At 68.2% G+C, this 224,204-nt stretch carries 221 protein-coding genes, 5 tRNA genes, 1 other RNA gene and 1 riboswitch (2 of these 228 cut by a window edge); of the genes, 95 read left to right on the top strand and 132 right to left on the bottom strand.

From position 1 onward, the window contains the following. Both ACIQJ5_RS05955 and ACIQJ5_RS05950 read left to right on the top strand, forming a co-directional pair. On the top strand, nt 1-10 hold the final stretch of the coding sequence (locus tag ACIQJ5_RS05955) for an ATP-binding cassette domain-containing protein (protein WP_231089776.1). The gene continues 605 nt to the left of window position 1, outside the view; the window shows 10 of its 615 coding nt (coding positions 606-615); its start codon lies beyond the left edge, outside the window; the stop codon is at nt 8-10. A gap of 40 nt (nt 11-50) precedes the next feature. Further along, the gene (locus tag ACIQJ5_RS05950) at nt 51-1,514 is read left to right on the top strand and encodes a hypothetical protein (RefSeq protein ID WP_402841834.1); all 1,464 of its coding nucleotides are present in this window, start codon (nt 51-53) and stop codon (nt 1,512-1,514) included. 29 nt (nt 1,515-1,543) lie between these two features. Here the strand turns inward: ACIQJ5_RS05950 and ACIQJ5_RS05945 are convergent, their stop codons facing one another. From ACIQJ5_RS05945 to aztB, 6 genes are all read right to left on the bottom strand, one after another. Continuing rightward, nucleotides 1,544-2,107 (bottom strand): hypothetical protein, encoded by a 564-nt coding sequence (locus ACIQJ5_RS05945; RefSeq protein ID WP_402841831.1) that lies wholly within the window; start codon nt 2,105-2,107, stop codon nt 1,544-1,546. Next, nucleotides 2,107-2,910, bottom strand: a complete 804-nt coding sequence (locus ACIQJ5_RS05940) for an inositol monophosphatase family protein (RefSeq protein WP_402842081.1) — start codon at nt 2,908-2,910, stop codon at nt 2,107-2,109. The genes ACIQJ5_RS05945 and ACIQJ5_RS05940 overlap by 1 nt, the downstream gene beginning before the upstream one ends. Before the next feature lie 110 nt (nt 2,911-3,020). Beyond that, the gene (aztD, locus tag ACIQJ5_RS05935; protein WP_402841828.1) at nt 3,021-4,250 is read right to left on the bottom strand and encodes a zinc metallochaperone AztD; all 1,230 of its coding nucleotides are present in this window, start codon (nt 4,248-4,250) and stop codon (nt 3,021-3,023) included. A gap of 21 nt (nt 4,251-4,271) precedes the next feature. Then, nucleotides 4,272-5,180 (bottom strand): zinc ABC transporter substrate-binding protein AztC, encoded by a 909-nt coding sequence (gene aztC, locus ACIQJ5_RS05930; RefSeq protein WP_402841825.1) that lies wholly within the window; start codon nt 5,178-5,180, stop codon nt 4,272-4,274. Beyond that, complete coding sequence (locus ACIQJ5_RS05925) at nt 5,177-6,358, bottom strand: ABC transporter (RefSeq protein WP_402841822.1); 1,182 nt, start codon at nt 6,356-6,358, stop codon at nt 5,177-5,179. Before ACIQJ5_RS05925 ends, aztC begins: the two co-directional genes overlap by 4 nt. After that, nucleotides 6,355-7,242, bottom strand: coding sequence for a zinc ABC transporter permease AztB (gene aztB / locus ACIQJ5_RS05920; RefSeq protein ID WP_402841819.1), 888 nt, complete (start codon nt 7,240-7,242; stop codon nt 6,355-6,357). Before aztB ends, ACIQJ5_RS05925 begins: the two co-directional genes overlap by 4 nt. A 57-nt stretch (nt 7,243-7,299) precedes the next feature. Between aztB and ACIQJ5_RS05915 the strand changes: the two genes are divergently transcribed. After that, complete coding sequence (locus tag ACIQJ5_RS05915) at nt 7,300-7,959, top strand: metal ABC transporter ATP-binding protein (protein WP_402841817.1); 660 nt, start codon at nt 7,300-7,302, stop codon at nt 7,957-7,959. Between the two features lie 6 nt (nt 7,960-7,965). Here the strand turns inward: ACIQJ5_RS05915 and ACIQJ5_RS05910 are convergent, their stop codons facing one another. The 4 genes from ACIQJ5_RS05910 to ACIQJ5_RS05895 all read right to left on the bottom strand — a co-directional run bounded on the left by ACIQJ5_RS05910 (nt 7,966) and on the right by ACIQJ5_RS05895 (nt 9,911). After that, nucleotides 7,966-8,469, bottom strand: a complete 504-nt coding sequence (locus ACIQJ5_RS05910; protein ID WP_402841814.1) for a GNAT family N-acetyltransferase — start codon at nt 8,467-8,469, stop codon at nt 7,966-7,968. 154 nt (nt 8,470-8,623) lie between these two features. After that, a tRNA-Lys gene (locus ACIQJ5_RS05905) sits at nt 8,624-8,699 on the bottom strand. 95 nt (nt 8,700-8,794) lie between these two features. Beyond that, on the bottom strand, nt 8,795-9,109 hold the full coding sequence (locus ACIQJ5_RS05900; RefSeq protein WP_231089766.1) for an ATP-dependent DNA ligase: 315 nt from the start codon (nt 9,107-9,109) through the stop codon (nt 8,795-8,797). Nucleotides 9,110-9,233: 124 nt separating this feature from the next. Continuing rightward, nucleotides 9,234-9,911 carry a DUF6766 family protein gene (locus ACIQJ5_RS05895; protein ID WP_402841810.1) on the bottom strand — a complete coding sequence of 226 codons (678 nt, stop codon included), beginning with the start codon at nt 9,909-9,911 and terminating at the stop codon, nt 9,234-9,236. 283 nt (nt 9,912-10,194) lie between these two features. On the opposite strand from ACIQJ5_RS05895, the gene ACIQJ5_RS05890 reads away from it, so the two are divergent. The 3 genes from ACIQJ5_RS05890 to ACIQJ5_RS05880 are packed head-to-tail and all read left to right on the top strand — an operon-like array spanning nt 10,195 to nt 12,427. Beyond that, the gene (locus ACIQJ5_RS05890) at nt 10,195-11,238 is read left to right on the top strand and encodes an iron-containing redox enzyme family protein (protein ID WP_402841807.1); all 1,044 of its coding nucleotides are present in this window, start codon (nt 10,195-10,197) and stop codon (nt 11,236-11,238) included. After that, a complete protein-coding gene (locus tag ACIQJ5_RS05885) occupies nt 11,235-11,438 on the top strand; it encodes a CDGSH iron-sulfur domain-containing protein (RefSeq protein WP_231089763.1) in 204 nt (67 codons plus the stop codon). Before ACIQJ5_RS05890 ends, ACIQJ5_RS05885 begins: the two co-directional genes overlap by 4 nt. Further along, entirely contained in the window at nt 11,435-12,427 is a 993-nt protein-coding gene (locus ACIQJ5_RS05880; RefSeq protein ID WP_402841804.1) for a glycosyltransferase, read from the top strand. Before ACIQJ5_RS05885 ends, ACIQJ5_RS05880 begins: the two co-directional genes overlap by 4 nt. Here the strand turns inward: ACIQJ5_RS05880 and ACIQJ5_RS05875 are convergent, their stop codons facing one another. Beyond that, complete coding sequence (locus ACIQJ5_RS05875) at nt 12,428-13,369, bottom strand: alpha/beta fold hydrolase (protein WP_402841801.1); 942 nt, start codon at nt 13,367-13,369, stop codon at nt 12,428-12,430. 153 nt (nt 13,370-13,522) lie between these two features. On the opposite strand from ACIQJ5_RS05875, the gene ACIQJ5_RS05870 reads away from it, so the two are divergent. Beyond that, nucleotides 13,523-14,677 (top strand): sensor histidine kinase, encoded by a 1,155-nt coding sequence (locus ACIQJ5_RS05870; protein WP_402841798.1) that lies wholly within the window; start codon nt 13,523-13,525, stop codon nt 14,675-14,677. After that, complete coding sequence (locus ACIQJ5_RS05865) at nt 14,674-15,339, top strand: response regulator (protein WP_402841795.1); 666 nt, start codon at nt 14,674-14,676, stop codon at nt 15,337-15,339. The genes ACIQJ5_RS05870 and ACIQJ5_RS05865 overlap by 4 nt, the downstream gene beginning before the upstream one ends. 3 nt (nt 15,340-15,342) lie before the next feature. Here the strand turns inward: ACIQJ5_RS05865 and ACIQJ5_RS05860 are convergent, their stop codons facing one another. Next, a complete protein-coding gene (locus ACIQJ5_RS05860; RefSeq protein WP_231089756.1) occupies nt 15,343-16,509 on the bottom strand; it encodes a hypothetical protein in 1,167 nt (388 codons plus the stop codon). A gap of 32 nt (nt 16,510-16,541) precedes the next feature. Beyond that, complete coding sequence (gene rimK / locus ACIQJ5_RS05855) at nt 16,542-17,744, bottom strand: 30S ribosomal protein S6--L-glutamate ligase (RefSeq protein WP_231089755.1); 1,203 nt, start codon at nt 17,742-17,744, stop codon at nt 16,542-16,544. A 26-nt stretch (nt 17,745-17,770) separates the two neighbouring features. On the opposite strand from rimK, the gene ACIQJ5_RS05850 reads away from it, so the two are divergent. Both ACIQJ5_RS05850 and ACIQJ5_RS05845 read left to right on the top strand, forming a co-directional pair. Next, on the top strand, nt 17,771-18,250 hold the full coding sequence (locus ACIQJ5_RS05850; protein WP_231089753.1) for a RimK/LysX family protein: 480 nt from the start codon (nt 17,771-17,773) through the stop codon (nt 18,248-18,250). A 72-nt stretch (nt 18,251-18,322) separates the two neighbouring features. Continuing rightward, nucleotides 18,323-18,859 (top strand): GNAT family N-acetyltransferase, encoded by a 537-nt coding sequence (locus ACIQJ5_RS05845; protein ID WP_402841790.1) that lies wholly within the window; start codon nt 18,323-18,325, stop codon nt 18,857-18,859. A 76-nt stretch (nt 18,860-18,935) separates the two neighbouring features. Here ACIQJ5_RS05845 and ssrA read toward each other — a convergent pair. After that, nucleotides 18,936-19,305, bottom strand: a transfer-messenger RNA (tmRNA) gene (gene ssrA / locus ACIQJ5_RS05840). A gap of 154 nt (nt 19,306-19,459) precedes the next feature. Between ssrA and ACIQJ5_RS05835 the strand changes: the two genes are divergently transcribed. The 3 genes from ACIQJ5_RS05835 to ACIQJ5_RS05825 all read left to right on the top strand — a co-directional run bounded on the left by ACIQJ5_RS05835 (nt 19,460) and on the right by ACIQJ5_RS05825 (nt 22,978). Then, nucleotides 19,460-20,122 carry an SIMPL domain-containing protein gene (locus ACIQJ5_RS05835; RefSeq protein WP_231089751.1) on the top strand — a complete coding sequence of 221 codons (663 nt, stop codon included), beginning with the start codon at nt 19,460-19,462 and terminating at the stop codon, nt 20,120-20,122. Then, nucleotides 20,119-21,462, top strand: a complete 1,344-nt coding sequence (locus tag ACIQJ5_RS05830) for a M20/M25/M40 family metallo-hydrolase (RefSeq protein ID WP_402841787.1) — start codon at nt 20,119-20,121, stop codon at nt 21,460-21,462. The genes ACIQJ5_RS05835 and ACIQJ5_RS05830 overlap by 4 nt, the downstream gene beginning before the upstream one ends. Nucleotides 21,463-21,532: 70 nt before the next feature. Beyond that, entirely contained in the window at nt 21,533-22,978 is a 1,446-nt protein-coding gene (locus ACIQJ5_RS05825; RefSeq protein WP_402841784.1) for an MFS transporter, read from the top strand. Between the two features lie 57 nt (nt 22,979-23,035). On the opposite strand, the gene smpB is transcribed toward ACIQJ5_RS05825, so the two are convergent. From smpB to prfB, 4 genes are all read right to left on the bottom strand, one after another. Next, nucleotides 23,036-23,512 (bottom strand): SsrA-binding protein SmpB, encoded by a 477-nt coding sequence (gene smpB, locus ACIQJ5_RS05820; RefSeq protein WP_231089743.1) that lies wholly within the window; start codon nt 23,510-23,512, stop codon nt 23,036-23,038. A gap of 78 nt (nt 23,513-23,590) precedes the next feature. Continuing rightward, nucleotides 23,591-24,505: a permease-like cell division protein FtsX gene (ftsX, locus tag ACIQJ5_RS05815; protein ID WP_402841779.1), complete on the bottom strand. Its 915-nt coding sequence runs from the start codon at nt 24,503-24,505 to the stop codon at nt 23,591-23,593. Next, entirely contained in the window at nt 24,502-25,608 is a 1,107-nt protein-coding gene (gene ftsE / locus ACIQJ5_RS05810; RefSeq protein WP_402841776.1) for a cell division ATP-binding protein FtsE, read from the bottom strand. Before ftsE ends, ftsX begins: the two co-directional genes overlap by 4 nt. Before the next feature lie 124 nt (nt 25,609-25,732). Next, a complete protein-coding gene (gene prfB / locus ACIQJ5_RS05805) occupies nt 25,733-26,842 on the bottom strand; it encodes a peptide chain release factor 2 (protein WP_231089731.1) in 1,110 nt (369 codons plus the stop codon). A 146-nt stretch (nt 26,843-26,988) separates the two neighbouring features. Between prfB and ACIQJ5_RS05800 the strand changes: the two genes are divergently transcribed. Then, nucleotides 26,989-28,248, top strand: a complete 1,260-nt coding sequence (locus ACIQJ5_RS05800; protein WP_231091350.1) for an MFS transporter — start codon at nt 26,989-26,991, stop codon at nt 28,246-28,248. Between the two features lie 69 nt (nt 28,249-28,317). Here ACIQJ5_RS05800 and ACIQJ5_RS05795 read toward each other — a convergent pair whose 3' ends face one another. The 6 genes from ACIQJ5_RS05795 to ACIQJ5_RS05770 are packed head-to-tail and all read right to left on the bottom strand — an operon-like array spanning nt 28,318 to nt 32,000. Beyond that, nucleotides 28,318-28,728 carry a hypothetical protein gene (locus ACIQJ5_RS05795; protein ID WP_402841773.1) on the bottom strand — a complete coding sequence of 137 codons (411 nt, stop codon included), beginning with the start codon at nt 28,726-28,728 and terminating at the stop codon, nt 28,318-28,320. Beyond that, entirely contained in the window at nt 28,728-29,156 is a 429-nt protein-coding gene (locus ACIQJ5_RS05790; protein ID WP_402841771.1) for a TadE family protein, read from the bottom strand. The genes ACIQJ5_RS05795 and ACIQJ5_RS05790 overlap by 1 nt, the downstream gene beginning before the upstream one ends. After that, on the bottom strand, nt 29,125-29,529 hold the full coding sequence (locus ACIQJ5_RS05785) for a TadE/TadG family type IV pilus assembly protein (protein WP_231089727.1): 405 nt from the start codon (nt 29,527-29,529) through the stop codon (nt 29,125-29,127). Before ACIQJ5_RS05785 ends, ACIQJ5_RS05790 begins: the two co-directional genes overlap by 32 nt. Beyond that, nucleotides 29,529-29,708 (bottom strand): hypothetical protein, encoded by a 180-nt coding sequence (locus ACIQJ5_RS05780; RefSeq protein WP_402841767.1) that lies wholly within the window; start codon nt 29,706-29,708, stop codon nt 29,529-29,531. The genes ACIQJ5_RS05785 and ACIQJ5_RS05780 overlap by 1 nt, the downstream gene beginning before the upstream one ends. Nucleotides 29,709-29,745: 37 nt before the next feature. After that, the gene (locus ACIQJ5_RS05775; protein WP_402841764.1) at nt 29,746-30,420 is read right to left on the bottom strand and encodes a response regulator; all 675 of its coding nucleotides are present in this window, start codon (nt 30,418-30,420) and stop codon (nt 29,746-29,748) included. Beyond that, a complete protein-coding gene (locus ACIQJ5_RS05770) occupies nt 30,417-32,000 on the bottom strand; it encodes an ATP-binding protein (protein ID WP_402841761.1) in 1,584 nt (527 codons plus the stop codon). Before ACIQJ5_RS05770 ends, ACIQJ5_RS05775 begins: the two co-directional genes overlap by 4 nt. 162 nt (nt 32,001-32,162) lie before the next feature. Between ACIQJ5_RS05770 and ACIQJ5_RS05765 the strand changes: the two genes are divergently transcribed. Genes ACIQJ5_RS05765 through ACIQJ5_RS05755 form a run of 3 tightly spaced genes read left to right on the top strand, consistent with a single transcriptional unit; the run spans nt 32,163 to nt 35,457 of the window. Further along, nucleotides 32,163-33,209, top strand: a complete 1,047-nt coding sequence (locus tag ACIQJ5_RS05765) for a Bug family tripartite tricarboxylate transporter substrate binding protein (RefSeq protein WP_402841758.1) — start codon at nt 32,163-32,165, stop codon at nt 33,207-33,209. Continuing rightward, complete coding sequence (locus tag ACIQJ5_RS05760) at nt 33,206-33,751, top strand: tripartite tricarboxylate transporter TctB family protein (RefSeq protein ID WP_402841755.1); 546 nt, start codon at nt 33,206-33,208, stop codon at nt 33,749-33,751. Before ACIQJ5_RS05765 ends, ACIQJ5_RS05760 begins: the two co-directional genes overlap by 4 nt. Before the next feature lie 56 nt (nt 33,752-33,807). Next, entirely contained in the window at nt 33,808-35,457 is a 1,650-nt protein-coding gene (locus ACIQJ5_RS05755) for a tripartite tricarboxylate transporter permease (protein WP_402841752.1), read from the top strand. A 50-nt stretch (nt 35,458-35,507) separates the two neighbouring features. On the opposite strand, the gene ACIQJ5_RS05750 is transcribed toward ACIQJ5_RS05755, so the two are convergent. Together ACIQJ5_RS05750 and ACIQJ5_RS05745 are read right to left on the bottom strand one after the other, a co-directional pair. Continuing rightward, on the bottom strand, nt 35,508-35,870 hold the full coding sequence (locus tag ACIQJ5_RS05750; protein WP_402841749.1) for a hypothetical protein: 363 nt from the start codon (nt 35,868-35,870) through the stop codon (nt 35,508-35,510). 14 nt (nt 35,871-35,884) lie between these two features. Beyond that, entirely contained in the window at nt 35,885-36,148 is a 264-nt protein-coding gene (locus ACIQJ5_RS05745) for a hypothetical protein (RefSeq protein ID WP_402841746.1), read from the bottom strand. A 245-nt stretch (nt 36,149-36,393) separates the two neighbouring features. Here ACIQJ5_RS05745 and ACIQJ5_RS05740 point away from each other — a divergent pair, with 245 nt between their 5' ends. Beyond that, nucleotides 36,394-36,837 carry a hypothetical protein gene (locus tag ACIQJ5_RS05740; protein WP_402841743.1) on the top strand — a complete coding sequence of 148 codons (444 nt, stop codon included), beginning with the start codon at nt 36,394-36,396 and terminating at the stop codon, nt 36,835-36,837. Between the two features lie 304 nt (nt 36,838-37,141). Here the strand turns inward: ACIQJ5_RS05740 and ACIQJ5_RS05735 are convergent, their stop codons facing one another. From ACIQJ5_RS05735 to ACIQJ5_RS05725, 3 genes are all read right to left on the bottom strand, one after another. Continuing rightward, nucleotides 37,142-38,086: a type II secretion system F family protein gene (locus ACIQJ5_RS05735; RefSeq protein ID WP_402841740.1), complete on the bottom strand. Its 945-nt coding sequence runs from the start codon at nt 38,084-38,086 to the stop codon at nt 37,142-37,144. Then, nucleotides 38,083-38,946 (bottom strand): type II secretion system F family protein, encoded by an 864-nt coding sequence (locus tag ACIQJ5_RS05730; RefSeq protein WP_231089710.1) that lies wholly within the window; start codon nt 38,944-38,946, stop codon nt 38,083-38,085. Before ACIQJ5_RS05730 ends, ACIQJ5_RS05735 begins: the two co-directional genes overlap by 4 nt. 151 nt (nt 38,947-39,097) lie before the next feature. Next, on the bottom strand, nt 39,098-40,246 hold the full coding sequence (locus tag ACIQJ5_RS05725; protein WP_402841737.1) for a CpaF family protein: 1,149 nt from the start codon (nt 40,244-40,246) through the stop codon (nt 39,098-39,100). A 151-nt stretch (nt 40,247-40,397) separates the two neighbouring features. Between ACIQJ5_RS05725 and ACIQJ5_RS05720 the strand changes: the two genes are divergently transcribed. Together ACIQJ5_RS05720 and ACIQJ5_RS05715 are read left to right on the top strand one after the other, a co-directional pair. Continuing rightward, a tRNA-Leu gene (locus ACIQJ5_RS05720) sits at nt 40,398-40,479 on the top strand. 47 nt (nt 40,480-40,526) lie between these two features. Further along, a complete protein-coding gene (locus ACIQJ5_RS05715) occupies nt 40,527-41,210 on the top strand; it encodes a DedA family protein (RefSeq protein ID WP_402841734.1) in 684 nt (227 codons plus the stop codon). 48 nt (nt 41,211-41,258) lie between these two features. Here the strand turns inward: ACIQJ5_RS05715 and ACIQJ5_RS05710 are convergent, their stop codons facing one another. Then, nucleotides 41,259-42,083: a Ku protein gene (locus tag ACIQJ5_RS05710; RefSeq protein WP_231089707.1), complete on the bottom strand. Its 825-nt coding sequence runs from the start codon at nt 42,081-42,083 to the stop codon at nt 41,259-41,261. A 97-nt stretch (nt 42,084-42,180) separates the two neighbouring features. On the opposite strand from ACIQJ5_RS05710, the gene ligD reads away from it, so the two are divergent. Then, a complete protein-coding gene (ligD, locus tag ACIQJ5_RS05705) occupies nt 42,181-44,544 on the top strand; it encodes a non-homologous end-joining DNA ligase (protein WP_402841731.1) in 2,364 nt (787 codons plus the stop codon). A 16-nt stretch (nt 44,545-44,560) separates the two neighbouring features. On the opposite strand, the gene ACIQJ5_RS05700 is transcribed toward ligD, so the two are convergent. The 4 genes from ACIQJ5_RS05700 to murI all read right to left on the bottom strand — a co-directional run bounded on the left by ACIQJ5_RS05700 (nt 44,561) and on the right by murI (nt 47,768). Continuing rightward, nucleotides 44,561-45,481: a cation diffusion facilitator family transporter gene (locus ACIQJ5_RS05700; RefSeq protein ID WP_231089705.1), complete on the bottom strand. Its 921-nt coding sequence runs from the start codon at nt 45,479-45,481 to the stop codon at nt 44,561-44,563. A gap of 74 nt (nt 45,482-45,555) precedes the next feature. After that, nucleotides 45,556-46,161: an RdgB/HAM1 family non-canonical purine NTP pyrophosphatase gene (gene rdgB, locus ACIQJ5_RS05695; RefSeq protein ID WP_231089704.1), complete on the bottom strand. Its 606-nt coding sequence runs from the start codon at nt 46,159-46,161 to the stop codon at nt 45,556-45,558. Next, complete coding sequence (gene rph / locus ACIQJ5_RS05690) at nt 46,158-46,889, bottom strand: ribonuclease PH (protein WP_402841727.1); 732 nt, start codon at nt 46,887-46,889, stop codon at nt 46,158-46,160. Before rph ends, rdgB begins: the two co-directional genes overlap by 4 nt. A 54-nt stretch (nt 46,890-46,943) precedes the next feature. Beyond that, nucleotides 46,944-47,768 (bottom strand): glutamate racemase, encoded by an 825-nt coding sequence (gene murI, locus ACIQJ5_RS05685; RefSeq protein WP_231089702.1) that lies wholly within the window; start codon nt 47,766-47,768, stop codon nt 46,944-46,946. 116 nt (nt 47,769-47,884) lie between these two features. Here murI and ACIQJ5_RS05680 point away from each other — a divergent pair, with 116 nt between their 5' ends. Further along, nucleotides 47,885-49,210: a nicotinate phosphoribosyltransferase gene (locus ACIQJ5_RS05680; RefSeq protein WP_402841723.1), complete on the top strand. Its 1,326-nt coding sequence runs from the start codon at nt 47,885-47,887 to the stop codon at nt 49,208-49,210. Nucleotides 49,211-49,262: 52 nt separating this feature from the next. Here the strand turns inward: ACIQJ5_RS05680 and ACIQJ5_RS05675 are convergent, their stop codons facing one another. The 3 genes from ACIQJ5_RS05675 to ACIQJ5_RS05665 are packed head-to-tail and all read right to left on the bottom strand — an operon-like array spanning nt 49,263 to nt 53,318. Further along, the gene (locus ACIQJ5_RS05675) at nt 49,263-49,529 is read right to left on the bottom strand and encodes a DUF3039 domain-containing protein (RefSeq protein ID WP_231089700.1); all 267 of its coding nucleotides are present in this window, start codon (nt 49,527-49,529) and stop codon (nt 49,263-49,265) included. 58 nt (nt 49,530-49,587) lie between these two features. Beyond that, entirely contained in the window at nt 49,588-51,150 is a 1,563-nt protein-coding gene (locus ACIQJ5_RS05670) for a hypothetical protein (RefSeq protein WP_402841719.1), read from the bottom strand. After that, the gene (locus tag ACIQJ5_RS05665; protein ID WP_402841716.1) at nt 51,126-53,318 is read right to left on the bottom strand and encodes an ATP-binding cassette domain-containing protein; all 2,193 of its coding nucleotides are present in this window, start codon (nt 53,316-53,318) and stop codon (nt 51,126-51,128) included. Before ACIQJ5_RS05665 ends, ACIQJ5_RS05670 begins: the two co-directional genes overlap by 25 nt. Nucleotides 53,319-53,562: 244 nt before the next feature. Between ACIQJ5_RS05665 and ACIQJ5_RS05660 the strand changes: the two genes are divergently transcribed. Both ACIQJ5_RS05660 and ACIQJ5_RS05655 read left to right on the top strand, forming a co-directional pair. Beyond that, the gene (locus ACIQJ5_RS05660) at nt 53,563-54,255 is read left to right on the top strand and encodes an NTP transferase domain-containing protein (RefSeq protein WP_402841713.1); all 693 of its coding nucleotides are present in this window, start codon (nt 53,563-53,565) and stop codon (nt 54,253-54,255) included. 2 nt (nt 54,256-54,257) lie between these two features. Next, nucleotides 54,258-55,232 carry a hypothetical protein gene (locus ACIQJ5_RS05655; protein WP_402841710.1) on the top strand — a complete coding sequence of 325 codons (975 nt, stop codon included), beginning with the start codon at nt 54,258-54,260 and terminating at the stop codon, nt 55,230-55,232. A 46-nt stretch (nt 55,233-55,278) separates the two neighbouring features. Here ACIQJ5_RS05655 and ACIQJ5_RS05650 read toward each other — a convergent pair whose 3' ends face one another. Continuing rightward, entirely contained in the window at nt 55,279-56,562 is a 1,284-nt protein-coding gene (locus ACIQJ5_RS05650; RefSeq protein WP_402841708.1) for a CDP-glycerol glycerophosphotransferase family protein, read from the bottom strand. 62 nt (nt 56,563-56,624) lie between these two features. Between ACIQJ5_RS05650 and ACIQJ5_RS05645 the strand changes: the two genes are divergently transcribed. Further along, complete coding sequence (locus tag ACIQJ5_RS05645) at nt 56,625-57,701, top strand: glycosyltransferase family 2 protein (protein ID WP_402841705.1); 1,077 nt, start codon at nt 56,625-56,627, stop codon at nt 57,699-57,701. Nucleotides 57,702-57,706: 5 nt separating this feature from the next. Here ACIQJ5_RS05645 and ACIQJ5_RS05640 read toward each other — a convergent pair whose 3' ends face one another. The 3 genes from ACIQJ5_RS05640 to ACIQJ5_RS05630 are packed head-to-tail and all read right to left on the bottom strand — an operon-like array spanning nt 57,707 to nt 62,101. After that, nucleotides 57,707-59,137, bottom strand: coding sequence for a CDP-glycerol glycerophosphotransferase family protein (locus ACIQJ5_RS05640; protein ID WP_231089694.1), 1,431 nt, complete (start codon nt 59,135-59,137; stop codon nt 57,707-57,709). Then, nucleotides 59,134-60,384 carry a CDP-glycerol glycerophosphotransferase family protein gene (locus tag ACIQJ5_RS05635; protein WP_231089693.1) on the bottom strand — a complete coding sequence of 417 codons (1,251 nt, stop codon included), beginning with the start codon at nt 60,382-60,384 and terminating at the stop codon, nt 59,134-59,136. The genes ACIQJ5_RS05640 and ACIQJ5_RS05635 overlap by 4 nt, the downstream gene beginning before the upstream one ends. Before the next feature lie 58 nt (nt 60,385-60,442). Then, nucleotides 60,443-62,101, bottom strand: a complete 1,659-nt coding sequence (locus ACIQJ5_RS05630) for a S1C family serine protease (protein ID WP_402841702.1) — start codon at nt 62,099-62,101, stop codon at nt 60,443-60,445. Between the two features lie 98 nt (nt 62,102-62,199). On the opposite strand from ACIQJ5_RS05630, the gene ACIQJ5_RS05625 reads away from it, so the two are divergent. Beyond that, a complete protein-coding gene (locus ACIQJ5_RS05625) occupies nt 62,200-63,408 on the top strand; it encodes an aminotransferase class I/II-fold pyridoxal phosphate-dependent enzyme (RefSeq protein WP_231089691.1) in 1,209 nt (402 codons plus the stop codon). Here ACIQJ5_RS05625 and ACIQJ5_RS05620 read toward each other — a convergent pair. Continuing rightward, entirely contained in the window at nt 63,405-64,211 is an 807-nt protein-coding gene (locus tag ACIQJ5_RS05620) for a carbon-nitrogen hydrolase family protein (RefSeq protein WP_402841698.1), read from the bottom strand. The two genes, ACIQJ5_RS05625 and ACIQJ5_RS05620, sit on opposite strands and share 4 nt — an antisense overlap. Before the next feature lie 135 nt (nt 64,212-64,346). Here ACIQJ5_RS05620 and ACIQJ5_RS05615 point away from each other — a divergent pair. Next, nucleotides 64,347-64,420: transfer RNA gene (locus ACIQJ5_RS05615), tRNA-Met, on the top strand. Between the two features lie 121 nt (nt 64,421-64,541). Beyond that, a tRNA-Met gene (locus ACIQJ5_RS05610) sits at nt 64,542-64,615 on the top strand. A gap of 42 nt (nt 64,616-64,657) precedes the next feature. Here the strand turns inward: ACIQJ5_RS05610 and ACIQJ5_RS05605 are convergent. Beyond that, nucleotides 64,658-65,221 (bottom strand): OsmC family protein, encoded by a 564-nt coding sequence (locus ACIQJ5_RS05605; RefSeq protein WP_402841695.1) that lies wholly within the window; start codon nt 65,219-65,221, stop codon nt 64,658-64,660. A gap of 114 nt (nt 65,222-65,335) precedes the next feature. Between ACIQJ5_RS05605 and ACIQJ5_RS05600 the strand changes: the two genes are divergently transcribed. Then, nucleotides 65,336-65,851 (top strand): GNAT family N-acetyltransferase, encoded by a 516-nt coding sequence (locus tag ACIQJ5_RS05600; protein ID WP_402841692.1) that lies wholly within the window; start codon nt 65,336-65,338, stop codon nt 65,849-65,851. Nucleotides 65,852-65,900: 49 nt separating this feature from the next. On the opposite strand, the gene ACIQJ5_RS05595 is transcribed toward ACIQJ5_RS05600, so the two are convergent. Both ACIQJ5_RS05595 and ACIQJ5_RS05590 read right to left on the bottom strand, forming a co-directional pair. Then, nucleotides 65,901-68,888: a UPF0182 family protein gene (locus ACIQJ5_RS05595; protein ID WP_231089687.1), complete on the bottom strand. Its 2,988-nt coding sequence runs from the start codon at nt 68,886-68,888 to the stop codon at nt 65,901-65,903. 62 nt (nt 68,889-68,950) lie between these two features. Continuing rightward, complete coding sequence (locus tag ACIQJ5_RS05590) at nt 68,951-70,054, bottom strand: PDZ domain-containing protein (RefSeq protein WP_402841689.1); 1,104 nt, start codon at nt 70,052-70,054, stop codon at nt 68,951-68,953. Nucleotides 70,055-70,214: 160 nt separating this feature from the next. Between ACIQJ5_RS05590 and ACIQJ5_RS05585 the strand changes: the two genes are divergently transcribed. Together ACIQJ5_RS05585 and ACIQJ5_RS05580 are read left to right on the top strand one after the other, a co-directional pair. Continuing rightward, entirely contained in the window at nt 70,215-71,606 is a 1,392-nt protein-coding gene (locus ACIQJ5_RS05585) for a zinc-dependent metalloprotease (protein WP_402841686.1), read from the top strand. 157 nt (nt 71,607-71,763) lie between these two features. Beyond that, nucleotides 71,764-72,597, top strand: coding sequence for a hypothetical protein (locus ACIQJ5_RS05580; protein ID WP_402841683.1), 834 nt, complete (start codon nt 71,764-71,766; stop codon nt 72,595-72,597). On the opposite strand, the gene ACIQJ5_RS05575 is transcribed toward ACIQJ5_RS05580, so the two are convergent. Together ACIQJ5_RS05575 and nudC are read right to left on the bottom strand one after the other, a co-directional pair. Then, the gene (locus tag ACIQJ5_RS05575) at nt 72,497-74,206 is read right to left on the bottom strand and encodes an ATP-dependent helicase (protein ID WP_402841680.1); all 1,710 of its coding nucleotides are present in this window, start codon (nt 74,204-74,206) and stop codon (nt 72,497-72,499) included. The two genes, ACIQJ5_RS05580 and ACIQJ5_RS05575, sit on opposite strands and share 101 nt — an antisense overlap. Further along, nucleotides 74,203-75,267: an NAD(+) diphosphatase gene (gene nudC / locus ACIQJ5_RS05570; protein ID WP_402841677.1), complete on the bottom strand. Its 1,065-nt coding sequence runs from the start codon at nt 75,265-75,267 to the stop codon at nt 74,203-74,205. Before nudC ends, ACIQJ5_RS05575 begins: the two co-directional genes overlap by 4 nt. Nucleotides 75,268-75,330: 63 nt before the next feature. Between nudC and ACIQJ5_RS05565 the strand changes: the two genes are divergently transcribed. Then, nucleotides 75,331-77,016, top strand: coding sequence for a phosphotransferase (locus tag ACIQJ5_RS05565; RefSeq protein ID WP_402841674.1), 1,686 nt, complete (start codon nt 75,331-75,333; stop codon nt 77,014-77,016). A gap of 830 nt (nt 77,017-77,846) precedes the next feature. Here ACIQJ5_RS05565 and ACIQJ5_RS05560 read toward each other — a convergent pair. Then, on the bottom strand, nt 77,847-81,398 hold the full coding sequence (locus tag ACIQJ5_RS05560) for an ATP-dependent DNA helicase (protein ID WP_402841671.1): 3,552 nt from the start codon (nt 81,396-81,398) through the stop codon (nt 77,847-77,849). Next, entirely contained in the window at nt 81,395-84,697 is a 3,303-nt protein-coding gene (locus ACIQJ5_RS05555; protein ID WP_402841669.1) for a PD-(D/E)XK nuclease family protein, read from the bottom strand. The genes ACIQJ5_RS05560 and ACIQJ5_RS05555 overlap by 4 nt, the downstream gene beginning before the upstream one ends. A gap of 146 nt (nt 84,698-84,843) precedes the next feature. Between ACIQJ5_RS05555 and ACIQJ5_RS05550 the strand changes: the two genes are divergently transcribed. Both ACIQJ5_RS05550 and ACIQJ5_RS05545 read left to right on the top strand, forming a co-directional pair. After that, nucleotides 84,844-85,068: a DUF3107 domain-containing protein gene (locus ACIQJ5_RS05550; RefSeq protein ID WP_231091348.1), complete on the top strand. Its 225-nt coding sequence runs from the start codon at nt 84,844-84,846 to the stop codon at nt 85,066-85,068. A 1-nt stretch (nt 85,069) separates the two neighbouring features. Beyond that, nucleotides 85,070-85,360, top strand: a complete 291-nt coding sequence (locus ACIQJ5_RS05545) for a hypothetical protein (protein WP_231089677.1) — start codon at nt 85,070-85,072, stop codon at nt 85,358-85,360. 60 nt (nt 85,361-85,420) lie between these two features. On the opposite strand, the gene ACIQJ5_RS05540 is transcribed toward ACIQJ5_RS05545, so the two are convergent. Further along, nucleotides 85,421-86,134 carry a ferritin-like fold-containing protein gene (locus ACIQJ5_RS05540; protein WP_231089676.1) on the bottom strand — a complete coding sequence of 238 codons (714 nt, stop codon included), beginning with the start codon at nt 86,132-86,134 and terminating at the stop codon, nt 85,421-85,423. Between the two features lie 201 nt (nt 86,135-86,335). Between ACIQJ5_RS05540 and ACIQJ5_RS05535 the strand changes: the two genes are divergently transcribed. After that, on the top strand, nt 86,336-87,802 hold the full coding sequence (locus ACIQJ5_RS05535; RefSeq protein ID WP_231089675.1) for a DEAD/DEAH box helicase: 1,467 nt from the start codon (nt 86,336-86,338) through the stop codon (nt 87,800-87,802). 59 nt (nt 87,803-87,861) lie between these two features. Here the strand turns inward: ACIQJ5_RS05535 and ACIQJ5_RS05530 are convergent, their stop codons facing one another. Together ACIQJ5_RS05530 and ACIQJ5_RS05525 are read right to left on the bottom strand one after the other, a co-directional pair. Next, the gene (locus ACIQJ5_RS05530; RefSeq protein WP_231089674.1) at nt 87,862-88,725 is read right to left on the bottom strand and encodes a DUF817 domain-containing protein; all 864 of its coding nucleotides are present in this window, start codon (nt 88,723-88,725) and stop codon (nt 87,862-87,864) included. Nucleotides 88,726-88,844: 119 nt separating this feature from the next. Beyond that, nucleotides 88,845-89,723, bottom strand: coding sequence for a PHP domain-containing protein (locus tag ACIQJ5_RS05525; protein WP_231089673.1), 879 nt, complete (start codon nt 89,721-89,723; stop codon nt 88,845-88,847). A gap of 73 nt (nt 89,724-89,796) precedes the next feature. Between ACIQJ5_RS05525 and ACIQJ5_RS05520 the strand changes: the two genes are divergently transcribed. Together ACIQJ5_RS05520 and ACIQJ5_RS05515 are read left to right on the top strand one after the other, a co-directional pair. Beyond that, nucleotides 89,797-90,816, top strand: coding sequence for an endonuclease/exonuclease/phosphatase family protein (locus ACIQJ5_RS05520; protein WP_269142842.1), 1,020 nt, complete (start codon nt 89,797-89,799; stop codon nt 90,814-90,816). Nucleotides 90,817-90,855: 39 nt separating this feature from the next. Further along, nucleotides 90,856-92,262: an aminopeptidase P family protein gene (locus ACIQJ5_RS05515; RefSeq protein WP_402842075.1), complete on the top strand. Its 1,407-nt coding sequence runs from the start codon at nt 90,856-90,858 to the stop codon at nt 92,260-92,262. A 63-nt stretch (nt 92,263-92,325) separates the two neighbouring features. Here ACIQJ5_RS05515 and ACIQJ5_RS05510 read toward each other — a convergent pair whose 3' ends face one another. Together ACIQJ5_RS05510 and ACIQJ5_RS05505 are read right to left on the bottom strand one after the other, a co-directional pair. After that, nucleotides 92,326-93,000, bottom strand: coding sequence for an alpha/beta family hydrolase (locus ACIQJ5_RS05510; protein ID WP_402841662.1), 675 nt, complete (start codon nt 92,998-93,000; stop codon nt 92,326-92,328). Further along, the gene (locus ACIQJ5_RS05505) at nt 92,997-93,992 is read right to left on the bottom strand and encodes a general stress protein (RefSeq protein ID WP_402842072.1); all 996 of its coding nucleotides are present in this window, start codon (nt 93,990-93,992) and stop codon (nt 92,997-92,999) included. Before ACIQJ5_RS05505 ends, ACIQJ5_RS05510 begins: the two co-directional genes overlap by 4 nt. 150 nt (nt 93,993-94,142) lie before the next feature. Here ACIQJ5_RS05505 and ACIQJ5_RS05500 point away from each other — a divergent pair, with 150 nt between their 5' ends. Genes ACIQJ5_RS05500 through ACIQJ5_RS05490 form a run of 3 tightly spaced genes read left to right on the top strand, consistent with a single transcriptional unit; the run spans nt 94,143 to nt 97,092 of the window. After that, complete coding sequence (locus ACIQJ5_RS05500; protein ID WP_231089669.1) at nt 94,143-95,429, top strand: magnesium transporter; 1,287 nt, start codon at nt 94,143-94,145, stop codon at nt 95,427-95,429. Further along, nucleotides 95,429-95,974: a DUF1003 domain-containing protein gene (locus ACIQJ5_RS05495; protein WP_402842069.1), complete on the top strand. Its 546-nt coding sequence runs from the start codon at nt 95,429-95,431 to the stop codon at nt 95,972-95,974. Before ACIQJ5_RS05500 ends, ACIQJ5_RS05495 begins: the two co-directional genes overlap by 1 nt. Continuing rightward, the gene (locus ACIQJ5_RS05490; protein ID WP_402841658.1) at nt 95,971-97,092 is read left to right on the top strand and encodes an Mrp/NBP35 family ATP-binding protein; all 1,122 of its coding nucleotides are present in this window, start codon (nt 95,971-95,973) and stop codon (nt 97,090-97,092) included. Before ACIQJ5_RS05495 ends, ACIQJ5_RS05490 begins: the two co-directional genes overlap by 4 nt. Nucleotides 97,093-97,104: 12 nt before the next feature. On the opposite strand, the gene ACIQJ5_RS05485 is transcribed toward ACIQJ5_RS05490, so the two are convergent. After that, nucleotides 97,105-97,548, bottom strand: a complete 444-nt coding sequence (locus tag ACIQJ5_RS05485; RefSeq protein WP_231089666.1) for a Sec-independent protein translocase TatB — start codon at nt 97,546-97,548, stop codon at nt 97,105-97,107. A 70-nt stretch (nt 97,549-97,618) separates the two neighbouring features. On the opposite strand from ACIQJ5_RS05485, the gene ACIQJ5_RS05480 reads away from it, so the two are divergent. Beyond that, nucleotides 97,619-98,254 carry an O-methyltransferase gene (locus tag ACIQJ5_RS05480; RefSeq protein ID WP_402841654.1) on the top strand — a complete coding sequence of 212 codons (636 nt, stop codon included), beginning with the start codon at nt 97,619-97,621 and terminating at the stop codon, nt 98,252-98,254. Nucleotides 98,255-98,314: 60 nt separating this feature from the next. On the opposite strand, the gene ACIQJ5_RS05475 is transcribed toward ACIQJ5_RS05480, so the two are convergent. The 3 genes from ACIQJ5_RS05475 to dapE all read right to left on the bottom strand — a co-directional run bounded on the left by ACIQJ5_RS05475 (nt 98,315) and on the right by dapE (nt 100,872). After that, nucleotides 98,315-98,488 (bottom strand): DUF3117 domain-containing protein, encoded by a 174-nt coding sequence (locus tag ACIQJ5_RS05475; protein WP_231089664.1) that lies wholly within the window; start codon nt 98,486-98,488, stop codon nt 98,315-98,317. 93 nt (nt 98,489-98,581) lie between these two features. Then, nucleotides 98,582-99,814, bottom strand: coding sequence for a hypothetical protein (locus ACIQJ5_RS05470; RefSeq protein WP_402841651.1), 1,233 nt, complete (start codon nt 99,812-99,814; stop codon nt 98,582-98,584). After that, nucleotides 99,802-100,872, bottom strand: a complete 1,071-nt coding sequence (dapE, locus tag ACIQJ5_RS05465; protein ID WP_402841648.1) for a succinyl-diaminopimelate desuccinylase — start codon at nt 100,870-100,872, stop codon at nt 99,802-99,804. Before dapE ends, ACIQJ5_RS05470 begins: the two co-directional genes overlap by 13 nt. Nucleotides 100,873-100,963: 91 nt before the next feature. On the opposite strand from dapE, the gene dapD reads away from it, so the two are divergent. Continuing rightward, complete coding sequence (gene dapD / locus ACIQJ5_RS05460) at nt 100,964-101,893, top strand: 2,3,4,5-tetrahydropyridine-2,6-dicarboxylate N-succinyltransferase (RefSeq protein ID WP_402841645.1); 930 nt, start codon at nt 100,964-100,966, stop codon at nt 101,891-101,893. A 63-nt stretch (nt 101,894-101,956) separates the two neighbouring features. On the opposite strand, the gene ACIQJ5_RS05455 is transcribed toward dapD, so the two are convergent. From ACIQJ5_RS05455 to ACIQJ5_RS05430, 6 genes are all read right to left on the bottom strand, one after another. Further along, nucleotides 101,957-103,252 carry a citrate synthase gene (locus ACIQJ5_RS05455; RefSeq protein WP_231089661.1) on the bottom strand — a complete coding sequence of 432 codons (1,296 nt, stop codon included), beginning with the start codon at nt 103,250-103,252 and terminating at the stop codon, nt 101,957-101,959. 162 nt (nt 103,253-103,414) lie between these two features. After that, the gene (dapC, locus tag ACIQJ5_RS05450) at nt 103,415-104,524 is read right to left on the bottom strand and encodes a succinyldiaminopimelate transaminase (protein ID WP_231089660.1); all 1,110 of its coding nucleotides are present in this window, start codon (nt 104,522-104,524) and stop codon (nt 103,415-103,417) included. Continuing rightward, entirely contained in the window at nt 104,521-104,844 is a 324-nt protein-coding gene (gene fdxA / locus ACIQJ5_RS05445; RefSeq protein ID WP_231089659.1) for a ferredoxin, read from the bottom strand. The genes dapC and fdxA overlap by 4 nt, the downstream gene beginning before the upstream one ends. Before the next feature lie 66 nt (nt 104,845-104,910). Next, entirely contained in the window at nt 104,911-105,303 is a 393-nt protein-coding gene (locus tag ACIQJ5_RS05440) for a DUF6113 family protein (RefSeq protein WP_231089658.1), read from the bottom strand. 38 nt (nt 105,304-105,341) lie between these two features. Next, nucleotides 105,342-105,659, bottom strand: a complete 318-nt coding sequence (locus tag ACIQJ5_RS05435; RefSeq protein WP_231089657.1) for an AzlD domain-containing protein — start codon at nt 105,657-105,659, stop codon at nt 105,342-105,344. After that, nucleotides 105,656-106,354: an AzlC family ABC transporter permease gene (locus tag ACIQJ5_RS05430; protein WP_231089656.1), complete on the bottom strand. Its 699-nt coding sequence runs from the start codon at nt 106,352-106,354 to the stop codon at nt 105,656-105,658. The genes ACIQJ5_RS05435 and ACIQJ5_RS05430 overlap by 4 nt, the downstream gene beginning before the upstream one ends. Nucleotides 106,355-106,456: 102 nt before the next feature. On the opposite strand from ACIQJ5_RS05430, the gene ACIQJ5_RS05425 reads away from it, so the two are divergent. Then, complete coding sequence (locus tag ACIQJ5_RS05425; RefSeq protein ID WP_231089655.1) at nt 106,457-107,005, top strand: helix-turn-helix domain-containing protein; 549 nt, start codon at nt 106,457-106,459, stop codon at nt 107,003-107,005. 65 nt (nt 107,006-107,070) lie between these two features. Here the strand turns inward: ACIQJ5_RS05425 and typA are convergent, their stop codons facing one another. Further along, nucleotides 107,071-108,981 carry a translational GTPase TypA gene (gene typA / locus ACIQJ5_RS05420; RefSeq protein ID WP_231089654.1) on the bottom strand — a complete coding sequence of 637 codons (1,911 nt, stop codon included), beginning with the start codon at nt 108,979-108,981 and terminating at the stop codon, nt 107,071-107,073. 339 nt (nt 108,982-109,320) lie between these two features. On the opposite strand from typA, the gene ACIQJ5_RS05415 reads away from it, so the two are divergent. From ACIQJ5_RS05415 to ACIQJ5_RS05385, 7 genes are all read left to right on the top strand, one after another. Further along, nucleotides 109,321-110,304, top strand: a complete 984-nt coding sequence (locus tag ACIQJ5_RS05415) for an ABC transporter permease (protein WP_231089653.1) — start codon at nt 109,321-109,323, stop codon at nt 110,302-110,304. Beyond that, nucleotides 110,304-111,287 carry an ABC transporter permease gene (locus tag ACIQJ5_RS05410; protein WP_231089652.1) on the top strand — a complete coding sequence of 328 codons (984 nt, stop codon included), beginning with the start codon at nt 110,304-110,306 and terminating at the stop codon, nt 111,285-111,287. The genes ACIQJ5_RS05415 and ACIQJ5_RS05410 overlap by 1 nt, the downstream gene beginning before the upstream one ends. Then, entirely contained in the window at nt 111,284-113,347 is a 2,064-nt protein-coding gene (locus tag ACIQJ5_RS05405) for an ABC transporter ATP-binding protein (protein WP_231089651.1), read from the top strand. Before ACIQJ5_RS05410 ends, ACIQJ5_RS05405 begins: the two co-directional genes overlap by 4 nt. A gap of 87 nt (nt 113,348-113,434) precedes the next feature. Next, a complete protein-coding gene (locus tag ACIQJ5_RS05400) occupies nt 113,435-115,141 on the top strand; it encodes an ABC transporter family substrate-binding protein (protein WP_231089650.1) in 1,707 nt (568 codons plus the stop codon). A 169-nt stretch (nt 115,142-115,310) separates the two neighbouring features. After that, entirely contained in the window at nt 115,311-115,664 is a 354-nt protein-coding gene (locus tag ACIQJ5_RS05395; RefSeq protein WP_402841635.1) for a hypothetical protein, read from the top strand. Between the two features lie 102 nt (nt 115,665-115,766). Then, nucleotides 115,767-116,954, top strand: a complete 1,188-nt coding sequence (locus ACIQJ5_RS05390; RefSeq protein WP_402841632.1) for a radical SAM protein — start codon at nt 115,767-115,769, stop codon at nt 116,952-116,954. Further along, entirely contained in the window at nt 116,875-118,221 is a 1,347-nt protein-coding gene (locus ACIQJ5_RS05385) for an MFS transporter (RefSeq protein WP_402842066.1), read from the top strand. Before ACIQJ5_RS05390 ends, ACIQJ5_RS05385 begins: the two co-directional genes overlap by 80 nt. A gap of 34 nt (nt 118,222-118,255) precedes the next feature. Here ACIQJ5_RS05385 and ACIQJ5_RS05380 read toward each other — a convergent pair whose 3' ends face one another. The 5 genes from ACIQJ5_RS05380 to ACIQJ5_RS05360 form a co-directional block, all read right to left on the bottom strand. Continuing rightward, nucleotides 118,256-118,810: a PH domain-containing protein gene (locus tag ACIQJ5_RS05380; protein ID WP_402841629.1), complete on the bottom strand. Its 555-nt coding sequence runs from the start codon at nt 118,808-118,810 to the stop codon at nt 118,256-118,258. An 87-nt stretch (nt 118,811-118,897) separates the two neighbouring features. Further along, nucleotides 118,898-120,589 carry an ABC transporter ATP-binding protein gene (locus ACIQJ5_RS05375; protein ID WP_231089648.1) on the bottom strand — a complete coding sequence of 564 codons (1,692 nt, stop codon included), beginning with the start codon at nt 120,587-120,589 and terminating at the stop codon, nt 118,898-118,900. Next, on the bottom strand, nt 120,586-121,560 hold the full coding sequence (locus ACIQJ5_RS05370) for an ABC transporter permease (protein WP_231091345.1): 975 nt from the start codon (nt 121,558-121,560) through the stop codon (nt 120,586-120,588). Before ACIQJ5_RS05370 ends, ACIQJ5_RS05375 begins: the two co-directional genes overlap by 4 nt. Before the next feature lie 49 nt (nt 121,561-121,609). Next, nucleotides 121,610-122,539 carry an ABC transporter permease gene (locus tag ACIQJ5_RS05365; RefSeq protein ID WP_231089647.1) on the bottom strand — a complete coding sequence of 310 codons (930 nt, stop codon included), beginning with the start codon at nt 122,537-122,539 and terminating at the stop codon, nt 121,610-121,612. A 148-nt stretch (nt 122,540-122,687) separates the two neighbouring features. After that, a complete protein-coding gene (locus ACIQJ5_RS05360) occupies nt 122,688-124,340 on the bottom strand; it encodes an ABC transporter substrate-binding protein (protein WP_231089646.1) in 1,653 nt (550 codons plus the stop codon). Between the two features lie 462 nt (nt 124,341-124,802). On the opposite strand from ACIQJ5_RS05360, the gene ACIQJ5_RS05355 reads away from it, so the two are divergent. After that, on the top strand, nt 124,803-125,594 hold the full coding sequence (locus ACIQJ5_RS05355) for a CPBP family intramembrane glutamic endopeptidase (protein WP_231089645.1): 792 nt from the start codon (nt 124,803-124,805) through the stop codon (nt 125,592-125,594). Between the two features lie 318 nt (nt 125,595-125,912). On the opposite strand, the gene gcvP is transcribed toward ACIQJ5_RS05355, so the two are convergent. From gcvP to ACIQJ5_RS05335, 4 genes are all read right to left on the bottom strand, one after another. Then, nucleotides 125,913-128,750: an aminomethyl-transferring glycine dehydrogenase gene (gene gcvP, locus ACIQJ5_RS05350; RefSeq protein ID WP_402842062.1), complete on the bottom strand. Its 2,838-nt coding sequence runs from the start codon at nt 128,748-128,750 to the stop codon at nt 125,913-125,915. 50 nt (nt 128,751-128,800) lie between these two features. Then, nucleotides 128,801-129,181, bottom strand: coding sequence for a glycine cleavage system protein GcvH (gcvH, locus tag ACIQJ5_RS05345; protein WP_402841623.1), 381 nt, complete (start codon nt 129,179-129,181; stop codon nt 128,801-128,803). Next, nucleotides 129,178-130,332, bottom strand: a complete 1,155-nt coding sequence (gene gcvT / locus ACIQJ5_RS05340; RefSeq protein WP_402841620.1) for a glycine cleavage system aminomethyltransferase GcvT — start codon at nt 130,330-130,332, stop codon at nt 129,178-129,180. The genes gcvH and gcvT overlap by 4 nt, the downstream gene beginning before the upstream one ends. A 133-nt stretch (nt 130,333-130,465) precedes the next feature. Then, nucleotides 130,466-130,551, bottom strand: a riboswitch (glycine riboswitch). A gap of 56 nt (nt 130,552-130,607) precedes the next feature. Further along, the gene (locus tag ACIQJ5_RS05335) at nt 130,608-132,596 is read right to left on the bottom strand and encodes an ABC transporter ATP-binding protein (RefSeq protein ID WP_402841618.1); all 1,989 of its coding nucleotides are present in this window, start codon (nt 132,594-132,596) and stop codon (nt 130,608-130,610) included. A gap of 34 nt (nt 132,597-132,630) precedes the next feature. On the opposite strand from ACIQJ5_RS05335, the gene ACIQJ5_RS05330 reads away from it, so the two are divergent. After that, complete coding sequence (locus tag ACIQJ5_RS05330) at nt 132,631-132,777, top strand: hypothetical protein (protein ID WP_231089641.1); 147 nt, start codon at nt 132,631-132,633, stop codon at nt 132,775-132,777. Here ACIQJ5_RS05330 and ACIQJ5_RS05325 read toward each other — a convergent pair whose 3' ends face one another. After that, entirely contained in the window at nt 132,778-133,410 is a 633-nt protein-coding gene (locus ACIQJ5_RS05325) for a DUF1345 domain-containing protein (protein ID WP_402841615.1), read from the bottom strand. It abuts the gene before it with no gap. Nucleotides 133,411-133,559: 149 nt separating this feature from the next. On the opposite strand from ACIQJ5_RS05325, the gene ACIQJ5_RS05320 reads away from it, so the two are divergent. Continuing rightward, entirely contained in the window at nt 133,560-135,044 is a 1,485-nt protein-coding gene (locus tag ACIQJ5_RS05320) for a DHA2 family efflux MFS transporter permease subunit (protein ID WP_402841612.1), read from the top strand. Nucleotides 135,045-135,119: 75 nt separating this feature from the next. Here ACIQJ5_RS05320 and ACIQJ5_RS05315 read toward each other — a convergent pair whose 3' ends face one another. Next, nucleotides 135,120-135,242 carry a hypothetical protein gene (locus tag ACIQJ5_RS05315; RefSeq protein ID WP_269142767.1) on the bottom strand — a complete coding sequence of 41 codons (123 nt, stop codon included), beginning with the start codon at nt 135,240-135,242 and terminating at the stop codon, nt 135,120-135,122. A 102-nt stretch (nt 135,243-135,344) separates the two neighbouring features. Here ACIQJ5_RS05315 and ACIQJ5_RS05310 point away from each other — a divergent pair, with 102 nt between their 5' ends. The 4 genes from ACIQJ5_RS05310 to ACIQJ5_RS05295 are packed head-to-tail and all read left to right on the top strand — an operon-like array spanning nt 135,345 to nt 138,930. After that, entirely contained in the window at nt 135,345-136,499 is a 1,155-nt protein-coding gene (locus ACIQJ5_RS05310) for an AI-2E family transporter (RefSeq protein WP_231089638.1), read from the top strand. 10 nt (nt 136,500-136,509) lie between these two features. Beyond that, entirely contained in the window at nt 136,510-137,283 is a 774-nt protein-coding gene (locus ACIQJ5_RS05305; protein ID WP_402841608.1) for an ABC transporter permease, read from the top strand. A gap of 42 nt (nt 137,284-137,325) precedes the next feature. Further along, the gene (locus tag ACIQJ5_RS05300; RefSeq protein ID WP_402841606.1) at nt 137,326-138,519 is read left to right on the top strand and encodes a glycoside hydrolase family 3 N-terminal domain-containing protein; all 1,194 of its coding nucleotides are present in this window, start codon (nt 137,326-137,328) and stop codon (nt 138,517-138,519) included. 48 nt (nt 138,520-138,567) lie between these two features. Further along, nucleotides 138,568-138,930, top strand: a complete 363-nt coding sequence (locus tag ACIQJ5_RS05295; protein WP_402841604.1) for a nuclear transport factor 2 family protein — start codon at nt 138,568-138,570, stop codon at nt 138,928-138,930. 21 nt (nt 138,931-138,951) lie between these two features. On the opposite strand, the gene ACIQJ5_RS05290 is transcribed toward ACIQJ5_RS05295, so the two are convergent. Beyond that, nucleotides 138,952-139,356 carry an MmcQ/YjbR family DNA-binding protein gene (locus ACIQJ5_RS05290; RefSeq protein ID WP_402841602.1) on the bottom strand — a complete coding sequence of 135 codons (405 nt, stop codon included), beginning with the start codon at nt 139,354-139,356 and terminating at the stop codon, nt 138,952-138,954. 78 nt (nt 139,357-139,434) lie between these two features. On the opposite strand from ACIQJ5_RS05290, the gene ACIQJ5_RS05285 reads away from it, so the two are divergent. The 4 genes from ACIQJ5_RS05285 to ACIQJ5_RS05270 all read left to right on the top strand — a co-directional run bounded on the left by ACIQJ5_RS05285 (nt 139,435) and on the right by ACIQJ5_RS05270 (nt 141,460). After that, the gene (locus ACIQJ5_RS05285; RefSeq protein ID WP_402841599.1) at nt 139,435-140,019 is read left to right on the top strand and encodes a 1-acyl-sn-glycerol-3-phosphate acyltransferase; all 585 of its coding nucleotides are present in this window, start codon (nt 139,435-139,437) and stop codon (nt 140,017-140,019) included. A 22-nt stretch (nt 140,020-140,041) separates the two neighbouring features. Beyond that, nucleotides 140,042-140,479 carry an alternative ribosome rescue aminoacyl-tRNA hydrolase ArfB gene (arfB, locus tag ACIQJ5_RS05280; protein ID WP_402841597.1) on the top strand — a complete coding sequence of 146 codons (438 nt, stop codon included), beginning with the start codon at nt 140,042-140,044 and terminating at the stop codon, nt 140,477-140,479. Nucleotides 140,480-140,501: 22 nt separating this feature from the next. After that, nucleotides 140,502-140,909: an NAD(+)--rifampin ADP-ribosyltransferase gene (arr, locus tag ACIQJ5_RS05275; protein WP_402841594.1), complete on the top strand. Its 408-nt coding sequence runs from the start codon at nt 140,502-140,504 to the stop codon at nt 140,907-140,909. Nucleotides 140,910-141,025: 116 nt separating this feature from the next. Further along, nucleotides 141,026-141,460 (top strand): VOC family protein, encoded by a 435-nt coding sequence (locus tag ACIQJ5_RS05270; RefSeq protein ID WP_402841591.1) that lies wholly within the window; start codon nt 141,026-141,028, stop codon nt 141,458-141,460. A 28-nt stretch (nt 141,461-141,488) separates the two neighbouring features. Here ACIQJ5_RS05270 and ACIQJ5_RS05265 read toward each other — a convergent pair whose 3' ends face one another. Next, nucleotides 141,489-141,992 carry a CGNR zinc finger domain-containing protein gene (locus ACIQJ5_RS05265; protein WP_231089629.1) on the bottom strand — a complete coding sequence of 168 codons (504 nt, stop codon included), beginning with the start codon at nt 141,990-141,992 and terminating at the stop codon, nt 141,489-141,491. 89 nt (nt 141,993-142,081) lie between these two features. On the opposite strand from ACIQJ5_RS05265, the gene ACIQJ5_RS05260 reads away from it, so the two are divergent. Further along, a complete protein-coding gene (locus ACIQJ5_RS05260; protein ID WP_402841586.1) occupies nt 142,082-142,255 on the top strand; it encodes a hypothetical protein in 174 nt (57 codons plus the stop codon). Between the two features lie 79 nt (nt 142,256-142,334). Here the strand turns inward: ACIQJ5_RS05260 and ACIQJ5_RS05255 are convergent, their stop codons facing one another. The 3 genes from ACIQJ5_RS05255 to ACIQJ5_RS05245 form a co-directional block, all read right to left on the bottom strand. Continuing rightward, complete coding sequence (locus ACIQJ5_RS05255; protein ID WP_402841583.1) at nt 142,335-143,201, bottom strand: GyrI-like domain-containing protein; 867 nt, start codon at nt 143,199-143,201, stop codon at nt 142,335-142,337. A gap of 76 nt (nt 143,202-143,277) precedes the next feature. Continuing rightward, a complete protein-coding gene (locus tag ACIQJ5_RS05250) occupies nt 143,278-144,354 on the bottom strand; it encodes a DUF4241 domain-containing protein (RefSeq protein WP_402841581.1) in 1,077 nt (358 codons plus the stop codon). Between the two features lie 54 nt (nt 144,355-144,408). Then, nucleotides 144,409-144,984 carry a DUF6928 family protein gene (locus tag ACIQJ5_RS05245; RefSeq protein WP_402841578.1) on the bottom strand — a complete coding sequence of 192 codons (576 nt, stop codon included), beginning with the start codon at nt 144,982-144,984 and terminating at the stop codon, nt 144,409-144,411. A 142-nt stretch (nt 144,985-145,126) separates the two neighbouring features. Here ACIQJ5_RS05245 and ACIQJ5_RS05240 point away from each other — a divergent pair, with 142 nt between their 5' ends. Both ACIQJ5_RS05240 and ACIQJ5_RS05235 read left to right on the top strand, forming a co-directional pair. Beyond that, nucleotides 145,127-145,468, top strand: coding sequence for a YciI family protein (locus ACIQJ5_RS05240; protein ID WP_402841575.1), 342 nt, complete (start codon nt 145,127-145,129; stop codon nt 145,466-145,468). Between the two features lie 27 nt (nt 145,469-145,495). Next, nucleotides 145,496-146,497, top strand: a complete 1,002-nt coding sequence (locus tag ACIQJ5_RS05235; protein WP_402841572.1) for a hypothetical protein — start codon at nt 145,496-145,498, stop codon at nt 146,495-146,497. Between the two features lie 12 nt (nt 146,498-146,509). Here the strand turns inward: ACIQJ5_RS05235 and ACIQJ5_RS05230 are convergent, their stop codons facing one another. From ACIQJ5_RS05230 to ychF, 9 genes are all read right to left on the bottom strand, one after another. Further along, nucleotides 146,510-147,130 carry a pentapeptide repeat-containing protein gene (locus ACIQJ5_RS05230; RefSeq protein ID WP_402841569.1) on the bottom strand — a complete coding sequence of 207 codons (621 nt, stop codon included), beginning with the start codon at nt 147,128-147,130 and terminating at the stop codon, nt 146,510-146,512. Nucleotides 147,131-147,170: 40 nt separating this feature from the next. Beyond that, nucleotides 147,171-147,980: a DNA-formamidopyrimidine glycosylase family protein gene (locus ACIQJ5_RS05225; protein WP_402841566.1), complete on the bottom strand. Its 810-nt coding sequence runs from the start codon at nt 147,978-147,980 to the stop codon at nt 147,171-147,173. A gap of 42 nt (nt 147,981-148,022) precedes the next feature. Continuing rightward, nucleotides 148,023-148,316, bottom strand: coding sequence for a hypothetical protein (locus ACIQJ5_RS05220; RefSeq protein ID WP_231089621.1), 294 nt, complete (start codon nt 148,314-148,316; stop codon nt 148,023-148,025). Between the two features lie 53 nt (nt 148,317-148,369). Further along, on the bottom strand, nt 148,370-148,924 hold the full coding sequence (locus tag ACIQJ5_RS05215; RefSeq protein ID WP_402841563.1) for a GNAT family N-acetyltransferase: 555 nt from the start codon (nt 148,922-148,924) through the stop codon (nt 148,370-148,372). Between the two features lie 48 nt (nt 148,925-148,972). Further along, nucleotides 148,973-149,515, bottom strand: a complete 543-nt coding sequence (locus tag ACIQJ5_RS05210; RefSeq protein WP_402841560.1) for a hypothetical protein — start codon at nt 149,513-149,515, stop codon at nt 148,973-148,975. 120 nt (nt 149,516-149,635) lie between these two features. After that, a complete protein-coding gene (locus ACIQJ5_RS05205) occupies nt 149,636-150,139 on the bottom strand; it encodes a hypothetical protein (protein WP_402841557.1) in 504 nt (167 codons plus the stop codon). A 292-nt stretch (nt 150,140-150,431) separates the two neighbouring features. After that, nucleotides 150,432-151,235, bottom strand: a complete 804-nt coding sequence (locus ACIQJ5_RS05200) for a DUF2971 domain-containing protein (protein ID WP_402841554.1) — start codon at nt 151,233-151,235, stop codon at nt 150,432-150,434. A gap of 94 nt (nt 151,236-151,329) precedes the next feature. After that, nucleotides 151,330-152,094: a hypothetical protein gene (locus ACIQJ5_RS05195; protein WP_402841551.1), complete on the bottom strand. Its 765-nt coding sequence runs from the start codon at nt 152,092-152,094 to the stop codon at nt 151,330-151,332. Nucleotides 152,095-152,181: 87 nt separating this feature from the next. Continuing rightward, complete coding sequence (ychF, locus tag ACIQJ5_RS05190; protein ID WP_402841548.1) at nt 152,182-153,252, bottom strand: redox-regulated ATPase YchF; 1,071 nt, start codon at nt 153,250-153,252, stop codon at nt 152,182-152,184. Nucleotides 153,253-153,356: 104 nt separating this feature from the next. On the opposite strand from ychF, the gene ACIQJ5_RS05185 reads away from it, so the two are divergent. Then, a complete protein-coding gene (locus ACIQJ5_RS05185; RefSeq protein WP_402841546.1) occupies nt 153,357-154,349 on the top strand; it encodes an ATP-binding cassette domain-containing protein in 993 nt (330 codons plus the stop codon). After that, entirely contained in the window at nt 154,346-155,173 is an 828-nt protein-coding gene (locus tag ACIQJ5_RS05180; protein WP_402841543.1) for an ABC transporter permease, read from the top strand. Before ACIQJ5_RS05185 ends, ACIQJ5_RS05180 begins: the two co-directional genes overlap by 4 nt. Nucleotides 155,174-155,213: 40 nt before the next feature. Here ACIQJ5_RS05180 and ACIQJ5_RS05175 read toward each other — a convergent pair whose 3' ends face one another. Then, a complete protein-coding gene (locus ACIQJ5_RS05175; protein WP_402841540.1) occupies nt 155,214-158,360 on the bottom strand; it encodes an ATP-binding protein in 3,147 nt (1,048 codons plus the stop codon). Nucleotides 158,361-158,719: 359 nt separating this feature from the next. Beyond that, a complete protein-coding gene (locus ACIQJ5_RS05170; protein WP_402841537.1) occupies nt 158,720-159,457 on the bottom strand; it encodes a class I SAM-dependent methyltransferase in 738 nt (245 codons plus the stop codon). An 85-nt stretch (nt 159,458-159,542) separates the two neighbouring features. Here ACIQJ5_RS05170 and ACIQJ5_RS05165 point away from each other — a divergent pair, with 85 nt between their 5' ends. Then, entirely contained in the window at nt 159,543-160,136 is a 594-nt protein-coding gene (locus tag ACIQJ5_RS05165) for a 3'-5' exonuclease (protein WP_402841534.1), read from the top strand. Between the two features lie 42 nt (nt 160,137-160,178). Continuing rightward, nucleotides 160,179-161,537 (top strand): DNA recombination protein RmuC, encoded by a 1,359-nt coding sequence (locus ACIQJ5_RS05160; RefSeq protein ID WP_402841532.1) that lies wholly within the window; start codon nt 160,179-160,181, stop codon nt 161,535-161,537. On the opposite strand, the gene ACIQJ5_RS05155 is transcribed toward ACIQJ5_RS05160, so the two are convergent. Continuing rightward, nucleotides 161,518-161,721 (bottom strand): UDP-N-acetylmuramyl pentapeptide phosphotransferase, encoded by a 204-nt coding sequence (locus ACIQJ5_RS05155; protein ID WP_231089610.1) that lies wholly within the window; start codon nt 161,719-161,721, stop codon nt 161,518-161,520. The two genes, ACIQJ5_RS05160 and ACIQJ5_RS05155, sit on opposite strands and share 20 nt — an antisense overlap. A gap of 116 nt (nt 161,722-161,837) precedes the next feature. Then, a complete protein-coding gene (glpX, locus tag ACIQJ5_RS05150; protein ID WP_231089609.1) occupies nt 161,838-162,824 on the bottom strand; it encodes a class II fructose-bisphosphatase in 987 nt (328 codons plus the stop codon). Nucleotides 162,825-163,011: 187 nt separating this feature from the next. On the opposite strand from glpX, the gene fbaA reads away from it, so the two are divergent. After that, nucleotides 163,012-164,040 (top strand): class II fructose-bisphosphate aldolase, encoded by a 1,029-nt coding sequence (fbaA, locus tag ACIQJ5_RS05145; protein ID WP_231089608.1) that lies wholly within the window; start codon nt 163,012-163,014, stop codon nt 164,038-164,040. 63 nt (nt 164,041-164,103) lie between these two features. On the opposite strand, the gene ACIQJ5_RS05140 is transcribed toward fbaA, so the two are convergent. After that, on the bottom strand, nt 164,104-164,673 hold the full coding sequence (locus ACIQJ5_RS05140; RefSeq protein WP_231089607.1) for a DUF6264 family protein: 570 nt from the start codon (nt 164,671-164,673) through the stop codon (nt 164,104-164,106). Next, the gene (locus ACIQJ5_RS05135; protein WP_402841524.1) at nt 164,670-165,731 is read right to left on the bottom strand and encodes a 4-hydroxy-3-methylbut-2-enyl diphosphate reductase; all 1,062 of its coding nucleotides are present in this window, start codon (nt 165,729-165,731) and stop codon (nt 164,670-164,672) included. The genes ACIQJ5_RS05140 and ACIQJ5_RS05135 overlap by 4 nt, the downstream gene beginning before the upstream one ends. Before the next feature lie 210 nt (nt 165,732-165,941). Between ACIQJ5_RS05135 and xseA the strand changes: the two genes are divergently transcribed. The 7 genes from xseA (at nt 165,942) to ACIQJ5_RS05100 (ending at nt 172,387) form a co-directional block, all read left to right on the top strand. After that, the gene (xseA, locus tag ACIQJ5_RS05130; RefSeq protein WP_231089605.1) at nt 165,942-167,198 is read left to right on the top strand and encodes an exodeoxyribonuclease VII large subunit; all 1,257 of its coding nucleotides are present in this window, start codon (nt 165,942-165,944) and stop codon (nt 167,196-167,198) included. 29 nt (nt 167,199-167,227) lie between these two features. Further along, nucleotides 167,228-167,455, top strand: coding sequence for an exodeoxyribonuclease VII small subunit (locus ACIQJ5_RS05125; protein WP_231089604.1), 228 nt, complete (start codon nt 167,228-167,230; stop codon nt 167,453-167,455). After that, nucleotides 167,455-168,093, top strand: coding sequence for a DUF4245 family protein (locus ACIQJ5_RS05120; RefSeq protein ID WP_231089603.1), 639 nt, complete (start codon nt 167,455-167,457; stop codon nt 168,091-168,093). Before ACIQJ5_RS05125 ends, ACIQJ5_RS05120 begins: the two co-directional genes overlap by 1 nt. Continuing rightward, entirely contained in the window at nt 168,090-168,737 is a 648-nt protein-coding gene (locus ACIQJ5_RS05115) for a carbonic anhydrase (RefSeq protein ID WP_308070447.1), read from the top strand. Before ACIQJ5_RS05120 ends, ACIQJ5_RS05115 begins: the two co-directional genes overlap by 4 nt. A 26-nt stretch (nt 168,738-168,763) precedes the next feature. Next, nucleotides 168,764-170,158, top strand: a complete 1,395-nt coding sequence (locus ACIQJ5_RS05110) for an aspartate ammonia-lyase (RefSeq protein ID WP_231089602.1) — start codon at nt 168,764-168,766, stop codon at nt 170,156-170,158. 91 nt (nt 170,159-170,249) lie between these two features. Beyond that, nucleotides 170,250-171,731, top strand: coding sequence for an ATP-binding protein (locus ACIQJ5_RS05105; RefSeq protein ID WP_402841517.1), 1,482 nt, complete (start codon nt 170,250-170,252; stop codon nt 171,729-171,731). Then, the gene (locus ACIQJ5_RS05100; protein WP_402841514.1) at nt 171,728-172,387 is read left to right on the top strand and encodes a response regulator transcription factor; all 660 of its coding nucleotides are present in this window, start codon (nt 171,728-171,730) and stop codon (nt 172,385-172,387) included. The genes ACIQJ5_RS05105 and ACIQJ5_RS05100 overlap by 4 nt, the downstream gene beginning before the upstream one ends. Before the next feature lie 776 nt (nt 172,388-173,163). On the opposite strand, the gene ACIQJ5_RS05095 is transcribed toward ACIQJ5_RS05100, so the two are convergent. Both ACIQJ5_RS05095 and ACIQJ5_RS05090 read right to left on the bottom strand, forming a co-directional pair. Next, nucleotides 173,164-174,546 (bottom strand): PhoH family protein, encoded by a 1,383-nt coding sequence (locus ACIQJ5_RS05095; RefSeq protein ID WP_372459767.1) that lies wholly within the window; start codon nt 174,544-174,546, stop codon nt 173,164-173,166. Nucleotides 174,547-174,706: 160 nt separating this feature from the next. Then, nucleotides 174,707-175,492 (bottom strand): isoprenyl transferase, encoded by a 786-nt coding sequence (locus ACIQJ5_RS05090; protein ID WP_231089599.1) that lies wholly within the window; start codon nt 175,490-175,492, stop codon nt 174,707-174,709. 141 nt (nt 175,493-175,633) lie between these two features. Between ACIQJ5_RS05090 and ACIQJ5_RS05085 the strand changes: the two genes are divergently transcribed. Further along, a complete protein-coding gene (locus ACIQJ5_RS05085) occupies nt 175,634-176,338 on the top strand; it encodes a hemolysin III family protein (RefSeq protein ID WP_231091341.1) in 705 nt (234 codons plus the stop codon). 4 nt (nt 176,339-176,342) lie between these two features. On the opposite strand, the gene ACIQJ5_RS05080 is transcribed toward ACIQJ5_RS05085, so the two are convergent. Continuing rightward, complete coding sequence (locus tag ACIQJ5_RS05080) at nt 176,343-176,636, bottom strand: hypothetical protein (RefSeq protein ID WP_231089598.1); 294 nt, start codon at nt 176,634-176,636, stop codon at nt 176,343-176,345. 65 nt (nt 176,637-176,701) lie between these two features. Here ACIQJ5_RS05080 and ACIQJ5_RS05075 point away from each other — a divergent pair, with 65 nt between their 5' ends. Further along, complete coding sequence (locus tag ACIQJ5_RS05075; protein ID WP_402841510.1) at nt 176,702-177,097, top strand: DUF4307 domain-containing protein; 396 nt, start codon at nt 176,702-176,704, stop codon at nt 177,095-177,097. A 110-nt stretch (nt 177,098-177,207) separates the two neighbouring features. Next, on the top strand, nt 177,208-177,699 hold the full coding sequence (greA, locus tag ACIQJ5_RS05070) for a transcription elongation factor GreA (protein WP_231089596.1): 492 nt from the start codon (nt 177,208-177,210) through the stop codon (nt 177,697-177,699). Between the two features lie 60 nt (nt 177,700-177,759). Here the strand turns inward: greA and ilvA are convergent, their stop codons facing one another. Both ilvA and ACIQJ5_RS05060 read right to left on the bottom strand, forming a co-directional pair. Then, nucleotides 177,760-178,989 (bottom strand): threonine ammonia-lyase, encoded by a 1,230-nt coding sequence (gene ilvA / locus ACIQJ5_RS05065; protein ID WP_231089595.1) that lies wholly within the window; start codon nt 178,987-178,989, stop codon nt 177,760-177,762. Beyond that, nucleotides 178,986-180,161: an AI-2E family transporter gene (locus tag ACIQJ5_RS05060; RefSeq protein ID WP_231089594.1), complete on the bottom strand. Its 1,176-nt coding sequence runs from the start codon at nt 180,159-180,161 to the stop codon at nt 178,986-178,988. The genes ilvA and ACIQJ5_RS05060 overlap by 4 nt, the downstream gene beginning before the upstream one ends. Before the next feature lie 45 nt (nt 180,162-180,206). Between ACIQJ5_RS05060 and ACIQJ5_RS05055 the strand changes: the two genes are divergently transcribed. Further along, nucleotides 180,207-181,454 carry a winged helix-turn-helix domain-containing protein gene (locus ACIQJ5_RS05055; protein WP_402841504.1) on the top strand — a complete coding sequence of 416 codons (1,248 nt, stop codon included), beginning with the start codon at nt 180,207-180,209 and terminating at the stop codon, nt 181,452-181,454. 155 nt (nt 181,455-181,609) lie between these two features. Here the strand turns inward: ACIQJ5_RS05055 and ACIQJ5_RS05050 are convergent, their stop codons facing one another. From ACIQJ5_RS05050 to ACIQJ5_RS04990, 13 genes are all read right to left on the bottom strand, one after another. After that, on the bottom strand, nt 181,610-182,176 hold the full coding sequence (locus ACIQJ5_RS05050; protein WP_231091340.1) for a LemA family protein: 567 nt from the start codon (nt 182,174-182,176) through the stop codon (nt 181,610-181,612). Between the two features lie 161 nt (nt 182,177-182,337). Continuing rightward, a complete protein-coding gene (locus tag ACIQJ5_RS05045) occupies nt 182,338-183,651 on the bottom strand; it encodes a D-arabinono-1,4-lactone oxidase (RefSeq protein ID WP_402841501.1) in 1,314 nt (437 codons plus the stop codon). Beyond that, complete coding sequence (locus ACIQJ5_RS05040) at nt 183,648-184,874, bottom strand: alanine racemase (RefSeq protein ID WP_402841499.1); 1,227 nt, start codon at nt 184,872-184,874, stop codon at nt 183,648-183,650. Before ACIQJ5_RS05040 ends, ACIQJ5_RS05045 begins: the two co-directional genes overlap by 4 nt. 125 nt (nt 184,875-184,999) lie before the next feature. After that, nucleotides 185,000-185,413, bottom strand: a complete 414-nt coding sequence (locus ACIQJ5_RS05035; protein ID WP_231089590.1) for a hypothetical protein — start codon at nt 185,411-185,413, stop codon at nt 185,000-185,002. A gap of 86 nt (nt 185,414-185,499) precedes the next feature. Continuing rightward, nucleotides 185,500-185,572: transfer RNA gene (locus ACIQJ5_RS05030), tRNA-Leu, on the bottom strand. Nucleotides 185,573-185,619: 47 nt separating this feature from the next. Further along, nucleotides 185,620-187,017 (bottom strand): NAD(P)/FAD-dependent oxidoreductase, encoded by a 1,398-nt coding sequence (locus ACIQJ5_RS05025; RefSeq protein WP_231089589.1) that lies wholly within the window; start codon nt 187,015-187,017, stop codon nt 185,620-185,622. Between the two features lie 22 nt (nt 187,018-187,039). Next, the gene (locus ACIQJ5_RS05020; RefSeq protein ID WP_231089588.1) at nt 187,040-188,380 is read right to left on the bottom strand and encodes a S8 family serine peptidase; all 1,341 of its coding nucleotides are present in this window, start codon (nt 188,378-188,380) and stop codon (nt 187,040-187,042) included. Further along, nucleotides 188,377-188,892, bottom strand: coding sequence for a DUF501 domain-containing protein (locus ACIQJ5_RS05015; protein ID WP_231089587.1), 516 nt, complete (start codon nt 188,890-188,892; stop codon nt 188,377-188,379). Before ACIQJ5_RS05015 ends, ACIQJ5_RS05020 begins: the two co-directional genes overlap by 4 nt. A gap of 73 nt (nt 188,893-188,965) precedes the next feature. Further along, on the bottom strand, nt 188,966-189,481 hold the full coding sequence (locus tag ACIQJ5_RS05010; protein ID WP_402841489.1) for a septum formation initiator family protein: 516 nt from the start codon (nt 189,479-189,481) through the stop codon (nt 188,966-188,968). A gap of 136 nt (nt 189,482-189,617) precedes the next feature. Beyond that, nucleotides 189,618-190,898, bottom strand: coding sequence for a phosphopyruvate hydratase (gene eno, locus ACIQJ5_RS05005; protein WP_231089585.1), 1,281 nt, complete (start codon nt 190,896-190,898; stop codon nt 189,618-189,620). 61 nt (nt 190,899-190,959) lie between these two features. Further along, a complete protein-coding gene (locus tag ACIQJ5_RS05000; protein WP_402841485.1) occupies nt 190,960-192,009 on the bottom strand; it encodes a lysostaphin resistance A-like protein in 1,050 nt (349 codons plus the stop codon). 4 nt (nt 192,010-192,013) lie between these two features. Beyond that, the gene (locus ACIQJ5_RS04995; protein WP_402841482.1) at nt 192,014-193,087 is read right to left on the bottom strand and encodes a hypothetical protein; all 1,074 of its coding nucleotides are present in this window, start codon (nt 193,085-193,087) and stop codon (nt 192,014-192,016) included. After that, nucleotides 193,084-193,434 carry a GntR family transcriptional regulator gene (locus ACIQJ5_RS04990; RefSeq protein WP_402841479.1) on the bottom strand — a complete coding sequence of 117 codons (351 nt, stop codon included), beginning with the start codon at nt 193,432-193,434 and terminating at the stop codon, nt 193,084-193,086. Before ACIQJ5_RS04990 ends, ACIQJ5_RS04995 begins: the two co-directional genes overlap by 4 nt. Before the next feature lie 140 nt (nt 193,435-193,574). On the opposite strand from ACIQJ5_RS04990, the gene ACIQJ5_RS04985 reads away from it, so the two are divergent. Then, complete coding sequence (locus tag ACIQJ5_RS04985) at nt 193,575-194,012, top strand: DUF4442 domain-containing protein (protein ID WP_231089581.1); 438 nt, start codon at nt 193,575-193,577, stop codon at nt 194,010-194,012. Between the two features lie 12 nt (nt 194,013-194,024). Here ACIQJ5_RS04985 and hisS read toward each other — a convergent pair whose 3' ends face one another. Further along, entirely contained in the window at nt 194,025-195,269 is a 1,245-nt protein-coding gene (gene hisS / locus ACIQJ5_RS04980) for a histidine--tRNA ligase (protein ID WP_402842057.1), read from the bottom strand. Nucleotides 195,270-195,335: 66 nt separating this feature from the next. After that, nucleotides 195,336-196,088: an SDR family NAD(P)-dependent oxidoreductase gene (locus ACIQJ5_RS04975; RefSeq protein ID WP_402841476.1), complete on the bottom strand. Its 753-nt coding sequence runs from the start codon at nt 196,086-196,088 to the stop codon at nt 195,336-195,338. A 147-nt stretch (nt 196,089-196,235) separates the two neighbouring features. Here ACIQJ5_RS04975 and ACIQJ5_RS04970 point away from each other — a divergent pair, with 147 nt between their 5' ends. Further along, nucleotides 196,236-196,739 (top strand): glycine cleavage system protein R, encoded by a 504-nt coding sequence (locus ACIQJ5_RS04970; protein ID WP_231089579.1) that lies wholly within the window; start codon nt 196,236-196,238, stop codon nt 196,737-196,739. Between the two features lie 3 nt (nt 196,740-196,742). Here ACIQJ5_RS04970 and ACIQJ5_RS04965 read toward each other — a convergent pair whose 3' ends face one another. After that, nucleotides 196,743-198,176, bottom strand: a complete 1,434-nt coding sequence (locus tag ACIQJ5_RS04965; RefSeq protein WP_402841473.1) for a PQQ-binding-like beta-propeller repeat protein — start codon at nt 198,174-198,176, stop codon at nt 196,743-196,745. A gap of 166 nt (nt 198,177-198,342) precedes the next feature. On the opposite strand from ACIQJ5_RS04965, the gene ACIQJ5_RS04960 reads away from it, so the two are divergent. From ACIQJ5_RS04960 to ACIQJ5_RS04945, 4 genes are all read left to right on the top strand, one after another. Next, nucleotides 198,343-198,792 (top strand): thioredoxin family protein, encoded by a 450-nt coding sequence (locus tag ACIQJ5_RS04960; RefSeq protein ID WP_231089577.1) that lies wholly within the window; start codon nt 198,343-198,345, stop codon nt 198,790-198,792. 27 nt (nt 198,793-198,819) lie between these two features. After that, complete coding sequence (locus tag ACIQJ5_RS04955; RefSeq protein ID WP_231089576.1) at nt 198,820-199,389, top strand: DUF4395 domain-containing protein; 570 nt, start codon at nt 198,820-198,822, stop codon at nt 199,387-199,389. A gap of 65 nt (nt 199,390-199,454) precedes the next feature. Then, nucleotides 199,455-199,880 (top strand): OsmC family peroxiredoxin, encoded by a 426-nt coding sequence (locus ACIQJ5_RS04950; RefSeq protein ID WP_231089575.1) that lies wholly within the window; start codon nt 199,455-199,457, stop codon nt 199,878-199,880. Then, complete coding sequence (locus tag ACIQJ5_RS04945) at nt 199,873-200,787, top strand: TIGR01777 family oxidoreductase (protein ID WP_402841467.1); 915 nt, start codon at nt 199,873-199,875, stop codon at nt 200,785-200,787. The genes ACIQJ5_RS04950 and ACIQJ5_RS04945 overlap by 8 nt, the downstream gene beginning before the upstream one ends. A 70-nt stretch (nt 200,788-200,857) precedes the next feature. On the opposite strand, the gene ACIQJ5_RS04940 is transcribed toward ACIQJ5_RS04945, so the two are convergent. Together ACIQJ5_RS04940 and ACIQJ5_RS04935 are read right to left on the bottom strand one after the other, a co-directional pair. Further along, nucleotides 200,858-201,256, bottom strand: coding sequence for a hypothetical protein (locus tag ACIQJ5_RS04940; protein ID WP_231089573.1), 399 nt, complete (start codon nt 201,254-201,256; stop codon nt 200,858-200,860). Between the two features lie 62 nt (nt 201,257-201,318). After that, nucleotides 201,319-202,047, bottom strand: a complete 729-nt coding sequence (locus ACIQJ5_RS04935; protein ID WP_231089572.1) for an MBL fold metallo-hydrolase — start codon at nt 202,045-202,047, stop codon at nt 201,319-201,321. 62 nt (nt 202,048-202,109) lie between these two features. Here ACIQJ5_RS04935 and ACIQJ5_RS04930 point away from each other — a divergent pair, with 62 nt between their 5' ends. Continuing rightward, nucleotides 202,110-202,685 carry a TetR/AcrR family transcriptional regulator gene (locus ACIQJ5_RS04930; RefSeq protein WP_231089571.1) on the top strand — a complete coding sequence of 192 codons (576 nt, stop codon included), beginning with the start codon at nt 202,110-202,112 and terminating at the stop codon, nt 202,683-202,685. Nucleotides 202,686-202,715: 30 nt separating this feature from the next. On the opposite strand, the gene ACIQJ5_RS04925 is transcribed toward ACIQJ5_RS04930, so the two are convergent. The 6 genes from ACIQJ5_RS04925 to ACIQJ5_RS04900 all read right to left on the bottom strand — a co-directional run bounded on the left by ACIQJ5_RS04925 (nt 202,716) and on the right by ACIQJ5_RS04900 (nt 208,948). Next, entirely contained in the window at nt 202,716-203,168 is a 453-nt protein-coding gene (locus ACIQJ5_RS04925; RefSeq protein ID WP_402841462.1) for a hypothetical protein, read from the bottom strand. Then, nucleotides 203,165-203,923 (bottom strand): 4-hydroxy-tetrahydrodipicolinate reductase, encoded by a 759-nt coding sequence (gene dapB / locus ACIQJ5_RS04920; protein WP_231089569.1) that lies wholly within the window; start codon nt 203,921-203,923, stop codon nt 203,165-203,167. Before dapB ends, ACIQJ5_RS04925 begins: the two co-directional genes overlap by 4 nt. Nucleotides 203,924-204,007: 84 nt before the next feature. Beyond that, nucleotides 204,008-204,610 (bottom strand): histidine phosphatase family protein, encoded by a 603-nt coding sequence (locus ACIQJ5_RS04915; protein WP_231089568.1) that lies wholly within the window; start codon nt 204,608-204,610, stop codon nt 204,008-204,010. A 130-nt stretch (nt 204,611-204,740) separates the two neighbouring features. Beyond that, the gene (locus ACIQJ5_RS04910) at nt 204,741-205,781 is read right to left on the bottom strand and encodes an aldo/keto reductase (RefSeq protein WP_231089567.1); all 1,041 of its coding nucleotides are present in this window, start codon (nt 205,779-205,781) and stop codon (nt 204,741-204,743) included. A gap of 183 nt (nt 205,782-205,964) precedes the next feature. Next, the gene (locus ACIQJ5_RS04905; protein ID WP_402841456.1) at nt 205,965-208,232 is read right to left on the bottom strand and encodes a polyribonucleotide nucleotidyltransferase; all 2,268 of its coding nucleotides are present in this window, start codon (nt 208,230-208,232) and stop codon (nt 205,965-205,967) included. Nucleotides 208,233-208,573: 341 nt separating this feature from the next. Continuing rightward, nucleotides 208,574-208,948 carry a glyoxalase superfamily protein gene (locus tag ACIQJ5_RS04900; RefSeq protein WP_231089565.1) on the bottom strand — a complete coding sequence of 125 codons (375 nt, stop codon included), beginning with the start codon at nt 208,946-208,948 and terminating at the stop codon, nt 208,574-208,576. A gap of 132 nt (nt 208,949-209,080) precedes the next feature. Here ACIQJ5_RS04900 and ACIQJ5_RS04895 point away from each other — a divergent pair, with 132 nt between their 5' ends. Next, nucleotides 209,081-209,254 (top strand): DUF5302 domain-containing protein, encoded by a 174-nt coding sequence (locus tag ACIQJ5_RS04895; RefSeq protein ID WP_231089564.1) that lies wholly within the window; start codon nt 209,081-209,083, stop codon nt 209,252-209,254. Between the two features lie 86 nt (nt 209,255-209,340). Here ACIQJ5_RS04895 and ACIQJ5_RS04890 read toward each other — a convergent pair whose 3' ends face one another. After that, nucleotides 209,341-211,290, bottom strand: coding sequence for a glycosyltransferase (locus ACIQJ5_RS04890; RefSeq protein WP_402841452.1), 1,950 nt, complete (start codon nt 211,288-211,290; stop codon nt 209,341-209,343). Between the two features lie 188 nt (nt 211,291-211,478). Between ACIQJ5_RS04890 and ACIQJ5_RS04885 the strand changes: the two genes are divergently transcribed. Then, nucleotides 211,479-212,090: a DedA family protein gene (locus tag ACIQJ5_RS04885; protein WP_402841449.1), complete on the top strand. Its 612-nt coding sequence runs from the start codon at nt 211,479-211,481 to the stop codon at nt 212,088-212,090. A gap of 68 nt (nt 212,091-212,158) precedes the next feature. Here the strand turns inward: ACIQJ5_RS04885 and ACIQJ5_RS04880 are convergent, their stop codons facing one another. From ACIQJ5_RS04880 to efeU, 5 genes are all read right to left on the bottom strand, one after another. Beyond that, nucleotides 212,159-212,803 (bottom strand): CE1759 family FMN reductase, encoded by a 645-nt coding sequence (locus ACIQJ5_RS04880; protein ID WP_402841446.1) that lies wholly within the window; start codon nt 212,801-212,803, stop codon nt 212,159-212,161. A gap of 16 nt (nt 212,804-212,819) precedes the next feature. Next, nucleotides 212,820-214,028, bottom strand: a complete 1,209-nt coding sequence (locus ACIQJ5_RS04875) for an LLM class flavin-dependent oxidoreductase (RefSeq protein ID WP_402842054.1) — start codon at nt 214,026-214,028, stop codon at nt 212,820-212,822. 133 nt (nt 214,029-214,161) lie between these two features. Beyond that, complete coding sequence (gene efeB / locus ACIQJ5_RS04870) at nt 214,162-215,496, bottom strand: iron uptake transporter deferrochelatase/peroxidase subunit (RefSeq protein WP_402841443.1); 1,335 nt, start codon at nt 215,494-215,496, stop codon at nt 214,162-214,164. Between the two features lies 1 nt (nt 215,497). Beyond that, nucleotides 215,498-216,733 carry an iron uptake system protein EfeO gene (efeO, locus tag ACIQJ5_RS04865; RefSeq protein WP_402841440.1) on the bottom strand — a complete coding sequence of 412 codons (1,236 nt, stop codon included), beginning with the start codon at nt 216,731-216,733 and terminating at the stop codon, nt 215,498-215,500. A gap of 145 nt (nt 216,734-216,878) precedes the next feature. Beyond that, complete coding sequence (gene efeU / locus ACIQJ5_RS04860; RefSeq protein ID WP_231089559.1) at nt 216,879-217,814, bottom strand: iron uptake transporter permease EfeU; 936 nt, start codon at nt 217,812-217,814, stop codon at nt 216,879-216,881. 241 nt (nt 217,815-218,055) lie between these two features. Between efeU and ACIQJ5_RS04855 the strand changes: the two genes are divergently transcribed. The 5 genes from ACIQJ5_RS04855 (at nt 218,056) to ACIQJ5_RS04835 (ending at nt 222,628) form a co-directional block, all read left to right on the top strand. Beyond that, nucleotides 218,056-219,066 (top strand): isopenicillin N synthase family dioxygenase, encoded by a 1,011-nt coding sequence (locus ACIQJ5_RS04855; protein ID WP_402841437.1) that lies wholly within the window; start codon nt 218,056-218,058, stop codon nt 219,064-219,066. Nucleotides 219,067-219,184: 118 nt separating this feature from the next. Next, on the top strand, nt 219,185-219,667 hold the full coding sequence (locus ACIQJ5_RS04850; RefSeq protein WP_402841434.1) for a hypothetical protein: 483 nt from the start codon (nt 219,185-219,187) through the stop codon (nt 219,665-219,667). 227 nt (nt 219,668-219,894) lie between these two features. After that, nucleotides 219,895-220,107, top strand: coding sequence for a hypothetical protein (locus ACIQJ5_RS04845; RefSeq protein ID WP_402841431.1), 213 nt, complete (start codon nt 219,895-219,897; stop codon nt 220,105-220,107). A 99-nt stretch (nt 220,108-220,206) separates the two neighbouring features. After that, on the top strand, nt 220,207-221,418 hold the full coding sequence (locus ACIQJ5_RS04840) for an amidohydrolase family protein (protein WP_402841429.1): 1,212 nt from the start codon (nt 220,207-220,209) through the stop codon (nt 221,416-221,418). Further along, nucleotides 221,402-222,628: an MFS transporter gene (locus tag ACIQJ5_RS04835; RefSeq protein WP_231089548.1), complete on the top strand. Its 1,227-nt coding sequence runs from the start codon at nt 221,402-221,404 to the stop codon at nt 222,626-222,628. The genes ACIQJ5_RS04840 and ACIQJ5_RS04835 overlap by 17 nt, the downstream gene beginning before the upstream one ends. Before the next feature lie 147 nt (nt 222,629-222,775). On the opposite strand, the gene rpsO is transcribed toward ACIQJ5_RS04835, so the two are convergent. Then, nucleotides 222,776-223,045 carry a 30S ribosomal protein S15 gene (gene rpsO, locus ACIQJ5_RS04830; RefSeq protein WP_018187174.1) on the bottom strand — a complete coding sequence of 90 codons (270 nt, stop codon included), beginning with the start codon at nt 223,043-223,045 and terminating at the stop codon, nt 222,776-222,778. Nucleotides 223,046-223,225: 180 nt separating this feature from the next. Here rpsO and ACIQJ5_RS04825 point away from each other — a divergent pair, with 180 nt between their 5' ends. Continuing rightward, nucleotides 223,226-224,204, top strand: the 5' portion of a protein-coding gene (locus ACIQJ5_RS04825) for an LOG family protein (RefSeq protein WP_231089547.1). Its footprint extends 125 nt past the window's final position; only the first 979 of its 1,104 coding nucleotides appear in the window; the start codon lies at nt 223,226-223,228; its stop codon lies off the right edge, out of view.

Below are 224,204 nucleotides of genomic sequence, written 5' to 3'. Positions count from 1 at the left end.
CGCAGCATGAACCGGAGACGAGACGTGCGGTGTGCGGACGGATCGGCGCGATGAGCACCCCGAGCCTGCGAGCGGTCCTGCGCCGGGCGCGCACCCGGGAGAGGAGCTTCGGCGACCACCTCTACGCCGGGTACCTCGGTGTCCTGGTTCTGCTGGTCGTGGCCGCGCCCCTCATCCGCGCAGTGTGGATGCTCCTCGTCGACCCGGTTGTCGTGCCGATGCTCGCCGCGGCCCCGGTGAGCGCGCTGCCTGCTCTCTGTCTGCTGGCAGGGGGGATCGCGCTGGTGCTCGGCGCCGCAGCGGGCCCCGCCGCACGAACACCGCTGCTCACCGCGATCCTCGCGGATTCCCCGCTCTCCCGTGTCCGTGCGTTCGGCGGCCCGATGCTGCGTGCCTGTGCCATCGGAGGAGCCGTGCTGGGTGGGGTGTTGGCTGCCTGGGCCTGGCCGCTCGTCACCGTGGGCACACTTACGCCGGCCACAGCCATCGAGTGGTCGGTCTTCGGGTTCGGCCTCGGCATGGTGGCAGGCACCCTCACGCTCGTGGGTCAGCGCTTCCCGCACCCGGCGCCGCTGGTGGGTGCGGCGCTGATCGCGCTCTCACTCGCCGTGGGCGTGCTGCCGACGCCCCCGCTCGCTTCGCTGAGTGACGATGTCCGGGCCGTCTCGGTGCTCATGGCCGTAATCGCCGCCGTCGTGTCCGTCGGGGCCATTCCCCTGCTGCTGAACTCCCTGCGTTCGTCGGCCCTTGTGAGCACGGCGCAGCGTCGGGAGAGCGCCATCGACGGCGCCGTGCTGCTGGATACCGCCGCCGTCGCCGATGCGACGCGCAGCGTGCCCCATACCGGCAGAGGGCGCCGTGCCGTAGGCCCTGTCTCCGGCCGCGGAGCACTGCCGCTGGTGTTCCTCCGACGCGACTCGGTGGGCTGGACCCGCACGCCGGGCCGGCTGGTGGTCGCCATCGTCGGGCTCCTGGGCGCCGGAGTTCTCGGGGTGTTCGCGCTTTCGGCCCCGGGCACGGCCTGGCTCGCGGTTCCGGGAGCGGTGATCGTCTATGCCGCAGCAGGTCCGTTCACCGATGGGGTCCGGCTGGCCGCGGAGGCTTCCGACGCCCCGGCGCTCTACGGTGTGTCACCCCTCACCCTCCTGGGACTGCACCTGGTCGCCCCCGCGGCGGTCTGGCTGACCGCCATCATCGGCGCGACGGTCCTTGTCGTCCTCGGCGTGGTGCCGGCTGCAGCCGTCGTGTGTGTCGTGCTGATCGGCACGGCCGCGCTCGCCGCGCGGGTGGCCGATGCCCGCAAACCGCCGCTTCCCGTCGCGATGCTCGCGCCCATCGTCACCCCGTTCGGCGATATGGCCGCCGCCAACCGCGTCATCTGGACGCTCGGCCCCGTACTGGCGACCGCCGCCGTCGGGCTGACGGCAACGGTCCCGGCGCTCAGCGCCGCCATCCTGGCCGGACTGCTACTGCATGCAGCTTCACGCTGGCGTAGTGCGCGGCTGCACGGTTGAGACCGACCGCACGGAGACGACCCCGCAGATCAGCGCGGCCAGACCACCAGGATCAGGGACTCGCGCGTGTCGGCGAGGCGGACCCAGCCATCGCCGAAGAGATAGCTCATGCCGTATCCGTCGGCGTCCTTGATGAGAGCGCCCTCCCGCGGCTCGGTGACCACGACACCAGCGGGATCCTCTTCTGTGGTCCACCCCTGCGCCGCGAGGTCGGCCTGGGCCTGCGCGGCCAGCTCCGGCGTCAGGGTGCCGTATCCGAACACCTGCGCGATGTCGTTGCCCTCCCCCGCGTGGTTGCCCCAGGTGCACGACATCCCGTCGGGGATCAGCGTGGAGCCGATGTAGAGCGGATTGCTGACGGCGGTCCAGCCTTGTGCGGTGTAACCGGAGACGAGACCCGCGGAGATCATCGACTCGCAGGTGAGCTCGACCGGCTCCGTCGCCGTCTCGCTGCTCTCCGGGTCCGGCGTGCTGGGTTCCCCCGTCACGGGTGGCGCCACCGGAGTATCACCCTCGGGCGCCGCGGGCGAGCAGCCGGCGAGCACCCCGATCGCGAGCAGCAGCGCACCGCCGCGCAGGAGCCGCTCCCTCATCAATCCGCGCTTCCGAGGAACCTGGAGAACGCCTCGTGCAGCACGCCATTGGTGGCGAGCACCGAACGCGACGAGATCGAATCGACGCCGTCGATGTCGGTCACACGGCCGCCCGCCTCGCGAACGATCGGGACGATGGCTGCGATGTCGTACTCCTTGACGTCGAACTCCGCGACGAATTCGAGTCGTCCTTCGGCGAGCAGCATGTAGGGCCACACGTCGCCGTACCCGCGATCGCGCCAGACGGCGCGGGTCAGACGCAGCAGATCGTCGGCGCGACCGACTTCGTCCCACTGCGCGATGCTCTGGAAGCTGATGCTGGCGCGGGCGATGTCGTCGACGTCAGATACGTGGATCCGGCGATCTCCCTCCGCCGTCGCGGTCCAGGCGCCCTGTCCGGTGGCGGCCCACCAGCGTCGTCCGAGGGCCGGCTGGCTCACCACGCCGACCTGCGGCACGCCGTCCACCGCAAGCGCGATGAGCACGCCCCACATCGGAATGCCCTTGAGGTAGTTGTGGGTGCCGTCGATCGGATCGATGATCCACTGGCGCGATGAGGTGCCGCTGGTGCCGAACTCCTCGCCCAGCACACCGTCACGGGGACGCTCCGTGTCCAGGATCTCCCGGACGGCTCGCTCCGTGGCGATGTCGGCGTCGGTGACGAACGTGGCGTCGGGTTTGGCCTGCACGTCCAGATCGGCCGAATCGAATCGCGACATGGCGACACGATCCGCGGCATCCGCGAGCCGCAGAGCCAGGAGGAGATCCGCGGCGTAGAGGTCGGACGCGGGTGGGGAGGGGATCGCAGACGCTGTCACGATTCTCACCCTACCCGGCGGTACCACGCGGAAACCCGCCGATCGCCTGTGCGATGCACCTGCGTGCGCACAGGGTCGACGGGTCTCCGCCGCAGTCAGCCGGCGGCGACTGCCAGCTCGTTGGGCGCGTGATCGAGCGTGGTGGTCGCGATCTTCTCACCGGTGGTGAGGTTGACGGCGTGGACGGCCCGAGTCGCGGGCTCGGTGACGTAGGCGATCTCGCCGTCCACCGTGATCGCGGGGTGCGGGTCCTGCCACTGGGCCGGCCCCTCCCAGGGCGCCACAACGGGGTAAGAGCGCAGGATCTCGCCGCTGACGGGGTCCAGGACGTGGATCTGGCCGTCGGTGCTGAGGATGTAGGCGAGATCACCGGGTCCCCGCGCGACGTCCCGGAAGGTGTAGCGCACGTTTGCCGGCAGGTCCACGACTCGGAGATCGTGTGTCGCGGTGTCGATCAGCGTGACGGCGTCGAGCAGGTAGCCCTCCGCATCGGGATCGCTCTTGTAATCACCGACCACGATCGGGCTGGTGTCGGAGACGAAGGCGTTGCCCATACGGCCGTACACGTCCGGTGCCGCCAGCTTGTCGAATTCGCCGTCCGAGTAGAGCAGCGCGCCGTTCTCGCAACCGAACACGACCGTTTCCTGCTGAGCCGTGCCCTCGCCGTGGATGCCGGGGCACTGATCGTTGAGAGCGGTCTGGACCCACCGGTCCCCCTCGGCGGTGAGCGCAACAGCGCCGCTTCGCCCGCTCTCATCGCCCACGGTGGTGAGCAGTGTGCCATCGGAGAGCACAATGGAGACGCCGTGGTGGGCGGCTGGGGCGGTGTACCTGGCCGACGCGGGCAGGGAGTCGTAGCCCGGGGCGAACGCCGCCGTGTCGAACACGGTGGTGGTGCCGCTGCCGTCGTCGAACAGCACGGTCTTGCCGTCGTGCACGACCACGTGTCCGGCGGCGGTAGCCGGCACGAGCGGATCGGCGAGCACACCGTCCACCGTGTCGAGGAAGCGGAATCCTGCGCTCGTGGTGACGGCGATCGTCCGTCCATCGCCGAAGGAATTGACGCGGGTGAACTCCTCGGTGGGGATCTCGGCGACGGTCTCCAGCGTGTGCGGATCGAGAACCGCGATGCCGTGCTGAAAGGTGACGACGACCCGCCCCGACTCGGAGTGCGTGTGGTCGTGCCCGGTCGTCGACGCCGGCGCCGGCGTGGAGGGCGAGGTCGCGGATTCCGCCGCAGCCGTGCCGGAGCAGGCGGTGAGTCCGGCCAGCAGGACCGCTCCGAGCGCCGCCACGGCGATGCCGGTGGGGTGTGTGGTGTGCATCTCTATCTTTCTTGTCATGCCTCAGCGGGTGAGGCCCTGGGCGATGCGGTCGGTGTTGACGCGCATCATCGTGAGGTAGGTGTCGGCACCGCCGCCGGGTTCGGTGAGCGACTCGGTGAAGAGCTCGCCCACCTCGATGTCGAGTCCGGCCTCCGATGCGAGGACCTGAGCAAGACGATCCGGCTGCGAGGACTCCGCGAAGATCGTGCGGACACCAGACCTGTCGATCGCGCTTGTCAGCTCGCGGAGGTCCGCAGCGCTGGGAGCAGCAAGAGTGGTCCCGCCGGGGATGATGGCTCCGACCACGAGGAAGTCGAAACGATCCGCGAGATAGCCGAAGACGTGGTGATTCGTCACCAGAGCGCGGCGCTCGGTGGGAATCGCCGCAAACTTCTCGGTCATCTCCGCATCCAGCGCGACGAGCTGATCGCGATAGGACGAGACGTTGTCGGCGATGGGCCCCTCGGGCAGTCCTACGGTGGCGGTCAGCACCGGTTCCAGAGCATCGACGACGTCGATCATGCGTGCCGGATCCGTCCAGAAGTGCGGATCATCCGCGCCGGTTCGCCCCTCGTCACCGGCATAGGCCAGCACGTCGATGACGTCGCCCGCGACGAACTGGGCGGCACCGGCAGCAATCGATTCGTCGAGGTTGTGCTGCAGCCCCTCCTCCAAGCCCAGGCCGTTGGAGACCACGAGCGGCGCGTCATGGAGGAGTCGCGCCTCCTGAGCAGAGATCTCGAACGAGTGGGGGTCCGCGTTCGGCTTCATCAGAACGACGACCTCGGCCTGCTCGCCCACCAGGTTGCGAACGACATCACCCAGGATGTTCGTGGTCACCACGATCTGCGGGCGGGCATCGCTCTTCGCCGATGAGCATCCCGTCGAAAGGAAGGCGATGACTGTCAGCACGATCAGGAGGCGCTTCATCGTCCCACCTCCGTGAAGAAGGCGGGGGCGGTCGGGGTCTGCAGCGTGCGCGCGATTCGCGCGCTGTCGGCGTAGTCGATCTCGTGCACCATGCCGGATGCAGCGTCGTTGAGGTAGGCACGCTGTCCATCGACTACGAGTGAGGAATTCGCGGAGTCTGCCGTCAGCGGCTCTGTGGCCGCACTCTCAGAGGTGCCGCGGAACACGCGCACACGCCCGTCCGTATCGAGAGCGACGACATGCTCGTCCACGTCGTCCGCGGCGACCACCCGCACCAGAGGAACGGAGCTCGGCACCAGTGTCCACGTGCGCGCGCGGGCATCGAGTATCCAGAATCCGGCTCCAGGCGCGATCGATGCCACCCTCGGGCGCCCCTTCCGCCCCGCGAAGTCGGTCGGAGCGAGCGCGCCCGGCGGAAGCGGCACGACCTCTGGCGCTGTGTCGACGGACGCGATCACCATCGCTCCCTCGGCACACCCGATCACGAGCCCGGCGCGCGTCGTGATGGATCCCGACGGCGCCGAGCACGGGGAACCCGCAGTGAGGACCTCGCCTGCGGCGTCGACCGTGTACAGCCGTCCATCGCGGGCGATAGCCGCACCGTCACCGAGAGGAGCCACGACAACGTGTGCGTCCACGTCGATGCGGAATCTCTCGACGATCTGCCCCGCTGCAAGAGCGGCGTTGTCGAGCAAGACGGCCTCGCCGCTACCCGCGAACACGATCGCCGTGGAACCTGCGGTCGACAGCGCACCGGCCGCGACGGTAGCGGGGCCGGAACCCGCGACCGTCCCGATGACCCGCGCGGGGGCGCGGTAGTAGTGGAAGTGATCGCCGTGGTCCCATGTCCACACACCCGAGTCCACGATCTGCACGCCTGCCACCGTGGAGATGAACGCATACCGGCCATCCGTCGCCAGCGCCGTCGGCGCGGCGACTCCATCGATGCGCGAACTGCTCCCGTCGAGCAGGTCGAGGATGCCTGCGGCGCCGGCGTGGTCCACGGTGAGCAGCTGCAGCGGTGGTTCTGCGACCTCCACCGCCCCGGCGATCACGCCATGGTCTGTGGCTGTCGCATCGTTCGAGGACGGCGCCGCCGGTGTCGCCGCGGAGGAACACGCGGCGACCAGCACTGCCAAGGCGAGCAGGCCCTGGGCAGCGACCGCACGACGCATCATGCGATCACCTCGATCCGCGCGTGGAGCGGCACCGCTGGTTCCGTGCGTATGACCCTCTGGCTCTGGCGACGCCGCCGTGCCCCCGCGCGCACACCGCCGGAGCCGAAAGCCAGCACCACGGCGGTGAGCGCGATCGAGGCACCCGCAGCGGTTCCGGCATGCCATGAGATCAGCAGCCCGAGGAACACGGCGAACGTGCCGAACAGCGAGGCGAGAAGCATCGTGCTGGGGATCGAGCGCGTCCACGGGCGTGCAGCCACGGCGGGAGCGAGCAACAGACCGACCACCAGGAGCGAGCCCGCCACGGGGAAGGAGGCGACCACGGCCAGCGTCACGAGGGCCACGAGCACAACGTGGGCCAGCGCGGGGCGCAGTCCCAGCACGTGAGCGATGCGGCGATCGAAGGCGGCGACCACGAACGAGCGGTGAAAGCGCGCCGCGAGCAGGATGGTCATGACGGTTGCGACCACCAGCGGGATCAGTTCCGAGCTGCCCACCGCCAGGATGTCACCGAACAGGAGGGCGGTCGCGTCCGTTGCGAAGCTGCGGGAGTGCGACACGATGATCACCCCGAGCGACAGCATTCCCACGAACAGGAGGCCGATGCTCGTGTCGTAGGAGAGGCGTCCCCGTCGCTGCAGCACTCCCACCGCGGCGCTCATGACCGCGGCCGCGAGCGCGGCACCCAGGAGAACCGGCGCGCCAGTGACGGTGGCGATCGCAACGCCCGGCAGCATCCCGTGACCGACCGCCTCACCGAGAAAGGCCATCCCGCGAATCACCACCCAGGTGCCGACGACACCGCAGATCACCGCCACGAGCGCTCCGCCCAGGAGCGCCCGCTGCAGGAACTGCGCGGACAGGGGATCGAGCAACCAGGCCACGCCTCACCGCTTTCGTATTGATAATGAGAATCGTTCTCAATACGCTAACATGAGGTCATGACGCTTCCGAACCGCGCCCCCTCCCCCGGCACCGCTGTCATCCTCGACCGCGTGAGCTTCGCCTACGACGGCGTGGAGGTCATCCGGGAGGTCACACTCGACGTGCATCCCGGCGCCGTCACCGTGCTGCGCGGACCGAACGGCTCCGGGAAATCGACCCTGGTGGAGATCATCGCCGGCACGCACAGGCCGGGATCGGGAAGCATACGCCGCGGTGGAACCACGGCGCTCGTTGTGCAGCGCATCTCCGCACTGGCCAGTCTTCCGCTGACGGTCGACGAGGTGGTGCGCATCGGCACCTGGCGCGCCGGAATACGTATCCGGCGCGCGGCAGCACGCGGCGCGATCCGGGTCGCGCTGCGTGAGGTCGGATTGGAAGGATGGGAACGCCGGCGCTTCGCCGACCTGTCCGGCGGTCAACGCCAGCGCGTCCTGCTGGCGCAGGCTCTGGTCCAGCGTCCCGAGATCTTGCTGCTCGACGAGCCCGACGCCGGTCTCGACAGGGAGAGCACCGAAGACCTGTCGCGGCTGCTCTCCGCGGAAGCAGCCCGCGGTGCGGCAGTTGTCTGCATCAGCCACGACAGCGGTGTCATTGCCGCCGCTGATCGCGTCGTCGAGCTCGCCGCGGGCCGGATCGTCGCCGACAGCAGCCGCTGACCGCGCCTACACCACCCGGGTCATGCAGATGAGCCCCTCCCGCGTCTCCCAGCTCGGCGATTCCGTGAAGCCCAGCTTTCGATAGAGCGCGATCGCGTCGGCACGCCAGTGCCAGACCGACAGGCGGATCGTGTCAGCACCCACCGCCACCGCATAGCTCTGAAACGCATCGAGCAGCCCCGAGGCGACGCGCCGGCCTCGGTACTCCGGCGCGGTCCAGAGACGTTTGATCTCGACTCGACCCTGTCCGGCATCGGTGATCACGACGCAGCCCGCACCCCGATCACCGCTGCGCGCAAGCAGGACGACATCGCCGGCGAACGCAGCGACCGGATCGACAACCTCGGGCCGGTATCGCGCAGGCAGCGCGTCGATGGCAGCGACCGGCGTCCCCTTCTCGGATTCGGTCTGCCGATGATAATCGGCGAGCAGATCGGAAAGCACGCGAATCTGCGCACGGTCCGCTCGATCCCAGCGGCCGATGAAGATCGCGGAAGGAGGCGTCGTCATTGCGCCGTCCGCATCTCACAAGCTCGGGAGCCCGCGCCATTGTCGTCCGGTGCCATGTCGGCAGTGTCTCACACCTGCCCTCCGCCCCATTCCGGCAGGAACGAGACAGGCCCCGGAAATCACCTGCATGAGAGGTAATTTCCGGGGCCTGATCTGGTGCACCCCCAGGGACTTGAACCCTGAACCCACTGATTAAGAGTCAGTTGCTCTGCCGATTGAGCTAGAGGTGCTTGGTGTTTCTGCGCCTTGCGGCAACAGAGAAAACATTACCAGGCGATGCCTCCAACGTGAAATCGGAGTCGACTCGGGAGTGTCACGGGCACAGCTACGGTGTCGGGGTCGATTCCACGGGCTCGGGCACCAGGTGCAGGCCGGACGGCGAGTTGGCGGTATACGCCAAAGCCTCGACCCACGCCGGGTTCAGCTGAGGGCGCCTGCTCCCGTAGAACCGGTACACGAGAGGCACCGCCGGATGCAGCCAGACGCTCGTGCGTCCATCTCCGACGCTGGCATCCTCCCGCCAGGTGAAGGTGAACGCTTCGCTGCGCCGCAGTTTGTTGCTGATGACCACCTGCAGATGGGCGAGAGCTCGGTCCTCGATATCCACCTTCACCGAGTCCGCATAGATGAATTTGCCCACTGCTACCTCCCACATCGTCATGAACGCTGAGGCGGTCAAGCTGAAGGCAGCGGACCGCCGACGACATAACTATGTATGGCACATATCGGCGATGCAAGTCGGTGATGCCGGCTGCGAGGGCGCGCTACTCGGCCTCGACGCTGCTGGTGTGGTGGGGCACCCCCACCGGCTTGGACTCGCTGGATCCGCGCTGGCGCAGGAAGATGCTGAACGCCACCATCGCCCCCACCGCCAGGAATTCTGACTGCCAGTTCTGCAGGGTGCGATTCCAGAACTCGGGAGAGGCCACGTATTCCAGCCAGCTCACCTCCCCAAGCCCATGTTGCGCGTTCTCCTCGCTCGCCACCACGCGTCCGGCCAGTGACTGCGCGAACCATGACAGCAGGAAGATCGAGCCCATGAGCAGCAGCAGCGAGTTCGAGTACAGCCACAGCCGGAATCCACGAACCCGCGCCCACCGCGGCGATGCCGGGCCGGCGTGCTCCCCGATCAGCTGGTCCTCGTCGGAGCCGATGCCCTCGTCCCCCGGCTTCTTCGACTCCGGCGATCCGCGCTGGATGAGCCAGACGGTCGCGAGGATGAAGAGGAAGAACTGCAGGAACTCGGACTGCCAGTTCTCGGCGACGTCCACGAGGAAGTCCGACGACGTCACGTACTCGAGGTAGCCGATGGCCGGCTGGCGGTGCTGGGCGAGCTGCTCATTCGTGTAGGCCAGCCCCACGATCGACTCCGCCGCGAGGGTGACGAGGAAGATCGCCAGGAACGCGAGGCTCAGACCGTTGTCACGGATCCAGCGCCCCATGTCAGCGTCCCACCAACGGCAACGCGATCATCACGATCAGGCCGCCCACGATCAGAGCCAGCCACGCCCAGAACACGAATCGGGGCCCTCGTCGCTCGACATCCTGCATCGGTTCGCTCCCTCCGTCTGCGAAGCACCAGGCTCGGACGGGTGCGCTGCGCCGGAAAGCCCCTTGACAGCCGCCGGCCGCCGGAGCACCGATACCCGCTGGGCGGGCGGGCGTCAACCGGGTTCCGGCTGCTCCCACGCTCCCCGAGACTTCAGGGACCAGATCGGAGACTTCGTGACCATCACCGCAGACGCGCTCGACACCGCCCACCTCCCCTTCGCCGCTCGCGGCCCGCTGAGTGAGGCCGTGATCAGGCACCTGTCCGGGGCCGGGTCCACGGACCTCACGGCCCTCGCCCGCGACGCGGTCGACGCCAGCGCAGACGTCCTGCACGACGACGACATCCAGCTCGCACTCTTCTCGCTGTATGCGTCCGCTTATGGCTCGGTCGGAGCGTTCGATCCCCGTCTCGAATGGGACGTTCACGCCATCGCCGCCCGCTCCGCTATCGAGGAGGAGTTCGAACGTGCGATCCGCGGGGTCGTCGACGTGCCTCCCCTGCCCGAGCAGACACCGGACGCGATCGCCCGGGCTTTGTTCCACCTCACGAGCGCCGACGACGGCCCGAGCCTCTCCCGCTTCGTCGCGCGCAAAGCCACCACAGCGCAACTTCGGGAGTTCCTCATGCAGCGCTCGGTCTACACCCTGCGGGAAGCGGACCCGCACTCGTGGGCGATTCCGCGGCTGCATGGGCGGGCCAAGGCTTCGCTCGTCGAGATCCAGTCCGACGAGTACGGCGGAGGACGGCCCGACCGCGTTCATGCCGCAATCTTCGCGGCGTCGATGCGGGGCGCGGGATTGGACGACACATACGGGGCCTACGTGGACGATGTGCCGGCCATCACCCTCGCCTCGCACAACATGATGTCGATGTTCGGCCTCAATCGCCGGCTGATCGGCGCCATCGTCGGTCATCTCGCCGCATTCGAGATGACGTCGTCGATTCCGAACCGGCTCTACGGCGATGGATTCCGGCGCCTCGGGTACGGCCCCGATGTAACGGACTACTTCGATGAGCATGTGGAGGCCGACGCGGTCCACGAGCAGATCGCCGCGCGCGACCTCGCCGGCTCACTCGGGGAGGACCGGCCCGACCTGCTTCCCGACATCATGTTCGGGGCGGCCGCCTGCCTCGCCCTCGACGGCATGGTGGCGGCTCACATGCTGGAGCGCTGGTCGGCGGACGAGTCCTCGTTGCGACAGCAGGACGAAGCATGAGCGCCCGCCGGGCGACCATCACGCCGTATCCTGACGGCCCGCTCCTCGTGCGCGGTGACGTGGAACTGATGACCGCCGATGGTGAGCCGATCACCCTTCGCCGGCGAACGAGCGCACTGTGCCGATGCGGGCTCTCCGCCATCAAGCCGTTCTGCGACGGAACCCACAAGGCCGCGGGATTCCGGACGGAGGGGCGGTGACCTCCCGGCGAATCGCCGCAGAATACGTGCTCCCGCTGCGGTGGAGCACCGATGACGACCGCGACGACCTCACGGATTATCTCCGCAGCCTCTCGACCTGGATCGACATCACCATCGTCGACGGCTCCCCCGCTGAGCTCTTCGCCGCGCATGCGCGTTCGTGGGACGGCCTCGTGCGCCATCTCGCGGTGGCCTCCGGGCCCGCGGCCGCCGCGAACGGGAAGGTGGACGGGGTGCTGACCGGCATCGCTGCGGCACGTCACGACAGCATCGTGATCGCGGACGACGACGTGCGCTACACCGAGGGTGCGCTTCGCGCGCTCGTCGCAGAACTCGCCCGCGCGGAACTGGTCAAGCCCCAGAACTACTTCGATCCGCTGCCCTGGCATGCGCGCTGGGACACGGCGCGCACCCTGATGAACAGAGCCCTCTCCTCCGATTACCCGGGCACATACGCCGTCCGTCGCTCCCTCCTCGTGCGAAGCGGCGGGTATGACGGCGCATCGCTCTTCGAGAACCTGGAACTTGAGCGCACGGTGCGGGCCGCCGGCGGCCGCGTGTGCGATCTTCCGGGGCTGTTCGTGGCACGACGCCCTTCTTCGTTTCAGAACTTCCGCGCGCAGCGGGTGCGGCAGGCGTACGAGAGCTTCGCGCAGCCGATGCGGCTCGCCGCCGAGGCCGCCATCGTCCCGGCGGTACTCTGCGGACGACGCCGACCCGTCCTCCTGATCGTCGCGGCATCGGCGACGGCGTTGCTCGCGGAGATCGGCCGACGCCGGGCGGGTGGGCGGGCGGTGTTTCCGGCATCCTCTGCGTTCTGGGCTCCGTTCTGGGTCCTCGAACGCGGGCTCTGCTCCTGGATCGCGATCACGAGACGCCTGAGGGGTGGCATCGCCTACGGCGGACACCGTCTGTCACAGGCGGCCAACTCGGAGCGAGTCATTCGCGCCCGCCTGCGGCGCGTGAGCTCCAACGTCCTCCAGCCGTGATCAGCGGGACGAGTGCTGCGCCTCCCATGCCCGGAACTCCTGAGCGATCGCCGGGGACTGGGTGTGGTGCAGGTAGTGATCGCCGTCGAGGGGGATGACGGTCCCATCCGTGACGGTGGCGGCCTGTCTTTCGTGCATCGGCAACCAGTCGTCGTTCGCCGGATTGACATGCTGCACGAACAGCAGCAGCGGAAGATCAGCCGGGAAGGTCCTTCCCTCGGCATCTGCGAAGTTGGTGCGGATACGTGCCATCTCGTCGAGGTAGGTCGGCTCCAGGCTGTTGCGCTGGGTCAGCAGACCGATCTGCTGACGCTCGTGGTCGTCGTAGTACGGCGAGGCGTAGCCACCGTCGCCGCCGACGCCGGACAACAGCCGCACCAGTCCGAGACCCTTCAGCGCGCCGAGAAGGCCGGTGGGAAAGGCGACGTCCATGTTCGGCTGACCGGGAACGCTGCTGTCTATGCCCACGAATCCGCGTACCTCGTCGGGATACCGCTCGGCGAACTCGATGCCGTAGAGCCCCGCGATGGAGTGCCCCATCAGTGTGTAGCTGGTCACACCGAGCGCCTGGAGAGCTTCGTGCACTTCGCTCACGATGTTGGCAGTGGTCCGCGCGTCCTCGGTGGCATCACTCAGGCCGTAGCCGAACGGCTCCACCACGATGAGCCGGTGATCCGCGGCCAGATCCTCGATCAGGGGCGCGAAGTCGAGCACCGGCGACGAGGTTCCGAAACCCGGGAGCAGCACGAGGTCCTCCCCTTCGCCCGTCACCAGCACATTCATGCTCTTCCCCGCCACCTCGACGCTCTGACCATACGGTTCGATGGCTTCGGCTTCGGCGGTGGTCGCCACCACGTTGACCACGGTCGTGATGGCCAGGCCCACGGCGATGGCCGCGGCCACTGCCCCGATGGCGATCAGCGCTTTCCTCGACTTCTTCATGGGATCCTCTCGGTCGATTCGCCCTTCCAGACTCCCGGCCCGTGCGCGCGGATGCATCACCCGGACGCAGGCACTCGCGTACCGCGTCTGCGGTACGCGCCCATGGATCGCCGGATGGATCCGCCGAATGCCGTGCCGTGGAAGGCTGGGAGGGTGAGCACGAATCGCGCATCCCGCTCCCCTGCGGTGCTCGGCGACATCTCCGCCGTCGCCGTCATTGTGCTTCTGGGCGTGCTCCCCTTCCCGGACGAGACGTTCCGCGCTCACGGCTGGCAGCTCGTACCCGCCCTGCTGCCGGCGGCCGCGCTGCTGCTGCGCCGGCGAGCGCCGCTCGCTGTGCTCGGCCTCACGCTGATCTGCAACACGGTGCTCGCCGCGGCGGGCGTCCTCGGCGCCAGCACGCTGATGGCCCTCGCGATCGCCGCCTACGCCGTCACGGACCGCCTGTCTCGCACGACAGCGCTGGTCACGGTCGCGGCGACGGTCGTCATCGTCTTCACCACCAACATGCTCGTGCTCGGTGGGGAGCCGTTCGACTCGCGCGCCATGCAGTTCCTCGCGTTCATCGTGGTGGGCGCCGCTCTCGGCGCCGCCGCGCGATCGCGCCGCGAGTACACGACCATGATGTCCGAGCGCGTCGAACGCGCCGAGCGCTCACGGGAGGACGAGGCGCGTCGGCGCGTTGCCGAGGAACGGGTGAGCATCGCGCGAGACCTGCACGACCTCGTCGCCCACCAGATCTCGGTGATCAGCCTGAACGCGGGCGTCGCATCCGCCGCGGTCGAGACGTCACCGGAACGCGCCCGCGAGGCGCTCGCCACCATCCGATCCGCGTCGCGCACGGTGCTCTCGGATATCGGAGCGCTGCTGGCGCTTCTCCGATCCGATGACCCTGGTGAACTGCGAACGCTGCGCCCGCAATCGGGGCTCGCCGAACGGGGAACCCTGTTCGACCGCTTCCGGAGCTCCGGCCTGAACCTTCACGTGACGGGTGACGGGAAGCTGCCCGTACTGACTCCGGCGGCCGACCACGCGGCTCACCTCGTGCTCCTGGAGGGGCTCACCAACGCGGTCAAGCACGGCGACGGCTCCCGCGCTACCGTGGAGTTCGTCCCCACGACGGGAAGCCTCACCATCACCATCACCAATCCCGCATCCGGCGAGACGGACGGGGCTCGGAGCGGTCATGGCCTGCGTGGGCTGGGAGAGCGTGTGGCGGCTGCGGGAGGGCACATCGAGAGCGCACACACCTCCGCAGCCTTCCGCCTTCGCGTGGAGTTGCCGACTGTTTCCCCGGATCAGCGATGACGCGCGTCCTCATCGTCGATGATCAGCCGCTGATTCGGCGGGCCGTGCGCGAGATCCTCGTCGATGGCGGCCTCGATGTCATCGGCGAGGCCGCTGACGGCGATGAGGCGGTGACTCTTGCTCGACGACTGCGTCCCGATGTGGTGCTCATGGACATTCGGATGCCCGTCCTCGACGGCATCGCCGCGACCGCTCGGATCCGCACGGATGCAACTGGCACGACCGCCCGGATCCTGATCCTCACCACCTTCGAGGAGGACGACTACGTCCTCGCCGCCCTGCGGGCCGGAGCCAGCGGGTTCATCGGCAAGGGAGCGGAGCCGAGCGCGATCGTTCATGCGGTTCGCACCGTCCACGACGGTGACGCGCTGCTGTCCCCCGCCGCCACCCGGACCCTCATCGAGCGGGTCACCGACCCCCGGCCCCGGGCGACGGACCCGGCGGATCCGCGGCTGGCAAGCCTCACTCCCCGAGAACTCGAAGTCCTCGAGCTCGTCGGCAGAGGACTATCCAACGCCGAGATCGCGGACGCGCTCACCATCTCCCTGCACACGGCGAAGACGCATGTGAACCGGACGATGACGAAGGTCCACGCCGGCGACCGTGCTCAGCTCGTGATCCTCGCCTACGAGACGGCTCTCGTCCTGCCCGGTGCCCGGTGAGCCTCACTCATCCGCCGCGGTGACCTCGATCTCGACGAGTTCCGGCGCCCGCTCATCCTCGGTCGCCTCCGCCTCGAAGTCGGCGTGTGTGATGGTCACGATCCGATCGACGAACACGTCGACCTTCTTCCGGTACGCCGGTTGCGCGCTCTCGAACAGCGGGTGGATGTCGCTGGCGCCATCCTCGCCCGAGAGGGCGATCTGCTCCAGGTAGGGCGGCAGTTCGATCGATACGCCGTTGGTGAAGACAGCGGAGTCGTCGTCCACGGCGAGGTCGTAGCGCGTCAGCCGTGAGTTCTTCGTACCGAAGGACTGAGCCACGTACAGGTGCGTGTCATCGAACGCCAGACCCTGCACCTCTTTGGGGGCCGTGAACGCCAGATCCGCGAAGATGTGGTGATCGCCGTCGTCGTCGATGTAGGAGCGATCAGTGTCGCCCACGTCCGTGAGCTCCACGAACCCCTCGGCATCGGGCTCCGAGTAGTCGAGGCTGAACACCTGGATCTGGGAGTCGTCAGGATCATTGGTGAAGTAGCTCGCCCAGAGGAGATCACCATGGAAGTCCAAGGTGGAAACGCCTTCGAGGCTGTCGACGATGTACGAGACCGCGTACTCGATCGGCGCAGCGGCATGGATGTCGTAGTCGTCGATGCTGTCCTGGAGGATGCCGGAGATGGCTGCACGTCCGTCGCGGGTGTCCCCGATCCAGAGCACGCGAGCCTCCTGGTCGTACCCGATGCCGCCCACGTGCGCCTTGTTGCGCAGGGAGATGGTCTTCACGAACTCACCCGAGTAGTCGAAGACGAACACCACCGAGTTCATCTTGTGCTGATGGTCGTAGGCGGAGACGAACACCTGATCGTCACTGAGCGCGAGCCCCTGCGGGGTGAAGCCCTTCGACAGGATGAGCTTGTACGCCGTAGCGGTGTCGTTGCGCTTGAGCCCGTACGCGCCGTACAGCCCGGGGATGGGCACCGATGCGTCCATGGATCGCTGCATGATCGGGAAGTCGCTCATCATGTCGCGGAAGTCGTCATCGTGCAGCAGCGGATCGGTGGATGCAGCCCCCACGGGGATCTCCCGTGCCGCGAACTCCGGATCGAGCACGAACTGCGGCTTGCAGGCGGAGAGCGTCAGCAGGCCGGCCGCCAGCAGAGCACACGTAATCACGCGGCGCGCAGGGCGCCGCGTGCGCTGCCCGTTCAGTCCTCTACTCCGGTGTCCTTCGGGATGGGTTCCTTGGGGAGCTTGCGTACCCGTGCCCGACGGCGGCGCTCCGGGATCATCGAGCGCATCTCCTCCAGCTTGCCGAAGCACAGGAGGCGGTCTTCACCTTCGAGAATCACATGCTTACGCGGGTTGGGGATCACGGTGGTGCCGCGGTGCAGGGTGAGCACGGTGATGTCGCGCTCCCACAGACCCGCCTCCCCCAGGGTCTGCCCGACGACGCCGGCGCCATTGTGCACGAGGAGCTCCGCAACGCCGTAGCCCGTGGACACGGCCAGGCGCTGACGCACATCGATCTCGGGGAACGCGACCTGGTTCGCGATGTGGTCGATGATCGCGCCGGCGACGTCCAGCTTGGTGGCGGCTTCGATGCCCTGAAGTCCGGGAGACGAGTTGACCTCCATCACGAGAGGACCGTCCACACCCTCCAGCATGTCGACGCCGGCGACGCGCAGACCCATGATCTGCGCTGCGCGCACGGCGGTGCGCTGGTACTCCTCATCCAGTTCCACGGCCTCCACGGATCCGCCGCGGTGCACATTGGAGCGGAACTCGTCGCCCTGGGCGGTGCGCCGCATCGCCGCGACGACGCGGTCGCCCACCACGAGGGCGCGGATGTCGCGTCCTCGTGACTCGGAGATGAACTTCTGAATCAGCACGTTCTGCTTCGTGGAGTGCAGCGTCTCGATGATGGCCTCCGCCACCTTCACCTGCGGGGCGAGGATGACCCCGATGCCCTGAGTGCCCTCCAGCAGCTTGATGACGACCGGCGCACCACCCACGCTCTCGATCGCCGGCCGCACGTCCGCCCGGTTGCGCACGAAGGCGGTGGGCGGCAGGGCGATGCCGTGACGCGACAGGATCTGGGTGGCGCGCAGCTTGTCGCGCGCGTTGGCGATGCCGTTGGAGGTGTTGGGCGTGTAGACGTCCATCTGCTCGAACTGGCGCACGACGGCGGTCCCGAAGTAGGTGATGGAGGATCCGATGCGCGGCAGGATCGCGTCGTAATCGCTCAGCCGGCGGCCCCGATACGCCAGGTCGGGCGCATCTCCGGCGAGATCGATCGCGAAGCGCAGAGTATTGAGAACCTTGACCTCGTGACCCCGTTGAACGGCAGCGGCGCGCAGACGCTGCGTGGAGTACGCCTGCGGCGCACGAGAAAGGATGGCGATCTTCAACTGCGTTTTCCTGTCATGATGATCGGGTGGGCTCAGGTAATTCAATCACCGTCACGGGCTGGCGAGAATGGGTATCGCTGGCCGGCATCGAGCTGCCCTGGATCAAGGCGAAGATCGATACGGGGGCACGCACCTCATCGTTGCACGCCTTCGACATCGTCGAGTTCGATCACGAGGGTCGCGAGTGGGTGCGCTTCGCCGTGCACCCCTGGCAGTTCTCCGATGCCGATGCTCAGGTCGTCGAGCTGCCGATCCACGATCGGCGAGACGTCCGCAGTTCTTCGGGCCACGTGGAGCGGCGCATCGTCGTGATCGCCGACCTGCGCCTGGTGGGAGTCGAGATGCCGGTGGAGCTCACCCTCACCAACCGCGCACAGATGGGCTTTCGCATGCTGATCGGTCGCGAGGCACTGCGCAACGGCTTCCTCGTCGACTCCGCGCGGTCGTTCGTCGGCGGCAAGCCGTCCAAGCGGGTCCGTCTGGCGAACCGCGGCAAGACCTTCTGAGTCACGTCCGCCCACCGCTCAGCACCGGCACGTCAAGGCGGCAGTGTCCGTGCTGCCGGGTATCGTTCAAGCATGCCGACGAACTCAGGCGTGACCCTCCGTCCCCGCACCGACGCTGACCTGGACGCCCTCTACTCGATCGCCGCGGACCTCGACACCTGGGAGGAGCGCAACCCGGGCCGTCCCGCCATCCCCACGCGGGAGCGCTGGGAATCCCGCCTTCTCGCGCGGGAGGCGGAGCCCGACGGAAACGTGAGCTTCGTCATCGACGTGGAGGGTGAGGCCGTGGGCAACATCGGTGTGTTCGACATCGACGATCTCGCCCGCCACGGCGAGATCGGCATCGCGCTCACTCCCGCCGCGCGGGGCCGGGGCATCGGCACCGAGGCGATGGCGCAGATGCTGGAGTTCGCCTTCATCCGCGCGAATCTGCGCCGTGTCCACCTGGAAGTGATCGCATCCAATGCCGGCGCGATCCGGGCGTATGAAAAGGCGGGTTTCGTCATCGAAGGACGCCAGCGCGAGCACGCCTGGGTGCGCGGGCACTACGAGGACATCGTGCGGATGGGCATCCTGCGCTCGGAATGGGAAGCCCGCCGTTCGCGCTAGACGCGTCATGAACCGAAGAAGCCCCTCGATCCCAGTGTTTTCTCGGGATCGAGGGGCTTCTTCTCGCGACAGCGACTGGTGGAGCTGGGGGGAATCGAACCCCCGTCCAACGCTGAGTCTCCACGCCTTCTCCGGGCGCAGTCTGTGCAGACGTTCTGCTCGGCTCCGACCTTTGTCACAGACACCTAAGTCGACAAGCCCAGCCTGGGAAGAGTCCCACGCGGCGTCCAGACGCCACCGCGCAGCAAGATTCCTAAATGACGCCAGAACCCGTACCGGAATCACATACGGTCTGACGGACTATCGGGCTCGCTTAGGCAGCGAGGGCGAAGTCAGTGCGCTTAGCGTTGGCACTTATGTTTTTGCAGGGAGCGTTGACGAGATAACCCTGCATCCTCGGCCCGCTTCTCGTGGATTCACAGGCGCTGTCGAAACCGATCAGCCCCGTGTTCCTCCCTGGGGAGGGCCGCTGTCGCTCTGTGGAATTACCAGTTCCGGATCGCTCCGGAGCATCCCAGCCTACAGCATCCGCAGCGGCACGGGACGCGCTCGTCCCCACGTTCCGTGACCGATGTCGGTGCCCAGCACTAGAGTCAGAGCATGAGCGATGTCGTCATCTCCGTCCGCGGCGAGCACGAGACGCGGGTGCCCGCGGAACTCGGCGTCGCCACCGTCTCCGTGCGCCTCGATGGCCCCGACCGCGCAGCGGTGTTCGCCCAGGCGAGCACACTCGCCGAGCGTCTGGTCGCCGAGCTGGCCGACGCTCAGCAACGTGGGACCGTTGCCCAGTGGTCGAGTGAGCGCGTATCCGTGTGGTCCGATCGCCCGTGGAGCCAGGACGGCACCCAGCTCCCCCTCGTGCATCATGCCGCGATGAGCACGCGCAGCGAGTTCACCGACTTCGGGGCGCTGTCCGAGTGGATTACCGCGGTCTCCGAGCGGGAGGGCGTGGCCGTCGACGGCATCTCGTGGGAGCTCACGCCCGCCACGGCGCGAACCACGGAGTCGGAGGTGGCGCAGGCCGCCGTCGGCGTGGCCATGCAGCGGGCCACCGCCTACGCGGCGGCACTGGGATTCTCGTCCGTGCGGCCCAGCGAGATCGCCGACGCCGGTCTGCTGAACTCCGCGGAGGCCGCGATGGGCAAGCAGGCAGTGGCGATGCGAGCGTTCGCCGACAGCGCCGGAGGCGGTGGCGGCCTCCAGCTCGAACCCCGGCCGATCCGCGTAGCGGCCACCGTCGAGGCCCGGTTCCTGGCCTCATGAGCGGCGTCGACGTGAGCCCCCGCCCCGGGATCGCGGAGCGGCTCAGTCGGATGATCGCGCTGCCGACCGTATCCGCGGAGCGAGCCGAGCGTGGAGATGAGCCCTTCGAGGCCTTCGCCGATCTGATCGGCGAACTCTATCCCCGCGTGCACGCCGAACTCGATCGAGAGATCATCGGCGAGGGCGGACTGCTGTACCGCTGGCGAGGCGCGGAAGACGCCGATCCCGTCCTGTTGATGGCGCACTACGACGTGGTCCCGGTGGATCTCAGCGACGACTGGACACACGCCCCGTTCTCCGGCGAGATCGTCGACGGCTTCGTGCACGGCCGGGGCGCGCTGGACGACAAAGGTCCGCTCGTGGTGATCCTCGACGCTGTGGAGAACCTCCTCGCGTCCGGCTTCACCCCCGCGCGCGACGTCTACGTGTGGCTCGGACCGGACGAGGAATCCCACGGAGCGGCAGCGCGGGAGGGCGCACGTGTTCTCCACGAACGCGGCATCACCCCGTGGCTGGTGCTGGATGAGGGCGGTGCCGTCGTCGATGCGCCGCTGCCGTTCGTCGACGGTGCAGCCGCGATGGTGGGCGTCGGAGAGAAGGGAGTGCTCTCGGTCCGGCTCACGGCCCGCGGCGACGGCGGACACGCCTCCGCCCCGCCGAAGCTCACCGCGGTCGGCCGCATCGCACGCGCGATCGAGCGTCTCACTCCCGGCACCTTCCCTTCCCGCACGCCGCGGACCATCACGGCGATGCTCACCGCACTGGGCCAGCGCACCAGCGGCGCGCCGCGTCTGCTCTTGCGGCTGCTGGTCGCGGTCCCGCGTCTCAGCGCGTTCGTCTTCACGCGGCTGGGCGGCGAACCCGCCGCCATGGTGCGCACCACCATCGCCCCGACGATGCTCGCGGGAGGAACGGCGGACAACGTCCTGCCGTCCCAGGCGTCGGCGACCATCAATCTGCGCCTCGCGCTCGGTACGACCATCGCCCAGACCGTGCGTCGCCTCGAGAAGCGGATCAACGACCGCGACGTCACGGTCACGGTGATCGACGGCGACGAACCGTCTCCGGAGTCGGCCACCGACAACGAGCCCTTCGCGCTGATCACGCGGGCGGTGGCGACCTCGCACCCGGCCGCGCTCACGGTGCCGTACATCGTTTTCGCCGCGACCGACGCGCGTCATTTCCACCGATTCGCGCCGTCCGTCTACCGCTTTGCACCGCTGTCCATGTCTTCAGAGCTGCGCGCCACGCTCCACGGCGTGAACGAGCGCGTCGCCGTCTCCGAACTCGAGCGCGGCGAGCTCTTCCACCGCACGCTGATCACCCAACTGCCCGGGTAGGGTTGACGCACCCGACTCCCCCGCGCGTCCACCCGAGAAGGACGCGCGCAGCGATGCGAAGGAGCATCACGTGAAAGCACGAATCGCCTGGGCAGGGCTGGCCGGCGTCGTCGGCTACCTCGCCTTCGTCGAGTTCACCAGCGGCGTCCTGCAGGGCTACTACACCCCCATGCTCACCGACATCGCCCGCCACCTCGGCATCCCCGACGCCGACGTCAACTGGCTGGAAGGCGCTCAGCTCATGCTGTCGGCGCTCGTGGTTCCCGCGTTCGCGAAGCTCGGAGACATGTTCGGCCACAAGCGGATGCTGTTGATCTCCACCGCCCTGACCGCGATCGCGTCCTTCGCGCTGCCCTTCTCCGACTCGTTCGGCGTTTTCCTCGCGGCCTGGGCGCTGCAGGGCTTCTACGTCGTCTGGCTTCCCATGGAGATCGCCCTCATCTTCAGCCGCACCCGCGGCATCGAAGGACGCGCACAGATCACGGCCCGTGCCGCAGGCATCCTGGTCGCTTCCCTCGAGGGCGGCGCGATCCTCGGTGCGCTGCTGGGCGGGGCGCTCGTCGATGCCCTGCCGCTGACCGTGGTGCTCCTCGTCCCGGCGATCCTGGTGGCGCTGTGCTTCTTCGTGATCCTTTTCGGTGTCACCGAGTCACCCGAGCACACCGGCGGCCGCCTCGACACCGTCGGGCTCGTTCTCATCTCCGTCGCCCTCATCGCCTTCACCGGCGGGCTCAGCATGCTGCGCCTCAACGGGCCGGGCGACATCGTCTCGATCCTCGTGACGATCGTCGGCGTCGTGCTGGTGATCCCGTTCGTCCTCTGGGAACTGCGACAGGAGGACCCGCTCATCGACGTGCGCATGTTCCGCAACCCCGCACTCGGCCCCGTCTTCGTCACCGCAGGACTCTTCGGCGTGAGCGTGCTGGGAGGGCAGGCACCTCTGTCCACCTTCGCGCGCACCGACCCGACCGTCACCGGCTACGGGCTGGGGACGCAGGGCTTCGCGACCTCGCTCATCATCGGCATCTATCTCATCGCGATGATCTCCGGCGCCCTGCTGTTCCCCGTGATCGGACGGGTCCTGACACCGCGGCTCGCCCTCATCGCCGCCACACTGCTGGTGTGCATCGGGTTCGCGCTCTTCCTCCCCCTGCACGGCACCTACGCACAGGTGGTCACGAACATGGTGGTGATCGGCCTCGGCTCGGGAGCCCTGGTGGCGGCGTTGCCCTCCGCAGCGGCGGCCGCGGCGCCACCCGCCCAGACCGGCGTCGCAACGGGGCTCACCAACTCCGTGAAGACCGTGGGCGGTGCGATCGCCTCCTGCGTGTTCGGGATCGCGCTGCTGCACGGTGCGACGGGTGCGGCGGCGAACCCGCAGCAGACCGCCGGCTCGCTCAGCGGGTACATGACCGTGTGGGCGGTGTGCTCGGCGACGGCCCTCGTCGCCGCCATCTTCCTCTGCTTCGTACCCAAGCAGGCGTTCCGCGATCGGGAGCAGCCGGTCGCTGTCTGAACGGAAACCGATGAGGCCGGCCCGGGGACACCCCGGGCCGGCCTCATCGTGTGGGGATCACTCCCCCATGCGATTGCGCATGCGCATGGCGCGATCCGCCTCGCGCTTGTCCTGACGCTCGCGCAGAGTCTGCCGCTTGTCGAACTCGCGCTTTCCCTTCGCGACGCCGATCTCCAGCTTCGCGCGGCCGTCCTTGAAGTACAGCTTGAGCGGAACCAGCGTGTAGCCGCCCGCCGAGACCGCGTGGGAGATCTTGATGATCTCGTCGCGATTCAGCAGCAGCTTGCGCACCCGCTTGGCCGAGTGGTTCGTCCAGTGCCCCTGGGAATACTCGGGGATGTGGACATTGTCGATCCAGGCCTCGTTGCCCTTGATGTAGGCATAGCCGTCCGTCAGGTTGGCTCGTCCCTGCCGCAGCGACTTCACCTCGGTGCCGGTCAGCACCATACCCGCCTCGTACGTCTTCTCGACGTTGTAGTCGTGGCGTGCACGCCGGTTGGTCGCGACGACCTTCTCCCCGCGTTCACGGACCATGTCACACTCTCCTCAATCGCCGCGCGCACGCGCGGCAGCCGATCAGTCTATCAACCGCCGGCGCGTGGCGACGACGCGTCAAGTGCGCAGCCAGCGCCGGATCGCGAAGCCGGCCGACAGCGCAGCGAGCACTACGCCGAGCCCCACGACGATCGGGATCACGACCCACACGTCGTTGAGGCCGATCCAGCTCTGAATGAAGGTGACGCGACCGGTCAGGTAGCCGATGACACCGAACTGCACCGCAGCCCACAGCGCCGCCGAGGCGAGCACCGATCCGATGAAGGCCGCCAGCACGCCCTCCAGCACGAACGGGGTCTGGATGAAGCGGTTCGATGCACCCACCAGCCGCATGATGCCGATCTCCTTGCGACGCGCCACCGCGGAGAGGCGGATCGTGGTCGCGATCAGGAGGATGGCGGCGATCAGCATGAGCGCGGCGATTCCGACCGCGAGGTAGGTGGCCACCTGAAGCGCCTGGAACAGCGGCTCCAGGTACTTCATCTGGTTCTTGACCTCCTGGACGCCCTTCGTCGAGTGGAACGCCTCCTCGATCACCGTGACCTGCGACTGATCCTTCAGGTTCACACGGAACGACGCGTTGATGCTGTCGGGCGCGAAGACGCTCGCGTACTCCTCACCACGCTGGTCGATGATGCTCTGGTAGGCGTCCGCCTGCGTGATCTCCTGCACGTTCGCGATGAGCGGGCCGAGAGTCCCGCCCGCGAGCTGAGCGCGGACGTCCTCGATCTGCTCCGGCGTCGCGTTGCCGTCGGTGCAGTTGTCGCCGATCGCAGTCGAGGTGCACATGAAGATCTCGACCTGAGCACGGTCCTCCCAGTAGTCGTGGAGCTTGCCCACCTGGGACTGCGTGAGGATGGCGGCGCCCACGAAGGTGAGCGACACGAACGTCACGAGGATCACGGAGATCACCATCGAGACGTTGCGCCGGAAGCCCTGGAAGACCTCCGAGAAGATGAGTCCCAGCCTCATGATGTCGGACCCACCTCGTCATTGTCGTCGTATTCGCTGAGGCCCAGCCGGTCGGCGACCCCGAGTTCGGCGACCTGGACGTCCGGCAGCGCGATGGGGCGGGTCATCGGCCGCGCCTCCGCATCCGCCGCTGGCTCAGCCACCGCGGGGCGCTTGATCGGCGGCGTCGGAGTCTCTGCTGCCTGCGTGCTCTCCGACTCGCGCTCCCCGGTTCCGAACGGGGCATCGGCCTCGGCGACGACCGCGACCACGTCTGCCGACTCCGCCACCGGGACGGAGACGGCGGCAGCCACGACGACAGCGGGATCTCCCGCGTCCACGGCGGCGGCCACCTCGCGCTGCACCTCCAGCACCGCGGTCAGCGCGGCGGCGGATGCCGCGCCGCGCTCGGTGAACGCCTCCAGGCGCGGAATCGCCGAGGTGTCACCGTAGCCACCGTGCCGGTCGTCGCGAATGATCACGCCGTCACGCAACTCGATCACGCGACGCTGCATCTGGTCGACGAAACCGGCCTCGTGCGTCGCCATCACCACGGTGGTGCCGTTCGCGTTGATGCGTGCGAGGAGCTGCATGATGTCGGTCGACGTCGCGGGGTCCAGGTTTCCGGTCGGCTCGTCCGCCAGAAGCACCTGCGGGCGGTTGACGATGGCACGCGCGATCGCGACGCGCTGCTGCTCACCACCGGAGAGCTCTGTGGGCATGCGCTTCGCCTTGTCCTGCAGGCCGACCAGCTCGAGGGCCTCTGGCACGGACTGCTGGATCAGGGCCCGGCTGGCACCGGTTACCTGAAGGGCGAAGGCCACGTTCTGAGCCACGGTCTTGGTGGACAGCAGGCGGAAGTCCTGGAATACGGAGCCGATATGGCGGCGGAAGTAGGGAACCCGCCGGTTGGACATCTTCCGCGTGTCACTGCCGAGCACGAGAACGCGACCGGCAGTGGGGATGTCCTCACGGAGGATGAGGCGAAGACACGACGACTTCCCGGATCCCGACGCGCCGACGAGGAACACGAACTCACCGCGTTGAATCTCGAAGTCGACGTCGGAGAGCGCGGGACGGGGTGTGCCGCGGTAGCGCTTGGTGACGTTCTCGAACCGAATCATGGCCGAATCAGCCTACGTCGGGCCCGCGGCCGCACAGCAGAGCGACACCCGCCGCCCGATATTCGGTCGGTGAATGCGAGAGCGCCGCGACCCGAAGGCCACGGCGCTCTGCTCCCACGAGGGCTCAGTCCTCAGTCTTGCGCTTGCGCCAGCGGATTCCGGCGGAGATCAGCCCGTCCAGGTCACCGTCGAAGACACTTGCGGGGTTTCCCACTTCGTAACCGGTGCGCAGGTCCTTCACCAGCTGCTGCCCGTAGAGGAAGTAGGAGCGCATCTGGTCGCCCCAGCTCGCGGTGATCACACCGGCGAGCTCCTTCTTCTTCGCGGCTTCCTCTTCCTTCTTCAGCAGCAGGAGTCGGGTCTGGAGCACGCGCATGGCCGCAGCGCGGTTCTGGATCTGCGACTTCTCGTTCTGCATCGACACCACGATGCCGGTGGGAATGTGAGTGAGGCGCACAGCGGAGTCGGTGGTGTTGACGGACTGACCACCGGGGCCGGACGAACGGAACACGTCCACACGCAGGTCACCCTCGGGGATGTCGACCTCGACGGCCTCCTCCATCACGGGGATGACCTCGACGGCGGCGAAGCTGGTCTGGCGCTTGTCGGCGGAGCCGAACGGGCTGATGCGCGCCAGGCGGTGGGTGCCGGCCTCGACCGACAGGGTGCCGTAGGCGTAGGGGGCGTCGACCTCGAAGGTCGCGGACTTGATCCCCGCGCCCTCGGCGTAGGAGATGTCCATGACCTTGACGGCGTACTTGTTCCGCTCGGCCCAGCGCAGGTACATGCGCATGAGCATCTCGGCGAAGTCGGTGGCGTCGTCGCCGCCGGCACCGGAGCGGATCGTCACGACCGCGGAGCGCTCGTCGTACTCGCCGTCCAGCAGGGTCTGCACCTCGAGCTGACTCACCACGCCTTCGAGGGCGGCCAGCTCGTCGCGGGCTTCCTGCTCCGCGTCGGCGTCCTCCATCTCGTTGGCGAGCTCGACGAGGACGTCCAGGTCGTTGAGGCGTCGCTCGACCGCTTCGACTCGGCCGAGGTCGGCCTGCTTGTGGCTGAGGGCGCTGGTGACCTTCTGCGCGGCCTCCGGGTCATCCCACAGATCGGGCGCACCGGCTTCCTCGCTGAGTCGGGCGATATCGGCGCGCAGCGCGTCGACGTCCACGACGGCACGGATGTCATCGAACGTGGATCGGACGGCGGCGATCTGGGAGGTGAATTCGTAATCGAGCATGGCCTTCCTAGCCTAGCGGTCGCAGACCCTCCTCCGCGGCGTGACCGCAGCGGCGTAGGGTGATGGAGTCCCCTGTGAGGGGACGGAGAGAGAGCACAGTGACAGACGCACCCTCCACCGGCGAGATCCTCAAGCGCCTCGCCCCGATGATCTACGGCCCCACGGTCCTGTTCAGCCTGGGCGAAGGCGCTGTCGTCCCGCTGCTGCCGGTACTGGCCACCAAGCTCGGCGCGGACATCGCCATGTCGTCGCTGATCGTCGCGGCGCTGGTGGTGGGTCAGCTGTGCGGCAACCTCCCCGCCGGGTGGGCCGTCGCACGCTTCGGCGAACGGCGCACGATGATCATCTCGGGACTCCTCGCCCTCGTCGGCGTGGGACTCCTCGCCTTCGCGACCGGGGTCGGGATGCTGATGGCGGCGGCCCTGGTCATCGGGTTCTGCGCAGCAGCGTTCGCGCTGGCGCGGCACTCGTTCATGACCACGCGCGTCCCGCTGTCCTTCCGCGCCCGCGCGCTGTCGCTGCTGGGCGGCTCGTTCCGCTTCGGGATGTTCATCGGGCCGTTCGTCGCGGCAGGTCTGCTCTGGGTGTTCGGCGACGAGCGTGCGAGCATCTGGTTCCTCGGACTGTGCCTGATCGCCGCGGTCGCGCTGGTGCTGTTCGGCCCGGACCCGGAGACGGTGGCACCGCTTCCCACTCGGCCCACGCCCCGCCAGGCATCTCCCGCCGACACCGGTGAGCCCATCACCGGCGGCATCGCGATCATCCCCTCTCACGAGGGCGTGTTCCGCACCATGTGGCGCTACCGCGGTGTGCTCGCACGGCTCGGTGTGGCAGCGGCATCGCTGTCGGCGGTGCGGTCCGCGCGTCAGGCGATCCTTCCGCTCTGGGGCGTTTCGATCGGGCTCGATGCGCAGACCATCGCCCTCGTGGTGGGGTTGTCCGGAGCGATCGACTTCGCGCTGTTCTACGCGAGCGGTCAGGTGATGGATCGCTTCGGCCGGCTCTGGGCGGCGCTGCCGGCCATGCTTCTCATGGGCCTCGGCTTCGGCGCTCTGGCACTGACGCACGATCTGCCGAGCTCGGCGATGTGGTTCGCCGCGTTCGCCATGGTGCTCGGTGTGGGAAACGGTCTGTCCAGCGGAATCCTCCTGACGCTCGGCGCCGATGTCGCCCCTCAGCACGACCCCGCGCCGTTCCTCGGATCCTGGCGAACGCTGACCGACGCCGGCGGCGCGCTCGCACCCGTTCTCATCTCCGCCATCACCGCCCTGCTGTCGCTGGCGTGGGCGACCGGCCTGATGAGCATCGTGGCCTTCGCCGGAGCCCTCGGCTTCATCCGCTGGGTGCCGAAGTTCATCCCGGGCGCACAGCGGCGGCCGACGGATCCGGACGCCGACGAGGGCTGATGCGGACTCGCCGACGGCCGTAGAGCGCAGCGTTACGCCGTCCGGAACCGCTCCAGACCCTCACCCGGACTAGCCGACGGCCGTACGGGCGATGGCCGTGGATCGCAGTGTCACGCCGGCGGGAACCACGCTGCTGAACAGCGGTGGGAGCCACCTCGTCTCCACCGTGACGACCGCACTGGCACCATCCGGCGTACTCGACTCGACCAGCGCCGCCTCCCCCGGCGTCGCTGCGATGAGCGCCGCGGCGCCACGGGAAACTCCCGATGGGCTCAGCACCGCGAGCGGCACACCATCGGTCACAGAGAGGGTGAATGTGTCCGCGGCCGCGAGCGCGGCTGCCTCGGCGACGGCGTCGAGGCTGCGCTGCGCCAGGCTCAGACTGGCGAGATCGATGGTCGTGACCATCAGCACGGCGGTGAGCGCGCCGTAGCCGATCACGAGCGGGAGCAGACTCCCGCTCTCATCCCGGAGCATCATCAGCGCCCGTCCGGGATACGGTGCACGACGATCGCCTCAACGGGGATCGCGGTGGACTGCGCGATGTCGAGCACGGCCGGCGCCAGCGGAAGCACGGCGGAGGTGCCGACCCGCACCGTGACGAACGTGCCGGGTGCCGGACAGGGAGCCGACAGCGGCCGGCAGGAGATCTCGACCCGCATGGCGTCCGGTTCCATCCCGTACTCGGCGGCGACCGCCGCGAGGACGGCGTCGGCAGAGCCGGATCCGCCGCTCAGCACGCGGGCGATCTGCCGCGCGGCGGTCTGCACACCCATGGCCTGATTGTGCACGCCGTTCAGGGCGACGCCGAGATACATGATCGGCACGAGCAGAACCACGCCCGCGACGATGAACTCGAGCGACGCCGAGCCGGCGTCATCCGACCACCAGCGACTCCATCGGCGCACGGCCCACCACCTCCAGTCCATCCGGGACGCCGAGGAAGACGATGAGCGGCAGCACCGCCGTGACGCGCACCTCGATGGTCGGCACGCCCAGTGCATCGCTGCGGGAGGCATGGACCGCACCGACGAGATCGGAACCCGCAGACGAGCTCACCACTTCCCGCACGACGACCTCGATCTCATCCGGCGTCACGTCGGCGAGCGCCGCCTCATAGGCCGCCTGCACGGCCGCGTCGTGCACGATGTTTCGGATGTGGACCGCGATCCCGATCTGGATCACGGCCACCGTCAGCAGCGTGAGGAGCGTGCCGACCAGCGTGAACTCCACCACGGCGGAGCCTCGCTCGTCCCGCCAGAGCCCCGGTGTCCCGTGCATTACGAGAACTGCACACCCTTCAGCGCGTTGTCCACGAGGTCGACCAGCGCCGGGCCCGCGAAAGCCCAGATCACCATCACCAGCGCGGCGGTCATGATCGTGATGAGCACCCACCCGGGAACGTCGCCGGCTTCGTCGTGGATCAGTTCCTGGGCCCGCAGGCGCATCCTCTTCAGCATGCCCCTACGCTGTCAGTCGAGCCCGGATGAGACGGGATTAATCCACAGGCCGATAACGCAGCTCGGGCCGTCCCGCAGCACCGTACTGCGGCTCGACGAGTGCCTGCCCGGCTTCCAGCAGCTGCTGCAGATAACGCCGCGCGCTCACTCGGCTGAGACCGGTCAGCGCCGCGATCTCAGCCGCGCTGGCGCCGTCGGGCATGCCGGCGAGAGCGAGTGCCACGCGCCGCTGCGTGACCGCGGAGCCTTCGCTGGCCGCACTCACCGTTCCCCGGTCGCGCAACAGGTCATCGATCGCCCGCTGATCGAGGGTGTCTGCCGCGGCGCGCCGCTCCTCCGTCAGCGCTACGTGGACGGCATCCAGCCGTTCGTGCATCGCGCGCATCGTGAACGGCTTCACCAGGTAGTGACGCACCCCCAGCTGGCGCGCCCGCCGGACGGTGTCGAGCTCGGACGCCGCGGTCACGGGCACCACCTCGCCGCCGAACCCGTGGGCGCGCGCGGTACGCAGCACGGCGATGCCGGTCATGTCCGGCAGATAGATGTCCAGCAGGACGAGATCCGGCTTCATCGAGACGATCGCCTCCAGCGCCGCCCGGCCGGTGGCGACCGTGCCGACGACGATGAAGGACGGATGCCGCTCCACGAACCCGCGCGTCACGCGCGAGACCTGCGGATCGTCCTCCACGATCAGCGTGCGCAGCCCGCTCATGTGTTCGCCACCACCGCCGTACTGCGGGGCAGTCGCACCTCGAACCGGGCGCCGCCGAGCGATGAGTCAGAGACGACAACGCCGCCGCCCGCACGGCGGGTCACACGGGACACCAGGGTGAGGCCATAGCCGCGCGGCAGTCCTCCGTGCGAGCCCTTCGAGGTGTGCTCGAGGGAGAACACGTCATCGCGCCGATCCGGGGCGATACCCGGGCCGTCGTCGTCCACCGTGATGAGCAGCGCCCCCGAACTGTCCTCCTCCAGGGCGACCTCCACGGTCCCATCGCGCCCGGCCGCCTCGATCGCGTTGTCCACGAGGTTTCCGATCACCGTGATCCGGTCTCGCGAGTGCTCACCCGCTGCGGAGACCGTACCGCGGCAGCGCACCTCGAAACGGACTCCGGCCTCCCGGGCACGCGCGCGCTTCGCGATGAGCAGCGCCGCGACCTCGACATCGTGCAGGTCGGCGGGCAGACCTCCCGAATCCGCGTCGTCGCCGCTGGCCCGCTCGATGAAGCTGCTCGCCGCATCGTGCTCACCCAGCTCCAGCAGCCCCCCGATCGTGTGCAGCGTGTTCGCGAACTCGTGCTGCTGGGCGCGCAGCGCCTCGGCGATGCTCTGGGCGCCGGCGAGCTCGCGCAGCGCCGTGTCCAGTTCGGTGCGATCCATCAGGATGATGACCGTGCCGACCCTTCTCCCGTCGACGATGACCGGATCCACGCGTGCCAGCAGGATGCGTTCCCCGGCCAGCGCCAGCTGCTGCGGACCGGAATCCGCGTCGGGCTGATCCAGGTCCACGTCCAGCAGCTCCCGAATCGGCAGCCCCACCAGCGACGACTCCTCGGAGCGATCCAGCAGGCGGAGCGCGGCATCGTTGCAGAGAACAACCCGGCGGTGGGGATCCAGCACCACGATGCCGTCGCCGATTCCATGCAGCGTCGCGTCGCGCGTATCGAGCATCCGCTTGATCTCGTCGGGCTCCACCCCGTAAAGGCGGCGGTGGACGAACGACGTGGTGGCACTGGACAGCAGAGCGCCGATCACCGCCGCCACCGCGAGCGCGAGCGCGAGCCAGCCGATGTTCACCAGATACGCCGAGTGCAGATCGGTCTCGAGGATCCCCACGGAGACCTGGCCGATGATGGTGTCATCCGCCGCTCGCACCGGGATCTTCACACGCCAGGAGGTTCCGAGCGTCCCCGTCTGTGTGCCCACGTACATCGAGCCGTCCAGCGCATCCAGGGGTGTCGAAGCCACCTCACCGATGCGATCGGGGTCGGGGTGGGAGAAGCGGATGCCGTCGGCGTCGGTCACCACCACGTAATCCACGTCACTGGCCGCCCGCACCAGCTCGGCGATCGGCTGGATGATCGCCGACGGATCGGAATCATCGAACGCGTCCAGCACCGCGGGCAGGCTGGCAACGGACTGGGCCACTGCGATCATGCGATCGCGGTACGAGTCGCGCACCTGCTGACCCTGCACCAGCGCGACCGTCACGCCCGTTCCCACGATCACGACGAGCATGATCGCAGACTGCACCGCCAGCAGTTGCGTCCGAAGCCCCGTCGCTCGCCTCACGCACCTGAGGCTAGCCGCTTCGCGGCAGCGGCGACGGATGGTCCGTGACCAAAACGACCACAACGATTCTTGCGACCAGAACCTCCGCACAGCCGGTCGCCTCCCTAATGTCGGTCTCCATCGCCCCGGCAGCGCACCGCGCCGGGAACTCAAGGAGGAGACATGCGATCTTTCACGCAGCACGCCCGGCTTCGCCGTCGCGGCGTTTTCGTGTCCGGCGTTCTCGTCACAGCGGCCCTGGCGCTGTCGGCGTGTTCGGGGACGGCCGGCGCACCCGCCGGCGGCAGCACCGCCGGCGGTGCTGAAACGGCGATCACCTCGCTGAAGGTCATCGCACCCGCCGACCCCGGCGGCGGGTGGGATCAGACCGCCCGCGCGCTCTCGCAGGTGCTCACGGAAGACAAGCTGGTTTCCTCCGCACCGGTGACGAACATCGGCGGCGCCGGTGGAACCGTGGGGCTGGCGAACCTCGCCACCGAGAAGGAGCCCGCCACGCTCATGATCACCGGATCGGTGATGGTGGGAGCGGTGGAGACCAACAAGAGCAAGGACCGCATCGAGGACATGACCCCGATCGCCAAGCTCACCGAGGAGCCCGCCGTGATCGTCGTTCCGGCGTCCAGCCCCTACCAGGATGTGAAGAGCCTCATCGCGGCGATCGTGAAGGACGGCCCGCAGGTCGCCATCACGGGCGGCTCCGCCGGCGGCACCGATCACATCCTCGCCGGCCTGCTGCTCACCGACGCCGGGCTGGACGCCGCCACGATTCCGCAGAAGCTGAACTACGTCGCCAACTCCGGCGGTGGGGAGGCTGCGACCATGCTTCTCGGCAACAACGTCGCGGCCGGCATCTCGGGCGTCGGCGAGTTCGCCGAGCTGATCGCGTCCGGCGATCTTCGCGCGCTGGCCGTGTCGGGTGCCGAACGATCCGAGAAGCTCCCTGATGTCCCGACCCTCACCGAGGAGGGTATCGATGTGACCGCCACGAACTGGCGCGGTGTGATCGCCCCCGGCGGCATCAGCGACGGCGACCGTGCGGCCCTCACCGACCTGGTCACCCAGGTCCACGACTCCGACGCCTGGGCATCGATCGTCGCGGAGAACGGGTGGACGGACGCGTTCCTCACCGGAGCGGACTTCGACACCTTCCTCACGGATGACATCGCGCAGACGAAGGACACCCTGTCGGTGATCGGACTGGTGGGATGAGCGAGGCGTCGGCTGCGGCCCCCGAAGCGGGGGTCGCAGCGGCGCCGGGTCGCGCCTACCGCGTGGAGTCGATGGTCTTCGTCGGGCTGCTGATCGCGCTCGCCGTGTCCGTGCTCCTCACCGCGGGTGCCATTCCCGAGCCCGCCTCCACTGCGGGGCTCGGGCCGCGTGTCATCCCCTACGCCGTCGGCGGGCTCATGCTGGCCGCATCGGTCGCGGTGTTCGTCGGCCAGCTGCGCGGGAGATTCGGCGAGCCCGATGGCGGCGAGGACATCGATCTCGAGAGCTCGACGTCCTGGGTGACCACGGCGATCGTGGTGCTCGCTTTCGTTTCTCTGATCGTGACGATCCCCGCTCTCGGGTGGCCCCTGGCGGTCACCATCCTGTTCGCGGGTGCTGCGATCCCCCTGGGCGCGAAGCGCTGGTGGGTGGCCGTTCTCGTCGGGCTGGCGCTCGGTGTTGCGACGTGGTTCGCGTTCGGACAGCTCCTCGGCCTCTCCCTGCCCGCGACGGGTTACCTCACGAGCTGGGTCGGAATCTGACATGACCGCAGATTTCGCCCGCCACCCGCAGTTCCGCTCCGAACGGAGAGCAGACCATGGATAACCTCAGCCTGCTGCTCGACGGCTTCGCCGCCGCCCTGCAGCCGATGTACCTCCTCTATGCCCTTCTGGGCGTGCTCGTCGGGACAGCCGTCGGTGTGCTTCCGGGCATCGGGCCCGCGATGACGGTGGCGCTGCTGCTGCCGCTCACCTACTCCCTCGAGCCCACGGCCGCCCTGATCGTGTTCGCCGGCATCTACTACGGCGGCATGTACGGCGGCTCGACCACCTCGATCCTCCTCAACACACCGGGAGAATCGGCCTCAATCGTCACGGCGCTTGAGGGCAACAAGATGGCGCGTGCCGGACGCGCGGCGGCCGCACTCGCGACCGCCGCCATCGGCTCCTTCGTCGCGGGCACGATCGCGACGGCGTTGCTCACCCTGCTCGCCCCGGTCCTGGCGCGCTTCGCGGTGTCGCTCGGGCCCGCCGACTACTTCGCACTGATGGTCGTGGCCTTCCTCACCGTCGGCGCCCTCATGGGCACCTCGGTGCCGCGCGGGCTCGTGTCCCTGTCCATCGGCCTGTTCATCGGGCTCGTCGGCACGGACGTGATCACCGGTCAGGCCCGCTTCACGCTCGGGGTTCCCGAACTCGGTGACGGCATCGATGTCGTGATCGTGGCGGTGGGACTGTTCGCGCTCGGCGAGGCGCTCTACGTGGCATCGCGGCTGCGCAACGGGGAGATTCCGATCATCCCGATTACCCGGGGCTGGCGCACGTGGCTGCGGCGATCGGACTGGAAGCGGTCGTGGAAGCCGTGGCTGCGCGGAACGGCGATCGGATTCCCGATCGGCACCATCCCCGCTGGTGGTGCCGACGTGGCGACCTTCCTCTCCTACGCCACCGAGCGCTCCCTGGCCAAAGAGCCCTACAAGAGCCAGTTCGGAAAGGGCGCGATCGAGGGCGTGGCCGGCCCGGAGGCCGCGAACAACGCGGCCGCCGCCGGTGTTCTCGTGCCGCTGCTCACGCTCGGCATCCCGACCACCGCGACCGCCGCGATCATCCTGACGGCGTTCAAGACCTACAACATCCAGCCCGGTCCGCAGCTGTTCAGCTCGAACCCCGGACTCGTGTGGGCGCTGATCGCCAGCCTCTACATCGGCAACGTGCTGCTGCTCGTGCTGAACCTCCCGCTGGTGGGCATGTGGGTGAAGCTCCTGCAGATCCCGCGTCCGTATCTGTATGCCGGGATCCTGGTGTTCGCGGGGCTCGGTGCCTACGCGGCGAACTTCACGGTGTTCGATATCGGCGTGATCGCAGTGTTCGGCGTGCTGGGCTTCTTCATGCGAAGGCTCGGCTTCCCCGTGTCTCCGATGGTGGTGGGGGCCATCCTCGGGCCGATGGCGGAGGACGAGCTGCGTACGTCGATGCAGATCGGGTTGGGGAACCCGGCGTATCTGGTGCACACGCCGTTCGCCGTCACCGTGTACGTCGTGATGATCGCGATCATCGTGCTCGCGCTGTGGCTGCGGCGGCGCCGCGCCCGGTACGAGCGCACGGTGGAGGCCGGGGATGCCACCAGCACGACGGCCACGATCCGCACGGTGGATCTGGAGATCGAATCGCACGAGCCTCACCCGGAGCCGGATCGCGGACGCCTGTCCACCTCGACGATCCGCACGCAGCGCAAGCGGCGCCGCTGAGTTCGACGATGGACGCGTGTGGCCCGGAATCTACGAATCCGGGCCACACGTCATTCGTCGTCCGGGCGCTGTCGCGTTAGTCCGAGTCGTCGGTGCGCTCGCACCCGCAGCACCGCTGCCACACAGCATCCGGCACCGAGTGCCGTCATCAGGAGCGAGCTGAGGATGCCGTCCTGCGCGGCGAGCAGTCCCAGAATCCCGGATGAGAGGAAGACGACGCCGATCAGGGCGGCCGCACACGCGTCGATCACGTGTGCCCATCGACTGCGCATGGACATCGCGAGCCCGCTCAGAATTCCGGCCGAGGCGAGGATCGGCACCGTGATCGGGAGGCCCGGCGAGACCAGAGCGAAGATCAGCAGAGCACCGAAGCCGACGACGAGCACCACGCCGAGCCCGCGACGGAGCGTCACGCCTCCTGCGCCGTTCACGGTTCGGGGAAGATGCGCCGGTGCGGCTCGCACCAGCCGCTCACCCGGTCGATGACGAGTTCCAGCGCAACCCGGGTGGTGTCGTCCTCTTCGTCGCTGGCCGCGAGTGCCCGGTTGAACAGGGTGAACATCGTGCGCTGATCCATGCCGGCGCCATCACGCAGGTCCACGGCAAGCGCGGCGAGACGATCACTCAGGTCCGTGTCGGCATGGTCGGCGAGCACGGCCTGCAGACGCGCGTTCGGGTCGTCAAGGGTCATTCGTCCATCGTCGCAGAATCTAGCCGCAGGCGGCGGATTCCACCGACCGATGGGGGTGCATTGCGCGAGCGGGAGCGGGAGCGGACGCATTTGCTTCCCAGTGCCAGAGGGGGGCACGATGGCGTTCAGCAATCCTGAGGAGTCGTTGGCACGGATTCAGGAGGATGTCGCGCGGGCGGAGGCTCGGGCGAAGGCGCTGCCGTTAACGGCATCCCCAACCAGTACATATTGGAGCAATAGCTATCATGTCAGAACAGCTCATCTTAAATGACCTGGTCTCCAAATGGGTGTCGTTGACGAGAGAGTACGTCGGAGCAGCTCCCGATGTGAGTGCGTACTACCTCTATGGTCTGCATGAGCGCATCGGCACGGGCGGCCGGCTGTTCAGCGTGCCGTTGTTCGAGCAAAAGGGTGCGATCGTCTGGGCCGGGCGCCTCGTAGGCGCAGAGAACAGCATCGAACGTCAGCAGAGCGTGCTGCGTCTCATGAATGAAGACTTTTCTGGGGCGACTGCGGCTTTTGACAGTGAAGGCATTCCGGCACCGACGGAGTATCGCATTTACTACGAGCCGGGTAGCGGAAAACTGGATGCCCAGCTCTCGCGCGAGGTGAGATACTACGGCACCACGGAAACAACTCCACTCGATGGCGTGAAGGCCTGGCTCGGTACCCGGATGCCCGAGCGATAGAACTCACCGATGCCTGGGCAGAGCGGCGGAAAGAGAGCGGCAAGAGGCGCGTTCGGCAGGTAATCCGCCGTCCTGACGGGAAATACACCTTCCTGACGGACGAATCTCGTTCGACGTTTGCATCATTTCCAGACTGCGGCTGCACGACTCACTTCCCCCGAACCGCAGAACATAACCGCGGGCGAAGCTCTGCCGCAGCGGCCGGATGTCAGTTTCACACTGGGCGATCACGGATCACAGAGCGGGCTGAGCGCGGTGTTGCGGACGGCGGGACGCGCGGGGCCGGGCACAGTCCCCGCGCGCATCACCCCAGGCGCAGGAGGTGGATTCCGGGGAACACGGCGAGCAGGACGGAGAGCGGCAGGATGAGGAACACCAGCGGGAACAGCATGGTGACCTCTTTGCGACCGGCCTGATCGAGCATCCCCTGCTTCCGATCCTCCCGAGCATCGGTCGCCTGATCGCGAAGCACGGCGGCCAGCGGTGCACCCCGCTCCAGCGCGGACAGGAGATGATCGAAGGCCCGGCTCACACCGGGGACCCCGATCCGCTCCCCCGCCGCCGCGAGCGCTGTCGCCAGATTGGATCCGGTCCCGGTCTCCACGGTGACGGCCCGGAGTTCCCCGGCCAGCGCACCGACGCCGACCGAGGCGGTGCGCTTCACCGCGTCGTGCAGGCTCTCGCCCGCGGCCAAGCAGAGCGCGAGGAAGTCGAGGACGGTGGGCAGTTCGTCCTCGATGCGCTGACGGCGCCGGTTCACCGCCTGCGTCAGCCAGACGTCCGTGCCGAAGAAGCCGGCGACACCGAAGACGATCGGAAGCAGCAGCGATGGGATGGTGAAACGTCCGGTGAGCGCCAGCCCGATGGTCACGAGGGCTCCCAGCGCCGCGGCACCGACGGCGAGCGCCAGTTGCCGCTCGCGGAACCGCTCCGCATCCGCCTTCCATCCCGCGCGCCGCAGGCGTGTCGCCAGCACGGTCGTCCCTCCCAGCAGCGGCACGAGCCGACGGCGAAACGCCCGCCAACCGACCCGTACCAGGGCCGTCAGTCCGGCGGCGGGGTCGATCAGAGCGGGTGCGGGCAGACTCGTCCCTGCCGGGTCCGTGATGTCGCGGACGTAGGGGGCGATGCGTCGGACCAACTGCGGAGCCGACCAGCGCGGCAGCGCGGCGAGGATCGACCAGAGCCCGCTTCCGAGAACGGTGCCGAGCAGCACGGCGATCGCGGCATCAGTCAGTGCAGCGGTCATCGAAACCACCGCCGCTGCTCCGGCAACCGGCCGATGCGCAGCATCAGCCGGTAGGCGACGAACGACACGCCCGCTGCCACCGCGATCAGCACCACACCCATCGGGGTGGAGTAGGCCGCTGCTCCCTCGGGACGCGCGACCAGGAGTCCGAGGATGACCCAGGGTGCCACCACGCCGACGACCGCCGCGCCACGGATCCAGGACTGCCGCGCCGTCACCTCGCCGCGCACCGCCGCTTCGGCCCGCACCGCCGTCGAGAGGGAGCGCAGCACGTTGGCGAGCTCCGTACCGCCCACCTGACGCGCCATCCGCAGCGTCTCCACGATGCGATCGGCGGTGGGATCGGCCAGACGCTCCTTGAGAGCAAGGACCGCAGAGTCGAAGTGCCCCGAGGCTGCGAGATCTGAGCGGAACCGCGCGAACTCGGCTCGCACGGGCTGCGGTGCCAGGTCCGCGAGCGCGGCCACGCCGTCCGGCAGGCTCTGCCCGGCGCGCACCGAGGCGACCAGCAGATCGCAGACGTCGGGCCACACCGACCGCCGATCCTGATGCCGCCGCGCTCGCCGGGCGCGCAGCACGGAGAACGGGACGACCGCGCCGGCGAGGAGCGCGAGTGCCGCGAGCACGGGCAACCGTGTCAGGACCCATACCGCCGACGCGGCGACGAGCGCGCACATCGCGGCACCGATCAGAAGCGCGCCGGGCGAGAGCGACGATGCCCCGGCCTCTGCCAGCAGCGTGCGCATCGCTGAGGCCGGGCGGCTCTCGACGGCATCATGCGGGGCCCGGCGCGGCCAGAGCCACACAGAGGCGATGCAGAGCACTCCGGCGGCGAAGCAGATCGCCCACAGCGCAGTCATGCGGCGCGCTCCGCACGGTAGAGCACGCGTGCCCCGGGCTCCCCCGCGGCGAAGCAGATCACGCAGGGCACAGTCATGCGGCGCGCCCCGTTCCGATAGCGGACTCGTACCCCGCACGCACCCACGGCGAAGCACCTCTCCCGGAGCGCAGTCATGCAGCACGCTCCGCACGGTACAGGACCCGCACCCCGGGCTCACCCACGGCGTCTATCTCCGGGGCGAGCACCTCGGCGACGCGTCGGGATCCGTCCGCCCGACGCTCGCAGTGAACGACCAGATCGACGCTGCGCGAGATCGCCGGTGCGACGAATCCCCGATCCACGTTCCGCCCCGCCAGCAGGGTGAGCGACATCAGCTTGTCCAGTGCCTCGGCGGCGTTGTTGGCGTGAATGGTCGCGGCGCAGGGCACGCCTGTGTTCAGTGCGAGGACCAGGTCCAGCGCCTCGGCATCCCGCACCTCCCCCACGACAAGCCGATCCGGCCGCATGCGGAGAGCTTCCTTCACGAGCCGGCGCAGCGGGATCTCGCCGGTGCCCTCCAACGAGGGCTGCCTGCCCTGCATCGCCACGACGTCCACGGCGTCGACCGCGAGTTCGAACGTCTCCTCCACGGTGATCACCCGGTGTGCGGGTGGTTCGGCAGCGATCAACGCACTCAGCATCGTGGTCTTGCCGGCGTGAGTGGCACCGGACACCAGGACGCTGGCCCCCTGCGTCATCGCTTGCGTCAGGTTGTAGGCGAGTGAGCGCGGCAGCGCTCCCGCCTCGACCAGCCCATCGAGATCACGGAATCGGGAGAGGAACTTCCTGATGTTCACGGTCCAGTGCGCGCGGACCACGTCGGGAATGACGACGTGAACCCGCGAGCCGTCCGGGAGCGAGGCATCGACGAACGGTTGACTCAGATCCACGCGACGGCCGGTGGCGTTCAGCATGCGCTCCACGATCGAGCGCACCTCGTCCTCGGTGAGCACCAGCGGCAGCCGGAGCGGAAGCCCGTCCCGAGCGGCGAAGATCCGATCCGGAGCGTTGATCCAGATCTCTTCTATCGAGTCATCGGCCAGATACGGCTCCAGCGCGCCGAACCCGGCGACGGATGCGAGCACCTGCGCGAGGCAGTGCGCCTCGTCGTCGATCACGCCGTCTCCTCGCGCGAGGGCGCGATCGTTGTGACGACGGATCTCCGTCCGCGCCACCTGCCGAGCCCGCTCGCGGTCTTGTGCGGGATCGATGCGCTCCTCCCGCAGGCGGTCGCGCACGCGTTCGGTGACCTCGGAGAAGACGAAGGGGGCGGACGGCATGCGGACATCCTGACCGCAGCCGCCCAGCGACCGCCGCGCTTGTCCACAGTCCCCCGGGCGGTGCAGTCACCCATTCATGGCAGGATCACAGCTTCTCCCCCGGCACTTCCCCAGAGTGGGAACGGGGCGGAAAGCATAGAATCGAATTCGCGCGGGTGTGGTGGAACTGGCAGACACGCAGGATTTAGGTTCCTGTGCCTCAGGGCGTGTGGGTTCAAGTCCCACCACCCGCACGGCCAGACGGCCTTTCTTGCCGCCAGACCAGAACAGGAATCCGCCAGTGCATCAGCTCGGACTCATCCCGTGGCTCGACCCACAGGTCATCATCGAGGCCGCCGGACCGTGGGCATTGCTCGTGGTGTGCGCGATCATCTTCGCGGAGACGGGTCTGCTCATCGGATTCCTCCTTCCCGGTGACACGCTCCTGATCATCTCCGGACTGCTCACCCACACCAACAACGTCTTCGGTCTGAACATCTGGTGGGTCAGCCTGCTGATCGGTGTCGCCGCGTTCATCGGTGGTGAGGTCGGGTACTACATCGGCCACAAGGGCGGCCCCGCAATCTTCGAGAAGAAGGACTCGGGCCTGTTCAGCACACAGAACGTCGCCCGCACCAATGCCTTCTTCGAGCGCTTCGGCCCGATCACGGTGATCCTGGCGCGCTTCGTGCCGATCGTCCGCACGTTCGCACCGGTGGCCGCCGGTGTCGGTCACATGCCGTGGAAGCGGTACAGCCTCTACAACCTGATCGGCGCCATCCTGTGGGGCTTCGGCCTCACCTTCGTCGGCTACCTCATCGCCTACATCCCGTGGGTCGCGGACTTCGTCACCCAGTACATCGACGTCATCCTGATCGCCGCGGTCGCGGGATCGGCCCTGGTGACCCTGGTGCACTACCTCAACGAGCGCCGGAAGGTCTCTCGCGAAAAGGCCGCCACCGCCTCCGAGGAGCCCACGCTCTGACGCGTGAAATGAATGATGCCCTGCCGGATCCGGCAGGGCATCATTCATTCACCCCGCGGCGGCCTCGTCACCCGCTTTGTCCGTGCGCGCGGCGCGAGAGCGCTCCACGCTGGCCCGCAGCGCGTCCATGAGATCGATGACCTCCGCTCCCCCGGTCTCGCCCCGCGGACCGAAGGTCTCCTCGGTGTCGACGGCGTCGCCGCGCTCGAGCTTCGCATCGATCAGCGTGCGCAGCTGCGTCTGGTACTCGTCGGTGAACGCCGCCGGATCGAAATCGGACGCGTACGTCTCCACCAGGGCCGCAGACAGCTCCAGCTCCTTCTCCGACACCGGCTCGGCGTCGGTGAGCGAGGCGAACGACGGCTCACGCACCTCGTCAGCCCACAGCAGCGTCTGGAGCACGAGCACATCGCCACGGACGCGCAGCGCCGCCAGGCGGGTCTTCTGCCGGAGGGTGAAGCGCACGATCGCGGTGCGATCACTGCGCTCCAGCGTCTCGCGCAACAGCAGATAGGCCTTCGGCGACTTGCTGTCCGGCTCCAGGTAGTACGGCTTATCGAGCAGGATCGGATCGATCTGGGTGTTCGGGACGAACTCCACCACCTCGATCTCGCGGCTGCGCTCCGCCGGCAGCGCATCCAGGTCGCTCTTGGTCAGGATCACCGTCTGCTCACCGTTGTCGTAGGCACGATCGATGTCGGAGAAGGGCACGACCTCGCCATCCAGCTCGCAGATGCGCTGGTAGCGGATTCGCCCGCCGTCCGCGTTGTGCACCTGGTGCAGGGAGACATCGTGGTCCTCCGTGGCGGAGTAGACCTTGACCGGGACGTTGACGAGGCCGAAGGTGACGGCACCCTTCCAGATGGAGCGCATGGCCTCAGTACACACCACCGCGATGCCCCTCTGCCACCCCGAGGCCGAATGCGCGCCGGACCCGCGGACCGAACGATCGATGACCTAACCTGACCAGGTGGCAGAGGCATCGGTGAACGTGCAGGTGGAGGGGCGCTCCCTGCGCCTCAGCCACCTCGACAAGGTGCTGTACCCGGAGACCGGAACCACCAAGGCCGAGCTGATCGACTACTACGCGCGCATCGCGCCGGCGCTGCTCCCACACGTCCTCGGCCGCCCGGTGACGCGCAAGCGCTGGCCGGACGGTGTCGGCACCGCGGCATCGCCCGAGGAGCCGTTCTTCGCCAAGCAGCTGGAACCCGGCGCGCCGTCGTGGATCCCTCGCAGCGGCATCGACCACAGCACCGGGACCAAGGACTACCCGCTGGTCACCGATGCCGCGACGCTGGTGTACTTCGCCCAGTCTGCCAGCCTCGAGCTGCACGTACCGCAGTGGCGCTTCGGCCCCCAGGGCGAGCCGGCGTTCCCCGATCGTCTCGTGCTCGATCTCGACCCGGGCGACGGAGCCGGACTCGCCCAGTGCGCCGAAGTGGCCTTCCTCGCCCGCGACCTGCTGCGGGGCATGGGGCTAGAACCCTTCGCACTCACCAGCGGCGGCTCCGGCATCCACCTCTATGCGCACCTCGACGGCACAGCATCGTCCGAGCAGACCAGCGCCGTGGCGAAAGCCCTCGCGCGCGCTCTGGAGCAGGATAGGCCCGATCTGGTGGTGAGCGGCATGGCGAAAGCGGCGCGAGTGGGTCGCGTGCTGATCGACTGGAGCCAGAACAACGGCAAGAAGACCACGATCGCCCCGTACTCCCTCCGGGGTCGCCTGCGCCCCACGGTCGCGGCACCGCGCACCTGGGAGGAGCTCGGGGCGACGGGGCTGCGCCAGCTCGAGTTCACCGAGGTCCTGGATCGGGTGGCGGATCAGGGCGATCTACTGGCGGCGCTCGATCCGGCACCTGGCCTCCTCGCGTCCTACCTCGCCAAGCGCACCCGTCCGACGCCGGAGCCCCTGCCCACGTCGCCCGATGCCCTTCCCACGGCGAGCCGGCGCTTCGTCATCCAGGAGCACCACGCCTCACACCTGCATTACGATCTGCGCCTGGAACACGACGGGGTGCTGGTGAGCTGGGCCGTCCCGAAGGGGCTGCCCCAGACCAGCGAGCAGAACGTGCTGGCGGTGCAGACCGAGAACCACCCGATCGCGTACCTGGGCTTCGCCGGGACGATCCCCGCGGGCGCCTACGGCGCCGGAACGATGTCCATCTGGGACAGCGGGGCGTACGATCTGGAGAAGTGGCGCGCCGACGAGATCATCGTGACCCTCCGCGGCAGTGGCCCGGCGAACGATGTGCGCATCGCGCTGCTTCGCACCGACGGCAGCGGCGAGAAGTCGACGTGGCTGCTGCACCGCACTCGCTCCGCGGTACAGACCACGAGATACGCGCCGGCGCCTGCCCCCACGGGCTTCACGGCGCCGATGCTCGCGGTAGGCAGCACGTCTCCCCTTGCGACAGCCGCTGCACGCCGCTGGGGATCGTGGGTGGAGTTCAAATGGGACGGGGTGCGTGTCATCGGCGTGTGGTCGCAGTCGCGGTTGCGCCTGTTCTCGCGCACGGGAGCGGACATCACCGCCCGCTACCCCGAGGTCGCCGCCGAGGGATCCGCACGGTTCGCCGCTGCCAGCGCGATCGTCGACGGCGAGATCGTCGCCCTGGACGCGAGTGGACGACCGGATTTCCCGCGCCTGCAGAATCGGATGCACCTCAGCAAGGCGTTCGAGATCGAGAGCGAAGCCGCACGCACCCCGGTGTCGTACTTCCTCTTCGACGCGCTGCACGCCGACGAAGACCTCACCTCCCGTCCGCTTCGCGACCGCCGCAGGGCGCTGGAGCGCATCGCGGCGGATGCGGGGGCGGCCATCGTCGTCCCGCCCGTGTTCGACGATGTCGCGGCCACCCTCGAGGCCGCGTCCGAGCGCAGCCTGGAAGGCATCATGGTGAAGGATCCTGCCTCGCCCTATCGACCGGGCGTGCGTAGCGAGTCCTGGCTGAAGGTGAAGATCACCGCAACGCAGGACGTGGTCATCGGCGGAGTCCGCCCCGGCAAGGGCAACCGCACCGGCGCGATCGGCTCCCTGCTGATGGGCGTGTGGCAGAGCGACGGCACGCTGCACTACGCGGGGCGTGTCGGCACCGGATTCAGCGAGGAGGCTGCAGCCGCGCTCCTGCGCCGCCTCGTGCCTCTGGGAATCGCGGAGCCACCCTTCAGCGACGTCCCGGCTGCGGACGCGTCCGACGCCATCTGGGTCAGTCCCGAGCTGGTGGGCGAGGTCGAGTTCGCCGACTGGAGTCCGAACGGGCACCTCCGCCACGCGCGCTGGCGCGGCCTGCGCCCCGACGTCGACCCCGCCTCGGTGGTCCGGGAGACCTGAGGACTCCCGGACCGTCTCAGCGGTGGACGACGTCGTCGTGCTCGGCGTGACCGTCGGGTTCAAGCTGGAAGGTGGAGTGCTCCACATCGAAGTGCTGCGACAGACAGCCCTGCAGATCGGCGAGCATCCGTGCACTTCCCCCATCGCTCAGCACATCGGCGTCCACGACGACGTGTGCAGTGAACACCGGCGCACCCCGCGTCAGCTGCCACACGTGCACGTCGTGCACGGCGCGCACGCCCGGGTAGCCCAGGATGTGCGTGCGGATGTCGGGGATATCGGTGCCCTTCGGTGCCGATTCCGCCAGCACGGAGATCACTTCGCGCAGCAGCGTGAACACGCGCGGCAGGATCATCGCGGCGATGAACAGTGAGGCGATGGCATCGGCACGCACCCAGCCGGTGGTGAGGATCACGATGGCGGCGATGATGACTCCGACCGACCCGATCAGATCACCCATCACCTCCAGGTATGCCCCGCGGACGTTGATCGACTTCTTCTGCGCCGCCGACAGCAGCCACATCGAGACGGCATTGGCCAGGGCACCGGCCACCGCGATCACGAGCATCAGCCCGCCCTGCACCTCCGCCTCGCCCGGGTTGATCAGGCGCTGGACGCCTTCGACGCCCACGGTGATGGCCAGCACTCCCAGGATGACGGCGTTGATCAGCGCACCCAGCACCTCGGCGCGCTGATAGCCGAACGTGCGTCGATCGTCCGCCGGACGGGCGGCGACCGCGCTGGCGATCAGCGCGATCACCAGTGCCGACGCGTCCGTGAACATGTGGGCGGCGTCCGCGAGCAGCGCCAGCGAGCCCGAGAGGATGGCTCCGATGACCTGTACGACCATGACGGTCGAGGTGATGGTCAGCGAGATCGCCAGCAGGCGGCGATTGGCCGCTCCCCGGATTCCGGTGGACGGTGCGTGATCGTGCATGCCTCCAGGCTAGGCGGGCCGCACGGGTGCGCGGGGCCGTTTCGCCTAGTCGGGAATGAGGACGATTATCAGCGTCAGAGCGCGGCGAGAAGCGGCTGCAGCGCCACGAAGGCTCGCGCCCGATGCGACTGCGCGTTCTTCTCCTCGGGGCTCAGCTCCGCCGCGGAACGGGTGCCCGGCGTGCCGTCCGCATTCTCGGGGAGGAACACCGGGTCATAACCGAAGCCATTCTCACCGCTCTCCACCGTCGCCAGGCGCCCGGGCCAGATGCCCTCGACCGTGTGCTCGTCGCCGCCGGGCGTGACGAGGGCGATCACCGAGGTGAAGAACGCGGTGCGGTGCTCGGGGGCGAGATCGCTGAGCTGATCGAGCAGCAGGCGCCGGTTCGCGATGTCGTCCTTCTGGTGCCCGGCCCAGTACGCGGAAAAGACGCCGGGAGCGGCGCCCAGGACCGACACGGTCAGGCCGGAATCGTCGGCGAGGGCGGGCAGGCCCGTGTGCGCGGCGGCGGCCCGTGCCTTGATCAGTGCGTTCTGGGCGAAGGTCGTGCCGTCTTCCACGGGCTCGGGTCCGTCGTACGCCACGACGGTGAGGTCGGGGCGGACCGCCGCGACGATGGCCTGGAACTCAGCCACCTTGTGCGCGTTGTGGGTGGCGAGGACGACGCGATCGACGCTCACGCCAGGACCGCCGTCTGGATGTCGCGCAGGTTCGCGCAGCCCGCGACGCCCAAGTCGAGCAGCGCGTCGACCTCGCGCTTGTCGAAGGGAGCACCCTCTGCGGTGCCCTGCACCTCGACGAACAGTCCGCGACCGGTCACCACGACGTTCATGTCCGTCTCCGCGCGGACGTCCTCGACATAGGCCAGGTCGAGCATCGGCGTGCCATCGATGATGCCGACAGACACCGCGGAGACCGAGTCGATCAGCGGCTGCGCTTTCTGCCCGATGAACTTCTTCTCGCGCCCCCACTCGATGGCGTCCGCGAGCGCAACGTAGGCGCCCGTGATGGCGGCCGTCCGGGTGCCGCCGTCGGCCTGGAGCACGTCGCAGTCGATGACGAGGGTGTTCTCCCCGAGCGCCTTGGTGTCGACCACCGCACGCAGTGCGCGCCCGATGAGACGGGAGATCTCGTGCGTGCGTCCGCCGACACGGCCCTTCACGCTCTCACGGTCGTTACGGCTGTTCGTGGCGCGCGGCAGCATCGCGTACTCGGCCGTGACCCACCCCTTGCCCTTGCCGGTCAGCCAGCGAGGAACGCCGTTGGTGAACGACGCCGTGCACAGCACACGCGTGCCGCCGAAGCTCACCAGCGCCGACCCCTCGGCGTGGGCGCTCCAGCCGCGCTCGATGGTGACGGGGCGGAGCTGGTCGGTGGCGCGGCCGTCGGCGCGAACGATCTCGGTCATGGGTCTGCGTCCTCTCGAAGGGATGGGATGCCGCTCAGCCGCCGGGCGGGCGAGTCAGCTGTTCTGGGGAAGGCGGATGGCGGCGGTGTTCACGAGCTGGACCCGATTGACCTCGGCTCCCATCAGACGCCGCGCCAGCGCGACGAACTCGGCTTCGCTGGTGCCCGTCGCCTCGTACGTGCGCGTCGGCTGGGACTGCGGGGAAGCAAGCTCGCCGCGCGTGACCAGCGTGCGATAGACGTCGTTCGCGGTCTCCACATCGCTGGAGACGAGGGAGACTTCGGGGCCCATCACGTAGCTGATGGCGCCTTTGAGGAACGGATAGTGCGTGCACCCGAGCACCAGGGTGTCGATGCCGGCGTCACGCAGCGGAGCCAGATACTCCTCCGCCACGCGAAGCAGCTCAGGCGAACTCGTGATCCCGGCCTCCACGAACTCGACGAAACGCGGGCACGCCTGAGCGAACACGGTCAGGCGGGAGTCCACGCCCAGCATGTCCTGATAGACGCCGGATGACACCGTTCCGGCGGTGCCGATGACGCCCACCCGCCCGTTGCGCGTGGTGGCGATCGCCGTGCGCACAGCGGGGTTGATGACCTCGATCACCGGAATGTCGTAACGCTCGCGTGCGTCACGCAGCACGGCCGCCGACGCGGTGTTGCAGGCGATCACGAGCATCTTGACGCCCTGATCGACCAGTGTGTCCAGCACTTCGAGGGAGAACTGACGTACCTCGGCGATCGGGCGCGGACCGTAGGGAGTGCGGGCGGTGTCGCCGATGTACACGAACGATTCGTTCGGCAGCTGGTCCCCGATCGCACGAGCGACCGTGAGCCCGCCCACGCCGGAGTCGAAGATCCCGATCGGTGCGTCAGACATGATGGGTCCAGCCTACGCCGCCGCATGCATCACCCGCGTCGCGCGGCACGGCTCGTCGCTGCGCCCTCGGAGGGTGCGGCTCGGTGGGCGCTGTGCGCGCGAGTAGGATTCCGAGCATGACCGGCTCCTCCGCGCTGCTGACAGACCGATATGAACTCACCATGCTGGATGCGGCACTGCGTGATGGCACCGCCCACCGCAACTGCGTGTTCGAGTTGTTCTCTCGCAGATTGAGTGGCGGGCGGCGGTTCGGCGTGGTGGCCGGCACGGGACGTCTGCTCTCCCTGCTGCGTGATTTCCGCTTCGGCGATGACGAGCTGCGCTACCTCACCGACAACCAGGTCGTCAGCCCCGAGACCCTGCGCTACCTGGCCGGCTACCGCTTCAGCGGGTCGATCACCGGCTATCGGGAGGGAGAGCTCTACTTCCCCGGCTCGCCGATCCTCACCGTCGAAGGCACCTTCGCTGAGGCCGTGATCCTGGAGACCCTGGCCCTCAGCGTCCTCAACCACGACTCTGCCGTTGCCACGGCCGCGGCGCGCATGTCGGTCGCGGCTGGAGATCGCCCCCTCGCGGAGATGGGCGCGCGCCGCGCGGCGGAGGAGTCCGCGGTGGCGGCCTCGCGCGCCGCCTACATCGCAGGGTTCGGAGCCACCAGCAATCTGGAGGCCGGACGCCGCTGGGGCATTCCGACGATGGGCACCGCCGCCCATGCCTGGACCCTGCTGCACGACACCGAGGAGCAGGCCTTCCGCTCCCAGATCGAGGCGTCTGGCGTCGGGACGACCCTTCTGGTAGACACCTACGACATCACCGCGGGCGTGGATCTCGCGATCCGCGTGGCCGGTACCGGACTCGGCGGCGTGCGCATCGACTCCGGTGACCTCCCCATTGTCGCCGCGGAGGTCCGTGCCCAGCTGGACGCTCTCGGTGCCGTCGACACGCGGATCACCGTGACGAGCGATCTCGACGAGTACGCGATCGCCGCTCTGGCCGTATCACCCGTTGACGCCTACGGCGTGGGCACCTCGGTGGTCACCGGCTCCGGCTATCCCACCGCCAGCATGGTCTACAAGCTGGTGGCACGTCAGGGTGATGACGGCGGATGGGTGGCGGTGGCCAAGAAGAGCGCGGACAAGGCCTCCACCGGTGGTCGCAAGGCCGCGTTCCGCCGCCTGGAGCGCGGGAAGGCCACCACCGAGCTCGTGGTGGTCTCCGACGGGTTCGAACCGGTCGAGACGGCGAGCGCGCATCCGGATTCCCGAGCCCTGCAGGTACGTCTGGTCGATCACGGCGACATCGACGCGTCGTTCGAAGGACCGGCGGGAACTGCGGCTGCCCGGGAACACCACGCGATGGTGCGCGAGGAACTGCCGGTACGCGGGCTTGCGCTCAGCAAGTCCGATCCGATCATCCCGACAGTCTTCGAGGACGCGCAGTAGCCCTCCAGCTATGACGAACGGCCCGCCGGATCCGGCGGGCCGTTCGCGCGAGTTAGCTCATGAGCGACTCGTACACCTTCTTGCAGTCGGGGCATACCGGGAACTTCTCCGGGTCCCGGCTCGGCACCCACTTCTTTCCGCACAGCGCGCGAATCGGCTTGCCGGTCAGAGCCGACTCGAGGATCTTCTCCTTCTTCGCGTAGTGCGAGAAGCGCTCATGATCTCCCGGCTCGATGTGCTCCTCACGCAGGAGCTCTTCGAGTTCGCGGTCGAGGGTGGCGATGCCGCCCTGGTCGGGGTGATCCAGCGGAGTGCTCATGGGCCCATCGTACCGCCCGCATCACGGAGCGGGACGATCGTCTGGTGATTCCGCGGACTCAGATCGCCTCAGCGAACTCCATGATGCGCGAGCCGTGACGCTCGAACAGGAACGCCCCGAGAGCGACGCCCACGGCGAGCACGCCGATGCCCATGCCGAGCCCGATCCACAGCGCGTCGAGAGCTGCGGGCAGGTCCGCATCGACCGCGCGCAGAGCGGCGACGAGCGCGGGAATGCTGAGCAGGATCGCGCCGATCAGCACCAGGGCCTGAGCGCCGATTCCCGAGCCCGCTCGCTGCGGCTGCTGGAACGGGCTGTCGCCCGGGCGAGTGACCGGGTAGGGCGATACGACCGAGGAGATGGAGGAGAGGCCGAGGCCGGTGAGGAACAGGCACAGGGCCACGCCCACCAGCGCTGGAAGCATCGACCACCGGCCGTAGAGCGCGATCGACACCGTGATCGCCACAGCGAGAAGCGGCACGGCGATGAGGACGATGGGCACGAGGCGCCCGATCCGATCGGCGAGACCCCGGACGCCGCTGACGATGTGCAGCCAGATCGCGGTCGAGTCGTACGCGATGTCGTTGTGGGGCATCCATCCGAGGAACAGCGCCATGATCGGCACCGGCACCAGGGCCACGACCTGCGGCGGCACCCCCGCGACCAGCAGCGGCAGGGCCGCGATCACGGAGGCGATGGGTACGACCGCCACATTCACGATGTAGCGGCGATCCCGCGTCCAGTAGACGAGTGACCGCGCGGCGACGGCGCCGATCGCGTTGCCTGGAAGCACGCTGAACCAGCCGAGGCCCCGCTCGCGACCGGTCTGCGGGCGCTCCGTCGTGGTGAGGGCGTGCCGGACCACGAGGAACCAGGCACCGACCAGCACCACGAGGGTGCCGGCAGTGATCAGAATGCTCGCCGTTAGAGCGCTGTCACCACGCAGGACATGGCCGGCGATCCCCCAGGGTGCACCGAACGGGGTATTGGAGAGGATTTCCGTGAGGGTCACGAGCTGGCTCGGGACGACACCCCGCCACTGCAGCGAGGCGAGGAACACGGCAACCGGAACGATCACGATGACCAGCGCCAGCACGAGCAGGCCCGTCATCTCGCGGCTGCGCCGGTCGCGTCCGAACCGTGCCGCCACCGCCATGCTCAGCCGCGACACCACCAGGCAGGCGAGAAAGGCGAGGAGAAGTGAGACGATCGCGATGCCGGCGGGCACACCCTGGCTCGTCCACATGATCATGAGCGAGACGGCGACCGCGAGAAGTGCGAGCGAGGGCAGCGAGACCAGCATGCCCAGCAGGAGCGCCCCCGCGAGCGGGAGCGGCGACATGCCGAACACGGCGAAGCGCCGCGGAGCCAGCTGGTCCTCGACTCCCGCCACCGCGGGGCCGACCGCCGCACCGAAGGCGAGGGCGGACCCGGCCAGGACGGACACCACATGCGCGACGGCACCACTGTCGGCACGAAGAGACAGGATCGCCGTGCAGACCGCCGCCGTTGCGGCGATCAGCAGAAGGGCGCCGATGACGTTGCGGGTGCTCTGCGCCCGGTCCCCGCGGACCGCGCCGAACAGCAGCGCGAGCCTCAGTCGGAGAACGTGTGCAACCACTCCAGCCCCTCCACCTCGGTGAGCCCGCCGGAGAGCTCCACGAACCGCTGCTCAAGGGTCAGATCGCCCCGGACTTCCTCGACGGTGCCCTCCGCCAGCACCTGGCCGGAAACGACAACGGCCACGCGCGAGCAGACCCGCTCCACGAGCTCCATGGTGTGGCTGGACAGGATGACGGTGCCGCCACCCGCGACGTACTGCGACAGGATCTCCAGGATCACCGCCGCGGAAACGGGATCGACGGCTTCGAACGGCTCATCGAGCACGAGGAGGCGCGGGCTGTGGATCATCGCGCCCGCGAGCATGACCTTTTTGGTCATGCCGGCCGAGTAGTCCGACACCGCACGCCCGAGCGCATCCGTCAGGTCGAAGGCACGGGCGAGATCGGCGGTCCGCTTGTCGACCACTCCCGGCTTCAGGCCCCGGAGCAGTCCGTAGTAGTGCAGCAGCTGACGACCGGTGAGGCGATCGAACGTGCGGAAGCGATCGGGCAGCACGCCGATGAGCTTCTTCGCCGCCCGCGCACGCTGGCGTGCGTCGATGCCGGCCACGGTGATGCTCCCCCGATCGGGACGCAGCAGACCGGAGATCATGGACAGGGTCGTGGTCTTTCCCGCGCCGTTCGGTCCGACGATGCCGTAGAAGCTGCCCGTCGGCACGGTCAGGTCGATCTCGTCGACGGCGTGGGTACCGCCGAAGTCCTTCACCAGCCCGCGTGCCACCAGGACCGCGCTGGCGGGGTCCACGGGCTCGGCGGACTCGGTAACCGCGGCGGGGCGACTCCGCGGCGACGCACCGACGAGCGGCGCGAGCAGATGCGCCTCGGGATGGGCCGATGCCGGGGACGCATCGTGCGCTGCCTCATCGGCGGTGCTTCCCGGCGCCGTGGCGTCGCTCGCGACATCGCCGTCCTTCTCGGAACCGGCGTCGGTGTCGGTGTCGGTGTCGGGATCGAGACCGAGTAGTTCGTTCAGGTCCGCGTCGCCGTCCGTGGGAGCGGGATCCTCCTCGGAAACGGCATCCACCTCCGGAGCGGTCTTCGCGCCGTCCCGAGCGGGAGCGACGTGCTCCGCGCCCTCGTCCTCCGCATCTGCGCCCTGCGTATCTTCGCCCTGCGCATCGCCGGGGAGATCCGCGGTGGATACGTCAGGATCAGGCCCATCGTCGGCCTCAGCAGCGTCCGTCAGGGCATCGGCAAGAGATCGTGTGCCGCCGCTGGCCACCGCATCGGCATCCGCCGGGGCGTCGATCACGCTCGTCACAGCGTCACCGCCGGGTGAGGGTTCACCGGAGGGCGCGTCGACCGTCTCCGTCGCGGCAGCGCCGTCCGCGGTCTCGGCCGCCTCATTCGTCACGTCAGTGGTCCCCCTGTCCGAACCGACGCCCGTGATGACGGCGTCTTCGGACGATGCTACGGAATCCACAGCTTCCGGGCCACCGCCACCGGCTGCCGCGTCTGGTGCGGAGCGCGCGGCAGATGATCGGGGCGCAGTCTTCTTCGCCGGCTGGCGCGTCGTCCGGGACGAGGAAGACGCGCTGCCGGACTTCGCGGTGCCGGCTGCCGTCTTGCGGGCGGCGGGACGCCGCGGAGCTGTGATCGTGTTGTCGTCATCCACCTCGGCCTCCGCCGCACGGGAGCGTGGCGTCGCCTTCGACGCGGCTCGTGCGGACGCGGACCCGGGTCGCTTCGCCGGCTCAGGCTTCACCGCGGTCTTTCCCGTGGCGGTCTTCGCCGTGGCGGTCTCTCCCGCGGCTGGCTTTCCCGCGGCTGGCTTTCCCGCGGCTGGCTTTCCCGTGGCCGTCTTCGCCGTGGCGGTCTTTGCCGTAGCGCTCTTTGCCGTAGGGCTCTTTCCTGCGGCCGTCTTTCCCGAAGCCGTCTTTCCCGAAGCCGTCTTTCCCGTGGCCGACGTCGTGCGCGCCGACGGCTTCGCCTCCGGACCCTCTTCGTCGACGGGCTGCGCGGTCGCCGCCTTCCCGGCTCGTGCAGATGCGGAGCCCGTAGACGTGGTCGCGGTGCGCGAACGGGGGCTCGCCTTCTTTGCCCCCGGTCGTTTCGCCCCGGTCCCCGCCGTACGCGCCGCGGGCGTTCCTGCCGAAGCCGCCGTGGGCTTCACCGGGGCGCCCTGGGGGTCATCGACATCGTCAGGGGAATTGGGCGCCGTGCTCATCGTCTCAACGTATCAACCGGATCCTGACCGTTCCCGAGCTCGGCGGCGTTGTGTGGAATTGGGGTCGAAGTCGTGAGGAATTGGGGTCAGGGAGCCGCCGTGAGCGCCGTTCGCCGCCCCCGGGAGACGAGACAGGGCGGCTTCACAGCCACAACGCGCGGAATCTTAGTACCATGGTCCAGACACGAGGGTGTGTCCTGCCGGTGAACCGGCGGTGAACACCGTATCGAGGAGCGATAAGAGCGTGAAGATTCAGACTGTCATTCTGGCTGCCGGCATGGGTTCGCGTCTCGGTCGTTCGCTGCCGAAGCCGCTGACCGAGCTGTCCGACGGCCGCAGCATCATGCAGCAGCAGCACGACAACATCCGTGCCGCCTTCGGTTCCGCCGCTCGCATCACGACCGTGGTCGGCTACCGTGCCGAGACCATCGTCGAGGCGTTCCCGCAGGCCGACTACGTGCACAACGATCGTTACGACCAGACCAACACCTCCAAGAGCCTGCTGCGTGCCCTGCAGGCCACCGGCAAGTCCGGCGTGCTCTGGATGAACGGTGACGTTGTCTTCGATCCGCGCGTGCTGGGCCGCGCGATCTCGCTCATCGAGCGGGAGCAGTCGTTCGTCACCGTCAATACCTCCAAGGTCAGCGACGAAGAGGTCAAGTACACCCTCTCCGCCGACGGCGCCATCGCTGAACTCTCGAAGACCGTTCGTGGTGGCGTGGGCGAGGCCGTCGGCATCAACTACATCTCGGCAGCGGACAAGAAGGCGTTCATCCGCCAGCTCACGCGCGTCGACGACCAGGACTACTTCGAGCGCGGCCTGGAACTGGCCATCGCCGAGGACGGTATCCGCGTCGAGGCCATGGACATCTCCGACCTCTACGCGGTGGAGGTCGACTTCGCCGAGGATCTCGAGCGGGCGAACCTCTTCGTCTGACAATGGCGCGGAAGGTCCACACGATCCACTCCCTTCCGGCGGACTCCCCCTGGCAGGGTGGTGAGCCCCCGCGAGGTGATTCCGGCACGCACGCCGACGCGTCGACCCTGATCCGGACGATCGACATGGCCCTGCGTGTGCAGCGGCCGGCGGTCATCGCTCATCTCCGCGGGATCCGGCTGCGCCATCCCGACGCCACGCCGGATGAGCTCATCCGCATCCTGGAGCGCCGCTATCTCGCGGCCGTCACCACCACGGGTGCCGCGGCGGGCGCGACGGCCGTGGTGCCCGGGGTCGGAACCGGCATCGCTCTGGCTATCTCGGGCGCCGAGACCATCGGATTCCTGGAGGCGACGGCGCTGTTCGCGCAGTCGGTGACCGAAGTCCACGGTATTCGCCTCACCGACCCGGATCGTGCGCGGGCGCTCGTGCTCACGCTGATGCTCGGCAGCGAGGGCACCGCTCTCATCCGTCAGTTCGCCGGAGAGGCCAGCGGACGAGCGACAGCGCGCGGAACGTTCTGGGGCGATCTCATCACCAAGACGATCCCGCGCGCCGCGATGGGGCCGGTGCTCGACCGCCTGAAGCACCTCGCCGTCACTCAGCTGACCAAGATCGGCGGGGCCTCGGTGGTCGGAAAGGTGATGCCATTCGGCATCGGCGCGGTCGTCGGCGGCGGTGGCAACCATCTGCTCGGCCGACGTGTGGTGTCATCCTCTCGGACGGCCTTCGGCCCGGCGCCGATGACCATGCCCGTAGAGATCGAACCGAGGCCCGGTTCCCAGCCGCTGGAGTCCCACATCGGCCATGCCGCTCGCGGCGCGGCACGCGCGCTCGGCATGGTCGCCGCATCGGGCGGCCGGGCAGCTGGCCGAGCCGGTGCGGCCGCGGCCGGAGCGCTCCGGCGTTCTCGTCCCCGCACCGGTGATCGCACCGCCCCCGCGGAGATCACCGACGCGGACAACGACTCGCCCTGACGGGCGGGTCGGCCGCGGCACTCTCCGGCCGGAACGGGGCGCGCCCTCAGTCCGGTTCGACCTCGTCGGGATCGTGCTCGTCGACCGCCTCGGCGCGGCGCGCCGACAGCTCCGCGTCGTTGTACTCCTGCCAGCGCTCCAGGAGAAGCTCGATCGCAGCGTGGAAGCGCTGCGTCGACGCACCGGGCCGCGTGTCACCGAAGTAGTGGCGAGACCAGAGGGCGAGGCGGGCTGTGGCCGTCTCATCGTGCTGGACCCGCTCGATCTGCGCGACGATGTCATCCGCCTGGTCCACCGTGAGCCACTCGCAGTCACTCAGGTATCCGGCAGTGTCCACGTCCGCGCGCGGATCCGCCGGGCGCGTGACGAACAGGGGCCGCCCGGTGGCGAGGCGGTCGTAGACCATCGCGGAGATGTCGACGACGGCGACATCCGCGGCGGCGAGCTGCCACCCGAGTTCCGGGCCGTCGTCGTAGACATGCTGCGCCGAGGGATCGGCCGCGTTGGCGGCGGCGAGAGCGGCGATGATGCGCTTGTTCGCAGCGCCGAACGCCTCGTTCTCCACGCCCGAGCGGGGGTGGGGGCGATAGATCACCCGGTGACGCCCTGTGGCGAGCAACGCCGAGACCAGCTTCTCGCCGTGGGTGACGACGGAGCCGTAGAAGGCGGTCGGGCGATCGCCCTCCCACGTGGGTGCGTAGAGCACCACCGTCCGGTCATCGGCGGTGTACGGCAACGTGCCACCGAAGTGATCCGCCTGGGGCCGGCCGATCTCCAGCGTCCGGCGGTCCAGGTCGTAGTCCCAGAGCACACGGCCGAGACGCTCACGTGCTGCCTCGCCCGCGATGAACGCATAGTCGTAGGCCTTGTACTGGTTGGTGGTCATGTACATCTTGTCGGACTCGCCGTGATTGATGAACACGTGCCAGCGGCGGCCGTAGCGGAACATCTGGAAGTTCCGTGTGTTCTGATTCACGTAGAGCACGATCCGGATGTCCTGCTGTGAGATCACGCTCTCCAGGTCGCCCACCTTCGGAACGAACGCGACCGGGAGTCCGCTCTCCTCCAGCAGGGCGGCCGCACCCGGCGCGTTGCGAGCGAGGATCATCACGGGCCACCGCTCCGCCAGGCGCTGCAACGGCTTGTACCACTGCCGCATCTGGTAGATGTTCACATCGCTGTCGGCGAAGTAGACGGCGATCTGGAAGTGGTGTGGCGCAAGAGCTCCCTCGGCGCGCAGTCGCTGGCGCACCTCGATGACCGCGCTGCGCGAGGCGATCGCACGGCGGATCAGAGCGACGGCCTTGCGGGCGTCGGAAAGCAGGGGCATCACGTCAGAATACCGGAGCGGCTTGGACCACCGCGTGGCCGAGCGCATGCGATGATCGAACAATGCGCGACAGAGAGCCGGCGGTGGACCCCGCCGACGGAGTCTCGTTCGTCATGCCGGTGCTCAACGAACTCGATTACCTGGAGCGCGCGGTGCTCACGGTGCTGGAGCAGCGCATCGACGGCCCGATCGAGCTGGTGCTGGCCCTGGGACCATCAACCGACGGCACCACGGCCCTGGCGCACCGCCTCGCGGACAGCGACGAGCGCATCGTGCTGGTCGACAACCCCCAGGCCGACATCCCGGTCGGCCTGAACCTGGCGATCCGCCGCGCACGCTTCCCCGTGATCATCCGCGTGGACGCTCATTCGGAGCTGGCGCCCGGCTACGCCCGCCGTGCGCTGGAGACGCTGGCACGGACCGGGGCAGCCAACGTGGGCGGCGTCATGCACGCCGACGGCCGCACCCCCTTCCAGGGGGCGGTGGCGCGGGCATACAACTCCCCCGTGGGGCTCGGCGGCGGTAGCTATCACGGCGGCGGCGACGAGGGCGAGGCGGAGTCCGCCTATCTCGGCGTCATGCGCCGCGCCGCCATCGAGCAGGTCGGCCTGTTCGATGAGAGCATCCGCCGCGGCGAGGACTGGGAACTCAACCTGCGGCTACGGCAGGCGGGTCACCGCGTGTGGTTCGATCCGAAGCTCTCCGTCACGTACTGGCCCCGGGAGAGCTGGTCCCGACTGGTCCGGCAGTTCTTCGCGACGGGAACGTGGCGTGGCGAGCTCGTCCGGCGATTCGGGCGCCGCAACTCCCTGCGCTTCTTCGCGCCGCCGCTGCTGGTACTGGATGTGGCGCTCTCCGTCATCGTGGCTCTGCTCCAGGTCACGGGTGTCGTCTCCGGCGCGACCAGCGTGATCCTCTCGGTGGTGCATGTTCCGGTGGTGGCGTACGTTCTCGTGATCCTCGCTGCCGTCACCACACAACTGGGCGGAAACACCGTCCGAGACAGGCTGTGGACACTGGCAGTGCTGCCCACCATGCATCTGTCGTGGGGCGTCGGGTTCTTCGCGGGCTTCCTGCGCGGCGCCCACGCCAGTGTCGACACCTCGCGCCTGGGCGGGCGCAACACGCCCCTTCCCTGAACCGATCAGTCCGGGTCGATCCACCCGCGGTCGATGACGCGGGCGACCACGCGTTCGGCCGCGCGGCCATCGTCCCGGCTGTTGAAGCGCTGCTGCCAGCGCCGGTACTTGTCCGCATAGGCGTCCACCGCCGCACCTGCGCTGAGCGCGGCGACCAGCTCGTCCTGCGTGCGGACCACCGGGCCCGGGGCCTCGCGCTCCAGATCGAAGTAGAACCCGCGCAGCTCCCCCCGGTAGTGCTCGATGTCCGGCACGAAGAACGCCATCGGCTTTCCGGTGGCGGAGAAATCGAACATCACCGACGAGTAGTCGGTGATCAGCGCGTCGGCTGCCAGCAGCAGCTGGGACGTGTCCGGAAAGCCCGTCACATCGATGACCCGCGGCCCCGTGGTGTCCGCACCGGGCAGGAGGGTTCGGGAGTGCCCGCGCACCAGCACGACAGCGCCGAGCTGCTCGGCGAGCGCGACGGGATCGAGGAAGTCGACGATGTGCTCCCGGTCATCCCGCCACGTCGGCGCATAAAGGACCACCCGCTCGTCTTCCGCGATCCCCAGCCGGTCGCGCACCGGGGCCCCCGACCCCGAGACAAGGACGTCGTTGCGCGGATAGCCATCCACCCAGAGGCCGCCCCGGAACGCATATGCCGCCCGCAGAATACGCGCGGCGTAGGGGTTCTGGGCGAGAAGGGCATCCCAGCGTCGCGCTTCTCGCCACACCGCGACGGCGCGGCGCGGATCGAATCCGGGCCGGTGCAGTGCGAGACGCTTGAGCGGCGTGCCGTGCCACGTCTGCAGCACTCGCTGCCCGCGACGACGCGCGTATCGTCGTCGAAGCCAGTCGTTCACGACCAGCAGGCGAACCGTCGCACGCGCCCGCCACCACTCGGGCGTTCCCTCCACGACCGCGACGGCCCCCTCGGGCACCTCGACGGAGCGATCCACGACGCTCCAGTAGCGCGTGACGTGCGGCGCCCGCGCCGCGAGCTCCCGGTCGATGGCCAGTGGGTTGCAGCTGGCGTTTCGTCCGTAGAAGCTCTCGAAGAACACCGCGTTCTCCAGCTCGCCGCCCGCCTGTGAGACGTACCGGCGCTCCAGCGCGGACTGGCCGTCGCCGGAGTCGTAGGCGGGGTCGATCGGCGGAGCGATCAGAACCTCGTCGCCGAGAACGCGAACGCGCAGGATCGGCAGCAGTGTGATCGGGAGGTGCAGATCGGACGCCACAGCTGCGGGCTCGATCCGGTAGCGTCCCGACGGCAGCGGAAGCTCGGGTCCGCCCAGCCGGGACGCGAGGAGAGGAATCACGGCGTGCCAGTCGTCGCCCTCGGTGGTGATGACGCCGGCCACCCGGGCGCGCGCCCCGACGAGCTCGATCCGCTCCGGAGCATCACCGGTGCCGGAGAGGAGGAGGGCGTCCTCTCCCAGCTCAACCTGGGTCATCGTCGTCCCTTCCGCCGGGCTGCAGCGCGCCGGCGTTCGATCGCGCGATGCACGCGCTGGGTATTGCAGCCGTCGCGGAAGGCGTGCACCTTCGCAGACAGCCGTTCGGAGCGCTCGATCCGCATCGCGTGGACCGTCTCGTCGGAGAGCGTCTCGTCGATCTGCTGCACGATCCCGGCCCAGTTGCGCTGGTAGTCGTCGTCGGCGACGTCGCGGAAGCGCGCGTAGAAGCCCCGACGCTCGGCATAGGACTCCAGGTCCGGCACCAGGAAATGAACGGGCATCGGCACGAGTCCCGCATCATAGGCGAGCGAGGAGTAGTCGGTGATGAGCCCGGTGACGGCCGGCAGCGCGGGGGTGACATCACGCATCACATCGCTGCCCAGCATGCGGATCCGCTCCGTCGGCTCCGGAGAGGAGTATGCACCGGCCCCCAGAGGATGGGACCGGATCAGCAGGACGGCATCCTGGCGTTCGAGCATCGCGGTGAGCGCACCCCAGTCCGCGGCACTCGGCACCGCGGGATCCTCGTCCCCGTCACGCCACGTCGGCGCGTACAGCAGCACCCGCGACGGCAGCACTCCGACCGCGACCTCCAGCAGTTCGCGGGCCTTCTCCGTGCGCTCCTGCGCGGTGCCGCGTGAGAGCACATCGACGCGGGGTTCACCGCTCACGACGATCCGGTCGTCCGGCAGTCCGAATGCGGACTCCAGCCGGCCACGAATGAGGTGGGAGGCCGCGGGCAGGAGCGAGATCCGCGCCTGCGCATAGCGGTACATCCGTGCGAGAAGGCGAGGAACGAGAGCTGATCGCGGCAGGAAGCGGCTGCGGACGGTCTCCGGGGAGTCCAGCCCGATGCGCTTGAGCGGGATCCCGTGCCACAACTGCACGATGAAGGCACCGCTGACCGCGTACGGGTTGACGTCACCGAAGCCGTGACTGACGACGATGACACCGGCGCGAGCGGTGGCGAGAAACCCGGCGATGGAGTGCTTGCGCAGCGTCGGGATCCCGAGCGCGGCGGCATCCTGCGCATCACGGTCGCCGTCCACCAGCCACACTGCGGACACGCCGTGCCTCTGCTCCTCACGCCACAGTTCCAGGGGTCCGTCGCCGATTCCGGCGCCACAGCCGAACACCCAGTCGTCAGTGCGAGGGATCAGCAGTGTGGCCAGGCGTCCGAGCGCGTACAGCGGGATGCGCGCGAGCTTGGCCGCGTTTCCCGCGCCGAATGAGAAGGACCCCACCCGGCGAGCCTATCGCGCGGTGGGGTCCTTCTCGCTGTCTGCGGGGTGTCCGGCCGGTTTACTTGAGCGTTCCGAGGGTGACGGTCGTCTCTTCGGTCTTGCCGTCGCGGACGTAGGTGACCGGCACGGAGGCGCCGGCGGCCGCGGCACGCACCTGGGCGGTGAGGTCCACACCGCTCGTGATGGGCACACCGTTGAACTTCGTGATGATGTCCCCCTCCTTCAGGCCGGCCGCCTCGGCCGCACCACCGGCGACGATTCCCGCGCTGGTGGAGCTTCCCGACGAGATCACGGCGCCCTCGATGGTGGCTCCCTGCACCGCCGACGCATCGCCGACCATGGCGCCGAGCAGACCGTGCGAGGCGGAACCGTTGCTGATGATCTCCTCCGCCACGCGCTGGGCGACCGATGCCGGGATCGCGAAGCCCACGCCGATGTTGCCGGACTCGCCGGACCCGGACGAGGATCCCGCCGAAGCGATCGCCACGTTGATGCCGATGAGCTTGCCCTCACCATCCACGAGCGCGCCGCCCGAGTTTCCGGGGTTGATGGCCGCGTCGGTCTGGATCACCGTGATGGAGATCGACCCCTGAGCCTGGGTCTGCGTCTGCTGTCCCGGCAGATCGAACTGGAACGGGCTCTGACCGTTCTGCTGCTGATCCGGCTGCGACTGGTCGGGGGTGGAGTCCGGCACGGCCGACGACTGGATCTGAATCGACCGGTTCAGAGCCGACACGATGCCCTGGGTGACGGTGTTGTCCAGGCCGAGCGGCGCTCCGAGGGCCACCGCGGTCTCACCGACGTTGAGCTTGGAGGAGTCGCCCCAGGTCACGGGCGTGAGCCCGGACGCATCCGTGAGCTTGATGACAGCGAGGTCGTACAGCGGGTCCAAGCCCACCACGGTGGCGGTGTAGATGCGACCGTCGGAGGTCGTGACGTGGATGGTGCCGTCCGCGGTCTGGCCGCCGAGCGTCACCACGTGCGTGTTCGTGAGGACGTAGCCGTCGCTGCTGAGCACCACGCCGGAGCCCGTGCCGCCGCTCTGCCCCGCGTCCACGGAGATGGTCACCACGCTGGGCAGCACCTTCGTGGCGACGGCGGCCACCTGGTTCACACTGTCCGGGTTGTTGATGGTCACCGTCTGCGGGCCCGATGCCGACTGCGACGCGCTGGTGGCGAACAGCGACTGGCCTGCCCATGCGCCGCCGAGGCCGGCTGCGCCGCACACGAGCGCGCCGACGACGAGCGCACCGACGAACATGCCGGTTCGGGACTTCCGCTTCGGCTCGCTCGCCACACCGAGCGGCGACGGCGCAGCATACGAGGCGGCCGAGGCCGTGGGCGATCCGAACGCGGCACCGTACTGCGGGTGGTGCGTGTGCCCCCCGGGGGCGCCCGGAGCCGGGCTCGTCACCCCGTACATCGGTGCCGCGGCAGGAGCACCGCCCTGCGGTGCGGCCGGATACCCGCCCGGTGCCGCGTACCCCCCGCCGAGTGGCGTGGTGGGCGCGGTCTGGGAGTACGGGAGTGCCGAGGACACCGGCGCGGTGGGCGCGGTCTCGGAGAGCGCAGTCGCGGGCGCCACGGGGGCGGCGGGCACAGCATCCGAGTTCAGCGACTGCTGCTGCTCGGGAGCGCCGACGGCCGGCGACACGGGCTGGTTCGTGTGGTACGGGTTCGACACATTGTCGTGACGGTCATCGCGGTTGTCGCTCATGATTGCTCCTTCTCCGAAAGCTCTTTCAGAGTGCACCCGGTTTCTGTGCGTTTCTTATGCTGCGGGTGGATTCCACCTATGCGACTAACCTGGGCCGCATGCGAACGATTCCCGGTGCCTGGCGTCGAGCAGCTCGGGGTGCCGGGCTGCTGTCCGCAGACGGCGCGCCCTCCCCCACCATCTTCGCCGAGATGTCTGCCCTGGCGGTGAAGACGAACGCGGTGAACCTCGGTCAGGGCTTCCCCGACACCGACGGCCCGGGCGAAGTCCTGGACGCGGCACGGGAGGCGATCGCCCGCGGAGTGAACCAGTACCCGCCGGGCCGCGGTGATGCCGATCTGCGACTCGCCATCGCCGAGCACCAGCAGCGCTTCTACGGGCTCGCGCCGGACCCGGGGAGCGAGATCATCATCACCGCCGGTGCCACCGAGGCGTTGGCGAGCGTACTGCTCGCGCTACTGGACGGTCCGGACGACGAGGTGGTCGTTTTCGAGCCGCACTACGACTCGTATGCCGCCTGCGTGGCGCTGGCCGGCGCGCGCCTGCGCACGGTACCGCTGCGCTGGCCGGACTTTCGTCCGGACCTCGAGCAGCTGGCTGCCGCCGTCACCGATCGCACTCGGGTGATCCTGGTGAACGACCCGCACAACCCCACGGGCGTCGCCTTCGACGACCAGACCCGGGACGAGATCGTCCGACTGGCTGAGCGCCACGACGCCATCATCGTCACCGACGAGGTGTACGAGCATCTGCTCTTCGACGGACGCGCCCATCACCCGATCGCGGCGCGCCCCGGGGCTGCCGGGCGCACGCTCAGCATCTCCTCCGGCGGAAAGACGTTCCGCACCACGGGGTGGAAGGTGGGCTGGGTGTCGGGGCCTGCCGATCTGATCGAGGCGGTCCTGGCGGTCAAACAGTTCCTCACCTTCTCCGGATCCGCGCCGTTCCAGCCGGCGATCGCGGTCGGGCTGCGTCTTCCCGATGCCTATTTCGACGCGCTCGCCGGTGATATGCAGCACACGGCGCGAATCCTGAATGACGGCTTGCGCAGCGCCGGCCTGCAGACGCATGCACCCGACGGAACGTACTTCACGGTCGCCGACGTCTCCGCGCTGGGTGTTGGAGACGCGGCCGCCTTCTGCCGCGCCCTCGCCGTCGACGGCGGCGTCGTGGGGATCCCGCTCACGGCGTTCGTGACGTCGGGCGATGCACAGTGGAACTCGCTCGTGCGTTTCGCCGCCTGCAAGCGTCCCAGCGTGGTTGAGGACGGGATGCGCCGCCTCTCGGCGTACACGACGACGCTCTAGCCAGCGTGCTCGCTTCGCGGCGCCACCCGGAAGCGACGCAATTCCAGTGCCGGATTGACCTGACGAACCCTCTCGAGTTCGGCGCGATCCAGCGTTGCGAGCGCGACGGCTTCCTGCGTGCCCAGTGCAGCCAGCACGATTCCGGACGGGTCGACGATCATCGATCGCCCGACCCCGATCGGCGGGGTCTGGTCCGCCGCCACGACGAACGCCGTGTTCTCGATCGCCCGTGCGCGCACCAGCGTGCTCCAGTGGTCTTCCTTGAGCGGACCGCGCACCCACTCGGCAGGCACCACGATCACATCCGCGCCTGCGTCGAGGAGAACCCTCGCACTCTCGGGAAAGCGCAGGTCGTAGCACGTCATCAGGCCGAAGGTGAGATCGTCCAGCCGGAAGAGCTGCGGCCTGTCGAGAGCTCCGGGAGCGATCCGGTCGGACTCGCGATCGCCGAAAGCGTCGTACAGATGCTGCTTTCGGTAGGCCGCCTGAACCCCGCGCGCATCCACGGCGACCACCGTATTGTGCACGCGCGTGCCCTCGGCACGCTCGATGAGACCGGCCACGATCCACACGCCGAATCGCTCCGCCAGGCGGGACAGCTCCCGGGTGAACGGGCCGTCCAGCGACTCGGCATGAGACATCAGCGCATCCGAGAAGGGCGCCTCGAACCACGCCGAGTATTCGGGAAGCACGATGAGCCGGGCACCCCGCCCCGCCGCCTCCGCCACCAGCCGGGTGATCGCAGGAACGTTGTCCTCCGTGCCGGGAGCGAACTGCGCCACGGCAACCGTCGTTCCTGTCATCGCATCACTCCCGGTGTTCGGTGCTCGTCCACGTCGCGGCCAGCCTAGCGACGCCCGGGACGTGGCAGGACGAATCGCCCGGGAAGCGCCTCGATGCGCCCCGCCCCGGGGATGCGTGTTAGGCTAGTGATGTGCCGCGGGGTGGAGCAGCTCGGTAGCTCGCTGGGCTCATAACCCAGAGGTCGCAGGTTCAAATCCTGTCCCCGCAACAATGAGAAGGCCCCTGATCACTCGATCAGGGGCCTTCGGCTTTCGCTGCTCCGGCAACACGCCCGCTCACAGCGCGCTTTAGGGTTCGGCGAAGCCCAGCCGGTAAGCTGGATCCCGTGCCGCGGGGTGGAGCAGCTCGGTAGCTCGCTGGGCTCATAACCCAGAGGTCGCAGGTTCAAATCCTGTCCCCGCAACAAGAAGAAGGCCCTCATCGGAAGATGAGGGCCTTCTGCCTTTCAGACCTTGCGGACGGTCACATCGATCGGTGTGGGGTTGGCGAAGAGGTCGAACACCGGGCAGTGCTCGTCCACGACGCGGCGCAGCTCCTCGTAACGCTCCTCGGGCTCAGGACCTTCCAGGGACACGGTCAGGCGGACCGCGGTGAAGCCGGGGCGGACCGACTCGTCGATGCCGAACAGGCGCCGCGCATCGAGATCGCCTTCGGCGTCGACACGGATGTCGTCGACGCGGATTCCCAGCGCGTGGGCGTACAGCCGGTACACGACCACCTGGCAGGAAATCAGCGCACCCAGGGCGTACTCGACAGGGCTCGGGCCGGCGTCATCTCCGGCGAGCGCGGCGGGCTCGTCGACGATGAACGCGTGCGCGCCCGCACGGACGGCGGTGGCGACGGCACCCTCCCCCGTGCCCCGGACACGATAGGTGAGCTGAGCAGCCGACACATCGGTGTCGATGCGCTGCGCCCAGGCCGAGCCGGCAGAGGCCAGGCGATCCGCGCGCTCGTCGGCGGTGACGTCGAGGATGGAATCGATGGTCGTGGGCGAGGGGGAAGCTGTCATGGGGGCGAGCCTAGGCACTCGGCGCGCCGTGCCCCGTGCGTCGCGGTAACGAGAAGCAACGCGGCGACACGCGGCGACCTCCGACGCCGCTGACGGGGCTGGAAGGATGAGCGTATGCTCCGCTCACTCCTGCTACCGCTGACCCTCCCGACCCGGGACGGCGAGATCACCCTCCGCCACGCCACGACCGATGACCTCGACGACCTGATGCGGCTCATGTCCGACGACCCCGTCAGCGCGGCCCGCGGTGACAGGAACGACGCATCCGACCGGCCGCACTACGCGCGAGCGCTGCGCACCGTGATCGAGGACCCGGCGAACGACATCGTCGTGGGTGCCGATGCGGAGGGACGTGTCATCGCCACCCTCCAGCTCACCCTGATTCCGGGGCTCGCGCGACGCGGAGCGACACGTCTTCTCGTGGAGGCGGTGCGCGTGGCGAGCCATCTGCGCTCGCGTGGCACCGGCGAGGCGATGATGCGCTGGGTCATGGATGTGGCAGCCCCGCAGACCGGAGCGGACCTGGTGCAGTTGACGTCCGACAGTGCCCGCGCAGACGCACATCGCTTCTATCTGCGCCTGGGTTTCACCGACTCGCATGTCGGCTTCAAGTACCGGGTCGGAGGTTAGGCGGACACGCGAAGGGGCGCCTGCCGCAGCAGGCGCCCCTTCGCGTGTCTCACTTCCCGTCGAGGGCGATCAGCTTGTCGAGGGCCTCGGTCAGGCGCTTGTCCGCCTCGCCGTACTTGGTCCAGTCGCCCGCCGACATCGCGGCCTGACGATCGCTCAGGGCGGTCTTGGCCTCCTGCAGCAGTGCGTCGCGCTGACCCTCCACGGTGGAGGTGTCGATCGACGGTGCCGTCGTCGGCTCGGTCGTGGCGCCGGGGCTCTGCGTCGGCCCCGGCGTAGGCGTGGGCTCCGGCGTCACCGGGGCGTCCGGATCCGTCTCCACCGGCGTCACGTCGGTGTCACCCGTCTGCGCGCCCGAGTCGCCTCCGAACAGGCTGTCCAGTGCCTGGCTCAGGGTGTCCTCGAAGGCCACGTTGTCGCCGAAGGACACCAGCACCTTCTGCAGGCGGGCGAGCTTCGTGGCGCCCGTGGACTGGATGTACACCGGCTGGACGTAGAGCAGACCGCCACCCACGGGGAGGGTGAGCAGGTTTCCATACAGGATCTGGGTCCCGCCACCGACCTTTCGGATGTTGACCCACTGGGTCACCGCGTCGTCGGTGTCGAACGAGTTCTTCACCTGGCCAGGGCCGGGCACCGTCGTGTCGCTGTCGATGACGAGCATGCGCAGCGTGCCGTAATCGGGGCTCTTCTTGCCCGCCTCCGCCCCGGCATCCGCATCCACGGCGAGGTAGCCGGTGAGCACGTTGCGGGCGTTGGCCGCATCGATCGGGCGCGGGATGAAGCTGGAGAACATCGAGAAGGTCGGCTCGTCCTGTCCCGGCATCTTCATGGTGAGGTAGTACGGCAGCTGCAGCTTCTGGTCGGTCTCCGCCGCGTTGGGATCGGTCGGCGTGGACCAGAGGTTGTCGCCCTGGAAGAGCGACGGCGCCTTGTCGACGTGGTACGTCCCCAGCACGCTGCGCTGCACCTTGAACAGGTCGGTCGGGTAGCGCACGTGGCTCATCAGCTCGCCGCTCATCTCGGTCAGCGGCTTGAGGGTATTGGGGTAGACCTTCTGCCACGTCTGCAGCACCGGGTCCTCCTCATCCCACGCGTACAGCGTCACATGGCCGTCGTACGCGTCCACCGTGGCCTTCACGGAGTTACGGATGTAGTTGATCTTGTCCGGGATGATCAGCCCGGTCGCCTTGGTGTCGCTGGTCGCATCGGTCAGGCTGACACCCGAGGAGTACGGGTAGGTGGCACTGGTGGTGTAGCCGTCCACGATCCAGACGATCCGGCCGTCGACCACCGAGGGGTACGGGTCCTTGTCGAGGGTCAGGTACGGCGCCACTTTCGAGACTCGCGTGGCCGGGTCACGGTCGTACAGGATCTGCGACTGATCGTTGACGTTGTTCGAGAACAGGATGTCGCCGGCCTGGAACTTCATCGCGTAGATGAGCTTGGTGAAGATGTTGTCGAGCTTCGGCCCGCCGTCGCCGTCAAAGGTCGTCTTGGTGACGGAGTCCCCATCGCTGGCACGCGGGTAGTCGATCTCCACCGGCGCGGAGTCCTTCGGCGCGCCGACGATCGAGTACAGCGGCGAGTACTCACCGAAGTAGATACGGGGCTGGAAGTCCGGGTTCTGCTCGGTGAGGAAGCCGGTGGCGGGAATGCCCTGCTCGAGGAACTTCGGGCTGCCGTCATCGGTGCGCTGGTTGCCCGCCGCCGCGACCATGCCGTAGCCGTGCGTGTAGATCAGCGCCTGGTTCTGCCAGTTGGACGGAGCCTGGGACATGTCGAGTTCACGAACCGAGACGACGACATCCTGCGTCTTCCCGTCGATCTGATAGCGGTCGACGTCCAGAGTGTCACGGAAGCGGTAGTACGGCTTGACCTGCTCGAGCTGGCGAACGGTCGGGTTGATGATCGCCGGATCCATGATGCGGATGGAGCCGGTGGTCTCGGCGTCGGCACGCAGCTGGCCGGCCTCGGCGGTGGTCTCGGCCTGGAAGTCGGTCTTCTGGACCGTGTCGATCCCGAAGGCCTTCTTCGTCATGTCGAGGTTGTGCTGGTAGTACTGGCTCTCCGACTCGATCTGGTTCGGCTTCACCTGGAAGGTGGTCACCGCCCAGGGCATCGCGACGTTGACGACGAGAGCGGCCACGATGAGCACCGCGGTCCCGGCCAGCGGGAAGCGCCAGCGGCCGATGACCGCGGTCACGAAGAAGAGGATCGCCACGATGATGGCCACGATCGACAGGATCGTGAGACCCGGAATGGTGACGTTGGCGACGGTGTAGGTGGGGCCCGTGATGTTCAGGGCGTTGCCGGTGACTGACGCATTGGAGTCGGCCAGTGTGGCGTAGCGGTCGAGCCAGAGGCTCACGCCCTGCACGAGCAGGTACAGACCAGCGACGACCGCGAGCTGGATGCGAGCGGCCTTGGAGATGCGCAGCTCGCCACCGCCGATGCGGACGGCGCCGTAGAGGTAGGAGACGAAGGCGGTGACGAGCAGCGAGAGCAGGAGCACGGCGGATGTGAAAGCGAGCACGGCCTGATAGAACGGCATCGCGAACATGTAGAAGCCGGTGTCGAGACCGAACTGCGGATCGACGTCGGTGGTCTTCACACCCGCGAACCAGAGCGCAGCGGTCTGCCATTGGTTCGCCGCCGACAGTCCCGCGAACACGCCGAAGAAGATCGGCACGCCCCACATCGCCAGCCGGCGCAGTGGCTCGATGACCTCCTGATAGCGATCCAGCTGAGAGCTGAGCCGGGCATAGACCGGACGCATCCGGTACGCCAGCTGTATCACCGTCCACAGCGGAACGGCCATTCCCAGGAATCCGATCGCGAACATCGCGATCCGTGCGACCCACTGAGTGGTCAGCACGCCCGTGAAGCCGAGCTGGCCGTACCAGAGGAAGTCGGCGAAGACGCTGGAGAACAGGAAGAAGGCTGCGAGCAGGACCGCGACGATCACGAGTGAGATGACGACGACGCGTCGCCCGGTGCTGGGGGTGGCCTGATTCGGCGCTGAGGCTGTGGTCACCCCTTCATCCTAGGCGCGGCCGCCTGAGCATGATCCCTGAGGATGTCGTCCGACGATGCCGGCTACGCGGAGCAACCCGGCAACGTGTCGATACCCGTGCCCGAGGCGATCACGTTGAGAGCATCGACGGACTCGCGCAGTGTGGAGGTGCTGATCACAGTCAGCCCGTCGGGGATGTGTCCGACAACGTCCTTGCAGTTCGAGGCGGGAGCCAGGAAGTACTCGGCCCCGGCATCGCGGGCTCCGTACATCTTCTGGGCGATACCGCCGATCGCACCGACATTGCCGGCCGCGTCGATGGTGCCGGTCCCGGCGACGTTCTTGCCTCCGTTGAGCTCTCCGGGTGTGAGCTTGTCGATGATCCCGAGCGCGAACATCATGCCGGCGCTCGGGCCGCCGATGTCGTTGAGTTTGATGTCGACCTCGATGGGCGACTGATACGACTCCGATAGAGAGGCCCCCACCAGCCAGCGCGTCTCCCCGTTGACGGTGGCCTGCTGCGGAGTGATCGTGACGTCGGTCTCGACGCCGCCGCGCAGCACCGTGAAGGTGACGGGCTTGCCCTCGCTCCCCGTGACGGCGGCGATGACGTCCTGCGACCCGGACGGGGCGACGCCGTTGACCCGGGCGATCACGTCGCCGGCCTTCAGATGGCCCGCCGCCGGGGCATCCTCCGCCGGATCCAGCGGGATCGTGACGGTGGTCTGCACGGGATGACCGAGTTCGGTCATCGCCGCAGCCGTTGCCGCAGACTGCGAATCGGTCATCATCTGAGCATCCTGCTGCTGCTTCTGCTCGGTGGTGACGCCCTGCGGGAACACCGCGTCCAGCGGGAGCACGGCCTTGGAAGAATCGAACCACGCTGCGGCAAGCTCGAACCAGCTGGGGGTGGACTGACGGTTGCCGCGCACCGAGACGGTGGTCAGCGACAGGGTTCCGGCCGTCTCGTACGTGGTCTCGTTCGGGATGGTGATGAGAGGGACCTCTTCCCCGTCCGATTCCTGGGAACCGAGGGTGTTGACGACGGGCCCCGGCATCTCGATGACATAGCCCGACGGCAGGATGCTCAATCCGAACATGCACACCAGTGCCACGGCCAGCGCCCCATAGCCGAACAGGGTCCGTCGCGAGGGGCGCCAGCGCTGTCCGGATGCGTTCGTCGGCATGCTCTGCTCCTGCATGTTCGGGTCGAAGAACGTCACGATTTCCTTTCCGGGAAGGACGTTCGCGAGCGGCGTACAGCCGAATGCACGAACCCGCTCGTCGGGCTCCGTCCGGCGACTAGCGTAGAACGCAACCCCAGCAAAGCGCTGAAAGGCGGCTGACGTGACAGACGAGGACCGTTCCCCGGAAGACGACTTCCAGGAACTGCTGCGCCAGCTCTTCGGAGCGGGTGGCCAGATCGATCCCGAGCAGATCCAGAAGCTCACCGGCATGAACATCGACCCCGCCATGCTGGCCGGTCTCATGCAGCAGATGCAGGGCGCCTTCGCCGGAGCCGACGGGGGGATCCCCTGGGACTCGGCGCGCACCGCGGCGCTGCACATCGCCAACCAGGACGGCTTGAGCGTCACGAGCGGTCAGCGCACTGATCTGGATCAGGCGTTCGCGCTCGCCGATCTGTGGCTGAGCGCGGTGACCAGCATCAGCGCGCTCGCGCAACCCGCCCGCTCCCTCACCCGAGGCGACTGGGTGGAGCAGACGATGCCCGTGTGGCAGGAGGCCGCGGAGCCGGTGGCCACAAGCATCACGGATGCGCTGCTGGATGCCCTGGGCCAGCAGGCTCCTGAGGAGATGCGCGGCGTCGTGGAAGGCGCAGGGCGCATCATGCGCTCGGTGGGCGGCTCGCTGTTCGCCGCGCAGCTGGGACAGGTGATCGGCCGCCTCAGCAAGGAGGTGGTCTCCGGCGGCGACGTCGGCATTCCGCTGCTCCCGGTGGGCGAAGCCGCTATTCTCCCGCAGAATTTCGCCGACTTCGGCCAGGGGCTGGAGATCCCCGAGGATCAGCTGGCCCTGTACCTAGCCACTCGCGAACTCGCCCACGCCCGGCTGTTCCGTCACGCCAGGTGGCTGCACCTGCACGTGCTGTCCCAGCTCACCGACTACGCCCGCGGTCTCGAAGTCGACACCAGCGCCCTGGAGTCGATGGCCGACCGGTTCGACCCCGAGAACCCCGAAGAGCTGCGTGCGGCGCTGGAGTCCGGCGCCCTCATGCCGCCGCGCTCGGAGGCCCAGCAGGCCGCGCTCACGCGCCTGGAGAACGTGCTCGCGGTGATCGAGGGATGGGTCGAGGTCGTCACGGAGGAAGCCACCCAACGCCTTCCCGATGCCGGCCGCATCGCGGAAGCCGTGCGGCGCCGCCGCGCGGTGGGCGGACCCGCCGAGCGTGCGCTCGGCGCCCTGGTGGGGCTCGAGCTTCGCCCCCGCCGGCTCCGCGAGGCGGGAGCCATGTGGCGTGCGATCACCGAGGCCGTCGGGTCGGAGGCCCGTGACGGACTCTGGGACTACCCGGACCTGCTGCCGACGCCCGAGGACATCGACGACCCCACCGCCATCATCGAGCGCCTCCAGGCGGCCGCGCGCGGTGAAGCCGCACCCCGCGACGAGATGGACGACGCTCTGGAGCGGCTGCTCTCCGGCGAGGACTTCACCGACCCGGACGCCACGGATGACTCCGCGGGCAGCGAAGAGGGGCCCGAAGGGCCGCGCCCCGTCTGAGGCACGTCTGAGTTCAGGCCGTCGCCGCGAATGCGGCGGCGGCCGATGCTCGTTCACGCCCACGTCCGCTCCTCCCCAGACCGTCCCGGGGCCCGACTCGCCACGTCAGCTTGTGCAGAACCCGCCCGGCTGTTGCCCGGAGCTCCAGGATGTCGTGATGACGACCGTGATGCTCCGCCTCGACGATGATCGCCCCGCCCTCTGGCGGGACCCGCAAACACTGCAGCTCGGGCTCTATGCCGAGCCCTCACTGCCGGACCCGCCCCGGTGGCAGGAACGGGTCCTGCGAGCGCTGGAGCACGGGATTGCGGAGGAGGACTTCCCTCGGGCGGCGCAGGGGCTCGGGGCGCCGCTGGACGAGCTGGGTGCGTTTCTGGCCCGGATCGGCTCGGCGCTCACGCGCGTGGAGGCTGATCTGATGATGCCTCGCCTGCAGGTGGCACCGGCGCTGCGCGGACGGGACGTCGTCGACATGGTCGCGGCGGGATTGTCGGCCCTGCCGGGGCTCTCGCGTGATGATTTCCGCGATCGTCCACCGGTGGTTCTGCTGAGCGCACACGCCGTGCTGCCCCTGTCCGCAGCGCCGTGGATGGCCGAAGACGTCGTGCACGTTCCCCTGGTCCTCGAACTCGATGCCGTGCGCGTCGGACCCGCGGTGCTCCCCGGCATCACGGCTTGTGTGTCCTGTGTGGCATTGGCCGAACGCGACGCGGACCCGGCATGGCCGCACCTCATCGCGCAACTGGCCGAACGCGAGCCCCCTGCGCCCGACCCGGTGGTTCTCGGAGAAGCCATCGGCCTCGCCCGGCAGTTGCTCCCGCTGGCCGGTGCCGCGGCAGCCGGGCGCGGCGGAGCATCACGCCACCTGGGTGGCGGTACCAGCCGCTCGGTCAGCGTGCGGAGCGGGAACCGGCGACTCTGGCGGACACACCGGCCGCACGAAGACTGCGGCTGCCGATCTCCTGCAGGAAGCGCGACGGCTTCCGCATGACCCGGCCGCTCCCCCGCGCCCACGACAGCGCCAGTGTGCGGGCGGCCCGTGTCACCCCCACGTATGCGAGTCGTCGTTCCTCATCGACGGCGTCGAACGAGGTCGCGTACGCGATCGGGAGGAGGCCCTCAGCCCAGCCGATGATGTGCACGTGATCCCATTCCAGGCCCTTGGCGGCATGCAGGGTGGAGAGCGTCACAGTGTTCAGCACCGGCTCGTGCTGGTCTTTGGTGCGTGCCAGAAGCTGTTCGGCGAACTGTCGCATGGTGGTGCCGTCGGGTGCCGCCTCAGCCAGCCGCAGCAGCGAGGCGCGAGCCTCCCAGGCGTCGCGGAGAGCGCCGCCGGCGGGGGGCGGCTCATCCGTCAGACCGATCTCCCGCAGCACGGTGCGGACATCCGGGAGGAAACCGCGATCTCCCGGAGCAACAGCGGCTGCGCGCAGAGCGAGCACCGCCTGTCGCACTTCTGGCTGGTCGAAGAAGCGCTTCCCGCCCAGCACCGTGGTCGGGATGCCGCGGGCAGCGAGCGCGTCGGCGATGGCAGCCGACTGCACCTGCGCCCGGTACAGCACCGCGATCTGCTGCGGAGCAGCGCCCTTCGCGATCTGCTTCTCGATGGCCCGGGCGACGCCGGCGGCTTCGTCACGCTCGTCCTCATAGGCGGTGACCACGGGTGTCGGCGATTCCGGCGGGCGCTGCGGGGCGAGTGTCAGGGCCCCGGGGCGGCCGCGCATCAGGTCGTTCGCGACGGAGATGACCGACGGATCGGATCGGTAGCTGCGCTCCAGCTTCACGGTCACGGCATCGGGGTGGGTGCGAGGGAACTCCAGGAGGTACTTCGCATCGGCGCCCGCGAACGAGAAGATCGTCTGGCTGGCGTCGCCCACCACGCAGATGTCCTTGCGGTCGCCCAGCCACAATTCGAGCAGGTGGTTCTGGAGCGGCGACACGTCCTGGAACTCGTCGACGGTGAAGTGCCGATACTGCTCGCGGACCGCTGCGGTCACGCGGGGCTCGGCGTCCAGCATCCCCGCGCAGGCGAGAAGCACGTCTTCGAAGTCCAGCTGCCGGCGTTCGTCCTTCAGCTTCTCGTACGCGTTCTGGAGGTCGACCACCTCAGCACTCGAGAGGCGCCCGACGGTTCGGCCGGTGAGCGCGTACTGTTCGATGCTGCGCATCGCGACCTTCCGCCACTCGATCTCCGAGGCCACATCGCGCAGGGTCGGGGTGTCCAGGGACAGCCGCAGGCCGTCGGCCGCGTGCGCGAGCATCCTCACCTTGTTGTCGATGATGCCCGGGGCGGGCTCGCCCGTGACCTGCGGCCAGAAGAAGTTGAGCTGTGCGAGGGCTGTGGCGTGGAAGGTGCGAGCCGCGACGCCGCTGACGCCCAGGTCTCGAAGCCGCCCCCGCATCTCCCCGGCGGCCTTCGCCGTGAATGTGACCGCCATCACACGATTCGGCGAGTACGCACCCGTGTCCACGCCGTGGGCGATGCGGTGCGTGATCACGCGGGTCTTGCCGGTCCCGGCTCCGGCCAGCACGCACACCGGCCCGCGCAGCACCGACGCCGCCTCGCGCTGCTGCTCGTCGAGTCCGTCCAGCGCGCTCACGCGCGCTCACCCGCCGCCGGCCCCGGTCCGCTGCTGTCCGTCTCCGCGGCCCAGCCGGAGATGAGCTCGTGGGCGATGGAGGGCTTGCCCGGGAGCAGGAGGTCGAGGTCTCCGGCGTACGCGGCACGGATCTCCCCCCGGGTGAACCAGCGCACGTCCAGGATCTCCTCGCCGTCGGGATGCGCCGTTCGCGCGTCCCGGGCCTGGGCGCGGAACCCGAGCATCAGCGAGCGCGGGAAGGGCCAGGCCTGGGACCCGGCGTAGGCGACGTGCTCCACGTCGATGCCGGATTCCTCCTTCACCTCACGGCGCACGGCCTCCTCGAGGGATTCGCCCGCCTCCACGAATCCCGCGAAGCAGGAGTACCGGCGCTGCTCCCACATCGCGTTGGAGCCGAGGAGCAGTCGGTCCCCGTCCGTGACGGCGACGATGACGGCAGGGTCGGTGCGGGGGAAGTGCTCGCGCCCGCACGCGGTACACGTGCGGGCCCAGCCGCCGGTGGTGATTCTCGTCACGGCGCCGCAGAACGCGCAGTGCCCGGCGTCGACCATCCAGCGTGCCAGGCTCACGGCTTCGAGCAGCAGAGCTCCGTCCGGCGCCGCCAGGACGGGGTGCAGTACACGCAGCGACGCCCATGCCGTGGGGCGCGGGTGCGCGGCGTTCGTGATCGGCGAGCCGTCCGCGTTCGTTACGGAACGGACGGCTGTCGGGTGCGGGCCCGGACCGCCATCCGTCGTCGCACCCTGTGCAAGCTCTGCGGCACCGGGCACAGCGGCCAAGAGCACGGCGACACCGTCACGACGGCCGAGGAATGCGAACCGCTCGCTCATCGCCGGCAGCGCGGCATCCGCCACCGCGATCGCAGCGGCGACGTCGAGCGCGACCGCCACCGGTACCAGCACGAGGGCGCCTGCGGCGTCGACGGGTGCGCGGTCCGCGTCGATGAGCAGGACGCGCGTGTCTGCGTCAGCGACGAGGCGGGTGATCAGATCCGGGTCGGTGCGTTCGTCGGCGCTGCGGTCGAAAGCGGCGACCATCCCGGGAGCTGACGCGTCTTCCATCTACTCCCCTTCTCGCGGGCGTGGCGTGTGCTGGGGCCGCGATGGCCGACCTACGCTGAGCACATGGCACGCTCTCCTCTCACTCTAGCCGCGGCGGCCACGGCCGCAGTCCCCGGAGTCGAGATCGTCGGCACCACGGCGTTGTCGGCGCACGGGGAGGGTCGTAACGACTCCGCCGTCGTCACCCTCGCGGATGGAACCCGAGCGGTGGTCCGTCTCCCCCGCGATGAAGCCGTCGACGTGGAACTGGCTTCGGAGGCGCTCGCCCTGCGCGCCCTCACCGACGGCGTGCGCGCCCTGCTCGGTTTCGAGGTGCCGCGTTTCCTCGGGGTCGGGCCCCTAGACGGTCGTCGGGTGTTCGTCACATCGTTCGTTCCGGGCTATCAGGTGGACGCGGATGAGATTCCCCCGGGTCGCGGCGTTGCCGCATCCGTGGGTGAGACCCTCGCGGCCGTGCACGCTCTTCCTGCATCGTTCGTACGCAACGCCGGCCTTCCCCACCGGAGCGCTGAGCAGGTGCGACAGGATGCGCGGCGGGTGCTTGATGAGTCGTCCGCCACCGGGCGTGTGCCCGTGCGGCTCATGGTGCGCTGGCGCGACGTGCTGGATGACGACACCATGTGGCAGTTCGAGCCCGCGGTCACCCTGGGCGGCGCCGCGGCATCGGCCTTCGTCTACGAAGACCGCGACGGCGTGCCGACCGTCTCGGGCGTGGTCGACTGGCACGCGCTCCAGGTCACCGATCCGGCGGTGGATCTGCAGTTCCTGATGTTCGCGCCGGATGCCATCGACTCGGTGCACCAGTCTTATGTCGCCGCCTCCCACCGGGCACCGGACGAGATGATCCTGGCGCGCGCTCGTCTGCACTCCGAACTCGATGTCGCGCGGTGGCTGCTGCATGGCCGGGATACCCGGGAGGCGAACGTCGTCGATGACGCTGCCGCCATGCTGGACACCCTCGCGGAGGACGTCCGCGACGACGACCTCCGCCCCCGCACCGCGAAAGCCGACATCGACGACGCTCTCGCCGCCCTCCGCACCGTGCCGCAGCCGACATCACACGGCGTAGACACCTCCATGCACACCGACACGTACGACCCCGCCGACCTGGACTTCCTCGGTGCGAAGGCCACCGAGACGTCGGCGCTCGCCGGCGGGTTCTTCGCTGACGACCCCAACGCCACCCAGGCGCTGGATCCGTCGTACTACGACGACGGGCGTCGACGTGTCGAGGCCGTCGAGATCACGGACGAGGATGCGGATCCCAACGCCACCCAAGCGCTGGATCCCTCGTACTACGACGATGAACGCGTCCGCGTGGACCGGGTCGACCTCGGCGACGGGGCGGAAGTCGCCGGGGAGTGGTCCGATTCGGCGAGCGCCGATGTCCGGCACGTCACTGATCCCGCCGCCCCGAACGCCGCACAGGTCTTGCCGCCCTCGTTCTCCGATCCCGGTGGTTCGTCGCCATCGCTTCGGGATTCCGGCCCTCAGCCGACTCCGTCGACCGCCGACGACATGCCGTCAGCCTCCGCACTGGCTCCCGTCTCAGACCACTCCCCCGTCACGGGCAGCGTCGCGATGGTCTCCGACGATGAGGTCCTGACAGACGCACGCGAGGAGAACAAGCTCACCGACTCCGGTCCGCTGATCTTCCCGGCCGACGCCGCCGACCGCGTGTCGCGCGATCTGGAAGAGGCGGAACGCGCCGCCCAGGCGGCCTTCCGCCGCTGGGCGCAAGAGGACTGACCTCGGCGAGAGCGCGGGCGTCCTGTCGTCCTGGCGCCGCCAGCCGCATGTCGCGCGATCTGGAGGAGACGGAACGTGCCGCCTTCCGCCGCTGGGCACAAGAAGACTGACCTCGGCGAGAGCGCGGACGTCCAGTCGTCCCAGCGCCGCACGGCCTCACCGTGATCTCGGCGTACGCCTGCCGACGAGTCGCGCGCCGTCGCGCCGCGCCCCGGGACGTCGCGTTCCCGAGTCCGCCTGATCGGTGCCCGGCGGTCACTTCCGCGTTCTCCAGGACCGGCGCGGCCCTGCCGATGCGCGCGGCGGGGACGTCGCCCGCGAAGATGCTGTCGTCAGCAGTCGCGGTCCCGTCAGCAGACGCTGCGGCGCCGTCGGTGAAGGATGCCGAGCCGTCAGCGAGGGCCGGCGTGCCATCGGACATTGCGATGCCGCCAGAGACGCCGAGGCTGTCAGAGATGTCGGCGCTGTCAGAGATGTCGGCGCTGGCAGAGATGTCGGCGCTGTCAGAGACTGCGATGCCAGCGGATGGGACGGTGCTGTCAGACACGCCAGTGCCGTCGAGACACAGCGATGCGGGCGGACGCCCCCCCGTGGCATCAGCCACACCCGTGCCATCAGACACGACGATCCCGGCGGAGACGTCGGTGTCCTCAGTCGCGCCGGTGCCGTCAAGACGCGGCGATGCCGGAGAGGCGACCGTGCCATCAGAAGCGCCGGTGCCATCAGACGCGCCGGTGCCCTCAAGACGCGGCGATGCCGGAGAGGCGACCGTGCCATCAGAAGCACCGGTGCCATCAGACGCGCCGGTGCCCTCAGTCCCGCCGGTGCCGTCAAGACGCGGCGATACCGTCTGACACCCCCGTGCCGGCGGACGCGCTGGTGCCGGCGGACGCGCTGGTGCCGTCAGACGTGGCGCTGCCGTCGGCGGACGCGGCGGCGGCCTCGTCCCACAGCACCGCGAGTTCCTCCTCGGTGTAGACCTGTTCGGGGCGCAGCACCAGATCGTGACCGACGTAGAACAGCGCGACATCGATGTCTTCGAGCGGAATGCCCCGCGCGTGGTGGTAGGCCACCCGGTAGTGTGCCAGCTGCAGCAGGCGCTCCTGGCGCTCACGCGGCGTAGCCGGGGGTCGCCCGGTCTTCCAGTCCACGATCTCGATGCGCCCGCCACGGTCCTCACGCCGGAACACCGCGTCGAGCTTGCAGATCATGATGTGCTCTCCGCCGGCCGGGGTGCGCATCACATAGTTCACCTCGCTCTCGACTTCCAGCGGTCGCAGCCCCGCCCATTCCGAGCGGAGGAAGTTGCGCTGGTGGCGGGCGAGTTCCGAATCGTGCTCCGCCTCGGCGTCGGGTGCCTCCACAACGGCCTCGGGCGGATCAGCGTCGAAGCCGACGTGATCGGGCGCCGCGACCAGCACGCTGTCGCCCGCGTACTCGTCGTCGCTCTCCCACAGTGTGTCGTCCAGCGAGGTGCCAGACCCCACCATCTCGTAGAGGTGCTCGATCCAGGCGTGGAAGTCCGTGCCGATCCGGGTCTGCGGATAGGGGCGCTCGGGCAGCGGACGCACGAGAGCGTCCGTCGTGCGCCGGAAGCCCGTGACGTAGTCCTTGAACATCGACGCCGGAATGCGTGTCGGAGCCGGGGCCACCGGGATCAGAGCACGCAGTTCGCGCTCACGAAGGAGCCGGGCGAGCTCGGGAGAGGGCTGCGCCGGAGGGGTGGCTGCCACGAGAGCCGCTGCCTCCTCGACGACGGCCCGCCTGCCCCCGAGAGCGTCCAGCGGCCACGACATCGTGCGGCCACCGTGCTGCACGGGGTTCTCGCCTTCAGCACGTTGCGTCGGCAGTTCGTCGGCGCCGATGGCCTGCAGCATCGTCTGCAGATAGCGGCTCGGCACGCGAGCGCGCGTCTGACCGCCCCACGCGGCACCCGTGAGCAGCAGGCGTGAGCGGGCACGGGTGACGGCGACGTAGGCCAGGCGGCGCTCTTCCTCCTCCTGATATGCCTTGTTCGCCTTCTTGAAGTCATCGATCGCCCTGTTGATCTGTGTGCGCGTCGTGCCCTCGCCGGTCGGGATCACGAGCTCGGGAAGCGCGTCCCTGTCACCGCGGAAATCGAAGGGCAGCGTCCCCAGAGAGAGCCACCCCATGGTGGTGCGGGGACTCTTCGGCAGCTCGTCCTCCACGAGGCGCACGACGGCTGCGGCATCCCACTCCAGCCCCTTCGCGCCGTGAATGGTGAGGAGCTGGACCACGCCCGGCTGCGGCGGCTCCGGTCGCGGCATGAGCTCGTCGGTGTCCTCCGCGTGGGCAAGCCAGGCGAGGAGGCTGCCGATCGTGCCGCGCTCGTCGGCGTCGAGGAACGCGCGCACCTCGTCGCCGAACGCGCGGAGCTGCGTGGACGCGATGCGCGCCGGGCCGCGGGACTCGTTCGCTGCCAGTTCGATGTCCAGTCGGAGCTCCGACTCGATCAGGCGGATGAGTTCCGGGGCGGACTGCCCGCTGGAGCGCCGGAGCCGATCGAACATCTCCCCCGCTTCCCGCAGACGTTCTCGTCCCGACGCGGTGAACTCGGAGAGCAGCGGATGGTCGGCACGCAGGGAGCGGATGACATCCAGAGCGTCGATGATCGACAGCTGCTCATCGGCGCCCGCAGATCCCCGCAGTCGCGCCAGCATCTCCTCCGAGAACCGGGTGCCATCTGCACCGCGCCGCGACAAAGTCGTGGCGAGGGCGTGCAGCGCGGCCATGTCGGCCACGCCGATCGCGAAGCGTGGCCCGACGAGGAGGCGGATGAGGGATGAGCCCGCTGCGGGATCGTGCACTACGCGCAGCGCCGCCACCACGTCGGTGACCTCCGGTGTGGAGAGCAACCCGCCGAGGCCGAGGATGCGGTGCGGGATTCCTCGCCTGTCGAGCGCGTCGGCGAACAGCTGCATGTGCTTCTTGGCGCGAAACAGGATCGCGCCGGTGTGCTCGCGCTCGCCCGCTGCGGCACCGTGCTCCGCGCGCACCCGCGCGAACCATTCCGCCACCGCGTCGGCCTCGTCGTCGATCGTCTCGGCCCAGACGTGGTCGACGATCCCGTCATCGGCTCCGGGGCGCGGTTGCAGTTCGCCGACCTCGAGACGGCCGGGCCCACGCAGGGGGCCGAGCAGGGCGTTGGCCGACGCCAGGATCGAGACGTCGTTGCGCCAGCTGATCATCAGTTCGTAGGTGTGGTGCGCGACCTCGCGCGAGAAGGCCGATGCGAACGCGTCCAGATTGTCGGCGCTCGCACCGCGCCAGCCGTAGATCGACTGATGCGGATCGCCGACGGCCATCACCGCGTGATCCCGGAAGATCGAGGACAGCAGCTGGGTCTGCAGGACGGAGGTGTCCTGGTACTCATCTAGCAGCACGACCCGGTACTGATCTCGCAGTTCGGCCGCGATCTGCGGACTCGTCTCGATGATCTCCAGCGCACCCGACACCTGATCGGCGAAATCCAGCACTCCCTGGGCCTGCTTCGCGAGAGCGTAGTCCTGCGCGAGGCCGGCGATAATCGGCAGTCCGCGACCGGCGGCCCAGGCGTTCTCCGTGTTGGCGGGCGTGACGTCCGTCTTGATGTACGGCTCCAGTCGATCCGCGAACGCGGTGCCGTATGCCGCGACTTCGTCCAGGTCGGCTCGGTTGTCCAGCGCGTCGCCGGCGAGCTTCTGCACCGCATCGATCATGGTGGACAGTGCGTTGTCGCGATCCGCGAGCCGCGGATCGGCACTGCGGATGACGACGGAGCGAGCCAGCAGCCAGGAACCGGATTGGCTGAGCAACGACGCCTCCGCGTCGCGTCCGATTCGCGCCGCGTGTTCGCGGACGATCGCATCCGCGAAGGCGTTGTACGTGGCCACTCGCGGCCGCAGCAGCTCATCACCGGTGATCGAATTGCCCGCACTGCTTCCCTCAGTGCCGTACCGCCGCGCCAATCGGTCCAGGAGGGCGGGCAGCTCGTCCGCAGGCGTCTGGGCGAGCACTCCCGTTGCGATGATCTCCTCGAGATGCGGCAGCAGACCGCGGCGGCCGAACGCGTCGATACGGTGAAGGCGCGTCATGATGCGCTCCGCCAGCTCACCTGCGGCCTTGCGCGTGAAGGTGAGGCCCAGGACCTCGTCTCGGCTCACGTGGCCGTTGGCGACGAGCCACACCACGCGGCCGGCCATGGTCTCGGTCTTTCCCGATCCGGCGCCGGCCACCACGAGCGCCGGAGCGGGAGGCGCCTCGATCACCTCCTGCTGCGCCGGTGTCGGTGTGGGAAGGCCCAGGGCCGCGGCGATCGTGGCCGCGGACAGCCCCCGGCCCCCCGGCCAGCCGGTACCGGCTGGAGCGTCCCGGTGCGTCATGAGGCGCTCACCGCCTTGACCGTGTGGATGCCGCAGATCGCGAAACGATCGACTCGGCAGTGCTGATCGATGTTGGCAGTGAACGCTGACGAGGCCATGCCGCGGGCATCGGTGATCACGCGTTGCACGAAGGCATCCGCGGTCTCGGGACCGAGCGGGGCCTGGTGCGCGACGCGCCAATGTGTGCCCTTGAGCGTCTGGCTGAGCACGAGCAGTCGGGCCCCCGCCGCCTCATCGGGGTGGGCTCCCGGAATGGCACCGGCGCCCACCGCGAGCTGATAGGCGGCCAGCTGCGCATCGTCCTCGACCAGCTCGTTACGCACCCGGCTCTCGCTGCGGCCCGTCTTGAGGTCCACCACGATGGCGCGCGCGGCGTCCGGACGATCCGGATCCTGCGGGATGTCCTCGCCCGCACCCGGCGGGTACACCTCCACGCGGTCGATGCTGCCCCGCAGCAGCGCATACGGGATGCCCTCCGGCAGCGCCGGCCGTTCTGCGTCGAGGGGCCGCACGATCACATGCTCCGTGCCTGCCTCCTCGTCGAGCGGGATCGCCAGCTCGAACGGCGCCTCAGCCCCGACGCGCTGCGCTCCGAGAGCGCGGAAGCGCTGCAGATACAGGTGCAGTCGTTCGACCAGCGTGCGGGCCCATCGCCGCTCCTTGACGGAGAGCCACTCCGCCTCGAACTCGAGCTCACCCCACCTCTCATCCACCACGCGCTGCAACTCGGCGAGATCGCCGTCGGCCACCTCCTCCATGGCGGCGTGCAGGATGGTGCCGAGGCCTTTCGAGGAGGTTCGCGTGTCGCCGCCGAGCGACCGGATGGCCCAGTCCACGCCACACGTCTCGAAGTTCTCCATGCGCGACGGCGATACCGGGATGGGTGCCTGATCCGGATCGCGCAGCGGCGCCGAGCTCGACGCGGGGAGGAGTCCGTACCATTGCGCGGGCGACGCGCCGGGCACGCCCGCTGCCGCGAGGGCGCCCAGCTGCCCCGCGGCGGCGATGCGCTGCGCCGCGGGGGTGGTCACGGACGTGAGGTCACGTCGATAGCGCGCGACCAGGCCCCGGAGCGTGAGTGGATGGCCTCCCGCTCGATCGTCGTCGGTGCGGCCCGGCTCCGGCAGGAATCCGAACAGGGCGCTGGGGCCGGTGTCGTCGTCATCCACGGCCGTGACGAGCAGGTGCGTCCGCGCCCGTGAGACGGCGCGGACGAACAACCGCAGTTCGTCGTGCAGCGCCCAGCGCCGTCGTTCCGAGACGGGAGGCGCGGCCGTCGAGGAGTCGCCGGCGCGGCTGGCGACGACCGCGTCCGCCAGCAGCCAGCTGTCCAGCAGGCCGCCGCGCAGACGAACGTTCGGCCAGACACCCTCCTGCACCCCCGCGATGACGACCGCGTCGAACTCCGTGCCGAGCGCGGTGGCCGGGGTCATGACGGCCACCGTCTGCGCGCTCTCCGGTGACGCCAGGGTGTCTTCGGGCACATCGCTGCCAAGCAGGTTGCGGATGAAGGCGGCCGGGTCGGCGTCCGTGCCGCGCTCCACCGCACGCTTCGCGGCCTCGAACAACGCCACCAGTGCATCGAGCGCGCGCCCGGTCTCGGCGGCGAAGGGTCCCGGGGTGGTGGCGATGCGCCGCCAGGCATCCGCCAGACGCTCACCGGCTCGACGCGAACGGTCCCAGATCAGCCACAGCAGCTCGTGCACCGTCTCGCCGCGCTGATGTGCCTCGGCCACGCGCGCGAGCGTAGTCGCGAGCCGCTCCGCCGCGGATGCCTCAGCTCCCTCCAGCAGCCCGAACTCGAGCGGATGCTCGAAGGCCGACCGCAGCAGCTCCCCCGCTGCCGTGGTTCCCCCCGCCGCGAGTTCCCGATGCCGCAGCGCTGCGCGCAGACGACGCAGCCCCACCGCGTCGAGACCGCCGAAGGGTGACAGCAACGCGCCCGCGAGCGCCTCCGGATCACGTTCTTGCGGGGCCTGGATGCCGAGTTCCAGCACTTCGAGAAGCTGGCGGACGACCACCTCGCGTCCGAGTGGGCGTTGCACGCCCGCCGCGCGGGTCGGCACCTCGCGCGCGGCCAGCTCCGTCTCCAGCGACGCGACCTGGCGGGTGTCGTGAGCGATCACCGCCATGCGGGCCCACTCCACCCCGCGGACCAGATGCCAGTCACGGAGCGTGCGGGCGATCGCATCGGCTTCTTCGTAGGGGCTGGCCGCGATGAGCGCGCCGACTCGATCATCTGCGAGCTCGTCGCCCGGGGCCCGACGGTGCTCGACTCGTCCGCCCACGCCAATCGCCTGGGTGATCGTGCGGATCAGCCGGGAGATGGCCGGTGTCGCGCGGTGAGGCTCGTCGAGGACGTGGACGTCGCCGAGCAGAGCGGCCAGCTGCGCGAACAGCTCGGGTGTGACACCGCGAAACGCACCCGATCCGATGTCGGGATCGCCGAACGCGACCACGGAGACCCCTCGAGAGCGGAGTGCCTCGATCAGGCCGATGGCGCCCCGGGTGAGTTCCTGGGCATCGTCGATCAGCACCGTCTTCAGCCGGGCGACGGGACCGAGCGCCGCCAGCGCGGCGGATCCCGCAGGCGCGGCGCGCACGATCGCTGCGGCCTCGGCCAGCAGGTCGGCCGCATCACGATGGGCAGCGCGCATGCGGGCCGTCACATCGCGATAGTCCGCGATGAACCCCGCGGCAGCCGTCCACACCGGCCTCCCCCATCGTTCGCCCAGCACCGACAGTTCGTCCGGTGCGAGGCCGAGCTCCGTGCACTCGTCGATCAGCGTGCGCAGCTCCGAACGGAACGCCTTCGCGTTGCGGGCTGCGGCAGGAAGTTCCCCGGGCCAGCGCTGGGGACGCACGCCCTCCTGCGCGTCCTGCTCGTCTCCATGCAGCAGATCGGCCACGATGCGGTCCTGGTCGGCGCCGGTGAGCAGCTGCGGCGCGGGGCGGCCGTCTCTGACCATGGCGGCGCGGACGATCTGGAAGGCGAGCGACCCGAGGGATCGGGCCAGGGCACCCGGCGTCGCGCGACCGACGGACAACCCGAGCTCATCGCGCAGACGGGTGGCGGTGAGGCGCGACGGCGTGAGCACCAGGACTTCGTCCGTGCCTCGCTCCCCCGTGGCGAGCAGCCGACGGGCACGTTCGAGGAGAGTCGCCGTCTTGCCGGTACCGGGAGCACCGATCACCACGGCATCGGCATCGGCCGGCAGCGCCACCACTGCACTCTGGCGAGGATCCAGCTCGAGAGCCGCCGCCTGGCGCGCCGGCGTCGTGGAGGTGTCCGTGCTCATGTCACCACGCTAGCGGGAGGCTCGGACACCACCGCCCGGGTGCCGTGCTCGGACGCGTTCGCCCTGAGCGTGCACGCGACGCGACATCCGACCGGTGCCATAGGCTGTGGATGTTCGCCCCTTCCGGGGCAGAGGAAGGACACAACGTGGAGATCCGCATCGGCATCGCCAACATCGGTCGCGAGCTCAGCTTCGAAACCTCCCAGTCTGCGGACGACGTGCGAAGCGCCGTCTCCGAGGCGTTGGAGTCGAAGGCCGCGTCCGTGAACTTCACCGACGACAAGGGCAACGCCTACATCGTTCCCACGGCGTCGCTCGCGTACATCGAGATCGGCACCGAGGAGTCGCGCCGCGTCGGATTCGTGGCCTGACATGTACGTCCTCCTGGCCGTCATCGGCGGCATCCTGCTCGGTGCCGTAGCCCACGCACTCGTCCCCTCCCGCGGGTCGCGCGGTGTGCTGGTGGGCGGAGCATTCGGCGGCGCGGCTGCGGCGATCGTCTACACCGCGCTGACCTGGTCGGGGGTGGCGGAGTCCAGTGTGTGGATGTGGGTGGCCAGCCTCGGCGCCGCGCTGGTGGTCGCCGTCGCGGGCACCCTCGTCCTCACGCGCCTTCGTCTCTCACATGACGCCGCGGAGGACGCGCGCCTCGGCATCGCCTGACCGCCTCATGACGAAGGCCCGCACCCCGAGGTGCGGGCCTTCGTCATGAGCGCGTGGGCATCAGGAGGCGAGCCCGAGCGCGTCCATGCGCTTCGCATGGCTCGCCATCAGAGCCGTGAACACCGGCTCCACCTGCTTCTCCTCGTCCGAGTCCAGGCGTGCAGGACGCAGGGCCGCCCGCGCGACCAGGAGGGTGTCGCCCACCAGGCGCCTCCCCCACAGAGACAGCAGCCAGCGCCACTCGTCGTCGGCGGAGATGGTGTGACGGAGGATCTCCGCGATCGCCTCGCGGTCCGGATCCGCGCCGAGGATGCGGACCACCCGTCGCCCCGTCTCGCCGTAGCTCGAAGCCAGTGCGATGTAGAAGTCGTCCAGCATCCCCGCGGTGATGTGCACGGACAGCATCGTCTCGCGCGGGCGCTTGCCGATCGTCTTCCAGCGGAATGCGTCGAGTTCCTCGCGGAACGGGAGCATCACCTCGGTGGGCACCTCGCCGCGCGAGGTGATCACATCGCACAGCCCCTGATGCTTGGTGAGCGCCGCTCCCGCAGCCTTCGACAGCGCTTCCTTCTCCTCCAGATCGGGGGTGTTGCGGATGAGCCGGCTGAGCGTCTCGAAGTATCCCAGCTGCAGGTACGCGGCCTGCCCCAGGAAGGTGTCGATGTCGGGGGCAAGCTCGGAGAAATCGACGCGCTGCGCATTGCCCAACTCGTCACGCCCGCGCAGCAGCAGGGTGCGCCCGGCGGGTCGCCGCTTCCAGAACCAGTTCACCACGCGCCCAGCCTACTGGGAGTGCCGCCGGGCACACGGAACGCGGCATCGCCGGGCACGAAAGCGCGTCTTCCGGGGCTCTGCCAGCACCCTCCGGTAGGCTGGACGCGCTCCGGCGTCGGATCGGAGCGCCGCGCCTGTGGCTGAGAGAAGGGCGTGGAACCTTCATCCCGGCAGACTCACTGCCAGACAGGCTCAAAAAAAGTGACAACTTTCGCCGATCTCGGCGTCGACCAGGACATCGTCGATGCCCTGAGCGCCAAGGGCATCATCGATGCGTTCCCGATCCAGGAACAGACCATCCCGCTGTCCCTGCCCGGGCAGGACGTGATCGGTCAGGCCAAGACCGGAACAGGCAAGACCTTCGGCTTCGGCATCCCGGTCGTCCAGCGCCTCGGTCAGGACCCGGCGCCCGGTGTGAAGGCTCTCATCGTCGTTCCTACACGCGAGCTCGCGGTGCAGGTCTACGAGGACATGGAGCTGCTGACCTCCAACCGTTCCACCAGCGTCGTCGCCATCTACGGCGGCAAGGCGTACGAGGGGCAGATCGAACAGCTGAAGGCCGGTGCACAGATCGTGGTGGGCACCCCGGGCCGGCTGATCGACCTGGCCGGTCAGCGCCTGCTCGATCTGTCGCAGGCGACCGAAGTGGTCCTCGACGAGGCGGACAAGATGCTCGATCTGGGCTTCCTCCCCGACATCGAGAAGATCTTCCAGCGCGTCCCCGCGATCCGTCACACGCAGCTGTTCTCCGCGACCATGCCGGGTCAGATCGTTGCGCTGGCCCGCCGGTTCATGAGCAACCCGATCCACATCCGCGCCACCGATCCCGACGAGGGCCTGACGCAGGCGAACATCAAGCACGTCATCTACCGCGCCCACTCGCTGGATAAGGACGAGATCATCTCCCGCATCCTGCAGGCCACCGGCCGGGAGAAGGTCGTCATCTTCACCCGGACGAAGCGCGCCGCCCAGAAGCTGGTCGATGAGCTCGGCGACCGGGGCTTCAACGCCGCCGCCGTGCACGGCGACATGAGCCAGGAGTCGCGGGAGCGTTCCATGGCCGCGTTCAAGGCCGGCAAGCGCGACGTGCTCATCGCGACCGATGTGGCCGCCCGCGGTATCGACGTGGACGATGTCACCCACGTCATCAACCACACCATCCCCGACGATGAGAAGACCTACCTGCACCGTGCAGGTCGTACGGGTCGTGCAGGTCGCACGGGCACCGCGGTGACCTTCGTCGACTGGGAGGACCTGCACAAGTGGGCCCTGATCAACCGCGCGTTGGAGTTCGGTCAGCCCGAACCGACCGAGACCTACTCGTCGAGCCCGCACCTGTACACGGATCTGGACATCCCGGAGGGCACCAAGGGCCGCATCGTGAAGGCACCGGCGACCGCCACCGTGCGCACGCCGCGTCGATCCGACTCCGCCGCGGGTGAGGGACGCTCCGGTGAGGGACGCACGCGTCGCCGTCGCCGCAGCGGCGGCTCGTCCGCGGAAGGGGCCACCACGACGGAGACTCCCCGTGCCGAGGGCACCGGAACCCACGACGGTGGCGGATCCGAGCATCACGACGGGAACGCACCGGCGCGCCGTCGCCGCCGCCGGCGGCGTCCCGGTGGCGGCGGTGCCACGGGCGGCGCCCCCGCTGCTCCCGCGTCCTGAGCGCTCTCAAATTCTGACGCTCGCGGATCCCGCCGTGCTCGCACGGCGGGATCCGTCGTTCATGGTGCCGGGCGCGTCACGGGCGGTCTCGGCGGGTACACGAAGGTGACGAGCACCACCGAGATGATCATCAGCAGTCCCCAGCTGGAGAGCTTCGACAGCGACACCAACTGCCATCCGTCGGCCTGATCGGGGTACTGCCAGGCGCCGAAGCGCGTCCCGATGTTCTCCGCGATCCAGATGAACAGCGCCACACCCAGGAACACGGGAATGAGAGGAAGGCGGATCGTGCGGCGCCAGACCCGCGCATGCATCACGGTCGCGCCCCACAGCAGCACGACGATCGCCGTGAGCACCCAGCGCAGATCCCAGATCCAGTGGTGGGTGAAGAAGTTCGCGTAGATGGCCGCGGCGACGACGGCCGTGGCCCACACCGGCGGGTACCGGACGAATCCGAGATCGAAGAGCCGATACACGCGCACGAGATACGAGCCGACCGCGGCGTACATGAACCCGGAGAACAACGGGACCCCCGCGATCCGCAGCACCCCGCCCGCGTCGTACTCCCATGAGCCGACGTCCGTCTTGAAGAGCTCCATCACCGTTCCCGTGATGTGAAAGAGCACGATCACCCACACTTCGCGTCCCGCCTCCAGCCTGGTGGCGAGCATGACGATCTGGATGGCGATGGCGATCAGGGTGAGCAGATCGTTACGCGTGAGCGGCAGGTCATCGGGGTACAGGACACGCACCAGCATGATGGCCAGCAGAAGTGCGGCACCGAACACGCACGCCCACGCCTGCTTCGCCACGAAAACCGCGAACTCCACCGCCACGCCCCGCCAGCCGGTCCGGGGCGCGCGCGCCAGCAGCCGGCGTGCACGGGAGTCGATCCGGGCTTCCAGCCGCGTCGGGTTCAGCACCCCGCGACCCTAGCGCACCGGTCCGGGAGACGGCCTGGGGGGACCTACAGCCGGCGGAAGGTGCGACAGCCGATGGCGTCCGAGGGTTCGGGCCGCTGGGTTACGGCGCCGGGCGGGCGCTACAGCTCGGGCGGGTACACCGGTGTGGTGCCTGAGCCCTCGCTGATGATGGCCGCCACGTTCTGGTCGGTGGTCGTGTTCTCCCCTGGGCGGTTCGGCTTGCCCGTCCCGTGGTAGTCGCTGGACCCGGTCACGATCAGCCCGTGTCGCTGCACCAGTGCGCGCAGCGCGCGCTTGCCGTCGGCGGTGTTCTCCCGATGATCGATCTCGAACCCCGCGAGACCGGCGGCGATGAGTTCCTCCAGCACGGGGATCGGGAGCATTCCGGCGCGGCCGTGCGGCGCCGGATGAGCCATGATCGGCACGCCCCCGGCATCGCGGATGAGCCTCACCGCGTCGCGCGGATCCGGCGAGTAGAGCGGGACGGTGTACCCGGTGCGCGGGTGCAGGATACCGGCGAACGCCTCCTCCCGGTCGCGCACGATCCCGCGAGCGATCAACGCATCGGCGATGTGCGGCCGTCCGATCGTCGCATCCTCCAGGCGCTGTGCGAGCACGTCGTCCCAGGTGAGCGCGTAGTCGGCGGCGATGTTGCCGACGATGCGCTCGGCGCGTCCGAGCCGGTCCGCGCGGATGCGCTCGGTCTCGGCGAGAAGATCGGCGTCATCCGGGTCGAACAGGTAGGCGAGCATGTGGATGCTCTGCCACTGGAATCGTGTCGACAGCTCCATCCCCGGGATCAGCGTCATGCCGAGCTCGCGGGTCCGCGTCGCCGCTTCACTCCATCCGGTCGTGGTGTCGTGGTCGGTGAGCGAGACGGTGCGAAGTCCGTGCGCGTGCGCCGCGGTGATGACATCGGCCGGGTGCTCCGTGCCGTCCGAGCGCGACGAGTGCAGATGCAGGTCGGCGGGACCGCGGAAGCGCGCGTCGGTGGTCATCCTCTGAGCGTATCGCGGGCCTGCGCGGACCGTTCTCTCAGCAGCGCACCCTAGGCTCGAAAGCGTGTTGCGAATGCTCGGTCTGCTGATCACGGTGTGCGCCGCGATCGCGACGGCGATCGTGACGTGGCCGCAGTTCTTCCACCTCGAACGCACCTTCCCCTTTGCGCAGGCCGTCGCATCCCGTGGCCTGCTGGCGGTCGTGTTCGTCTGCGTCGCAATCGTCGCACTGCTGCTGTCGTTCGCGAAGTCGATCCGTGGCTTCGCCGCCTCTCTCGCGATCATCGGCATCATCGGTGCCGGCGCGAACGGCGCGATCCTGGCCGTGCGGGGTTTCGGCACGCAGGCGCTGCCGGAGAAGACCGCCACCAGCCTGCGGGTCATGGCGTGGAACACCGCCGGTGAGGCGACGCCGGCCGACACCATCGCGGAGACGGCGGTGGCCATGGATGCCGACATCGTCTCCCTGCCCGAGACCGCAGAATCCGTGGGCGAGCGCGTGGCGGTCGCGATGCGCGATCTCGGACGCCCGATGTGGGTTTTGCACGTCTCGTTCAACCAGACCGACTACGAGGGACCGCAGGCGTGGGAGACCACGATCCTCATCTCCCCGCAGCTCGGCGACTACTCGGTGATCCAGTCGTCGGAGGACGGCACGAGCAACACCGGTTCGCTGCCGAGCGCAGTCGCCATGCCCGTCGACGGTGATGGACCCACGATCGTCGCTGTACATGCAGTGGCACCCCGTCCGGCGCAGATGGCCGGCTGGGAGAAGGATCTGCAGTGGATCGCCGATCAGTGCGCTGACGGGAACGTGATCCTCGCCGGCGACTTCAACGCCACGATGGATCACATGGCCTCCCTGGGCACGGGAGATGGTCTCATGGGCCAGTGCACCGACGCCGCCGCGGCCACGGGCAATGGCGCGGTGGGCACATGGCCCACCGGCATCCCGGCCCTGGCCGGTGTGCCCATCGACCATGTGATGACTTCGAAGTCCTGGAAGCCGACAGGCTCCGTGGTGCTGCGCTCGCTGGATGATTCCGGCAGCGATCACCGTCCGCTCATCGTCCAGCTGGAGCCGGCAGGCTGATCCGTGCGCACCCCCTCGTGAGAGGATGGATGCATGAGCATGACAGGTGACGAGGCCTCCGTGGCCGAGAGCGAGACTCCCGCAGTCAGCAACCGCAAGCAGCCGTTCCCGCAGGGGTTCCTCGACACCATCTCCACGGGGTGGGCCGAGCGCGAGGAAGCTCCCGCGCCCGCTCGCGAGCAGGCGGCGTACGCCGCCCGGCGCCGCGCAGCCGTGTCCGCGGCGTTTCCCGGTAAGCGGCTGGTGATCCCGGCCGGTGGCGTCAAACAGCGCAGCAACGACACCGACTACCCGTTCCGCGCGCACTCCGCCTTCAGCCACCTGACCGGATGGGGCAGCGACTCAGAGCCGGACTCGGTCCTGGTCCTCGACCCCGCCGAGGACGGTCACACCGCCACGCTGTACTTCCGCGAGCGCGCCGATCGCACCACGGCGGAGTTCTACTCGGACGCATCGATCGGAGAGTTCTGGATCGGCCCGCGACCCTCGCTGGGCGCCGTGGCGGTGGACCTCGGGCTGGAGACGGCGCATGTCGACGCCTTCGAGCCCCGCGACGGCGATCTGGTCGTCGAGGAGGATGACAGCCTCACCTCCTTCGTGTCGGAACTGCGATTCGTGAAGGACGAGTACGAGATCGCGCAGATGCGTGAGGCCGTCCGCGTCACCGCCGACGGTTTCGACGACATCATCCGTGAGCTGCCGCGCGCGATCGCGCACGCAAAGGGCGAGCGGGTCGTGGAAGGCGTCTTCCACCAGCGCGCACGCACCGACGGGAACTGGGAGGGCTACGACACCATCGCAGCGTCCGGCGCCCACGCCACATACCTGCACTGGACGCGCAACGACGGCGCTGTCCGCCCGGGCGATCTCATCCTGGTGGACGCCGGCGCGGAGCTGGACAGCCTCTACACCGCCGACATCACTCGCACGCTGCCGGTGTCCGGCACGTTCACCGACATCCAGCGCAAGATCTACGAGGCGGTTCGCGAGGCTGCGGACGCGGCGTTCGCCATCGTGAAGCCGGGGATCCGCTTCCGTCAGGTGCACGAGACCGCCATGGCCGTGATCGCCGCGCGCGTGGCGGAATGGGGCCTGTTGCCGGTCACCGCCGAAGAGGCGCTGGATGCCGATCGTGGCGGCCAGCACCGGCGTTACATGGTGCACGGCACCAGCCACCACCTCGGCATCGACGTTCACGACTGTGCGGCGGCCCGGCGCGAGATGTACTACGACGGCACGATCGAGGAAGGCATGGTGTTCACCATCGAACCCGGCCTGTACTTCCAGGCGGACGACCAGACCGTGCCGGCGGAGTACCGCGGCATCGGCGTGCGCATCGAGGACGACATCCTCGTGACCGCCGACGGGGCGGAGAACCTCTCCGCTGCCATCCCGCGCACGGCCGACGAGGTCGAAGCCTGGATCGCTCGCGTGCAGCGAGGCTGATCCGCTCTCACGACGACGCCCGCGCGAGATCTCCTCGCGCGGGCGTCGTCGTATCGCGACGTGTCAGCCGAGAACGAAGTCCCGGACGATCGGTGCGAGCTCGGCGCCGATCACATCTGCCGGGCGCTTGTTCCCCTTCACCTCGAAGCCGTGCGTGCCCCCTTCCACCCAGTGCAGACGGGCATCCGAGCAGGCGGACACCGCCTCCTCCAGCTGGGCGTGCGGATCGACGAACGGATCGCGGGTGCCGGAGATGAACAACTGCGGCTGCGCGATCTTCGAAAGGTGCTCCGCTCGCGGAGATTCAGGCTTGCCCGGTGCGTGGAGCGGGTAGCCGAGATAGACCAGTCCGCTGGTGGCAAGGCCGTCGGCGACCGCCATAGATGCCATCCGCCCACCGTAGGAGCGCCCGGCGAACCAGACGGGGCCTGTGAGGTCGGAACGCGACCGGACGTGAGCTGCCACGGCGCCCCACGTGGCCAGGGCGTGCGCGGCCGGGCCCGGCATGCGCCGGCCCGCCTCGACGTAGGGGAAGTTGAACCGTACGGTGGCGATGCCGCCGGCCCGCAGCGCCGTGGCCAAGCCGACGAGGAAGCCATGGTCCATCGTGGATCCCGCGCCGTGAGCGAGGATCATCGTGGCGCGGGCGTCGGGCGCCGGCTCGACGGCGATGTGGACCTCCACCTCCGCCCCGGTGGGCAGGAGCACCGGGACGGTGTCCGCGACGCCCGACGTCACGATGTGCGCTCGCCGGAGCCGTTCGCCGTCCCCTCGTCGCCCGATGTCCCAGCGTCGGCGTCGTCCCGCGAGGCGTCGCCGTACGCAGTCGTCGCATCGTCCCCTTCCGAGACGGCGTCCGCTGCGGGACCGGAGTCCGCGACGGGAGAGATGTCCACGGCAGAGCTATCGTCCGCTACCGGAGCCGCGTCCGCCGCAGCGACGGTGTCCGCAGCGGGCGTGGCGTTCTCGGACCCCCCTGAGGCGGGATCCACGCGCACGCCGAAGCGCGGCGGCTCCTCCGGACGCGGCGCGACGGGCGCCGGTGCGGGTGCTGCCGGCGGCCGGGCGACGGCGGGCCGCGCCGACGGGTCGATGCGCACGCCGTAGCGAGGCGGTTCGTCCGCCGGCGAGGGGCGGGACTGCGGTGCCGCAGGGGGCTGGGCGGCGGGGCGCGGGGCGCCCGCAGGGGCGGAAGGATCGATGCGCTCACCATAGCGGGGCGGCTCGTTCGTCGTCGGGGTGGCAGGGCGCGTCGGCGGCCGATGACCGCCGGGGGCCGTACCGAGCACCTGGCGGGCCTTGTGAATGCTGGTGGGCATCACCGTCACCTCGTAGTGATCAGCGACCACCTGCATGACGCTGGCGTAGTCCCGACGGCGCCGGATGAGCGTGTACGCAATGATGCTCATGAGCATGCCGAGCGCCACGCCCACCACCATGCACCCGAGGAACAGCTGCATGAGGTTCTGCTCGGCGCCGAAGGTGAACACCAGCGAGAAGATCAGACCGAGGAAGATGCCGTTGACGGCACCCTGCCGGGCCGCCGTCGCGTAGCCGAGTCTCCCCGTGACGCGCTCGATCGATCGCAGGCCGCGGCCGACGATCGCGATCTCCCGTGCGGGGATCTCGGCCTGAATGAGCGCAGACACCGCCTTCTGCGCTCCGGTGTACTCGGGGAAGGATCCGACGACCTCGCCGACCTCCGTACTGCCGCCCAGGGGGCCCATCATGCTCACTGGTCTGCCTCTCCTCCGTCAGCGTTCCGTGATCGGCCGGCGCCGCCTCGCGGCCGTCGCGCCATCACCGAACTCGCTCCCCATTCTCCCACGCGCACCTATCGATCCCCCGGGTGCCCAGCTTTCGGCGACTACGCTGAGAGCGTGAGTACTCAGCGGGTTTTCGTCGCGCGCCTGCACGGCTGCACGGTCTTCGACCCCTCCGGCGATCGTCTCGGCAAGGTCCGCGACGTCGTCGTCGTGTACCGAAAATCCGACCCGCCCCGCGTCATCGGCCTGGTCTGCGAGATTCCGGGGCGCCGTCAGGTGTTCCTCTCCATCGGTCGTGTCACCTCCATCTCGCAGGGACAGGTGATCACCACCGGCCTCATGAACGTGCGCCGCTTCGAGCAGCGCGGCGGCGAGGTTCGCGTGCTCGCGGAGCTGGTGGGACGGCGCGTGGACATGGCTGATGCATCCGGCAGCGCGGTCATCGAGGACGTGGCGATCGAGCGCAACCGCATCGGCGAGTGGGGCGTCACCCAGCTCTTCCTGCGACGTCCCAAGACCAGCGCGTCGCCGTTCGCCAAGGGCGCCACCACGTTCGCCACGTGGGGGCAGGTGCGCGAGCAGCACCGGCCCGGCGAGGCGCAGTCGGCCGAGCAGCTGGTGGCCTCGTACTCGGAGCTGAAGCCCGCCGATCTGGCCAACACGCTGCTGGATCTGCCCGAGACCCGCATGATCGAGGTCGCCGAGGAGCTCCCGGACGACCGCCTCGCCGATGTGCTGGAGGAGATGCCCGAGGACGAGCAGATGCACATCCTCGAGCAGCTGGGCGATGAGCGCGCCGCCGACATCCTCGACCAGATGGAGCCGGACGACGCCGCGGATCTGCTCGCGCAGCTGCCCGAGGGACGCCTGCAGCATCTGCTGGAGCTCATGGAGCCCGAAGAGGCGGAGGATGTGCGAACCCTCCTCCAGTACGGTCCGGACACGGCGGGCGGTCTGATGACCCCCGAGCCGATCATCATGTCGGCGGAGGCGACGGTGGCAGAGGCACTTGCCCTCATCCGCCGCCACGAGCTGCATCCGGCGCTCGCCGCGGCCGTGTTCGTCACGCTGCCGCCCTACGAGACCCCGACCGGGCGGCTGCTCGGAGTGGTGCATTTCCAGCGGATGCTGCGCTATCCCCCGCACGAGCGACTCGGAGCCATCCTGGATGATCTGGAGCCCGTGCAAGCGACGGCGTCGGCGACGGAGGTCGCGCGCATGCTCGCGTCCTACGACCTCGTCTCCCTGCCCGTGGTGGATGCCGCGCACCGTCTCGTCGGAGTGGTGAGCGTCGACGACGTGCTGGACTACCTCCTGCCCGATGACTGGCGCTCTTACGACGAGGAGGAGGCCACCGGGTCGATTCCCGTGGTCCGCCCTGCTCCGGGGCAGAGCGCATGATGGCACGCGACAACGCCCTCGACTCCCCCGCGCGCCGCGGGCGGGCACAGCCCAAGCAGTCTCGCGACCGGTTCGGCCGCTTCACCGAGTGGATCGCCCGGGCCATGGGAACCCCCACGTTCCTCGCCCTGCTGACGCTGTTCTGTGTCGCATGGATCGCGTGGAACTCGCTCATGCCCGCAGGCGTGCGCTTCGACGAGGTCTCCAACGGCTTCACCGCGCTGACACTGGTGCTGAGCCTCCAGGCGTCCTACGCGGCACCTCTCATCCTTCTCGCGCAGAACAGGCAGGACGATCGCGACCGCGTGCAGATCGAACAGGACCGGCAGCGCGCAGAGCGCAACCTCGCCGACACGGAGTACCTGGCCCGCGAGGTGGTGGCACTACGGATGGCGATGACGGATCTGGTGGAGCAATCCCTCTCACGGGATGTCCTGCGGCAGGAGCTGCGCACGCTGCTGGCTGAGCTCGACGACCGGGCCGCGCTGGAGCCGGGAGAGCGCCCCGCGACTGACGGCGGCGCAGCGAAGAAGGAGTCACGGTGAGCCTCGCCGAACAGGTGCGCATCGCCGTCGGCGGTGTGGTGGACCCCGAACTGCGGCGGACGCTGGCCGAGCTCGACATGCTGCGCGAGATCACTGTCACCGACACGACCGCCCATGTCGGCATCGCCCTCACCATCGTCGGCTGCCCGGCCGCGACGCGGATCGAGCGCGACGTGCGCGACGCCGCCGCTCGCGTGCCCGGCATCGGCGCCGTCGACGTCGCGGTCGGTGTGATGACGCCCGATGAACGGCGCGCCCTGACGGAGCGGCTGCGCGAGGGCCGGCCGGCACGCACGATGCCGTTCGGTCCGGACTCGCTCACGCGGGTGATCGCCGTCACCAGCGGCAAGGGCGGTGTGGGCAAGTCCACCGTGACCGCCAATCTCGCCGTGGCCCTTGCGCAGCGCGGGCTTCGTGTCGGACTGGTCGATGCCGATGTGCACGGCTTCTCGATCCCCGGTCTTCTGGGTGTACCCGCCGGCACGACTCCCACCCGCATCGACGAGATGATCCTGCCGCCGGTCGCCCACGACGTGAAGGTGATCTCCATCGGCATGTTCCTTCGCGAGGGCGAAGGCGCGGTGGCCTGGCGAGGTCCGATGCTGCACCGCACGGTTCAGCAGTTCCTCACCGACGTGCACTTCGGCGACCTCGACGTCCTTCTGCTGGACATGCCCCCGGGCACCGGTGACATCGCCATCTCGGTGGGCCAGCTGCTCCCGGGTGCCGACGTCCTCGTGATCACCACGCCCCAGCCCGCCGCCGCGGAGGTGGCGGTGCGCTCGGGCACGGTGGCACGCCAGACCGGTCAGCGCGTGATCGGCGTCGTCGAGACGATGGCGCCGATGAGGCTGCCCGACGGCCAGGAGTTCGCGATGTTCGGCTCTGGGGGCGGACAGAGCGTGGCCACGGCGCTGAGCCTGCCGGATCAGCCCGTGGAGCTGCTCGCCTCCGTGCCGCTGAGCGTCGCGCTGCGCCAGGGGGGAGACGCGGGCGAGCCCGTGGTCGTCTCCGACCCCGCCGACCCGGCCGCGGCCGCGATCATCGCGCTCGCCGAACGGGTGGCGACACTCGGACGCGACCTCGCGCACCGCTCCCTGCCGTTCCGAACGGCCTGACCGCCTCTGCGCTCAGGTGGCTTCGGCGTCGTAGGGCGGGATCTCCCCCGCCGCAAGCCGGTTCGAGGTGCGCGGTGTGGAGCGGGTGAACAGTGCGCTCGCTCCGCTGGAGTGCGGGCTGGGCGGCGTTGCCGAGGCGCTCGTTGCTGCGGCAGCCGCTCCGGCGGTTGCGACGGCGGCCGTGGGTGCCGGTGCCATGACGTCATCCAGCAGCGCCTCACGGATGATGCGCCGCGGATCGTACTGACGAGGATCGAGCTTGCGCCAGTCCGTCTCGGTGAATTCCGGGCCCATCTCCTCCGCCGCGCGATCCTTCACGCCGCGGATCACCTCGCCCGCCTTCTTGATGAGCCGGGCCAGTCCCTCCGCATAGCGCGGGAGCCGCTCCGGACCGACGAGGACCACGGCGATCAGCGCGATCACCAGCAGCTTGTCGGGCCCCGGGATGAAGTTCATGGATTCAGATTACCGGTCGCGCCTCACTCACAGTCGCGCACACCGCCCGTAGCCTGAATACGGAGGAGTCATGAGCGAGCTGGATGCGATCGCCCGTTTCGCGCGGGAGTCCATCATCGAACCCGACCACATCGCGCGCGCACGCGCCCACGCGCTGGAGGTGGGGGCCGCACCGATCTCTCCCGGCGTCGGATCTCAGGCCGCGGTGATCGCCGCGACCACTGCAGCCACCAGCATCATGGAGATCGGCACCGGCGCCGGGGTATCCGGGCTGTGGCTGCTTCATGGCGCGCCGAACGCCGTGCTCACCACGATTGACAAGGAACCGGAGCACCTCGGCGTCGCTCGCCAGTCCTTCCACGAGGCGCGCATCCCCGCCGCGCGCGCACGCTTCATCACCGGCCGCGCTCTCGAGGTCCTGCCGCGCATGAACGAGGGCTCCTATGACATCGTGCTCGTCGACGCCGACCCTGAGAACGTGATCGCCTACGTGGAGCATGGCCTCCGGCTCGTGCGCGCCGGAGGCACCGTGCTCATCCCCCGGGTCCTCGGGGGCGGACGCGTTGCCGATCCGGTCCAGCGAGACGAAGTCACCCGCGCGTATCGCTCCCTGATCCAGGAGGTGCAGGCCTCTCCTGCCGTGGTGGGTGCGCTGTCCACCGTGAACGAGGGCCTGCTGCAGCTCACTGTGCTCCCCGAGCGCTGACTCGGAGAACGGTGAAGGCGGCCGGGCTGCTGCCCGGCCGCCTTCACTGTCTGCGGTGCGTCACGCGGCGTCGACGACGCCTCCGAGCACGGAGTGCAGTTCCTTGGCCTCTTCGTCATTCACGGAGACGACGAGACGGCCTCCCCCTTCGAGCGGAACTCGAACGATGATGAGGCGACCTTCCTTGACCGCTTCCATCGGTCCGTCGCCGGTCCTGGGCTTCATGGCTGCCATGTCGGCTCCCTTTCATCCTGGTCTGGCCACCAGTTTATCGGTTCTGAGGCGTTGTCCAGAAATGCACAGCGATCCGTGACCCCGGAATACAGCTCAGGGGATCTGATAGACCGTGGCTGCGAGCGCATAGACGCTGTAGATCCAGAACCACTGGTACAGCACGCCGCCGATGAGGATTCCGCCGCGCCACCAGGGCGAGCGCGGGATGGCGAGCGCACCCACCATCGGGGTCAGTGGCAGGAGGAGTCGCAGCGTCGAGGACTGCGGGAAGAACACCGCCAGCAGGTACAAGATGTAACTCGCCGACCACAGCCGCAGTTCGACGCCCATCGCGAGCACGTGCCGTTCACGCAGCAGCGCCCACGCGATCAGTGCGAGCAGCACGGCGAAGGTGATCCAGCCCAGGATCACGGGAACCTGCCACAGGCCGAACCACATGTTCAGCGCCGCACCCCATGCCTCGAACGGGATGAACGCGGTAGCCGGTTCCGCCAGCCAGTTCCGCCGCCACGCAAGCTCGGTGCTGAGGTACGCCCCGGGGTCGCCCGTCACGATTCCTGCGATGATCTGCCAGGAGAAGCCCACGAGGACGGCGAGCGCACCCGTCGCCAGGATGTGGATGATCTGCGCACGCGGCAGCGGATCGCGATCGCGACGGAACCAGCGCCAGATGCCGTAGAGGCCGAGCATCAGGGCGAAGGGCAGGATACCCGGCCGCGTGAAGCCCATCAGCGGAACGAGGACGTAGAGCTCGGCGAATCGACGGCGAAGCACCGCGTTGAGGGCCAGCAGCAGGAACAGCGTGAACATCGCCTCGGCGTAGCCGACGTGGAACAGCGCGGCGAGCGGACCGTTGGCGAAGAAGACGACGGCCCACATCGACGCATTGCGCGAGAGGCGGTTGCGCATCAGGCGGTAGAGGGCGAAGCACGACAGCAGTCCGCAGACGAGCGAGGTGATTCCGGCCCCCGTCGCCCAGGAGCCGAAGGGCATTCCCACCGCATTGGCGACCCACGGATAGATGGGCATGAAAGCCCAGGCGTTCTCCGCCACCGCCCCGGTGTCGGTGAGCGGCAGCGGGGACGGGTACCCCTGGAACGCGATCTGCCAGTACCACTGACCGTCCCAGCCCGTGATGAACCTCTCGATGCCCAGGCCCGGACCGAACCGGGAACCCGGCGCGGCGAGCGCCGACGCGATGTAGAGGAAAACGAGCGTGAGGATGCGACCCGCCACGTAGATCCCGGTGATCCGCAGGGCCGTCACCACGCGGGTCGGGGGCGCGGATCGGGCGGCCGCCTCCTCCGTGCGGGTCAGCTCAGCCACGCGCGCAGTCCTGCCTCGACGGTCTCGATCTGTGCCACGGGTACGCGTTCCTGGTCGTGATGTGCCAGGCTCGGGTCGCCGGGACCGTAGTTGACGGCAGGAACGCCCAGTGCCGAGAAGCGGGCCACGTCGGTCCAGCCGTATTTGGGCTTGGGGCGCGCCCCGGTCGCCGCGAGGAAGTCCTGGGCGAGCTCGGCGTCGAGGCCGGGCCGGGCACCGGCCGACAGGTCCACGATCTCGATCTCGAAGCCTGCGAACACGTTCCGGATGTGAGCGACCGCCTGGTCGGGCGACTTGTCCGGCGCATAGCGGTAGTTGACTTCCACCTCGCAGAGGTCCGGGATCACGTTTCCGGCGACGCCTCCTCCGATGCGCACAGCGTTCAGGCCCTCGCGATAGGCCAGGCCCTCCACGCTCACCTCCTTGGGACGGTACTCCGCCAGGCGGGCGAGGACCGGAGCTGCGGCGTGGATGGCGTTCTCCCCCACCCAGGCGCGTGCGCTGTGTGCCCGGACCCCGTGCGTGCGGACCACAGCACGCAGCGTCCCGTTGCAACCGCCTTCGATCTCGCCCGCCGTCGGCTCCCCGAGGATGGCGAAGTCGCCGGTCATGAGGTCGGGCCGGTTGCCGGCGAGACGGCCCAGGCCGTTGAGCGAGCTGTCGACTTCTTCGTGGTCGTACCAGATCCAGGTGATGTCGACCGCCGGGGCGACGAGATCGGCCGCCAGCTTCAGTTGCACCGCAACCCCGGCCTTCATGTCGACGGTGCCGCGTCCCCAGATCACGGCTTCGCCGTCGGCCTCACGAAGCTCGGTCGGCAGGTTGTCGTTGATCGGAACCGTGTCGAGATGGCCCGCGATGATCACTCGGCGGTCTCGCCCGAGCGACGTGCGGGCGACGATCGTGTCCCCGTCGCGGATGATCTCCAGATGGTCGTACTCCGACAGCGCCGCGACGACGGCGTCCGCCAGCGCGGCCTCATCCCCGGAGACGCTGGGAATATCGCAGATCGCTCGCGTGATGTCGGCAGCGGAGGCGGTGAGATCGAGCAGCGGCATGCCCTCATCGTATCCGGCCGCGCTGAGCGCCCCGGCGTCGCGGAGCGACATGGGGCACCGGCCGCTCCGCCGGGCCCGCTAGCGTGGAGACATGACTGATGCACGATGGGTGAACGCTGACGGGCTCGCGACGATCCGCGAGGACGGCACCGTGCTGGACACCTGGTTCCCCGAGATCCGCACCGGCCGCCTGCCGGAGAGCACCGACACCACCACCCTGGAGGTGCATGCCGAGGAAGACGAGCTTCGCGGGGTACGCATCGAGGTGGTGCGCGTGGAGGCCGATCTGGACGCGCCGGTCGCCTCCACCTCGGATGCCTATCTGCGCCTGCACGCTCTCAGCCACCTCATCGTGCGTCCCAACGAGCTGAATCTCGATGGCATCTTCGCCCACCTTCCCAACGTCGCCTGGACCTCAGCCGGGCCGATGCACCCGGACGACGTCTCGCGCCTGCGGCCCTCCTTGCAGCGCGCCGGCATCCAGGTGCAGGGCCTCGACAAGTTCCCGCGCCTGACCGACTACGTCCTGCCCGCCGGTGTGCGCATCGCAGACGCCTCCCGCGTGCGACTGGGCGCGCATCTCTCCCCCGGCACCACGGTGATGCACGAGGGATTCGTCAACTTCAACGCCGGCACGCTGGGCGCATCCATGGTCGAGGGACGCATCTCCCAGGGCGTCGTGGTGGGAGACGGCTCGGACATCGGCGGCGGTGCGTCCATCATGGGCACGCTGTCCGGGGGCGGATCCCACCGTGTGTCGATCGGCTCGCGCACGCTGCTGGGCGCCAACGCGGGTATCGGCATCTCGCTCGGCGACGACTGCATCGTGGAGGCGGGACTCTACGTCACGGCGGGTTCGAAGATCGTCCTCACCGAGGGCAGCACCTCCACCACGGTCAAGGGATCCGATCTCTCCGGCCGCGACGGCCTGCTCTACCGCCGCAACTCCCTGACCGGTGCGATCGAGGCCGTGACCCGCGCGGGCGTCGGCGTGACGCTCAACGAGGCCCTGCACGCCTGATCGTGCGATGACAGAGGGGCTGGACCATCTCGGTCCAGCCCCTCTGTGGTCAGGCGCCGTGGTTCAGGCTCCCGGGTAGCGACGTTCGGGAGCACCCGTGTACAGCTGCTGCGGACGGCCGATCTTCGTCTGCGGGTCCAGGTTCATCTCGCGCCAGTGCGCGAGCCATCCCGGCAGGCGGCCGATCGCGAAGAGCACCGTGAACATCCGCGTGGGAAAGCCCATGGCCTTGTAGATCACACCGGTGTAGAAGTCGACGTTGGGGTACAGGCGACGTGCCTGGAAGTACTCGTCGTTGAGCGCGATCTCCTCGAGCTCCTTGGCGAGATCCAGCAGCGGGTCGCTCACGCCCAGCTCGGACAGCACCTCGTCCGCGGACTGCTTGACCAGCTTGGCGCGCGGGTCGTAGTTCTTGTAGACGCGGTGTCCGAAGCCCATCAGCTTGACACCGTCCTCCTTGTTCTTCACGCGCTCCACGAACCGCTTGACCGTCTCACCGGAGTCGCGGATCTCGCCGAGCATCTTGAGCACCGCCTCGTTGGCGCCGCCGTGCAGCGGACCCGAGAGGGCGTGGATGCCCGCGGAGACCGATGCGTACTGGTTGGCGCCCGTGGAGCCGACCAGGCGCACCGTGGAGGTGGACGCGTTCTGCTCGTGGTCTTCGTGCAGGATGAGCAGACGCTCCAGCGCGCGGCTCATCACGGGGTTCACCTCGTACGGCTCGCTCATCACGCCGAAGTTGAGGCGGAGGAAGTTATCGACGAAGCTCAGGGAGTTGTCGGGGTAGAGGAACGCCTGGCCGATGCTCTTCTTGTGCGAGTAAGCGGCCAGCACGGGCAGCTTGGCCAGCATGCGAATGGTGTTCAGCTCGACGTGCTCGGGGTTGTGCGGGTCGTACTGGCCCTCGTAGTAGGTCGACAGCGCGGTGATCGCCGACGACAGCGAGGCCATCGGGTGCGCGGTGTGCGGGAGGGCGTTGAAGAAGTGCTTGAGGTCCTCATGGATGAGGGTGTGGCGACGGATCTTCTCGTCGAAGGCGCCCAGTTCGTCGGCGGTGGGAAGCTCGCCGTACAGCAGCAGCCACGCGACCTCCAGGAACGAGCTGTGCTCGGCGAGGTCCTCGATCGGGTATCCGCGATAGCGCAGGATTCCCTGGTCGCCATCGATGTAGGTGATCGCGGACTTGGTGGCCGCAGTGTTGACGAAGCCGTAGTCGAGGGCGGTGTAGCCCGTCTGCTTCGTGAGGGTGGCGAAGTCGATGCTCGATGCTCCGTCGACCGCTGCCACCGTGGGCAGTTCAGCCGTGGTGTCACCGATCGTCAGCGTCGCCTTCTCAGGCTGTGCTCCCGCGTTGTTCACGGCGCCTCCTTGCGATTTCTGGTCGTCGGGGGTCTGACACGGAACTGTCGTGAGAGATCCGTGTCGGCGGCGCGCGTGAGCACGCCCGGTCCTTACAGCCTAGTCGCCCGCGGGACCTACTGATGCACCCGCCAAAGGATGCGGCACCTCGCTAGAGGTTCCCTACGAAGACGCGCGGAGGCGCTCGGCAGCGGCGGCGATCCGCTCGTCGGAAGCCGTCAGGGACAGGCGGACGTGCTGCGGGAAGAACGGTCCGTAGAAGACCCCGGGACCTGCCAGGACACCGAGATCCGCCAGCCGGTCCATGCTCTGCCAGGCGTCGCGCCCCTCGGTCGCCCAGAGGTACAGTCCGGCCTCGCTGCGGTCCACGCGGAAGCCGGCGGACTCGAGCGCAGGCTTGAGCAGCTCACGGCGCGACCGGTATCGCTCCTTCTGCTGCGCGACGTGTACGTCATCGGCGAGCGCGACGGTCATCGCCTGCTGAACGGGCGCCGGGAGCATGAGCCCGAGGTGCTTGCGCGCCGTCGTGAGGCGCGCGATCAGCTCGCGATCCCCGGCGAGGAACGCCGCGCGGTAACCCGCCAGATTGGACTGCTTGCTCAGCGAGTACACCGCGAGAACGTCGGTGTCATCTCCGTCGGTGACACGAGGGTCCAGGATGGACGGGATCGGCTCACTGTCCCAGGGCGCGTCCCAGCCGAGCTCGGCATAGCACTCGTCTCCGGCGATCACCGCACCGAGCTCGCGCGCCCGGCGCACGGCGGCACGGAGATCGGCGACTCCGAGGACACGGCCGTCGGGATTTCCCGGGGAGTTCAGCCAGATGAGCTTCGTTCCCGCCGGCCACGCCGCCGGGTCGTCCTCCGCCACCGCGGTGGCACCGGCGACGACGGCACCGACCTCATACGTCGGATACGCGGCCCGCGGATGGACCACGATGTCGCCAGCTCCGAGACCGAGCAAGGTCGGGAGGAGCGCGACGAGCTCCTTGGAGCCCACCGTGGGCAGCACCTGGTCGGCCGTCAGGGATGCCACACCACGACGCCGCGCGAACCACGCGGCGATCGCGTCGCGAAGGGCGGGGGTTCCGACGGTCTGCGGGTAGGAGTGGGCCTCGGTCGCCGCTGCGAGCGCTTCCCGGATGATCCGCGGTGTCTCATCGACCGGAGAGCCGATCGAGAGGTCGACGAGCCCGCCGGGATGCTGCGCCGCGCGCTCGCGAATAGGAGCGACCGCATCCCACGGGTAATCCGCGAGGTCGCGAACGCTCACGCCTCGGCCTGCGGCGGCAGCGCGGAGATGATCGGGTGGTCCTTCGGAATCACGCCCACCTTGGCGGCGCCTCCGGGCGATCCGATTCCGTCGAAGAACTCCACATTGGCCTTGTAGTACTCGGACCATTCGTCCGGAAGATCGTCCTCGTAGTAGATCGCCTCCACCGGGCACACCGGCTCGCAGGCGCCGCAGTCCACGCACTCGTCGGGGTGGATGTAGAGCGAACGTTCGCCCTCGTAGATGCAGTCGACAGGGCATTCGTCGATGCAGGCGCGATCCTTGACATCGACGCAGGGAAGAGCGATCACATACGTCACCTCTTCAGTCTACGTCTCTCCTCCCCGGGCGGTCGTGCACGCACGGCCGTGGCGGGAGCGGAGACGTCAACGAGAGGGCGTCTGCGCTTTCGACGGTGCGGACGCAGGACGGATACGACGCAGGTCCGGCCACGCCGCCACGATCAGGATGATGACCCCCACACCGATCAGCCACACCTGTGACAGCCCCGTGTCGGGAACCACCACGGAGCCCCCGGGGCCACGCATGGAGAACATGAAGACCGCCAGGTACATCCCGGCCCCTCCCGCGATGGCGGCCCATCGATCCTCCGCCAGAATGCGCAACGAGACGAGAATGGCCAGGCACCCGGCGAACGCGAGGATCAGGCCGAGGTGGAACAGGTCGGCACCGGCGGAGAACCCGATCGTTCCGGCCGTGCCGAAGACGGCTCCGATGATGAAGCTCATCACGAAGGTGGCGATGCGTGAGAGGGACACGGGCCGATGGTACCGTCCGGGCCTGAACGGCTGCCGTATCAGCTCGCCCAGCCCCACAACCGCAGCAGCGCAGCCGTCACGGCCCCGGCGATGACGACGAGCACGAACGGCGCGCGCAGGGCCAGCAGGACGGCGGCGACGCCGACGGCGGCCAGCCGCGCATCGATGTGCAGGGACTGCCCGGGCCCGTGCAGGGCGAGATAGGCCACGAGCGCGGCGAGCAGCGCCACGGTTGTGAGGTCCATGGTGCGCGCCGGGGTGGGCTTCTCGAGCCAGTGCGGTGGAATCGCGTACCCGAGGATCTTGGCGAGCACGCACAGGATCGACGCCACGAGGATCGCCTGCCACAGGGTCATCGAGCCACCGCCTTCGTGTCTCCGCCGCCGAACAGATTGAACACGCCGACGACGACCGCGACCACCGCCGCGAGCAGCACCTGCATCCCGGGCATCACGTACGGCGTCGCCACGGTCGCAACGACGGCGGCCCCCACTCCAACCGCGATGGCCTGCCGGGAGCGCAATCGCGGCCAGAGCAGCGCCAGGAACGCGCAGGCTGCGGCAGCGTCGAGCCCGTAGACGCGGACGTCGCCGATCAGGTTGCCCACGAGCGCACCGGCGAGGGTCGCCGCGTTCCACCCGACGAAGATCGCGATGCCCGTGGCCCAGAAGCCCACGCGCTGCGCGCGGGGCTCCTCCTGGGTGACAGCCACCGCGATGCTCTCATCGATGGTGAGCTGGGCGGCGCCGAGGCGGCGCAGCACGCCCCTGCCGACGATCGAGGAGAGCCGCATGGCGTAGACGGTGTTGCGCAGGCCGAGCAGAAGCGCGGCGACAACTCCCGCGGGGGCGGCAGCGACCCCGCCGGAGGCGATGATGCCGACGAATGCGAACTGCGAGCCGCCGGTGAACATCACCAGACTCAGCACGCATGCCTGCCAGACGTCCAGGCCCGCCGCCACGGCCAGCGCACCGAAGGTGATCCCGTCCAGGCTCACCGCGAGCGCCACGGCCATCCCCTGGCGCACCGCCGACCGTTCCGCCTGATCCATACGCGCCTCACTCTCGTCGTTCAGCAAACCGAACGGTCGATTGCAATTCTGAACGACCCGCGTCGTTCAGTCAAACGAAAGGACGTTTGTCATACTGAACGCATGGATGAGCTCCGGGCCCGAATCGCACAGGCGCTGCGCCGCGAACGCGAACGATGCGGCTTCTCCGCGGCCGAGCTGGCGCGGCGGGCCGGTGTCTCCAAGGCCACCGTCTCGCAGTTGGAGAACGCGGCGACCACGCCGAACGTTGAGACGCTGTGGGCACTCGGTGACGCCCTCGGCGTGCCGTTCGCCGAGCTGGTGGCCGAGCCCGCCGCCGGGCCGACGCTGCTGCGGGTCGCCGATCTGAGCGGTGTTCCGGCAGCCGCGGCCACCTATAGCGCGACGCTGCTGTCGACCGCTCCCCCGAACTCGCGCCGCGACATCTATCTCTTGCAGGCAGAGCCGGGCGGCACCCGCGACTCCCGCCCTCACCTCAGCGGCACCACCGAGCACGTCGTGCTGATCTCGGGACGGGCCGATGTCGGCCCTCGCGACGCGCCCGTGACGATGAACCCCGGGGACTACCTCACCTACGCCGGCGACGCGCCCCACGTCTTCACGGCACGAGAGCCCGGCACCATGGCCGTGCTCATCAGCGAGCTGCGCTGACCGACTGCGCCGGACACCACGAAGCCCCGCGGTGGCGCGCACCGCGGGGCTTCGTGTGATCAGGCTCAGGCGTTCGCGTCCTGCTTCTTGAGACGCGCCGCAGCACGAGCGCGCTCAGTCGCGTCCAGGTTCACCTTGCGGATACGCACCTTCTCGGGCGTGACCTCGACGCACTCATCCTCGCGGGCGAACTCCAGGCTCTCCTCGAGCGACAGCACGCGCGGCGGGGTCATGGACTCGAACGTGTCGGCCGTGGAGGAGCGCATGTTGGTGAGCTTCTTCTCCTTGGTGATGTTCACGTCCATGTCGTCGCTGCGCGAGTTCTCGCCGATGACCATGCCCTCGTACACCTCGTCCTGCGGCTGCACGAAGAAGCTCATGCGCTCCTGCAGGGCGATGATGGCGAACGGGGTGACCACGCCGGAGCGGTCGGCCACGATGGAGCCGTTCTGACGGGTGACGATCTGGCCGGCCCAAGGCTCGTAGCCGTGCGAGATGGCGTTGGCGATGCCGGTGCCGCGCGTGGTGGTCATGAACTCCGTGCGGAAGCCGATCAGACCGCGCGACGGAACGACGAACTCCATGCGCACCCAGCCGGTGCCGTGGTTCGTCATGCCCTCCATGCGGCCCTTGCGGGCAGCGAGGAGCTGGGTGATGGCGCCGAGGTACTCCTCGGGGGCGTCCACGGTGAGGTGCTCGAAGGGCTCGTGCACCTTGCCGTCGATCTTCTTGGTGACCACCTGCGGCTTGCCCACCGTGAGCTCGAAGCCCTCGCGGCGCATGTTCTCGACGAGGATGGCCAGCGCCAGCTCACCGCGGCCCTGCACCTCCCAGGCATCCGGGCGGCCGATGTCCTCGACGCGAAGCGAGACGTTACCGATCAGCTCGCGGTCGAGGCGGTCCTTCACCATGCGGGCGGTGAGCTTGTGGCCCTTCACCTTGCCCACGAGCGGCGAGGTGTTGGTGCCGATGGTCATGGAGATGGCCGGGTCGTCGACATGGATCATCGGCAGCGGGCGGACGTCCTCGGGGTCGGCGATGGTCTCGCCGATGGTGATGTCCTCGAAGCCGGCGATGGCGACGATGTCACCGGGGCCGGCCTCCTCGGCGGGGTAGCGCTCGAGCGCGCGGGTCTTGAGCAGTTCCGTGATGCGAGCGTTGCTCGTGGTTCCGTCGGCGCGAACCCACGCCACGGTCTGACCCTTCTTCAGGGTTCCGTTGAACACGCGCAGCAGAGCGAGGCGGCCGAGGAACGGGCTGGAGTCGAGGTTGGTGACCCAGGCCTGCAGCGGCGCCTCGTCGTCGTACGCGGGGGCCGGGATGTGCTGGAGGATCGCCTCGAACAGCGGCTCGAGGTCGTCGTTGTCAGGCAGTTCGCCATCGGCCGGACGGTTGCGCGACGCCGCACCGGCACGGCCGGACGCGTACACCACCGGAACGTCGAGCAGCGCATCCACGTCCAGGTCGGGCACGTCGTCGACCAGGTCGGACGCGAGCCCCAGCAGCAGATCCTGCGCCTCGGCCTCGACGGCCTCGATGCGAGCGTCGGGGCGGTCGGTCTTGTTGACCGCGAGGATCACGGGCAGCTTCGCCTCGAGCGCCTTGCGCAGCACGAAGCGCGTCTGCGGCAGCGGGCCCTCGGAGGAGTCGACGAGCAGCACGACGCCGTCCACCATGGACAGTCCGCGCTCGACCTCGCCGCCGAAGTCGGCGTGACCCGGGGTGTCGATCACGTTGATCGTCACCGGGGCGTCGGTGTGCTTGCCGTTGTACGTGATCGCGGTGTTCTTCGCGAGGATGGTGATGCCCTTCTCGCGCTCGAGGTCGTTCGAGTCCATCGCGCGCTCCTCGACGTGAGCGTGCTCGCCGAAGGAGCCGGTCTGGCGCAGCATGGCGTCGACGAGGGTCGTCTTGCCGTGATCGACGTGAGCGACGATCGCGACATTACGGAGGTCAGAGCGGAGGGCGTGCGCCATGAAGGGAAATCCTTGTAGATCTGGGAACACCGAAGAGAATCGGCCCCGGAATTCTACAGCACGTCAGGTGAACGAAAGCTGTGCACCCCCTGCCGCAGGACGGAGGTCTGTGATCGAATGAGGTGCGGTCGGAGCGCACCCGAGGGGTCCTGTGCACCGACCGCCGCACGTTACCGCCGTGATGTACTGAGCACAGGAATAGGCGAACACCCCGTGCCGATATTTCGACACATCGGTAACCGAGGGGTATCGTGCAGAAGTTCACATGAACCTCATGTGGAACTGTCAAATGTGGAGGACGGGTTCGATGTACCGATGCAAATCTGGAGGTAGGCCTTCGTGCTGAGGTATCTCGTCCGCCGGACGCTGGGATGGCTCGCGATGATCTTCGTCGCCACCAACCTCACCTATTTCCTGGCGTCGCTGTTCCTGAACCCGCGGTCCAACTACACGGGACGAAACCCTCCCGTACCGGAGGCCATCGCGGATGCCGCTCTCTCGCAGTACGGACTGAACGACAAGGTCCCGCTGCTGGAGCGCTGGTGGGGCTGGCTCTCCTCCGTCGTGACCCGCTGGGACTGGGGGAAGAGCCCGGTCGGCGAGAGCGTCAACGAGCAGGTGGCCTTCCGTATCTGGAACTCCGCGGAGCTGCTGCTCGGTGCCACCATCCTCATGACCGTCATCGGCATCGCCCTGGCGGTCTGGACGGCGTCGAAGCAGTACAGCGCCACTGACCGCGTGGTGCAGTTCATCTCCACCATCACGATGAACCTGCCGGTCATCGTCGCCGGCCTCGGCATCGTGATCATGGCCATCGCGTTCAACAACGCGGTCGGCACCCGTGTCTTCTACGTCACCGGCGCCCGCAGCGACGGCGTCCAGGGGTTCTGGCCCGTCATCGTCGACACGCTCCAGCACCTCACCCTGCCGACCATCGTGCTGGTCGTCACCGGTTACGCCGGAACCTACTTCCTCCAGCGCTCCCTGCTGCTGGACAACATCGGCGCCGACTACGTGCGCACCGCCCGCGCGAAGGGCCTCACACGCTCGCAGGCCGTGCGCAAGCACGCACTGCGCACCTCTCTGATCCCGGTGGTCACCTCCATCGCGTTCTCGATCCCCGGAATGTTCACCGGCGCGATCCTCACCGAGAGCGTGTTCCAGTGGGAGGGCATGGGGCGGTACTTCATCACCACCATCGCCAAGAACGACATCCACGGCGTCGTCGCCATCGCGGCCTTCAGCGCTGTCATGACCGCCATTGGAGCGCTGCTCGCCGACATCGCCGTCGTAGCGCTCGACCCGAGAGTGAGGGTGAGCTGATGAGCATTCCCGACCAGCCCACGGAAGCCCGCGTGAACGCCGAGGTCACCTACGACGAGGCCGTGCGCGACGTCAGCGGCGCCGATGCGATGACGGCGGCGGTCGTCACCGCCCCGCGCGGGAAATCGCGTGGCACGCTCCGTCTGTATGTGCGCCGGTTCTGGCGCAACAAGACCGCCGTCGCAGGGCTCATCATCTTCGCTCTGCTCGTGCTTTTCGCGACGCTGGGCGAGCTGATTGCGCCGTTCAACTTCCTCGACACCGACTTCCTCAGTCTCTCCACTCCCCCCGGCGAGAACGGTCACTGGTGGGGAACCAACAGCGCGGGCAACGACATGTTCGCCGCGACCGCGCATGGTCTCAAGCAGTCGATGATGATCGCCCTCATCGTCTCCATCGGCAGCACCGTCATCGCGGCGGTGCTGGGTGCGTCTGCCGCGTACTTCCGCGGCGCATACGAGCGCCTCGTGCTGTTCGTCATCCACTTCCTGATGATCGTGCCGACCTTCCTCATCCTCGCGATGATCTCCAACAAGGCCGGCGGCAACTGGCTGGTCATCGCGATCGTCATGACGGCGATCAGCTGGTTCTTCACTGCGCGCACCGTGTGGGCGATCGCCCTGTCGGTCCGCGAGCAGGACTACGTCACCGCGGCACGGTACATGGGAGTGTCGGGCTTCAAGATCGTGCTCCGCCACATCGTGCCCAACATCGGCTCGCTGCTGATCATCCAGTTCACGCTCGGACTCGTCGGCGCCGTCATGGCGGAGACGGGCCTCTCCTTCATCGGCTTCGGCGTGAAGTCCCCGGACGTTTCGCTCGGATCGCTGATCGGCTCCGGCTCGAACCAGGTCACCAGCGCGCCGTGGCTGTTCTATTTCCCCGCCGCCATCCTGACGCTGCTGACCGTGTCGATGGCCTTCATCTCCGACGGTCTGCGTGACGCGCTGGATCCCAACTCGAACTCTGGAGGAACCGCGTGAGCGCTCCGCTGCTCTCCGTCCGCGACCTGGCCGTCAGCTTCCCCTCCGAAGCGGGCGTCGTCAACGCCGTTCGCGGCGTCTCCTTCGACCTGCACCCGGGCAAGACCCTCGCGATCGTCGGCGAGTCGGGCTCGGGCAAGTCCGTCACCTCGCTGGCGGTGATGGGCCTGCACGGCAAGTCGGCCAACATCACCGGCTCCATCCAGTACGAGGGTCGTGAGCTGCTCGGTCTCAGCGATGCCCAGATGTCGCGCGTGCGCGGCAAGGACATCTCGATGATCTTCCAGGATCCGCTCTCGTCGCTGACCCCGGTGTTCACCATCGGCGACCAGCTGATCGAGGCGCTGCAGGCGCATGACAAGAAGATCTCCGCCAAGGCGGCGTTCGACCGGGCGGTGGAGCTGCTTCGCATCGTCGGCATCCCGCGCCCGCAGGAGCGGATGCGCGCATTCCCCCATGAGTTCTCCGGCGGCATGCGTCAGCGTGTGGTCATTGCCATCGCCATGGCCAACAACCCGCGTGTGATCATCGCCGATGAGCCCACCACGGCCCTGGACGTCACCATTCAGGCACAGATCCTCGACGTCCTCGATCGCGCCCAGGAGGAGACCGGGGCCGGTGTTCTGCTGATCACCCACGACATGGGTGTTGTCGCTCACAGCGCGGACGACGTGCTGGTGATGTACGCCGGCAAGCCGGTGGAGCAGGCACCCGTCGACGAGCTGTTCCAGAACACCCGCATGCCGTACTCGATCGGCCTGCTGGCGGCCATCCCGCGCGTGGACCAGCGAGCCAAGGCGCCGCTCGTCCCGATCCCGGGCAACCCGCCGATCCTCATCAACCTCCCCGACGCGTGCCCGTTCGCCGCCCGGTGCCCCATCGCCACCGAGGCCTGCCGAACCACGGAGCCGCCGCTCGTCGCGGTGGACGGCGATCCCGATCACCGCGCGGCGTGCATTCGCCTCGACCGCACCGCCCAGGGCGACGTGTACCCGGTCCCTGAGATCCCGGAAGCGCCGCTGCAGCGTGTCCCCCGTGAGGAGCGCGAGGTCGTACTCGAGGTGACCGACCTCAGCCGCGAGTTCCCGATGACGAAGGGTGCGCTCGTCAAGCGCCGCGTCGGAACCGTCCACGCCGTCGACGGCGTCAGCTTCGACATCCGCGAGGGCGAGACTCTCGCGATCGTCGGTGAGTCCGGATCCGGCAAGTCCACCACGCTGCTGGAGATCATGGACATGAAGCCGCAGTCGGGCACCGTCGTGCTCGCCGGCACGGATGTCTCCACCGTGCGTGGCGGCCACGCCGAGCGTCAGCTGCGCCGCAACGCCCAGATCGTCTTCCAGGACCCGATGGGCGCGCTGGACCCGCGCATGACGGTGGGCGACATCCTCGCCGAGCCGCTGCGCTCCATGGGCTATGAGGGCGACGTCCAGGAGCGCGTCACCGAGCTGATGGACCTGGTGGGGCTGAACCAGGCCCACATCGAGCGGTTCGCGTCCGCCTTCTCGGGCGGTCAGCGCCAGCGCATCGGCATTGCGCGTGCGCTGGCCACGAATCCGCGCCTCGTCGTCCTGGACGAGCCGGTCTCCGCGCTCGACGTCTCCATTCAGGCGGGTGTGATCAACCTGCTGGAGGAGCTCAAGGCCAAGCTGAACCTGTCGTACCTGTTCGTGGCTCACGACCTCTCTGTCGTCCGTCACATCGCCGACCGCGTGGGTGTGATGTACCTCGGGCGCTTCGTCGAGTTCGGCGACGTGGACGCGCTGTTCGAGAACCCGCGCCACCCCTACACGCAGGCGCTGCTGTCCGCCATCCCCGTTCCCGACCCCGTTGTCGAGCGCAGTCGCGATCGCATCGTGCTCACCGGCGACCTGCCGAGCCCGGCCGATCGCCCCGCCGGCTGCCCGTTCGTCACCCGGTGCCCGCTCTACCAAAGCCTGACAAGCGAATCCGATAGAAACCGTTGTGAAACCGTGCCCCCCGCGCTCTTGCTGCACGGACCCGATCACAGCGATGCTTGTCACTTCAGCTCCTCATCCACCACAGCGGAGGTCGCCTGACCCCCGTTTCCGGGTGAAGAGAACGAGGTATCTCTCGTGAAAAACACACAGTCCCGGCCGCGAACCCGTGGCCAAGGAGGTTCACACATGTCCATTGCAACCAAGCGGCGCTACGTCGTCGCAGCCGCTGCAATCGTTGCCGGAGCACTGATGCTGTCCGGTTGCGGCAGCTCCAACGATGGTGGCGGCAACGCATCTGAGAAGCCCAGCGACGGAAGCACCAGCTCCGCGCTCGAGGGTCTCAACCTGCAGCCGCGCGACAACATCAAGGAGGGCGGCTCCCTGACCACGGGAACCGTCGAGATCTCGGCGCAGTTCAACACCTTCCACGGCGATGGAACGAAGTACACGCTCGACTTCTGGCGCTGGTACAACCCGCAGCTGGCCCTGTACGACGCCGACGGCACCTACCACTTCAACACCGACTTCCTCACGGACGTCAAGTCCGAGGTGAAGGACGGAAACACGGTTGTCACATACACGATCAACCCGAAGGCCCAGTACAACGACGGCACGCCGATCGACTGGAAGTCCTTCGAGGCCACCTGGAAGGCCAACAACGGCTCCGACGAGAACTTCGTCTCCAGCAACACCGACGGCTACAGCAAGATCACCTCGGTCACGATGGGCGCCGACGAGCGTCAGGCCGTCGTCACCTACAACGGCATCTACGCCTGGGTGAACGCTCTCTTCGAGAACATCATCAACCCCGAGGCCGCCAAGGACGCCGAGACGTTCAACACGGCGTACATCGAGAACCCGCACCCCGAGTGGGGCGCCGGTCCGTACACGGTCGACAAGTACGACAAGAACAACGGCACCATCTCCTTCAAGCGCAACGACGCCTGGTGGGGCGACAAGGGTCTGCTCGACTCGCGCACCTACCGCGCACTTGAGGACAGCGCCGAGATCAACGCCTTCAAGAACGGCGAGCTGGACGCTGCCGGTGTGGGCAACAAGGACCGCCTCGCGCAGGTCAAGGACATGGACGGCATCGAGATCCGCGAGGCGGGCACCCCGTCCAACTCGCTGATGATGCTGAACTCCGCTGACCCGGTGCTCGGTGACCTCGAGGTCCGTACGGCGATCATGAAGGGCATCGACCGTTCGGTCATCGCCAAGATCCGCTTCCAGGGCATGGACTACACCGAGCCGCTCCCCGGCTCGTTCGCGCAGTACTCCTTCCAGCCGGGCTACAGCGACAACTTCGCTGAGTCGGGTCTGGACTACGACAAGGAAGCCGCGGCCAAGATCCTGGACGACGCCGGCTGGAAGGCCGGTTCGGACGGCATCCGCGAGAAGGACGGCAAGAAGCTGTCGTTCGTCTTCACCACCCTCGGCGACAACGAGATCTCCGCATCGCAGGCCAAGGCCATCAACTCGATGCTCAAGGAGATCGGCGTGGACGCGGCGATCAACAACCGCCCCTCCTCGGACTTCTCGGACGTCTACACCAACCGTGAGTTCGGCATGTTCCTCATGGGCTTCAGCTCCTCCAACCCGTACGGCTTCGGCGACTTCTGCCAGGTCTACTGCTCGGACAGCCAGCTGAACCTGTCGGGCACCGGCACCCCGGAGATCGACGAGAAGGTCAAGGAGGTCGGCGCGATCGCAGACCCCGACGAGCAGATCAAGGCCGGTAACAAGCTCGAGGCCGAGATCTTCAAGGAGACCGCCGGCATCATGCCGCTGTACAACGGTCCCACCATGGTCGCCATGAAGAAGGGCCTCGCCAACTACGGCGCCGGCCAGTTCTACGTCGGCAAGGTGCAGGACATCGGATGGCAGAAGTAATCACCCCACGGTGATCACACTGCGCTGATACAGCACGGGCCCGGGAGCATCTGCTCCCGGGCCCGTGTCTTTGTGTTGCGGCGAAAGGACAATGTACTCAAAGCAAGCAAATGTGGTTAATGCAACTGCAATGTGGTTAATGCAACTGCAATGTGGTTAATACACCTTGGTGGCCATCGATCCCCATGCGGCTGTCGCGGCCTTGACACCACTCCCTACGGACGATAGTTTTTCGTTGAGCAATCTGGGATGCTCTGAAGATCTGGGGATCATCAGCAGTCTGCTTCTGCAGAATCCACACGAATGGGACATTCGTGTGGATTCATACATGCAGTGTTCGCATCTACAGCGCCCGGTGCATTCGGCCGGTTGCCATTACACGAAGACCAGGTTTCATCACGTTGCGGTCCGCAACATCAAAGAAGAAAATACACCGAAGGGAGGGAAAGAAATCAAGTTCGAGCGATTTGTTCAGCAGCCGGGCAAGGGAATCAAGATCTGTTTGGTCTACACCAAGTCTTGACTAATCATCAAGGTGTGAGCCTTTCGATCGGATCAGGAACCACGACCGGAGGAGGCGGTCGCTGCGGCCGCCTCCTCCTCGCCCCAGAAGGAGATTTCGCAGATGACTACCATACGTCCTCGAGTTGTCCGCTCAGAGGATTCGATTTGGGTGCTCACGCCAGGGAATGCGCTCCGCGCAGAGAACACTCCCGAATATTTCGGGTGGAGTGACGCTGACATCATTGCTGAGCTCCCTGATCTTGCAGGGGTAGACATCGCCGGAACTGGCGTTCATCATGTCACGGTGACGACCACGACATCGTGCAACCTCGCGTGCCCGTATTGCTTCCAGAACACAGCACCAGCTGATGGCGGCGGCCTCGCACCTCGAATCGCCCGGCGTTTCATTGATCTATCCGTCATCCGTGCGGCCGCGCAATTCGTGAACGACCGCGCAGGTAAGCACAATGCACATTCGCTCGCGCTAACGCTGTTCGGCGGCGAACCGCTCCTACGTCCGGACCTGTGTGCGACCATATTGCGAGAGTTCGGAAGTTTCCTCCCTCTGAGTGCTTCGGCGGTGACCAACGGCACCCGCCTCAGCGCTCGCACTCTCGCTTCTCTACGTGCGCTCGGACTCGACCAGCTGCAAGTCTCTCTGGACGGAGGCAAGAGCAGTCATGACGTCACACGAAGGACTCGCGGCGGACACCCCACCTATGACCACGTGCTGGAGAACATACGGAAGGCGGCAATGGTCGAAGGAGTGCTCTGGAATTTCCGGCTGAACGTCACCGCCTCGTCAGTGTCGACGATCCTATCGGCAGTTGAGGACATCGCATCTCTCTCATTCGCCGACGCTCCAATAGTGAGCCTTGACCTCATTCACGACGCCGGCGTTTACGACGGTACCGTCGCGTGGGGTGACGACGCATTGGACGCGTGTGTTGAAGCCTACGAGAGAGCCATCGATCTAGGACTGCAGATTCCTGAACCGGCTTGGAGTGCGCCGTGCGCAATGTGCGGCGACGTTGAATGCGAAACGGGGACCGTTGTTGATGCCGACGGTAGTGTCGTGAGCTGCTGGGAGGCCGTTGGGCATCCAGAACTCACGTTGGGCGACGTATGGGGCGCCCGCCTCAGTCCGGAGAAGCGACGGACCAGGTGGCGTCAATGTGGATTCTCCGCCACAGATGGCGCCCCTCAGCGACGGATACGAAGTGATCTCGATGCACGAGTTCTGGACTTACTTCGCGAGAAGGGCCGCTTGGGCACCGGCTCGACCGAATCGGGCCAAACTCATGGATAGCGGATTCGGGAGTGACACCAGCGTCGAGGGAGCACCGATACCGCTGCGACGCAATCGCGGATTCGGGCTCCTGATGGCCGGGCAGTTCGCTAGTTCTCTGGGGTCGGGGATCGCTGCGATTGCAATCCCGCTCATCCTGCTGGAGGTCACCGGATCAGCCGCGACCGCGGGCACCATCGCAGGAGCAACGTCGCTCCTCTCGGTAGGAGTTGGCCTCTTGGCCGGGGTATACGCGGACCGATGGCCTCGGCGCTTGACCCTCATCGTCTCTGCCCTGGTAGCGAGCGTTTCGTGGGGTGTGTGTGCAGTTGTTCTCTCCATCGACGGCCCCGCGTCGATCGCAGTCGCGACGGCGGCGGGGCTTTCCACGTTGGCGATGACGTTCTTCCAGCCGGCACAGAACGGTGCGGTCCGAAATCTCGTGTCTCGCGATCAACTCCCCCAAGCGATCGCCATCGACGACGCTCGCGACACCATTGCAGGTCTCATCGGTTCTCCCGTCGGCGGCGTGCTCATCACTCTGGGCAGCGCTCTGACAGTTCTCGCGAACTCAGTGGGCTATCTCATCGCTGCGATCTGTATCACCGTGATCACGGCGCCACTAGGTCCCCACCGCGTTGTGACAACGGACGCCGGCGCAGAGTCTTCACGCAGCTATGTCCGCGGAGTTCTGAGTGACGCGCTCGCTGGGCTACGACACATCTGGAGCACGCCGGCCATCCGGCTCACATTCATCACCGCGTGCGCTCTCAATCTGCCCTTTCTCGGCATTCAGTTCGCTATCGTCATCGGGCTTGGCAGTATCGGCACACAGCCGTACCTCATCGCCTTGACAGAGGTGGCCGCGGGCCTCGGAGGCGTGGCGGGGGCCGCGCTGGTCGGCCCGCTGAACAAGCGGTTCACGTTGGGAATGCAGGTTGTTCTCACTGCCGCGCTGGCGGCCGTGACGGGCCTGCTCATCGCGTGCGCGTTCCCGAACGTCTGGTGGCTCCTTCCCGCCTGTTTTGCCAACGTGCTATTCATACCGGCTCTGAACGGTGCACTCATGGGCTATCTGTTTGGTTCTGGTCCCGAGGAGATGACGGGCCGCCTCGGGTCTGCCGCACAGGTGGCAGCGGGAATCTTCGTGCCGTTCTCCCCGTTCCTTGCGGGGGTCCTGGTTGAGGTGTGGTCTGGACGGGCAGCGCTGTTCGTCTTTGTGGGGGTTCTTGGCCTGATCGCAGTCATACTGGCGGCCAGCCCGAGCATACGTCGGTTGAAGCTATGAAGGACAGCCCGAATGACGACTATCAGCGCGCCGATCAGCTCTGCATGAGCGCGACGAGTGCCCACACGACGAGGACCACGAAGCTTCCGACCAGGAACCAGTCCCACGTGTGCGTCACGGCGCCCTGCGCCTCGGCGCGGTGGCGCGATGCGCTCCAGCGGCCGCGGAGACCCTGCAGCGTGGCCTCGGCAGCGTCCGCGCGGCTCTGACCGAGCTTCGTCACCTGCTGGCCGCGACGCGCGAGGGCGGGGCCGCCCATGCAGGTCACCGGCTTGTCGTCACGCAGCTGAAGCACGAGCTGGTAACGCAGATCGATGTCGGTGACACTCCCCCACGGAATGTGGTGACGGCGCAACAGATTCTGCACGTCGACCGCGTCGTCGTCCGTGGCGATGGTGGATGCGGCCATTCCGACGTACACCGCCCAGACCACCAGCAACACCCACGGTGCCCAGAGCATCGTCTGCGCCCATCCGGCACGCAGCACGGCGTCGCCGAGCAGGAAGAGACCGAGGGCGGCGGCGATCGCGGTGGCGATGTAGCCGGACATCGAGCGCATGACATGACGATTCGGGCGTGCTGTGTTCACCTCAGCAGATTACCGGTCGCGGGTGCGAGACCTCCGAGACGACGAAGGGCGCCCCGCTCGCGCGGGACGCCCTTCGGTGCGTACGAGTCAGCTGATGCCGAGCTCGATGTCGGCGCCGGGGATCGCGGCCAGGAGACGCTGCGTGTACTCCTGCTGCGGGTTGGCGAAGATCTCGTCCACCGTCCCCTGCTCCACGGCCACGCCCTTCTCCATCACGCAGACGAGGTCGGCGGCGACGCGCACCACGGCCAGGTCGTGTGTGATGAAGAGATAGGTCAGACCCAGCTCGTCCTGTAGCTGAGCGAGCAGCTGCAGGATCTGGTCCTGCACCAGCACGTCGAGCGCGGAGACCGCCTCGTCCAGCACGACGATGTCGGGCTTCAGAGCGAGCGCGCGAGCGATGGCCACGCGCTGACGCTGACCGCCGGACAGCTCGTTCGGATAGCGCTCGGCCAGCCGCTGCGGCAGCGCGACCTGGTCGAGAAGCTCACGCACGCGTGCGTCACGCTCCGCCGACGTTCCCACGTGGTGGATGCGCATCGGCTCCTCGATCAGCGATCCGATGCTGCGAAGCGGATCCAGCGAGCTGTACGGGTCCTGGAACACGGGCTGCATGCGTCGCCGCAGCGCCAGTGTGCCGGCACGATCCAGCTTGGAGACGTCCTTGCCGTCGACCTCGATGACGCCGGCGGTGGGATCCTCCAGCTTCAGCACCATCTTCGCGACGGTCGACTTGCCCGAACCGGACTCGCCCACCAGCGCCAGCGTCTTTCCTCGCGGAATGCCGAAGGAGACGTTGTCGACGGCACGGAACGGCACGCTGCCGAACGCGCCCTGACGAATGCGGTAGTCCTTCGTCAGGCCCTCCACGCGCACCGTGGGGGTGTCGAACATGCCCGTGACGGGGCGGGGCTCCTCACCCGACTCGCGCACCGCGATCTCGATCCGCTTGGACGCCAGCGAAGGCGCGGCCGCGACGAGACGCTGGGTGTACGGGTGACGCGGGTGCTGGAGGATCTCGCGGCTCGGCCCCGACTCCACGATGCTGCCCTGGTTCATCACGATGATCTTCTCGGCACGCTCCGCGGCCAGACCCAGATCGTGCGTGATCAGAAGCACGGAGGTGCCCTTCTCACGCGTGAGGGACGCCATGTGATCGAGGATCACACGCTGCACCGTCACATCGAGCGCGGACGTCGGCTCGTCGGCGATGAGCAGGCGCGGGTCAGCAGCGAGGCCGATTCCGATCAGCGCACGCTGGCGCATACCGCCGGAGAACTGATGCGGGAACTGCCCCAGGCGACGCTCCGCGTCGGCGAGGCCGGCCTGCTTCAGCACCTCGATCGTGCGTGCCTTCACCTGCGCGCGGCTCAACCGGCCGTCGCTGTTGGCCCGGACGGCCTCGGCCACCTGGAAGCCGATGCTCCACACCGGGTTGAGATTGGACATCGGGTCCTGCGGGACGTATCCGATCTCCCGTCCGCGCAGCGACTCCATCTGCGGGCGGGTGAGCGTGGTGAGCTCCCGTCCGTCCAGCGAGATGGACCCGCCGGTGACCCGGCCGGTGCCGGGCAGCAGATTGATGATCGCCGAGGCAGTCGTCGACTTGCCCGAGCCCGACTCTCCCACGATGGCGACGGTTTCGCCGGGGAAGATGTCGAAGCTGACGCCGTGAACGACCTCGCGGGTGGCCTTCTTCGTTCCGAACGTGATCTTCAGATCACGCACCGACAGCAGCGGGGTGTTGCTCACCGAGCCGATTCCTTCCGTCGCGGTCATCGCTGGGCCCTCGCCCTCGGGTCGAGGGCATCGCGGATCAGCTCACCGAGCATGATGAATGCGAGCACCGTCACCGTCAGCGCGATGGACGGGTAGATCAGCGCCATCGGCGCCACCTTGATGCTCGCCTGCGCCTGGCTGATGTCCAGGCCCCAGCTCATGGTCTCCGATCCGAGCCCGAGGCCCAGGAACGACAGCGTGGCCTCGGCCACGATGGCGCTGGCCAGGCTGATCGTGGTCACCACGATCAGCGGAGCGATCGCATTCGGGATCACGTGCGAGAGCATCGTGCGGAACCGGGACATGCCGAGCGCCGTCGAGGCCATCACGTAGTCCAGCTGACGAACGCGGATGACCTCCGCTCGCACCACACGCGCCGTGCTCGCCCAGGCGAACCCACCGATGGCCAGCGCCATGATGAACGGGTTGCGGTACTGCGAGAGCACGCTCATCACGACGATCGCCGCGAGGATGTACGGGATGGCGAAGAAGATGTCGCCCACGCGCGAGAGGATGGAGTCCAGCCACCCGCCGTAGAAGCCCGCGAAGGCACCGAAGATCAGACCGATCACCGATCCGATGAGGGTGGCCAGCAGACCGACGGACAGCGAGGTCTGCGCACCGAAGACGATGCGCGCCCAGATGTCGCAGCCCTGACGCGTGAAGCCGAGCCAGTGCTCGCCCGTCGGCCCCTTGTTGCTGTTGCTGAGCTCACACCCGTTGTTGGGCGCGATGCTGGTGAACATGCTGGGGAACAGCGCCATGAGCAGGATGACCAGCACCACGAGCAGAGAGAGCCAGAACAGCGGGCGACGACGCAGGTCCCGCCAGGCGTCCAGCCAGAGGTTGGAGCGCTTCTCGCCGACACGGACCTCGTCCACCGAGATGGTGTCCGTCAGGACCTCGGCGACGTAGTGATCTGCGCCGCGTGTGACCGGCGCGACTTCGGTGGGCACCTGCGACGGGTCCATCGAGGTCATGTCCCGGAGGTTCATCGACGCCTCCGGAGGCGTCATCTCATCACTTGGCATAACGGATCCTTGGGTCGAGCACGACGTACAGCAGGTCCACGACCAGGTTCACGAGCACATACAGGATCACGAACACGGTCACGAAGGAGACGATCGTCGTCCCCTCCTGCAGCTGCACTGCCTTGAAGAGCTGGTTTCCCACACCGGGGACGTTGAAGATTCCCTCGGTCACGGTCGCGCCCACCAGGAGCACACCGAAGTTGGTGGCCGAGTTGGTCACCACGGGAATCAGCGAGTTGCGGAGCACGTGCACGGGGAGCACGCGCGAGCGCGAGAGTCCCTTGCTGTATGCCGTACGCACCCAGTCCTGGTTGAGGGTGTCGATCACCGAGCCGCGCATCAGGCGCATGCTGGTGGCGTACATGCTGACGCCCAGCACGATGGCTGGCAACCAGAGATCACCCCAGCCCGCCTCTTGCGGAACGGTGGGTTTGAACCAGCCCCACTGGATCGCCAGGAAGTACTGCGCCAGGAACGCGATCACGAAGATCGGCATGGCCAGGAACAGCAGGCTGATCACCAGCGAGGAGATGTCGAGGAACTTGCCCTTGGTGAGTGCCGAGATCGTACCGATGATGACGGCGAGAAGGAACTCCAGTCCGATCGCCAGGACCGCGAGGCGGGCGGTGACCGGAAGGGTCCGGCCCAGCACGACGGCGACGTCCTGACCGGAGTAGGTCTTTCCCAGGTTCCCGGTGAACACACCGGTGACGTAGTACCAGTACTGCACGATGAACGGGTCGTCCAGGTGGTACCGCGCCCGGATCTCCGCCAGCTGGGCCGGGTTGGGCACGCGCTGGCCGAAGAGGGCCGCGATCGGGTCGCCCGGCATGGCGAAGACCATGAAGTAGATGAGCAGGGTTGCCCCGAAGAACACGGGGATCACCTGCAGGAAGCGTTTGATGATGTAACCGACCATCCGCTCTCCCTCCAAAATGACAGCTCGCATCGCGCGATCCGCGTGCTACGAGCATGGTGTCGCGTTTCTCGTGAAAACGCGAGGGTTGATGAACAGGCCGCGAGGCGGTGACGTTCGTCACCGCCTCGCGGGAGGAGATCAGTCGGTGTTACTTGGTGATCTCGTAGAAGAGCGGAACCGAGTTCCAGCCGAACTGGACGTTCTGGACGCCCTCGGCGTAGCCACCGGTCACGTTGGAGTACCACAGCGGGATGGCCGGCAGGTCGGCGAGGAGGATCTCCTCGGCCTTCTTGAAGCCGTCCTTGGCCGCAGCGGCGTCGGTCGCCGAGATCGCAGCGGTGAGCGCGGCGTCGAACTCGGGCGACTTGTAGTCGCCGTCGTTGGAGCCCTTGCCGTCAGCTGCAGCGGAGGAGTAGAGCGGGCCCAGGAAGTTGTAGACACCCGGGTAGTCGGCCTGCCAGCCGGTGCGGAACGCCGTCTGGATGGCGCGGTCCGTGACCTGCTTGCGGAAGTCGGAGAACGTCGGAACGGCGTTGCCCGAGGCCTCGATACCGAGGTTGTTCTTCAGCTGGTTGCTGACAGCGTCGACCCACTCGCCGTGGCTGGAGTCACCGTTGTAGCCGATCTGGAACGAACCGCTCCACGGCGAGATGGCGTCGGCCTGCGCCCACAGCTCCTTCGCCTTGGTCGGGTTGAACTCCAGCACGTCGGCACCGGCGAGGTCCGTCGGGCGGTCCGCGATGACCGGCGACGTGAAGTCGTCCGCCGGGGTGCGGGTACCGTTGAAGATCGTCTTGGTGATCTCGGCCCGGTCGATGGCCATCGAGATGGCGGCACGACGCAGCTTGCCCTCTTCACCCGAGAAGTGCTCGAGGCGCCCCGGGATGGTGAAGGACTGGAAGATCGCGGCGGGCTGGTTGACAGCACGGTCGCCGAGCTCGCTCTCGAAGGTCGCGAACGAGCTGCCCGGGATCTGGTCGATCACGTCGACGTTGCCACCGAGCAGGTCGGAGTACGCGGCGTCAGCGGTCTGGTAGAAGACGATGTCGAGACCGTCGTTCTTCGCGGCGCGGCCACCCTCGTAGGTCTCGTTCTTGACGAGCGAGATGGAGACGTCGTGCTGCCAGGCGTCGTCGCCCGCCAGCTTGTAGGGGCCGTTGCCGATGGGGGCCTCGGCGAACTTCGCCATGTCCTCGAAGGCGGAGTCCGGGAGCGGGTAGAACGCCGAGTAGCCGAGACGCAGAGCGAAGTCGGAAGCCGGCTTGTTCAGCTTGATGGTGAAGGTGTAGTCATCCACCTTGACCAGGCCGGTGAGCTCGGAGTCCGCAGCGCCGTCGTAACCCTCGATGTCCTCGAAGAAGTAGGACGAGGTGTAGCCGTTGGAGAACTTCGCGCCGTCGTTCCAGGCCTTGATGAAGTTGTCGGCCTTGACCTCGGTGCCGTCGGAGAACTTCTGGCCCTTCTTCAGGGTGACGGTCAGGTTCTGAGCGTCCTCCTGCTTGATCTCCTGCGCCATGTCGAGAACGGGCTTGCCGTCTGCGTCGTAGTAGACCAGACCAGCGAAGAGCGAGTCGAGGATCTTTCCACCGCCGACCTCGTTCGTGTTGGCGGGGATGAGCGAGTTCTGGGGCTCGGAACCGTTGGTCTTGATGATCATGTCGCCGGTGCTGGTACCACCATCAGCGCTCGATCCGGAGCTCGGGTTGTCCGTGCCGCCGCCGTTCGACGAGCATCCAGCCAGCGCGAGTGCCGCAACACTCAGCAGCGCGATGCCGGATACGGCAATCTTCGTGCGCTTCACTTGTCCTCCTGTGCATTGGGTGAAGTAACCACGCGACGTCAACGGTGACGCGCAATGGGTTAGGGCAACTTTAGGTTCCGCTGGGGATCTGAGCAAAGTCCGCTGCGCAACCGTTACAGATCTTTTACCGCAGCCCCCATGCATTGCGCGATGTGATAAGTGCCATACGAGACAGGCCGATGTCAACCCTGGGCGGGATTGGCAATGTGCACAAAGAACCGGTCATCAGGCTGCGCATATATGTGCTTGCATACACATTTTGACCACCACATCGCTCACTGTTCAGGCTTCGCTCAGGAGGCCGTCCGAGCTTGCCGACGGCGCCTGTTTCGCTCCCCGGCGCGGACGGTCGCCGGACGTGCTCACCCCGGCGCGCGACGGCTGCGAACAATGAGCAGCCGGAGGGCTTTCCAGCGCTCAGAGGAGCACGGTCCTCTCGCTCACCGGTCGTAGCATCGTGACGTGACCGATGCCGCCGTGACCCCCGCCTACACCCGAGCGCGTCTGAGGTGGGAGGTGGTGCTGGTGCTGAGTGCCACCTTCGGCGCCTCCGCGGTGTACTCGCTGCTGCGTCTGGTGCGGCGGCGCCTGTCGGAGACCCCGCTGTCGCAGCAGAGCACCCAGCTCAATCCGACGCTGGACACCGTCCCCGTGTGGGACATCGTCTACAACTGCCTCGACGTGTTCTTCGACCTGATGCTCGTGGGCCTCGTCGTGTATCTGCTCTGGGAACCGGGTCGCAACGCGCTCCGAGCCATGGGCATGGACTTCACCCGCATCGGTCAGGACCTGGCACGCGGCGCGCTGTTCGTCGTCGTGATCGGCGTGCCGGGGATCGGCCTCTATCTGCTCGGGCGGCTGATCGGCGTCACCGTGGCGGTGCAGGCCTCGGAGTCCACCCTCGCATGGTGGAGCATCGGCACCCTCGTGCTGTCCGCGCTGCGTTCGGGGGTGATGGAGGAGGTCATCATGATCGGCTGGCTGTTCGACCGGTTCCGTCGGCTCGGCGTGGGGCCGGTCGCGACCATCGTCACGTCCGCGCTGATCCGTGGCGCGTATCACTCCTACCAGGGTGAGGGCCCGATGATCGGCAACATCCTCATGGGGCTGGTCTTCGGATGGCTTTACCTGCGATGGAAGCGCGTCATGCCGCTGGTGATCGCCCACACCCTGATCGACGTGATCGCCTTCATCGGCTACCCCCTCGCACTCGCCTCCCCGTTCCTCGCTCCCCTCTTCGCCCCCGCCTCCTAACGCCCCGGCTTCTGCTGGCCCCGGGCGCGGAGCGGGACGCAATGATCGCCGAGAGGGCTGCGGATTCGATCCGTCGCCACATGGCAGGCCTCCCGCGCTGGTCGTTCGCGGATCGCACCGATCCTCGCCGTCCGCGACGTCCTTGATCTCGCCGGCCTCCGCGAAGCGGCCAGCCAGATGCTCCACGTCTGTCGACGTTGCCCCGGCTGTTCCACCATCACCGCTCGCTCTAACCGCGAAACCCCAGCACGGCCGAGAAACCCGGCGTTGCGGGGGTTTCTCGGACGTGCTGGGGTGTTTCGCGGGAAGTGGTGCCGGTTAGGCGAAGGCCTCGATCGGGGGGCAGGCGCAGACGAGGTTGCGGTCGCCGTACGCCTGGTCGATCCGGCGCACCGGGGGCCAGTATTTGGTGCGCACCAGGGTGTGCACCGGGTAGACGGCCAGCTCACGCGGGTAGGCGTGCGCCCACTCCCCCGCGATCACAGACTCCGCGGTGTGCGGGGCGTTGACCAGCGGGTTGTCGTCCGCGGGCCAGACCCCGGCGGCGACCTGATCGGCTTCCGCCTTGATCTGGATCATCGCCTCAATGAAGCGGTCGACCTCCCCCAGATCCTCCGACTCAGTGGGCTCCACCATGAGCGTGCCCGCGACCGGGAACGACATCGTCGGAGCGTGGAATCCATAGTCGATGAGGCGCTTGGCCACGTCGTCGACGGTGACCCCGGTCTCCTCCTTGAGGGGACGCAGATCGAGGATGCACTCGTGGGCGACGAAACCGCCCTCACCCGTGTAGAGCACGGGGTAATGGCCCTCGAGGCGCTTGGCGATGTAGTTCGCCGACAGCACCGCTGCCGCCGTCGCATCGCGAAGACCCGAGGCGCCCATCATGCGCACGTACGCCCACGAGATCGGCAGCACGCCGGCGGAGCCGTAGGGGGCGCCCGACACCGGGCCACCGGCGAAGACGTGCCCGCCGGCATGCTCGGCACGCTGTGCCTGCGGGTGTCCCGGGAGGAACTCCGCCAGGTGGGCCTTCGCGGCAACCGGACCGACGCCGGGGCCACCGCCGCCGTGCGGGATGGCGAACGTCTTGTGCAGGTTGAGGTGCGAGACGTCGCCGCCGAGGTCGCCGAAACGGCTGATCCCCACGAGGGCGTTGAAGTTCGCGCCGTCGATGTACACCTGACCTCCCGCGGCGTGAACCGCCGAGGTGACCTCCATCACGTCGCTCTCGTACACGCCGAACGTCGAGGGGTACGTGATCATCAGCGCGCCGAGTTCATCCGCGTGCTGGGCGATCTTCGCCTTGAGATCGGCGAGGTCCACGTTGCCCAGGTCGTCGGTGGCCACCACGACCACCTTCATGCCGGCCAGCACCGCGGACGCGGCGTTCGTGCCGTGCGCTGAGGACGGGATGAGGCAGATCGTGCGGTGATCGTCGCCACGCGACAGGTGATACCCGCGGATCGCGAGCAGCCCGGCCAGCTCGCCCTGCGAACCGGCGTTCGGCTGCAGCGAGACCGCGTCGTACCCCGTGACGTCGGCAAGCCACGTTTCGAGCTGGTCGACCAGTTCGAGGATGCCCGCCACGTCCTCCGCCGGGGCGAACGGGTGCAGACCCGCGAACTCCGGCCACGTGATCGCCGCCATCTCGGTCGCGGCGTTGAGCTTCATGGTGCACGAGCCGAGCGGGATCATGCCCCGATCCAGTGCGTAGTCCCGATCGGCCAGCTGCTTGAGGTAGCGCATCATCGCCGTCTCACTGTGGTGCAGGCTGAACACCGGGTGCGTCAGGTACTCCTCGCGGCGGCGCAGGTCGCCCCAGGTCTTCTCCAGCTCCAAGAACGCGGCGGAGAAGGGCGTCGCTCCGAACACGATCCCACCGGGGTGCTCGACGCCGAAGGCGGCAAGCACGGCAAGCAGGTCGCCCAGCGTCGTCGACTCGTCCACGGCGATGCCGACGACGTCGCCCGAGACCTCGCGCAGGAGGTATCCCGCTGCGTGCGCCGATGCGACGATCGCCGATGCGCGACCGGGGACCCGGACCTGGACGGTGTCGAAGAACACGTCTTCCGTGATGTCGAGCCCGCCCTGGCGCAGCCAGGACGCCAGCGTCGCCGCCTTGCCCGCGACGTCCATCGCGATACGGCGCAGCCCGTCGGGACCGTGGTACACGGCGTACATCGAGGCCATCACGGCCAGCAGCACTTGAGCGGTGCAGATGTTGCTCGTGGCCTTCTCGCGGCGGATGTGCTGCTCGCGCGTCTGCAGCGACAGGCGGTACGCGGGCTTGCCCTCCGCATCGACGGAGACGCCGACGAGGCGGCCGGGCAGCTGACGCTCAAGACCGGAGTGCACGGCCATGTAGCCCGCGTGCGGTCCGCCGAACGCCAGCGGCACGCCGAAGCGCTGTGTGGTGCCGACCGCGACGTCCGCGCCCATCGACCCCGGTGACCGCAGGAGGGTCAGCGCCAGCAGATCGGCGGCCACGACAGACAGGCCTCCGGCTGTGTGCGTCGCATCGATGACGCCGGAGACGTCCCAGACGCGACCAGAGGCGCCCGGATACTGCACGAACGAGCCGAACAGCTCGGCGGGCATCTCCTCACCGGCGGCGAAGTCAACCTCGACCAGGGTGATCCCCACGGCGTCGGCCCGGGTGGCCAGCACGGCCTTCGTCTGCGGCAGCGCGTCGGCGTCGACGACGAACACGTCGGTCTTCGCACGCGACGCGCGGCGTGCAAGGAGCATGCCCTCGGCGACTGCCGTCGACTCGTCCAGCATCGACGCGTTGGCCGTGTCGAGACCGGTGAGGTCGCACACCATCGTCTGGAAGTTGATCAGCGCTTCCAGGCGCCCCTGCGAGATCTCCGGCTGATACGGCGTGTAGGCCGTGTACCAGGAGGGGTTCTCCAGGACGCTGCGCTGAATCACGGACGGCGTAAGGGTGCCGTAGTAGCCGAGGCCGATCATCGGCCGGGTGACGCGGTTGCGCGACGCCAGCGCGCGCAGCTCCGCAATGGCCTCCGCCTCCGATGCCGCCTCGGGTAGCACGGACGCCGGACGCTCGCCGCGGATGACCGCCGGGAGCGCGCGCTCGACGAGCGCACCGAGGCGGTCGCCGTCCTCGCTGGTGACGCCGAGCGCGTCCAGCATGACATCCTGCGCCGCGGCGTCCGTTCCGATGTGGCGGTCCTGGAAGCGGGTCACGCCTCCCCCACCAGCGCCTGGTAGGCGGCGTGGTCGAGGAGGTCGCCGGGCAGCTCGCCCGAGACGCGCACCTTGATCAGCCAGCCGCCGTCGAACGGCTCGGAGTTGACGAGGGACGGCTCCGCGGCCGCCTCGTCATTGGTCTCCACGACCTCACCGTTCAGCGGAGCGTAGAGCTCGCCGACCGACTTGGTCGACTCGATCTCGCCCACCACGGACGAGATCGCGATCTGCGTGCCGACGGCAGGCAGATCCAAGTAGACGATGTCGCCGAGCTGGGCGGCGGCGTACGAGGTGATGCCGATCGTCGCGATGTCGCCGTCGAGGGCGATCCACTCGTGCTCGGACGTGTACTTCAGGGAGTTGAGATCGGTCACTGGTTCCTCCGGTAGAAAGGCAGGGTGGTCACGGTGGCCGGAATGCGGGTCCCCCGCACATCCAGCTGGAGTTCGGTGCCCTCGGCGGCCGCCGAGGGGTGGACGAGGGCCATCGCGATGGGGTGGCCCAGCGTCGGGCTGAGGGCGCCGGAGGTGATCTCCCCGACCTTGTCCTCGCCCCGGTAGACGTCGTATCCGGCACGGCCGGCGCGCTTGCCCTCGGCGATCAGGCCGACCAGCACGGGAGCGTCGGTGAGCTCGCGCGCGGCCAGCCCGTCCTTGCCCACGAAGTCCTCCTTGTCGACGGCGACGACCCGGCCGAGGCCGGCCTGAGTCGGTGCGGTCTCGAGCGACAGCTCGTGTCCGTACAGAGGCATGCCTGCCTCGAGGCGCAGCGTGTCGCGCGCTGCGAGACCGGCGGGGACCAGCTCGTCGGCGCCGGAGGCCAGCAATGCGTCCCACAGCTCGCCCGCGGCGGAGTTCGGGACCAGCAGCTCGAATCCGTCCTCGCCGGTGTAGCCGGTGCGAGCGATGAAGACCGGGGCGTCGCCGAAGTCGCCTTCGCTCCATGCGTAGTAGGCGAGCTCGGCGAGCGGCACGCCGCTCACGGTGAAGCCGGGCAGAGCCTCCAGGATCCCGCGGGCGTTCGGGCCCTGAACGGCGATCAGAGCCATCTCGTCAGAGACGTCGTCCACCAGCGCTTCCGTGCGCGCGGGCGCGGCACCCGTGAGCCGCTCGGCGACGCCGGCGTCCCAATCGCGTGCGCGATCCGTGAGCGCAACGGCGACGGCGTCCCGGTTGCCCGCGTTGGAGATGATCAGGAAGCGGTCATCGGCCATCCGGTACACGATGAGGTCGTCGATGATGCCGCCGCGCTCGTCGAGCAGCAGCGAGTACTTGGCCTTGCCCACCTTCATCGTGGAGATACGGCCGGCGACCGCGTAGTCGAGGAACGCGGCCGCATCCGCGCCGGCGAGCAGGAACTCCGCCATGTGGGAGATGTCGAACAGGCCGGCGCTCTCGCGGACAGCCTTGTGCTCGGCGAGATCCGAGGTGTAGCGCACCGGCATCATCCATCCGCCGAAGTCGGTGAAGGCGGCGCCGAGCGCCTCGTGTCGGTCTCGGAGGGGGGTGTAGCGGGGTTCCGTCATGATTCTCCCGGCGAAAGGGCGAGCCGGACGCCGGACGGCGCCTGGAACTCCCCCTCTGTCATGGGCCTGAGAGTTTCACACCAGGGGTGCTTTCACCGTCGGCGGATCCGTGTGGATCGCTTTTCAGAGTGACCGGGTCTCCGCGGTGTGTTGACCTGAGAGATTGGCGGGGAGGCTTGCTCCTTCGGTGTCCGTGACGGACTCTCCCGCGGCGACCATGAGTCGTGTTCGATTGTCAGGCCAGCATAGCGGTCACGGACCGCAGCGGCCACGCGTCACCGCAGCGGCGGGGTGCGGATCGTGCCGGTGTCCAGCTGCGGGTCTTCGTCTTCGTCAAGGACATCCGTGGCCTCGAGGACCGCTGGCGCCTCGGCGATGTCTTCCCGGAGCACGCGGGTGGCGTCGATCTGCTGCTGCGCCAGCTGGGCGTACAGTCCGCCATCGGCGAGGAGCTCGGCATGCGTTCCGGACTCGACGATGCGTCCTGCCTCCACCACGTGGATCACGTCCGCGCCGATCACCGTGGACAGCCGGTGCGCGATGGACAGCGTCGTCCGCCCCCGGGACGCCTCGTCGAGAGCCTCCTGAACCACACGCTCGGAGACGGTGTCCAGCGCGCTCGTGGCCTCGTCGAGCAGGATCACGGGCGGGTCCTTGAGCAGGACGCGCGCGATCGCGATGCGCTGCTTCTCCCCGCCGGACAGCCGGTAGCCGCGCTCTCCGACGACCGTGTCGTATCCCTTGTCGAAGCCGGCGATGACGTGATGGATGTTCGCCGCGCGGCAGGCCGCCTCGAGCTCCTCATCGGTCGCATCCGGCTTGGCGTAGCGGAGGTTCTCCCGGATGGTCGCGTGGAACAGGTAGGTCTCCTGCGAGACGATGCCCACGTTGTCGATGATGGACGCCTGGGTGAGGTCGCGCACGTCCGTTCCGGAGAAGAGCACCGCACCGCCGCTGACCTCGTAGAAGCGCGGCGCGAGGTACAGGATGGTGGTCTTGCCAGCTCCCGACGGACCGACGAACGCGACGTTCTGCCCCGGTTCGATGGTGAAGCTGATGCCGTCGAGGGTCGCTCGTGCGTCGGGGCCGGCGTCGGGATAGCGGAAGACCACATCGCGGAACTCGATGCGACCGCGCGGACCGGGCGCATCAGCGACCGTGATGGCGTCGGGAGAGTCCTGGATGGCGGGCCTGAGATCGAGGTACTCGAAGATACGGCTGAACACGGCCACCGAGGTCTGCAGGTCCAGGGCCACGCGCATCAACCCCATCAGCGGCTGCAGCAGGCGAGCCTGCACCGTGGTGAATGCGACGATGGTCCCCGCGGTGATGGTGTCGGCACCGCCGGTGATGAGATAGCCCGCCACGAGGTACACCACCGCCGGGACGGACGCCATGAGCACTTGGACCACGGCGAAGAAGCCCTGGCCGCTCATCGCGCGCTTCACCTGAAGGCCCACCTGGTTCGTGTTCTCCGCGGCGTAGCGTGCGGACTCGGTTCGCTGCCGGTTGAAGGACTTGGACAGCAGGATCCCCGACACACTGAGGGTCTCCTGCGTGATGGAGCTGAGCTCGGAGAGCGACTCCTGCGTCTGTCCCGCAATGCGCGCGCGCACCTGCCCCACCCGGCGCTGGATGACCGCGAGGATGGGCATGAGGATCACGGCGAGGATGGTCAGCCGCCAGTCGATCAGGACCATGGCGACGATCGATGCGACCACCGTGACGGTGTTGCCGATGATGCTGGTCACGGTGGAGGTGAGGACGTTGGAGACGGCGCCGACGTCGTTCTGGAGGCGGGACTGGATCACGCCCGTCTTCGTGCGGGTGAAGAAGCCCAGCTCCATCGCCTGCAGGTGCTCGAACAGCTTGACGCGCAGATCACCTGTCACCGCGTTGCCCACCGTCGAGGTGAACCACGTCTGGGCGACGCCCAGCAGTGCAGAGAGCAGGAACAGCCCGATCATGCCGGCCACCAGCGCGATCAGCAGGGACAGCTGTGGCCGCGCATCCACCGGGAACAGGGCGTCATCGAACACGCGCTGCACCAGCAGGGGCGGAACCACGGCGACCGCGGCTCCCGCGATGACCAGCAGCACGGTGATGAGGATGCGGCCTCGATAGGGGCGAAACAGTGCGACCACCCGCCGGCCCAGGTCGGGGATCCGCGGGGCAGCGGCATTGGCCTTGCGCTGCGACTCGGCATCGACTCCGCGGAAGGGGCCGCCGCCTCCCATGCCGCCGCCGAATCCGCCGAAACTCATCCCCTCACCCTATGCCCGGGTCTATGGTTGCGGCATGAGCACTCCGAATGAACCGCGCCGTCCCACCGACGCCGAGCTCGATGACCGGGACGCACCGGAGGAAGTTCTGCTGAAGAACTACATGCCGCGTGCGGTGCCGACCGATCTCGTCCACGGTGAGGGCAACGGCAACCTCCGCTGATCAGGCGAGACCGGTCACCAGGTTGATGACGGTGCCGAGGATCACGGCACCGAACAGATACGCCAGCATCGTCTGCGCAGTGACGACCTTGCGCAGCTGCTTGGTGCGCACGTTCGTGTCCGCCACCTGATAGGTCATGCCGAGACCGACCGAGAAGTACGCGAAGTCGCTGTACTGCGGCGAGTCGTCCTCGTTGAAGTCGATGCCGCCCTCCGGCTCGGAGTAGTAGATGCGCGCGTACCGGAGCATGTAGTCGGTCTGGATGAGGATCCAGGTGGCGACCACACTGCCCACCGCGATCGCTGCGAGCACGCCGGCGCGTGCGTGATCGGAGGAGTTGCTCTGCAGCACGACGACCACGACCGCGCCGAGCGACACGATGCTGCCCAGCAACGAAAGCACGCGCGCGAGATCGCGTCCCGGATCCTCGCGGACCGCGTGCGCGCGGGTGCGCTGCGGATCCATCGGCCACACCGTCAGCAGGATCCACGCGGACACCAGCAGGGCAGCAGCTCCCCACCCGGCGAGCGACCCGGCTGCCGCACCGAGCACAGAGCCCACCGACAACCCGACGAGCACCCCGATGATCGCGCTGGCGACGATACGGACCAGCGGCATGTGCACGAAACGCATGGCGCCATCGTCGCACGCCGTCCGGCCGGAGTTGTGGAACTCGGGAATGCAATGTCCGACCCCCTCGTTACGCTAATCCAGCAGTCCTCGGGACGCGCCCGTCCCGTCGCACCGCTCGTTAGTCGAGCACTTGAATCAGGAAGCACCTCATGACCGACACCGCCGCCGTACCCATTCGCTCCGGCGCGATGCCCGCGAACGCCAACAGACTCCTCTCCCTCCTGCTTGCGGCGGCTTTCGTCGCCATCCTCAACGAAACGACGATGGGTGTGGCGATCCCGCACCTCATCGACGACCTGCACATCACTGCCGGCGCCGCTCAGTGGCTCACCACGGCGTTCATGCTCACCATGGCCGTGATCATCCCGACCACGGGCTTCCTCCTGCAGCGCTTCACCACCCGCCAGGTGTTCCTCACGGCGATCACGTTGTTCAGCCTCGGCACCCTCATCGCGTTCCTCGCACCGGGCTTCGAGGTGCTCCTCGTCGCCCGTGTCGTGCAGGCTTCGGGAACCGCCGTCATGATGCCGCTCATGATGACGACCGTCATGGAGCTGGTGCCCCCGGCCTCCCGCGGCCGGTTCATGGGTCGCATGAGCATCGTGATGTCGCTCGCGCCCGCCATCGGCCCCACGATGGCCGGCCTCATCCTCGACTCCATCGGCTGGCGATGGATCTTCGGCATCGTGCTGCCCATCGCTATCGTCGCCATGCTCGCCGGAGCGAAGTGGATGGTGAACGTCGGAGAGCCAACCACGGCTCCGCTCGACGTGCTCTCCATCGTGCTGTCGGCCCTCGGCTTCGGCGGCATCGTCTTCGGACTCAGCCAGATCGGCGGCGCGGAGAAGGCCGCAGCCAGCGCCGACGGCGCGGGGCCGCTGGCCGGCGTCACTCTCGCGGCATCGCTCGGTGTCGGCGTGATCGGTCTGGCGCTGTTCATCTGGCGTCAGCTGGTGCTCCAGCGCAAGGACGACGCGTTGCTGGATCTGCGCGTCTTCCTGTCGCGCAACTTCACGCTGTCCATCCTGATGATGCTGTTCCTGTCGCTGTCGTTCTTCGGCGCCATCACGGTCCTGCCGCTCTATCTGCAGAGCGTGCTCGGCATCTCGGCGCTGGAGTCCGGTCTGCTTCTGCTGCCCGGCTCCCTCGCGATGGGTCTGCTCGGTCCGCTCATCGGACGCATCTACGACGCCCGCGGTCCACGCGTCCTGCTGATCCCGGGCTCGTTCATCGCGGCCGCGGTGCTGTGGTTCTACACCACCCTCACCGCGCAGACCAACGTGTGGGTGATCGGCGTGGCCCAGACCCTCCTCTCGATCGGTCTCGCGATGGCGTTCACCCCGCTGTTCACGGCCTCGCTCGGATCCGTGCAGCCGAAGCTCTACTCGCACGGCAGTGCGGTTCTCGGCACCGTGCAGCAGGTGGCGGGTGCCGCGGGCATCGCCCTCATGATCACCATCCTGGAGGCGGCGAAGGCGTCCGCCGCCGCCAACGGGGCCGTCGAGGGCGCGGCAGGTGCCGCGGGAACGGGTGCTGCGTTCACCATCGCCGCATCGCTGTCGATCGTCACGTTCGCGATGTCGTTCTTCATCCGCAAGCCGGCCGACGCGCCCGAAGGCGCACCGGCGCACTGACGGCACTGACCGCACCAACGACGGAGGCGGCCCGGGCATTCGCCCGGGCCGCCTCCGTCGTTCAGGACCGGTGGTTCAGCCCTCGGATCCGCATGCGGATCCGCCGCAGCAGGAGGCACCTGCGGCGTCGTCGCCCAGCAGGTTGAGCCCGTTGAGGACGGGGGTGAGCGGCTGAACGGTGGTCTCAGGAGTGGTCATGCGGCCATGCTACTCGCGTTGCGGCGCGTCGAGGCCGCCGCGCCGACACTGTCTGCATGGCCCACTACTCTGGTCAAGACACATGCGCAGAGGGGAGCGGCCATGAAGAAGCGACCGTTGGAGTTCTCGGTTTCCGCCAGGCGATCCGCCGTCGCCAGCCCGTTCCGGGTACAGCCGTTCATCTGGGGCCTCCTGGGTGGACTGGGCGTGCTCGTGGCCATCGGCATCGGCGTGGTCGTCGGTCAGATGGCGACCGTGCTCGTCTACGTGGGCGTGGCGCTGTTCCTCGCGCTCGGTCTCGACCCGATCGTGTCGTTCCTCGAGCGGCACATGCCGCGCGGCGCCGCTGTCGCCATCGTGGTCGCGGTCGTGCTGATCGTGTTCGCGGGCATTCTCTGGGCCATCGTGCCGGTGATCATCGAGCAGGTTGCGAACCTCACGCAGACCCTGCCCAAGTTCGTCACGGACGTGCAGGCATCCGAGTGGTATCAGGACATCACCACGCGCTACGGCTCCAACATCCAGGAGGCGCTGAACGGCGCTCTGTCATTCATCCAGGACCCGAACAACATCTTCTCGGTCGGCGGCGGCATCGTCCAGGTCGGCTCCGGCATCGCCAGCGGCGTCACCGGGGTGATCATCGTCCTCATCCTCACCCTCTACTTCATGGCCTCGCTGCGTGGCATGAAGCGCGTGGCCGTGCGGTTCGTTCCCGCGTATCAGCGCGCGGGCTTCAGCGATGTGATGGAAGACGTCTCGGCGGCCGTCGGCCGCTATGTCATCGGCCAGGCGAGCCTCGCCTCGATCAACGGTGTCCTGACTCTGACCCTGATGCTCATCGTCCAGGCGCCGCTGCCGGCACTGCTTGCTCTCATCGCCTTCATCGGCTCGTGCATCCCTCTCGTCGGAACGCTCTCCGCGTCGGTGATCAACACCGCGATCGTCCTCATCGGAGCTCTCGCGAGCGGCGACAGCTACGTCCCGGCCATCGTCGTGGGCATCTGGTACCTCGTGTACATGCAGATCGAGGCCTATGTGATCAGCCCGCGCATCATGGCCAAGGCCGTCTCGGTCCCGGGCGCCGTCGTGGTCATCGGTGCCGTCGCTGGCGGCGCGATCGGCGGCATCCTCGGCGCCCTCGTCGCGATCCCGGTGGCGGCGAGCGTCATCATCATCCTGCAGCAGGTCGTGTTCCCGCGTCAGGATCGGAAGGTCGCCGACCCCGATCCCGTCGAGGCCGAGGGCGTCGCCCGCTGATCTGCCCGGCATGTCCATGGACGCGGTGAGTCTGACGGCGTTGCTGCCGACGCTCATCGCCGTGGTGCTTCTCACCGCCATCACCACCGGTGCGCTCGCTGCCGCAGGCATCGCCCACCCTGGTTCTGCGGTCAGCGCCATCGGTCGCGGCGTGCTCCAGCTCGCGGCGATCAGCGTGATCCTGAGCGGGGTGATCTCCTCCCCCGTCTTGATCGCGCTCATCCTGGTGGTCATGTTCGCCGTCGCGGTGACAGTCGCCTCCCGGCGTGCATTCGCCCGGGGCCATCGCGGGCACGGGGGGATCGTGTGCGGCAGCGCGATGTTCGCGGGTATCGTCACCGCGACGACCGTCGTCTTCGCGACGGGCGCCCTGGACCTCGCACCCCGGTACGCGCTGGCGATCGGCGCGATCGTCATCGGCAACACGATGAGCATTGCGACCCTCACCGGGCGCGGTTTCGTGCACGCGGTCAATGAACGCTGGGATCAGGTGGAGGGGTGGCTCGCGCTCGGCGCCACACCGCGGCGCGCGACTGCGGACATCGGGCGATTCGCCGTGCGAGAGGCTCTCATCCCCTCGTTGGACCAGACCCGTACCACGGGGCTCGTCGTGCTCCCTGGCGCCTTCGTCGGCGCGATCTTCGGGGGCATCTCGCCGGTGGAAGCCGGTCGATTCCAGATCGTAGTGCTGGCGACCATCTTGTGCGCCGGGACGATCACGTCTCTGCTGATCTGGATGTGGGAGGGCGATGTGAAGCAGCGGCCTGCTGCTGCGGCCACCTGATCGCCCTGCCGGATGTCGGACACGAGACGTACGGTGGAGGGGATGTCCTCGTTCAGCTTCCGTAGCCCCATCATCCGCCGTGCGTTCGGCGTGATGGCCGCCGCCCTCGTGCTGGCACTGACGTCTTGCGCCGCCGAGCCGGCTGCCGCACCGAGCGCCACGCCGAGCTCCGCCCCCTCTGGGACGCACACCCCATCGCCTTCGGTCACGCCCTCACCGACTCCGACACCGCAGAGCGTCGCTGACCGGGTGGCGGCGATGAGCATTCGGGATCGCCTGGCTTCGCTCCTCATCCTCCACTCCGCGGGAACCGATCCCGCGGCGATGAGGACATTCGTGGAGGCGTACCGTCCCGGCGGACTCATCTTCATGGGAGACAACGTCGGTGCGGGCATCACTGCTGTCTCGGCCATCACCGATGCCGTATCCGAAGCCGTTCCGTTGATCCTCGCCATCGACGAAGAAGGCGGTGACGTTGCGCGTTTGCCCGAAGACGTCCTGCCTGCGGGACAAGACCTCGCCCAGGCACCGGTGCAGAACACCACTGACGCCTTCTCACAGCGGGCGAAGCTGCTGCACGAAGCAGGCCTCAACACCAACTTCGGCATCGTCGCAGACATCACCGCTGACGCCGACTCCTTCATCTTCTCCCGGGTGCTCGGAACCGATCCGGTGTCAGCGTCCGATCGCGTCGCTGCCGCGGTTCGCGCCGAAGCGTCAGCGGGCGTGCTCTCCACTCTCAAGCACTTCCCCGGCCACGGGGCGGCACCGGGCGATTCGCACTCCTCGCTGCCGAGAACAGACCTCGATTTCGCTCGATGGCAGCAGGCCGAGTCACGCCCATTCCGTGCCGGGATAGATGCGGGCGCGGAGGTAGTGATGCTCGGTCACCTCGTCTACTCCTCGGTCGATGCGCTTCCGGCGTCGCTGTCTCCGCGCTGGCACGACATCCTTCGCGATGAACTCGGCTTCGACGGCCTGATCGTGTCGGACGACCTGGGGATGCTGGAGAGCTCGGGGGATCCCGCCTACGCCGACCGAGTCACGAACGCCGTTGCGGCGCTCACCTCCGGAACCACCATGCTCGTGATCGTTGGCGACGGGCCACACCCGATCTCCCCCGCGGCGCTGTTGGACGGTCTTGAAGCCGCGGTCGCCGACGGTCGACTGCCGCTGGAGACGGTGAACTCCGCCGCCGGCCTCGCCCTGGCTCAGCGACTGTCCCTGGCTGACTGAGAGCGTCGGGGCTGGCAGCGTGTCGGTGGTCCGCGCCACACTGGCCCCATGACAAACGCAACGGACTTCGTCGCTCGCTACCTCACGGCATGGACCTCGAACGACCCGGTGGACATCGCTGCGGTCTTCGCACCGGAGGCCGTGTATCACCCCCGGCCGAACGCCTCGCAGATCGCATCCGGCATTGACGAGATCACGGCGTTCTGGCTTGAGGAACGGGATGAGCCCGGGACATGGGAGTTCGAGTGGACCGTTGTCGTCGAGGATGCGAACGCCGCCGCCATCCGCGGTGTCACCAGCTATCCCGCCGGCGCCAAGAAGGGTGTGTACGACAACCTGTGGCTGGTGCGTTTCGACACCGACGGCCGCGCGGTAGAGTTCACCGACTGGTGGATCTCCCGCAAAAAATGAGCGCGTGCCCGGCCAACCGTCTCAGAAGTCGCTGCTGAAACCCAGGCGATCGTCCAGCTCACGCCGGAGGTAGCGGGGAGCCTGAACCCGCCAGGACTCGATGATGAGCTCTTCGAGGTGATCCGCATCGATTCCGGCCATCCGGAAGGCGACCTTCGGCTCACCCCAGCGCGTGGTCTGTTCCAGGAAAACGTCGGGTTGCATCTCCCGCAGAGCCCGGGCGTCGATGGGCTGCGCGAGCTTCACCCCGACGACCAGCTCCCGCTCGATGATCTCTCGTAAGTCTGTCGGGATGCTCGGCCAGGCGCGGCATTCCCAGACGAAGGCCTTGTTGCGCACGAACCATGCGGGTCCAGCCGTGGTGTCGCGTTCCTCGCTTCCAGGGAGCTTGGCCGCGATACGGCGCACGTCATCGATGGAGGGCATGGTCGAAGCGTACGCGCAAGCACCGACACCGAGGACGACGTACGCCGACCGGCATATACGCTCACCTACGGTGGGATGATGCTCTCTCGGCTGATCGCGCGCCTGTACTGGTCATTGTCCCGGTGGCGGCTCGTCAGCGAGCCCGCCCCCACTCGCCCCAGCGTGCTCATCGGTGCACCACACACCTCGAACTGGGACTTCGTGCTGATGCTCGCCATCGCGTGGACGCTGCGCATCGATGTGCGCTGGCTGGGCAAGAAGAGCCTCTTCCGCGGCTGGCGCGGAGGCCTCATGCGCCGTCTGGGCGGCATCCCGGTCGATCGTTCGGACCCGAGCCGGGTGGTGGCGGAAGTCGTCAACCGCATCCGCTCCGGTGAGGTGTTCAGCCTCGTCGTCACGCCCGATGGCACCCGCAGCGGCCACACCCACTGGAAGAGCGGCTTCTACCGGATCGCACGCGAGACCGGAATGCCGGTGACCCTGGGGTATGTCGACCGCACCACGATGACGACGGGCCTCGGCCCCACGCTCGAACTCACCGGCGATGTCACCGCGGACATGGACCGTATCCGCGATTTCTACGCGGACAAAGCCGGCCTGTGCCCGGAGCATCGCGTGGAGCCGCGCCTCCGTGAAGAGCAGGCCCCGCGACCGCTCCAGTGACGCCGTAGGGCACACTGGAGGCATGGATGAGCTTCGCGTGATGCCCGGCCCGGGCATCCCCCACGGACTCGTCATCCCGGCCACCGCGCTCACCGAGCAGTTCTCCCACGCCTCCGGCCCTGGCGGGCAGGGCGTCAACACCGCGGACTCACGGGTCCAGCTGTCCGTCGATCTCGCTGCCCTACCCGTCTCCGACGCTCAGCGCGAGCGCGTGCTGGCCAACCTGAGCTCGAAGGTGACCGACACCACGATGACCGTGGTCGCCGCCGAGCACCGGTCGCAGTTGCGCAACCGTATCGCGGCGCGCGAACGCGTTGCCCTGCTCATTCGCGACGCTCTCGCCCCCGAGACGCCGAGGCGGGCGACGCGGCCGACGCGTTCCTCACAGCGTCGCCGGCTGGAGGCGAAGCGGAGTCGCAGTGAGACGAAGCAGAACCGTCGGCGACCGGCCTCCGAGTGATCAGGCGGCATACGCTGTCGGGATGAACGCTGCGCTCGATGACGGCCCCTTCTACCACGGCACCAAGGCCGACCTCTCCGTCGGCGATCTCCTCACCGCCGGATTCCGCTCCAACTACCGGCCCCAGATCGTTATGAACCACATCTACTTCACGGCGTTGAAGGACGGGGCGGGGCTGGCCGCCGAGCTGGCCGCGGGCGACTCTCCCCCGCGGGTGTACCTGGTCGAGCCGACCGGTGAGTTCGAGAACGATCCGAACGTCACCGACAAGAAGTTCCCGGGCAATCCGACCCGCTCGTACCGGAGCGCATCGCCGTTGCGCGTCCTGGCAGAGGTCGACGATTGGACGCGGCTGGCGCCCGAGGTTCTCCAGGATTGGCGCGACCGGATCGCTGCGATCACGGCCGAGCGTGGCGAGATCATCAACTGAGACCGGGTGACAACGAGTGGCCAGTTCGCACGTGATCCCGGGATGGGAGGGAGCGAGCGCCCGGGAGGCACGCTGTCCCCCTGTGGCACACCGAGATCACGGCGTAGCGTGGCTCCATGACTGTGCGGATGGACAACATCGGGATCGTCGTGGAGGACCTCGACGCCACGATCACCTTCTTCGAGGCCCTGGGACTCGTCCTCGACGGTCGCGCGGCGATCGACGACCCCTGGGCCGGCCGCGTCACCGGTCTCGCGGATCAACGGGTGGACATCGCGATGATGAAGACGCCGGGCGGCGAGGTCAGCCTGGAGCTCTCGCGCTTCCGGACACCCGATGTGATCGAGGATCACCGCAATGCTCCGGTGAATGCGCTCGGATACCTCCGTGTGATGTTCGAGGTGGACGACCTGGACGGCGTGCTCGCCGCCCTTCGTGAGCATGGCGCGCAGCTCGTGGGGGACGTCGTCCCCTATGCGAACGTCTATCGGCTCTGCTACGTCCGCGGTCCCGAGTCGATCCTTCTGGGCCTCGCCGAACGGATCCGCTAACGGCGGCTGGTCACGCAGCCCCGCCCGCTCACAGGCTCCGCGCACCGCGGTGCCGGCGCACCGCGTCATAGTTTCCGCACGTCGTACTGCAATACGCGCGACGACCGTTGCGACTCGTGTCGACGAAGACCGCGGGACATCCTGCCCGACGACAAGCGCCGAGCCGGCTACCTTCGGCTTCGACAGCGAAGATGGCCAGGCCGCCAGCAGTGACCGCCTGCACGCGGGCAACGAGATCATCGTGCTCCGCAGCGAAGTGCAGATGGGGGCGGAGTTCATCGTGCATCGTCAGGTACGCGTTCGAGGTGCCGGCCTTCAGAAGCTGGTTGATCACGTCGATTCGGCCCGCCGTTGACCTCGCCGTGAACACATCGCGAAGCTCCATCGCCCATGACAGCAACCGCTCACAGGACACGTCCGACAGTTCTCTGCGACGAATTGCATGCATGGTGAGCAGGTTCTCAACCCCCGCACGCGTCCAGTTCCGCCCCGCCAGCGTCGCTAGATCGGCAGCGAGCACCGGACCGGTCATGTTGTCATGGTTGAACTGCACTGACTCATTGCATCACAGTCGGAAACACGACGCCATCGTGGCGCCGTGTTTCCGAACAGGAGGAGCCGATGTACAGCGAGGCCCACGAACACCGATGGCAGAACCGGTCCGCGCACATCACCAGCGAGGGCTGGATCCGGTATGCGGGGTGCCACTGCGGAGCTCATCGCGTGGTCGTCGACGATGCCGTGATCGCGGCGGCGCCGGAGAACCGCGGCGACATTCCTGCGTACGGTAAGTGATCCCCGGCACGTGCGCCTCCACCTCAGATATCTGGGTGTCTGATTTCTGCGGGAGAGCCAGCCCGGGCGACCGGTTCCGTCATGCCCGCTCGATCGGGAGCCAGAGCTCACAGGTCGCGGTGCTGAAGTCCTCAGACCGGTCCACGACGGCGACGATCGAGGGCCCCGTGCGCAGGCGCCACGGATTCGACGGGAACCACTCGGTGGCCGTGGCAGCCCAGACCGATTGCAGCGTCGCCGGATACGGACCTTGGGAACGAAAAACGCCCCACGAGCCGGCCGGAACATCGATGACGTGGAGATCACCGGGAACTGATGTCTCACGCGTGACGGCGACACCGTGCAGATAGGTGAGTTCCGCCCCCTCGGTGTAGTCGGGATCAACGTCGTCGCTCACCTGCAACAGGCCGCTCGGCTCCGCGTCGCTCAGAGACTTCAGCCGCGCATGTTCCTCCACCGGGAGCTGCGCAATGTGAGCCTGGATGTGAGGATTCGCTCCTTCGTGGATGAGCGGGACTCTCGCCGCGTGGCCGACGAGGCGGAACGCGGGACGGGTGATGATTCGGGCATCCATGGGGACACTCCCTTCGACGGTCAGGCGGAACCTGAGCTGTGGCTGACTACGAAGGGGACCACCCTCACGACGGACGTCACCGTGACTGACACCGTGGACGGCGCGGAAGGCGCGCCCGAATGCCTCGGTAGAACCGTACCCGTACCGCACGGCGATGGCGAGCAGATCGTCATCGCCCACGAGGTCAGCCGCGGCCACTGTCATCCGACGCCGACGAACGTATTCCGACACCGGCATACCCGCCAGCGACGAGAACATCCGTCGAGCGTGATAGCCGGTCGTTCCCGCGCGCATGGCGATCGTATCGATGTCGATGTCGTCACCGAGGTGCAACTCGATCTCGTCGACGATCCGGTTCAGAATGTGGATCACGGTGGCTCCCTTCGATGTCCACTCTCGCGTGAGCCGCGACCCTGCCGCCCGATAGCCGAGGACCGATCCGATCGGATCAGAGCGTGGTCAGCACGTCGTCTTCGCCCTGGCGGACGAGCACCAGAAAATCGACGACGAGCTGCGCCACCTCGCCCTGGCCGTCCACTCCCCAGTACGCCGGGTAGCTGCCGTCGCCGTACCCGGAATCCGCGACGACGCCGACGTTCCCGGACGCGAGAGGAAACACCATCGCGGCCGGGCGATGCTCGGCCATGTAGGCATTGTCGGCCGCAGCTTTGTGACGCCGCGACATCGACGCGTATCCGGCATAGTCCACGATGCACACGCATCCGGCGTCCACGCCGATGACATGACCACTGTCAGGAAGAGACGCGGGGTGCCAGTCCACGGGTTCGGCATCACTGAATCGAACGCGGACGGCGGCGTTGCGGCCGAACGCGACGACACGCTCCACCGGGTACGAACCTGGGCGAACCGTCCGCGCCAGGGGGCGCGCATCGTCATTGTCGTATCCGAAGTCGATGACCGCGAGCGCCCCGCTGCGTGTCACGAGAGTGCCGACGGATAAGACCTCCGTGCGTGCCGTCTCCGCGTCGTTCGGCCGCGCCACGTCACGCTCGGTGAAGTTCCGCGCCTCATCGAGCGAGCGCTGCTCCACGGGCAGGTCCGAGAACGGGATCGCAGGTCCGCTGCCGGCGAGGTTGGCGTCGATCGTGGACCGATCGACATAGGGCTCGGTCGGATCACCGTAGTGGTCCGCGATCGAGGCGATCCGCCAGTCCTGGCCCTCACGATGCAGGACGTACTCATGAAGGCTCTCCACCACCGACGTCGTCCGGGTGATCACATACGCGATGTCGCCATCGCCGTCGGTGCGTACGACCGCCTCAGCGTCGGGGCCGTACTCCGCGGGCCGCCCGAAGGATCCGGCCAGATCGACACGGGAGTCCGCTGTGAAGTGATTGCGCGTCGTCTCCGCCATGAGCTCGCGCCAGATGGCGAACGGCCGACGCGGGTCGGCGGGGTCACGGGATTCGAACTCCGGTGCCGCGATGCGCCACTGTGCCTCGTATTCCGTCATGAACCTCTGCACGCGCTCTTCAGGAGTCAAGCAGATGTCTTCGTCCGTCATGGCTCCACGGTACTGGCGATCAGAGGCATCATCACTGCGCTGTCGCTCAAGAGATTATCGGGATCGCCCGTACTCGTACACGGAGACTTCGTCCCAGTCGATCACATTCGATCGCAGCGGTGCCGCATCTCCCGAGAGCCTCAGGGCGCTATGAAGCGCGCCGTTGGCAAGATCCAACCAGCGGTCAGGCACCACGAGAGTGTCGGACTCCCACGCCTCCCGCTGCCCGTCGTCGCGCCACACTCCGGCAGTAGTGTTCACCGAGATGCACCGCATGAGTCGACCCTCGCACCAGTGGCCGTAGGCGAACATGTCGTTGATCGAACGGGATGTCAGCAGCCGCACGTCGCGCCATCCGGTCAGCCGCAGGTAACGCGTGTGCACGATGCCCGGATCATACAGATGGGCGTCACGGGTCGCGATGAGGAGGCCCCCCTCAAACGCGCCGAGGACGGGACGTTCGCGCTCCGGGAATGCGCGCTCCAACAAGCGACGGGGACCCACCCGACGGTATGGCGTGCGAGGAAAGAGACGGTGAATGGCGATGTCAGCCGCGGCAGAAGGAAGGGGACGGGTGAGATCAAGGGCCCCGTTGGATGAACACACGAGCAAGGAGAAGTTCAGCCCCATCCGATCACCCTAATGGCACGGGTGTCCGCTGACGGTTTTGTCCTCACAGGCCCGGCTACGCCGACCGTTGACCGCCGCCGGCCACCCGCGCGAGCATATGTTCACGGCCTCATCGCCGTCGCGACGGTCTGAAGGAGGCACCATGAGCCAGTTCATCATCTACTTCAACCAGCAGTGGGTGGGCGAGCACAGCGAGGAATGGTTCGCCTCCCGTGGGCCACTCGCGAACGCCGTCGTGTCCGAGATGCGTGATGCCGGAGTGCTGGTGTTCGCCGCCGGAGTCGAGGAAGACAGCGACGCAGCGCTGGTCGCGGATGCCACCAGTGGAACGACCACCATCACGCCCGGCCTGTACGCCCCCGCGGAGCAGTACATCGGCGGATTCACGGTGATCGATGTCGCCGATGACGCAGATGCTCGCGTGTGGGGCGCGAAGCTCGCCGAGGCATGCGGCTGGCCACAGCAGATCCGTCGCGTCTACTGATCGCGCAGATCGCCCTAGGCTGATCCCATGGGACAGCGGCGACGTCGGAGGCGAAGGGTCGGCCTCGCCGCGATCGTGGCAGCGGCACTCGCTCTCACCGGGTGCACGGGCGCGCGTTCGGACTTCGCGCAGCAATTCCGCGGGGATCCGGCGATCGCCGAGCTTGAGCTGACCACGGGTGACAATATGCCGTTCACCGACGGCGTGCGCGCCACTGTCACGTTGTCCAACGATCTCGATCATCCTGAGACCGCAGACCTCCTGACACGCCTGGGCGCCTTCATCCGCGACCACGACGATGAGCCGGTGAGAGTCACCGTCCACTCCGGAAAGATCGCCATGCCCGTGTTCGGCGACGATGCGGTCACCGCGGGCACGCTCAGTGCCGCATCGGACATCGCCGCGGATCCCGTGTCCACCCAGGTGTCGCTGTACGGTGATTCCCAGGACACGCGGGTCACCAGTGTCTCCCTGGTCGTCCAACCGGATTTCGCGGGTGCGTTCGCTCTCGCGCGTTCGGCCCCCGAACGTCTTGCAGAGCTCGCCGGCCCAGGTGGCGCGTATGTCTCGGTGAGGGACGCCGGTTCAGCGATCCGGCTCGAAGGCCCACCCGGTCAGTGGCTCGATGACACGGAGTCCGCGTGGGCTCTGGTGAGCGCGTCCTTCCCGGTGAGCGGGGTACGCGGCGACGAGGACGAGGTCTCGCTCATCCTCGCGAACGAGTCCGATGTCCCCGGCGCCCAGGCCGTCGTGCACGCTGCCACTCCCCCGTCGACGATGCCCATCAGATTCGGGAGCCCGCTGGTTCAGCTGGGGCTCAACGGAACAGGTGACGAGGTCCGCGCCATGCTCGCGCAGCTCGATGCGCCGACCCGCGCGTCGATCCGTCTGGTCTGGACCACCGACACGCGTGCGGTGTTCCGCGTGGCGAAAGAAGCGGATGTCGCCACTCTCGAGAACGCGCTGGCGCTGCTGCCGGATGACACGCGTGGCGGGTTGTCTGTGGAGGTTGAGGTCGAGAAGAGCTGAGCAGCGCCCGAATCAGCCCTCGTCGTACCTCACGTGGTCGACGATGCAGCCGCTGAGGTCCGGTGGGACCGAACCGATGAACACACTGCCGGCGACGGAACCCGTGAGGGTGGCGACGCCCTCGAAGTCGCAGTGGACGAAGACACAGCGTGTGGTCCACATCACACCGCGCAGGTTCGCACCGGTGAACGTACAGCGCTCGAACACCGCGCCTGACGCGACCGTACGGGAGAGGTTCGCGTTCGAGAAGTCGCAGTCGACGAAATCCCCGCCCAGTCGTGCCCCCGAGAGCTTGGCACCCACGAAGCTGCAGTCGACGAAGCGGCGTCGCACGAACGCGCCACGCATGTCGATGCGGTCCAGGCGGCAGCCCTCCAGCTCGGACTCCGTCACTGATGCGCCGTCAGCGAAGGTCACGTCAGACAGGTCGGCGCCCGCGAGCCGCTGGAAGCGGATCGGCGTCGTCAGTCGGGCGCCGCGGAGGTCGATGAGCGCCGCCTCCGTCCTACCGAAAGGTGACGATGGAAAGCCCGTTGCCGGTCGCTGCGCCGCCGTGATGAGCTCACGCTCATAGGCGCTCGTAACCTCCGGTGACCAGCGTTCGCGCAACTCGCGGGTCGTCGACCGGGTCATACGACGCTCACCGAAGCAAGCCGCCGAACCGGCTCGCTGTTCATGTTTGGCAAGCGGGACAGAATTGCGCGGAGGCGCCCGCAAAGATCTCATCGACGATCGTCGTACCGCACACCGGACAGGGTTCACCGCCGCGTCCATGAACGACCATCGCCGACACCTTCGTCTGCTTAAGCCGATCGGGTGACACCCCTCGGCGCTCCTCGGCCGCGGTCCTCATGACAGCAACGACCGCCTGGAAGAGGCGCTCTCGCGCGTCGTCATCCAGAGCTGCCGCGTGCACATCGTGCGGCAGTCGGGCCCGGTGCAGGATCTCATCCGAGTACGCGTTCCCGATGCCCGCGAGAGAGGCCTGCTCCTGGAGGAGCGCCTTGATCATCTTCCGGCGTTTTCCGAGGGCACGCTCCAAGTCTTCGGGTGAGAACTCCGGCGCGAGCGGGTCGGGACCGAGCGCTGCGATTCCCGCGACGTCCGACGGCGCCTCAACGACCGCGACCGTCACAGCGAGGAAGTCCCCCGTCTCCACGATCTGCATCTCCGCCCCGTCGTCAAGCCTGATCCTCATGACCTCGGGGGTCGGAGGAGCATCCGCTCGATCGGCTGTGCTGTGCAACCGCACCCACCCGTTGCGGCCGAACCCGATCATCAGCCAACCCGCGCTCGTATCGAATCCGATGTGCTTGCCGAAGCGGCGCACCCCGGCGATCCGCGCGCCGATGAGTTCTCCGGGAGGCCGATCGCGCGATTTCACTACACGGAACTCGATGATGTCCAGTGCGCTGATGGCGCGCCCTGCCACGCGCTCGTCCAGGAACTCGACAAGGGCCTGCACCTCGGGAGATTCTGGCATGCGCCTATCCTCGCACCGTTGAGACGGGCAGGAGGCGACCTGTCATGGCCTGATCACTCCGGCGAACGCGAGCACAGCGAACACGATGCCCATGATCATGAAGAGCATCCCCGCGAAGCGATAGAAGGTCCGAGTCCAGGGCCGCGGCGCTTGCCATTTTGCCACCCGTTCGGGGAGTCGGAAGCTATCCACGTGTCGTTTGTATTGCTCGACCATACGGTCTGGCATGAAGGCGAACACTGCTCCCATGATCACTGCACCGATGCACCAGACATAGAAGAGTGGCCCCATCCCCATCAACGCCCTCCCCTTGATCTGGCTGCGCTGCTTCAGCATCCTCGCATAGCCTGGCAGCGCGTGCGTGACCGGCGCCTCAACGCGCGGAGCTCCTACCACGCACGCCCGCGCAGATCGATCTCACCTTCCGGCCAAGATCGCCCGGGCGCGGAAATCGGAAGGATGAGAATCGGCTGCCCCGGCGGATCGGCCACGGGCTCCCCCAAGCGCCCGATCGACCGCTCACCCGCGCGAATCCGCGTCCAGCCACAGGCCGCGTAGAACGACACGATGCCCTCTCGACACCCCAGATAGCCGAAGTCGATGCCGCCACGGTCGCGCATCGACCGTTCTGCCGCCTGCAGGAGGGCAGCCCCGAGCCGCTGCCCACGCGCGTCGTCGGATATCAGTACCCCGCCGACTCCGGCGATCACCACGGCCTCCGCACCGACGGTGATCGTGCGACGTGCCCACCCCACATGACCGACGATCCGATCACCGATCCGCGCGATGACGTGAACATCATGCGAGGCATAACCGTACGGCTGCTCCGGGTCCCAATCCCCGAATTCTTCGCGGTACTCGCTGTCGAAGAGCCGGCGCAGCCCGCTGAGATCAGCACGGGCAAGCCTGTCATGGGTGACGACGGCAATCGAGAGTGACTTCATCCGCGCTCCACGAATCGATCGTCGTCTTCTCGTGGCTGGGCCACGGCGTCAGGCACTTCGGGGGCTGCTCAGCGCATCGATGATGGCGCGCGGGTCGACATCGATATTGTCCGCAGCGATCATGCGCCGACGTCGTTTGCCCTCGTCCTGCCGAGCAAACTCCACCCGTGTGGAGTTCAGACCAGATGCAGGAATGATCGTCGCGCTCGTTCCCGCACGCGCCCATTCCTCGGCGCGGATACGGGGAAACAATGCCGACGCCCGGTCGATGGCAGGAAAGCGCACCGTGTCAGGAGTGATCGTGACTGCCAGCTCGGGGAGGCGCACTCGTCGCCGAAGCTGCCGCACCGCCAACACGCACAACGCACCCGGAATGACGAACAGCGCGATGATGAGCAGAATGACACGTGCTGAAAGATCACCCACCAGGATCGCGGTGGCAAGGACCACTCCGGGCCCCATGAGTGCGAGCAAGATCGCGAGGATTAATTGCAGCACGCCCTGCTTGCGCACGAGGCGCTGAAGAGTCTGCTCGGTGGCGGTTCTGGCCGGTTCCCGATAGCGAACCACCATGACTTCGTCGGACGTCAACGTCTACCCCCTGCAGATGATTCCGGGCCGTCATCGGTCTCGTAGACACGAGTCCAGCCGCTGAGCTGGTCTTGCACCATGCCGGCTCGTCAGACTACACGCGCCCAGCCAGCGATGCCGTCATGGCCCGTCAGGCGCCGACGGGATCAGCCTCGTACCATTCTCAAGCTCCCACTCACGTCGAGCCGCGTCGCAGAAGCGAACCCGCTGAATCATGGTGGTCCCTTTGCCTTTGATCAAGTAGTCGACCTGCTCATCAGTGCGATCGAGATCCAGCAGGTTCCCCCAGTGATACTTCGGGTGGCCCGGGACCACGAACCGCCCCGGTGGCAGAGCACCGAGCTTCAACGGTGCGTTCGTGGCGCTCCCATCAAGCCTCTGGCTTTCGACCAGCACATCGAAGACCGGCTTCGTCGAACCGTTGTATAGAGCGATGGCCCATCTCTCGTCGTCATTGCGGTCGGGCAGCATCGCACCAAGCACGTACACGAGCTCCGCTTGCTCACGGACAGCCTCCGCGTTTCGCCGTTCATCCCGCTCCTGCTCGACCGCGAGAAGGCGCTGGCTGACTCGCCAGGCCACGAGCGCAGCAACGACGGCGAGGACACCACCGATCGCGCTCACCCAATCCGCGAGGTTCCCCCCACTCCATGGATCTCCCAACGACAGCCGATTCCAATCCCCGACACCATATCTAGACTGGACCTCGCCGAGGAGCGGGATCCACAATAGCTCCGCCCCGTCACGTCGACGAGAGAAATCCGGCGCCCGAATCTTGGATCCGACGCAATCCTGACCCGACCGCAAGGGACCAGGTCAGGGAAAACATCAGACGTTAAACCTGAACTCCACAACGTACTGTTCGTGCAGATAGATGTTCGACGCTGTCCGGCGGGGCAAGACCTGGGTCCGCCACCTACCAGGGGCGAAAAGGGATACCCGGCATCCCAACGCCAACGTGGTGGCCCATCTGGTTGATGTACTTCAGGAGTGCCGAGCTCGCAAGTTCACCGTTCGGCCCCGGACCGACCCCGAACCCCACGATTACGCCGGAGTCTGCTTGCGGTAACGGGAACTCAAGATATGGCACTAGAAAACTCGCACCAGAGCGCCACTTGATCGCCGTCGGGTCAACGTCGGGCGGCGAGATCAAGCGCCACTCTTGCTCGGCATCGAATGCATCGTGCTTCAGAGTAGGAGCCACCTCGAACAGCACATCCTGGAACCCACGGAAGGCAGACTCGGCGTCAGCGTATATGCCGTCGTCTAGCTTTCGAAAGGTGGCTTCAACCACGGCCGCGACCGCGCCGCTGCCCTCGTACTGAACCGGAACGAGGCGCCAGCCCAGAGCGTTTGCGTGGTCCCGGAGCTTCTCAGCGTCAAATAGAACCGTGTATCCGTCGCCGGCGCTTGTGTATCCCCGCCACTGACTGAGATCTTCTGTCTTCGTCGTCAGAGATGTCACGAAGACGTCCGGGAGACTCCCCCGCTCAAGGTGCGTGCTTTCGTGAGTGATGAGTTCGGCGAGCTTCGGATACCGCGGGGCCCAGTCTTCACGGAGCGAGTTGATTCTCTCGATGATCTCGCGAGCGAGAGTGAACGCGTACTCAAACTCCGAGGCATCATTGAGGAAGGCGACGTGGCTAGCCCACAGCGACTTTTCTTCGACGATGCCACGGACGCCAGTGCCGCTGGTGTAGTGCGCAAGGACTGAGAACACTGCGACTCCCCTCTAGGTGATGCCTAACTGTGGCGGAACTCCACCACGTCATGATCCAACTAGCGACATGCTTCTCCTGCACCAACAACGGCTCCTACGCCAAGCCTTCGAAGAAGAATCGCTTCTCCTCGCCCGGAACGTCATCTGGCCGGAGCAGGTTGAATAGATGGGCACCGTTCCCCTGCAACTGCAGCAGACTTGGGTTGATGTCCGCGACACCGAGAATGTATCCCGAGTCCTTGGAACTGATCAGGTCGAGACTCACCATCTGGTAAATCTCAAAGAGGACTCCAATCGTTGAGGCAGGCAGAGAGCCGCCTCCACGAAAGTCGGTGGCCCGAACCGCGCTCCGGTCAAGTGTGCCCAGGATTCCAATGATTACCAGTTGGCGATAGGTGAGAAGCTTCGCAAGGTTCAGGATGTGGTTTAGATGGCTAGCGTCGATCCCACGCGCAAACGCGGCATTGGAGTAGAAGCGGGCGAGCAACTCGACCTTCCGCTCCTCATAGGCATCGCGAGCCGCGAGGAAAGTCCCCTCAAGTAGTTCCTCGGCCTCGGATCTTAGATCGTGCTGTGCTCTACGCTCGCGACGTTTGAAGAAGCCGGGCTCGCGTAACTGCTCACCGCCATTGAGGCGCTGAGCAATCAGTTCATACGCAAGGAGCAAGCATGAACCCACGCGCTCTTGCTCAGACTTGGTAGTTAGGCGGGCAGCGACTTCCCCCACTGCGGCCTTGACGCCGTCCTGTAACAACGCACCTGTTGCACCTCCCAGCACAGCGCCGGGCGGACCTCCCACGAGGAAGCCCAGAAGCCCACCAGCCGCAACTCCGGTTGCGCCCGCGCCGGACGCAACCATGCGCGCAACTGCAGCGGAAGCCCCGCTCCCACCGGCCTGACTGTCATTCATTCAAACTCACACATCATCGCCTGGCGTCCTAAATGCCTAACTGTGACGGAACTCCACCACGTCGCCGTCCTGCATGACGTAGTCCTTGCCTTCCAGCCGCGCCTTGCCCTTCGCGCGGGCCTCCACCACGGAACCGGTGGCGACGAGGTCCTCGAAGGAGATGACCTCGGCCTTGATGAAGCCCTTTTCGAAGTCGGTGTGAATCACACCGGCAGCCTGCGGAGCCTTGGCGCCCTGCGGGATGGTCCAGGCGCGCGACTCCTTCGGACCGGCGGTCAGGTAGGTCTGCAGGCCCAGGGTCGCGAAGCCGATGCGGGCCAGCTGGTCCAGGCCCGACTCGGTCTGTCCGGTCGCCTCCAGGAGCTCCTGGGCGTCGGCGGGGTCGAGGTCGATCAGCTCGGACTCGATCTTCGCGTCCAGGAACACTGCCTGGGCGGGGGCGACGAGCGCGGACAGCTCCGCCTTCTTCTCCTCACTGGTGAGGATCGCCTCATCCACGTTGAACACGTAGATGTAGGGCTTCGCAGTCAGCAGACCCAGCTCGCGGATCGGCGAGAGGTCGAGCCCGGAGGTCGACAGCAGCTGACCACGCTCCAGCGCGTCCTTCGCGGCGTTCGCCGCCTCGAGCACCGCGCCGTCAATCTTCTTCTGCTTGACCTCCTTCTCGTACCGAGGAAGTGCCTTCTCGATGGTCTGGAGGTCTGCGAGCATGAGCTCGGCGTTGATGGTCTCCATGTCGTTGCGTGGATTCACCTCGCCATCGACGTGGACGACGTCACCGTCCTCGAAGCCGCGCACGACCTGGGCGATGGCGTCGGCCTCGCGGATGTTCGCGAGGAACTGGTTGCCGAGTCCCTCACCCTCGCTCGCGCCGCGCACGATGCCCGCGATGTCGACGAACGACACGGTCGCCGGCAGGATGCGCTCCGAACCGAAGATCTCGGCGAGCTTGTCCAGACGGGGATCCGGCAGGTTCACCACGCCGACGTTGGGCTCGATGGTCGCGAACGGGTAGTTCGCCGCGAGCACGTTGTTGCGGGTCAGCGCGTTGAAGAGAGTGGACTTGCCGACATTGGGCAGTCCCACGATTCCGATAGTCAGGGCCACGAGACACCAGTCTACGGGGCGCACGTTCCACCCGCGTCCGCACGTGAAAGCGGCTGAAAGCGCGACGACAGTGCGGTGAAAGCGGGTCGCAGCACGATCGAGGCATGACGAATCCCACCACTGACTGGGCCCTGGAGGCCGATGGTCTCGTGAAGGTGTTCGGCACGAACCGGGCGGTCGACGGCGTCGACCTGCAGGTCCGCGCCGGCACCGTCTACGGCGTGCTCGGCCCCAACGGCGCCGGCAAGACCACCACCATCAACATGCTCGCCACCCTGTTGCGTCCCGACAGCGGCACAGGTCGCATCTTCGGACACGACGTCGTCCGCGAGCCCCACATCGTCCGCCAGCTGATCGGCGTCACGGGGCAGTTCGCCTCGGTCGACGAAACCCTCTCGGCGAACGAGAACCTCATGATCTTCTCCCGGCTGCTCGGGCTGAGCCGCACCGAAGCCCGCGCCAAAGCCGCGGATCTGCTCGACCGTTTCGGGCTGACGGAGGCAGCGCGCCGACCACTCAAGGACTTCTCCGGCGGCATGCGGCGACGACTCGACCTCGCCGCCTCCCTCATCGCCCAGCCGCCGCTGATCTTCCTGGACGAACCCACCACCGGCCTGGACCCCCGCACGCGCGGCCAGATGTGGGACACCATCCGCGAACTCGTGCGGACGGGCTCCACCGTGCTGCTGACCACGCAGTACCTGGACGAAGCCGATCAGCTGGCTGACCGCATCGCGGTGATCGACCGTGGCCGCGTGGTCGCGGAGGGCACCGCCGACGAGCTGAAGGCGTCGGTCGGCACGTCTTCGTTGCAGCTTCGCGTCCGCGACAGCGCTGACACCGAGGACGCCCTCCGGATCATCGAGCGTGCCCTGGGCGTTCGCGGTGCCCTCTCCCCCGAGGCTTCGCGCATCACCGCCCCGATGGCGGATGCCGACCGCATCGCGGACCTGCTGATCACGCTGCGGGAGGCGGGAATTCACCTCGCCGAGATGAGCGTGCAGAAGCCGACGCTCGACGAGGTCTTCCTCACCATCACCGGTCATCCCGCGGAGGACACCGAGTCCGCCGCCACACGTGAAGAGGTTTCCGCATGAGCACTCTCATCGCCTCCACCCCGATCGTCCCTGCCTCCCAGCGCACCCTGAAAAGCAGGGCGGGCCTCGGCCTGGCGCTGCGCAACACGCTGACGATGGCGGGGCGTGGCCTCATCAAAATCCGCCGCACGCCCGAACAACTCATGGACGTCACGCTGCAGCCGATCCTGTTCACGCTGATGTTCACGTACATCTTCGGCGGCGCGATCTCCGGCGACGTGGCGTCGTACCTGCCGGTCATCATTCCGGGCATCCTGGTGCAGACCGTCATCACGACATCCGTCGTGACGGGCGTCCAGCTGCGCGAGGACATGGACAAGGGCGTGTTCGACCGATTCCGCTCGCTGCCGATCGCCCGCATCGCCCCGCTGTCGGGGGCGCTGCTCGCCGACACGGTCCGGTACGCGATCGCCACCACGCTCACGTTCACGATGGGCTACATCATGGGCTTTCGCCCGGCAGGCGGGCTGCTCGCGGTGGTCGCCGCCGGCGTGCTGGTGATCGTGTGCTCGTGGGCGATGAGCTGGATCTTCGCATTCTTCGGCGTGATCGCCCGTACTGCCTCGAGCGTCCAGGGCATCTCGATGATCATCCTGTTCCCGCTCACGTTCCTCTCGAACGCCTTCGTCCCCGTCGACACGATGCCGACCTGGCTGCAGTGGTTCGTGAACATCAACCCGGTCTCGCACCTGGTGACGGCTGTTCGAGACCTCACCAACACGGGCACCTTCGGCGGCGACGCCTGGATCTCACTGCTGGGCGCTGCTGTGATCGTCGCGATTTTCGCACCGCTCACCGTGCGCGCGTACATGCGCAAGGCCTGAGCGTGTGAGAGGGCACCGACGCATGGTGCCCTCTCACACGTCAGCGTGCGTATCCGAGAACTGCCAGACCGTGTTCGACTCTCTCCTGTGGACTCAGCAGCCGCGAGCGCTCCCGCGCCGCCTCCACGACCTCCGCACCGGCATACGCCCTCGCGTCCGCCAGATGTGCGGCGAGGTTCAACGTGGGCATGTTCTGCCGACCGCCGAGGACCTCCGCCAGCGCGATCGCTTCCACTCCCCGGGCGCGCAGTGACGCGTCCCGGAGCGCCCATGCCGACCAGCCGAGAAGTGCGGTGCCGAGCACGGGGCGATCGACGCCCTCGCGTCGCTGCCGGCAGACGGCGATCGTGCGGGTGCGAAGTCGCCGCTCCCAGATCGCGACGTCCTCCCGGGGCAGATCCAGCGAGCGCAGGGCAGCACTGAGATAGCCGGACAGGGCCATCAGGAACCACGGCGAGCGGCGCGTCTCCGGCAGCGCGAAGGACGCCAGGGCGCGATCGAACGAGGCCGCCGCGGAGACGAGATCCCCGTCCAGCAGATCGGCTTCCGCGAGCCCGTACGCGCCGATCGAGGTGAGCTCGAGGCCGTCCTGGCTGAGCCCTCCCTCATCGATCAGGTGCTGGAACAGCTGACGCGCATCGTCGGCCTGACCGAGGCAGAGCAGCGCTCCGCCGCGTACCCATTCCTGATGGTTCAGCTGGTCCTGAGCGTCGTATTCACGGAACACTTCGGCCGCGCGGCCGAGCCAGACCATGGCTTCCGTCGCGTCTGCTGACTGCGCGGCGAGCTGTGCGGCGAGATCCGCCGCCATGCCCTCGGCCCACCGCTCCCCCAGAGCCCGGGCGCGCTCCCAGCCGCTGCGGGCAGCGATCATCGCTTCCTCGGGCTGGCCGTCGTTCTCCGCGGCATGGGAGCGCAGCAGGTCGGCCACGAGCAGGACGGCCGGCGGCTCGCCGGGTCCCACGAGCTCAGGCAGGCCGGGACCGGCACCGCGACCGGAGGCGAGCAAGGCGCGCACGACAAGCCGCCACGCCGGCGAGAGCCCGTCCCCGATGCTGCGCTCTCGAGCACGCACGACGGCCAGAGCGCGCACAGCGCCGGAGTCTCCTGCGATCATGCACCCGAGCGCGGCCATCGCGAGCGCGATCACGGACAGGTCCTGAGCGGCGTCCGCCCGCTCCGCTGCTGCAGCCATCGCGGGTGCATATCCCAGGAACTCCGTGAACGATCCGCGGATGAACCAGGATTGCGCGAGCACGGCGAACAGCGCGACGGCCTCGTCGTCGCGCGATGCGTCGATGAGATGGCGGAGAACATGCACGAGGTTGTCGTGCTCCTCCGTGACGGCACGGTGGCCGTCTGCCGTGAGTCCCGAGGGGAAGATCTGGGCAGGAGCACCGTGCTGGGCAACGAAAGCCAGCGCCCAGGCGATGACCGCTTCCCAGGCCTCGTCCACACGGGAGGCCTCCTCCAGCCGGTCGTGACCGAACTCGCGAACCGTCTCGAGCATGCGGAAGCGGAACATGCCGGAATCCGCGTCCTCCACGATGGTGAGCAGCGATTGAGACGCGAGCGCATCGAGCAGATCGTCCGCGAACGCAAGCCCGAGGATCGCAGCCGCGGCCTCGGCGGAGAACCCTCCGGGAAGCACCGAGAGGTGTGCCAGGGCCTCCCGAGCGTCGACCGGAAGCAGCTCCCAGCTCCACTCGATCACGGCCTGCAGGGTGCGGTGCCGCTCCGGCGCCGAACGGTCGCCGGTCGTCAGAAGAGCGAAGCGGTCCTCGAGTCGCTCCTCGATCTGCGCCAGCGACATGGTGCGCACCCGCGCCGCCGCAAGCTCGATCGCCAACGGCAGACCATCCAGCCGCGCGCACAGCCGTGCGACGGCGTCCAGCGCGAGGGCCGCACCGGGGCGCGCGGATCGTGCGCGCTGCACGAACAGCCGCACCGCCGGCGCGTCTTCCACGGCGTCGACCTGCAGCGGCTCCAGTGCGAGCACGCTCTCGGCGGCGATGGCCAGCGGCGACCGGCTCGTGGCCAGGATCCGCAGTGCGGGAGCGGCGGCGAGAAGTTCGGCGGCCCATCGTGCAGCCCCGTCGACGACCTGCTCGCAGTTGTCGAGGACGAGGAGGGTCGTCCGGTCGCCGAGGGCACCGATGATGCGCTGAGCGAGGTCGGGGCGCGGCAGCGGCTCGGCGAGTCGACGATGCGCCGCCGTTTCGCTGATGCCGAGAGCGGCCGCAATGGCGAGGGGAACGCCCTCATCGGCGCGAACGCCCGCGAGTGGCACGACGATGACCACGGGCGCGTCCGATTCCGCGGCGAGCGCCTGTGCGAAGCGGGTCTTGCCGAGTCCGCCCGCACCGAGCACCGTCACCAGCCGCGATGTGCGAAGCAGCGCCCGCGCACGGACCAGCTCGTTGCCACGCCCGATCAGTTCGTTCGGTGCCGCGCGAAGCCCCACCCGCACGCGCGGTCCGCGATCCTCCGTTCGCAGCAGGCGAGCGTTGAGCTCCGTAATCGCGGCACCAGCGGTCGTGCCGAGCGCTTCCCGGAGTTCTGCACGGAACCGGGCGAACACGTCCAGTGACTCGGCGGTGCGCCCGTCGTCCGCGAGAGCCTGCATGAGGGCGATGTGGGCCGGCTCGTCGAACGGGCGCCGTTCGACCAGCTCACGGAGGGTGTCGGCGGCGGCACCGGACTGCCCGGCCGTCGCCTGCGCGGCGGCGAGCGCTCGGAGTACGTCGTCGCGCAGGTCCGCGGCAACGGCGGTGAACGTGTCTGCGAGCGAGCTGTCACCGAGATCCGCCGCGAGACCTTCCCGCCATAACGCTGCCGCGGCGCGGAGCGCGGCAGCGGCGCCCGCAGGATCGGCCGGGGGCTGAGCCAGAATCCGACGAACGTCATCGAGGTCGCAGCTCATGGCCCCCAGCGCGTATCCGCCCGGCGCCCGCGTCACGATGTCGGCGCCTCCGAGGGCGCGAAGCCGGGAGATCAGAGTCTGCAACGCAGCGCGCGGATTCAGCGGTTGCACCTCCCCCCACACATCTTCGGCGAGGGACGAGACGCTTCGCGTCACCCCGGGCCCCGCGAGCGCCAGCGACACCAGCAGGCAACGCATGGGATGGCCGGTGATGTCGGCGCCCTCCAGGCGCACGGGGCCGAGGACCTCCAGACGCGCCGTCATACGCGAGGGTGTGAACGCGCGACGCGGCGGCGCGATGAGAGTCCCCTGCGCTGCCCACTGGTCATGCCGATCAGTCTAGGCGCGGCCGCCGAGACCGCGCAGCGCGCTCATGCTCGGCCCGACTCGGTGAGCCGCCGCCTTCGGCTCGATCGCTCAGCCACGAGGCGAATCGGTGAACTCCTGATCGTCGATGCGTCGATCCAGCACGAACGCGAGCCCGAGACCGGCAAGACCGGCGATGACGATTCCCACCACGATGACGACCATGTCCGTTTCCCCCTCACCGACCCGGATATCGGGTCTTGTCAGGAGATGTCCGCACAGGGCCTGATCGTCTCAGCCGCGGCGCGGCACGGATGTCATACGGCGCGGAAGGCCGTGGTCACATACGGCAGTTCGACGGCGTCGTTCCCCACGGCTCCAACCTCGTCAAACAGTTCCTCTAGCCCGGCCTCGATGCGTGCGCGTTCCTCCGGTCCGGCCGTGATCACGTAACTGCGCGAGCGCGCCATGGCCAGCAGGTCGTTGCGGGTCATCGCCCGCGACCACGCCCACGATCTCGATTCGACGTCAGTGAACGGCGCCGCCACGTGCGGACCGCCGGAGGCGATCATCTCCTCGGCGTTCGAGTTGTGCATGATCTCACTCATCCGGGCGACCCATTCACTGCGCGCATCGCGGATGTTCCAGATCAGCCCCAGCACTCCGCCGGGGCGCAGCACGCGACCGATCTCACGAGATCCCGCGACCGGATCGACCCAATGCCAGGCCTGACCGAGCACGACGGCATCGGCGCTGTCATCCCGCAGTGGCAGGCTCTCCGCCGTGCCTTCGAGCACGGGAACATCGGGGAGCACCCCGTGCAGCGCCGCGAGCATCAGCGGATCGGGGTCGACCGCCGTCACATCTGCCGGCCTGGTGGCCAGCACGGCGCGCGTCAGCTTGCCGGTGCCGGCTCCCACATCGACCACGCGCGGATTCGGCCCGGCGGGCTCGAGCATCCATGCGACCGCCTCGACCGGATACTCGGGCCGGCCGGCCTGGTACAGCTCGGCCGCAACGCCGAAAGATCGAGACATGTCGTCGTGGCTCACCATGCTTCGACCCTACGACGCGCCGTCGGGCCACGGTGTGCCCGGCGCGCCTGACCACGCCACCCACGATCGGCGAGAGGGTGGAGGGGTGCCTGTGGACTTCACCGCGATCGACTTCGAGACCGCGAACTCGTCGACGGCATCCGCGTGTGCAGTGGGCCTCGCCCGCGTTCGTGATGGCGTCGTGGTCGCGACTGACGGCTGGCTGATGCGGCCGCCACCGGGGCACGAGGAGTTCCATCCGCGCAACGTCGAGATCCACGGCATCACCCCGGCAGATGTCGCGTCGGCCCCGGGATGGTCCGACCAGCTCGGCCGGCTACGCGACTTCCTGGGCGACGACGTCCTCGTCGCGCACAACGCCGGCTTCGACATGAGTGTCATGCGGCGCGCGTGCGCTGCGACCGGCGACGAACTCGCTCCCTACCGCTACATGTGCAGTGTGCAGCTCTCGCGCAGCACCTATGTGCTGCCTTCGCACAGCCTGCCGTACGCCGCCGCGGCTGCGGGGTTCCTCGAATTCCAGCATCACGATGCATCGGCAGACGCGCTCGCCTGTGCGCACATCGTCATCGACGCGGCCCGCCGTGCGCGGGCCACGGACCTCGATGCTCTCAGCATGGCCACCGGTGTGCGGATATCGCGCATCCCGGACGAGGCCGCCGTCAGCGTACTGGTCTGACGCTCCCGGATGAATGTCCGACCCCCGGGGCACACTGGGGGCATGGACGCAATCTGGATCGCACTGGCCTGCATGATCAGCCTGCTGGCCGGCCTCGCCATCGGCTGGCGCGTGCGCGGCGGCGGCGATACAGGCGACGCGGCACTGCGGGCTCGGCTGGCCGCGAGCGAATCGACGGTCGCCGCGCTCCGCGATCAGCTCATTCGTGAGGAGCAGATGGCCGCTGAGGCGCAGCAACGTCTGCGAGAAGAGGTGAGCGCGCAGCGCGAGCGAGAGCGACAGGACGCCGCGGTGCTCACGGCGCTCTCCCCCGTCCAGGAGACCCTTCAGCTCATGCATCGCAGTGTCACCGCTCTGGAACGCGACAGGCATGCCCAGTTCGGCGCTCTCGCGGAGCAGCTGCGCCGCGCTCAGGAAACAGACGAGTCCCTCCGACACGCCACCGAGTCCCTCACCGGAGCGCTGCGCTCCACGACGACACGGGGCACCTGGGGCGAGACTCAGCTGCGGCGCATCGTGGAAGCAGCGGGGCTCACGCGCCACGTCGACTTCGACCTCCAGGTGAGCATCACCACCGATGACGGCCGCACCGGTCGTCCGGACATGCTCGTGCGGCTGCCCGGCGACAAGGCTCTGGCCGTCGACGCCAAGGCGCCCCTGGACGCGTTCCTGCGCGCCACAGCGCTCGACGACTCGGACCAGGCAGCGGCCATGATCCAGCACGCGAAGGCAGTGCGCTCACACGTGGATGCTCTGGCGAAGCGTGCCTACTGGGAGGGGCTGGCCGCCAGTCCCGAACTGGTGATCTGCTTCCTCCCCAGCGAAGCGATGCTGTCAGCGGCGCTCGATGCCGACCCTGCTCTGCTCGATCACGCGTTCGCACAGCGCGTGGCTCTCGCCTCCCCCGTCAGCCTGTGGTCGGTGCTCAAGACCGTCGCCTACACCTGGACCCAGCAGGACGTCTCCGAACAAGCGCACGAGCTCGTGGCGCTGGGCAACCAGCTCTACGACCGGCTCGGCACCCTCGCGCAGCACACCGATGATCTGCGCGGCGCACTGGAGCGAGCCGTCGGGGCGTACAACCGGTTCGCCGGCTCGCTCGAGAGCCGCGTCCTCGTCACGGCTCGCCGATTCCCGGGCATCGATCCGGGGAAGGTCTCGGGTCTCGGGGCGCCGGCCGAAATCCAGTCGGCGCCTCGGCGCATCCTGGCGGCCGAGTTCGTCGCCGACGATGCCGCCCGGCCGGCATCGAGCGGCGCGGTCTGGTCCGGGAACACCGACGGCGATGCGGCGGGGGCGATCTCCAGTCAGACGTCAGCAGCGCCCGCGACCGATCAGGTCACGAGCGCTGACATCGGTGCGCTGCGCGCACGTCTGGAGGTCACGCACCCCCGGGAATGAAACGCATGAGGCCCACGACGACGAGGCTGACGACGACGAACGCGCCGACGGGAATCCACGAGCTCATCGCCTGACCGGGCGCGCGGCGGACGCGGAAGAACACGTCTGCGCGGCGCGCTGGGTCGGATGCGTTGGCGATGACGGCGTGTGCGCCCGTCCGGGGATTCGTCGTGTCGGTGGTCATATCGTCCGCCTCGATCTCGTGTCGGTGGGGACAGACGCCCCCACACCGCGTCCCATTCTCGCACCGACCCGAGCGAGATACAGGGCGGACGCGGTCACGAAATGGTCACCGTGCCGTCACAGCCACTTCGACGCGAGGTGCTCGGAGGTGATGCGGCGGAGCGTCCCGGAGGCGCTGCGCAGCACGACGGACTCGGTGTAGATGTACCCACCCTCGCGGCGGACACCCGACACCAGCTGGCCATCCGTGACTCCCGTGGCCACGAAGATCGTGTTGTTGCTCGTTACCAGCTCGTCCGCCTCATAGACGTAGTCGAACTTCAGTCCGGCATCCAGCCCACGCTGCTTCTCGTCATCCGTCTGCGGCCAGAGGCGTCCCTGAATGTGGCCGCCGAGCGCCTTGATGGCGCACGCCGTGACGATGCCTTCGGGGCTCCCACCGATGCCCACGCACATGTCGGTGCGAGCATTGTGGCGCGCGGCATTGATGCCACCCGCCACATCGCCGTCGCTCATCAGACGGGTGCCTGCACCCGCGGCCCGGATCTCCTCGATCAACTGCTCGTGACGCGGGCGGTGCAGCACCGACACCACGATCTCGTCGACGGGCTTGCCCAGTGCCTTCGCCAGCAGGCGGATGTTCTCGCCGATGGGAAGCCGGATGTCCACCACTCCGACGCCGGCGGGGCCGGTGACGAGCTTGTCCATGTAAAAGACGCTCGATGCATCCAGCATCGTCCCGCGATCCGCCACGGCGATCACAGACAGCGCGTTGTTGCGGCCCGCCGCCGTCAGTGACGTGCCATCGATGGGGTCCACCGCCACATCGCACTGCGGACCGCGACCGGCACCCACGGCCTCCCCGTTGAAGAGCATCGGGGCGTGATCCTTCTCGCCTTCGCCGATGACGATCCGCCCGTCGAAGTTCACGGTGCGAAGGAACGCACGCATCGCGTCCACGGCCGCGCCGTCGGCAAGCTCCTTCTGCCCACGGCCGATGAACGGGACCGCGCGAATCGACGCTGCCTCCGTGGCTCGCACCAGTTCCAGCGCCAGGTTGCGGTCGGGGTGCAGAGGGCTCATGTCGTCAGTCAGGCTCACCATGGGGCCAGCATGGCACTCGCCGAGTCAGGATTTATGGAATTCCGCGCCTTTGCCGGCGAAGGATTTCACCTATTTACGATTTCCATCAGGAACGTCACGCTTTCGCCCGTGACGGGGGCGAAAGCGGGCTTCCCTCGCGTTTCGGTAGAGTGGCATCGACCTCGTGATCTTCATCAAAGGAGCACCCATGCCCGTCGTCACCCCGGATCAGTACGTCGACATGCTCGCCCGCGCGAAGGCCGGTGCCTTCGCCTACCCGGCGTTCAACGTGTCGAGCTCGCAGACCATCAACTCGGTGCTCCAGGGCCTGACGGAGGCCGGCTCGGACGGCATCCTGCAGGTCACCACGGGAGGCGCGGACTACTTCGCCGGACACACCGTGAAGGCGCGCGCCACGGGCGCGCTCGCCATGGCCCGCTACGTGACCGAGGTCGCGAAGAACTACCCGATCAACGTCGCCGTCCACACCGACCACTGCCCGAAGGACGCGCTCCCCTCCTTCCTGCTGCCGCTTCTCGAGGCCAGCGAAGAGCAGGTCAAGGCCGGCGGGCAGCCCATCTTCCAGTCGCACATGTGGGACGGCTCGGCCGTGCCGCTGGCGGAGAACATCGAGATCGCCCGCGAGCTGCTGCCGCGCATGAAGGCGATCAACGCCATCCTCGAGGTCGAGATCGGCGTGGTCGGCGGCGAGGAGGACGGCGTCCAGCACGAGGGCTCCAACGACGCTCTGTACACCACCGTCGGCGACGTCAGCCAGGCCGTCGAGGCCCTGGGTCTCGGCGAGCAGGGTCGCTGGATCGCTGCGCTCACCTTCGGCAACGTGCACGGCGTCTACAAGCCCGGCAACGTGAAACTGCGCCCCGAGTTGCTGGGCGAGATCCAGGCCGGCATCGCTGAGAAGTTCGGAACCGGCGCCAAGCCGCTCGACCTCGTCTTCCACGGAGGCTCCGGCTCCACCGACGAGGAGATCGCCACCGCCGTCAAGAACGGCGTGGTGAAGATGAACATCGACACGGACACGCAGTACGCGTTCACCCGCGCCATCGCGGACTACATGTTCAAGAACTACGACGGCGTCCTGAAGGTCGACGGCGAGGTGGGCAACAAGAAGCTCTACGACCCGCGCGCCTGGGGCAAGGTCGCCGAGACGGCTATGGCCGCTCGCGTCATCGAGGCCACCAAGCAGCTCGGCTCGTTCGGCAAGTCGCAGGGCTGACCGACGAAATGACGATGGCGCGTCCCTCGGGGGCGCGCCATCGTCGTCTTCTCAGGTCCGACGTCAGGGCGTCGGTGTCTCGAGCCCCTTCATCGCGAGGTCCAGATAGATCTGGAACGCGGGGTCGCCCATGAGGGTCGTGGTCTGCACGATCACCACGACCAGCCAGGCGGCGGCCCAGCCCACGAGCGGAATCCACCAGCTGCGCTTCTGCGCCCGCAGGCGGCGAAGGGACAGCCACACGGTCGCGATGTAGCCCACGATGAGTACGGCCGCCATGATGTACCCGGGCGCATCGCTGCGGGCAACGTCGGCCTGCTCACGCGTGAGGCCGAGCATCATCAGCGCCTCGGTCATGGTCGCCGAGTAAGACATCAGCGCCACCGAGCTCATCAGCACGTGCATGGCACCGAGCGCGAGCATGACGATCGTGACCAGGCGGTCGGTGGGAGCCACGTTCGGTCCCGGCACGGTGGCCGCGGGCGCATCTCCGGGACGCTCCTGCGGCCAGGAGAATTCGGCGGGGTCGGGGTGCGCGGTCTGCGGCAGGGGCTGACGGATGTGCGCGCGCTGCTCTTCCGGCGACGCATACTCACCGTACTGCGGGCGCGGGCGCGAATCGGGCTCGCTCATGCTCGGGTACGCCCTCCGCGGGCTCGCTCGTCGGTGCGCCCGGAGGCGTCCTGGCGCAGCTCCTTCGGAAGCGAGAACATCAGGTCCTCCTCTGCGGTGCGGACTTCCTCCACGTCGCCGTACCCGGCTCCGGCGAGCTCGGCCAGCACCTCCTGCACCAGTACCTCCGGCACCGACGCGCCGCTGGTGACGCCGACCGTGCGAACGCCCTCCAGCCACTCCTGCTTGACCTCGTCCACGTAGTCCACGCGGTACGCCGCCTTGGCGCCGTACTCCAGGGCGACCTCCACGAGGCGAACGCTGTTGGAGGAGTTGGCCGATCCCACGACGATCACGAGGTCGGCTTCCTTGGCCACCTTCTTGATGGCCACCTGGCGGTTCTGGGTGGCGTAGCAGATGTCGTCCGACGGTGGATTGTGCATCTCGGGGAAGCGCTCGCGCAGCTTCTCGACGGTCAGCATCGTCTCGTCCACCGACAGCGTCGTCTGCGAGAGCCACACCACCCGCGACGGATCCTTGACCTGGACGGTCTCCGCCTCGGCGGGGCTGTTGACGATGGTCACATGATCGGGTGCCTCGCCTGCCGTTCCCTCGACTTCCTCGTGACCGGTGTGCCCGATCAGCAGGATCTCGAAGTCGTCGCGCGCGAACCGCACCGCCTCACGGTGGACCTTGGTCACCAGTGGGCAGGTCGCATCGATCGCCTGGAGCCCACGGTCCGCGGCTGCCTGCACCACCGCAGGCGAGACGCCGTGCGCGCTGAAGACCACGTGGGCACCTTCGGGGACCTCGTCCACCTCCTCGACGAAGATCGCTCCCTGCTTCTCGAGTTCCGTCACCACGTGGATGTTGTGCACGATCTGCTTACGCACGTACACGGGGGCGCCGTAGCGCTCCAGGGCCTTCTCCACAGCCACGACCGCGCGATCGACTCCTGCACAGTAACCGCGCGGCGCCGCGAGCAGCACCCGCTTGTGTCCGTCGACGGGGATATTCTGAAGGCGTCCGCGACGGCCGGGAATCCGGGGAACGGGAAGGTGGACGGCAGGGGAACTCACCCTTCGAGTCTAGGGTGATCGGCCTGTGACGGCGCCGAACGATCGAGTCACGATACGGGCACCGTCACGCACCACCGAGAAGCAGACCGAAACACCGCGAACGAAGACCAGACGGGCACGAGAGGACGACATGATCGACGCGAACACAGCACGAGCGTTCGCCCGGCCGGCACATACGGTCACCGCCCCCGCAGAGGGGATCACTCCCGCATGAGCGACACCAGCACCAAGCCGGCGTTCTCCGGGCCCGTGCGGCCCCGTGACTCGACGCCGGACTCCCCCACTCAGGTGGGCGACCTCGCCCGCGATATGCGGGACTACATCGCACGTCTCGGGTCCCCGTGGATCGAAGGAGAGCTGACCGAGTGGAACGTCCGCGCCGTGGGGACTTTCGCCACGTTGCGGGACCTCTCGGGAGACGCCGCCATCCGCCTGGTCGTGTGGTCCAGCATCCGCGCGCGCATCCCGCAGGATCTCAAGACCGGGGATCGCGTCGTCGTGTGTGCGAAGCCGGAGTACCGCGTCCAGCGCGGTGAGCTGTCGTTCGTCGTCTCCTCGATTCGCCATGTCGGCCTCGGTGATCTCCTCGAGCGGCTGGAGGTGCTGCGCCGCCAGCTGCGCTCCGAGGGCCTGCTCGACCCCTCGCGCAAGCGACCACTGCCGTTCCTGCCCCAGCGAATCGGCCTCATCACCGGCAAGGGCACGGACGCGGAGAAGGACGTGCTGAGAAACGCCCAGCTGCGCTGGCCGCAGGTGGATTTCCGCGTCGAGCATGCGGCGGTCCAAGGTGAGCAGGCCGTACCTCAGGTCCTCGCGGCCCTGCAGCGCCTCGACGCGGATCCGGCCGTGGACGTCATCATCATCGCGCGAGGCGGGGGCGACTTCCAGGATCTGCTCACCTTCTCCGACGAGAAGCTCGTCCGCGCCGTCGCAGCCGCCCGCACACCCGTGGTGAGCGCCATCGGTCACGAGAACGATCGCCCGCTGATCGATGAGGTCGCCGACCTCCGCGCCTCCACACCCACCGACGCCGCCAAACGGGTGGTCCCCGACGTGCTCGAGCAGCTGGCTCAGGTCCGGGAAGCACGCGCGCGCATCATCGGCCGCGTCTCAACCCGCATCCAGCACGACCTCACCGCTCTGGAGCAGTTGCGCTCCCGGCCGGTGCTGCGCGACCCGCACCGCATGCTCCAGGAGCGCCAGCTCCACGTCGAGCAGATGCGCTCGCGCGCGACCGCCACCACATCGCTGCGCATCGAGCGGGAGCACACGGCCATGGCGCGGCTGCACGCCACGCTGCGCGCCCTGAGCCCGCAGCACACCCTGGAGAGGGGCTATGCGATCGTGCAGCGCGCCGGCGATGGCATCGTCCGCGCCCCGGAGGAGGCGCCCGCGGGCACGGACCTCGTCGTCCTTCTCGCCGAGGGAACCATCGGTGCCCGCTCCAGCGGTGCACTACCGGAATGACGCCTCGCCGCCCGAACTAAGATGGAATCATGACCGACGCCACTGCAGAGCCCGTCGACGTCTCCGAGCTCTCGTTCGAGCAGGCTCGTGATGAACTGACCCAGGTCGTCGCGCAGCTGGAGCAAGGTGCGCCCACGCTGGAACGATCGCTCGCGCTCTGGGAACGGGGCGAGCGCCTCGCACAGCGCTGCGAGGAATGGCTGCTCGGCGCGAAGGCTCGTCTTGATGCCGCCCGTCCCTCGGGAGAGGCCCTCTGATGGCCCGCGTCGTCGCCGAGCTCGGTCGCCCCGAGACTCCGCAGGAGACCGCCGATCGCAAGGCGGCCTCGTCCGCCGCCTACCGGGGCTCGCAGACCTTCCGCAACCTGATCGCCGCCCTCATCGTCACGATGCTGATCGTGCTCGTGATCGTCTGGGTGGTGCCGCGTGGCAACGCTCCCGAGATCAAGCCTGCCGACCCGGTGAAGGTCGCGGCGGCGCAGACGAGCGCAAGCGGCAAGACTACCTACGCGATCGACGCGCCGGAGAACTGGTGGTCCAACGTCGCCATCCTGGACTCGTACTCGGGATACGCGCTCTTCACCGCGTCGTACGTGCCCACGGAGGAGAGCAAGCTCACCGGATTCGTCCGTCTCAATGACGTGTACGACGCCGATGAGAAGTACGCTCTGCTGCGGATCCCGGGCGCCCTGCCCGGCGAGACGGAGACCCTCGGCGGACGCGAGTGGACGGTGTTCACCATCAACGACGTCGAGAAGGCGGGCAACGTCACACAGGCCCTGGGTACGCAGGTCGGCGATGACTACGTACTGCTCTACGGCAAGACCACCGACGAGCTCATCCGCGAATTCGCGACGCAGCTCGCCACGACGATCGAGAAGGAAACCGCACAGTGACCCAGCAGCTCACCCCCACGCAGGCCTGGTCTCAGATGCTGGAGGGCAACCACCGGTTCGTCACCGGTACGCCCGGCCACCCGCACCAGGACAGCGAGCGTCGCCACGAGACGGTCGGCTCGCAGTTCCCGCACGCCGCTCTGTTCGGATGTGCCGACTCCCGCCTCGCCGCGGAGATCATCTTCGACCAGGGCCTGGGGGATCTCTTCGTCATCCGCAATGCCGGACAGGTGACCTCGCCCTCGGTGATCGGATCGCTGGAGTACGCCGTCGCGATCCTCAATGTCCCGCTCATCGTCGTGCTGGGTCACGACTCCTGCGGTGCGGTTCGCGCCGCGATCGATTCCACGGCCATCGACGCCCCGGTCCTGCCGCCGGCGGTGTGGCGATTGATCGCCCCAATCGTCCCGTCGGCGCGCAAGATCGAGGCCGAGACGGGAACCACGGCAGAGGATGTCTCGGCGGAGCTGGTCGGAAAGCTGCACCTGCAGTCCACAGTCGCCGAGCTGCTTCACTCGTCCGAGGTCATCTCCGACGCCGTGGCCGCCGGCCGTCTGGCCATCGTGGCTGCCAACTACCGCCTCGCCGACGGCACCGTCGACGCGCACTTCACCGTGGGCACCGCAACAGCCGCGGCTGCCTGACCACACGAACCCACAAGGAGACAGACGTGGCTGAGACCGAATACCGCATCGAGCACGACACGATGGGCGAAGTCCGCGTGCCCAAGGACGCGCTCTACAGTGCACAGACCCAGCGCGCGGTGGAGAACTTCCCCATCTCCGGCTCGGGCCTGGAATCGCGCCAGATCGCCGCTCTCGCGCGGATCAAGAAGGCGGCGGCGCTGGCCAACAAGGGCCTCGGCACGCTGGACGGCGACGTCGCCGATGCCATCGCCTGGGCTGCGGACCAGGTCGTCACCGGCAAGTACGACGCGCAGTTCCCGGTCGACACGTACCAGACCGGCTCTGGGACCTCGTCGAACATGAACATGAACGAGGTGCTGGCGACTCTGGCCTCGGGCAAGCTCGGCTCGCCCGTGCACCCCAACGACCATGTCAACGCCTCTCAGTCGTCGAACGACGTCTTCCCGACGTCGGTCCACGTGGCCGTCACGCAGGCGCTGATCGAGGACCTCATCCCCGCTCTCGAGTACCTGGCCACCGCGCTGGAGAAGAAGGCCGTGCTGTGGAAGGACGCGGTGAAGTCCGGCCGCACCCACCTCATGGATGCGACCCCGGTCACCCTCGGCCAGGAGTTCGGCGGCTACGCCCGCCAGATCCGCCTCGGAGTGGAGCGTGTGCAGGCCGCCCTCGTGCGCGTCGCCGAGGTTCCTCTCGGAGGAACCGCCGTGGGTACCGGCATCAACACGCCGCTCGGTTTCCCGCAGCAGGTCATCGCTCTCCTCGCGGAAGAGACCGGTCTGCCGATCGTCGAGGCGAAGGACCACTTCGAGGCCCAGGCGAACCGCGACGGTCTCGTGGAGACCTCCGGCGCACTGCGCACCATCGCCGTCTCCCTGACCAAGATCAACAACGACCTGCGCTGGATGGGCTCCGGCCCCAACACGGGTCTCGGCGAGCTCCACATCCCCGACCTCCAGCCGGGCTCGTCGATCATGCCCGGCAAGGTGAACCCCGTCGTTCCCGAGGCCACGCTCATGGTGTGCGCCCGTGTCATCGGCAACGACGCCACGGTCGCCTGGGCCGGAGCATCGGGCTCTTTCGAGCTGAACGTCGCCATCCCGGTCATGGGCACCGCGCTGCTCGAGTCGATCCGCCTGCTCTCCAACGCAATGCGCGTTCTGGCCGACAAGACGATCGACGGCCTGGAGGCCAACCTCGAGCGTGCTGCCGCCTTCGCCGGCATGTCCCCGTCGATCGTGACGCCCCTCAACAAGCTGATCGGCTACGAGGCGGCCGCGAAGATCGCCAAGCACGCCGTGGCGCAGGGCATCACCGTCCGCGAGGCCGTGATCGACCTCGGCTACGTCGCGCGGGGCGAGCTCACCGAGGCGCAGCTCGACGAGAAGCTCGATCTGCTGTCGATGACGCACGCGGGCTGACAGCAGCGTGAGCGCGGGTGTGAGACGCAGCGTGGGCGCGGGGGGACTCCCCTCGCGCCCACGGCGCACCATTCTCTCCACCCGCGCCCGCATGCTCGCCGTGATCCTGGTGGTCACGGCGATCTCGCTGATCGCGTCCGGCGGCGTCGCGTTCACGATGCAGTACAACCAAGCCCTTTCCGGCGTGGATGAGCATCTCCTCTCTCACGCCGATGCGCTTCTCGGTGGCGCCACCGACGAGCCCGACATGGACCAGGACGGGGCCACCGAAGTCGTCCCGGGATCCCTCGACCCGCATGCCTACACCAGCGTCGACGCCCTCCTGCGGGCTGAGCTGAGCCGGATCGTGGGTCATGGCGAAGCCGCGATCGGTATCATCGACGGCGAGGTGGCGCTGCGCTCGGCCGGAACGCTGAGCGCAGCGATGGCGGACGACACGGACTTCATCGCGGCGGCCGCCGCGAGCTCCACCCGCACGAACTCGCCCGCCCTCGGCACCGCGGAGCTCGGGGACACGACGGTTCGCTGGGTATCGGTCCCCGTCACCGTGGAGGGCGACGCCACCACCGGCGTGTCGATTCGCGCGATCAACCTCGACGACACTCTTGATCCACTGCATCTGGCGGCGCTCGTGTTCTGTGCCGTGGCCATCGTGATCCTCATCGTCGTCGGTCTGGTCACCTGGGCGGTGCTCGGCCGGTGGCTGCTCTCGCCGATGCAGCACCTGCAGCGCACGACGGGCGAGATCTCGCTCTCCCACCTCGCTGCGCGTGTTCCGGAGGGCGGGACCGATGACCTCGCCAATGTCGGCCGCTCCGTCAACGCGATGCTCGACCGCCTCGAGGGCTCCGTCGACGTTCAGCGCCGTCTGCTCGACGACGTGCGCCACGAGCTGAAGACCCCCATCACCATCGTGCGCGGTCACCTGGAGATGATGAACCCCGCTGATCCGGCCGACGTCGCCTCCGCTCGCGAGATCGGGATCTCGGAACTGGATCGCATGACCCGCCTCGTGGAGGACATCGACCTGCTGGCCACCGTCGAAGACGACGAGTACACGATGGGCATGGTTGATGTCAGTCGTCTGACGGAACGCATCGGCGAGATGATCGTGGCCATCCCCGGGCATCCCTGGCGCGTCCTGGATCGCGCCGACACGATCGTGCGCGGCAACCCGGATCGTCTTCTGCAGGCCTGGCTCGCCCTCATCGACAACGCCGCCAAGTACACGCCGCAGGGCAGCCCGATCGAACTGGGCAGCACCCTCACCCCCGACGAGGTGCACCTGTGGGTGCGCGACCACGGCGTGGGCATCCCGCCCGCGATGCGACACCGCATCTTCCGCCGGTTCGACCGCGGCAGCGGCCGGCGCGATGTCGGAGGAACCGGACTCGGGCTGGCCATCGTGGACGCGATCGCACGCGCGCACGGCGGCTCCTGTACCGTTACGGACACCCCCGGTGGTGGTGCGACCTTCGTGATCCGCGTGCCCGCTCACCTCGGGCGACCGGGGTCGAACCTGCCCCAACCGATTCGCGCCGGAACAGTGGCGCTACGAGAGGACACCGCATGACCCGCATCCTGATCGCCGAAGACGAGCCGCGCATCTCGTCCTTCGTCAGCAAGGGGCTGGAAGCGGCCGGATACGTCACCGCCGTCGTCGAGGACGGCGGTGAGGCCCTCCAGACCGCGCTGAGCGGCGAGTTCTCCCTCATGCTTCTCGACGTCGGTCTTCCCACCATGGATGGATTCGACGTGCTCGCACACCTCCGCGGAAGCGGCTCGACCATGCCGGTGATCCTCCTCACGGCCCGCACCTCCACTCGGGACATGGTTGAAGGCCTGGACAGCGGAGCGAACGACTACATCCCCAAGCCGTTCAAGTTCGACGAGCTGCTGGCGCGCGTGCGCGTGCGGCTGCGCGAAGGGGGAACGAGCGCCAACTCGATGGTGATCAGCCATCGCGAGGTGTCACTCGATATGCTCGCGCGCCGCGCGACCGTGGGCGGACGTGAGGTGGAGTTGTCGGCACGCGAGTTCGCCCTCGCGGAGCAGTTCCTGCGCAACCCCGGGCTCGTGCTCAGCCGCGAGCAGCTGCTCAGCCGGGTGTGGGGTCTCGACTTCGATCCCGGTTCGAACGTGGTGGATGTCTACGTGCGTTACCTGCGCACGAAGTTCGGCACCGAGCACATCGAGACCGTCCGGGGCGCCGGCTACCGCTGGCTCTGACACCCACACCGACCCGTTCCGCTTCTCTGCCGTGCCGCGATCGCGCCGCCCCAGAGTAACGGCATCTGAGCGGGCACCCGTGCGCTGATCTGGCCTCAGGCGCGCTCAGAGAGATCGTGCACATCCTCGAGCGCAACACCGCCCCAGCAGCGCGCCTTCTCCGATGAGACGATCTCCGTCACCACGAACTCCCCGGACGCCGGGCGCTCTCCCGACGCGCGGCGCTCACCCGACGTGAGACGCGGCCCATCGTGAGACGCTGCCCGACGCACGGCGCTCGCCCCACACACGGCGAGCCACCGACGCGAGGCGCTCGCCCCACGCACGGCACTCGCCCCACGCAAGGCGCTCGCCCAACGCAAGCCGCTCCCCCGACGCACGGCACTGCCCGACGTGAGACGCGGCCCATCGTGAGACGCTGCCCGACGCACAGCGCTCGCCCCAGGCACGGCGAGCCACCGACGCATGGCGCTCCCCCGACACAACGAGCTCGGCAACACCGGAGATCCCGCGAGCAGCCGGAGGCCCAGCCAGGATCGCGCAACCTGCCGCCACAAACAGAAACCCCCGGCACATGGTGCCGGGGGGCCGAGGTGAGCGGACCCGAACCGCTCGTTTATGCTCACCGCACCCGAAGCAGTGAGAGTTCCTCGTGTTCTGTTACTCCCGGGGAGATGGGATACATGTCAGCGCTGAGGCCGACATGTCTATTCTTCCCGCTCCTCCCCGCGAACGGGGTGACAACACCGTGAGACTGTTCTCATCTTCGATGAGCCTCAGGCCAGTTCGCCGTCCTCCAGCAGTTCCGTCACGAGAGCCGCGATGGCGCTGCGCTCGGAACGCGTCAAGGTCACATGAGCGAACAGGCTGTGCCCCGTGAGCGTCTCGATCACCGACGCGACGCCATCATGACGCCCGACCCGGAGGTTGTCGCGCTGTGCGACGTCGTGAGTGAGGACGATGCGCGAGTTCTGCCCGATGCGGCTGAGCACCGTCAACAGGACGTTGCGCTCCAGCGACTGCGCCTCATCGACGATCACGAACGCGTCATGCAGCGAACGACCCCGAATGTGCGTCAGGGGCAGAACCTCGAGGAGTCCTCGTTCGAGCACCTCCTCCATCACGTTGCCACTGACGACGGAGCCGAGGGTGTCGAACACCGCCTGCCCCCAGGGCGACATCTTCTCGCCCTGGTCCCCGGGCAGGTAGCCCAGCTCCTGACCACCGACCGCGAACAGGGGACGGAAGACGATGATCTTCTTCTGCTGCTGACGCTCCAGAACGGCTTCGAGGCCTGCGCACAGAGCAAGGGCGGACTTGCCCGTTCCGGCGCGACCGCCGAGGGAGACGATGCCGACTTCGGGGTCCAGCAACAGATCCAGCGCGATCCGCTGCTCGGCCGAGCGCCCGTGCAGTCCGAAGGCCTCCCGGTCGCCCCGCACGAGGCGGAACTCCCCCTCACCGGTCACCCGCGCGAGCGCCGAGCCGCGATCGGAATGCAGCACCAGCCCGGTGTTCACGGGAAGACCCGCGGCATCGGGATGCGAGCCCACCTCGGAATCGTAGAGATCGGCGATCTCATCAGAGCCGACGTGGATGGTGGCCATGCCACTCCACCCCGAGTGCGCTGCCTGCTCGGCGAGGTACTCCTCGGCTTCGAGGCCAAGCGAGGCAGCCTTCACACGCATGGGGAGATCCTTGGACACGATGGTGACGTCTTCCCCCGCCGCCTGCAGATGCATCGCCACAGCAAGGATCCGGGTGTCATTGTCACTCAGCCGGATGCCGGCGGGCAGCACGCTGGTGTCGGTGTTCGCGAGTTCCACGCGCAGCGTGCCGCCGGAGCCCACCTCCACCGGGAAGTCGAGGCGGCCGTGTTCAACACGCAGATCATCGAGGTGACGCAGCGCCTGCCGGGCGAAGTAGCCCAGCTCCGGGTCGTTGCGCTTGGCTTCGAGTTCACTGATCACCGTCACGGGCAGCACCACCGAATGCTCCGCGAAACGGAACAGCGCACGTGGATCGCTCAGCAGCACGGACGTGTCGATGACGTAGGTGCGCAGCCGCACCTCGCTCGCATCCGTGCTGACGCGCCGCGTCCGCTGCTGGTGCCGCTGTCCTGTTGCACTGGTCACAACCGACCCCCAACCCGGATCCATCCGGATCAATCGCGTCGGCCGAGAGCCACGAGTCCTGTTTCACAGCCGACCCGATCGAGCACCTTGCCCGATGCTCAGACGCTAGCGCCCTCACGTGCCGGGGGCCAGTGCCTTCCCTGGCGTGTCGGAGGACAGCGGGTGAACGGACGGTGACCGGCGCTCAGCTGCCGAAGCGGCGATCGCGGTCCCCGTAGTCGCGGATCGCGCGCAGGAAGTCGACCTCCCGGAGGTCCGGGCCTAGCGCCTCGACGAAGTAGAACTCGCTGTGGGCGCTCTGCCACAGCAGGAAGTCGCTCAGGCGCTGCTCGCCCGAGGTCCGGATCACGAGGTCGGGGTCCGGCTGGCCGCCGGTGTACAGGTGCTCACCCAGCATCTCGGGTGTGAGGTTGGCCGCCAGCTCTTCCATCGACGCGCCGCGCGCGTCGTGCTTCTCGATGATCTTGCGCACGGCGTCGACGATCTCATTGCGTCCGCCATAGCCCACAGCCAGGTTGACGTGCATGCCGGAGTTCCCCGCCGTCCGTTCGGCGACCTCCGTCAGCGCGGCACGCAGACCCTCCGGCAGCAGTTCCAGGCGACCGACGATCTGCACCCGCCATCCCGCCTCCCGGGAGAGCGCGTCAGCCAGCTCCGCGATGATCTGAATGAGGTCTTCGAGCTCTTGTGAATCGCGCTTTCTGAGGTTGTCCGCCGAGAGCAGGTAGAGCGACACGACGGAGATCCCGAGGTCGTCGCACCACCGCAGGAACTCCTGCATCTTCGCCGCGCCCGCCCGGTGTCCGTGTGCGGGGCTCGGGAAACCCAGCTGACGCGCCCACCGCCGGTTACCGTCGATCATCATCGCGACATGACGCGGCACCTTTGCGTGATCGATCTGACGCCGCAGCCGTGAGCTGTACAACCGGTACAGGAAACCGGCGCCCTCGGATCGACCCGTTGTGCTCACTCCCCTACGCTACCGCCCCGGATCGATCAGACGTGAGCGTCGTGTGGAGAGACGCCCACGTAGCGCCGTGGATATGTGCAGCCGACGGAATGTTCCGGGCCTTACGCTCAGAACGTGACACGCGAGAACACCCCGCCCTCGGTGCCGAAGCTCCCGTTGCTGGAAGCCGCGGCCGACGACGCGACCATCGAGATCAAGCCCACCTGGCGCGGCTGGATCCATGCCGGGACCTTCCCGGTCACCATCGCTGCGGGAATCGTGCTGATCTGCCTGGCTCAGGGCGCACCTGCGAAGTGGGCAAGCGCCGTGTTCATGGCCACCTCGATGCTGCTGTTCGGCAACTCAGCGCTCTATCACCGTTTCAACTGGCGTCCCCGGACGAAGGTGGTGCTGAAGCGGATCGACCATGCCAACATCCTGCTGCTGATCGCGGGCACCTACACCCCCCTCGCCGTACTCGCACTGCCGCCGGAGAAGGGACTCCTGCTGCTGATCCTGGTCTGGTCCGGGACGCTGCTCGGGATCCTCTTCCGGGTCTTCTGGATCAACGCCCCGCGCTGGCTGTACGTCGCCATCTACCTGCTGCTGGGCTGGGCCGCGATCATGTACATCGTCGATCTCCTCAACGCCAACGTCGCGATGATGGTGCTCGTGGTTGTGGGCGGGTTGCTGTACTCGGGCGGCGCGGTCGTCTACGCGCTCAAGAAGCCCAACCCGTGGCCCGGACATTTCGGCTTCCACGAGATCTTCCACGTATGCACCGTGCTGGCATTCCTCTGCCACTGGACGGCCTGCCTGCTCATCGCGTTGGAGCCGCTGCGTCCCTCACTCGGCGTCCCGGCCTGACGCGCTACTTCGGCTCGGTGCCGGGCTTCGACTCGGTGTCGGGCTTCGACTCGGTGTCGGGCGCGCTCGCACCGGCTTGCGCGGCCTCGCGATCCAGCTGCTCGTTGACCTCGTCGCGGTAGCGCGCACGGCGGATGCGGCGCTGCATGTCCCAGACGAGCAGGAACACACCGACAACGAGCAGAGCGATCACGAGGAACCCGGCCACGCCCGGCGTCACGGACTCGGCGGGAACCGTCATCGTGGGCGTCGGGACGGGGGTGGAGGTCGCTCGAACGATTGCCTCGAATGCGTGCATCGGGTCTGCTTTCCCTTTCGCGGGAGGTTAGCCTGGAACTCCAGCCTAATCTTCGATCGGACGCCATGACGACCACCGCAATGCTCGATGACCGGTACGGCCGCACCCGCTCGCCCGCCCGCCGGCGCGCGTGGTGGATCGCTGTGGCCGCCGTGGGAGCGATCATCGTGGGCGCGCTCGGCTGGATGACGGTGCGCGGATCGCTGTACTCGGTCACCGTGGACAACCTCGGCTATCAGGTGACGGATTCCCACGCGGTCTCCGTGGACTTCCAGTTCTCCACCACGCCGGGCACCGATGTCACCTGCACCCTGCAGGCGCTGGATCCCGAGCAGGGCATCGTGGGCTTCCGCGTGATCCGCTACGAGTCGGGCGAATCCCACCAGCAGCGCCACACCGAGGTCATCCGAACCGTCGCGGAAGCGACGACGGGCCTCGTCGAGGGCTGCTGGACGTCATAGTCACCACCCGCCCAGTTTGGCCGTCGGCGGCGGAGTTCGTAGACTGGCCGGACCGACGCCCTGCCACGCTGGGCGTCTTTTCCATATACCTCCCCCTGGGAAGGATCGCCATGTCTGATGACGCACAGGTCACGTTCCTCACGCAGGACGCCTACGATCGGCTCGTGTCCGAGCTGGAACACCTCTCCACGGTGGGACGCGACGAGATCGCCAAGCGCATCGAGATCGCCCGCGAGGAGGGCGATCTCAAGGAGAACGGCGGCTACCATGCCGCCAAGGACGAGCAGGGCAAGCAAGAGGCCCGTATTCGGACCCTGCAGTCGCTGCTGAAGAACGCGCGCGTCGGCGAGGCTCCGGCCAGCCGCGGGATCGTGGAGCCCGGAACGGTCATCACCGCGCTGATCATGGGCGACGAGGAGGTGTTCCTGCTGGGCAACCGCGAGATCGCGGCGGGCAGTGAGCTGGACGTCTACAGCGAGGTCAGCCCCCTCGGTGCCGCGATCCTCGGCCTCAAGGAAGGCGAGAAGGGCAGCTACACCGCCCCCAACGGCCGCGAGATCCCCGTGGAGATCCTCAAGGTCGAGACCTACAACGGGCAATGACCCGAGAGGAAGGGCCCCGCACACCGCATCACCGCGGGTGTGCGGGGCCCTTCAGCGTTGTCACTCGTTGATCACCACCGGCGCGAACCCGCCGTCACGCAGCGCGCGCAGGGTCAGCTCCTTGTGCTCCTCGCCGCGCGTCTCAACGCTGATCTGCAGGCTGACCTGACTGATCTGCAGCCCCTGGCCGTGGCGGGTGTGCTGCACCTCCACCACGTTGGCGCCCGCCTGCGAGACGATCTCCGACACGCGGGAGAGCTGCCCCGGCCGATCCGGCAGCGGGATGCGGATGGTCATGTACCGGCCCGAAGCGGCAAGACCGTGGGAGACGACGCGCTGCAGCAGCATCGGGTCGATGTTGCCTCCCGAGAGGACCACGACCGCGGTGCCGGATGACTGGATCTTCCCGGCCATGATGGCGGCGACCCCCACCGCACCGGCCGGCTCCACGACGACTTTCGCCCGCTCAAGCAGCGCGACGATGGCTCGCGCGATGTCGTCATCAGACACGGTGACGACCTCGTCGACGAGCTCGCGGATGATCTCGAACGGAATGTCGCCGGGGCGAGCCACGTAGATGCCGTCCGCGATGGTCGGCCGGGTGATCACCTCGACCGGTGTGCCGGCTTCCAGCGAGAGCGGGAACGGTGCCGCGTTCTCCGCCTGCACACCGATGATGCGGACGGTGCGGCCCTCTGCGGCCGCCTTCTCCTTGATCGCCGCAGCGACCCCGGCGATGAGCCCCCCACCGCCGATGCCCATGATGACCGTCTCCACCTCGGGAGCGTCCGCCATGATCTCCAGGCCGAGCGTCCCCTGACCGACGATGACGTCGCGGTGGTCGTACGGCGGGATGAAGATGGCGCCGGTGCGCTCGGCGAACTCCTTGGCCAGTCGCAGCGGTGTCTCCACGGTCTCGCCCTCGAGGATCACCTCGGCGCCGTAGCCGCGCGTCGAGAGCAGCTTCGGCACCGGGACCCCGAGCGGCATGAAGATCGTGGCCGGGATGCCCAGCTCACGCGCGGCGAGCGCAACGCCCTGGGCGTGGTTCCCCGCGGATGCGGCCACTACGCCGTGCGAGCGTTCCTCCTCGGACAGGCGGGAGAGGCGATAGGTGGCACCGCGCACCTTGAACGAACCGGTCCGCTGGAGGTTCTCCATCTTGAGCATCACTCGCGAACCGAGCAGGTCGGATAGGTGCTGACTGTACTCGAGCGGAGTGTGGCCGATATGAGGCTTCAGACTCTCGGCCGCGGACTCGATGTCGGACAACAGGGGTCCGTATGTCATCGGGCCCGCCTTTCTGTGGGAACCTGCCGCCAGATCAGCTGATCCTGGCTGAGAGTGCCGCTGCGCCACGCTCCGCTGGAGAGCGACACTGCGACCACGTTGACGAACGCCGCCAGGGGCACGGCGAACAGGGCACCGGGGATGCCGGCGACCATGGTGCCGCCGGCGACAACGAGCACCACGGCGAGAGGGTGCACCTTGACGGCGGAACCCATGAGGAACGGCTGCAGCACGTGTCCCTCAAGCTGCTGCACCGCCAGCACAGCGGCGAGCATGATCACCGCGATCACCCAGCCGTTGTACACCAGAGCGATGAGCACCGCGATGAATCCGGTGACGACGGCACCGACGATCGGGACGAAGGAGCCCAGGAAGACAAGGATGCCAATCGGAACCGCGAGCGGGACACCGAGGAAGAAGGCGGACAGACCGATGCCGACCGCGTCGATCACGGCGACCAGCAGCTGCGTGCGCGCGTAGTTGACGACGGTGCGCCAGCCCAGTCGGCCCGAGCCGTCCGCAGCGGCGCGTGCCGTGCGGGGGAAGAGACGCACGACCCACTTCCAGATGCCGCCGCCGTCCGCGAGCAGGCAGAGCAGGACGAAGAGGGCGAGCACCGCGCCGGTGCCGATGTGTGCGGCGGTCGAGCCGACCGCCAGAGCGCCGTTGAGAAGCAGTTCCTGCTGCTCGGCGAGCGTCTCCTGCGCCTGCTTCATGAAGGCGTCGATCTGCTCCGGGCTGAGTGTGAACGGGCCGGTGATGAGCCACTCCCGCAGCATCTCCCAGCCTTCGATGGCCCGGTCCTTGACGGCGGACGCCTGCTGCGAGATCTGCCAGATGGCGAGGGTGAGCAGGCCGCCCACGATCACGAGCGTGCCGAGCACGGAGATGACGATGGCCAGCCACCGCGGCAAGCCGCGCTTGATCAGCCAGGTGAATGCCGGCCACAGGAGGGCGGTGATCAGCAGCGCAACGAGAATCGGGATCACCAGCAGCTTCAGCTGCATGACCAGCCAGATCACGAGCGCCACCGCGCCGGCGATCACGAGAATCCGCCAGGCGTAGGCCGTAGTCACACGCAGCGCGCTGGGAACGAGGGCGCCGTCGGAGGGCGTCTCCACGCGAGTGCGCAGCGATTCGAAGAAGCCGGGACGAGGATTCGGATCGCTCATGGATAGATTCTACGGGTGTCGGAGGCTGGCGTTACGCTGAGCGCCGTGCCTGAAACACTGTCGCTCGCCGCCGCCCGGCGCACCGCTCTCGCCGCACAGGGGTTCGGTGCGGCGCACCCGGCGCGGGTGTCGCCGGCCTCACTCCACGCCGTGATGAGGCGCGTGGGCGTGCTGCAGATCGACTCGGTCAACGTCTTCTCACGCAGTCACTACATGCCGTTCTTCTCGCGCCTCGGCGCCTACGACACCGGCATGCTGGACCGCCTCGCCTTCGGTTCCCATGCCGCGTACACCGAGTACTGGGCGCACGTCGCCACCGTCATCCCCACGTCCGACTGGGGGCTGTGGCGCTTCCGCATGGACGAGTACGCCACCCGGCTCTCCCCCACGGATCCGTGGGCGCAGGACAACCAGCAGACCCTGGACTGGGTGCGTTCCGAGCTGGCTCAGCGCGGCCCCTCCCGCCCCGCGGAGATCGAGCAGGACGCCGCGACGGGTCCCCGCGGACCGTGGTGGGACTGGAGCGCAACCAAACGAGCCCTCGAACGGCTGTTCCTCGCCGGTGAGGTCGCAATCGCGGGGCGTCGCGGCTTCGAACGACGCTATGCGCTCGCCGCCGATGTGATCCCCGCGGCGGTCCTCTCGGCGCCCGTTCCCCGGGAGGACGCCATTCGTGAGCTCACGGCCCGCGGGCTGGCCTTCCACGGTGTCGCCACTGCCGCCGACATCGCCGACTATCACCGGCTCGGGCGCACCGACGTGATCGCGGCGCTGCGGGATCTGGAAGACGCCGGAGTGGCGCTGCCCGTCCGTGTTCAGGGCTGGGAGCGGGGCGGCCGCCCGATTCCCGCCTGGATCCATCACGATGCCCGCGTGCCGCGGCGGATGTCCGCCGCTGCTCTGCTGACGCCGTTCGATCCTGTGGTGTGGTTCCGCGACCGCACGGAGCGGCTGTTCGGCGTCGAGTACCGCATCGAGATCTACACCCCCGAGCCGCAGCGCCGGTACGGCTACTACTCGTTGCCCGTCCTGATCGACGACCAGCTCGTGGCGCGCGTCGATCTGAAGGCGGATCGCGCGCGCTCGGAGCTCCTGGTGCAGTCGGCGTGGTGGGACGGGGAGCCGCGTCCGGCGGACGTCGAGCGCATCGCCGAGGAACTCCGGCGCGCGGCGACGTGGAAGGGACTGGAGCGCATCAGCGTCGGCCGCTGGGGGGACGCCGCCGATGCGGTGGCCGCGGCACTGTCCCTGCACCCGGCGCACCGCGGACGCCACGACCGCGCGAGCCGGTGACCGGACGCCCCCTGACCAGGTCCCACCACGACGACAGTGCCACGAACGGGACGCCGCTCCCCGCATGAGAAGACACTCCCCGAACGGGAAAAGGCGCACCCGACACTCCCGCGAATGAGAAAACGCCCGCCGGTTGGCGGGCGTTTTCTCGCGGTTCAGAACTGGATACGTGGCGGCTCGGCGATGCCGGCACCGTCGATGACCTCGAAGAACTCCCGCTCGGAGAATCCGAGGTTTCGGGCGAACAGGTTGTTCGGGAACACCTTGATCTTGGTGTTCAGCTCCCGGACGCCGCCGTTGTAGAAACGGCGCGAGGCCTGGATCTTGTCCTCGGTGTCGACGATGGCGCGCTGCAGCTGCAGGAAGTTCTGACTGGCCTGGAGCTGCGGGTACGCCTCGGCCACCGCGAACAGGCTCTTCAGCGCGTTCTGCAGGTGTCCCTCGGCAACACCCGCCGCCCCCGGCGACTGTGCGGACAGGGTCTCAGCGCGCGCCTGGGTCACGTTCTCGAACACCGCGCGTTCATGCGCGGCATAACCCTTGACGGTCTCGATAAGTGCGGGGATCATGTCGGCGCGACGCTTCAACTGAACGGTGATGTCACTCCACGCTTCGTCGACGCGCACGTTGAGCTGCACGAGCGAGTTGTACGTCGCCCACAGATAGACGCCGACGATGACGGCGATCAGGACGATCACCAGCACCGGAACGAGCCAAGCCAGCATTTCCATGTTTGCTGAACCCCCTTAGGTCACAGTCATTCTATCGACGCCGCGGGCACCTGCCGCGCGTGAGCGATTTCTCGGAGACGTCTCGAAGGCAGTACACCCCGCCCGAGGCTCCCGGCTGAGCCGCGGCAGTCAGCGCGCGAGCCACGGGGTCCTCACACGCCGAGAACGCGATCCAGGTACCGGTTGCGGAACAGCCGGTCGGGGTCCAAGCGGTCACGAAGGGCGACGAAGTCGTCGAAGCGCGGATATGCGTCCCGAAGGTCCTCCGCCGTGCGCGTGTGCATCTTGCCCCAGTGCGGTCGCCCGCCGTGAGCGCGCATGATCTCCTCCACCGCGGTGAAATAGGCACTGGGGTCCTCCCGCCAGTAGCGGTGCACCGCGATGTACGCCGTTGCCTGATCGTGGGCGGTGGAGAGCCATCGGTCATCCGCTGCGGCGAAGCGCACCTCCACCGGGAAGGAGATCCGCCAGCCGCGGCGTTCGATGAGCTCGGTCAGCTCACGAAAGGCCGGGACCACGTCGTCCGCGGGGAGGGCGTACTCCATCTCGCGGAAGCGGACGGTGCGCCTCTGAGTCAGCACGCGATGGGAGAGGTCGGTGTACTCGCGATTGCCTGTGAGTCTCGTGGCGAGCCGGCTGAACGGCGGGGTGATGGCCGGGATCACGGTGCCGGCGGCGCACGCCACGCGATACACACCGTTGGAGAGCACGCTCTCGTCCAGCCACTTGCCCACGGGCGGCAGCGGGTGGCGCACCGCCGACTCCGGAAGCCGGGTGTCGGTCTTGGTAAGAGCAGTGTCTGTGTGCGGGAACCAGTAGAACTCGAAGTGATCGGCCTCCTCGACGCGCTCGTGCAGCGTGTCGAGGACCTCCTGCAGCGGCTCCGGGCGCTCCACCGCGTGCAGGACGAACGCCGGCACGCACTGCAGGGTGACCTCCACGAGGATCCCGAGCGCGCCGAGTCCGAGCGCGAAGGCGCCCAGAAGCTCGGGCTGGTGGTCCTCGTCGATACGGAGGAACTCTCCAGCCGCGGTGATCACGGTGACACCGACGACCTGCGTCGCCAGCCCGCCGAAACCGGCGCCCGTGCCATGGGTGCCGGTGGAGATCGCGCCGGAGATGGACTGACGGTCGATGTCGCCGAGATTCTCCATCGCCAGCCCGTACCGCGCCAGCAGCCGCGGAATCTGGTGGAGGCGGGTACCGGCCAGCAGCGTGACCCGAGCGCGTGCGGAGTCTGCACTGACCACGCCGGTCAGGTCGCTCATGTCAAGGAGGACGCCGGGTGCCACCGCGATCCCGGTGAACGAGTGACCCGCGCCGACGGCCTTGATCTCCAACCCGCGCTGAGCGGCGGCGATGACCGCCCGCTGGACCGCCTCCGGCGTGCGGGGACGCTCCACCCGCTGCGGCGTGATGCTCGCGCTGCGACCCCAGTTCTGCCAGCTCCCGCCGAGTCGTGTCACAGGAACGCCTTTCCTTCGCCGCGGTACGTGGGAAGCTCGTCGATGACCTTCCCGTTGTGAACCAGATGGTATCGGAGCACGCGCTCGGACCCTTCGCCGCTCTTCGCGTGGCGGAACCAGACCCGATCGCCGACGCGGAGGTCCCGGGCGTTGTCGCCGTGGAGCGGTGTCTGGACCTCGCCGGCTCCTTCGCGCGGCTGCATGCGCAGCCCGCTGGGCCAGACGGGCAGGGGCTGACGTGACGCGAGCGGCGGCCCCGACGCGATCCAGCCGCCGCCCAGAACGGTGGCGATGTCTGGACGCGGCCGGCGGACCACGTCGAACGCGAACGCGGCAGCGGGAGCCGGCGTGAAGGCACGATAGCCGTCGAACAGGTGCCCCCCGAAGAGTCCCGAGCCCGCGGTGACCTCGGTGACGGCCTGGTCGTCCGATGTGTACTCCAGTGAGCCGGTGCCCCCGCCGTTGACGAACTCGAGCGGGGTGATGGCGTTTACAGCATCGACGATCGCGCCGCGCCTGGCTCGCAGTTCCTGGCCGGAGCGGCGCTGCATCCAGCGGATCACGCCGTCACCGGATCCGGTCTTGTCCCCCTGCCCGGCGATCTGGGCCTCGTACATCATCAGCCCCACCAGCCGGAAGCCGTTGCGCGCCACGATCCGGCGCGCGAAGGACGCGGCGTCGCTCGCGGTGAACAGCGGCGAACGGAACACGCCGAGGTGACCGAGCCCGGGGGCCTCCCAGGACGCGTCGACGTCGATCGCCACACGAATGACCGGCCGTTGTGCGGGGGCGACGACGGAGTCCACGAGATCCAGCTGCGCTTCGTCGTCCACCATCAGCGTGATCCGCGAGGCGAGACGCTCATCGGCGGCGAGCCGCGCGATGGCCTCACGATCGGCCGTGGGATAGCCCAGCACCACGTCGTCGTGGTCCTCGGCGAGCCAGAGCGCTTCGGCGAGGGTGAAGGCGAGAATGCCGTGATATCCCGGCATGGCCAGCACTGCGTCGAGGACCGACCGAACGCGGATGGACTTGCTCGCGACACGGATGGGGACGCCGCCGGAGCGGACCAACAGGTCGGTTGTGTTGTGGGCGAGTGCCTCGTGCGACACGACGGCGACCGGGGCGGGGATGCCGGCGGTGGCCTGCGACAGTGCGGGCCACCAGGCGTCGGGTGACTGCCAGGCGAGGGGGTCGGGGGATGTGGTGGTGAGCGGGAGCACGGGATCAGCCTAGGACCTCTCCCCCGCACAGGGGGATGACTGCGCGGACCGCGCCCCGCACAGAACGCGAAAAGCCCCCGCCGATGAGGACGGGGGCTCTCACAGCGTGCCGAAGCACGCACCGATCACTTCAGGCCGGGGCAGAGCGACTGCAGCTTGCTGGCGGAGTCCGACAGCTCGGTGAGCAGCGACGGGTCCGGCGTGGATCCCGAGATGCCCTCGACGACGGTGCCGAAGGCCTGGGACATGCCGGAGACGGCGTCCTTGACCTCGGTGTTGCCCACCTTGCCGGCGATGTCGTCCAGCTTGGTGGTGACGGCGCTGAACGCCTTCTTGGCGGCGTCGGTGTCACCCGAGGTGAGCTCGCCCGACAGGCTCGCCATCTCGGTCTGGAACGACGTCATCTCCGTCTGGACGACCTTGCAGGCGTCCTCGACCGACTGGTTGGCGTTCGCGGCACCGCCGGAACAGCCCACGAGACCCGTCGCCGCGAGTGCGACGGTGGCAGCGAGCATGGACAGCGTGATGGAACGACGCATGTTTCCCCCTCAGATGAAGCCGCGCCTGCGTGCGCGACAGGCAAAAGCCTACCGAACTCATTGACGACGCACAGACCACGTTGCGGTGCCCCCACGGGGATTCGAACCCCGACTGAAGCGAGTTTAAGTCGCCTGCCTCTGCCGTTGGGCTATGGGGGCTATGCGAAACGGCGGCGGGTTTCACCCGCCGCCGTTTCGTCATCGGCTCACTTGCCGGCGTCGACCTTCTCGGCCTTCGCCGGTGCGGCCTCAGCCGCCGGTGCCGGCGCCTCGGCCGGAGCAGGCTTCGGGCGCGAGGCGAACTCCTCGAAGAATGCGCGCGGCTCGCTCAGGTTGTAGAGCGGAGCGATATCGCGACCCAGCCAGAGGTTGTTCCACCAGCCCCACAGCACACGCCACTTGCGCTCCCACGTCGGCATGGCCAGGCCGTGGTAACCGCGGTGGGCCACCCACGCGAGGAAGCCCTTGATCGCGATCTTGCCCGACTGGAACACACCGTCGTACAGACCGAGACCAGCGACCGCGCCGAGGTTCTTGTGGATGTAGTCCACCGGGGCGTCGCCGCGGAGTACGGCGACGAGGTTCTTCGCGAGGCGCTTGGCCTGACGAACGGCGTGCTGCGCGTTCGGAACGCAGAAACCGCCGACGCCGCCACCGGTGAGGTCGGGAACCGCGGCGACGTCACCGGCGGTCCAGGCACCCTCGACGACGTTCTTGTCGGCGTCGATCACGCGCAGGTCGGCCTGCGCCGTGATGCGGCCGCGCTCGTCCGCGGGCAGCCCCGACGAACGCACGACCTGCGGGTTGGCCATCACACCGGCGGTCCAGATGATGAGGTCGGACGGGATGACCTCGCCCGTGGACAGCAGCACGTTGCCGTCGGTGGCGTCCTTGACCTGCGTGTCCAGGTGCACGAAGGCGCCACGCTTGGCAAGGTCCTTCAGCACCCACTCGCTGGTGGGCAGGGCGACCTCGGGCATGATGCGCCCCATCGCCTCGATGAGGTGGAAGTGGGTCTCGTCGAAGGACAGCTGCGGGTAGTCCTTCAGCAGGGCCGAACCGAACGAGCGCAGCTCGGCGAGCGTCTCGATTCCGGCGAAGCCGCCACCGACCACCACGACCGTGAGCAGGCGCTCACGCTCGGGACCGGCGGGGAGGGCCGCCGCACGGCCGAAGTTCTGGATGAGGCGGTCGCGCACGGCCACGGCCTCCTCGATCGACTTCATGCCGATCGCGTTGTCGGCGATGCCGCCGATGGGGAAGGTGCGGGAGACCGATCCGGCGGTGACGACGATCTGGTCGTACGTCATCTCGTACGGCTCGCCGTCTGCCGGCGTGATGGTCGCCGTCTTGTTCGCGTGGTCGACGTTGGTGACCTTGGCGTTGATGACGTTGGTCTTCTTCAGGTGACGACGGTGCGCGACCACGGCATGACGCGGCTCGATCGACCCGGCGGCCACCTCGGGGAGGAACGGCAGGTACGTCATGTAGGGAAGCGGGTCGACCAGCGTGACCTCGGCTTCGCCCTTGCGAAGGTGCTTTTCCAGCTTCCACGCGGTGTAGAAGCCCGCGTATCCACCGCCGACAATCAGGATTTTGGGCACGAGAAGAAAACTCCTTGGATGATCACTGTCTCGGCGTGCGTTGAGAACGCGCCGATCGGATGCGTCGGGCAGCTGCGTTGACGCCGAGCACTATCAGAATAGCAGGGACGGTCGCGGCGACGAGCGGCAGGGTACCGTACAGAATCGTGGATCTGGTGGGAAGAAACGGTGCACTCGCCTTGACCGGCACATCGGCCGCCGGCAACGGCTCGATCTCCACCGGCGCCGCAAGCGACGAGGACACCTCGGGATCGGCGTCCGCACCCCGCCGGTAAAGGCGCACCCACTCCTTGAGCGTCAGTCCCAGCGGACTGTGATCGATGGCCGGCACATCCGCGTTCACGGCGGCTTCGGCGTTGACCAGGCCATACCCGTACAGCGGGTCGGGATCCTGGCCGACGTCCGACGGATGCTGAGCGGTCGCCAGGATGCGATTGATCACGTTGTCGGCGTTGAGGTCGGGATGCGCCGAGCGCACGAGGGCGACGATGCCCGCGACGATCGGGGCGGCACCGCTGGTGCCCGCCCACTCCACCACCTTGCCGTCCGAGGAGACGCCCAGCAGTTTCTCGCTGGGGGCCGCGACAGCGATGGTGATGCCGCTCGTGGATGCTCGATCGCTCGCCCGCCCGGTCGGATCAACGCCCGCGACGGTCAGCACACCGGGAATCGTGGCGGGGGCTCCGACCGACTCCGTGCCGTTGCCGCGGTTACCGGCCGCGACCACCACCACCACGTCATGATCGAAGGCGTACTGGAACGCCTCATCCCAGGACTCATCCCAGGTGAGGGTGTTGGTAGTGAGCGAAAGGTTGATGACATCGGCGCCGTGGTCCACGGCCCACCGCACCGCTGAGGCGATCTGCTCCACGGCAGAGACGGTCGCCGTCGCGCCGAAGCCGACCGAGATCGAGAGCAGATCGGCTTCCGGTGCGACGCCGATCATCCCGGTCTCCGCTCCGGTTCCCCGTCCGGCTGCCAGAGACGCCACCCAGGTGCCGTGGTTGTTGTCGACGACGCCCACCGGGGTGCGGCCGTCGTCGCTGCCCATTCCCGATTCATCGGTGCCGTCGATCACCGCGCCATCGAGCTCGGGGACGCGGGCGATGCCGGTGTCGATGACCGCGATCGTGACTCCGGCGCCCCGGGTGGTCTTCCAGGCCTCCTCGATGCCGTAGTCGCGCAGCCAGTACTCCGCGGCGCGCACCGGATCGACGGTGGGCGTTGGCGACGGAGTCGGTGAGGGGGTGGCGGTGGTAACCGCCGGTGCCAGAGCGACCGCGTCCACGGCAGACGCGGGCAGGACGGTAAGACCGGCCGCGACGAGAGCCGCGAGCGCGAATCCGACCGCCGGGCGGGTCATGCCGAACCGGGCTCGACGCACTGGCAGCGATCCGGTGAGTAGGTGCTGCGCTCCAGGGCGAGGTCTCCGATGGGGTTCACACCCGGCCCGGCCGCCAGCGCATGGCCCGCGAGCGCGTGCAGGCACTTGATGCGCGTCGGCATCCCGCCGGAGGAGATGCCCGCGATCTCCTCGACCTCACCGAACTGGGCGCGGTCGGCGAGGAACGCCTCGTGAGCGCTGCGGTACTTCGCCTGCAGCTCCTCGTCCTCGGCCAGCAGCTGAGTGAACTCGGCCATGACACCCTCGGCCTCCAGCTGAGACATGGCGATGGTCGCTGCGGGGTGGGTGAGGTAGTAGAACGTCGGGAAGGGCGAGCCGTCTTCGAGACGGGGGGCGGTGGCCACCACGGTGGGATTGCCGCACACGCACCGCGCGGCGACGCCGACGACGTTGCGCACCGGACGTCCGAGCTGGGAGCTCATCACGTCGAGGTCGGTGGGACGAAGGGGTTCGAAGGGGGGCGTGGTCACCTGTCCAGCCTAACGGGCCACGGCATCTCCAGGCCGGGCCACTCAGCGAGTGGGCCCCTCAGCGGGCGGGGCCTCAGCCGGTGGGCGTGGTGCCGTCGGTCGATGTACCGGGAGTTTCTGCAGGCTGGTCCGCGACGCTCTGCGTGAGCCCCGCCTCGGTGACCGACCTCAGCATGGCCCCCATCCAGTCGTTCGGCGCCTGCTCGACGGTCTCGCTCACCGGCTTCTGCTCACCGGGAAGCGCGGCGGGATCGAGGTCGTCCACGACGAGGTAGACGATCTCGCCGGGACGGTAGTAGAACAGTCGCTCGCGCGCCTGGGTGATGACGTAGTTCGGATCGTTCCACCGGTCACGCTCGGCCTCCAGCGCGTCGACCTTGTCTTGCGCGACCTGCACCGAGTGCTCGAGTGCGTCGATGCGCTGCAGCTGGCCGATGTAGGTGCCGACCGTGGGCACCAGCATGAACACCGCGAAGATCACGAGGCCGAACATGATCATCATGAAGACCGACAGCCGGACCCCGCCGAGCCAGTCCCGGACGTCCACGCGTTGCGGGACACCGGAGCCCCGGGGCGATCGGGGCGACACGTTCGCCCCCTTCTTCGGTGGTTCGGAGCGCGGTGTCGGCGTCGTTCGGGCGGCGCGGGAACGCGGAGAGGGGAGATCCGGTCGTTTGGCCATGATCTCCCCTCTCGTGCTTATGCGTGCGTCAGCGTGTCAGGACTCAGCCCTGGTAACGCGGGAAGGCGGAACGTCCAGCGAAGACGGCGGCCTCGCCCAGCTCCTCCTCGATGCGCAGAAGCTGATTGTACTTCGCGACGCGGTCCGAACGAGCCGGCGCGCCCGACTTGATCTGACCGCTGTTGGTAGCCACGGCCAGGTCGGCGATGGTGGTGTCCTCGGTCTCACCCGAACGGTGCGAGAGCATCGCGGTGTATCCGGAGCGCTGTGCCAGCGAGACGGCGTCGAGCGTCTCCGTGAGCGTGCCGATCTGGTTGACCTTGACCAGGAGCGAGTTGCCCACGCCCTTGGCGATGCCGTCTGCGAGACGCGTCGGGTTGGTGACGAACAGGTCGTCGCCGACCAGCTGCACCTTGTTGCCCAGGGCATCCGTGAGTGCCTTCCAGCCGTCCCAGTCGTCCTCGGCGAGGCCGTCCTCGATCGAGACCAGCGGGAAGTTCGCGACCAGGTCGGCGTAGTAGGCGATGAGCTCGTCGCTGGAGAGCTGCTTGCCCTCGAAGGCGTACTTGCCGTCGGCGAAGAACTCCGTCGATGCGACGTCCAGTCCCACCGCGATGTCGACGCCCGGCTTGAACCCGGCCTTCTCGATGGCGGCCATCAGGAACTCGAGGGCGCCCTTGTTGCTGGGAAGGTCGGGGGCGAAGCCGCCCTCGTCTCCGAGGCCGGTGGCGTAGCCACCCGACTTCAGCTCGCTCTTGAGAACGTGGTAGGTCTCAGCACCCCAGCGAAGCGCCTCGGCGAAGGAGTCGGCGCCGTGGGGAACCAGGAAGAACTCCTGCATGTCCACACCGGTGTCCGCGTGAGCACCGCCGTTGATGACGTTCAGCAGCGGAACGGGCAGCACGTGCGCGTTCGGTCCGCCGAGGTAGCGGAACAGCGGCAGATCAGCCGAATCCGCGGCGGCCTTCGCGACCGCAAGGCTCACACCGAGGATGGCGTTCGCGCCGGTGCGCTGCTTGTTGTCGGTGCCGTCCGTGCGGATGAGCACCTCGTCGATGACGCGCTGCTCGCTGGCGTCGATGCCCTCGATGGCCGGGCCGAGCTCGTCCAGCACGGCGTCGACGGCCTTCAGCACGCCCTTGCCGCCGTAGCGCGACTTGTCGCCGTCACGCAGCTCGTACGCTTCGAAAGCACCGGTGGATGCGCCGGAGGGGACGGCAGCGCGCTGGACGATGCCGTCGTCGAGGAGCACCTCCACCTCGACGGTCGGGTTGCCGCGCGAATCCAGGATCTCGCGGGCGCCTACAGCCTCGATCAATGCCACGTTGGATGCTCCTTGCTCGTGGAAAAAGGTTGGGGTGGAGCGACGTCGGTCCGCCGTCAGTCTATCCAGCGCGACCGACCGTGTCCGATCCGTTGCCTCCGGTGTCTGCAACATCAGCTCGGTACGTGTGATCCGCCGGCGGCGCCGGGAGAGGAGCGGCGGCCGCCGGGGGCACCGGCGCGGGCTGACGGCGGAACTGCCCGGCGACCAGCAGGATCACGATCACGACGGCGAGGACGATCCACGCCGCAACTCCGAGCGGACCGGCGAGGGCGAGATCGAGGTGTTGCGCATCGAACAGGGCAAGGAACACCGCGGCGGAGGCGTTGAGCGAGCCGTGGGCGAGCACCGCGGGCCACACCGAGGCGCTGCGCAGGCGCATCCAGCCGAGGAGGATCCCCCAGGCCACACATCCTGCCACCATCAGCAGGACCCCCGAGAGGTCGGGGCGCGCGAAGTTGTAGCCGAGCAGGATGATCGGCGAATGCCACAGCCCCCAGATCACCCCGGTGATGAGCAGGGTGGCCCACGTGCCGAGCGGGCGCAGTGCCGGCGTCAGCCAGCCGCGCCAGCCCAGCTCCTCCCCGACTGCCAGCAACGACGAGAGAATCGCGTTGAACGGAGTCGCGACGATCTGGACGATGATCACGGTCATGATGAGTTCACGATCGACATCACCCGGCAGCGTGGCCGCGAGCTGCTGGGCGACGACCGATCGCTCGGGATCCAGAATCCCCCAGCCGCACAGAGCCGCGAGACCGGCGATCAGCAGCGACAGTACCCAGGGGCCGAACAGGCCGATCGCGAGGAACAAGATCGTCCGGCCCGCCGGGCGCAGCGGCCACATGCCGAGGAAGCGCAGACGGTGCTGCGCAGGTGTGCGCAGCACCAGTACGACGACGAGCATCGCGACAGTCGGCGTGAACATCATCACGGGCAGGAGCAGCCCGGACAGAGGATTGGCCAATCCCCCATCGAGCCACAGCGGCAGCGCCACCGCCCACGCGAGTCCGCATGCGACGAGGACGAAGACGAGCACCGCAGGCCAGGGCACACGGCGGGGAAGGATCTCGGGCTGGCCCGGCGCGGGCGCATGGGTCGTGTCGGTCATGCTCTCATTCCTCTTCCCGGTGGTCGTTGTCATCTCGCGCCCGATCGGCGAGCGCGGCGAGAACCCCTGCTCCCCGCTCGGCGTCGGGCACCGTCACGACGAACTCGCGCCCGTCACGGCGGGTGACGGCGATGGCCCCACCCCGGCGCACCACCACTCCAAACCGGCCGCCGGGGACGTAACGCAGACCCCACCCGCCGAAATCCGAGAGCGGGTTGACCTGCGCCACATCGACGGCGGCGATCTGCGTCAGCGGAATGTGCACCCGAGGCCACCCGGCGAGCGCGCGCACCGTGAGGCCGGTGCCGTCCACGCGGACGCGGAAGTCGGTGGCCACGGCCACGAAGTAGGTGGCGAGCACCATGACGCCGAGCACCGCCCAGGCCACGGCGGAACCGGCGGCGGCAATGAGCACCGCCAGTGCGAGCGTCACCCCGAGCAGCACGAACAACGCCACCGCGGTGCCGCGTGAGACCCGCGCCCGCTGCGTCCAGAGCGTCCGGCTGTTCTCCGGAAGGGGCGTAGCGACCGCGGGCGCGTCGGCTTCGGAGCGGATGACCAGCGCCGGCTGGAGGAACCACCCCACCACCCCGGCGAGCAGCCCCGCCCCGAAGGCAGCGGGGACATCCCACGGCGTGAGGACGGCCTCGCGCCAGTCCGAGACGTCCAGCTGGACCGCGGTGGAGCGCAACGCCACGACCGCGAGGAGTACGGAGAGCCCCAGGGCCATGGCCGCCGATCCGCGGGAGTTGTAGTTCCAGGCACCCGCGCGCGCCGAGTTCGCCACGAACATCCACAGCAGCAGGGCGAATCCGATCGGGAACACCAGCGCGAAGACCGGCAAGGGCCACCCGGGGCCCGAGCCGTCGGGAGCCCCGGAGAAACCCCAGTGCGTGGCCGCGGGTACCGGAAGCCGGCCGAGCCACTGCAGCATGAGGATCCCGCTGACCAACGCGATCGCGGTGGGCAGCACCACCCCGACCATGACATAGCGGCGCATCGCCGCCTCGACGGCGAGCGCGACATCGCCGCTGCCCGCTGCCGGCGTTCCGTCTTCTCCGGGCTGTCGGTCGGTCATCGAAAGGCCTCCTTCACGAGCGAGCCGAGGGTATCGGCGGAGATGCCGAGGGCACGAGCGCGCTCGACCAGGTCGTCGATCTCGCGGCTCAGCGATTGCCAGTGCGCCGCGGCGTCGGTCACCACGGCACCGCGCCCACGCCGCATGTCAATCAGTCCCTCTTCGCGGAGGTCCTGGTAGGCGCGCAACACCGTGTGCAGGTTCATGCCCAACGACGCCGCGAGTTCCCGCGCGGTCGGCAGGCGTTCTCCCGGACGAAGCTGCCCGGTGGCGGCTTCTCGTCGGATGCCCGCGGCGAGCTGCTCGAACAGCGGCTCTTCACGCCCGGGGTCGATGGTCACCAACATGCTCTTATTATAGTTCTAGTAGAACTACCGTGTCCGGTGTCACGTTCGGATTGTCGGCTTTCTACAATCGATTCGCCCGGGGGCGGAGCCTCCTCGACACTCACAGGGTGCGCATCACTCCCCGTCGCCTCGCTTGGGGCATGAGTCTCTGGCTTCCGAACCTCTGCAGCGGCATCCGTGTCCGTAGCTTCAGCGCGGACTGGACGGTCGCCGTCGTGGAACTCCACGTCAATCTGCTCACCCGCAACTACGTGAAGACCGCGTTCGGCGGGTCCATGTCGGCGATGACCGATCCCTACTTCTTCATGCTGGTCATGCATCAGCTGGGCCGGGACTACGTCGTGTGGGACACCCGTGGCGAGATCGAGTTCGTCAAGCCCGGCCGCGGGGTCCTCACGGCACGATTCGAGGTACCCAGCGAGCGCGCTGACGACATCAGGCGCCGGGCTGCGGGAGGGGCGAAGGTGCTTGAATGGTTCGACACTGTGATCACGGACCGCTCGGGAGACGTGGTGGCCCGCGTCCGGCGCGAGGTGTACATCCGGGAGAAACGACGCGTCACCGACGCTCGGGGCTGAGACGGCGGGCGCTCAGCCGAGCGGCTTGAGCTCCAGGTCCTCGCGGCGTGCGCCCGCGGACACGGTGGCGAAGGACGTATATCCATCGGCGGCAGCGCGCTCCAGCAGGGACTTCAGGTTCTTCGTGCGCTGTTCCAGCCGCACCCGTACCCCCTCGCTCACCAGAGCGGTCTTCAGTGCGACGAGAGTGGCAACCGCGACGTCCTTGTCGTGCACCAGCACGACGGCCGGTGCGACGTCCGAATCGTCCTGCTCCAGGAGGTCCACGATGCGCTCGAAGCCGATCGAGAAGCCCACGGCAGGAACGTCCTGGCCCAGGAAGCGACCGATCATTCCGTCATATCGGCCGCCGCCGCCGAGCGAGTAGCCCACGCTCGGGTGTGCGAGCTCGAAGATCGTGCCCGTGTAGTAGCCCATGCCGCGCACGAGGAACGGATCGAACTCGAACGGTGCGCTGTCGCGTCCGGCACCGACCGCCTCCGCGATGGCGAGCAGGTTCTCCACGCCCTCGGCGCCGACGCCTTCCGGAAGCACGGCACGGATCGCGTCGCCCGTGAAGGTGGCCGCCGGGGCAAGAGCCGAGAGGTAGGCTTCGAAGCCGTCCACCGCGGCCGGGGTCACACCGCGGTCACGCAGCTCGGCGGCGACGCCGGCCGGGCCGATCTTGTCGAGCTTGTCGATAGTGATGAGCACACCCGGCCGCTCCTCAACGGCGAACCCGAAGTGATCCAGCAGACTGTCCAGGATACGGCGGTCGTTGATCCGCACGGTCACCCCGGGAAGACCCAGGGCGTCGATCGCATCCAGAGTCGCCGTGATGAGCTCGGCTTCGGCGCGGAAGCTCGCGTCGCCGATCACGTCGATGTCGCTCTGCACGAACTGGCGGTAGCGGCCCTTCTGCGGACGCTCGGCCCGCCACACCGGTGCCATCTGCAGTGAACGGAACACCGTGGGCAGCTGCGCGCGGTGCGTCGCATAGAAACGTGCGAGCGGGACGGTGAGGTCGTAACGCAGACCAAGGTCGCTCAGGGCGCCCTGGTCTTCCGCGGCGTCGCGAACGGCGTCGGCGTCCAGACCGCGCTTGAGGATGTTGAAGGCGAGCTTCTCGTTGTCCCCCCCGATCCCCGCGTGCAATCGCGCGTGATCCTCCATCACGGGAGTCTCGATCTCGTCGAAGCCGTGCGCGCGGTAGCGGTCGCGGATCACGGCGAGCACCCGCTCGCGACGAGTCTTCTCAGACGGGAGGAAATCGCGCATTCCGCGCGGAGGGTTCACAGCTGCCACTCCCCTATCCTTCCAGATCGCGGAGCGCGGACGTGTCGCTCAGCGCCCCTGCGAGCCGATGCGGGCGAGGACCGAATCCGGGACCACCTTCGTCAGCGCCGTGAGTGCCCGATAGCGCCACGACGGCACCGAGACGGATCGTCCTCGCGCCAGATCTCGAAGGGATTCCCGCACCACCCGCTGCGGGGTGAGCCACATCCACCCCGCGACACCCTCCTGCCCGGGCGGCAGGCCCAGTCGCTCATGGAAGTTCGTGTGCGTGTAGCCGGGGCACACCGCTGTGACGGTGACCCCCGGGTAGTAGCCGTTCGCCCAGCGGCTGAAGCTCAGCAGCCAAGCCTTCGCTGCCCCGTACGTGGAGCGTGGAATGAAGGCCGCCACCGATGCCACGTTGAGGATGCGCCCGCCGCGCTCGCGCATCACGGGCAGGGCCGCATGCATCAGTCGCATGGAGACCTCGACGTGCAGACGCAGGTGGTCCACCTCCCGCTCGATCTCGACGTCCGCGAACGACAGTGGCAGGCCGAAGCCGGCATTGTTGATCAGGATGTCGACGGGACGGGATCGGTCGCGGAGCCTGTCCTCCACCCGAGCGCGCTGGCGGGGCTTGAGGAGGTCCGCCACGATGGTCTCCACCTCGCTTCCGCGAGCGCGCAGCTCGTCTGCCAGCTCGCCGAGGGCATCCTTGTCGCGCGCGACGAGCACCAGATCACCCCCGGCGGCGGAGAGCTGTCGCGCATACTCGGCACCGAGTCCGGAACTGGCTCCGGTAATCACTGCGGTCTTGCTCATGGGTCTCTCCTCCGTGCGCGAGTGCGTGTCGGCGACCATCGCCGCGACGACGCTCACCACGTCGATCATGCACCCGTCGCGGCCGCGACAGGATCCTCACGCGCTCGCCCCCTCGCGCCCGGCGGTTCTGGCCGTATGATCACCGACATGACGACTCTCGTGCTCACAGTCATCGGCGACGACCGATCCGGTCTGGTCAGTTCCCTCTCGGAGGTGATCGCGGCCCACGACGGCAACTGGACCACGTCGCGCATGAGCGAGCTGGCCGGGAAGTTCGCGGGGATCGTACTCGTGGAGGTGGATGCCGCGCGGGTCGACGACCTCACCCGGGCGCTGCAGCCGCTGTCCGGCCTGCTGGAGATCACGGTACAGCCCGGCCGTGAGGATGCAGCCGCCCGCGGCGAACGGTTGCAGGTCGATCTGGTCGGCGACGATCACCCCGGCATCGTGCACCAGGTGACCGACGCGATCCAGCGCGGCGGCGGGAGCATCGAGACACTCACCACGGGCGTCACCGAGGCGCCCATGGCCGGCGGTCTCCTCTTCACGGCGAACGCAGTGGTGCGCGTCGAGGGTGACGGGAGCGCCGTGCGCGGCGCACTGGAGGACCTTGCGCAGGACCTCATGGTGGAGTTCAGCTTCGGGAGCTGATGCTCACCCCTCCGCCGGTGGCGCCACGGCGGGGTGGAACCAGTACGTGTCATCTGCGGCGCTCACGGTCCCCGCCGTGTTCACCACGACGGCACCGTACTCGTTCACGGCCAGCCATTCCCAGGCGAGTTCATCGGCAATCCGTTCACCGGATTCCGGGTCGAGAATGATGCCCTGATCGGCCGAGTCCACCCCGTACACGAGTCCCTGAGCGAGCACGACGCCGCGCACCGATCCGTACCCCGCACTGCGGCGCGTCCATTCGGTGCTCAACGTGGCCGGATCCAGGGAGCGGAAGCCGGACTGCGCGTCATACAGGCGCCCACCCTGCAGGAGCGGGCGCTCCACCGTGCTGGCGGCGCCGCCCAGATCCTGACCGGTGCGCGGGTCGATCATCCGGGTGACGGTACGAGTGGTGGCGTACGACACCGTGGTCAGGGCGGTCTCGGCCCCGACGGGGAAGGCCCAGGCATCGGTCGCGGCCTCGTCTTCGCCGGCACGGTTCCACAGGATCTTGCCGGTGGCGCGATCCAGGCCTCCGACCTGCGGGTACGGCTCGCCCGCAAGACCGGACAGCCGCATGATCACCACGTCGCCCGCCTCTCCGGCGAACTTCCCGTCCTGTGCCCATCGCGTTGCGCCGTCGGCGTCGACGGACCACGTCCACGACACGCCGCCGCCGCGCGGGCTCAGACCTACGAGCAACGATCCGTCGGAGAGCTGATCCAGGCTCACGCGCTGATCCAGCACCGAGGCCGCCGAGGCAGACGGGACAGCCGTGGCGAGGGTGCGCCTGTCGCCCGTCACGGCGTTGTAGCCGATGAGTACCACTCCGGGATCGTCGGCGGCCGCCGACGGTTCGGGATCTGCGGTGGGCTCGGTCAGATCCGGTGTGGCCTCGGCTCCGGGAACCACCACAGCGGGGGCGTGCGCCGGGTCTCCCTCGGTTTGCTCGGCCGCCGACACGGAGGCCACGGCCATCGCGACCCACACGGTGGTGCCGTCCGCGGTGACCACGGGCTTCGTCGGAGTCGCCGCCGACTCACCCCTCAGGTCGGACAGATCGTCCTGCCAGAGCGCTCGCCCGGATTCCACGTCGATCCGGGCGACGGCGGTGCCGGTGACGAAGAGACTGGTGCCCGCCAGCGCGACGGGTGCATCAGCGACGGTGCCCCGGGTGTTCGGCGTGAAATCGCTCGGCAACAGCAGGAGGGAACCCGACTCGGCGAACGCGATGGGCGGAGTGAACGCGGCGAGCGTGGGGACAGGCAGGCTGGTCGGCTGCGGCTGCGGAGACGGGGTGGGCGTGTCCGATGCCGTGCGCGTCGGCGTCGCCTCGGTGGCGGTGTCGGTCGCGGTGCACGCCGTCGCCGACAGCAGGAACGCCCCCGCGGCCGCGACGGCGAGCACTCGGAGAGATCGGTGCGGGTTCGCCATCATCCCATCGTGCCACCGCGGTGCGAAAACCGCCGGAACGTCTCAACAGGTGTGTGCCGATCCGGATCAGGCCGCAACGGCGCGGCCGCGGGGTGGAGCGGCGCGAATTGTGACAGCGGATTGCGACGACGCGCCCACGGCGTACGCACGCGCCTACCGTGTACTCATGTCCCCGCTCGTCGCGATCCTCATCCTGGCCGGACTGGTGGCCGTCGTCACGGTGGCCGGCCTGCTCGGCCGGGCGCGGTCCGCCGCGCCGCGGGCAGCGCGGGCCGCGGCCATCCCCCAAGACATCGTTCCCGCAGGGGCGCGCGGCGACGAGGCGACGTTCGTCCAGTTCAGCACCCGCTTCTGCGGGTCCTGCCCTGCGGTGGCGCGGGCACTCCGTTCGCTCGCCGATGACCGGCCCGGTGTGGTCCACGTCGAGGTCGACATCACCGAACGTGCGGAGGTGGCGGCCAGCCTGCACATCCTGCAGACACCGACCGTGCTGCTGCTCGATCGTCACGGTGTTCCGGTGTCCCGCTTCACCGGGGCTGCTCCTCGGTCGTCGTACCTCCGAGAGCTCACGCGGGTGCTGGAGCCCGGTGCCCCGGCGTCCCCCCTCCCGTCCTGATCCCGTCTCGCGAAGAAACGAGAATCCATGTCCGCCTCCACCTCCGTTCCGCGCCCCATCGACCCGCGGGGTCCCCGCTTCGCGGCCGGGATCACGGCGGTGCTCCTCGCCGTTTCCGTCGTCCTCGCGCTTCTGGGCGTCGCGACGCAGCGCGGCAGCGCGGGATGGTACGCACTCAGCCCGGCGACCGGTGGCACGTTCTCGCCCGAGGTCTGGACCATCCAGCAGGTTCCGGTTCTCACACGATTGCTGGATCCCGCATGCCTCCTCCTCATCGTCATCGCCGCGCTCTTCCTCTGGGGCGTGGTGTCCCCTGCCACCGCGCCATGGGGCCGGCTGTTCCGAGCGGTCGTGGCGCCTCGTCTGGCGCCACCGGTCGATCTCGAAGACCCGCGTCCCCCGCGGTTCGCACAGGGCGTCGGGCTGTTCGTGGTGACGGTCGGAATCGTGCTGCACCTCGCGGGCGTGCCGTGGGCGCTTCCGATCGCGGCGGCAGCGGCGTTCGCGGCCGCCTTCCTGAACGCCGTCTTCGGCGTGTGCCTCGGCTGCATGCTGTACCTGGCGCTGGCGCGACTGCGCCAGCCGCGGACCGCCTGACCCGTCGCATCGCGGCGGCTCGGACACTAGGCTGGCGTTCGAAACACCCACCGGGAGGAGACACCATGTCCGTCACGAGCGAAGCGACCACTGTCTGGAGCGGATCCCTCACGGAAGGGTCCGGAACCGTCACGTTCGACAGCTCGCGCATCGGCAGCTTCGATGTGAACTGGAAGGCTCGCAGCGAGGGATCCGACAGCACGACCACCCCGGAGGAGCTCATCGCGGCCGCCCACGCGTCTTGCTTCGCCATGGCCCTCTCCCACGCGCTCTCCGGCAACGGCACGCCGCCCGAGAAGCTCAACGTGACCGCATCCGTCACCTTCCAGCCCGGCACCGGCATCACCGGCAGCCACCTGAACCTCAACGCATCCGTGCCCGGCCTCTCCGACGCTGATTTCCAGCGACTGGCCGCCGAGGCGAAGGCGGGCTGCCCGGTGTCCCAGGCGCTGTCGGGTATCGACATCACGCTGGAAGCCACGCTTGGCTGATCAGCCGCTGGGCCCGGGCGACCGGGTTGTCGTCGCGGGCGCGTCCGGTCTCATCGGGCGCGCCCTCGTCGCATCGCTGCGAGAATCCGGCGTCGCGGTGACGCAGTTGGTGCGTCGCGAGCCCGGCTCCGCGTCGGAGATCCGCTGGGACCCCGCAGGACCCTTGGACCCGGCAGTGCTCGACGGCGCCCGAGCGGTGGTGGGACTGAACGGCGCATCCATCGGCCGGCTGCCCTGGACCCGCCGGTACCGTTCGGAGCTGCTGTGGTCGCGTGTGAGCCCGACCCGCACGCTGGCGGACGCGTTGCGCAGACTCACGAATCCCCCGCTCTTCGTCTCCGCCTCGGCCTCCGGCTTCTACGGCAGCCGGCCGGGTCGGCGCATCGACGAAGGCCAGGAGCGGGGTGACGGCTTCCTCGCCGACGTGTGTGTGGCGTGGGAGGCAGCAGCGGACCTGGCGGGTGAGCGCGTCGCGCACGTCCGCTTCTCGCCCGTCATCCACGCCGACGGAGTACTGAAGCCGCTCGTGTTCCTGACGCGTCTGGGTGTCGCCGGCCCGCTCGGCTCCGGACGGCAGAGCTGGCCGTGGGCATCGCTGGATGACACGGTCGGAGCGCTCCGGCACGTCATCGAACATGATCTCACCGGGCCGGTGAACGTGGCAGGCCCGGAGCGGGCGTCCGAGAACGACGTCGGGTTCGCCATCGCGCGCGAGCTGAATCGCCCGTACCTGATCCCCGCTCCGGCGTTCGCCCTGCGACTCGCCCTGGGAGCGGCGGCGGACGACCTGCTCCTGGTGGACTGTGATGTCGCGCCCGCAGTGCTGGCGGACACCGGCTTCGAATGGCGCCACCGCACCGCGGAATCCGCGGTGCGAGACGCGCTGGCTTCCGGCGGGCGCTCGTAGGGCTCTCAGCGGATTGCGCACAGAGAGGGGCGATCACCGGATTCGCGAGCCCGGTTGCGGCGGACCCCGATCAGCAGGTGACGTCGGCCGGACGGACGTACACGCACTCGTGCTTCGCGGGGTCGTAATACTCGACTCCCTCGGGCAGCACCGGTCCGGGATCACCGAATACGGAACGGAAGTTGTTCGGGCAGCCTTCCGTACCCCAGCATTCGAACCCGTCCGGATAGATGAACCACGGCACGTTTTCCGCGGCCGAGTCGGGCAGCTCGGTGATGTACGTCGGATCTGGGGTCGGAGCCGGCATCGCCGTCGGGGCGGATACCGGACTCTCCGTCGCTCCGCCGCCGATCACCGATGAAGTCTCACCACCCGGCTCCGGAGCGGAGGCCACGGGTGCACACCCGACGAGCGCCACGGCGGCGAACACGGTGAGAAGCAGCGGCGACAACGCGGCGGGGATCGGCATGCCGACATGGTCGCAGATCCCCGCCCGGATCGCGACCGGCCGTACGGCGGACGAATCAGCTCTCACGAGGAGATGTCGTCACCGCGTCCCGCCCGGATCTCTGCCAGGAGCTGCGGCACCCCGGCCGACCACACCGGGCCATGACCGGGAAGCACGTAGCGGACGTCGAGAGCACGCAGGCGTTCGACGGAGGTCCGGGCGCCGGCTTCATCCTCCGAGAACGGCGCATCCTGCGCACCGACGCGGCCGGTGAGCACATGACGTGTGGTCAGAGCATCGCCGACGAACACAGCGCCGAGACTCTGGCTCACCCAGCACAGGCTGCCCGGTGTGTGCCCGGGAACGGCGAGAGCGCGCGGACGGCCGGGCACGGCGAGCGTCTCCCCGTCTGCCACTGTCGTCACCGCGGTGATCGGCCGCGCGCGGCCGGCATGGGTGAGCCCGGCCCACACGAAGCGCAGCGTGGGCGCGAGCTTCATGCGTGGCGTCGCCGTCTTCGGTGCCCGCTCCCGCCCCGTGGCGCGTTCCGCGTCCGGCGCGGACGCGTAGACCGTGGCTCCGGTGGCGGCGCGGACGGCCTCGGCGAAGCCGACATGGTCGGGGTCCGCATGGGTGAGCAGAATGGCCCTGATGTCGTCCTCTGTCTTTCCGATGCCGGCGAGTTCACGGCGAAGCTCCCGACGGTAGCCGGGCAGCGCGGCATCGACGACGGTCACTCCGGAGTCGTCGACCATGAGGTATGCGGCGATGACGTCATCGCCGACGCGATGCAGTCCGGGTGCGATCTTCATGATCGCTACGTTACGTAGCCATCATGGCTACTGTCAATAGCTATACTGATCGCGGAGGAGAAATGCCCGCACCGACCAAGGTCCGCACCGAGGAACTGATCGCCGCCGCCAGCGCCCAACTGGAAGAAGGCGGCCTGTCCTCTCTGACCATGGCTGCCGTCGCCGGCCGGCTCGGCGTCCGCGCCCCCTCCCTGTACAAGCACGTGCGTGACCGCGACGGCCTCATCGGTCTCGTCCGCTCCCGGGCCTTCAGCGAGCTCAGTGACGCGCTCCTCGCGATCACGGAACCGGATCCCCGGCGCCGCATTGCGGGATTCGCCGACGCGACGCGGGCGTTCGCGGATGACCACCCCCACGCTTACGACCTGATCTTCCGCCCGCTGGTGGATCCTGCATCCGCCGGTGCCGCCCCGCACCCGGCGACGGCTTCCACCGCCGCCCCGCTGCTGAGCGCCTGTGCGGAGCTGGCCGGCGAGGACGACGCGCTGCACGCTGCCCGGACGCTCACCTCCTGGCTGTTCGGATTCATCAGTCGCGCGCGCGCCGACGGGTTCGCGCTCGGCGGTGACCTCGAAGCCGCCTACCGCTACGGTCGCGAGCGCATCATCGACGCGATCACCCGGCCGGACCTGCGCTGACCCGCCCGCAGTCGGACGGCCCGAACGCTCTCAGGCGGTGCGGCGCTCCCGCCGTTCGAGAGCGATCGCCTGCCGCACGGCGTGCCGGGCGCGGCGCCGATCGCCCGCCGCGTCGTAGACCAGCCCCATCCGGTACCAGGCACGCCAGTCCTCCGGGGCAGCCTCCACCGCTGCACGGTACTTCGGGAAGAGCGCATCACCCTCATCGCGGCGCACGCGGCCCGAGACGTAGGTGGCGACCTCTTCCTCCGGGAGCGCCCCCTCGGCCTCCAGCTGTCGTCCGAGGCGCTGGGCACCGATCCCGAAAAGCAGTTCCCGGCCGATCCCCCAGGCAGCCAGCACCGGGAAGAACAGCATCGCAACGCCCATGGCTACGGCGATCGGTTCACCCGAGACGAGCCACAGCCAGGCGCGCTGGCCCGCCAGGATGAAGTACAGCACCAGGGCGATCGTCATGACGATCACGCCGATGCGTGCACTCATTCGGAGCCCTCCACGGCCGACGGAGCAGTGATTCCGAGATCGATGAACGCATCCAGTCCGACGATGATGCCGCGCGCCGACACGGCAGCCCGGGCAGCGATACGAATGCCCGGCGCATACGCCGCCGCCGAGTCGACCGTGTCGTGGGTGATGGTCAGGCTCTCCCCCGGCCCGGACAGCACCACATCCTGGCGGGCGATGACGCCGGGGCGACGCAGCGAGTGGATGGGGATACCCGCCACCTGCTCTCCGCGAGCCTGCTGATCGACGTGCGGAGCGTCGACGGGCAGCGTCCGCACCGCCTGGATCAGTTCGGCCGTACGCACGGCCGTGCCACTCGGCGAGTCGATCTTGGTGTCTCGATGGGATTCGATGATCTCGATCGAGTCGAAGAAGCGTCCGGCGACCGTGGCGATGGCGGTGCCGAGCACCGAGCCGAGCGAGAAGTTGGGGATCACCACGACGCCGATCCCCGACGCCTCGATGCGCGGCCGGATCTCCGCCAGGCGCGCCTGCGACCATCCCGACGTCGCCACGAGGACGTTGACCCCGGCGTCGGCCGCTCGACGAACGACCTCGGCGCTCACGGTGGGAGTGGTTGCATCTACAACGAGGTCAGCGTCGGCGATGGCACTCAGATCGTCCGCGGAGCCCAGGGCGTGGACGATGTCGAAGTCAGGCAGCTCGGCGAGCACTCCGCCGATGACGGTGCCGAGCTTTCCGGATGCCCCCACCAGGGCGACGCGCGTGGCCATGATTCAATCCTAGGCGGCCGATCCACGAAGACCGCCCGCGCCGTCATCCTCCGATATCGGCCGTGGGCGGGCGCCGCCGGCCCCTCAGACCAGAGCGTTCTCCGGCAGACCCGTCCGCAGCTCGAAGGGCAGGTGCGACAGATCGTTGTGCGAGACCAGCGTCCAGGGCCGCCCGGGCTTCTGAGCGAGCACCGTGAGACCGCAGTTCGCCTGGTTCAGGGTCATCCATCGCCACTCCGGCGCCCCGAGCACCTCGCGGACGAACCAGGCGATGACGAAGTTGTGGGTGATCAGCAGCTCGTGCACGTCGCCCGGCTTTCGTACCAGGAACTCCCCCACCGCGTCGGCCATCTGCGCGTGCCCGGCCTCGGTCTCCGCGTCGGTGATGGAGCCGAAGAAGGACTCGTACGACGCCGGCGTGTCCTCCGTCATACCGGTGGGGACGCAGTCGAAGAGCAGCGCATTCGGCTGCGGATCGATCGCGGGCATCCGGTCGGCGATGACGCGGGCCGTCTCGGCAGCCCGCACCAGCGGCGAGTGCGAGACCGCGTCGAACGGAACTCCCGAGAGCCGCTCGGCGATGAGCTCGGCCTGTCGACGACCGCGCGCCGACAGGGGGCCGTCGTCGAGGCCGTACTCCGCGTCTTGCTGTTCGCCGTGCCTCACCATGTAGATCCAGTGGGTCACAGTCAGAGCTCGCTTCGTTGTCAGGCAGGTTCTCGTCCAGCCTAACCGATGCCTTCGCTGCGGGAAGGGCCCTTGCGCACAACCGTGTACATGTGGACGTCCCTCCCAGGCGTGCAGCGCGCCGGTGGGGTCAGGCGACCGCTCGAGCGATCTCGGCGAGGTGCCCGCGCCCCAGGGAGACGCCGGCGCTCTGGACGAGCTCGTCGACCTGCGCGGGCGCGTAGGCGTTGACGATGGGCGCCACGATGCCGCGCTGTGCGCGCAGCCAGGCCAGGGCCACGGCTGCGTCGGCAACACCCAGTTCCGCCCCGATCGCGTCGAACACGCGCAGGAGCTTCGTGCCCCGCCGGTTGAGGTTGTTGAGCAGTTGCATGCCCCGTGTGCCCTGCAGGCGCGAGCGGGATCGGTGGACACCGGACAGGAAGCCGTGCTCGAGAGCGTGCGACGGGGTCACTGCGAGTCCCTGAGCACCGACGATCAGCCGGATATCACCCTCGTAGTCCGCCCGGCGCAACGCGTTGTACGCCACATCGAGCACATGGATGCGCGGGTAGCCGGCAGAGACCAGGATCCGAGCCTCCACCAGCCGCTCGGCGGAGAACGCATACGCGCCGATCGAGCGCACCTTCCCGCTTTCCACGAGCCACTCGGAGGTGGCGAGCACGTCCTCCAGGTTGGCACGGGAATCCGTGCCGTCGAGATACATGACGTCGAGGTGATCGACTCCGAGGCGTGTGAGGGACGCCTCCACCGCCCGCACCAGGTTGACCGAGCCCAGGCCGGGGTTGTCGGGGTGCGAACCGATGCGCACGGTGACGGCCATCTCATCGCGGCACGCTCTCGCGGCCAGCCATTGGCCGATGATGTACTCGCTACGACCGCTGGCGAAGCCGTCCGCGGTGTGCAGAGCGTTGCCGCCGAGCTCGCGGTACCGATCGAGCACCTCGAAGGCGTGATCGCGGTCGATGGTCCAGCCGAACTCGGCGCCGCCGAGCAGCAGCGGGAAAACGCGGAGACCGGATTCTCCGAGGGGCACCCGCACGGCCGCGCCCACACTCGGCGCCTGGACATCGATGAGGTGCGACGGGTGAGCGGATCCCGCAACGGAGGCCGGCGGCACTGCGCCTACCGCTGACGCGTCCATCGTTCCCCCGTTCTCGAGGATCCGCATGCGTCCCCCGTCCCCCTCGCAGAGAGGCGACCCGCAAGCACGACGGGCCGTGTTGTTGATAGAGTACGGGCTCCCGCGTCTCGCGCCGCGGCATTCCGCCCGTTCCCGATGACATTTCCGTAACGGTCCCGGAAACGCCGACGGCCCGTCCCGCGTCGCGGGACGGGCCGTCGGTCGAATCGGTCAGGCCTCGGCGGGAGCCTCAGCCGGCTCGGCGGCCTCTTCGAGGACCGGCTCCAGCGACAGCTTGCCGCGGTCGTCGATCTTCGTGATGCGCACCAGGATCTTCTGGCCCACCGACAGCACCGAGCCGAGCTCCTCGACACGCTTGTTGCCGTTGAGCTTGCGGACCTCGCTGATGTGGAGCAGGCCGTCCTTGCCGGGCAGCAGGGAGACAAAGGCGCCCAGGCCGTCGCGCAGGTTCACGACCGTGCCCAGGAACTGCTCGCCGACCTCCGGGTTGGTGGGGTTGGCGATCGCGTTGACCTGTGCACGCGCGGCCTCCGCGGAGGGGCCGTCGACGGCACCGATGTAGACGGTGCCGTCCTCCTCGATGGAGATCTGCGCGCCGGTCTCATCCTGAATGGCGTTGATCGTCTTGCCCTTCGGGCCGATGAGCTCACCGATCTTGTCGACCGGGATCTGCACCGAGATCACGCGCGGCGCGGTGGGAGCCATCTCGTCCGGACCGTCGATCGCGGCGTTCAGCACACCGAGGATCGTGGTGCGGGCGTCGTGCGCCTGCTGCAGCGCAGCCGACAGGACCGACGACGGGATACCGTCGAGCTTCGTGTCGAGCTGGATGGCCGTGATGAACTCGCTGGTACCGGCGACCTTGAAGTCCATGTCGCCCAGCGCGTCCTCGGCGCCGAGGATGTCGGTGAGGGCGGCGTAGCGGGTCTCACCGTCAACCGTGTCCGACACCAGGCCCATGGCGATACCGGCGACGGGTGCGCGCAGCGGCACACCAGCGTTCAGCAGCGACAGGGTGGATGCGCAGACGGAACCCATCGACGTCGAGCCGTTGGAGCCGAGCGCCTCGGACACCTGGCGGATGGCGTACGGGAACTCCTCGCGGCTGGGCAGCACCGGAACGAGGGCGCGCTCGGCCAGGAAGCCGTGGCCGATCTCGCGACGCTTCGGGCTGCCGACCCGGCCGGTCTCACCGGTCGAGTAGGGCGGGAAGTTGTAGTGGTGCATGTAGCGCTTGCTGGTCGTGGGCGACAGCGAGTCGATCTGCTGTTCCATCTTCAGCATGTTCAGCGTGGTGACGCCCAGGATCTGGGTCTCGCCACGCTGGAAGATGGCGGAGCCGTGCACGCGCGGGATCACCTGGACCTCGGCGTCGAGCGGGCGGATGTCCGCCAGGCCGCGACCGTCCATGCGCACGCCCTCGGTGAGGATGCGGCCACGGACGATGGCCTTGGTGACCGACTTGTAGGCGGCGGAGACCTCGCCGAGAGCGGAGGCGGGCAGCGTGCCGGCCTCGACCGCGGCGGCGACCTCGGCCTTGACGCGGTCCTTGACCTCGTCGTCGGCGCTCTGGCGCTCCTGCTTGTCGGCGATGACGTAGACCTTCTCCAGGTCCGCGTACGCGCTGTCCGACACGAAGTCGTAAGTCTCCTGCGCGTAAGGCAGGAAGACCGGGTAGACACCCGGCTCCTTCGACGAGTGCTGAGCCATGTCGGCCTGAGCCTCGACGAGCTGCTTGATGAACGGCTTCGCCGCCTCCAGGCCGCCCGCGACGATCTCTTCGCTGGGCTTCACGGCACCGCCGCGGATGTGGTCCCAGCTGCCCTCGGTCGCCTCGGCCTCCACCATCATGATGGCGACGTCCTCGGTGCCGTCGGCGTTCTTCACGACGCGACCCGCGACCATCAGGTCGAAGACGGCCTCGGAGACCTGCTCGACGTTGGGGAACGCGACCCACTGGTCCTCGTGCTGGCCGTAGCCGGGGATGAGCGCGAGGCGCACACCGGCGATCGGGCCGGAGAAGGGCAGACCGGAGATCTGCGTGGATGCCGACGCGGCGTTGATCGCCAGCGCGTCGTAGTACTCGCCAGGGGCGATCGACAGCACGGTGACGACGATCTGGACCTCGTTGCGGAGGCCGTCCACGAACGACGGACGCAGCGGGCGGTCGATCAGACGGCACACCAGGATCGCCTCGGTGGAGGGGCGGCCCTCACGGCGGAAGAACGAACCGGGGATCTTGCCAGCAGCGTACGAGCGCTCCTCGACGTCCACGGTCAGCGGGAAGAAGTCGAACCCGTCGCGCGGCTGCTTGCTCGCGCTGGTAGCCGACAGAAGCATGGTCTCGTCGTCGAGGTACGCGGCAACGGCACCCTGTGCCTGCTGCGCCAGACGACCCGTCTCGAAGCGGATCGTGCGCTTGCCGAAGCGTCCGTTGTCGAGAACGGCCTCGGCTGCGGTGATTTCAGGACCTTCCAAGAGGTCTCTCCTTCTTTGTTTTGACTCGTCCATCCGTGTGACGGGCGAGTTTCCTCGAAGGAGCAGAGCAGGCAGATATGGGCGTGCGCGTATGTCCGCTCGCCTGCGCTGGCCACCAGGAGAAGATCACCCGTGCAACCGCGGGGAATCCACTTCAGGGGACCAGCTTCCTGCCGAGCCTGCTCCAGTCTGTGTTCAGTTGTGCGGTGACGCATGGGTGTCACCGCGCTGATCCTATCAGGCGCACACCAACGCGACACCCTCACCGAACCGGCCACAGAGCCGATCGGTGCCGGGAGCGGGACGTTCCCCCTCCCGGCACCGCAGACGTTGGAACCGGCTCAGGACCAGGAAGGCAGCTGCTGGAAGGTCCAGGTGTTGCCGTCCGGGTCTTTCACGGTGACGAAGCGGCCCCAGGCCTGTTCGTCGACCCCCTCCGCCTCGACGCCCTTCTCACGCATCTCGGCAAGGAACGCGTCGGCATCCGGGATGACCGCCATGATCGCGTCCAGACGACCCGGCTCAATGGTGTGGCCCAGCCCTTCTCCGATGGCGATGGAGCAGGCGGAGCCGGGAGGGGTCAGCTGCACGAAACGCAGGCCTTCGTTCACGCGCTGGTCGTGGTCGGGGTTGAATCCCAGCTTGTCGACGTAGAACTCCTTCGCACGATCCACGTCTGTGACCGGAACGAAAATGACCTCGATCTTGATGTCCATCTCTTCCTCCTTGCCGGCATCGTCACCAGCGCAGCACCATCATGCTCCCGGCCTCCGACATTCGTCAGGGCGTCGCACACCGTCGACACTCCGTTCCCACACATCGCACGCTCCGCGCCCTAGACTGGCGGCATGTCCGAGCAGAATGCACCCGAGGATGACCTGAAGCGGAAGTTCCGCGAAGCCCTCGAGAAGAAGAACGCGCACAGCCGCACGGGCGAATCGCACCTGGACGGCAAGGGTGCCGTGGGCCAGGCCCACGGTGCCGCCGGCCACAAGCGCGAGTTCCGCCGCAAGTCCGGCTGAGTCCACTCATCCGCCTCACCGAGAACGCCGTCCGGACCCAGGTCCGGACGGCGTTCTCCTTTTCCCCGTGCGCGAGCGCGTCACCCTCACGCACCCTGGCGACGACGGGAACCGGAGCCGCGCGCACCGACGAGAACGTACTCATCGTGCTTCGGCCCGAGTCCGTCCCCCGCCGATCGTCCGCGCACCCGCCGCCACATCCAGGGCAGCGCGTGGCGTCGCCACCACTCCCGGCGAGGTAGCTGATGGGGGGTGGCGTGGAATGTCTCGTCGAGTCCCGCGAGCTCGTCGGCGTGGGCGACCCCGAGGAGGGAAGCCGCCCGGTACGCCAGCAGACGATGCCCGGCCGGAGCGAGATGCACCAGGTCGTCCGCCCAGTATTCGCGCCGGCCGAGCTCGGGGACCAGGTCGGTGTCCAGCAGCAGCGCGCCGGTGCGAGCCGCCACCCCGGCGAGCGCCGTAGCGAAGGCCGCGAACGAGCGCGCGAACGGGCGCGATTCGGGGCGGTATGGGAGGAACGGCGTCACCAGCAGGACCTCGGCTCCGTCCGCGCGCAGTCGCAGGACGCTCTGTTCCACCCGGGCCGCGAGCGCCGGAATGTCGGGGCGCAGCTTCACCAGATCATTCGATCCGATGAGGATGGTGACCAGCTCCGGTCGCAGCCGGCGCGCGTGGGCGAGCTGGGGGCCGGCGACGTCGCGGACGCGCCGGGACCGGACCGCGAGGTTCGCGTACGACAGGGTGCCTGAGCCCGCGAGCAGCAGTGCCAGGCGGTCGGCCCAGCCACGCAGCGCACCGTCGGGGCCGGGGTCGCAGAGCCCTTCCGTGAGCGAATCGCCGAGCGCCACGACCCGACCCCACCGTGCGGGTGCACTCGCCGGGGCCGGTTCGGCACGGACTGCGCGCCGGACACGGGTGGCGCGGTCCACCGCGGCCAGTTCTATCGCCTCCCTGAAGTGCGCGAGCAGCTGATCGCACAGCGCCTCCCAGGTACGCCCGCGAACCGCGTCGACACCGGCCGCGCCGAATGCGCGTCGCTTGCGTGCGTCGCCCACGAGGTCCGCGACCCGGGCCCGCAGATCGTCGAGATCTCCCGGGCGGTAGAGCCATCCGTCCACGCTGGAGCGCACCAGGTCCCGCGGGCCACCGCGCCCGACCGCGACCACGGGCACGCCGCTGGCGTGCGCCTCCTGGAGCGTCTGCCCGAAGGTCTCGCTCTCCCCGGGATGCACGAAGACGTCGAACGAAGCCACAGCCTCGGTGAGTTCCGCACCGTCCAGGTGCCCGAGGAACGCCGCGTCCGGCAGCCGCCTCTGCAGTGCTGCGCGTTCCGGGCCGTCGCCGACGATCACGACGCGGGCATCGGGCAGATCGCTGAGCACCGCCAGGTCATGGACCTGCTTCTCCGCGGCGAGGCGGCCGACGTAGCCGACGACGACGCGGCCGGGAGCGACACGTTCCCGCCAGGCGTCGGAGCGCTGTGCGGGCGAGAAACGCGCGGTGTCCACGCCGCGACCCCAGCGGCGCAGCCGGTCGATGCCGAGGGCGGTCAGCTGATCCTCCGAGGACTGCGACGGGACGAGGGTGAGCGTGGACCGCCGGTGCAGGCGCGCCACGTGCCGTTCGGCGGCCGCGGTGGTCACGCCGACGCCGTAGCGGGCCGCATAGGCGATCACGTCGGTCTGGTAGGCCGCCACGACGGGGATGCCGCGGCGGCGCGCCGCCGCCACGGCGCGGGACCCCAGCGCGAACGGCGACGCGAGGTGGATCACGTCGGGTGCGAACCGGTCGAGGATGCGGCCGATCGCGGCGGCCCCGGACGCGGCGACGCGGACGTCCGCGTACCCGGGCAGCGGGACGCTGGCAACACCCACCACCGGAGCACCGTGCAGAACATCGGGCATGCCCATCGCGGCCGGGGCGAGGATCAGGGCCTCGTGGCCGTGGCGCTGCAGGTGCGCGGCGATCTCCATGACGGAGCGGGTCACACCGTTCATGTGCGGGAGGAAGGACTCGGCGACAATCGCGACTCTCACGCGACCAGGGTGGCGCATGAGAACGACGGGCCGGACCGGATCCGCGTCCCCTCACACGGTGTTCATCCAATCTCCGCCTGGCCGTCACCTGCTCTCCCCTTGCATGTACCCCGTGTGTTCACCAGATCTCTGCCGACCGGCCACCCCCGCGTCTCTGTGTCGATGACGGTGGGGTGGGACCGTGAGGTGTGCCGCAGATCCTCGATCTCCTCGCCGGCCCCTGGGGGCTGTCACTGATGGTGCTGCTCGTGTTCGCCGATGCGTTCCTCGTGGTGGTTCCCGGCGAGATCGCGGTCACCGCTCTCGGCGCGGTGTCGGCGGTGAGCGGCACGCCCCCGCTGTGGTCGGTCATCGTGTGCGCGGCGATCGCCGCCTTCGCCGGTGACGCCTGTTGCTTCTGGGTGGGCCGCACCGTCGGCAGCGCCGAGCGGCGATGGATGAGGCATCGCCGGATTCGGGCGGCCCTCGAGTGGGCTCGTGTCCGCCTGCAGGCGGGGACGGCCACGGTGGTCTTCACGGCCCGCTTCATCCCCTTCGCGCGCCTCGCGGTGAACGTCGCCGCCGGAGCCACCGGGGTGCGTGCGCTGCGCTTCCTTCCCGTGGTGGCCATCGCCGCCGTGGCGTGGGGCTCTTATCAGGCGGTGGTGGGAGCGGTGGTCGCACAACTCATCCCCGGCGAGCCGATCATCGGGGTCCTCGTGTCCATCGCCGTCGCCCTCGCCCTGGGTGCGATCGCCGACGTCGCCGTCACCGCGGTGAGCCGGCGACGCGAGCGCTCCGCCCCCGTCTCCGGCCCCTGAACGCGAACACGGACGCCGCCGGCACAGGCCGGCGGCGTCCGTGTTCGCGGCGCAGACCGCGCGCGGGATCACTCCCCCGCGAGTCCTCCGAGCAGGTGACCGAAGCTCTTGTCCTCACCCAGGTAGCTGGCCGGGTCGAACGGGTCGAGGTCGGTGACGGGCTCACGAGCGGCGATCGCCTCCGCGAGCTCGCGAGCCCCCTTCTCCACACGCTTGGACAGGGGCGCGACCTCGTCGGCGTTGGCGCCCCAGTCGCTGGAGGCGGCGAAGACGCCCGACGAGATCGCGTCCGCGTGCAGATACGCGAACAGCGGGCGCACCGCGTAGTCGATGGCCAGCGAGTGGCGCGCTGTCCCCGCGTTGGCGCCGATCCACACCGGCTTTCCCGAGAGAGAGTCGGGATCGAGCACGTCGATCCACGACTTGAAGAGGCCCGAGTAGCTCGTGGAGAAGACGGGCGTCACCACGATGAGCGCGTCGGCGGCCACCACCTTCGCGATCATCGCCTCCAGCTCCTGGGGCGCGAAGCCGGTCAGCATGTTGTCGATGATCTGGTGCGCGTAGTCGCGGAGCTCGAAGATCTCGACGGAGGCGGTGATGTCCCGCTCCCGGAGCTGCGCGACGGCGGCGGCGGCCATGCGGTCGGCCAGCATCCGGGTCGAGGAGGGGTTGGAGAGCCCCGCCGCGACGACGACGATCCGACGGTCGGTCATGTCCGATCTCCTTCGTTCACTTCACGGCCGCGGCGCCGAAGGCGGCACCGGGCTTGGCGTTGTTCACGGCGTCGGTGTCCTGGTACGGAGACCCGACGGTGAGGTTGTCGCCGCGGTTGGGGTTGGGAACGGCCTCGCGGGGCTTGTCGTCGCCGTACTTGGCGAAGCGACGAGCGGCGTGCGTGGGCGCATCGGGGGTTGCGGCGGGACGGTTCATCTGGAGCTCCTTGCGCAGCACCGGCACCACCTCTTCCGCCAGCAGGTCGATCTGCTCGAGCACGATCTTCAGTGGCAGTCCTGCGTGGTCGACGAGGAACAGCTGACGCTGGTAGTCGCCAAACAGGTCGCGCATGCCCGCGTAGCGATCGATGACCTCCTGGGGCGATCCCACCGTGAGCGGGGTCATGCGCGTGAAGTCCTCCATCGACGGACCATGGCCGTAGACGGGCGCGTTGTCGAAGTACGGACGGAACTCGTTCTTCGCATCCTGCGAGTTCTTGCGGATGAACGCCTGCCCGCCGAGGCCCACGATGGCGGTCTCCGGCGCGCCGTGGCCGTAGTGCTCCCAGCGCTGGCGGTAGAGGTTGATCAGGCGCTGGTAGTGCTCGGCAGGCCAGAAGATGTTGTTGGCGAAGAACCCGTCGCCGTAGTACGCCGCCTGCTCGGCGATCTCGGGCGTGCGGATCGATCCGTGCCACACGAACGGAGGAACGAAATCGAGCGGGCGCGGCGTGGAGGTGAAGCCTTGCAGCGGGGTGCGGAACTTGCCCTCCCAGTCGACGACGTCCTTGGTCCACAGCTCGTGCAGCAGAGCGTAGTTCTCGATCGCCAGGGGCAGGCCCTGGCGGATGTCCTGGCCGAACCACGGGTAGACGGGGCCGGTGTTGCCACGCCCCATCATCAGGTCCATCCTTCCGCCCGACAGGTGCTGCAGCATCGCGTACTCTTCGGCGATGCGCACCGGGTCGTTGGTGGTGATCAGTGTGGTGGAGGTGGAGACGATCAGATGCTCGGTCTGTGCGGCGATCGCGGCCAGCAGGGTCGTCGGCGACGACGAGAAGAACGGCGGGTTGTGGTGCTCGCCGATGGCGAAGACGTCGAGCCCCGCCTCGTCGGCGTGCTTGGCGATGGTCACCGCGGCCTGGATGCGCTCACCCTCGGACGGCGTGCGCCCGGTGATCGGGTCCTGGGTGATGTCGGACACCGACATCAGGCCGAACTGCATACCGGGCCAGGATCCCGCGGTCTGGGCTGCCTGAGTCGTGCTCTCGTTCACGATCGCTCCTCGATTTTCCATGCGTGTGAATACATCGACTGTAACGCATGTCCTCCAGGAGTATTCCCGAGGATTCGGAGATCTACGAGAACAGCGCGGATCCGACGAACGACCCCTCTGCCACACCCGCCGGAATCGCCCACAGACCCGAACCCACGTGGCGGATGTACTCCGACATCGCGTCCTTCGCGAGCGCACGCTGCAAGGTGATGAAGTGCTCCGGCGTGCGCTGGTAGGAGAGGAAGAACAGCCCCGCGCTGAGCTTTCCCAGCGCGTCGTTGCCATCGACGTAGTTGTACCCGCGGCGCAGGATGCGGATGCCGCCGTTGAACGTCGGGTGCGCCAGGCGAACGTGACTCACCGGATCGATGAGCGGCTTACCCGCGACATCGGCGGCGTCGAAATCCGGCTCCGCGCTCTCCGCGCCGCCCGGCGCGGAGAGCGGTGCACCCATCGCCTTGTCCCGCCCGATGATGCGGTCCTGCTCGGCGAGGCGGACCCGGTCCCAGGTCTCGATCGTCATGGCGATCTTGCGCGCGACGAGGTAGGAGCCCCCGGCCATCCAGGCGACATCGTCATCGCCGGCCCAGACGTGCTGGTCCAGCGCTGCCGCATCGGTGGCGAGGATGTTGGCGGTGCCATCTTTGAAGCCGAACAGGTTACGCGGCGTGCTCTGATCGGAGGTCGTCTTGGACGTGCGCCCGAACCCCAGCTGCGACCATCGGATCGTCGCCCGCCCGAACGCGATGCGGCTGAGGTTGCGGATAGCGTGCACCGCCACCTGCGGGTCATCGGCGCAGGCCTGGATGCACAGGTCGCCATCGCTGAGCTGCGGCACCAGCTCGTCGTTCAGGAACGCCGGCAGGCGCTGCAGCGACGCCGGCCGGCGATCGGCGATCCCGTAGCGGTCCACGTCATCGCGCTCGAACAGCCCCGGGCCGAAGCCGAACGTGATGGTCAGGTTACTGGCCGCAAGCCCGAGCGCCTCCCCCGTGTCGTCCGGCGGCGCTTCCGGGGATCCACCGACGGCGCCCGTGGCGGACACGTCGAGGCCCTGCGTCATGCGCGACGCCGCGTACGTCCAGTCGGTCAGCAGTTCGATCAGGTCGTCGCGAGAGGTGCGGGCCATCATGTCGAACGCGGCGAAGTGCATGTGGTCCTGCACGGGGGTGGCAATGCCCGCCTGATGCGCGCCGAAGAAGGGGTGCACGTCGCCCGCCGCGCCGGCTCTCTGCGCCGCGGCCGTGGCCGTGGCGATGGCGGCACCGCCACCGCCGCCGACCACGAGCCCGGCGGCACCCGCGGCAAGCCCGAGCAGCGCACGACGGGAGAGTCCCCGGGAGGAGGATTCGGTGGGCGCCGGATCACCCGGCGACGCCGAGGCGTCGGGCGATCCGGCAGACGGGATGGTGGTCACATCACTCCAGAATGGTCGAGGTGAGCTGCGACAGCGGCTCGGCGAGCGCGTTGACCTCGTCGGTCAGCGTCTTGCGATCAGCATCGGTGAGCTCCAGGTAGGACACGAAGCCCGTGTCCAGCGAACCGTAGGTTGCGAGAGCGGCTTCCAGGTTCGCATAGCCGTCGGTGATCTCGCCCACCAGCTTCTTCGCGTCATCGCCCTTTGTGGCAGCGAAGTCCTGCACCAGGGAGAAGGCCATCTTGGACCCCTCGACGTTGGCGGCGAAGTCGGAGAGGTCGGTGTGGCTCCACCAGTCCTCTTCACCGGTGATCTTGCCCTTCGCGACCTCGTCCAGCAGCGCGATCGCACCGTTGGAGAGCGACGCCACGCCCTGCGCCTCCAGGGTGGTGGAGAACTCGTCCGAGTGCACGTAGTCGTACAGCTCCTGCACATCCGTCACCAGCTGGTCGCCGAAGGACTTGCGCTCCTCGGGGGTCGACGGGTTCCAGTCCTGCCACGCGGGCGTCGCGTCGTCGGAGTTCAGAGCATCCTTCGCGGGCACCCAGAGGTCCTTCTCGATGCGGTGGAAGCCCGTCCAGTCCAGCCCCTCGGCCACGGCGTCCACCTCGCGGTAGTCGATGCGCGGGTCCAGGTCACCGAGCGCCTCGGCGATGGGTTCGATGCGCTCGTACGAGACACGCGTCGAGGCGAACAGCGAGCGAGCGGTCTCGTCATCGCCGGATTCGTACGCGTCGACGAGCGCCTGCACCTGCGGCACGAGCTGGGAGACCTGCTCCTTCACGAACGCCGCGTACAGGTCGACGGCCTGCGTCATCTGCTCGGCATCATCACCGGTCGCGGCGACCGCATCACCGGTGACGGTGAACGCCGTCTTGCCGACGCCGTCGCCGATCATGCCGGGCTTGCACACGGTGAAGTAGTCACCGGGCTGCGCGACGACCGTCAGCGTGCGCGAGGCACCGGGTGCGATGTTCTCGACCTCGCCGACGATGCGAAGGCCATCGGAGGCGAGCAGGTAGAACTCGTTCACCTGGGAGGAGGAGTTCTCCACCGCGAAGGTCACGGTGCCGCTGACGGCGGAATCCGCCGACACAGCGCACGACGAGTCGTCCGCCGTCACGGAGAGGCTGCCGCTGGCGGCGGTGTCCGCCTTGGCGACGCAGCCGGTGAGGGCGAGAGCGGACAGTGCGATACCGGCGGTGGCGGCGAGGGCACGGGGGCGCAGCGAGGACATCGGTTCCTTCCGATCCGGCGGTGCCGGGATGTTGTCGAGGACGGGTCAGACGAGCGGTGAAAGAGGACGGGAGGCGGGCTGGACAGGTCGCCGTGAGGGCGGAGTCAGGGCCGGTTCGCGGACAGGGGGCGGGCCCGCGATGAGCTCATGCCGGAACCGGCGCAGGCGCAGGAATGCCGGCGGCCTGCGGCCGCGGCGAACGGCGGCTCACGCGACGGGCGAACAGCATCCCGACGATGGCGATGTAGAGGGCCCAGGCGATCACCTGCAGCCAGGTCATCGTGGGCATGAATCCCACCGTGGCCTGACCGAGCACGGCCAGCCACTCCCCCGGGTGCACGACGGCGGACACGTCGAACGCGTAGCCGAACGGGAAGCCCGCGGGGCCGACCGCCACGCCCCCGACCGCAGCGGCACCCGCGGCGGCAAGAGGTGCCAGCGCACCCCAGGGACCGGGAAGCACTCCGGACTCCTGCAGGTCGTGCAGGGCATAGGCGAGCACGCCTGCGGCGACCACAACGAGGATCCCACCGGTCCAGGTGAAGAATGTCCCGAGGTTCAGGCGCAGCATGCCCCGCGACAGGAGAGCACCCGCAGTGATGGAGATCGCGAAGCCGATCAAAGCACCGAGGAGGCTGGCCGGCGCGTTACCCGCCGACTGCACCACCGACCAGAGCATGAGTGTCGTCTCCACACCCTCGCGGATGACCGAGACGAAGCCGAGCACGACGATGCCCCAGAGGCCACCGCTGGCGAGGGCGCGGTCCACGCCGCCTTCCAGGGACTTCTTCATAGAGCGAGCGGTCTTCTGCATCCAGAAGATCATCCACGTGACGAATCCGACGGCCACCAGCGACAGCGTTCCGCCGATGACCTCCTGCGCCTGGAAGGTGAGCTCGTAGGCACCGAACGTGAGGACCGCACCGATGCCGAGCGAGATGGCCAGGGCCAGGCCGACGCCTGCCCACAGGCGAGGCAGCACGTCGCGCCGCCCGAGGCGGCTGAGGTAGGCGACGAGGATGCCGACGATGAGGGCAGCTTCCAGGCCTTCGCGAAGGCCGATGAGCAGAGAGCCGAGCACAGCAGAAACTTCCGTCGATCAGGCAGACGGCACGGGCACGCCTGCACCCGAATCGGGCTTGACTAAGGTACGCCTTACTTTCATCTGATGACAAGCTGAGGTACGGATCAATGCACCCGATCGGCAGTGTCTGACGCCCTCCGAGGTGCCGATTCCCGGTGAGATAACGCCGCATGACGCCAGATGAACCCATCTGTCGTCACCGCGTGAACCGCACGGCCGAGCGGCCTATGGTCATGCCATGACCGATCTCTCGCTCCCCGTCCTTGACCTCTCGCTGCTGGACGGCGGCCCGGAATCCGCCGCCGCATTCCGCGATCAGCTGCGTGCCGCCACGCACGACGTCGGCTTCTTCTACCTCACCGGCACCGGAATCCCGGCGGAGCTGGAGGCGCGCCTGCACCGCACGGCGCGCGAGTTCTTCGAACTCCCCGACGAGGACAAGCTCGCGATCGAGAACGTCAACAGCCCCCAGTTCCGCGGGTACACGCGCGTGGGCGGCGAGCGCACGCAGGGCCGGGTGGACTGGCGCGAGCAGATCGATATCGGCCCCGAGCGCGACGTCATCACCGACGAAGCAGCCCCCGGCTACGCACGCCTCATCGGACCGAACCTGTGGCCAGCGGCGCAGCCCGAGCTGCGCGAGGTCGTCACCCTCTGGCAGGACCACCTCACCGGTGTCGCGCGCAAGCTCCTGCGAGCCTGGGCGCTGGCCCTCGGAGCCGAGGAGGACTACTTCGACAAGCACTTCGGTGAGCCATCGACACTGCTGAAGATCGTCCGCTACCCCGGCACCGATGCTCCCGAGCCGCAGCAGGGAGTGGGCGCTCACAAGGACTCGGGCGTTCTCACGCTGCTGTGGGTGGAACCGGGCAAGGGCGGGCTGCAGGTGCACCGCGACGGCGAGTGGGTGGATGCGCCGTCGGTGCCGGGCGCGTTCGTCGTGAACATCGGCGAGCTCCTCGAGTACGCCACGCAGGGCTACCTCATCGCAACCAATCACCGCGTGGTCTCGCCACGTCTGCCCGATGACCGGATCTCGATCCCGTTCTTCTTCAACCCCGCACTTGACGCACGTCTGCCGATCATCGATCTGCCCGCCGAGCTCGCGGCCGAAGCGCGCGGCGTCACCGAGGACCCGGCAAACCCGATCCACGCCCTGTACGGCGAGAACGCGCTGAAGTCGCGCCTGCGCGCCCACCCGGACGTCGCGGCGCGCCACCACGCCGATCTGGTCGCGGCACGCGCCTGACCCGGTTCGGAGGCGACGGCTATCCGCCGCCGAGAGCCGTCCTTCGTCTCGTCCGCTCGACATCTGAGCCGACAGGACGACGGGCGGCTCTCGGCATCCGCACCGCTACAGTCGGCGCATGGGCTTCTCGTTGCACTTCATGCCGGTCGAGCGCGACCGGCTCGTCGAGCCGGATCGTGCCGGGCTCGCCGCCTACCTGGACGCCGCAGGCCTGGCCGTCCGCGAGGACGGTTCCGGCCTGTATCGCCGAAGCGACGGCGAGGCGCTGGCGTTCGATGGCTCGTGGAGCGATCTCACGCTGGATCCCCTCGATCAGGACGGACCCGTGACCGGTTCCCTGGGGCACGCCACGCTGACTGCTGCGGAGTGCGCGTTCGTCTTCGGCCTGTGCCGGGCAGGGCGCCTCATGATCATCAACGCCCAGGGCTCGCCGATGTACATCGGCATCGACGGCATCCACGACCCGGGAGTGTTCCCGGACGCCGAGGACGCCGTGCTCATCGACAGCCCGGAGGAGCTCTCCGCCGCGCTGCGTGACGGATTCACCGGCTTCCAGGAGTACCGCGCCCGGGTGCTGCGCAGCTACGACGACCGCGCCTGACCCGCGTCGCTCCGGCTCGACTGTCGGCTCGGTCCCTCCGATTCCACTCAGCGCGTCGGCTGACCCGGTGTGGACACAGTCACCCCCATCGGTCGGCCGGCACGCGGGCCGCCCGATTCTGTGGGGGCCATCAGCGTCGTTTCGCGATGCACTATGGATCGACTATCACAATGATCGGCGATGCATAATGCACAACTCATCAGCCGGTGAGGATCCAAAATTGGGTGTTGCAACGCACGTCTTGGTCCTATAACCTCCGTCTGGCCGGCGATCTCCCCCATCCGTCCAGCCCGCCGAGCGGGTGCGTTTTCCGCACGCGATGCCCGGTGTTCGCCGGGCTCTCCCCGGCACAGCAGCAGGTGTGCATCGACGAGCGCCCGCGTGGCGACATCGCCTGCCACCATCTCCCCACCGCCGCAGCCCAGTTCGCCGCAGCCTGACATCGTCCGCGCCCGTCTGGTGCATCGGCGATGCACCAGACGCGCACACACCTCACCGCTGTCGCGGCGCTGTTCGCCGCTGCGGCCGAAAGGAGACCCATGATCATCCGTGACGCGCGCCCGTGGGGCGCAGATCCCGCCGACGTCGTGATCGAAGACGGGCGCATCACCGCCGTCCGCCCGCACGACCCCGCTTCGCCGCTGGCGGCCGGCGACGTCGAGGGCCGGGGCCGGCTGCTGCTGCCCTCGTTCAGCGACGTGCACGTGCACCTCGACTCCACACGGATCGGTCTGCCGTTCCGCCCGCACACGGGTGCTCCCGGCGTATGGGGAATGATGATGAACGACCGTCGCAACTGGCGCGATGCCGAGATCGACCTGCCCACCCGCGTCGCCGGAACCCTGGAGAAGATGATCGCGCACGGCACCACGCGCGTGCGCTCCTACGCTCAGGTGGACGTGGACTGCAAGCTGGAGAAGTTCGATGCGGTGATGGCCGCGAAGGAGCGCTTCGCCGCCCACGCCGACGTCCAGGTGATGACCTTCCCGCAGGCCGGCATCCTGCGCGAGGAGGGTACGGTCGAGTGGCTCGAGGAGTCCCTGCGGCAGGGAGCGGACGTGATGGGCGGCATCGATCCCTCGCAACTGGACCGCGATCCCGCCCGGCACCTGGACATCGTGTTCGGCCTGGCGGAGAAGTACCAGGTGGAAGTCGACATCCACCTGCATGAACCGGGTGAGCTGGGGGTGTTCAGCACCGAGCTGGTGATCGAGCGGACCCGTGCGCTCGGCATGCAGGGCAAGGTGACGATGTCCCACGCCTATGAACTCGGCGGAGTCAGCGAGGCCACGAGCCGTCGTCTGATCGACACCTTCGCGGAGCTCGACATCTCGATGGCGACCGTGGCCCCGTCCACCACGAAGCACCTCTCACTCGCCGCGCTCACTGAGGCCGGCGTTCGCGTGGGGCTCGGTGAGGACGGTCAGCGCGACTACTGGAGCCCCTACGGCAACGGCGACATGCTCGATCGCACCTGGCAGCTGGCGTTCGTGAACGGCTTCCGCCGCGACGATCTGGTGGAGCTCGCTCTCGGGGTCGCCACCACCGGAGGCGCGGCGATCATGTCCCCCGACGCCCCGCGGCTGACCCGTGTGGGTGAGCACCCCGGAACGGGCGTCGGCGATCGGGCCGATCTTCTGCTGGTCGACGGTGAGACCCCGACCAGCGCGGTGATGGACCGCGGCAGCGACCGCACGGTCATCCACGACGGCCGTGTGGTGGCCGAGGGACTTCGTGTCACGGGTCTCTGAGCGTCCTCAGACCGCTGCGTACCGGAGGGCGGGGGCATCCCCCGCCCTCCTCCTCGCGGTCGCGCTGCTCGTGGGCATCAACCTGCGTCCGGCGATCACCTCGGTCGCGGCCTTGCTGCACGAGACGACGATGCAGTTCGGACTGTCATCCGGATGGTCATCCGCCCTCGCAACGCTTCCGGTGATCGCGTTCGGCCTCACGGCACCCCTCGGTCCCCTGCTCGCACGGCGCATCGGCACGACCGGTGCGCTCGCCGCATCGATGGGAGTGCTGGCGCTGGCGCTCGTGCTCCGAGTTCTCGCGCCAGCCGCTCTGCTCCCTGGGACCTTCCTCGCCGGAGCGGCGATCATGGCGGCGGGCACGCTGCTGCCGCAGTACCTGAAGGCGATCGCCGCCTCCGGGCTGTGGGTCGGTCTCAGCGGCATGTCCTTCGGCGTGGGTGCCGCCATCGGGGCGAGTCTCGTCGTCCCGCTGTACCGTGCCTCCGGCGAGAGTGTCCCCATCGCGCTGGGGGCGTGGGCCGTGCCCGCCGTGATCGCGTGCTTCGGCATGCTCCTGGCGCAGCGCGGCGGCGGCACCCCCCTCGCCAGCGCTCCCCCTCGCGCCCCGCGCACGCGGGCGTCCACGACCACGGTGCTGCTGGTCACCGTGATGTTCGGCTTGCAGGCGCTGCTGTACTTCGCCGTGACCGCGTACCTGCCGAAGATCCTAGCGGAGCGCGGGATCGATGCCGCCGCAGCGGGCTGGCTGCTCGCGTGGTTCAGCATCGCGGGGCTGCTGCCCACGCTCGCGATGCCGATGATCGCCCGGCGGCGTTCCCTGCTGCTGTGGTGTGCCCCGGCGATCGGCGTGCTCACGGCAGCGGGCATGGTGTGGCTGACGGTGTCCGACGGTCCGTATGCGGCGATCACGGGAGTGCTGGGTGCCGTGCAGAGCGGGGCGTTCGGCCTCGCTCTCGCGCTCATCGTTCAGCTCGCTGCGGACGAGGAATCCGCGGGGGCGCTCTCGGCGATCGCGCAGGGAGCAGGCTACGCCCTTGCCGGGACCGGTTCCTTCCTCATCGGGGTGCTCCACGATCTCACCGGGTCCTGGCCGCTGGCGCTCTCGGTGCTGGCCGTGCTCGCGCTGGCGCTCGCCGCGGTGACCGCGGCGACGGTGCGTCGCTCCCCCGTGGCGCTGTTCCTTCCGGGCGCCGCGTCGGCCGGCTGATCCGTGTCAGATCCCGGCCCCCGCTCGCTCCTGTGAACCTCGAGCGGGGGCCGGTTCCCGTGTTCCCCACGAACACGACGAGGGCCGCCCCACACCGTGGGGCGGCCCTCCAAGAATGTTTTGCGCGATTGTACGCGGCTGCGCTGCTTAGCGGCGAAGACCGAGACGCTCGATGAGCGAGCGGTAACGGTTGATGTCCACATCCTGCAGGTAACCCAGCAGGCGACGGCGCTGACCGACGAGCAGGAACAGACCACGACGCGAGTGGTGGTCGTGCTTGTGCTCCTTGAGGTGCTCGGTGAGGTCCTTGATGCGCTGCGTCAGCATCGCGACCTGCACCTCGGGGGATCCGGTGTCACCGGGGTGCGTCGCGTACTCTTCGATGATCGCCTTCTTGACGTCTGCTTCCAGTGCCATAGAACGATCCCCTCTCTCTCGTTGCGCGGTGCCCATCGGTGAATCCGTGAGCTCTCTTATCCGCGGCCGATCAAACGGCAACCACAACAGCTTACCCCACCGTGAGCGCGGCGAAGGACACCGTCCGCGTTTCAGGCGTCTCCCGACGGACCGTGCTCGCCCACCGGCTAGGGTGCTGGCATGACCCGGCACGTGCGACGCATCGATTCCCTGCCGGCCTTCGACGCCGAGTTCACCGACGTGGCGGGCCGGCCCTCGTTGCGCGGCAGCGTGATCGAATCCCTCGACCTGCGCGAGCGCAGCGAGGAACTGCTGTCCGCGGCCGTCTCGGGTGCGGTGTTCCTGGGCTGCCTTCTCACCGACGAAGTGGATGAACGGCTACGCGGCGCGGGCGCTCTGGTGTTCCCCCGGATCCCGCACGTGCCGTTCGATCCCTACCGCGGTGAGCTGTACACGGCGGATGAGCTGTACGGCACGGACGGTTACGCGGCGAGCCTCGACGGCATGGTCTACGCCTGGTCGCGCACCCACACCCCGCACTCCACGGTGTCCGCATCCCTCGCGGTGGCGCTCCACGACCATTCGGTCTCCGCGGCACTGGATGAAGAACTCGCCGGCAACGCGCGGGGCAGCGTCGTGGGCGTGATGGGCGGCCACGGCGTGCACCGCGGCGACCACCAGTATCGTGCTGCAGCCGGCCTCGGCCGGGACCTGACGCGGCGCGGGTGCACGGTGCTCACCGGCGGCGGTCCGGGCGCGATGGAGGCCGCCAATCTCGGCGCCTACCTCGCCGGCGAAGACGATGACGCTCTCGACACCGCCATCGCGGTGCTGGCAGAGGCGCCCGATTTCTCGGCCGACATCGACGGCTGGGTGCGCACGGCGCGGGAGGTACGCCGTCGCTGGCCAGGCGGTACGCGATCAATCGGCATCCCCACCTGGTTCTACGGGCACGAGCCGCCCGGTCAGTTCGCCACGGCGATCGCGAAGTACTTCGCCAACCCCATCCGGGAGGCGACACTGCTCGCCCGCTGCGATGGTGGCATCGTGTTCCTGCCGGGAGCCGCAGGCACCGTGTCGGAGATCTTCGCGGACGCGTGCGAGAACTACTACGCGGATGAGCGAGATGTCGCCCCGATGGTGCTGGTCGGACACCAGC

This window comes from Microbacterium sp. GXS0129 (assembly GCF_044769785.1).
Lineage (GTDB): Bacteria > Actinomycetota > Actinomycetes > Actinomycetales > Microbacteriaceae > Microbacterium > Microbacterium nymphoidis.
The sequence above is the reverse complement of the archived record's forward strand: the minus strand, read 5'-3'. Positions and strand labels throughout refer to the sequence as shown.

Bases quoted from the DNA above. Each gene is read 5' to 3' on its own strand.
- ACIQJ5_RS05675 (WP_231089700.1), bottom strand. From the start codon at position 49,529: ATGAGCACTCCGCTGGATCACCCCGACCAGGGCGGCATCGCCACCCTC.
- ACIQJ5_RS05560 (WP_402841671.1), bottom strand. From the start codon at position 81,398: ATGACGCACCGGGACGCTCCAGCCGGTACCGGCTGGCCGGGGGGCCGG.
- ACIQJ5_RS04925 (WP_402841462.1), bottom strand. From the start codon at position 203,168: ATGAGTGCACGCATCGGCGTGATCGTCATGACGATCGCCCTGGTGCTG.
- ACIQJ5_RS05300 (WP_402841606.1), top strand. From the start codon at position 137,326: ATGTCCTCGTTCAGCTTCCGTAGCCCCATCATCCGCCGTGCGTTCGGC.
- ACIQJ5_RS05175 (WP_402841540.1), bottom strand. From the start codon at position 158,360: ATGACGGCGCGTCTGGAGGTCCTCGGCCCCGTGCGCCTGGAGGGCGCC.
- ACIQJ5_RS05075 (WP_402841510.1), top strand. From the start codon at position 176,702: ATGACGACCACCGCAATGCTCGATGACCGGTACGGCCGCACCCGCTCG.
- ACIQJ5_RS04910 (WP_231089567.1), bottom strand. From the start codon at position 205,781: ATGCGGATCCTCGAGAACGGGGGAACGATGGACGCGTCAGCGGTAGGC.
- ACIQJ5_RS05335 (WP_402841618.1), bottom strand. From the start codon at position 132,596: ATGAGTTTCGGCGGATTCGGCGGCGGCATGGGAGGCGGCGGCCCCTTC.
- ACIQJ5_RS05580 (WP_402841683.1), top strand. From the start codon at position 71,764: ATGACGACCGTGATGCTCCGCCTCGACGATGATCGCCCCGCCCTCTGG.
- ACIQJ5_RS05320 (WP_402841612.1), top strand. From the start codon at position 133,560: ATGACCGACACCGCCGCCGTACCCATTCGCTCCGGCGCGATGCCCGCG.
- ACIQJ5_RS05105 (WP_402841517.1), top strand. From the start codon at position 170,250: ATGCTCGCCGTGATCCTGGTGGTCACGGCGATCTCGCTGATCGCGTCC.
- ACIQJ5_RS05310 (WP_231089638.1), top strand. From the start codon at position 135,345: ATGAAGAAGCGACCGTTGGAGTTCTCGGTTTCCGCCAGGCGATCCGCC.
- efeO (WP_402841440.1), bottom strand. From the start codon at position 216,733: ATGTCCTCGCTGCGCCCCCGTGCCCTCGCCGCCACCGCCGGTATCGCA.
- ACIQJ5_RS05120 (WP_231089603.1), top strand. From the start codon at position 167,455: ATGGCCCGCGTCGTCGCCGAGCTCGGTCGCCCCGAGACTCCGCAGGAG.
- rph (WP_402841727.1), bottom strand. From the start codon at position 46,889: ATGACCGAGATCGTTCGCGCCGACGGCCGCGCCACCGACCAGCTCCGC.
- ACIQJ5_RS05740 (WP_402841743.1), top strand. From the start codon at position 36,394: ATGTCAGAACAGCTCATCTTAAATGACCTGGTCTCCAAATGGGTGTCG.
- ACIQJ5_RS04930 (WP_231089571.1), top strand. From the start codon at position 202,110: ATGCCCGCACCGACCAAGGTCCGCACCGAGGAACTGATCGCCGCCGCC.
- ACIQJ5_RS05365 (WP_231089647.1), bottom strand. From the start codon at position 122,539: ATGGTCGGTTACATCATCAAACGCTTCCTGCAGGTGATCCCCGTGTTC.
- ACIQJ5_RS05780 (WP_402841767.1), bottom strand. From the start codon at position 29,708: ATGCTGAAGAGGATGCGCCTGCGGGCCCAGGAACTGATCCACGACGAA.
- ACIQJ5_RS04875 (WP_402842054.1), bottom strand. From the start codon at position 214,028: ATGCAGTTCGGCCTGATGTCGGTGTCCGACATCACCCAGGACCCGATC.
- dapD (WP_402841645.1), top strand. From the start codon at position 100,964: ATGACTGATGCACGATGGGTGAACGCTGACGGGCTCGCGACGATCCGC.
- ACIQJ5_RS04960 (WP_231089577.1), top strand. From the start codon at position 198,343: ATGTCCCCGCTCGTCGCGATCCTCATCCTGGCCGGACTGGTGGCCGTC.
- ACIQJ5_RS05865 (WP_402841795.1), top strand. From the start codon at position 14,674: ATGACGCGCGTCCTCATCGTCGATGATCAGCCGCTGATTCGGCGGGCC.
- ACIQJ5_RS05515 (WP_402842075.1), top strand. From the start codon at position 90,856: ATGACAGGTGACGAGGCCTCCGTGGCCGAGAGCGAGACTCCCGCAGTC.
- ACIQJ5_RS05590 (WP_402841689.1), bottom strand. From the start codon at position 70,054: ATGCCGACGAACGCATCCGGACAGCGCTGGCGCCCCTCGCGACGGACC.
- ACIQJ5_RS05375 (WP_231089648.1), bottom strand. From the start codon at position 120,589: ATGACCGCGACGGAAGGAATCGGCTCGGTGAGCAACACCCCGCTGCTG.
- greA (WP_231089596.1), top strand. From the start codon at position 177,208: ATGTCTGATGACGCACAGGTCACGTTCCTCACGCAGGACGCCTACGAT.
- ACIQJ5_RS05290 (WP_402841602.1), bottom strand. From the start codon at position 139,356: ATGCCCTCCATCGATGACGTGCGCCGTATCGCGGCCAAGCTCCCTGGA.
- ACIQJ5_RS05730 (WP_231089710.1), bottom strand. From the start codon at position 38,946: ATGACTGCGCTGTGGGCGATCTGCTTCGCCGCCGGAGTGCTCTGCATC.
- ACIQJ5_RS05265 (WP_231089629.1), bottom strand. From the start codon at position 141,992: ATGACCGGTCCGGTGCTCGCTGCCGATCTAGCGACGCTGGCGGGGCGG.
- murI (WP_231089702.1), bottom strand. From the start codon at position 47,768: ATGTCTGACGCACCGATCGGGATCTTCGACTCCGGCGTGGGCGGGCTC.
- ACIQJ5_RS05285 (WP_402841599.1), top strand. From the start codon at position 139,435: ATGCTCTCTCGGCTGATCGCGCGCCTGTACTGGTCATTGTCCCGGTGG.
- ACIQJ5_RS05235 (WP_402841572.1), top strand. From the start codon at position 145,496: ATGGGACAGCGGCGACGTCGGAGGCGAAGGGTCGGCCTCGCCGCGATC.
- prfB (WP_231089731.1), bottom strand. From the start codon at position 26,842: ATGCTCGATTACGAATTCACCTCCCAGATCGCCGCCGTCCGATCCACG.
- ACIQJ5_RS05765 (WP_402841758.1), top strand. From the start codon at position 32,163: ATGCGATCTTTCACGCAGCACGCCCGGCTTCGCCGTCGCGGCGTTTTC.
- ACIQJ5_RS05830 (WP_402841787.1), top strand. From the start codon at position 20,119: ATGAGCGGCGTCGACGTGAGCCCCCGCCCCGGGATCGCGGAGCGGCTC.
- ACIQJ5_RS05480 (WP_402841654.1), top strand. From the start codon at position 97,619: ATGAGCGAGCTGGATGCGATCGCCCGTTTCGCGCGGGAGTCCATCATC.
- ACIQJ5_RS05785 (WP_231089727.1), bottom strand. From the start codon at position 29,529: ATGCACGGGACACCGGGGCTCTGGCGGGACGAGCGAGGCTCCGCCGTG.
- ACIQJ5_RS05170 (WP_402841537.1), bottom strand. From the start codon at position 159,457: ATGGTGAGCCACGACGACATGTCTCGATCTTTCGGCGTTGCGGCCGAG.
- ACIQJ5_RS05225 (WP_402841566.1), bottom strand. From the start codon at position 147,980: ATGCCAGAATCTCCCGAGGTGCAGGCCCTTGTCGAGTTCCTGGACGAG.
- ACIQJ5_RS05220 (WP_231089621.1), bottom strand. From the start codon at position 148,316: ATGCTGAAGCAGCGCAGCCAGATCAAGGGGAGGGCGTTGATGGGGATG.
- ACIQJ5_RS04965 (WP_402841473.1), bottom strand. From the start codon at position 198,176: ATGGCGAACCCGCACCGATCTCTCCGAGTGCTCGCCGTCGCGGCCGCG.
- ACIQJ5_RS05925 (WP_402841822.1), bottom strand. From the start codon at position 6,358: ATGATGCGTCGTGCGGTCGCTGCCCAGGGCCTGCTCGCCTTGGCAGTG.
- ACIQJ5_RS05245 (WP_402841578.1), bottom strand. From the start codon at position 144,984: ATGGGGCTGAACTTCTCCTTGCTCGTGTGTTCATCCAACGGGGCCCTT.
- ACIQJ5_RS04900 (WP_231089565.1), bottom strand. From the start codon at position 208,948: ATGGACATCAAGATCGAGGTCATTTTCGTTCCGGTCACAGACGTGGAT.
- ACIQJ5_RS04975 (WP_402841476.1), bottom strand. From the start codon at position 196,088: ATGAGCAAGACCGCAGTGATTACCGGAGCCAGTTCCGGACTCGGTGCC.
- ACIQJ5_RS05185 (WP_402841546.1), top strand. From the start codon at position 153,357: ATGACGAATCCCACCACTGACTGGGCCCTGGAGGCCGATGGTCTCGTG.
- ilvA (WP_231089595.1), bottom strand. From the start codon at position 178,989: ATGACATACGGACCCCTGTTGTCCGACATCGAGTCCGCGGCCGAGAGT.
- ACIQJ5_RS05080 (WP_231089598.1), bottom strand. From the start codon at position 176,636: ATGCACGCATTCGAGGCAATCGTTCGAGCGACCTCCACCCCCGTCCCG.
- ACIQJ5_RS05795 (WP_402841773.1), bottom strand. From the start codon at position 28,728: ATGATGCTCCGGGATGAGAGCGGGAGTCTGCTCCCGCTCGTGATCGGC.
- ACIQJ5_RS04855 (WP_402841437.1), top strand. From the start codon at position 218,056: ATGACCGATCTCTCGCTCCCCGTCCTTGACCTCTCGCTGCTGGACGGC.
- ACIQJ5_RS05385 (WP_402842066.1), top strand. From the start codon at position 116,875: ATGCACGAGTTCTGGACTTACTTCGCGAGAAGGGCCGCTTGGGCACCG.
- ACIQJ5_RS05555 (WP_402841669.1), bottom strand. From the start codon at position 84,697: ATGAGCACGGACACCTCCACGACGCCGGCGCGCCAGGCGGCGGCTCTC.
- ACIQJ5_RS05095 (WP_372459767.1), bottom strand. From the start codon at position 174,546: ATGGATCCGGGTTGGGGGTCGGTTGTGACCAGTGCAACAGGACAGCGG.
- ACIQJ5_RS04995 (WP_402841482.1), bottom strand. From the start codon at position 193,087: ATGACCGACCGACAGCCCGGAGAAGACGGAACGCCGGCAGCGGGCAGC.
- ACIQJ5_RS05545 (WP_231089677.1), top strand. From the start codon at position 85,070: ATGTACGTCCTCCTGGCCGTCATCGGCGGCATCCTGCTCGGTGCCGTA.
- arfB (WP_402841597.1), top strand. From the start codon at position 140,042: ATGGATGAGCTTCGCGTGATGCCCGGCCCGGGCATCCCCCACGGACTC.
- ACIQJ5_RS05650 (WP_402841708.1), bottom strand. From the start codon at position 56,562: ATGCCCCTGCTTTCCGACGCCCGCAAGGCCGTCGCTCTGATCCGCCGT.
- ACIQJ5_RS05400 (WP_231089650.1), top strand. From the start codon at position 113,435: ATGTCCATTGCAACCAAGCGGCGCTACGTCGTCGCAGCCGCTGCAATC.
- dapB (WP_231089569.1), bottom strand. From the start codon at position 203,923: ATGGCCACGCGCGTCGCCCTGGTGGGGGCATCCGGAAAGCTCGGCACC.
- ACIQJ5_RS05645 (WP_402841705.1), top strand. From the start codon at position 56,625: ATGCGCGACAGAGAGCCGGCGGTGGACCCCGCCGACGGAGTCTCGTTC.
- ACIQJ5_RS05665 (WP_402841716.1), bottom strand. From the start codon at position 53,318: ATGAGCACGGCGCCCAATTCCCCTGACGATGTCGATGACCCCCAGGGC.
- ACIQJ5_RS05680 (WP_402841723.1), top strand. From the start codon at position 47,885: ATGACCGGCTCCTCCGCGCTGCTGACAGACCGATATGAACTCACCATG.
- ACIQJ5_RS05710 (WP_231089707.1), bottom strand. From the start codon at position 42,083: ATGCGCTCCATCTGGAAGGGTGCCGTCACCTTCGGCCTCGTCAACGTC.
- nudC (WP_402841677.1), bottom strand. From the start codon at position 75,267: ATGGAAGACGCGTCAGCTCCCGGGATGGTCGCCGCTTTCGACCGCAGC.
- ACIQJ5_RS05945 (WP_402841831.1), bottom strand. From the start codon at position 2,107: ATGAGGGAGCGGCTCCTGCGCGGCGGTGCGCTGCTGCTCGCGATCGGG.
- ACIQJ5_RS04970 (WP_231089579.1), top strand. From the start codon at position 196,236: ATGACGACTCTCGTGCTCACAGTCATCGGCGACGACCGATCCGGTCTG.
- ACIQJ5_RS05435 (WP_231089657.1), bottom strand. From the start codon at position 105,659: ATGACCCTGTGGCAGGCGATCCTCGTGGCGTCGATCCTGTGCGTGCTC.
- ACIQJ5_RS05215 (WP_402841563.1), bottom strand. From the start codon at position 148,924: ATGAAGTCACTCTCGATTGCCGTCGTCACCCATGACAGGCTTGCCCGT.
- ACIQJ5_RS05525 (WP_231089673.1), bottom strand. From the start codon at position 89,723: ATGACCACCGACGCGCGCTTCCGCGGTCCCGCCGACCTGCATCTGCAC.
- ACIQJ5_RS05180 (WP_402841543.1), top strand. From the start codon at position 154,346: ATGAGCACTCTCATCGCCTCCACCCCGATCGTCCCTGCCTCCCAGCGC.
- ACIQJ5_RS05430 (WP_231089656.1), bottom strand. From the start codon at position 106,354: ATGGATCAGGCGGAACGGTCGGCGGTGCGCCAGGGGATGGCCGTGGCG.
- ACIQJ5_RS05315 (WP_269142767.1), bottom strand. From the start codon at position 135,242: ATGACCACTCCTGAGACCACCGTTCAGCCGCTCACCCCCGTCCTCAAC.
- ACIQJ5_RS04990 (WP_402841479.1), bottom strand. From the start codon at position 193,434: ATGTTGGTGACCATCGACCCCGGGCGTGAAGAGCCGCTGTTCGAGCAG.
- ftsE (WP_402841776.1), bottom strand. From the start codon at position 25,608: ATGATTCGGTTCGAGAACGTCACCAAGCGCTACCGCGGCACACCCCGT.
- ACIQJ5_RS05745 (WP_402841746.1), bottom strand. From the start codon at position 36,148: ATGACCCTTGACGACCCGAACGCGCGTCTGCAGGCCGTGCTCGCCGAC.
- ACIQJ5_RS05700 (WP_231089705.1), bottom strand. From the start codon at position 45,481: ATGCACGATCACGCACCGTCCACCGGAATCCGGGGAGCGGCCAATCGC.
- ACIQJ5_RS05410 (WP_231089652.1), top strand. From the start codon at position 110,304: ATGAGCATTCCCGACCAGCCCACGGAAGCCCGCGTGAACGCCGAGGTC.
- ACIQJ5_RS05895 (WP_402841810.1), bottom strand. From the start codon at position 9,911: ATGGGGCGCTGGATCCGTGACAACGGTCTGAGCCTCGCGTTCCTGGCG.
- ACIQJ5_RS05035 (WP_231089590.1), bottom strand. From the start codon at position 185,413: ATGCGTCGTTCCATCACGCTGTCCATGCTCGCTGCCACCGTCGCACTC.
- smpB (WP_231089743.1), bottom strand. From the start codon at position 23,512: ATGGTCCGTGAACGCGGGGAGAAGGTCGTCGCGACCAACCGGCGTGCA.
- ACIQJ5_RS05140 (WP_231089607.1), bottom strand. From the start codon at position 164,673: ATGAGCGAGCCCGATTCGCGCCCGCGCCCGCAGTACGGTGAGTATGCG.
- ACIQJ5_RS04940 (WP_231089573.1), bottom strand. From the start codon at position 201,256: ATGCCGATCCCCGCCGCGTTGTCGCCGCTGCTTCTCACCGTGTTCGCC.
- ACIQJ5_RS05330 (WP_231089641.1), top strand. From the start codon at position 132,631: ATGAGCACTCCGAATGAACCGCGCCGTCCCACCGACGCCGAGCTCGAT.
- ACIQJ5_RS05875 (WP_402841801.1), bottom strand. From the start codon at position 13,369: ATGAAGAAGTCGAGGAAAGCGCTGATCGCCATCGGGGCAGTGGCCGCG.
- ACIQJ5_RS05425 (WP_231089655.1), top strand. From the start codon at position 106,457: ATGGATGAGCTCCGGGCCCGAATCGCACAGGCGCTGCGCCGCGAACGC.
- ACIQJ5_RS05620 (WP_402841698.1), bottom strand. From the start codon at position 64,211: ATGACAGGAACGACGGTTGCCGTGGCGCAGTTCGCTCCCGGCACGGAG.
- ACIQJ5_RS05735 (WP_402841740.1), bottom strand. From the start codon at position 38,086: ATGACCGCTGCACTGACTGATGCCGCGATCGCCGTGCTGCTCGGCACC.
- ACIQJ5_RS05270 (WP_402841591.1), top strand. From the start codon at position 141,026: ATGACTGTGCGGATGGACAACATCGGGATCGTCGTGGAGGACCTCGAC.
- ACIQJ5_RS05250 (WP_402841581.1), bottom strand. From the start codon at position 144,354: ATGACGGACGAAGACATCTGCTTGACTCCTGAAGAGCGCGTGCAGAGG.
- ACIQJ5_RS05160 (WP_402841532.1), top strand. From the start codon at position 160,179: ATGGACGCAATCTGGATCGCACTGGCCTGCATGATCAGCCTGCTGGCC.
- ACIQJ5_RS05950 (WP_402841834.1), top strand. From the start codon at position 51: ATGAGCACCCCGAGCCTGCGAGCGGTCCTGCGCCGGGCGCGCACCCGG.
- ACIQJ5_RS05000 (WP_402841485.1), bottom strand. From the start codon at position 192,009: ATGACCGACACGACCCATGCGCCCGCGCCGGGCCAGCCCGAGATCCTT.
- ACIQJ5_RS05565 (WP_402841674.1), top strand. From the start codon at position 75,331: ATGGCACGCTCTCCTCTCACTCTAGCCGCGGCGGCCACGGCCGCAGTC.
- ACIQJ5_RS05495 (WP_402842069.1), top strand. From the start codon at position 95,429: ATGGCACGCGACAACGCCCTCGACTCCCCCGCGCGCCGCGGGCGGGCA.
- ACIQJ5_RS05760 (WP_402841755.1), top strand. From the start codon at position 33,206: ATGAGCGAGGCGTCGGCTGCGGCCCCCGAAGCGGGGGTCGCAGCGGCG.
- gcvT (WP_402841620.1), bottom strand. From the start codon at position 130,332: ATGACGGAACCCCGCTACACCCCCCTCCGAGACCGACACGAGGCGCTC.
- ACIQJ5_RS05295 (WP_402841604.1), top strand. From the start codon at position 138,568: ATGACAAACGCAACGGACTTCGTCGCTCGCTACCTCACGGCATGGACC.
- ACIQJ5_RS05305 (WP_402841608.1), top strand. From the start codon at position 136,510: ATGTCCATGGACGCGGTGAGTCTGACGGCGTTGCTGCCGACGCTCATC.
- ACIQJ5_RS05195 (WP_402841551.1), bottom strand. From the start codon at position 152,094: ATGGTTGCGTCCGGCGCGGGCGCAACCGGAGTTGCGGCTGGTGGGCTT.
- ACIQJ5_RS05775 (WP_402841764.1), bottom strand. From the start codon at position 30,420: ATGAGCGGGCTGCGCACGCTGATCGTGGAGGACGATCCGCAGGTCTCG.
- ACIQJ5_RS05505 (WP_402842072.1), bottom strand. From the start codon at position 93,992: ATGATGGGCCCCCTGGGCGGCAGTACGGAGGTCGGCGAGGTCGTCGGA.
- ACIQJ5_RS05755 (WP_402841752.1), top strand. From the start codon at position 33,808: ATGGATAACCTCAGCCTGCTGCTCGACGGCTTCGCCGCCGCCCTGCAG.
- ACIQJ5_RS04895 (WP_231089564.1), top strand. From the start codon at position 209,081: ATGTCCGAGCAGAATGCACCCGAGGATGACCTGAAGCGGAAGTTCCGC.
- ACIQJ5_RS05370 (WP_231091345.1), bottom strand. From the start codon at position 121,560: ATGGACCCGTCGCAGGTGCCCACCGAAGTCGCGCCGGTCACACGCGGC.
- ACIQJ5_RS05125 (WP_231089604.1), top strand. From the start codon at position 167,228: ATGACCGACGCCACTGCAGAGCCCGTCGACGTCTCCGAGCTCTCGTTC.
- ACIQJ5_RS05230 (WP_402841569.1), bottom strand. From the start codon at position 147,130: ATGACCCGGTCGACGACCCGCGAGTTGCGCGAACGCTGGTCACCGGAG.
- ACIQJ5_RS05835 (WP_231089751.1), top strand. From the start codon at position 19,460: ATGAGCGATGTCGTCATCTCCGTCCGCGGCGAGCACGAGACGCGGGTG.
- ACIQJ5_RS05605 (WP_402841695.1), bottom strand. From the start codon at position 65,221: ATGACAGCTTCCCCCTCGCCCACGACCATCGATTCCATCCTCGACGTC.
- gcvP (WP_402842062.1), bottom strand. From the start codon at position 128,750: ATGCTGGACGCGCTCGGCGTCACCAGCGAGGACGGCGACCGCCTCGGT.
- ftsX (WP_402841779.1), bottom strand. From the start codon at position 24,505: ATGAGGCTGGGACTCATCTTCTCGGAGGTCTTCCAGGGCTTCCGGCGC.
- ACIQJ5_RS04850 (WP_402841434.1), top strand. From the start codon at position 219,185: ATGGGCTTCTCGTTGCACTTCATGCCGGTCGAGCGCGACCGGCTCGTC.
- rpsO (WP_018187174.1), bottom strand. From the start codon at position 223,045: ATGGCACTGGAAGCAGACGTCAAGAAGGCGATCATCGAAGAGTACGCG.
- ACIQJ5_RS05325 (WP_402841615.1), bottom strand. From the start codon at position 133,410: ATGCGTTTCGTGCACATGCCGCTGGTCCGTATCGTCGCCAGCGCGATC.
- ACIQJ5_RS05915 (WP_402841817.1), top strand. From the start codon at position 7,300: ATGACGCTTCCGAACCGCGCCCCCTCCCCCGGCACCGCTGTCATCCTC.
- ACIQJ5_RS05100 (WP_402841514.1), top strand. From the start codon at position 171,728: ATGACCCGCATCCTGATCGCCGAAGACGAGCCGCGCATCTCGTCCTTC.
- ACIQJ5_RS05655 (WP_402841710.1), top strand. From the start codon at position 54,258: ATGGCGCGGAAGGTCCACACGATCCACTCCCTTCCGGCGGACTCCCCC.
- aztC (WP_402841825.1), bottom strand. From the start codon at position 5,180: ATGAAGCGCCTCCTGATCGTGCTGACAGTCATCGCCTTCCTTTCGACG.
- ACIQJ5_RS05240 (WP_402841575.1), top strand. From the start codon at position 145,127: ATGAGCCAGTTCATCATCTACTTCAACCAGCAGTGGGTGGGCGAGCAC.
- ACIQJ5_RS05725 (WP_402841737.1), bottom strand. From the start codon at position 40,246: ATGCCGTCCGCCCCCTTCGTCTTCTCCGAGGTCACCGAACGCGTGCGC.
- ACIQJ5_RS05390 (WP_402841632.1), top strand. From the start codon at position 115,767: ATGACTACCATACGTCCTCGAGTTGTCCGCTCAGAGGATTCGATTTGG.
- ACIQJ5_RS05475 (WP_231089664.1), bottom strand. From the start codon at position 98,488: ATGGCAGCCATGAAGCCCAGGACCGGCGACGGACCGATGGAAGCGGTC.
- ACIQJ5_RS04880 (WP_402841446.1), bottom strand. From the start codon at position 212,803: ATGACCGACCGTCGGATCGTCGTCGTCGCGGCGGGGCTCTCCAACCCC.
- ACIQJ5_RS05625 (WP_231089691.1), top strand. From the start codon at position 62,200: ATGCGAACGATTCCCGGTGCCTGGCGTCGAGCAGCTCGGGGTGCCGGG.
- ACIQJ5_RS05630 (WP_402841702.1), bottom strand. From the start codon at position 62,101: ATGAGCGACAACCGCGATGACCGTCACGACAATGTGTCGAACCCGTAC.
- fbaA (WP_231089608.1), top strand. From the start codon at position 163,012: ATGCCCGTCGTCACCCCGGATCAGTACGTCGACATGCTCGCCCGCGCG.
- arr (WP_402841594.1), top strand. From the start codon at position 140,502: ATGAACGCTGCGCTCGATGACGGCCCCTTCTACCACGGCACCAAGGCC.
- hisS (WP_402842057.1), bottom strand. From the start codon at position 195,269: ATGCGCGATTTCCTCCCGTCTGAGAAGACTCGTCGCGAGCGGGTGCTC.
- ACIQJ5_RS05910 (WP_402841814.1), bottom strand. From the start codon at position 8,469: ATGACGACGCCTCCTTCCGCGATCTTCATCGGCCGCTGGGATCGAGCG.
- ACIQJ5_RS04950 (WP_231089575.1), top strand. From the start codon at position 199,455: ATGTCCGTCACGAGCGAAGCGACCACTGTCTGGAGCGGATCCCTCACG.
- ACIQJ5_RS05260 (WP_402841586.1), top strand. From the start codon at position 142,082: ATGTACAGCGAGGCCCACGAACACCGATGGCAGAACCGGTCCGCGCAC.
- ACIQJ5_RS05640 (WP_231089694.1), bottom strand. From the start codon at position 59,137: ATGACCCAGGTTGAGCTGGGAGAGGACGCCCTCCTCCTCTCCGGCACC.
- ACIQJ5_RS04935 (WP_231089572.1), bottom strand. From the start codon at position 202,047: ATGAAGATCGCACCCGGACTGCATCGCGTCGGCGATGACGTCATCGCC.
- glpX (WP_231089609.1), bottom strand. From the start codon at position 162,824: ATGGTGAGCCTGACTGACGACATGAGCCCTCTGCACCCCGACCGCAAC.
- ACIQJ5_RS05020 (WP_231089588.1), bottom strand. From the start codon at position 188,380: ATGACCCGCCCGGCGGTCGGATTCGCGCTCGCGGCTCTCGTCGCGGCC.
- dapE (WP_402841648.1), bottom strand. From the start codon at position 100,872: ATGCCGCTGCTCGATCTCACCGCCTCCGCTGCCGACATCACGCGAGCG.
- xseA (WP_231089605.1), top strand. From the start codon at position 165,942: ATGAGCGACACCAGCACCAAGCCGGCGTTCTCCGGGCCCGTGCGGCCC.
- ACIQJ5_RS04840 (WP_402841429.1), top strand. From the start codon at position 220,207: ATGATCATCCGTGACGCGCGCCCGTGGGGCGCAGATCCCGCCGACGTC.
- ACIQJ5_RS04985 (WP_231089581.1), top strand. From the start codon at position 193,575: ATGAGTCTCTGGCTTCCGAACCTCTGCAGCGGCATCCGTGTCCGTAGC.
- ACIQJ5_RS05885 (WP_231089763.1), top strand. From the start codon at position 11,235: ATGAGCGCCCGCCGGGCGACCATCACGCCGTATCCTGACGGCCCGCTC.
- typA (WP_231089654.1), bottom strand. From the start codon at position 108,981: ATGGCGCACGCCCTCCGCTCTGACCTCCGTAATGTCGCGATCGTCGCT.
- aztD (WP_402841828.1), bottom strand. From the start codon at position 4,250: ATGCACACCACACACCCCACCGGCATCGCCGTGGCGGCGCTCGGAGCG.
- ACIQJ5_RS05485 (WP_231089666.1), bottom strand. From the start codon at position 97,548: ATGAACTTCATCCCGGGGCCCGACAAGCTGCTGGTGATCGCGCTGATC.
- ACIQJ5_RS05060 (WP_231089594.1), bottom strand. From the start codon at position 180,161: ATGAGCGATCCGAATCCTCGTCCCGGCTTCTTCGAATCGCTGCGCACT.
- ACIQJ5_RS05800 (WP_231091350.1), top strand. From the start codon at position 26,989: ATGATCTACGGCCCCACGGTCCTGTTCAGCCTGGGCGAAGGCGCTGTC.
- ACIQJ5_RS05155 (WP_231089610.1), bottom strand. From the start codon at position 161,721: ATGACCACCGACACGACGAATCCCCGGACGGGCGCACACGCCGTCATC.
- ACIQJ5_RS04955 (WP_231089576.1), top strand. From the start codon at position 198,820: ATGTCCGCCTCCACCTCCGTTCCGCGCCCCATCGACCCGCGGGGTCCC.
- ACIQJ5_RS05600 (WP_402841692.1), top strand. From the start codon at position 65,336: ATGCTCCGCTCACTCCTGCTACCGCTGACCCTCCCGACCCGGGACGGC.
- ACIQJ5_RS05845 (WP_402841790.1), top strand. From the start codon at position 18,323: ATGCCGACGAACTCAGGCGTGACCCTCCGTCCCCGCACCGACGCTGAC.
- ACIQJ5_RS05520 (WP_269142842.1), top strand. From the start codon at position 89,797: ATGCTCGGTCTGCTGATCACGGTGTGCGCCGCGATCGCGACGGCGATC.